The sequence below is a fragment of the Petroclostridium sp. X23 genome, from assembly GCF_030013905.1.
In the GTDB taxonomy this organism is placed as follows: domain Bacteria; phylum Bacillota; class Clostridia; order SK-Y3; family SK-Y3; genus X23.
The window spans coordinates 2,883,571-3,114,256 of the sequence record NZ_CP124862.1 but is presented as its reverse complement, the minus strand read 5'-3'; the positions used below and the strand labels follow the sequence as shown (position 1 = coordinate 3,114,256).

The following is a 230,686-nucleotide window of genomic DNA, read 5'->3' as shown; positions in this document are numbered from 1 at the left end:
GGTCCGGAAGAAATTAGAATCAAAGAGCTGCTAAACAGAGTAAAGAGTGGAGAAGTTAAAGAGGTCATCATGGCAACTGACCCGAATATCGAAGGCGAGGCAACAGCCATGTATATCTCCAAGCTTTTAAAGCCTTTGGGTATTAAAGTTACAAGAATTGCTCATGGAATCCCGGTAGGAGGCAACTTGGAATATGCAGATGAAGTTACGCTTACAAAAGCAATGGAGGGGCGAAGGGAAATTTAGTTAAGAATGACGCAATAATATGTTGATATATGCAACTCTATAGATTTAGATATGTGGAAAACCTCTTTGTGTAAAGAGGCTTTTTGCTATATTTCTTGCAACAGCTTGTTCATACATTTTCCTAATCTTATGGAACACTGCTTTTCATTACAGCATTTCACCTTAGTAATTGTACAGCCATTACAGCTTTTCTCATTTACGTCCATCAATACATTTTTTCTAATTATCGGACAAAAACGTTCGTTTCTTTCATAGGTAATCGTCTCAAAGTACACCTGAATCCCTCCTGCAAATTTATCTTAAATAGTATATTCAAATATCGCCTAAATTGTGCTTGATTATTCAAAATCATTTATAAAAGTTCCATACCAGATGCTAATTTTTCCATAAAAAAGCATAAATGTATTCAGTATTGACTATAATTACAATAGGTTGACATCAGATATGTAATGTGTTTTGACAGAAATATGGAGGGAATATCATGGAAAAAGTAGTATCAATTGAAATGAAGCCGTCTGATAATAGTAATATCATACAGGACTTTGTAAATGGCTTATTCGCAAATAAGAAGCCACCTATTAATGCTGAACCAAAAAACCGAGAAGAGATGGAATTGCTCAATAGTCTCCATGAAGCAAAAAAACAGCTTGATATTGCAAACATGAATTTCGAATTTGCGCAGGATAATGAACTGATCGACAGCTTCATTTACGAGATCAAAGCAGCCGAAACAAGGTATCAGTATTTATTAAAGATGGCCAAGCGGAAAAATGTCAATGTAGCAAATTATCAAAATACGCATATAACGAATAAGGATAAAAAGTGTTTTTAAATATATTTGTCCAAATTTTTATCATATTGCCGTCAATACCATCGTATAATGGTAGTATAGTCTGCAGCCAGGTTGTTTAACCATTAGCTGAACGTTATGAACTATTAAACAGGAGTGATAAAAATGCCGGCAATAGAGTATAATGTTGTAATTGCGTATGTATTTGGACTAATACTTCTATATTTTGTTGGATGGATTCTGCTTGTGCCTCTTAAAATTGTAATCAAGCTTTTGTATAACAGTATATTGGGGGGAATTGCATTAGTCATTATTAACTTTTTTGGAGGATTTATAGGTGTACATGTGGGTATAAATCCTTTAACCGCCCTTATAGTTGGAGTGCTGGGGATTCCGGGGATGGCTTTACTGTTACTATTGCAGTTTTTTTTAAAGATATAAATGCATAATAAAAAGGCTTCATTCAAGTACTTACAGAAGCCTTTTTTTATTATGCATTTATGTATTAAATCCGGCAAATAGAAGAAATATCAATACAATTAATAATAATTCATCATCTATCTGTTCCTGGAAAATGATGAAAATCAAACCAATTAATATAAGATCATCTATTCCGAATCTTCCAAAAAAACTAGAGATACTGTTGGATGCCCCGCTTGGTGATGGACGAGAAACCCTTCTTAAAGGGACGTTTGAGATCTTTGTTTTTGGGTGTTCATCAGTCTGGGAGGGCTTTTCAGGTACAATGATTTCCGGTTCGGCTTTTGTTTCTATTTCATTTCTTGTTTTTTCTTGAGGCTTACTTTCTTCTTCTGTATTTTCTCCAATAGGTCTCTGCGGGTTCTCACCGAATCTGTCGTATCTCTGGTAATATCTTCTATACAAATTGCCTTCCCTCCTTTACTTTTTATCAATTTCGCTAATAACACTGGAAAGTTTGGTTAGATTAACCACCTTAATCGCAGTATCAAGATGTGACTTTCTTTTGCCATTAAGATATGGCTTAAGTGCTAGAAGTAAATTGACCCTTGGGTCATCGGCATTGTTAACTTTATCAACAATTTTTTTAATTTTTATGATTGTATCCATCGTATCATCCATTTGTATTTTAGGATTTGAAGTGTTCATAGGTGCCATCTCTCTTAATGGTACAGAAGGTTTTGGCTGCTGATTTTCAGTATTGGATTCGACGGCGGCCCCATTACTGTTATTATTTTGGCTGTTGCCCAGCATGCTTACCAGCATTTTAAAATTCTCAGCCATTTTTTCATTGCTTAAGAGTTCACTAAACTGCTCCATTTTCTTATTTAAATCATCGCTCATTTATTATCCCCCCTTCTTCTTAAAGCGAATATGGTTAGACATGATTTTAGTACAATATATTCAGATAGTATGATAAACATGCATGTTAGAAGAAATATGCTATTACATATAGGACAGATCTTTACTATCCTATATGTAATAATATGAATTATTTATTCATAAGGTCATTCATTTTTTTCATTAGTTCAGGGTGGGTGCGTATTTCTTTTAGCAGTTTTTCGCTATTGATGTTATCTACTTTACTATTTAGATCTTTAATATCCAGATTTTCCATTCTTTTTACTAGTTCCTCTTTATCGATAGAATTAACTTGCTCCATTAGTTTTTCTTTATCTATATTTTTGAATTGTTCTGCGATCTGTTTTCCTTGCGGTGTATTCATCATTTCCGACACGGCTTTTAGTCCCTTTTCAAGAACTTCCGGATCCATATTCATTAATAGTTGCTGCATTTTTTTATCCATATTCGGTAACATTATAAAACCTCCTTATTCACAAAAAGAACCATACATTTATATGTATGGTGCTATGAGCATAAATATCACTCATAATTTACATGCTTTCGCGATAGTATGTATTGTTTTGTTATATAGGTATAGCTTATTTCTTTTCAGCGTAGCCAAATCCTGGTCTGCCATTAAAGAACAGTAAGAGGAAAAGAATGATAAAGAATAAAATTTCATCATCACCGTTAAATCCTAAGAATCCCATTGTCTTACCTCCTCTCAAAAATAGATAAATCACTGAAATGTTTGGTAGTAATTAAAGGGTTTAAATTAAGTTTGTTGGTGCTTTCAGTTTATATTATGAAAGCAGTAAAAAAAGTGTTACACTTTTTAAGAAAAATTAAAAATCAAATAAGCAAACAGGGAGGTGGCTATTTGCTTCACTTGCAAAGCAAATAGCCACCTCCCTGTTTGGCACAAGTTAATAGAATAACAGCAGGAATATTAAAATGAAGAAAAGTATACTGCTATCACCCTTTTTAGCAATTGTTTCTCCTGCATAAGGATAGCCGCGAATAGCGCTGTCATCATAAAACAATAGGAGGAAAATCAATATAAAGAATAATAGTGAGCTATCACCACGAGTATAGGTTGTTGCAACTTTACCCATTCAATAGACCTCCCTTCTTGGGAATTTATATACTAAAAATAAATAACTAGGTATTAGATATTCTTTCTAGTTACATAATATGAATGGATTTGATAAAAGGTTACACTTAAAAGATAGAACTTCGCTTTTTTATCGCTAGCATAAGCGAGAGGGATATATCAGATTTTTAGTTGGAGGATTAAATGTGGATAAGGTTTATGATTTAATTGTTGTGGGGGCGGGACCCGCAGGGAGCACTGCGGCAAGGGCTGCAGCAGAAAAAGGGTTGCAGGTTTTACTGATAGATAAGCAGAGATTTCCCAGAGATAAAGTGTGCGGAGGCTACCTGTCAAGAAAGACACTCGACGTATTAAGAGAGCCACTGGATGAGCATATTATTGAGCAGAAAATTTACAGCATCAGGTTATATGATGAAAAGTACCGTTCATGTGAACAGTCTTTTTCACAACTAACAGGTATGACAGTTCGGAGGTCTGTCTTTGATCAATATCTTCTTAAACAGGCACTTGAAAAAAATGTGGAGTTTATAGGTTCGTGTAAAATCTTTGATGTAGATAGAATACAGAACGAAGAGAAGGTACATGTATACTCAGATAAACAAGTGTTCCATGCAAGAAGGGTAATTGCAGCAGATGGTGTAAACAGTACGCTGATAAGAAAGTGCCGGATATCAAACAAGCCAACAAAATGGAAGATGGGGTTTACAGTATCAACTTGCTTAACATCACAAGGTTATCCTACTGCAGAAAGTGCCAATACAGCAAATTTTTTCTGTATCCCCTTTTTAGGAGGGTTCGGATGGGCTTTTCCGTTGAAACAAGGGTATAACATCGGAGTTGGATGCTGGTCTCGGTATTCTAAAGCACTTGTACAGTTCTTTGAAACATTCCTCAAACATTTTTTAGAACTTAGAAACCTGCCGGAAAGTACAATACGCCAAGCCGGATATTATGTTCCTGCCGGCGGATTTTCTAGAATGGTGGCATGCGGGAATATCCTTTTTGCAGGAGATAGTGCAGGGTACGTTGATCCGTTTTCCGGAGAAGGAATATATTATGCGATTAAGAGCGGAGAAATGGCTGCGCAGGAAGTTGCAGAAAGTCTAAACAATGAAAGGTATTTCTTAGCTCAATCTTATACACAAAGATGCAGAGACGAGTTTAGTAAGGACTTTAGGTATTCCTTGGCTTATTCGGTTCTAAATGGAAGAAAAAAAACGATTAATGCCGATTCGGCAAAGTCGCAGCGGATGATTGAAGACATGGCATATTTTATGTATCATCCCCATGCTTATAGAGACATGCTGTTGCACCGTTTTTTCCATTATCCGCTGCCCACCACACATTACCCACTTAGATAATGTATATTTTTCCTTTCTTTTGTGAACTATAAAATTGACTTTATATGCAATGATTACCGGGAGGTGTTATAGTTGGTAAAAATCATTAAGAAGAATAAAAACGGTAAAAAAAATGATAACGAAGAAAAAGAACAAAAATTGCCTCCTGAAGAGAGGATTGCACCGGAATTTACTAAGGATTTTGATGAGAATTTCAATAAATTTAAAGCATATCTGGAAGACAGTGACGATGCGGTATTTCGTCAATTTACCTCTGTTGTTGGCAATATAAAATGCGGAGTAGTATATTTTGACGGATTAACAAGTAAAGATTGGATACAGCGGCATGTCATCATACCGCTGATTTTAGAGTCAGGGCAGGTAGAGTTGGAAGAACAGCAGCAGATCACAAAAGAGAATGCGGCAAAAATCATCATGGAGCGGGTTGTTTCAGCGGCGGAAATCAAAGAAGCCGAAGATCTTGATAAAGCCATGCTGCCGCTGATGTCGGGAGAAACTATTCTGGTTATCGACGGATATGATAAGGTAGTGGTAATCGGAACCCGCCAGTGGGTGGCAAGAGGAGTACAGGAACCTTCGGCAGAAGTACTGGTAAGGGGGCCGAGAGAGGGATTTACCGAGACGGCGAGGTTTAATACAGCACTGCTTCGGAGAAGAGTCCGTGACCCTAATATGGTGTTGAAAAATTTTACAGTAGGGCGGCGTTCCAAAACCAATGTGGTACTGACCTATATCAAAGGGATCGCAAATCCCGGCCTTATAGAAGAAATTGAAAAAAGGATTAAAGAAGTGGATATTGATGATCTTCATGAGTCGGGGGAACTGGAGCAAATTATTGAAGACAGCCACAGCACCGTATTTCCTCAGATGCAGAATACTGAGCGCCCTGATAAAGCGGTAGCGGCTTTGACGGAAGGGCGTGTAGTGATACTGGTAGATGGGACGCCTTTTGTACTTATTGCGCCTGCCAGCATGTACCAGTTTTTTCAGAGTCCTGAAGATTTTTATGAAAGATGGATTGTAGGGAGTTTTCTACGGATGTTGAGATGGTTAGGGTCAATTATTGCTACCTTTGGACCATCCTTGTATATTGCCATTGTTTCATATCATCCGGGGATGCTGCCGACGCCGTTAGCGCTATCGTTAGCTGCCAGCAGAGAAGGAGTTCCGTTTCCGGCTTTTGTAGAAGCGGTGTTGATGGAAATCACTTTTGAACTGTTAAGAGAAGCAGGCGCCAGATTACCCAGGGCCATCGGGCAAACCATCGGGATCGTAGGAGGACTTGTCATTGGAGATGCGGCCATAAGAGCAGGCATTACCAGCCCTTTTATGGTTATCATCGTAGCTGCCACAGCGATATCCTCTTTTATGATTCCCGGGTACAATCTGGCGATAGCATTCAGGCTGATGCGCTTTCCCATCATGGTCATGGCGGCAGTCTTAGGGATGTATGGCGTAATTTTGGCATTTATCATCATCAATATTCATCTAATATTGCTAAAGAGTTTTGGTACCGATTATATGGCGCCCTTTCCGCCTATTCAGATACGAGATTTGAAGGATACCATTGTTAGAGGCCCGAGTCAATGGATGGGTAGACGTCCGGAATATATTAATCCCGTGGATATTGACCGGAAGGATCAGGATCCAATAAAGGAGATGTAATATCATTATGAGTAAGAAAACAGATGCACTCAGTGGCGTACAAATTACTGCACTGGTAGCTGCAACTATCATCGCTACAGGCGTGATGTCTCTTGCGAGCGATGTCGCGGAAGAAATGAATACCGATGGAGCCATTGCTACTTTTTTGGCAGGAATGATCGTGCTAGGTTTGACATATTTGATTGGGTACCTTAGTAAACGATTTGCGGGTCGTACCATCCTGGACTACAGCAGGGAGCTCTTAGGGATGCTGCCTTCTAAAGGCATCAACTTTATTTTATGCATATATTTTGTTGTTATATCGTCAGCGGTTGTAAGGACATTTGCTGCGGCGATCAAGTTATTTCTATTGGAAAAGACCCCGATAGAAGTGATCATTTTTAGCATTTTACTTGTTTCGGGTTATCTCGTCCAAAATGGGATTAATCCTGTCGCCAGAATGTGTGAGGCACTTCTTCCTATTTTGGTGCTTTCCTTATCATTATTGTTGGTATTGTCTCTGCAAAATTTTGATATCAAAGAATTTTATTCGGTATGGCAGATTGACCCAATGAATCTGATACGGGTAATTCCAAAAACGCTGCTGGCGTATCTAGGATTTGAGGTCGTTCTTTTTGCCGGAGCATATGCAGCAAAACCGGATAAAGTAACTCAGTACAGCTTGGTAGGGGTAGGAATTGCGGTAGGTCTATATACTGCGACGGTAGCTGTTTGTATCGGTGTATTTACCAATGATGATTTATCCTATTTGATTTATCCCACACTGGAATTGGCAAAGACTATTTCTTTCCCCGGGGCATTTGCCGAGAGGTTTGATATTTTCTTTGCGATTTTTTGGGTGCTGGCGGTTTTTACATCATTGTCGGTCTTTCATTATCTTGCGGCGTTCAGCGTAACGCGGCTGATAGGAATGAGAAACTATCGACCTTTCAGCTATTTTTTAATTCCGCCAATATATTTTATATCCCTTATACCCCAAAATATATTTGAAAATCAGTTATTCAGCCGATGGGTGTCCTATTTGGGGGCTGTGGTTGCAGCCGGAATTCCGGCATTACTGTTCGTGGTATCATTAATCCGAAGAAAGGGTGGAGAGAAGAATGAGGAAGCGTAGCTGCCTGATAAGAATATTTTTAATACTCATTTTGATATTTTCTACTCTTATATCTACAGGCTGCTGGGACATGGTGGAGTTGGAGGACAGAGTGTTTGCATTGGGGATTGCATTGGACAAAGGAGAAAAGGAAGGGGAGGTGATACTCACATATCAATTGGCGCTTCCTACAGCCATGTATGGGGAGAAGGGGGGAGACGGAGAAAAGGTCATGAATATAAGTACATCGACATCATCCGTTATTGAAGGAAATAAGCAACTGGCTGCCAGGCTAAACCGGGTGTTGAATATTGAACATTTACAAGTTTTTATTATTGGAGAAGAGTTGGCTAAGGAAGGAATCAATGAATATCTGGATTATTTCTTCCGGGATATCAATATGAGAAGAAAAACAGATATTTTGGTTGCAAAAGGGAAAGCAAAAGATATTTTTGAAATCACTCCGCTCACAGCACTGAGTACATCTCATTATCTTGCTGATCTTATGAGGTTGAATGAGACCCGTATGTACCGCATCAGTACGGAAGTAGATATGCTGGAAATTTCTAAAAATGTGCGTGAAAAAAGTGATTATATGGTGGCGAAAGTCGAAAAGCAAAAAGAAGATATTGTAGTATCGGGAGCGGCAGTATTTAGAAGAGACAAGCTTGTAGGCTATCTTGATGCGCAGGATACAAGAAAAGCGAAATGGATGACCAATAATATGGATACTGGCACCATTCAACTTGAAAATGTTGGTGAATCGAAGGGGAAGGTTGTGTTTAATGTATCAGAATCTAAAACGACTGTAAAGCCTGTTATACAAGAAAATAAGGTGGATTTTGACGTATATATCCGTGTTGAAGGCAATGTCTCCGAGATGAGTGATGTAAACTTTAAAAATACGCTTACATCGAAGTTTATTAACGCACTTGAGGAAAAAGTGGAAGCGGCGGTAAGGCAAGATTGTGTATCCATTATGAATGAAGCGCAGCAGAAATTGGAGGCAGACTTTTTAGACTTGGGTCATTTGGTAAAACGGTATAATATCCGTTGGTGGGAACAGCATGAAGACCGATGGAGAGAGATTTTCAAGGAATCAAAGTTGAACTTAAAGATCGATGTTTATGTAAGAAGAGTGGGCTTATCAAAATAGAAGGTAATGAAAGAAGGGGTATGAATGGTTCAGGAAATTGTAAGAATTACTTCAGGGATCGTATCGGTATATTTTGTAATCTTAACCGTAATATGCGGCATCATATGCATTTTTTCAGTAGGGCCTTACATCAAAAGCGGAGGGTTCAAAAAAGAGGCGGCAATTGCAAAATACGGAGGGATTGCGTATATTGTAGGAAGTATAGGCTTATACCTGGGGTTAAAACTATTTGCTTAAAATAGTAATAGTTCACAGTTCACAGAACAATCTCTTTCAACTGATCTGTGAACCGTGAACTGTAACCTGTGAACCAAATCTACATCCTGTCAATGACTTCTTCTACTTTATCATCCATACTGTCATTTTTGTCATGTCTCTCATCAATGGTCATACTGGTAATCACTCTTTGCGCACCTGCTTTGAAGGGAATGGCGTGCATTTCCTGCGCGACCTGAATAAGCTGATTGAAATCTCCCTCTACAAGGGTAGAGGTGGCTGTGATTTCATGCTCAAGTCCTTTGTTTTTTACTATTTGGCAGGCCTGTGTTACCATGTCGCCAATGCTTGCGCTGCTTGTACCGATAGGAATCACGCTTATTTCCAGTATAGGCATAATCATTCTCCTTAAAAATAAAATTAGTTCAATTTTATAATGAACCGGTTTTATTTTTTGTTATAAACGATGATTCTATAAACACAATTATTGCCATTGAAGATAATTCTTTTAGTGCTTTGTATCTACAACTTCAATTGAATCCAATGTTCTTCTGAAATCTTTTCGGAATGCCTGTAAATATTCCTGTCTTAATGACTGCTGTTCTTCTTTTTCTTTTTCAGTTAATCCCGTGCTTTTAGATTTTTTAGATAAAAAGTTGAGCCTGTCAATTTTATCTTTAGAAAGCATAGTATTCCTCCTATTCAATAAATAACAACCAAATGATTTCATATTAGTTATTATAAGTTTTATTGCACTATTTAAATATATTATGTTACAAGTGCTTAACAAAAATATATTATATATAAAAACATTAAAAATTGGAAGCATACTTTTATCTGTAAATAGCACAATAATACTGAAAGTATCTTATAAGTCGAAAGGAAGATATAAAATATGGCTGCAAATGAGAATGTACAAAGAAGAGAAACAGGAAGCACATTTGGTTCTATTATCGGACGTTTGGTAGCTGCTTCAATTATTTTGGCGGTCACAGCTTTTCTAACACCGGGATTTACGATTTCTAATATATGGGCATTGATTGTCGCAGCTGTAGTATTATCGGTTTTAGATTATGCTATCGCAAAAATGTTCAGAACCGATGCATCACCATTTGGAAGAGGCATTATAGGGTTCATATTGGCGGCGGCCATTATCTATTCGATAAGATTCATAGTACCAGGATATAATGTAACACTATTTGGAGCTGTGCTTGCTGCAATTGTTTTTGGAATTGTGGATGCAATTATACCTGGGAGAGCGTTGTAACTTTAAAAATAAAAGGGTGCGGAAATTATTTCCGTACCCTTTTATTTTTCATTAACATTGAGATTAAAGAAAACAGATGGTATAATCTTTTTGTGGTTATGTATTAATGATCATATTATTTATTGTTTACTAAGGATGTGTACTTTTTGCGTATTGTAGTTTTTAGCGATACTCATGGAAATATCCGCCATTGTATCGACGTCATAGACCGTATTGGAAGTATCAATATGATAATACATCTGGGAGATATTATAAAAGATGTGGAAGACTTAAAAATATTATATCCCCATATTCCAATACAGTATATTGCAGGAAATAATGAATTTAGGAACACTGTCCCTTATGACAAGGTATTGGAAGCTGACGGCAAGAAAATATTCATCACCCACGGACATCTATACCGTGTTAAGTACGAATATCATTCTATTGCGCGTAAAGGTGCTGATTTACATGTTGATTGCGTTTTGTTCGGACATACCCATGAGCCTTATGAAGCGTACCACGATAAAATGCATATCATGAATCCCGGCAGTATCAGTCTTCCCCGTCGGGGTAAGCCGTCCTATGGCGTAATCGAGATTGAGCAGGGCAAGCTGAGGACTTGTATATGTAACATAGTGTAAGATACATAATACGCAATAACAAATATTGATAAATTACAATAAATTTTCTGAAAAATCGACATAATTCAACAAAAATTTTATAATAACCATGATATAATCTAATCAAACAAAAGAAGGGAGAGCGTTTCAATGAAAAAAATTATGGAATTTGTTCGCAAAAACTCCTTAACCGTTTTAAGTGTGGTGGCAATGGTAGTGGCTGTAGGTGGGGTATCCACTGCATCTTTTTTTAGTTCTCATCAGCCGGAATGCCCTAAGGAATTATTAAAGTAAAGTATAAAAAACAGGTAGCTAAAATCAATAAAAGGATGTATATACATCCTTTTATTGATTTTAGCTAGTATTTTGCAAAGGAGTTTACGCGCATGATATTGTTGCAAACTTTGACAGAGATAGCTTCCTCATTTGTAGAATCTATAATTGTATTATTGTTATTTTCTTTTTTAAATGATAAAAAGACCTTTGTTAAAGATAATATATTAAAATCATTGGTTTTTTTTGTATTATATACAGTATTTACGTATTGGGCTTCAACATACATTCCTTTAGGAATTCATACAGCATGTATTGCAATTTTTATGATTATTACATTAAGCTATATTACTAAAACTAATATTTATGCTTCTATTATTGCAGTTGCGATTACCGGTTTCTTTTTCATGGTTACAGAGGTCATGTTACTAATGATTGAGATGAGTATATTAAATGTAGATACAGCTACAATTATTAATAGCCCTAACTATAAGTTAAATCATGTCATTCTCTCTAAACTTGTGCAAATGATTATAAGTATTATGTTGTTAAAATTTAATTTTAGATTATTCAAATTAAAGGTATTGGAAAAAGAAAACTCATTGCTTTCATTTGCTATACTGCAAATATTCATGATGACAATTTTCATGATAAGCGTAAACTTTGTAGTATCTCATCCAACAAACATAGTACTATATAACGTATTGCTATTTGGTATTTATTCATTGTTTGTTATTCTTAGTTTTTTAGATTATAAAGAGCGAGAGCGAATTCTTCTTATCCAACATAAATTCGAAGCTCAGAAGGAATACGTTAAAAATATGGAAACAGTGATGAATGTTATAAGAAAAGAGAAGCATGATTTTGCCAATCATCTCAATACGCTTTTGGCTATATGTGTGCTAAAGAAAGCCGATGGATTGGAAAGGGCTGGTGACTATATACGGAAGCTTACAAACAATTTAAATAGTTCGTACCGGGTTTTTAATACGGGAAATGAATATGTAGATGGTTTAATGGCGGTGAAGAGCTGCTTTGCCTTTGAGCATGACATTCATTTGGAAGTAGATATCGACGCCCCATTGAACAGGGCGGATATAGACGACAACCATCTTACAAGCATCATAGGAAATATCATTGATAACGCCTTTGAGGCTATTTTATCATCTGCGGAGACAGAAGATAAGGTAGTATCGGTTTGTACGTATATGGAAGAAGATCACTACTGTCTTTCTATTGCGGACAACGGGCCTATGATTCCCGATGAAATAAAAGTTAAGATATTTGACAATGGATTTTCCACAAAAAGCAAAGATAAGCCGGATCATGGGTTCGGCTTGTATATCGTAAAGCAGTTGGTGACGCAAAATAAAGGAGAAATCAGTGTTTTAAGCTCTGAAGAAGAGACGGAGTTCCTAATCAGATTAAATGTGAGGAAGAGTGAAGATGGAGAAGATTGCTCAAAAGCTTACCAGCGCAATTCAGCGTGAGAGACCGGAGCTGACAGACCTCCAGGTAAGAACAATTAAATTTGGACTGGAATGTTTACTGGGAGAGTTATCAAAGCTCATCATGTACTTTATTATTTTTTCTATATTATCGTTGACAGGATATTATTTGGTTGCGCTGCTTTTCTTTAGTTCCCTGCGTCTGATCGCAGGAGGTTATCATGAGGATACCTATTGGAGATGCTTTTTTACTTCTCTGGTTATCTTCGCGGCAATTATTGTGATAGGCATGAATCTGCCCCAGTCCTTACTACTGAAATCGGGTATGCTTATTGTTTCGGTCATACTTACATGGCTTTATGCACCGGTAGATCATCCTAACAAGCCTATCATCAGTGTTGAAAGAAGGAGGCGGTTTAAATATTTTTCTTTTGGCAGTGTGATATTGATGGGAATCATGAGTCTTCTGCTTCCGGCTTTATACTCCGGAACTGCAGTTGTGGCGATATTGGCTGAAGCGTTATCGCTTCCGGTAGGAGAATACGCAAAAAGGAGGAAATGTAGATGAGAGTATTAATAGGACAAGTTATTCAAGACAAAAATATATTAAATACCGTACAAATGACATATGCCGATAAGAAAGGTTTTTTTGTGGCACTGGTCAACATCTGTGATGAATTAGATGTTGATATTCCTATTTGGACAGCAATGGAAGAAAAATTGCTTGATAAAAAAGGAGAAGTACTAGTGCCATTGGAGCAGGGCGGATTTTTACGGATCTCTCATGCCAGTCAAGGATCTTATGTTCAGTAAAGTATGTTCTATTTAAGGAAATTAAGTTCACAAGGTGTATATGATCGTATCGGTCATATACACTTTTTTTATGAAGAACTCTGTGGATTATATATTTGTAAGGGCGGCTATTGGCCGTCCGATTGGCAATTTGTTCCGATAGTCAGTTGGTCATTCATTTAATGTAAATTATATATTTATTTTCCAGTCATTTGTATAGGTTTATCGCATTATTTTCATAGGACATAAGAACTATAGAAGGATGTGAAAAAGTCTAATTTAGCACATAGAAGGAATGAAGCATGGGGACGGAACTACTGCTGCACCTGGTTTTGGTGAAGCTGAAGCTCCGTCCCCGTGCTTTGCGACTGACCGACGAAGCACTTTATCACATCCTCCTATAGAATATATACGCAGATTGATTTTTAAATAAATATCACATGATTGAAAAAAAATCAATTTAGTGTATAATTGATGTATTAGAAGACAATATTCTTAACGATTTATCAATAGGGATGTATAAAATGAAAAAAATGAATGATACTTATGCGTACGGTATGCTTGTATTAGGAATACTGTGTTTTCTTGCCGGATTCATCACCATGAAAATGAATCCCGGCAGTCCTTATGGCTTGGGAACTCTTTTTTTAGGATTGTTTTTAGAAATTCAATATCTGAAAGCCATGAATAGGGTGTCTGCATATATTATACGCATACTGACGTGGGTTGTAGTGTTCGGTTTTTTCGCAGTTGATATTTTAATTATTTATTACTGGATGAGAGGCAGACTATTATAGGAGAAAAAGATGAAAGCTGAGATATTAAAGGCGCTTAAAGAAAATAAAAATCAATACATCTCGGGAGAAGAACTGAGCAATCGGCTGAGTGTATCCAGAACTGCCGTATGGAAATATATTTCGGTACTGCGGAAAGAGGGGTATGATATTGATTCTTCTTCAAGAAAGGGATATAAACTTATTTCTTCATTGGGGGTGCTTTCTGCTGAGGAAATTCAATCCGAACTGGTTACGCGCTTTTTTGGAAGGCAGATTTTCTATTATGACAGTATTACATCTTCGAATACTATCGCTAAGCAGATAGCAGCAGAAGGTTGTGAAGAGGGGGCGCTTGTGCTTGCCGATCATCAATCTTCCGGTAAAGGGAGATTAGGAAAACAGTGGAGTTCTCCGCCCCAAACCGGGATATGGATGTCCATTATTTTACGTCCTGAGATCATGCCCACACAAGCGCCATTTATCACTATTCTCGCCGCATTGGCAGTGGCGGTTTCCATTGAACAAGCTACCTGCATAAAACCGGAAATAAAATGGCCCAATGATATTGTAGTAGAAAAGAAAAAGGTATGCGGGATACTCACGGAGATGAGCGCTGAAATAGAGCGAATAAATTATATTATTGTAGGTATAGGGATCAATGTTAATATGGACAAGGATGATTTTCCGCCGGAGCTTGAGGCCATAGCGACTTCGATAAAAATGATAACCGGACAAGCGGTAAATCGAAATATTCTTATAAGAACGCTTCTGGAAAACTTTGAATATTATTATGTCAAGGCTTTAGCAAACGGACAAAGAAGTGAAATTATTGCAGAATACAAAAAATACTCTCTTACCTTAGACAGCAGAGTAAGGGCAATATATCAATCGGCAGAGATTGTGGGCCAAGCAATAGATATTACCGATGAAGGGGAACTAATCATCAGGGATGATGATGGACAAGTTCATACCATTATGTCGGGTGAAGTGTCTGTAAGAGGGTTGTATGGATACGTTTAGTTAATTAATAGTGAATAGTGAATAATGAATAGTGGTTGGTGAAGGTGTGTGACAAAGTTCGATTCAGCACATAGAGGAAATCAAACTTGGGGACTGTCCGGGATCACTGATAAAGTCCGTTTTAGCACGCAGAAGGGCAAGACTTGGGGACTGGTCTGCTGTCAGGCCTGGTTTTTGGCCGGACTGCGGCTCTGTCCTCATGTGTTGCCCTGAACGATGAAGCACTTTTTCAATGGTTTCGGATTGTCCCCAGGTTGGATTTCCGAACGACTAGGCACTTTTTACAGCCTTCTAAGAGAAATATTATTATATAGGAGCGGTTTGAATGATACTTGTTGTAGATGTAGGAAATACTAATATTGTGTTGGGGATTTATGAAGGGAAGAAACTTAGAACCTATTGGCGTATGACAACGGATAAGGATAAAACATCCGATGAGATCGGTATGCTGTGTATGCAGTTTTTTAACTATGAAGGCATTAAAATCTCAGACATAGAGGCAGTGATTATGTCTTCGGTAGTGCCGCCCATCATGTATTCTTTTGAGCATGCGATAAAAAAATATATAAAGGTAGAGCCTCTAATCGTTGGACCGGGAATAAAGACAGGTATAAATATAAAGTATGATAATCCTAAAGAAGTAGGTGCCGATAGGATTGTAAATGCTGTAGCCGGGTATGACCTATATGGCGGACCGTTGATCATTGTAGATTTTGGAACCGCCACAACTTTTTGTGCTATTAGTGAAAAAGGTGAATATCTCGGAGGAGTCATCTGTGCAGGTATAAAAATATCTATGGATGCGTTATTCCAGAAAGCGGCGAAGCTTCCGAGGGTAGAGCTTGTGAAGCCGGAAAGAGTGATTGGCAAAAATACTATTAACAGCATGCAAGCCGGGGCCATTTACGGATATGTGGGGAAGGTTGACTATATTGTTAAACGTATGAAAGAAGAAATGGGGGGAGGAGAAATCAAAGTAGTGGCTACAGGCGGTCTGGCACGGATGATCTCTTCCGAATCGGAGACTATAGATGAAATCAATTCCTTACTGACCGTTGAAGGTCTAAGGATTATATATGAAAGAAACAAAGTTTGATGAGACTGACAAATTTATAACATGAGTAATAACACTTTACGCTTATGTTGTATTATTTATAATAATTATTTTGAATGGAGGAACAATCATGAGTATTCAAGAAGAAGCACTGAAATGCCATAAGGAATGGAAGGGTAAAATCGAAGTAAAAAGTACCGTTGAAGTTGGAGGAACAAAGGATTTATCTTTAGCATATACACCGGGAGTAGCAGAGCCTTGTAAAGAAATACATAAAGATAAAAATAAAGTTTATGACTATACACGCAAGTGGAATCTTGTTGCGGTCGTGTCGGATGGTACTGCAGTATTAGGTCTTGGGGATATCGGTCCTGAAGCAAGTATGCCTGTAATGGAAGGAAAAGCGGTGCTTTTCAAAACGTTTGCGGATGTGGATGCTTTCCCGATCTGCCTTGATACGAAGGATACCGATGAAATTATCAAAACTATCAAATATATGGCACCAACCTTCGGAGGGATTAACCTGGAAGATATTGCGGCGCCCAGATGTTTTGAAATTGAGAGAAGGTTAAAAGAAGAGGTAGATATTCCTATATTCCATGATGATCAGCATGGAACTGCTGTTGTAACGCTTGCGGGAATGATTAATGCTCTTAAAATTGTCAGTAAGAAACTTGAAGAAGTGTCGGTTGTCGTGAATGGTTCAGGGGCAGCGGGAATTGCAATTACAAAGCTGCTGATGAAGATGGGCCTTAAGAATGTTGTTCTATGTGATAGAAGCGGTGCAATCTATGAGGACAGGGACAATTTGAATACTGAGAAACAAGAAATAGCCAAAATTACAAATAAAGAAATGAAAAAAGGCAGTTTAAAAGATGTGATTGCAGGGGCGGATGTATTTATCGGTGTTTCAGCTCCGAATACGGTAACGAAGGAAATGGTACAATCGATGAACAGCGATGCGATTATTTTCGCGATGTCCAATCCTGTACCTGAAATATTCCCTGATGAAGCTAGAGAAGCGGGAGCAAGGGTTATAGGAACCGGGAGGTCCGACTTCCCTAATCAGGTAAATAACGTATTGGCTTTTCCGGGAATTTTCAGAGGTGCATTGGATGTAAGAGCAAAAGATATTAACGATGAGATGAAAATCGCAGCTGCTTATGCCATTGCGGAGCTTATTTCGGAGCAGGAGTTAAATGAAGAGTATGTTATTCCGAAAGCGTTTGATTCAAGAGTCGCAGGCGTGGTAGCGGAAGCTGTTAAGAAGGCAGCGAGGGAAACAGGGGTAGCAAGATTATAAATAGATTGAATATTTCCCGTTAAACATATTATTAGAGGGCAAAATAAACTTTTTTGAGCCTATATAAGGATTGTACATAAACCGTATTTGTTTTATAATAAGACTAGTTTCGATGGAGGATGTAACATATGGATATGTTACATTCTTTCTATTTTTATGTATAAGCGGCATTATTTAAGGGGGATATCTTTATAAATGCATAAGGAAATCGTTAAGAGGCAAGGGAATACGGTGCTCATTGTTATAGGGCTTATTATTCTTGTTTTTATTTGCATGAGTATTCTAAATGAGATCATCGTTGTTTCAAAGTATTCATCCGTTGTTGACTTGGTTGGTGTCGGTATACTTACAGCTTTTGCATATTTTGTGATGAGGTATATGGTGGTCGACTATAAATATACGCTCATTGATACGGACTTAATCTTTCAGCGCATCATAGGCAACAGGGAGACGGTAGTGCTGGATGTAAATATTGAAGACATCGTTGTTTTAGCACCTGCTTCTAACAAGGCTTTATTAAAAAAACAGGGCAGGATTGATAAGACCTACCGGTTGTGTGTGACACTGGTCGGCAAGAATAAATATTTTGGTATTTTCGAAAAAGAAGGGAAGAATTACAAGGTCATATTTGAACCAAGCGAAAAATTAATAAAGCTTGTCAAAAAAAGCATTCCTGATAAAGTGATAGACTAGGCCATTAGTAAAAATACTAATGGTTTTTTTGTTGCTTCGGAATGTATATTTTTTTAGGTTCAGCACTAAATTTTGTGGAACAATAAAAGTTCCATAAATTACATTACCAAACAACTGGTAAAAAGAGTACAAAAAATCCGATACACCGTTTATTCTGAAATATGCAACCAAAACAGAATAAAGGCGGTGATCGGATTGAAAACCAATTATGATTTTATACAAAATATGATTGGTTTTCAAGGGTTAGAGATAATCTCTACGCGATAAAATCATGAACCCATCCCTTTCCAATATCCTTTCACTAGGATTTTTTAAAATGCCATTTCAGCATTTAATTCTATGAGATAGGCCCATATTTTTAATGTGTCCCAATAATGATAAGCAATTGAAATCAAAAAAGAGATATGTTACAATAACTTTAAATTATTCTGTGTTTTACATATAAAAGGAGACATCATGAAACAGTATATCTCTTTAGAATTTATCAGTATTTATAAAAATAAAAGTGTTTTCCTTAGAACTTTTTGTATGCTTATTATCCTTTCTTTAATCCTTGCAGGCTGTTTCTACTATTTTTCAATAAATCTAATGTCAGATAATCTAAAAAAAAAGACATATACTTCTAATATTAATATGCTTTCCAAAACAGAAAGCGCAATGGATCTTGCTTTTAGCTACATCACTCAAGCAATTAATCTGTCTGCTAGAAATGAATATGTCATAAGTGCTGTCGTCGTCCCAGGGTTAGATAGACCGGAACGGAATTTTGAAGTAATTAAGCATCTTTATGAAACAGCAAAGAACAGCAGTCTTATAAAATGTATTTTTCTTTATGTCAACTACGATAATACTATATTTTCATCTGATGGTACTGTTACTGAACTAGATAATTTTAATAAAAAAGATATTATTGAGGAATATAACCAGAATCCTCAAAATTGCACAGAACTTCTTGTTAACCAATCCTCAACTTCAATGAGAGTAGTGAATGGAAGAATCTTCATGTTTCGGGATTTTCCACTTTCCTATGAGAATAGAAATGCTACATTAATATTTGAGATCGATACCCTTGCACTTTATGAGCTTGTTCAAGGGGCAGAAAATAATTTGAGTAAAGAAATATATATATATGATGAATACAATCACCCTGTCTTTATTAATCAGCTTGATTATTCTAATATCGATTTTTCACGAAAAATTAATGAATATACTCAAGATAAGCAATATGGATACTTTATAGACCAAACTAAACCAGGGAAGAATATCTACTTTTATTTTCGCTCTAGATTCAATAAATGGAGATATATTTATCCCGTCGCTGCGAGCAGTATAAAGCTCACATCAAAGGGAGCGCTCACGGCAATAGTTCCGCTACTGATTATTTTCCTGGCTATCAGCTTATTTTTCTCCTTATATATTACACGCAGCATTTATAACCCAATTAAAAAGCTAATGCTCACAGTTATGCAAATTAGAAGTGAGAATAAAGTGGTTCTACAAAAAACAAAGAATGAGTTTGATTTTTTAGGATTGGCTTATGCCGATGCTGTAGATAAAAGTAAACATCTTACACAGCTAATGGAAGGGGTAGCTCCTATAGTTCTTGAAAAGCTGCTTAGCAATTTATTATTTAATAAGGAAACTTCTTTGAGGAATATTGAGGATACTCTCAATAGTATCGGCAATCCATTTTATGTGCAAAATAATTATGTTGTACTTGCCGCTCAGGTATTTCCTAAGGATCACAAAGAAATGACTTATGTTCAGACAAATCTTTATCGCATCAGTATCGATAATATTGTAAACGAGCTTAAGCGTTCTGATGTAGCACACTACTGTCTCCAAAAAGATAATACCAACATAGTCCTTATTCTCTCTTTCTCTACATCATTGTCGGCAATTGAGATTAAACACCATGTGATTTCTCTTTCCAACCAAATCATAGAACGCGTACAAGACTTGCCCTTTAATATTATTATCGGACGTGGAGGAGTTTACAATGGTATAGCGGATATTCGATTTTCTTACCATGAAGCTCGGAACACTCTCAGCTACCAAGTATATCTTAGCGATGCAAAGAAATATGATGCACTTGAAAACACAGTAAAACAAGATGCTTTTGATTTTGACGATCAGTATTTAAAAGAAAAAACAAGACAATTTATTGTAGCTCTCAAAGAAGAAAATGATGATAAAACACTAAACCTAGCAACCGGGATTCTTCAACATATTTCTACCAACATTACTGATCTTGCAAAGGCTCGACAAAAATTCGAAATTTTTGTCGACGCGATTTTTGAAGTTCTTATTGAATACAAGGTGGATTTTGACTCTGAAGAATTCAATCAAAAAAGAAATATTGACCGTGATTTAAACTCATTTGTAACAATTGCTCAAATGGAACACTATACTCGTCTTTTATGCGAACAGGCAATACAAATTGTGAATGTGTATAATAAAAAACGTCAACATAAGTATGTTGTCCGAGTAAAGGAATATATTGAAAACAATTATTTTGATAGAACTTTATCTCTCAATACGGTATCGGAACAAATTAATATTAGTCCGTCCTACCTCAGTAAAATATTTAAAGATACACAGAATCAGAATTTTATAGATTATCTCAATGCTATCCGTGTTGACAAAGCAAAGCAGCTCTTGAAGTCTACAGGCCTAACGGTTAAAGATATCGGATACAAAACCGGATTCAGTACAATACAAAATTTTATTAGGGTGTTCAAAAGATATGAGCGAATGCCGCCGGGACAGTACAAGAAAAAAATGTTGGAAAGAAAATAAAGTGCGGATTCGCAGGAGCAAGAGGGTATAGATTTATTGCCTTCCTCCTGCCATATACTCATTTCGATACACAGTTCAATTGATTTTAAAATATCCATTTCTCTATATTTCCTCTGCCGCATGCCACCTTCGCTTGAGATGACCGTATTTTTCATTCAGATGAATCGTATTATGCTTCTATTCTCTATTTTAAAACATAGTGCATAGTAATATCTATTCTATGAGTTAAAACGTTAGAGTTAACAAATCTTATTATTCTTTCTTTTCATATTCTTTTTTTGTTCTTTTTTAATAATTGTTTACATTTTAAAAAAATGAATATTTACATGGCGTTATTACCGTATATACAATGTTACCGTAACTAATTTGTAGTTTTACCTATAAACCTTATACATTCCGGGGAAAGGAGTGATTTTATGACCAAAACATAGTTAGTATTAACATAGACAGAAAATTTGAATTTCTGCTGTTATTTTCTATCTATAATATACCAACAAACCTATAATTATAAGGAGGAAGATTATGAAAACCTTTAGAAAAATTTCAAACATTATATTTTGCGGCATATTGGCAACAACCTTGTTGCTGAGCGGGTGCGGAGCTTCAGAAGCACCTGGTTCTTCAAGCGAAGAAACTAAAACAAATGCTTCTGCCTCTACAGAAAAATCATCTTCTAATACTTCTGTTACCCAAAAAAAGATCGTATTAAAATTAGCCTCAACACAAAGTCCTGAAATGGGAGCAATTAAATCCCTTAAGCGCATGGCGGATAATGTTAAATCAAAAACACACGGTGAAGTCGAAGTACAGATTTTCCCGTCCAGTCAACTCGGTGACCAACGTGACTATCTTGAAGGACTCTCAATGGGTACTGTTGAAATGTGCTTAATGGCAACAGGTGCACTCGAAGGATTTGAACCTAAAATGGCGTTATTCGGCGTTCCATATCTATTTAAAAGCAGCAAACAAATCCATTCTTTTTACGAATCGGACACTTGCCAGAAAATATTAGATGAATATCGTAATTCGCACGGTATTCGAGTTATTGGCTTATATGATGAAGGTATACGTAACTCATGGACTAGCAAAAAACCCATACGTACCTTTGAAGATTTTTCCGGAATAAAACTGAGAGTTCCGGAGGTTCCCATTTATGTACAAATGTTCAAGGCTATTGGAGCAAACCCTACCCCCATGGTTTGGAGCGATGTCTATACAGGTTTGCAAACGGGTGTTATTGAAGGTGTGGAAAATAATGTAGAGATGATTACTACTAGTAAATTAACAGATATTATTAAATATGAAACTCTTACACAACATGTTTATTCTACCTTGTTCTTAATGATTAGTGAACAAGCCTTTCAAAAAATGAGTCCTGAAAACCAAAAGATCTTTATGGATTGCGTAAAAGAAGGTAATGTAGACGCATTTGCTAAATTCGAAGAAAGTCAGAAAAAAGCGCATGAAGAGATTGTGGCAGCCGGCATAGAAGTAATTGAATTATCCGCCAGTGAAAAGACGAAGTTCGCTGAAAAATTTAATGCCATTACTAAAGAAAAACTTGCATCACTATTTGATAATTCTGAAGAATTATATAATGAAATAGCTGCTATTCCTGAATAAAAACTAACATAGATAAGTTTCATCAACTGATTAACAAATGCTCAGCATCAGCAGTGAAATAAAATTTGCTAAGAAAAATATCTCCGTTGGGCATTTGTTAATAGACAATAGAATTTCACAGAAAGGAAGAAAAAGATGGTTAAAAAGCTATTACATTCAATGGATAATATAAATCGTATCGCTGTCTTTCTTTGTATTTTTGGATTTACAAGTATTTGTTTTCTGCAGGTTGTATTCCGCTACGTTTTCAATAATTCTCTCTCATGGTCCGAGGAAGCTTGCCGATATCTTTTTGTTTTTACTACTTTCTTAGGCTCTGCACTATGTGTTATTGAAAAACGGCATGTTACTATTGATCTAGTTACTAGTTTGCTTCCAAAGAAGTATAAAAAATATCATTCACTGATAATGTATTCCCTCATATTTATTTTCTCGATCTACCTTATAAAGGCCGGCTGGATTCTTGCAATGAAAAATATGTTCCAGCGTAGTGCCGCATTGGGAATACCAATTGGTATCCTCTATTATGTAATTCCGATCTCCGCAGTATTCATGGCGATCAACTCTATTAGAATTATAATTTCAGACTGGCATGAAAAATCCCGCAAAGATAGCAACGTTATTTAGGAGGGGGAAGATATAATGATTATTATAATGCTGATCACATTTCTAGGACTAATGCTGCTTGGTATGCCGATAGGTTTTGCAACGGCTATAGCAAGTTCATTGTTTATCATTACAAGTGATAATTTACCTTCTATCTTATTGCCACAACGAATGTTTGTTGCGGTAGATTCTTTTCCATTGATGGCAATTCCACTTTTTATTCTAGCAGGTGAATTAATGAATAGTGGTGGTATTACAAAAAAAATTGTCCATCTCGCTTCTGCGCTTGTAGGCCATATCACAGGAGGATTAGCCCATATTACTATATTGGCAAGTATGATATTTGCGGGAATGTCCGGTTCATCAGCAGCAGCAGCAGCCTCCGTTGGCGGTATGATGGTACCGGCAATGGAGAAAGAGGGTTATGATGCTGATTTCGGCGCGGCTGTTACTGCCTGCAGCGCAGTCATTGGTCCCATTATTCCCCCCAGTATTGCAATGGTAATGTATGGATCCATTACAGGCTATTCTATAGGAAAGCTGTTTCTTGGCGGTTTCTTCCCTGGAATAATAATGGGTCTCAGCCTTATGTTTGTTGCATACTTATATTCTAAAAAGCACCATTATATGGCTAAACCGAAGGTTTCTAGAATCGAAGCATGGGTGGCATTTAAAGATTCTATCGCTGCACTACTGATGCCTATTATTATTATTGGTGGAATTCTTTCAGGTGTGTTTACGGCAACGGAAGCCGGTGTTATTGGAGTTGTCTATGGCTTAATAATCGGCTTTCTTTATAAACAAATTCAAATTAGAGATATTCCTCATATTTTCTTAAAAGCTGCCGTTACAACTTCAACTGTTATGTTTATTATCGGGGCTGCAATGTTACTTGGATGGATCTTAACAAGTATTCAGATGCCGCAAATGATTACTGCTACGCTACTGGGTATATCTGATAATCCACTTATGATTTTCTTTTTGATTCTAATATTGTTGTTTGTTCTTGGATGCTTTATGATAGATGCGGCAATTATTCCATTAGTTACCCCATTATTTATTCCAGTTATTAAACAATACGGCATTGACCCAATTCAATTTGGCATTGTTATGTGCATGATGACTACTACAGGCGGTGTAACTCCTCCGGTAGGCAATTTACTTTATATTGCTTGCAGTATCAGCAATGCGTCTGTAGCAAAAGTGATTAAGGCATCCGTCCCGTTTTTAGTAGCACTGTTGATTTCCATTTTAGTTTGTATGCTATTTCCGCAGATTACTACTTTTTTACCAAATCTCATCATGGGAAAATAGCATTGTAGATCGATTTATGCTGAGAAATAGAAAGGAAGCGTTATAATGCGTAAAAGCTATTTATTAGATTTAAATAAAATGGATAATTTCTATAAACATCCCTATAACTACTATGTAAAGCCATTTAAAATCATTAGTAATTTGTACTTTGTCGGGAATGCAGATGTAGGAGCATATCTGATTGATACAGGCGATGGATTGATTTTAATTGATACAGCATATCCCCAAACAGTTTACTTATTGTTTCAATCAATCTGGGAAGCAGGGTTTGATCCAAAGGATATAAAATATATTTTACATTCTCATGGACATTTTGATCATTTCGGCGGAACTATCCCACTGGTGAAACTCAGCGGTGCAAAAACATTCCTGGGGGCGGAAGACATAAAAATGTTTGCTACAAATCCTGAACTTGCATTATTTTGCGACAGTTTTTATGCATACGCAGAACTATTTCAGCCAGATTATGCAATGAATGATGGAGATGTTATTACACTTGGAAATACTTCTATTCATATTATGTCTACACCTGGACATTCCAAAGGCGTCTGCTCCTTCTTCTTTGATGTTACAGAGAACGGAAAAAAATATACAGTTGGCATGTTTGGTGGCAGCGGCCTAAACACTTTGTGTAGAGAGCATTTCCGGAGGGCAGGATTAAATGAGTCGGTAATGTTTGAAATGCGTGCATTGTTTGAAGACTCCCTTCAGAAATTGATTAATATGAAAGTCGATATCATGCTGGGCAATCACACATTTCAGAATGATACGGTGGGGAAATATTCTAAAATGCTTAAAAACCTTTCTGACCCAAATCCTTTTATTGATCCCAAAGAATGGTTATTGTTTATCCGTAAAGTAATGACCGGATATAAAGAAATGCTTGAGGCCAATGAATAATTATAGGGGTAACTTAGAACTATCAGCGCTTAAGTCACTATCTTTTTGCAAGTTTCCCTAACAAGGGTATAGAGACAAGGGTTGGACTTCCATTATTGAGAGCCGGAATATTGTGTTAACTTCTGGCTTTCAATTCTATATACTTAGATCATACGCGTTAAGTTAAGCTATTTTTTACCAATTTAATTGAGCAAATAGTGTTCCTGCAATCGCTCAACCGTGGTTTTGCGATTACGTTTATCATGTAAGCTTTGTTCGGCCGCTCTTTTAAGAATCAGTCGCAGTTCCGATATTGCTTCAGTGGTTGCATAAAGGCTTGAAAATATTTTTTCCACCTTTGTCGCAATTAGTTTGATAAACGACATCATACTAATGCATCTGTTTTTTTGTTGGTACATGAGGGCATACAGTGCTGAGTAGACTGTGAAAATTAGTATAATGGCAATTAACCTTCCATATAGAAGACACTCTAATTGCTCTTTACCACAGTTGCCTACTTTGCCAAGGTTTAGATAGCTTTTGCAAGCCTTAAATAAAAGCTCTATCTGCCATCTAGCTCTGTACAATTCACAGGCTGCCTTTGGAGTAAGCATATGTGCTGGGGCGTTAGTAATTAGAAGGTTCCATCCTAATAACTCTAAGTCATAGTCACTCAGTGTTTTGCCTTGTGACTTTGCTTTTTTATTTGCTTTGCGCCTACGTTCATTAGCGACTTCATCAGGTAAACGTACACCAATCAGCCGACATTGTAGTAATTTAGAATACTTGGTGCCAAAGTATACATCTATATCAACACTGGAGCTGTTTTTTAAAACACTTAAAAGGTCTAAGGCTTTAAAAGATTTAGTGTCAGAATTTTGTATTTGAAAAACAGTATTTGATTTAATTCGGCTAAGAAAATATGCACCTTTGGATATTATTTTCCTAAACAAATCTTTACTGTAATATCCTAAGTCAGTAATTAACAGCTCACCATGATGAATGTGTTTTAGAAGTTCATCTTTATAGCCGGCATCTGGACCAGGCGCCTTTGTCAACTCCATATTTGTGATAGTTCTGGACTTAAGGCTATATATAGTCTGGATTTTTAGAGCAGCTTTTGCATTATTGCCACCAAGACCTTTCCAGACATCTGCTAATTTGTCCGGAAGAGTAACTTTAGAGCTATCACATATTTTTACATCAGTAAAAGCTTGGAGCACATCGAGATTCTGGACAGTTATTGCTCTCTTGGCAGAATACTCAACTGCTGACTGGAATACTTGTTTTAGCAATAAAGCACTTGTAGCCAAACGTTGAAAAAGTCCTTCGCGTGTTATACTAAGTCCGCGTTGAATATTTTCGCATTTAGAAGCAGTTTGACGTAAGGATGGATTAGGGGTGTCCCATAAGCCGAATGTAAATACTTTTACTATAGTATCTGGCAGCAGCTTAGAGCGGCGCACCGTAAACCCTGTGTCCTTAGAAATTTCCAGTATTTTTGTCTTTCCTAAAAAGCAAATAAAGCTTATAATTAGTGATATGGGAACTTGAAACATGGGAACCTCACCTTTCATTTCTCTATTACTTTGAGGTTCTCATGTTTTTTTCTTTTTTGCAAATGTAATTATTGGTTTACCATAACATGGCTTAGCTTAACGCGTATGATACTTAGATATACGGAAGAACCTCCGCCGAACAAGAATATTCATCAATAAATTTTTAGAATGTTGGAGCTTTATAGAAATATTTCTTGAAAATTCAAATCCAAAGGACAAACTGCCATTAGTAAAACTACTAATGGTTTTTTTATGAGATTGCGTAATATTACATTTTGACAGTATTTCAGCAGGTATGATATAATTTGATAAGTATTTATATACCTAGTGAGGTATGCTGCATGAAAAACAAAAAGAATATTATTTTAGTGATTGAATGTGTTATAATATTATGCTTGCTTACAGCCTATTATTTTATTTTTTTGCAGGATAAATGGAACCCAAATGACAGCAGGCAAGCCGTTTCTGCTGCTGAGTTTCAAAAAAACTACGAATCTGATGCTGACACTGGTTTGAAGGATCGGATACAACCGAATATTGAGGCGGATATTGAAGTTATAAACAATAAAGTTAGTATTAAGCAGAGTATTGCATTAAAAGAACCTGTAGATACTTTTTATTTTTATATCCCATCAAAGAATATCGCGAAAACAACGATAAAGAATATACAATCGGAGAAGGGATTTACGAATGTCATTGTGTCGGAAAACAATTTAAGGGTTGATTTCGAGGATAAGCAGACAAGAATATATGTAGAATATGAAATGGTATTAAATAATAACCAGGAGCCTCTTTCATATACGGAAGACAGTGTTTTCCTTACAAACTTTTTAATCACTCCTGCTGTATATAAGAACGGGGAGCCTGTTTTTTTGTATAAATCTTCTTTCGGTGATCCATATATCTATAATGTGAATCATTATTCGGTAAGATTAAAGACGGATAATCATTTTACCGCATACGCACCGGGGAAAGTAGAGGAAGACACGGTTGGTGACAGTAAGATAACAATATTTCAACATGAAAATGCAAGGGACTTTCCCATTGCCATCTTTAAAAATGCAAAGGTTGAAGTCAGGAAGTATGGAGAAAAGGATATTTATTATATTGGGTCTTTGGATGCAAAAGACTATATTGAGCATGCAATGGCATTTGCAGAATCTAATATCGGCCCTTATCCATACAAAGAATTTTATGTCGTTAAGGCGCCATTATCATTGCAAGGGATGGAATTTTCAAATATGATTTTTCTATCCGAGTCATGTTTTCATAATAAAGAAGTACTCAAAAGAGTGGCCTATCATGAGGTATTTCATCAATGGTTTTATGGTATAATAGGTACGGACCAGCTCAATGAGCCTTTTTTGGATGAAGGACTTGTGAACTATTTATCTTTGATGCTTAGCAATAATGAGTTGAACCGATATTTTAATGAGAAGCTTTTCCAACTGCATCTTAGAGATTATCATTCTAGAGACCAGTATTATCATTTGGCATATAATGATTCTGCGGTGTATTTTTATAAGCTTCATAAAAAACTTGGAGATGATTTCTATAATTTATTAAAAAAGATATATGCTGAAAAAAAGCTTTCGATTTTGTATTTTGATGAACTACTAAAATATGCCGAAGAGTATTTAGGGGGTAATTAGTTTGAAGACTGTTACGAATGAAAATATTAGACAGTATAAGTTGTTTTTGCAGGACCATCCCAAAGGACATTTTATGCAATCTCCGGAATGGGCTAAAGTAAAGTCAAATTGGAAAAATGAGATTGTTATTATAGAAGATCAAGATAAAAATATAAAGGGTTCTATGAGTATCCTCATTAGAAAAATCCCATTTTTAAAATATACTATTATGTATTCACCCCGTGGGCCTGTCTGTGATGTGGATGATAAGGAAACTTTCAAGGCTTTATTGGACGGAGCGAAGCAGCTTGCGAAAAAACACAACAGTTATGTTTTGAAGATTGACCCTGATATTGGAAAAGAAAATGAGAAGTTCGGTCAGATTGTTAGAGAATTAGGATTCAAAGTGAAGAATGATTCTAAGAATTTTGAAGGAATACAGCCGCGTTTTGTGTTCCGTCTTGATATTAAAGACAAAACCGAAGAAGAGATTATGGCCGGGTTTCATCATAAGACAAGATATAATATTAGATTGGCCGAGAGAAAAGGTGTAACAGTTAAGTTAGGGGACAGGAAAGACTTGCTCCGGTTTCATAGGGTTATGCAGGAGACAGGGGTTAGAGATGAATTTGTGATAAGAAGTCTTGAATATTTTGAAAAGATGTATGATTGTCTTGCCCCTGAGCATTTAAGATTATATCTTGCTTACCATGAAGACAAGCTCATTGCTGGAACCGTTGCTATATTATACGGAGACAAGGTATGGTACCTGTATGGTGCGAGCAGCAATGAATACAGGAATGTAATGCCTAATTATCTTTTACAATGGGAAATGATAAAATGGGCGGTAGAAAATGGCTGCCGTATCTATGACTTTAGGGGCGTATCAGGGGATCTTGATGAAAGTAATCCTCTCTATGGACTGTATAAGTTTAAAAAGGGATTTAATGGGGACTTTACTGAGTTTATCGGAGAATTGGATCTTATATTTAACCCGTTTATTAATTTCTCAGTAGAAAAAGGAGAAAAGGCTTTTAGAGAGATGAGAAGAAAACTATTTATGCTGAAGGCTGTAGTAAAAGGTCAAAAGAAATAGACAAATAGTAAAATGAGGGAACATATGAAGAGATTAGTGGTAGAAAAAGATAAGCTTAAACATAATATTGATATTATCAAGGGAATGACAGAGGCCAAAATCATTGCGGTATTAAAGGGGAATGGATACGGACTGGGGATTTTAAAGTTCGGTAGTTTCTTATTGGAGAATAATATTGATTTTTTTGCGGTTTCCGAGATCCAAGAAGCGGTATATTTGCGCAATAATGGCTTTGAAAACGATATTCTTTTATTGTCATCTACTTGTATCGGTGAAGAAATTGAACTGATTATACAGCATAATATTATCGCTACTATAGGGTCTGAATGTGCGGCGGCCATGCTGGATGAAGCAGCAGCCAGGCATCACAAACAGGTGAATGTTCATTTGAAGATGGATACGGGTTTTGGAAGATTCGGATTTCTTCCATCTGAAATGGACAGTGTTGCGTCCATTATAAAATCTTGCAGCAATATAAAGATGACGGGCATCTTTACCCATTTATCCTTCTCATTTGCAAAAGAGCGGAAGGACGTGCAAGTTCAATTTGATAAATTTATAAAATGCATTGATATATTGAAGCAAAGGGGAATAGAACCGGGGATACGGCATATTACAAATTCCAGCGCGTTTTTAAGATATAAGGATATGCACCTGGACGGTGTTAGAATCGGTTCAGCGTTTTTGGGAAGAGTACCTGTGGACAATATATATGGCTTAAAGAAAATAGGATACCTAAAAGCAAATATTTCAGAAGTGAAAACCCTTCCGCAGGGACATTATATCGGCTATGCCAATACTTTTAAAACCAATAGAAAAACCCGAACTGCGGTTGTACCTGTGGGATATAAGGATGGTTTCGGTATTGAAAAGTCCAAGGATATTTTTAGATTTATTGATGTTCTAAGATATCTATATCATGATATAAAGCTATTTCTAGGAAGTAAGTATCTGACTGTCAAAGTAAATGGCAAAACCGCCAGAATCCTCGGAAGAGTGAGTATGTACAATATTGTCATTGATGTAACGGATATTGATGCCGACATCGGTGATGAAGTAATGATGGAAGCAAACCCGTTATTAATAGAAAGTTCTATTCAAAGAGAATATATATAAAAGGCTTTATACAATATAATACATGCAGCCAAGCGGCTTTTTTTTCTTCAAATTCTGTGAGTAACAATTGTAGGGGCGCGCATTGCGCGTCCGCAAGGGTGCTCTGTGGTATTCACGAAGCCCCTACAGTAGTTGGCCAGACTGCTGAAAAAGTCAGACTTAGCACGCAGAAGGAGTGAAGCACGGGGACGGACCTACTGCTGCGCTTGCTTTTTAGGGAAGCTGTAGGTCCGTCCCCGTGCTTTGCGACTGACCAGTTAAGCACTTTTTCAGTTATCTCTAATCGGCTGTTAGGGCAAAGTTTTTATATATTCGTTGGAGGTACCATGAATTACAATACTCCTCTTTACAACGCATTGAAAACATATAGTAAAAAGAGAAAGATTCCGTTCCACATGCCAGGCCATAAGCTTGGGAAAGGGATTGCCGACCGATTTAAAGGGGAGATATTTAACATTGATCTAACCGAGCTTAGGGAGACCGATGATCTGCATGCGCCGGAAGGGCCTATCAAAGAAGCACAGCGCTTGGCAGCAAAAGCATTTGGTGCATGGCATACTTTTTTTCTTGTCAACGGCTCAACCTGCGGGATTCAAACGATGGTAGCCGGTATCTGCAATCCCGGCGATGTTCTGATCGTAGATAGGAACTGTCACAGTTCAGTGATCCATGCATTAATATTATGTGGGGTTAGCCCTTATTATATCTATCCTGAATATATCCCTAAATTAGGAGTTGCAGGAGGAATGAATCCGCAACGCGTAGAAGAGGCCTTGAAAAGATATCCTCAGGCCAAAGGGGTTTTCATCACATGTCCTACTTATTATGGGATTTGTTCCGATATGAAGACCATAGCGAATATCGTACACAGGTATAATAAAGTATTGATGGTAGATGAAGCCCATGGCGCTCATTTTTGTTTTCATCCGGGGCTTCCTCTTGGTGCGCTTCGGTCCGGAGCTGATATGTGTGTTCAGAGCGCACATAAGACACTGCCTGCGCTTACTCAGAGCGCGCTTTTACATGTTAATTCGGACAGAATAGATTTGCACCGGATAAAGAAGTGCTTAAAAATGTTCCAAACCAGCAGCCCCTCTTTTGTGTTAATGGCATACCTTGATGCCGCCAGAAGCATCATGGAATGTAATGGCAATGAATTATTAAGCGATTTGATACGATGGTGCCAACAAGCCAGAGAATCCATTAATCAATCTAAGCAGTTATATTGTTTGGGCAGTGAATTGGCCGGGAGCCACCAAATCCAATCTGTTGATTGTACACGTATGGTGGTTAATGTTTGCAATACGGGATTGTCAGGCTATCAGGTAGAGCGGGAACTGTATACTTTCGGAGACATACAGGTAGAAATGTCTGACATGAATAATATCTTATGCATTCCATCGCCGGGTAATAGCGAAGAACAGCTAATGGCACTGGTACATTCATTAAAAGCGATTATATCCGATATAGTTGTGGAAAATAATGCCCGAGTTGTTGGAAAATACTGTGATTCTCAATATTCTATGAGTCCTGCACATGCTTTTTATAGCGAAAGTAAAGTCGTGAACCTTAGAGATGCCGTTGGAGAGGTTTGTTCCGATATGATTACATGTTATCCGCCCGGGATTCCTGTTTTATGCCCGGGAGAGATGATATCCGGGGATATTGCGGAGTATATATTGTGTGTCAAGAACGCAGGAGGAAAAGTGACCGGAATGGCAGATGAAAGAAATATTAGGGTAATAAAAAACTTATAGCGTGTTTTATTAAAAAACGTTATAATAGTAATAAGCATATTCACTATTACAAGGGAGATGACAAAATGAAAATTGTTTTGGCAATTGTGCACGATGATGACGGTAACTGGGTGATGGGTGAATTGAACAAAGAAGGTTTTAGTGTAACAAAGCTGGCTACAACAGGAGGATTCCTTAGGGCGGGCAATACTACATTGCTTGTGGGTACCAGCAAAGAGAACGTTCAGAAGGTCATTGATATTATAAAAACAAAGTGTATGAGCAGAAAACAGGTAATTACCTCGCCTACACCTGCAACGGGGGCAGCAGGAGTTTATGTGCCTTATCCTGTAGAAGTTGAAGTAGGTGGAGCAACAATATTTGTTGTTGATGTGGAGCGGTTTGAAAAAGTTTAAGGGGCTGTTATAGTGAAGATTATTGATACCCTCAAACAGCCGGCCGGATTACAGAATAAGCAGGGGCCGGATGAAAAAAAAGCACAGGATTCCAAAGGGTTTTCTTTTGATACGCAGCTTAGAAAAATTGATGGACAGAATTACGAAGAGAGATTAGCGTCCTTATTAAGTCAAATAGACAAGCAGGGAGAAAAATTATCTAAAAGTGTTGATATTAGAGAGTTGAAACGATATAAAAAGCTCATATCCGAGTTTTTATATGATGCCGTAAATAATTCACACAAGTTTCATAAAGAAAGCATGTTGGATCGCAGGGGGCGGCACAGAGTCTATGCGATTATCAGTAAGGTAAATGAAAATGTGGACAATCTTACTGCGGAAGTGCTAAAGGAAGAGAAAGATAACATTAAAGTATTACAGAAATTAGATGATATTAGAGGGTTATTGTTGGATATCATGATGTAGATTTTGGTGAGAATGAATGATAGGGAGAAGTAGTATGAATTTTAACCAATTGATAGGCCAACAGTCGGTTATACAGAGTTTAAGAAAAAGCATAGAGAACAATAGAATCAGTCATGCATATATATTTGAAGGCCCGCATGGGATAGGTAAAAAGACGGTAGCGTCTATTTTTGCGGCAGCGCTAACATGTGAAGCCGGATATACCGAGCCGTGTGGAGTATGCAGGAGTTGCTTGAAGAACGAAAGCGGGAATCATCCCGACGTGAAAATATTGGATGAGAACGAGGGTAGTATCGGTATTGACGCGATAAGAGAGCTCCAAAAGGATATATATATCAGGCCATACGAAGCGGCGAAAAAAATTTACATTATTCCATTGGCAGAAAGAATGACCATTCAAGCGCAGAACGGTTTGTTAAAAGTTTTGGAGGAACCTCCGGAATATGGTGTGATGATCCTAACTGCTACCAGCAGTGCGCTGTTGCTGGAAACCATTCTTTCCAGAAGTATGCTGGTACGGTTTCGGATACATCCGTATCATGAAGTAGAAGCATATTTGAAAAAAAAGCATCCGGAAATGCCGGAGGAGATTCCGTTTTTAGCGTTGTTTTCAGGTGGGGTCATTGGAAGAGCAAACGAAATAGCTGCTTCCAATGAGTTTAAGCAAATGCGGAGAAAAGTTACTGAGATTATTTTAATAATGCTGGATATAGATGAGTTGAGTGTGCTTCATACGAGGGCTTTTTTTAATGAGCATAAGAATGATATTAATATGATACTGGATTTTTTGTTATTATGGTTTCGTGATATTTTATTGATGAAAGAATTGCATAGTGATAATATGGTAATAAATATAGATATGGACGCAAACCTTCGCAGATTTGCTCAAAAGGTTTCAAGCTATACCGCGTGTAAAATTATTCATATTATCATTGATACTAAGAAAAAGATAAGTATGAATGCGAATTATACTTTAGCGATAGAGACCATGCTTATTGAAAGTTGGGAGGAAATACATGGTAAGCGTAGTAGGAGTACAGTTTAAAAAAGCAGGAAAGATATATTATTTTGATCCCGATGGGGCGGTCATTGAAAGAGGTACAAAAGTTATTGTTGAAACTGCGAGAGGAATAGAGTTTGGAGAAGCAGTAATAGGCAATAGAGAAGTTGAGGAAAAAGACATTATAGCTCCGTTGAAAAAAGTACTTCGAATTGCTGGTGATGAAGATATTAAGCAGGTGGAGGAGAACAGGGAGAAAGAAAAGGATGCGTTTAATATCTGCCTGCAGAAGATTAGAGATCATCATCTCGAAATGAAGCTCATTGATGTAGAGTATACTTTTGACAGAAACAAAGTGCTATTTTATTTTACAGCGGATGGAAGGGTAGATTTTCGAGAGTTAGTAAAAGATCTTGCCTCAATTTTTAAGACAAGAATTGAGTTGAGACAGATTGGTGTTAGAGATGAAGCAAAGATGCTGGGAGGTTTAGGAATTTGCGGCCATAGTCTATGCTGCGCGACTTTCTTAGGTGAATTTGAGCCGGTATCTATCAAGATGGCGAAGGAGCAAAACTTATCTTTAAATCCTAGCAAAATTTCCGGGACTTGCGGAAGATTAATGTGCTGTCTAAAATATGAGCAGGATGCTTACGAAGACGCTTTGAAAAAAATTCCCAAAATCAGTGCAATTGTTTCTACACCGGGAGGACAAGGCGTTGTTGTGGATGTTAGTTTGTTAAAAGAAACCGTCAAAGTAAAAATGGATAAAGACAATGAAAATGTTCTGCAGGTGTACCCTGTATCGGATATAAAAGTGATTAAAGATGTAGAGAACCGCCAAGACGATGTTAATTTGGATGACCTGAAGCATCTGGAGGATAATTAAACTAAAAAAACTTACTGATTTTTGATAAAAACTGTTTTCAATTTATCCGTATAGTGATAAAATAAATACGTTAATCTAAGGAGGTGTATTGAAATGGCATATTTTATAACTGAAGAATGCATCAGTTGTGGAGCTTGTGAACCGGAATGTCCGGTATCTTGCATTTCACCTGGTGACGACGCGTATGTAATTGACGCGGAAGTTTGTATAGACTGCGGAGCTTGCGCAAATGTTTGCCCTGTAGATGCTCCACAACCAAAATAATTTACTTAATACAAAAAACCTGTGGTATAACACGGGTTTTTTTTATATTAAAATTGGGTAGCAGATGACGATGAGCGGGTACAAATAAATAGATATGGTTAATATAAATGATGGAGGTGTAAATAGATGGATAAGGGCAGTTGGAAAGCACTAGCGGTCGTAGGAAGTTTAATCGTAGGAATGATATTGGTTTTTGGTGGTGCGATGGTCGGATATAAATATTATGCAAATACTAATCAGGGCAAGAATAACGAGTTGTTATTAGAAGGTAAGCAGGAACAAAAGGATAATGAGAAAAATCAGGAAAGTCCGGCAGTACCTAACCAACTAGAGGAGAAGTCCTCATCCGACATACCACCGGTACAAGAACAGGTGCCGGAGGAAGATGAAGCAGTGAGCGAAAAAACTGTTGAAGAGGGTGTACAAAGACTACAACAAGCACCGGACTTCTCACTAGATGATTTACAAGGGAAGCCTATTAAACTTTCACAATATAGAGGAAAAATAGTTTTTTTAAATTTCTGGGCTACATGGTGTCCTCCATGCAGAATAGAAATGCCTGCTTTTCAATCGGCTAATAATCGATTTAAAGAAGATGATAAAGCGGTGATTTTGGCAGTAAATATTCAAGAAGACAATAAAAAGGTGAAAGCATTTATTGAGGAAAATAAATATGGCTTTGATGTTGTTCTTGACCTGGATGGTGAAGTGGCAGGTCAATACAAGATTCACAGCATACCCACTACTTATATTATCGACCAAGACGGGATTATCCGCGATATTACAATTGGTCCGATGGAAGAAGAATATCTGTATGATTACGTGGAGGAATTAAGTGGTGAATGAAGTAGTGATAAATGAGTGGGAGAGGATTGATGACCTGCAATACAGAGGGCTCAAGATTATTCAAGACACTCGTGGGTTTTGCTTTGGATTGGATGCGGTGCTGCTGGCTAACTTTTCTCAAGTGAAGAAAGGCAGCACAATATTGGATATGGGAACCGGAACTGGGATTATTCCTATACTTATTGCGGGTAAGACGGATGCTAAGAAAGTTGTCGGTTTGGAGATTCAGCAGCATATGGCCGAAATGTCAAGTAGGAGTATTGTGCTAAATAGATTGGAAGACCGCGTACAAATTATTCAGGGAGATCTGCGGAACGCTGTGGCATTGTTTGGGGCATCCGCGTTTGATGTAGTTACTTGTAATCCCCCATATATGAATTCGGGAGGGGGCTTGGTAAACCCTCATGATGCTAAAGCAATATCGCGGCATGAGATTGCATGTACATTGGAGGATGTAATTTCAGTTAGCAGCAAGCTTCTGAAGACAGGCGGCAAATTAAATATGGTTCATCGGCCGGACAGACTGGTAGACATTGTGTGGTTAATGCGTTATTATAAAATTGAGCCGAAAAGGCTCCGGTTTATTCATCCATCCTATCATAAACGGGCGAATTTGATACTTATTGAAGGCGCAAGAGGGGGGAACCCACAGTTGAAGATGATGGAACCCTTGTATGTGTATGATGATCAAGGAGAGTATAGTCGGGAGATTAATGAAATATACAACAGAGGACAAGAAATGTACAATTAGTAGTGAATAATTAATAGTGAATAATTGGCGGACAGAATGAGTATACAATGGACTGTATAGTGAATACGCAATGGGCAATGACATGCCTCGGGAGAATATAACTCTATTGAAAGAAATATTAAATTTGATAGGTACATGTAGTGGCAGGCCTTGTGTCTGTCAGAAATATGTGAATGATTGGCGATGGCAGACACAAGGCCTGCCACTACAAAAGAATGGAGCATGCTTGGCTGGTCAGGAATATGACGGGGCACAGGGCCGAGATAACGATTAAGTGCTCAAGCTTGAGCAGAGGAAATGAGACTGATAGGCAGTTACTTTGTAGGGGCGGACGACTCTGTCCGCCCGATGTATTACTTTGGAGGGTAGGTTGTTATGAACGAAAAAGGGATGCTGTATTTATGTGCTACTCCCATAGGAAATTTGGAAGATATTACTTTGAGGGTGCTGAGGATATTGCGGGAGGTAGATTTGATTGTAGCGGAAGATACTCGGCAAACCATTAAGCTGCTAAATCATTTTGAAATCAATAAACCGCTTACAAGTTATCATGAACACAACAAGATTGAAAAGGGGAAGTATATCGTAGAACAGCTTAAACAAGGAAAAAATGTCGCATTGGTGTCGGATGCGGGAACGCCGGCAGTTTCAGACCCTGGTGAGGATCTTGTTGCATTGTGCATCGAGAATGAGATTGGTATTACTTCGCTGCCGGGACCTGTTGCTGCTATCACCGGGTTGATCATATCCGGGCTGCCTACCGGCCGGTTCTGTTTTGAAGGCTTTCTTACAGTTAATAAGCGAAATAGGAAAGAGCATTTGGAAGGGGTTAGAGATGATACAAGAACATTGATATTCTATGAAGCGCCGCACAAACTGAACAATACCTTGAAGGATATGCTTGAGGTTTTTGGGGACAGAAGGATCGCTTTGGCCCGAGAGCTCACAAAGAGATATGAAGAAGTTTTTAGAGGCACTATTACGCAGGCTATTGATAGATTTGAAGAAAATCTACCAAAAGGAGAATTTGTTGTTATTATTGAAGGAGCTGACAAAGAGAAAATAAAGGCTGAACAGCAGCAACAATGGGAAGAAATGTCTGTGCAGGACCATATTGATTTATATGTTAATCAAGGTATGGATAGAAAGGAAGTACTGAGGAAAGTAGCAAAGGATAGAGGTGTAAGCAAGAGGGAAATATACGCTCTTCAGTTAGAGAGTAAAAAAGAAAACAAATAGGAAGAGGAGTGGAATCTCATTCCACTCCTCTTTGCTAAGTAATGTATCTGTTTAATTCTTTAATTCATCCATACAATGTGGGCAAATATTCTTGCCTTTGTAAACATGAACGTCTTTTGCATTACCGCAGAAAATACATGCAGGCTCATACTTTTTAAGAATAATAGTATTCCCATCTACATAAATTTCTAGAGCGTCTTTTTCAGCAATATCTAAAGTTCTTCTTAACTCAATGGGAAGAACAACTCTTCCTAACTCATCTACTTTTCTTACAATACCTGTGGACTTCATCTCAGACCTTCCCCTCTCTTTGAATTACAAAATTCGACAATCTTTACGAAACTATAATACCATAAATGTAAATAAACGTCAATCAAAAAAATGATATTATATAAAAAATTTTTTCAATAGACGGAAAAAAGTGTAAGAAGACTAATTCTTCAAGGTATAGAAATGTAAAATACCTATAAAAAGTAGAATGCAGGACTATAAAATAAAGTGAAAAAAGTAATATTTATGAAAAAATATAAAGACTATCGAAATAGTTTATATTATGGATCGGCATGGCTGTAGAAAAACTGTTAAAATATAACTGGGAATTTGGCTTGGCGAAAAACTGACACTATTCGACATAAATCGATAAATAATGCGCTGCTTTGGTTTCCTGAGCAATCAATTGTAATGAGCGTTTTTAATTAAGCATATACATATATTGAGTCATTTAGATGTGTATTACACTAAAAAACGAGGAGATATTATGCTGAATTATATTTGGTCAGGAATGATATTAATCGGTTTTATTGTTGCTGCATTCACCGGTAGAATAGAACAAACTACACAAGCGGCTTTTGATTCTGCCAGTACAGCAGTTCAGATGAGCATTGGATTATTGGGAGTGATGTGCTTATGGACCGGGCTCATGAATATCGCGGAAAGGTCCGGTTTGATCAAAGTGATTGCCAGAATCATTCAGCCTGTTACAAAACTGCTTTTTCCGCAAGTCCCTGCAGGGTCTCCCGCGATGGGGGCAATTGTATTAAATATGGTAGCCAATATGATGGGACTTTCTAATGCCGCAACACCATTAGGGTTGAAAGCGATAAAAGAGCTGCAAAAACTTAACCGAGGCAGTGATATTGCTTCTAATGCAATGTGCATGTTTGTAGTAGTAAACACAGCTTCTATACAAATCATACCTGCTACGATCATAGCGGTAAGGACTTCGGCGGGATCAGGCAATCCCTTTGAGATTATTGCGACAGTGTGGGTTGCCAGTATATGTGCTGTGATAGTAGGAGTGACAGCTGCCAAGATACTGCAAGGAAAAGAGAAAGATCTAAGATCGTATTCTAGATATCGAAGGGTAAGTTAGAGGTGTTTATCATGGAATTATTAAAATTAGTCTCAACACTTGCAATTCCACTCATGGTTTTTGTAATATTATCTTATGGGCTAAGTAAAGATGTAAAGGTATATGACTGTTTTATTGAAGGAGCCAAAGAGGGTATTGATACGATTATTAGGATACTTCCGCCATTGGTAGGTCTTCTGGTTGCAGTAGGTATCTTCCGTGCTTCAGGTGCGCTGGAGTTAATTATACATGGGTTAAAACCTATTATATCAGTAGTTAGAATTCCACCTGAAGTTGTTCCTCTCGCACTCATGAGGCCGATATCGGGAAGTGCTGCGTTGGCAATTGTTACAGACCTTATAAAAACGTATGGACCGGATTCTTTTATTGGCAGGGTTACCTCTACTATGATGGGATCTACCGAAACAACATTTTATACCATTGCTATTTATTTTGGTTCTATAGGGATCAAAAATGTAAGGCATACCATTGCAGCAGCATTATTGGCTGATTTAACGGGTATAATAGTAAGCGTATGGATATGCGGATTTGTATTCGGATGGGGATTATAATAACAAATGAAAGGAAAAGTGTAATGAGAATAGACGTAATTGCTACTGCAGGAGAAGTACAGGATAGCTTGGTACAGGGGAGACTGACCATTGTTATAGATGTTTTAAGAGCCACCAGTACCATTGTTACGGCGCTCTTAAATGGCTGCAAAGGAGTAGCGCCGGTATATGATATTGAAAAGGCATGGGAAAAGGCGAATCAACTGGGGACTGAATTGTGTTTAATGGGAGGAGAACGTAATGCTGTAATGATAGAAGGCTTCCAACACGGAAATTCTCCTCTCGAATATACCCGTGAAAGGGTAGATAACAAGTATGTGATCTTAACAACAACCAATGGAACAAAGGCAATCCATCATTCCAAAGAGGCATCCCATATTGTCGCAGCCAGTTTTCTGAATGGACAAGCTGTTGCTGAATACGCCCATAAAAAGTATTTTGGAGATGTGGCAGTTGTTTGCGCGGGGACGGAAGGAAAATTCTCTTTGGATGATTTCTTGTGCGCGGGAAAATTAATTCATACATTAATTAATAATAGCGTAGATGTTACTTTGAATGATCTGGGAATTGCCGCTGAAAACCTATATAAAAATAATAGAGGGAATTTGCATGATGTGTTAAAAAAGTCTTTTCATTATGCCAGATTGTATTCGTTAGGATTTCAAAAGGATGTAGAATATTGTATGCAAGAAGATATATGTTCTATTGTGCCGGTGTATACCGATGAACTTATTGTCGTGAACAATGAATAATTAATAATTAATAGTGAGTAGTGAATAATTAATAGATAATAGCTAATGGTGCATAGTAAATAGTAGGTTACTCATAAAAGGAGAAAAAACTTGAAAAAACCATAATTAATGATATTATAATATAGAAGACTGTGATAAAGTTAAATTTAGAACATAGAGAAAATCGGACTTGGGCGGGGCCCTGTCCCTGCTGTTTGCGCGGTTTTGGCATAACAGAGGGAATGTCCACATGTTTGATTTTCGAGCGATTTGAGCGTAGAGGACGTATTATTACTGATATACACAGGGGAGGATAAATCATGAGCAATAAAACTTTTTACATAACCACACCTATATATTATCCAAGTGATAAGCTGCATATAGGACATTCCTATACAACGGTCGCAGCAGATGCCATGTCGCGGTATAAAAGGCTTAGAGGGTATGATGTCATGTTTTTGACCGGAACAGATGAACATGGACAAAAGATTCAACGGAAAGCGGAAGATAAGGGTGTAACGCCGAAAGCGTATGTTGATGAAGTTGTTGCCGGTATAAAGGAGCTATGGAAAACTTTAAATATTTCACATGATAGATTTATAAGAACCACTGATCAACAGCATAAAGAAGTTGTTCAGAAAATATTTAAAAAGCTTTATGATCAGGGAGATATTTATAAGAGTGAGTATGAGGGATGGTATTGTACGCCTTGTGAATCTTTTTGGACTGAGCATCAATTGCAGGAAGGAAAATGTCCGGATTGCGGAAGAGAAGTGGAATTGACCAAGGAAGAAAGCTATTTCTTCAAATTATCAAAGTATCAAGATAGACTCATTAAACATATTCAAGATAATCCCGATTTTATCCAGCCGGTATCCAGGCAGAACGAGATGATTAATAATTTTTTGAAGCCGGGATTGGATGATCTTTGCGTATCAAGGACAACTTTTAACTGGGGTGTGCCGGTGAGTTTTGATGACAAGCATGTTGTATATGTATGGGTAGATGCACTATCGAATTATATCACAGCGTTGGGATATCAGACCGATCATGATGCAGATTACAAGAAATACTGGCCTGCCGATGTACATTTGGTGGGGAAAGAAATTGTGCGCTTTCATACCATTATATGGCCTGCTATGTTAATGGCACTGGGTGAGCCACTGCCAAAGCAGGTTTTCGGACATGGCTGGCTGCTTCTGGAAGGCGGAAAAATGTCGAAATCCAAGGGGAATGTAGTGGACCCTGTAATACTTGTAAATAAATATGGCGTAGATGCTATCAGATATTTCCTATTAAGAGAAGTACCTTTCGGAGCAGATGGCGTTTTTTCTAATGAAGCGCTTATTAATAGAATCAATGCTGATCTCGCTAACGATTTAGGGAATCTGGTAAGCAGGACGGTGGCAATGATTGAGAAATACTTTGGAGGCAAGCTGCCGGAGGAGAGAAAATCGGGTGACTTTGACGAGGCGCTGAAAGACCTTGCGCTGTCCACTACTGAAAAAGTGGAAGAGTTGATGGATAAGCTTCAGTTTAGCAGCGCATTAACCGAGATTTGGAAACTGGTATCCAGAACCAATAAGTATATCGATGAAACCATGCCGTGGGTACTTGCGAAAGACCCGGAAAAGCATACCAGGCTTGCTGCGGTGTTATATAATTTAGCGGAAAGTATAAGAATTATCTCCGTACTCATACAACCGTTCATGCCTAATACATCTCCTGTGATATGGGAGCAGATAGGGATTCAAAAGGGTGAGGAAACTGCGTGGGATAGTTCTAGAATATGGGGCAAATTAAATGCCGGCTTTATGATTAATAAAGGAGAAATCATATTCCCTAGAATAGATATCAATAAGGAGCTTGAAGAACTGGAAGCGATCCAGCAGAAAGCACAAACAGAGATAGTTAAGAAAGAACAAAAACCTGCCGAAGAGAAAAAGGAAGAGCCTGAATTTATATCCATAGATGATTTCGCTAAGATTGATTTGCGGGTAGCGAAGATTATTGCGGTTGACAAAGTAAAAGGTGCGGATAAACTTTTGAAGCTGCAGTTGGAACTAGGGAATGAAACCCGTCAGGTTGTTTCGGGAATTGCAAAGCATTACACACCGGAATCGTTAATAGGGAAGAAAGTAATTGTAGTTGCAAATCTTAAACCTGTTAAATTAAGAGGAGAAGCGTCACAGGGGATGATCTTGGCGGCATCTACAACGGATGATGAAACTTTGGTGGTAGCAACTTTAGATGGGGATATTGAGACAGGAGCAAAAGTAAGATAAGTGATTTTTTGAAGTTCACGGTTCACAGTTCACGGTTCACGGCGTTGATATTAATGTCAATGGTTTGAACTGGGACTGAGGACGTGAACTTATTTTACGAACAGCAAAATAATAACTTCCGAAATATTCTACGAAAGAGGTTTTGGGTATGTTTTTTGATTCACATGCACACTATGATGATGAACGTTTTGATATAGATAGAGAAAAACTGCTTGACGGTATGAAGAATGCCGGAGTCGATTATGTTTTGAATGCCGCGGCAAATGTGATTTCTTCAAAGGAGTGCATCAAGCTGGCCGGCCGGTATGACTTTATATATGCGTCAGTAGGAGTGCACCCTCATGATGTAGAGGAAATGCATGAAGAAACAATAGAGGAGCTTGCGGAACTTTCGACAGAGCCTAAAGTGGTGGCAGTGGGTGAAATAGGACTTGATTATTACTATGACCATTCACCCAGAGAAACTCAAAAATACTGGTTTCGCAAGCAGATACAGCTGGCAAAGCGGCTAAATCTGCCGGTGATTATACATAATCGTGACGCGCATGCAGATACTATGGAAATAGCCGTTTCTGAAGATATATCTACCATAGGCGGAGTGCTGCACTGTTTTTCCGGAAGCTGGGAGATGGCGAAGAAACTTTTGGATATGGGTATATATATTTCTATAGCAGGGCCTATCACATTTAATAACGTGGTGAAATCCGTGGAAGTAGTAAAAAATATGCCTATGAATAGGATGTTAATTGAAACCGATAGTCCCTATCTGACGCCGGTACCTCATCGAGGGAAAAGGAATGATTCCACCTATATGAGGTATACAGCCGAACGGATAGCGGAATTGAAAGGGATTCGTGTTGAAGAAGTAGCAGAAAAAACCACTGAAAATGCGAAAAGACTTTTTAGGATATAAGATGAAAATACTTTGTTTACAGCTTGCAGTTAATAGTTTATATAAATAACTAAATTCAAACTTAAAAATTACCAAGTTATATCACACGAGTCTTTGTGGGGACGGATGACCCTGTCCGCCCGGTATATTGTTGCATAATCTGCGGGTGGACAGAGTTGTCCACCCCTACAAGAACTCGCATAATATATAAGTCGGAAAATTATAATTCTTCATTTGGGTAGCTATAGAAGAGCAACAGAACATTAAAAATCTGTGAACTGTGGACGGTGAACTGTGAACTGTCATCAACTTTTAATCACCAAAACACCAGCCTTTCATATACTGGTAATGAGTAAAAACCATTATATGTGAGGGAGGAGTTTATCTAATGGAAGACAAGAGAAAATATATGCCGGAAAAGCCCGAAAGACCGGGGAAAGAATATACGCCACCTGTTTCACAGCCTACACCACCAATGATGCCGCCAATGGCACAGCCTATGCCGCAACCCATGCATCAGCCGATGCCATGGTGCCCGATGATGCAGTACGGCGGCTGTCCAATGATGCAGCCCCAAATGCCTGGGATGTATCCGCAAGGACCAATGGGTGATATGGGCTGCGGTGATCCAATGTACGGTGGGATGTATCAGCCTATGCATGGAGGAATGTACGGATACAGTCCTATGCCTGGAATGAATGATATGTGCAATCCTATGTATGGCGGAGCATATGGATATAGTCCTATGCCCGGAATGGGTAGTGGATACAATCCTATGTATGGCATGCCAGCCATGCCGGGAATGGGTCATCCGGGAATGAAAATGCCTGAAAAAGAATAAACCGCATAAAAGAATATACATATTCAAATAGTAATAGATGGTTATTAACCAGAATATGATTGCCGTATGTAAAGACAGTATGATCTTGGTCTACAAAGATCGTACTGTCTTTTTTATTATTTTAGCATTAATTGTATTGCCTGTACATAAATTATTTGAGGGGCTTTTCCAAAAAAAAGATAGTTGCATATATGGTTAAAATTAGATATATTGGTCTATAATATAGGTAGTTTCCATGTTCAAGATGGTAATTATACCATTTGGTGGGATTAGATTTGACAGAATTGGAAAAATGGAATAAAATAAGCTGGTTAAAATTCAATTTAGGAGGTAGAAAGATGCATTTGAATGGCAAGGTAAAGGAATTTGCCCGGTCAGTTCGCATGTTTTTTCTTACACTATTTATTGTTGCATCACTGATAGCGTCAGCATTTAATGCGGTAATTGCAAGTACAAAGGAAGTTTGCATCACAGATGGCCAGGAGGTTACATATGTAAAGTCCTTAAAATCATCGGTGAAAGAACTTCTGGAGGAGAAGAATATAAAACTATACGAAGGCGATGAAATTTATCCGTCGCTGGAAGAAAAACTCCAAAAGAATCAACAAATAGTGATTAAGAGGGCGGTACCGGTAACTATACTGGTAGACGGCAACGAAATAAATATTAAGACAGTAGAAGAAACCGTTAAAGATGTACTTGCGCAAGCGCAGGTTCAAGTGAATGAGAAAGACAAGATCAATTTCAGTATAACAGACCAGATCACAGCAGGTATGAAAATTAATGTGGTGAGAGTTGCGGAGAAAATTGAAACGATAACAGAAAAAATTCCTTTTAATGTTATTACGCGGGCTAATGAAAGAATGGATAAAGGAAAGAGCCGTACCGTGCAACAAGGCAAGGAAGGAGTTCAGCAGAAACAATATCAAGTGGTCTTGCACGATGGCCAAGAGGTCTCAAGGGACTTAGTAAGTGACACTACAGTATCTGAGCCGGTAGATGAAATTAATGAATACGGCACGGTAGCAGTTCATAAAACTTCCCGTGGAGAAACATTTAGATATAAAAAGATTGTAAATATGCGTGCAACGGCCTATGATCTTAGTTATGAAAGCTGTGGGAAGAATCCAGGAGATAAGTATTACGGAATTACATATACCGGAATGAAAGCAAGATATGGAGTCGTTGCCGTTGACCCAAAGGTTATTCCGCTGTATTCAAGATTATACATTGAGGCCGCAGACGGCTCATGGGTTTATGGCCATGCTGTAGCAGGAGACATCGGCGGTGGAGTGAAAGGCAACATTATTGATCTTTTTTATGATGATCATGATTTTGTAAAAAATTTCGGAATTAAAAAAGTTAAAGTATATATGTTGGAAAAATAAATGCGACGCCGGGCTTTGCCCGGCTTTTATATTTTTATGATCATGATATAATAAATATTTATAATAAACATTATTACAAGGAGGTTATTTATGGACAGGCTCTCATCTCCAAAAGTACTAAAAGAGGTAATAAAAAAATATGGTTTCAGGTTTAATAAAAATCTCGGACAAAATTTCTTAATAGACGCAAATGTTCTTGATAAGATTGCTGAGGCTTCAGGGATTGGAGAAAATACCGGTGCAATAGAAATAGGGCCGGGGATCGGTGTGCTGACCCAAGTATTGGCTGAGCATGCTGGAAAAGTTGTAGCCATCGAATTGGATTCCCATCTTATACCGATCCTCAATGAAACCCTGGGGCAGTATGACAATGTCAAAGTGATTAACGCGGATGCGTTAAAGATAGATATGAATGCAATTATAAATAATGAATTAGCCGGTATGAACGTAAAGGTCGTTGCAAATCTACCCTATTATATTACTACACCCATTATTATGGATTTGCTGGAGAAAAGGCTGAATATTGATAGTATTACTGTAATGATTCAAAAGGAAGTAGCGGAGAGAATGGTAGCCAAGGCGGGAGAGAAGGAATATGGAGCGTTAAGCGTAGCGGTACAATATTTTACTGAGCCTAACCTGATCATGACGGTACCGCCGCACTGTTTTATGCCCCAGCCGAAAGTGGAATCCACTGTAATCAAACTGGATTTGCGGAGACAACCTGCTGTAAGTGTACAAGATGAAAAGCAGTTTTTTCGTGTCGTAAAAGCTGCTTTTGGGCAGAGAAGGAAAACGTTGGTAAATGCATTATCCAATTCGGGATTATTCACCATGTCAAAAGAGCAGATAAGAGAAACCTTAGTAAAACTTGAGATTCAAGAAAATCGGAGAGGTGAGACGTTAACAATTATGCAATTTGCAGAGCTTGCAAATGCAATTTTTTAAAAAAAAATTAATTTTTTAAAAAAAATCTCTTTCAAAAAGAAGGATTTTAAAGTATAATGTAGAATATAAATAGAATTAGGGTGAGGATTTGGTTTTATCCTAAATTTTATAATTATGTCTGATTGTTAAAAGTGTAACAAAATGAGAACAGAGGATTTAGCTACATAGTAAGTATTATTAGTAAAAAATGCATATCATTTTGACATCATATAAAAAGCATATTAGAAAATAATATTACAGAAGACCTTTTATGGTCTAAGGCATAATTAACAAAGTGTTGAAATTGCGATTTCGCAATAACATAAAATTAATTTCTTGAGGGGAGAATTCTAATGAGTCCAAACAAAAAACTGCAAGCATGGATAAAAGAAATGGCTGATATGTGTCAACCTGACCAAATTTACTGGGTTGATGGTTCACAAGAAGAAAATGATCGTTTATTGAAAGAAATGGTTGATGCCGGAATGGCTACACCTTTGAATCCCGAAAAGCGCCCTGGGTGTTATGCTTTCAATAGTGATCCGTCTGATGTTGCCCGTGTAGAAGACAGAACTTATATTGCTTCTAAAAAACAAGAAGATGCAGGTCCAACCAACAACTGGATTAATCCTGAAGAGCTTAAATCAACAATGAGAGACTTATATAAGGGTTGCATGAAGGGAAGAACCATGTATGTTATTCCTTTCTCCATGGGACCGATTGGTTCACCTATTTCCAAAATCGGTGTTGAATTGACTGACAGTCCTTATGTTGTAGTAAACATGCGGATTATGACTCGTATGGGTAAACAAGTGCTTGATGTTCTTGGTGAAGATGGAGATTTTGTACCGTGCTTACATTCCGTAGGTGCTCCATTGGAAGAAGGACAAAAAGATTCAAGCTGGCCTTGCGCACCGATTGAAAAGAAATATATCAGTCATTTTCCGGAAGAAAGAACAATTTGGTCTTATGGTTCCGGATATGGCGGAAACGCTCTTTTGGGTAAAAAGTGTTTTGCATTGCGTATTGCTTCGGTACAAGCTCGTGATGAAGGGTGGTTGGCTGAGCATATGCTTATCCTCCGTCTTACTGATCCGAACGGTAAGAAAACATATGTTGCAGGAGCTTTCCCAAGTGCATGCGGCAAGACCAATCTGGCAATGCTTGTTCCGACTATTCCGGGATGGAAAGTTGAAACAATCGGAGACGATATCGCTTGGATGAAATTTGGTGCAGATGGACGCTTATATGCGATCAATCCTGAAGCAGGATTCTTTGGTGTTGCACCGGGTACTTCCATGGATTCAAATCCTAATGCGATGCTGAGCATAAAAGAAAATACCATATTTACCAATGTCGGATTAACTGATGATGGAGATGTTTGGTGGGAAGGTATCGGTTACGATGCTCCGGATCACCTCATTGACTGGAAAGGCAAAGATTGGGCACCTGGTTCCGAAGCTCCGGCTGCTCATCCGAATGCTCGTTTCACAGCACCTGCCAGCCAGTGTCCGGTAATCGCTCCTGAGTGGGAAGATCCTGCAGGAGTACCGATTTCTGCGATTTTGATCGGAGGACGTCGTCCAAGTACTATTCCATTGGTACATGAAAGCTTCGATTGGAACCATGGTGTGTTTATGGGTTCAATTATGGGTTCGGAAATCACTGCTGCGGCAATTACTGACAAAGTTGGTCAAGTACGTCGTGACCCGTTTGCGATGTTGCCTTTCATTGGCTATAATGTATGTGATTATCTACAGCACTGGCTGAACATCGGAACAAAAACCGATGCGAGCAAATTGCCGAAGATCTTCTATGTAAACTGGTTCCGTAAGGATGATAGCGGTAAATGGTTATGGCCTGGATTTGGTGAAAACAGCCGTGTACTCAAGTGGGTTGTTGAAAGAGTTTCAGGTGAAGGTAAAGCAGTACAGACTCCTATCGGTTATATGCCCACAGAGAATGCAATTGATACTAACGGGTTGGATGTTAGCCCTGCTGACATGGAAGAGCTTCTGAAAGTAGACAAAGAAAAATGGCTGCAGGAAATCGCTTCTGTTAGAGAGCATTATGCTAAATTTGGTGAAAAACTGCCTAAAGAATTGATTGCACAGCTTGATGCGTTAGAAGCAAGATTAAGTAAATAATAATTTAAATAAGATAGGCTGCATATGCAGCCTATTTTTTATACAGCTTTATTTTTCTTGGATGGGTAAAACGGTGTAGTGTCCAGTGAGAGATATACCGGAAGACCATCTTCCATTGTCAGTTCGGGTTCGCCGATGATAAGAGGTTTAAGATAATCGATTAATTCTAGGGTAATATCATTTCCTTGTTCATTGATCCATTTCCGTGGAACATGCTTTTCAACATTTGCTATTTCTGTAATATCTACACATCCGATAGATACTTTATATTGTTCTGCCGAGAGCCTATGAAATACCATCATTTTAGCTGTAAGACCATTTTCTGCTGCTTTTACTGCTTCACAACCGATATGATAAGCTTCGTCCAGATCAGTCTTTGATGCCATATGCATCGCACATCTTTGAAGGACATTCAACTCAATAGAGCGGACTTTGCAGTGCAGCCTGTTTCTAACTGCATTTTCAAGCACTTTGGCGGTACCGCCAAGGGGTTTATGTCCAAAAGCATCGGTATTGGCATGACCAGCTGATTCACAAATATATTGGCCGAAAATGTTCTTAATTCCCTCAGAGACAGCAATTACAACGCTTTTCTTTTCCTTTTGCGCCAGCTTGATATCTTGGATGAATTGATCAATGGAAAAAGGAACCTCCGGTAAATAAATGAGGTCAGGGCTTGTGTTGTAGTTGCAGCGGGCAAGAGCGGACGATGCAGTCAGCCAGCCTGCATTTCTGCCCATGATTTCAATGATGGTCACCGAATCGACATCATATATGGTACTATCCCGTGATACTTCCAGTACGGTAGTAGCAACAAATTTTGCTGCCGAGCCGAATCCTGGAGTATGGTCGGTACCAATCAAATCGTTGTCAATAGTTTTGGGGACTCCAATAATGTTCATAGGATAAGATGTTTTTTTTGCATATTCAGAAAGTTTTAATACCGTATCCATAGAATCGTTTCCGCCTATGTAGAAGAAATACCGGATATCATATTCTGCAAAAATATCAAATATTTCTTTATAGTACTGGGGATTCGTTTCTGATGGGGGCAGCTTACAGCGGCATGAGCCAAGATACGCTGATGGAGTATATTTTAAAAGTTTGTAATCATCTCTTGTACTAATTTGAGAACCAAAGTCGAAAATCTGCCTTTTTGCAACACCTTCTATGCCATTGATAGCACCGTAAACATTTTTTATAAGACTGCTTCTCATTGCTTGCTCTACAATACCGCATAAACTTGAATTAATTGCTGAAGTAGGGCCTCCTGATTGCCCTATTAAACAGTTGCCTGACAATTGATACATTACAATCTCTCCTTAATTAATATGTCATAATTCTAATTATATTATATATAATACATCATAATTAGCAAAAAAGCAATAACAAAAAACACACAATACAGTGTGTTTTTTTAATATACTATCAATAAGACATATTAATTATGACCTTTATCTTCTGCTAACTTTCCAATATTCACAAATACTTGCGAAAGATTTGTTTTAGAAATCTTTCCGGTTATTCTGTAGTGGCCCTCTTTTACATGTTCTACCACGGGCATGCTGTCGATTCTATGCTCCATGATCTTTACGGCGGCATCCAAGATGGATTCATCATCATTGGTAGTAATAATATTGGGCATTCTAGTCATGATGACACCAACAGGTACATTATGAATATTCATTTTTCCCATAATACTTTTGAGAAAATCTTTGCGTGATACCACTCCGCTCAAGTACCCTTCGCCATCTACTACGAAAATAGTTCCCGCATCCTTCAAAAATATTCTTACAATGGCATCATGTATTGAACACTCCTCCTGAACATAAACAGCAGGAGATTTTACGTCTTTTACCTTTGCAGAAAACATTCCGGTGTCAAACGTAAAACCCAAAGGCTGCTCATTAACAATGTAGCCAACGTTGGGCTTGGCATATAGAATTCCTGAATGGGTCAGTAAGCTTAAATCAGGACGGATGGTGGGCTTAGAGTATCCCACTTTTTCGGCAATATCGTTTCCGGTAATGGGTTGAAATTTTTCCACTATTTCAATGATCTTTTTTTGTCGTTCTGTTAAATTCAATTCAAACACCTACTTGGCTACGTTTATTTGTGAATAACCTTATTATATCAGTATTTTAAGATATTATAAAGAGAAATAATCCATGCTATTTTTTTGAGAAGCGTTGTACAATATAATCTCTAGCATTTAATTCCACAGCATCATCTAACACCGGTAATTGTGTAAAGCTATCCGGATAAGCTCTGCTTAGGGCTTTAGAAAGAACATAGTCCGTTAAAGCAGGATTTTTAGGAAATAAAGGTCCATGTAAATAAGTACCTATTACGTTCTTATAAATTACGCCTTCATATCCATCTTTGCCATTATTCCCATGTCCGTATTCCACGATTCCCAATGGTTGATGATCATTGATATGGGTTCTGCCTCCATGATTTTCAAAGCCTACAATTTTTTCTGTTTTGCCCAACAGTTCACTTTCGATGACTACATTTCCGATGAGCCTGGTGTTCCCCATTTCTGTGTATATGTCCAGTACCGACAATCCCTCAATAGATTGGTCTTTGAGTTTATAATAATGCCCCAGTAATTGGTATCCGCCACATACAGCAACCACCACACCATTATCTTCTACGTACTCATTGATATCTTTTTTGATTTCCTTTAAGCGGTTACATACCAGCAATTGTTCCCTATCTGAGCCGCCGCCTAAAAAGATAATATCCAATTGGCTGAAATCAATATCATCGTTCAACTCATATTCTTTAATTTCTACGGTTATACCCCGCCATTCGCATCTTTTTTTCAAAGACAGGATATTACCCCTATCCCCATATAAGTTGAGAAGGTCAGGATAGAGGTGGCCGATGGTCAGTTTGAAGTTGTTCATATTCATATCATTATCATCTCCAGAATAAAATAGTTCACAGTTCACGGTTCACAGCATGCTGGACGAGGATGTGATAAAGTCCGATTCAGCACATAGAGAAAATCGAACTTGGGGACTGTCCCTGCTGTTTGCATGGGTTTGGCATAACAGAGGGATTGTCCACATGTTTGATTTTCGAACGATTAAGCACTTTATCAGCATCAATATTCCTTAGTTTTCTCTAACGACTTCAGTATATTCTGCGTATTAAAAAGAGCGGTATAATTCACCAATATGTAGCACACTTCTCCACTTCGATTAATAAGGTCGATAATGGCGGATCGAATATCATCTGCGACAGTCACATCACCTTTTTGAATTCCGGCATATTTAAAGCGGACGGCAACATCTTCTTTTCTGATGCCTGATGCAATATAGCTTTGAATAGAAGGGACGACCAATCTTTCAAAGTCTACATCCCATATCCATGAAATATCTTTGCCATCTTGTGCATTATCATTTATAATCACCATAATATCTTTCTTTCTTGGGTCTTGTAGAACAGTAGAGATGGCTTGATTAAAACCTGCGGGATTTTTGGACAGATTAAATATAACAGGTTTCCCCAGGTAAAATGATTCCATCCGTCCGATTTGAGGTTTATATTGACTGAAGATATTATTGATTTCTTGCACTTTTATGCCAAGCAGCGCAGCCACACACATGGATGCGAGGATATTATATATATTGTAAAAGCCTTTATAGTTTAAATTAAAAGAAGCAGTAGTACAATCGTAAGCAACCTCAAATTGCAGGCCATCTTGGAGGTGAACATCAAAGGCTTTGAAATCCAAAACAGGACGTTTGAAGCCGCATGACGGGCAAAAGAAATCTCCCAGTTGGCTGTAATGGTAGTAATTATATTTAAGTTCCTGACCGCAGAAAGTACAGAAACGGCCCTCTTTTGTTTCATTAAGATTAATTTCCGAATTCTGATCTATACCAAAATAATAGCACTGCCGATGATTATTATAGCCAAAGCGTGCGGTAAGGGGGTCATCACCATTTAAGACCAGCGTAGCATCAGGTACTTTTTCCAAGGCTTGATTGAGCAATTTTATAGTAATGTCAATTTCACCATAACGGTCAAGCTGATCTCTAAACAGGTTAGTGATAACTATTTTTTGGGGAGTTAAGTGGTCGAAGATTTTAACGGCAGAAGCTTCATCCGCTTCTATACAGCCATAGTCGGCATTGAGATTTCCCAGTAAAGAGGCTGCATCTACAAAGGCTGTAACAATCCCATCCAGCATATTAGCGCCCACCCTATTACATACGACACTGTATCCTGACGATGTAAGCAAGTTGTATAGCATATTATTCGTAGTGGTTTTTCCATTGGTGCCGCATACAATAATAATTTCCTTTTTTACTTTGGAAGATAAGTCTTTAAGCAGATTAGGATATATTTTTAATGCGATATTTCCAGGGCCTGAGGACCCTTTTTTTCCGAGCAATTTGCTTAATATAATAGCGGTTTTTCCAGCCCATATCGCAAATAATTTTCGTAGGTAGTTCATTGATATCACCTTTTCTTCATTAGCTTAGCGCCATTATTAATGTTCAATTTCTATCAGTATTGCCAATTCATTTGGATTTTAACGGATATATTCTTTAGTGAGGAGTGAAAAGTGGGGAGTGGGGAGTTTTTTCCTCCATATACTAATAGAATTTATCTCATGCAGAATCCTTAATGGATATATAAAAAATTTTTTGCTTGAATGTATAACAACTGTAAAATCGGGTATACTCTATAATGACCTCACAAAATACATTGAGACCCCCTTTACTTATCTGGCGGTAGATTAATCTACCGCCACTTTTTTATTGTACATTACATGCATATCATTGTGCAACAATTTTGTACGTTATGTTTGAGTGATGCATATATTATAATATGAGTGTATTTTTTTTCAGGGTGAATGGGGGCATTGAAGTGTCATTTTACAAGCATTTAAAAAAATATATCCCGCTACAGGAGATTCAAAAGAACTTAGATGAAATAGAACGGTATCTGGATGATAAATCAGAGGACATGGAAGATGTATTAAAGAAAGTTTCTATAAAGAAAGCAAAGATAAAAAAACCAAAAAGCAAGAGTAAAGTAGATTCACAGTGGATGATCAAAACTGCATCTAAAAAAATAAAGATAGCAACTCGAAAATGGTCGAGACGCATATAGGGGATATCGGCGGGACAACGCTACCTTCTTAATCCTTTCTTCAACGTTTTTAGATAGTTTCTATCATTTTAGCAAGATAGTTGTTTATTAATTATTTTATCAGGGTAAATAATAAACATATTAAATTTAAGACATTTTACACGAATTCATCGTGATGATGGAGCTAAGAGGAAGAAGAACTGAAGATGATTTCATATAGAGGACATGTGAGAGGCACCAATTATTTGTATTGAATAGCGCCAAGTAAGGAAAGCTATCATATAATAAAAAATAACAGTGGAAGGGAAGTGCATTTATGAAAAAGTTATTCAAATGTAGTGTTTGCGGATATGTACATGAAGGGGAAGAAGCGCCGGCAATATGCCCGAAATGTGGAGCGCCGAAGGAGAAGTTCGTAGAGTTAGGTAAAGAAGATACCGATAAGATTTATGCTTCAGATAGAACGAATGACATACATATGGACATTATTCTATTAGCACGGAAGATTGCTCAATTGTGTGAAGAAGGTATCAAGTTGAATCTTGACCCTGCTTGCGTTTCAACATTTGAAAAAGCCAAAGATGAGGCATGGATTATCAAACAGAGAAGTAAAGCGGAGATCGAAGGTCACATGAAAAAGGGGAAATGGTAAGATATTGTATCGAATAAAAATAGGGGTATGGACTGATGAATTCAGTATCATACCCCTATTTTTATTCGAAAATCTATATCTTTAATTTGAGCTGTCCTTCCAGGTGGTCAATAAATTGGCGTGCTGTCCTTGGAGAGCGTCCATTATGCCGCATCTCCCATATCAGAGCCTCTCTTTTTAGATGATGTATATCGATATCTATATTACGTTGCTTAGCCAAACCTTCAACAATAAGTAAGTACTTTTCTTGATCAGGCGAAGAAAATGTAATCGTGATACCAAACCGATCGGATAATGAAAGTTTTTCCTGTAATGTATCTTGGCTGCCGATTTCATCTCTCGAGGACCGTTCGCTAAAATATTCCTTAATGAGATGACGGCGGTTGGATGTAGCATAAATCAGTACATTCTGAGGTCTAACTTCAATACCTCCCTCTAAAATCGATTTTAGTTCCCTATACGATGTTTCGTCACCTTCAAAAGAAAGATCATCAACAAATATGATATACTTCATCCCACGGTTTTGGAGCATATCCATAATCTGCGGCAAGTCAATAAGATGATATTTTGATACCTCAATAAGACGAAGTTTTTTATCTCCATATTCGTTTAACAATGCTTTAACGGTAGCGGATTTCCCGGTTCCCCTGTCTCCATATAGAAGTACATTGTTACAAGGAAGTCCATGTATAAATTGCAGCGTATTGGCGATGACTTCTTCACGTTCATTTTCATAGCCTATTAAATATTCAAAGCTAATAGGGTCAGGCTTCTCAATTCCAACAAGTGAAGAAAAAGTGTTTTGCCTATTCCAACGGAAAGCTTTAAATTTGTTAAAGATACCACAGCCATTGCGGAAATAAAAATCTGCGAGATGCTCGGATTCATCGGCCCAATCACTGGAGAGCAGCAAGCTTTGGATAATATCAGGGGCAGCGGCAGCTGCAGTATTGATTTCCCAGCAAGGCCAGGTTTCTATAGATGTTTTATCTCTTAATATAGTATGCAGCACCTTCCCGTTCAATTTAAACAGGGTCTGTAGATGTTTGAGATCATAACGCATAGTGTTCCAAAGCCCGTCGGATATCTCTTGTTTTAAGCCTCTTTCGCACGCAAGAGAGAAAATGTTTTCATCAGTAAGAATTAGATCAATGATATGATGCTGCCATAGATCACTGTAGATCCGTTGATTTACTGCATACTTATGCATAAGCAAACCTGTAAGGTGGTGATAGCAATCTATTAACTCTTCGTAAACGGGGGTGGGGTCATTTAATTCTTTTATAAGTTGGCAATAGGTATCTACAATTTCATCTCTTAAAATATTTCTGTAAATTGTAATCTTTGATAGAGATAATTGAGTTTTTTGGATAAGTCCTGTTAAGTCAACTTTCATATGTATACTCCTTGATAAAGATTAGTTTATAATTTAAAGTTATTTATCAATAATTTTAATTCTTGGGAGATTTTCTCCAGTGCATTGGCGTTTTCCAAAATCATTTCCGAAGTTGCTGTTAGTTCTTGCGTTGCAGCAGTAGTGGTACGGGATGTTTCAACTTGGCTGCTAAAATGATTGTTGATTTCATAAATAAAAGCAGAAATCTTTTGAACACCATCTGCTTGTGTTCCATTTGTATCAGAAATTTGTGAAATCAATCTGGCTACGCTTTCAGATTGAACTACAATTTGCTGCAGTAAATCGTTTGCAGATTCAGAAGCATCAATGGTCTTTTTTACTGCAGGATCAATGGACTTTTGAGTTTCTACAATCTGATTGATGCGGCTGATAACCGCGTTTACCAGATTTCTTATTTCCTCTACAGAGTTTTGTGTATTGGCGGATAAGACTCTGATGTTTTCAGCTACTACTGCAAACCCTCTGCCGGCGTCCCCTGCCCTTTGTGCTTCTATCATAGCATTAAGTGCCAATAGATTGGTATTTTTCGCGATACCGTTGATAGTATTTATAATGCTTCCGATAGATTTTGTATACTCATCCAGCTCTGAAATCGCGCTGTTAGCATTATTGGTAAGCACAGCAAGCTCGGAAATAGATGCGACAGAACCCTTAAGGACAGTAGATACGGTCTCGGCAGAAGTTCTCATGTTTTGAGCCGCCTGGTCCACTTCTTCACTGCTTGCGGCTACTTCCTGTGATGAAGCCGATAGACTATCTATTTCCTCTTTTGCTTTTTCAAATAATCCCCCCACATCGTGGATCCCAGATGCGAGGGTGACGGATTGAGACGCAATTTGATTAATTTCATGGGTGCCTTGCTCCATAGCGGCAGAAAGCTCAGCGGAGGAATTGGAAATATTTATAGTAGTATCTTTAACTTTTTTCATCATAGCATGAATAGTTTCAAACAACTGGTTGAATGCTGAAGACAATTGCCCTATTTCATCCGTTGATGTAATTTTTATTCTTTGCGTCAGGTCACCACCCATCTTTGCAGTTTCCATCATTCTATTGGTTACAATATTTAATGGTCTCGTTATATTTTTAGCGAGAATGAAAGATACAATTACTACAATGATAATAAATAATGCAATTAAGAGGATCAAAGTCCATTTCACGCTGTTTTCCATGGATACTACTTTTGTAGCATCTATATCTGCACCCACAACGGCAACAATTTCACCCTTTGAATTTATTAAAGGTGCATACCCGGAGAGGAATGTGCCGGATTCATCGGTAGAAAATTCATTATCGGCAGCGGCAGTACCTCTAAAAGTTTGCTGTAGCGCGGGAAAGTCAGAAAGGGGATTTTCATACACTTCACCAATATATGAGCCATCATCCCCTTCGCCGGTATCCAGTATGAATTTCAATTCATCATTACTGGCGCGGAATGTGTAAATAAAGGCTAGTCCGGTTTCGTGCTGAAATTGTTGAAGTTTGGTTTTTTGTTCTTTATATGTATCTGTGTCCATATCCTCGGCAGTCTGAAGAGATTCATGTTTATCCACATTAATGAGCAGGGCGGCAGCTTTAGCTGCTGTGATTAATTGATTTTCAAGTCCGTGTCTTAGAGACTCCTGAATTTGTGCGTAGAGGACAAAGCCCAGTAGGGATGACATGATGATTACAATTAGAGAGAATGCGGTTACTAGTTTGACTGTTAAATGCGAAAAAAGCTTTTTCATTTGTATCCTCCTCATTTTCACTTTAAAAGGTGCTTCACAGCAATATATGAAAAATTATACCATGAAAATGCAGGAAATGACAATTGTTTTAGTATTATTGCATAAACAGGCTCAAATGTTTGCATCTCCAGGCAGATATGATATCCGCCTGAGATATTTTACAGAAATAGATAGGTTAGAATTGAGAGGTATGCAATATATTGTATCAGCAAAATGGATGCATGAAGGCGCTTGATTTTCCATGTTAATATGGATGGTATGACAAGTGTCAGCATAAGCAATAATGAAAAGGGAATATCCAACCGTAGGGTTTGTATAGGGATATCAATAGGGGTGAATAATGAAGATACGCCTAAAACCATACTGATATTCAGGATATTTGCACCTATAATATTTCCAACCGATAAATTTCTATGGCCTTTAATCAGAGCAGTAACAGAGGTAACCAGTTCCGGCAGAGAAGTACCTAAAGCGATGGCTGTCAAGCTTATGAACATGTCAGGTACTTTCAGCAGAGCGGCGATAATAACTCCGTATTTCACTACAAGCTGAGCTCCGAAAAATACTAAGCCGCTTCCCAAAAAAAACTGAAGCATATTTATTGAAAGCTCTTTTACGGTAATAGAGACAATATTACTTTTATTAGTACGTCTGTGGGATTTTTTAGATAATAATGTATCCAAATTATATACTTCTAAATAATTTAATATGATATAAAAAAGCAGGCATGTCAAGAGGATAGAGGAGTCTATTCCACTTATTTTACCATCAAGAGATATAATAAGAAAGATAATACAATATAAAACCATTAATACTGCCTTAATATTATAGGTTCTGGAGCTAATCCTTGAAGGTGATATCAAATTGCTCAATCCAAGAATGAGGCCGATATTACAGATGGTTGAACCGATCGCGTTACCGATGGCCATCTCGCCGTGGCCTTGTATTGCAGAGGTAGAAGAGACCATCAATTCAGGCAAGGTAGTTCCCAGACTGACGATTGTCGCTCCAATGAGTACTTCCGGAATACCGGTAATTTTTGCAATCCATGAAGCGGACTCAATAAACCAATCTCCTCCTTTGACAATAAAAATGAGGCCGATAGCAAAAAGGATATATGGTAGTGTGTTCATTGTGTATCATTCCTTTTTATTAAAATTGCAAATACTATATTATCCTATGTGCAAATTTTCATAATTAGAAGATAATTATAATACTTTATAACGGATATACTATACATTATTGTCGCAATAATTGTTGTAGAACAGTAAGTATTGGTTTCTATAAAATACAGGCTCCGGGTTTAAGGTCTGGGTAAAATTTTTAAAGCAGAGCCGTTAAGCAGGTGATAATGATGAGTGTGATAGAAAAAACCTATGGGAATCTATTTAGATTTACCCTTATGCTTATTAATCCGTTTAAGAAAGCAATCATTAAAACGCAGTGTAAAGTACACATGTTTATTAATTTTCAAGCGCTTGAAATCATAAAAAATGATGGATATGAGGATGCATACCATTTTTTCTCGGATTATATATATGATTTAAATAAAGGAGCAGTATGGGCTGATCAGGATTTTAAAAGTATCGGACATTTTTTTAGCCCGTTAAAGGAACGTGGTTTGTATGGACATCGGAATGCCCTATCTCTTGCACAAAAGTATTATCAGAAGTCAAAAGACTATTGGGATGAGGGAGATAATGCAAAGGCAATGTTTTATTTGGGCGCAGCAGCACATCTTATTCAGGATATGACCATACCCCAGCACGCGAATATCCGGCTGATGGATAATCATCATCAATATGAAGTCTTTGTGCAGAAAACGTATAATGAGATAGAATTATTTAAAGCAACCGAGGGAGTCATAAACCTTGATAGCATAGAGGAATTTATCAGGTACAATGGGAAAATTGCTATAAAGGTTTATAAAAAGTTTCACTGTGTGCCGGAAGATACCGAGAGATATTTTCGTATTACCAAATATGCGCTTCCGCTTGCAGAGAAAACAACTGCGGGGTGTTTTCTAATGTTTTACCGTGACGCAGGCAGAAGAAATGTTTAGGAGATCAAGCACTCGACGGATAAAATATATTAAAAAATTACAATAAACCGGAAGGATTATTTTGTTTTTTGTAGAATATAATTATATAATAGTGCTAATTTTCATTGCTGCCTGTCCGTCCGCTCTGAGACTTTCCAATTATATATTCTGCCGCACAATGCAACCACTGTAGTTCAAATGCCGTATTTATCTTAATTTTTATATACTTACACAAATTTCAAATCAAAAATAGAAAAGGGGGGAAAATAATGTTAGATGAAATTGAAAAATATAAAAGGGCTTGGGAAAGATATGTTCGAGGTGATTCAATTAGTGAAGAGTTAAAACCTGGAATAGTAAAATCATGGGAAAGGTGTAAAAGATTAAATGTTAATCCTTATGGCGGAGCCGGCAATGTCATTTCCCAACAAGAACTTGATATACGTTTAAGAGAAAAAAGAGAACTGCTGGCAGTCGCAAAACCGGTTATGGATAATATATATGAAATAATTAAAGATACGAGTTATAGTGTTGTGTTGACGGATCAGGACAGTATTTTACTGGATATCATTGAGAATGAAGGACTAAAGGCCAAGCATAGACGCTTGAATTTTGTCACAGGAACAAGATGGGACGAAAAAAACGTAGGAAATAATGCCATAGGTACCTGCCTGGCCATTGACCAACCGGTGCAGGTTATAGGGGCAGAACATTATTGTATCGAACACCATGGATGGACTTGTTCTGCAGCCCCGATACATGACAGCAATGGAAAAATCATAGGTTGCCTGGATCTATCCGGTAACGTGGAAGATGTGCATACGCATACGTTCGGAATTGTAGTAGCATCGGTAAAAAACATCGAGAAACAGTTATCGATTATAGAATCTCATAAATTGATGAATACGGCATTTGATTCTATATTGGATGGACTCATTGTAATTGGAAACGATTACAAAATTAAAAGAATCAATAACAAGATTCCGGAGATCTTCAAAATGGATGTAGAGGACATATATAAGTTAGATATTAGAGAGATGTTAAAGGACACGGATATAGAAGATGCTATCTTTAAACAAAGAAAGCAGATAAGATATACCGATTATAGCTTATGCATTCCTAATAACCGCGTGGATTGTTTGTTGAATATATCTCCAATCGAATTTAATGAGGGTGTAATGGGTGCAGTCCTAGTCATCAGAGAGGCCATGCAGGTTAGAAAAGAAGTAAACAAGATTGTTGGATTTAAAGCCAATTATTCATTTGAAAATATTGTAACAAAAGATTTTAAAATGCTTTCTATCATATCTTCGGCAAAAAAAATCGCAAAAACCAATTGTGCCGTATTGATTGAGGGTGAAAGCGGAACGGGGAAAGAGCTTTTTGCACAATCTATTCATAATGCGAGTCCACGGGCAAAAGGACCCTTTATTGCAATCAATTGTGCGACCTTACCCAAAGAGCTGGTAGAAAGTGAACTCTTCGGTTATGAGAAGGGCGCATTTACGGGAGCGCTAAAAGAAGGGAAGCCGGGGAAATTTGAGCTTGCCAATGGAGGAACCATATTCCTGGATGAAATAGGTGAAATTCCTTTGGAGATACAGGCGAAACTTCTAAGAGTGTTGGATAACCATAAGGTCCGCAGAATCGGGGGGACATATGAAAGAGAACTGGATGTTCGGGTAATTGCGGCTACAAATAGAGACCTTTATGAAGAAGTAATGGAAAAAACGTTCCGCAGGGATTTATACTATCGGTTAAATGTAATAGATTTTAAATTGATGCCGTTAAGAGAACGTGCAGGAGATATTATTGAATTGGCGAAATTTTTTCTAAAGGGTCTAAATGAAGAGAATCCATATGAGTCAAAATATTTTGATGATTCATTTTTGGAAAAAATCTGTACGTTCGAATGGAAAGGAAATATAAGAGAGCTCCAAAATATTATCCAGAGAGCATATTATCTATGTGAGGATAACTGTATAGATGATACGCTTCTTCCTCAGATATACACAAGCAGTGCTCAAGAACGTGGAGTGTCATATCAAAATAAGACATTTCAGCAGATTGAGAAGGAGAGTATTATAAATGCGCTGATTTCTTCCGATGGGAATGTACTTGCGGCAGCAGATATTTTGAATATTAGTAAGTCTACAATCTATCGAAAGATTAAGGAGTATGAAATCAATACGCAAGCCAATATTTTAAGAGTACTTTAATTAACCCATATTAAAAAAGATTCCCAAAATAAAACGATGTCGTTTTATTTTGGGAATCTTTTTTTGGTATCAGTAGAATTGAAGTTTTAAAATACGGTATATTCGCCTGTATGCATGAATTTATAAGAAAAATTTTTTGGCATAAATATTGCTTGATTATATCAATAGCGGAATAAGCAGCTTATATTAAGGTATAAAAAATGGAGGGGTAAAGTGAAAATTTTAGTGATTAACTGTGGAAGTTCTTCCGTTAAGTATCAATTGCTTGATATGGACGAAGAAAAAGTATTGGCAAAAGGCCTCTGTGAAAGAATCGGAACAAAGGGAGGGAGATTTAAATACACGCCGTATCATCAGGGGGCTGTTGTTTGGGAAAAATTTATACCTGACCATAAATCCGCGGTAGAAATGGTATTGAGGGCACTTAGTCATGAAAAATACGGCGTTGTAAACAGTATTGATGCCATTAAAGGTATTGGGCACAGAATTGTACATGGCGGAGAGTATATCAGTCAATCGGTAATCATTGACGGAAAAGTAAAAGAAGTTATTAATATTTGCACAGAGTTGGCACCACTGCATAATCCGGCAAATTTGATGGGAATAAAAGCTTGTGAGGAACTAATGCCGGATATTCCTATGGTAGGTGTATTTGATACGGCTTTTCACCAAACCATACCGGCATATGCCTACTTGTATGGAATTCCTTATAAACTATATGAAAAATATAAAATCAGGAAATATGGATTTCATGGGATTTCACATAAATATGTTGCGGCTAGGGCAGCAGAAATACTGGGGAGACCCTTGGATAACCTCAAAACCGTTTCTTGTCATTTGGGGAATGGTGCAAGCGTCTGTGCAATCAAAAATGGGCAATCAGTGGATACAAGCATGGGATTTACGCCCTTAGCCGGGTTGGTCATGGGAACAAGGTGTGGAGATATTGATCCCGCCATAGCAGCATATTTGATGAAGAAAGAAAACTTGACTGTTGAAGAATTAGAAGATGTTTTAAATAAACAGTCGGGGGTTTTTGGACTATCAGGCATTTCAAATGATTTTAGAGATATTGAGAACGCACAAATTAAGAATGACCCGCAAGCGAATCTGACCATGGAGGTATTTAGCTATTCTGTTTCGAAGTATATTGCTCAATATGCAATGGCGATGGATGGAATGGATGCATTGATCTTCACTGCCGGATTAGGACAAAACTCATACATCGTCAGACAAGATATTTGTACTAACCTAAAATCATTGGGGGTGGAGATAGACAAAGAAAAAAATCGATATTGTACTGATGCACAGATTATTTCTAGACAAGAATCACAGGTATGTACAATGATGATTCCAACAGATGAAGAATTGGCAATTGCCAGGGAGACAAAAGCATTGCTTTTAAATCAAAAGCATTGTGCAGGCTTAGCAGCAGTATAAGGATTCTTATATATACTAAAGTGTACCAAACTTGCTATCTCTCAAGTAGGAAGCACTGTTTCTGCCCTATGTTATTAACAGGTTTTAAGCTTTTTACAGTATCCATTCCTAACAGAGAAATATAGATAACGTGATTTAGTAATAAAAAAGTATAGTTTATAGGAGGAAAAAATATGAAATTATTAACGGCGTTGGGAATAAGCGTAGGGATATTAGCTGGATTGTGGACAACTGCAAGTATATCCTATGGCTTGGTTGCTTGGATTGGGTTTTTATCTTGGGCTACTTTTTATGCGGTTGGCGGAAAGATGGCAGGAGTAAAATATACGCTGGTCACAAACATTACCGGAGTATTATGGGGGTATGCGATCTTACAAATCGGTAATCTTGTATCCGCTTCGTTAGGGCAAGCAGTAGGACTAGGGGTGGCTGTAGCTGTTATAGTCTTTATAATGGTTTTACTGGGAAACTTCTCTTTATATCAATTCATTCCCGGACAATTTATAGGATGTGCAAGCTATTTCGGCAGCAATTTTGATTTGAAAGCTACGCTAATTGCATTAGTATGCGGAGCCATATTGGGATATATCTCCGAAAAAATCGGAATATTAATGGCCAAGCAAGAACCGGTGCAGGAAAGTACCGAAAGTGCACTATAAAATAAGAGATATTTGGTCTTGTAACAAAATAATTTAATGGGATGGGTATTATAGAAAAAGCTTAAAATTTATCTGTAAAGTTAGGAGAGAAGTATATTTCTTTTTTGAGGGATAGCAAGTATACAAGCAATAAATATAAAGATTACAATATATCAATTATACAGGGGGATTATTGATGAACTATTATTATGTTACTGCTCCGATGCTGGGGATTACAGCACTGTTGTTTGCTTATTTCCTTTCGATAACCATTAATAAGCTGGATATCGGTACAGAAAGAATGAAAGAAATATCCATGTATATTCAACAAGGAGCCATGGCCTTTTTATCGAGGCAGTATAAAGCACTGATGATTTTTACCGGTATTTTATATGTTATTTTAGGTTTGGGAATAGGTTGGACTACTGCGCACTGTTTCTTGTTGGGAGCTTTTTTCTCTGCGCTGGCAGGTTTCTTTGGTATGAAAGTAGCCACCAAAGCCAATGTCAGAACAGCAAACGCGGCCCGGCAGGGAGGGATGAATAAGGCCCTCGGAGTTGCTTTTAAAGGCGGAGCGGTCATGGGAATGTCGGTAGCGGGATTAGGCGTATTAGGCATAGGCATTCTTTATATCTTTCTTGGGCAAGAACAGATTCAGATGATTACGGGATTTGGATTGGGTGCATCGTCCATTGCGCTTTTCGGGCGTGTCGGCGGCGGTATTTATACCAAAGCGGCGGATGTAGGCGCCGATCTGGTAGGGAAAATAGAAGCTAATATTCCTGAAGATGATCCGAGAAACCCGGCTGTCATCGCCGATAATGTAGGGGATAACGTAGGGGATGTAGCAGGGATGGGAGCGGATTTATTCGAATCTTATGTAGGTTCCATTATATCCGCCATGACGCTGGCCGTAGCCATTCCCCAAATCGATCCTGTAAATGGGGTGATATTTCCCCTTCTCATGGCTTCGGGAGGAGTTGCAGCTTCCATCATCGGAATATTGTTGGTTCAGGGAAGCAAAAGTGCTAATCCGGCAAAAGCGTTAGAAAGAGGGACATATATAAGCGGGGCTGTATTGATTGTGATTGCTTTTTTATTAAGCAGGCATATATTTGGTGACTTAAATGCGTTTTGGGCAATCGCCTCGGGATTGGTGACAGGAATAGGGATCGGAAAGGTTACTGAGATATATACCTCGGGAGACTACAAGCATGTCATAAAGATCGCAAAACAATCGGATACCGGAGCCGCTACCACCATTATCAGCGGACTGGCAGTAGGTATGTATTCGACAATGTGGCCGTTATTATTAATCTCGGCAGGGATTCTGGTCGCATTTAAATTTATGGGGTTATACGGCATCGCCCTGGCAGCGGTAGGCATGCTTTCCACGGCAGGGATTACGGTGGCGGTGGACGCATACGGACCTATTGCCGATAATGCCGGCGGTATAGCCGAAATGTCGGAGCTGCCAAAAGAGGTACGTAAGATTACCGACAAACTGGATTCGGTAGGGAATACCACAGCCGCCATAGGAAAAGGATTTGCCATCGGTTCTGCGGCATTAACGGCATTGGCTTTATTTGCTTCTTATTCCCAAGCTGTGGGTTTACAGAAAATTGACATCATGAATCCGCTGGTAGTCATCGGATTGCTGTTGGGCGGAATGCTGCCGTTTCTATTTTCCGCAATGACCATGGAGTCTGTCGGAAAAGCGGCATTTCAGATGTGTGAAGAAGTAAGAAGGCAGTTTAGAGAGATTGACGGAATATTGGAAGGAAAAGCAAAACCCGAGTACACCAAATGCGTAGACATCAGTACCAAAGCTGCATTAAAAGAAATGCTGCTGCCGGGACTGTTAGCCGTAGCGGCACCGTTAGCCGCAGGCTTCATACTGGGAGCGGAAGCATTAGGCGGACTGTTGGCCGGAGCCCTTGTGACCGGAGTACTGCTGGCCATTATGATGGCAAACGCAGGGGGTGCCTGGGATAATGCTAAAAAATATATTGAAGAAGGGAAACACAGCCATAAAGGCAGTGATGCCCATAAGGCGGCTGTAGTAGGCGATACGGTAGGAGATCCTTTTAAAGATACCGCAGGCCCGTCCATCAACATATTGATTAAGCTTATGACCATTGTGTCCCTTGTTTTCGGGCCGTTGATCCTGAAATTCGGAGGATTGTTTTAACGCTGATGCTTTGAGAGGGGTAGTACAATGCGTTAATTTATGGAAGGATGATGAAAGTGAAATGTCAATTAGTAAAAATAAATGCATTAGTAGACTACAAAGAAGGACTGGAACTACAAGAAAAAGCATTTCAACTGGTTCATCAGGAGCAAACACAAGGAATCATACTGCTGCTGCAGCATAAGCATGTATTTACGGTTGGTACCCAAGGGGGACAGGATAATCTGTTGATGTCCAAACAACAGCTGGAGCGGCTTGGCATAACAGTATTTGAAACAAGAAGAGGGGGGAATATTACCTACCACGGGCCGGGGCAGCTGGTTGCGTATCCTATTCTCAATTTGAATTACTTAAAGAAAGACACGCGATGGTACATAAACCAGTTAGAAGAGGTAATTATTCAGACCCTTAAAGCATACGGGATTACAGCGGGAAGGAAGCCGAAATATGTTGGAGTATGGATAGGAGATAAAAAGATAGCGGCTATTGGTGTAGGAATGAAGAAGTGGATTACAATGCATGGCTTTGCATTTAATATACAAGTGCAAAAGAAGTATTTTACAATGATTAATCCCTGCGGTATTACAGAATTCGGAATCGCTTCTTTGGATGATTATATTGCAGAAGTAAATGATGATGACGTTATACGGCATGTACAAGAAAGATTCAGTTCGGTGCTGGACATAGAGTTGAACGAAGTTACACTAGATCATTTTAAGGGGAGAAGTAATGTTGAATACATCAAAAGTTAGAAAGAGGGTATCGGACTGGCGAAGTATCACTGAAATGGATGCACTTCTTAGAAGTATGTCTTTACATACCGTATGTGAAGGGGCGCAATGTCCTAATGTAGCCGAGTGTTTTTCCAACAAAACCGCTACCTTTATGATCCTTGGAGAAATATGTACAAGAGGATGTACATTTTGTGCTGTTAAGAAAGGAAGCCCAACGATGGTAGATGAGGAAGAACCGCTGAATGTGGCGAAAGCAAGCCAAAATCTCGGGTTAAAGCATATTGTTGTCACATCAGTTACCAGAGATGATTTGGAAGATGGTGGGGCCTCTTGTTTTGCTGAAACCATTTGCCGCATAAGAGAATTAAACCCCCATGCTACAGTTGAAGTACTTATTCCGGACTTGCAGGGCAATTGGAAGGCATTGGAGACTATTGCACGTGCCCGTCCGGAAATCATAAACCATAATGTTGAAACAGTCCCGTCGCTTTATAGCAAAGTACGTCCTCAAGCAGATTACCAAAGATCGCTGGAACTATTTAAGCAAGTAAAGCAGATGGATGACAAAATATTTCTGAAGTCGGGCATTATGGTGGGATTGGGAGAAAAAAGAGAAGAGGTCTTAACAGTCATGGATGATTTGCTTAATGTTTGTTGTGATATCCTAACTGTCGGCCAATATCTTCAACCATCTTCCCGGCACGTTGCGCTGTATGAATATGTTACCGACAGTGTATTTGATGAACTGAGGAATGCTGCTTTACAGAAAGGATTCAAGTATGTAGCGGCGGGTCCCTTTGTCCGAAGCTCATATAATGCAGCCATCGGCATGGAGAAGCTGACAATCGGATGAATGAGGTTGTAGTGGATGATAGAATTTAAAATTTGCAAATATCTAGTGTCAAAATGAGACTGTCTTGAGACTACTTTGTCAAAATGAAACTATCCGATAGGAAAAAAGCTGCAAAATATATGATTCAAAAAATAATTTAGTCTTCATGTATTTACCGTAGTTGCTTTTTTATTCGGCTATTTGCATGCAAGGCATATGATAAAAAGACTTAGTCTCCGATTTTGGCATAATATTTGCTTAATATATAAATGTAAGGCATGCCAATAAATTAAAAGGAGGGGTTCTTATAGCTTTGAAGGCGGCATTTATATTTCTTGCACCAAATGCGCAGCCGGAACTGCACCAAGCGGTAGTGGAAACAGAAGCGGTACACTTAATCACCGTAGGCGTGGATTCATACCGGTCTGCAGCAGAACAAGCAAAAAAACTGGTTGAGGGAGGGGTTACGGCCATAGAGCTGTGTGGCGGTTTCGGACACAAGGGAGTTGCAAAAGTATGCGAGGCTGTGGAAGGCAAAGCAAAGGTTGGAGTTGTGCGGTTTGATAGCCATCCGGGATTAGATCACAAAAGTGGAGATGATTTGTTTTAGGGGGCGATTTTATTAAGCGCTATGTGATTGAAATAGGTGTTGGGGCGGACTTCCATGGACAGGATGTCAACAAGGCAGCGGAAAAGGCTGTGAAAGATGCTATATCAAAGAGCTGTCTTATCGGACTGAACGAGGTAGTAAATCTTCAGGAAGACAGCATTGATGAAAATGTCATTGTGAATGTCACGGTTGCCGTTTCAAGACCTGAGGAAATCGATGAACAGAGAATAAAAGAATGTTTGCCGGTAGGCCAAAAAAGTATTAAAGCTGTAGACGGGGGACTGAAAGTTCCCGGACTTTACTTTCCGCGGTTCGGGGACAAGGATAATAGTATTGAAATAGCGGTGGCATGTATAGAAGTATGTGTGAAGTGAAAAAAGTGAGGAGGGAACATTTTGAAAATATCAAATAAAGCAATTATTGAAATGTATACACAAATGCTTAAAATCAGAAAGTTTGAAACAAAAGCAATGAATCTTTTTGCAGAGGGAAAAATCCCTGGATTTGTTCACTTATATATCGGTGAAGAGGCGGTTGCGACCGGAGCCTGTGCGAATTTAACCGACGATGATTATATTACAAGTACACACAGAGGTCATGGTCACATATTGGCTAAAGGCGGAGACCTCAAATATATGATGGCAGAACTTTTTGGAAAAGAAAGCGGGTACTGCAAAGGTAAAGGCGGATCAATGCATATTGCTGACGCTACAAAAGGAATTTTGGGTGCCAACGGGATTGTAGGAGCCGGACATAATATTGCGGTAGGTGCCGCATTGGCTGCGCAATATAAGGGAACAGACCAGGTTTGCGTATGTTTCTTCGGAGACGCATCAACCAACCAAAGTACATTCCATGAAGCGATGAATATGGCAAGCGTTTGGAAACTTCCAGTTATTTTTATGTGCGAAAATAACGGATACGGTATTTCTACCAGCCAAGCAAAACATCAAGCAATTACCGATATCTCCATCCGTGCGGTAGCTTATAATATGCCGGGCATCACAGTAGACGGCAATGATATATTTGCCGTGTACGAAGCAGCGAATGAAGCTGTTAAAAGAGCAAGACAAGGCCAAGGACCTACGTTGATCGAATGTAAGACTTATAGATATCGCGGTCACTTTGAAGGAGACCCCACTCCTTACAGAACCAATGAAGAAGTTGAAGAATGGAAGAAGAAAGATCCTATTCCAAGATTGGAAAAACATATGCTTGAAAATGGCGTTATGACAGAAAAACAACTTTCCGAGCTTCAGGCCGAAGTGGATACTTGGATTGATGAGGCAATAGATTTCGCAATGCAGAGTAAAGATCCGTCATATGAATCTGCTGTTGAGGATATTTATACCGACATCGTAGAGGAGGTACGTGTTAGATGAGAAAAATGACATATGCACAAGGGATTAAAGAAGGATTGCAAATAAAAATGAAGCAAGACCCGAATGTATTTATCATGGGAGAAGATGTAGGGTTATTCGGAGGATGCTTCGGTGTAACAGCAGGACTGTATGATGAATTCGGAGAAAAAAGGGTAAAGGATACACCTCTCTCGGAAGGAGTTATCATTGGTGCTGCAGTAGGATCTGCCGGTGCGGGATTAAGACCTGTTGCAGAGCTCATGTTTGTTGACTTCTTGACTGTAGGTATGGATCAATTGGTGAACCAAGCAGCGAAAATGAGATATATGTTCGGAGGTAAAATCACACTGCCTATGGTTGTACGTTTGCCGGGAGGCGGAGGCGTACGTGCGGCTGCACAGCATTCTCAATCTTTGGAAGCATGGCTTACACATATACCCGGCCTGAAAGTAGTATACCCATCTAATGCTGAAGATGCGATCGGACTTATGCTTACAGCGATTGAAGATGATAATCCGGTTATGTATCTGGAACATAAGGCTTTGTATGCAATGAAAAATGATGTTGCAGACACTGTTGACCCAATTCCTTTCGGTAAAGCGAAAATAAAGAAAGAAGGAACGGATGTTACGGTAATCACCTATGGAAAGCAAGTATATGATTCGCTGAGTGCGGCAGAAGCACTTGCCAAAGAAGGGGTCAGTGTAGAAGTCATCGATTTAAGATCCTTATATCCTTTGGATAAAGAGACCATTTTCAACTCTATCTCAAAAACACATAAAGCGGTTATTGTGACAGAAGAGTGTAAAAGAGGTGGTTTCGGTGGAGAAATCTCTGCACTTATTGCAGAAGAATATTTCTTTGAATGTGATGCCCCTATCGTAAGAGTGGGAGCATTAAATACTCCGATCCCATTCAGTCCTACTCTTGAAGATTATGTGCTTCCGAATGCATCGGATATTATCACTGCTATTAAAGGTTTATTTTAATGTATACAGCACTTAAGAGACACTTGACTGGTCTCTTAAGTGCCTTATTAAGGTGGTGGCAGTATGTCTTCTGTTGGTATTATAGCAAATCCTGCTTCGGGAAAGGATATCCGAAGACTTGTATCTCATGCGACAGTTATAGATAATAACGAGAAAATAAATATTATTGAAAGGCTTATTCTTGGAGCGCAGCAGTGTGGCGTTGAGAAATTTTATCTCATGCCGGATTCATATCATATGGGTTATAGAGTCATTGATAAATTGAAAACGTCTAAAGAGTTGAAAGCGGATATTGAAATATTAAATATGTATATATACGATAGCGTGGAAGATACCATCAATGCTGCTCAAATGATGGAGGAGATGGGTGTAGGGTGTTTGGTGGTATTAGGAGGAGACGGTACAAATCGGGCTGCGGCGAAATCCATTCAAAAGACTCCGCTGATTGGAATCTCTACCGGAACCAATAATGTTTATCCGGAGATGATAGAGGGAACGGTAGCAGGAATGGCGGCAGCGGTTGTTGCTTCAAGAAAATACGAGAGTGCTCACCTCGTCAAAAAAGATAAAAGGATAGAGATTTATCGGAATGGGACTTTCACAGATATCGCGCTTATAGATGCAGTTGTTTCTAAAGATGTATTTGTAGGTGCAAAAGCGATATGGAATGTGGAGGATATTGCAATGGTATTCGTATCCAAGTGCCATCCGGCGTCCATTGGTTTTTCATCGGTGGTGGGAGCTAAAACCGTTATTACCGAAGAGGATAATTTTGGTGCTTTTGTAAATGTGAATGTAAAAGAGTGTAATATTATGGCACCCATGGCAGCCGGGTTGGTGATTCCTGTTTCCATCAGCACGCCTAAGAAATTAAATATAGATGAATATTACGAGTACATTGTGAGTTTTAAAGGTACGATAGCGGTTGACGGTGAAAGGGAGATTGTATTTCAGAAGGGTGATCGGCTGGCATTCAGAATCACTAGAAACGGTCCCAATCATGTGGATATAAAAAAGACTCTAGAGGTCGCACAACAAAACGGTTTTTTCGAAACGGTTGGGTGAAAGAACCATTGAGTGAGGAGTGGATAGTGGAGAGTTTTTATGATCTCCCCACTATCCACTCCCCACTCCTCACTAAAACAATGATAAATCAAGTAAAAAATACAGGGGGTATGATATATGGCAGAATTAGTAGTAATGCCGAAATTAGGATTGACAATGACCGAAGGAACGGTATCCAATTGGCGTAAAGCGGAGGGGGAGTCCGTTACTGTAGGTGAGGTATTATTTGATGTTGAAACAGATAAGCTGACCAATGAAATAGAAGCGTCAGCGAGTGGTGTTCTAAGGAAAATATTTGTACAAGAAGGTGTAGTTGGCGTTTTGAAGCCGTTGGCAATTATTGGCGGAGCGGATGAAGATATTTCGGGTCTGCTGGGAGGAGAGCCTGCAGCGGAAGAGCCAAAAGCGGAAGAACAGGCTCCGAAAGCTGCTGGGGCAGCACCTGCTAATAATACGTCAGTCGGTGGGAACACCGGTAGAGTTAAAGCATCTCCGCGTGCAAAGAAATTAGCGCAAGAGCTGAATGTTGATTTATCTTTAGTTACAGGAACAGGGCCTCAAGGAACAATCAGCGAGAAAGATATACAAGCATATGTGGATAATCACAAGGGATCTGGCGTAAAAGCTTCTCCGATGGCAGAAAAAGCTGCGAAGGCGCTGGACGTAGATATGTCCAAGATAGATAAAGACGGAAGAATCATGAAAGAAGATGTTTTGCAATACCGCAAAGATCAAGATTTTATAGGGTTGGTAGATCCGAGAGAAGACCGTAAACCAATGAGTGCTATGCGGAAAGTCATTTCCAAGAGAATGTTGGAAAGCAAACAGATTTCACCAACGGTTACCTATAACCTAAAAGTAGATACCACCAATTTGAGTGGGTTTAGAAATCAATTGAAGACTGCTTATAAAGTGACCTATACCGATTTGATTGTAAAAATTGTTGCAAAGGCATTACTGGAATTTCCATTGCTCAATTGTTCTATTGATAATAATGAATTGATTTTTAGAAACTATGCCAGTGTTGGGGTTGCTGTAGCCCTTGACGATGGGCTGATCGTACCTGTTGTGAAATATGCGAACAAGAAAGACCTGAAAGAGATTTCAAAAGAGATCAAAGAATTAGCGTTTAAAGCACGAAATAATGAGTTGAAACCACAGGACATGGCCGGTGGAACATTTACCATTACAAATCTTGGAATGTATGGTATGGAATCTTTTACGCCTATCATTAATCAGCCTGAGGTAGCTATTCTGGGAGTAAATGCGATCATTGACACCCCTGTAGCAATCAATGGACAAGTCGTTATCAAACCATTAATGAATCTAAGTTTGACGGCTGACCATAGAGCGGTGGATGGATCGGTAGCGGCACAGTTTATGGCAAAAGTAAAAGAATATATTGAAAACCCGGCTCTTCTGCTGTTATAAGGAGGAATCAGATATGAAAATCGTTGTTATAGGAGGCGGTCCGGGAGGGTATGTCGCGGCAATCCGGGCTGCGCAATTAGGTGCGGAGGTAACCTTGGTTGAAAGAAAATACCTTGGCGGGACGTGCCTGAATGTCGGCTGTATTCCCACTAAAGTATTATTGCATACATCCGAGATCCTTACTTTGTTAAAACATGAAGCGAAAGAGATCGGAATCAAGGTGTCGGAAGTCGGCGTTGATTGGACTCAGCTGCAGAATAGAAAAGAAAAAGTGATTAAACAGTTAGTGGGCGGAATTGATGGACTTTTAAAAAGCAATAAAATCACAAAGTTGATAGGTAACGGTGCTTTTGTGAACAGAAATCAGATCGAAGTTACGGCAGGGGATGGCAAAAAGCAAGTGGTGGATTTTGACTACGCTGTTATCGCTACCGGCTCGGAACCTACGATCGTGCCTATCCCTGGAGTAGACTTGGAAGGTGTTATTACCAGCGATGATGTACTTTCATTAAAAGAAATACCCAAAAGTATGTGCATCATTGGCGGCGGTGTCATCGGAAGCGAATTTGCGAGCATATACAGCAGTGTAGGATCGGAAGTAACTATCGTGGAAATGCTGCCTGATATTGTTGCAACAATGGATAAAGATGTTACCGACTGTTTGAAGACGGAACTGACAAAAGCAGGGGTTAAGATTCATACAAATACCAAAGTGGAAGGTATTGAAAAAACAGCATCCGGCTTAAAAGTAAATACCAGCTCCGCAGCCGGTAAACAGTCTTTTGAAGTTGAAAAAGTACTGCTTTCGATCGGTCGAAAACCGGTTATTCAGGGATTGGAACTTGAAAAAGTGGGCATTAATACCGAACGGGGCAGAATCACGGTTAACCGTAAAATGCAAACAAACATAGATAATATCTATGCTATAGGGGATTGCAATGGCGGGGTCATGCTGGCACATGTAGCATCTGCAGAAGGAATCGTAGCTGTAGAAGCCATTATGAAAAAGCCATCTCAGATTGATTTTAAGACCATCCCTTATTGCGTATATACAAAACCGGAGCTGGCGGCAGTAGGGATGACAGAGAAGCAGGCAAAAGAACAAGGCTATGAAGTTAAGACCGGTACATTCCCGTTATATGCCAATGGGAAATCAATGATTATGGGAGAAATGAACGGATTGGTAAAATACGTCGTAGATGCGAAGACGGATGAAATATTGGGACTGCATATGGCAGGTCCGAGAGCTACCGATCTGATTGTAGAAGGTGCTTTAGCCCTTCGCTTGGAAGCAACGATAGAAGAAATCATAACCACTATCCATGCTCATCCAACGGTTGGTGAGTCACTGCATGAAGGCGCCCACGCGGTGCATCACAGTGCCATTCATTTGCCGCGGCAGAGATAGACTGATCTAAGAGAACGCATACCCTATCACACGCAGGTGTGGCTTGGACTTACTGAAAAGTAAAATGATTTTAAAAAGAGGAAATCGGACTTGGGGACTGGTCTGCTGTCAGGCCTGATTTTGGCCGGACTAGAGTCTACGCCCCGCCTATGTCAGATTCCGGAACAACCAGTACTTTTTTCAGTAATCTCAGGCTGTTCCTGCGTGTGCTATTTTTGATGATTTAATCCCATATTAAATGCATTAAACATCAAATTCCATTCATGCATGATTTACAATTGGCAGGGAACGCCCCCGTGGTGTTCCATTGCTTATAATATCCAATTATTCAATTCAACTTATATTTAAATTCCACGGACTGGACATTAGGAATGCCTATTGATAAAATGGGAAAAGATGAATAGGAGAAAGGATGTGCATAGAGTGGATATTAACAGAGTAATACTCATTGTCTTAGATAGCGTTGGCATTGGAGAACTGCCGGATGCCGATGAATATGGTGATGTTGGAAGCAATACGGTAGGGAATATCGTAAAAGCTTTTAACGGCATTAAAATCCCTAACTTATGCAAATTAGGGATGGGGAAAATAGACGGAATCGATTACCTTCCTGTACCCGACGACATTCAAGGAAGCTACGGAAGAATGGCAGAGGCATCCAAAGGTAAGGATACGACCACAGGGCACTGGGAAATATCCGGAGTCAAGCTTGCACAAGAGTTTCCCACATACCCTCAAGGATTTCCACCGGAAGTGATAGATCAGTTTAAAAATAAGATAGGAACGGATATATTGGCTAATTATCCCGCTTCAGGTACAGAAATAATCAAAGATTTAGGCGAAAAGCATATGCAGACAGGCTATCCCATTGTCTATACGTCTGCCGACAGTGTTTTTCAGATTGCGGCCCATGAAGACATCATTCCTATTGACAGGCTTTACGAAATGTGCCGGATTGCCAGAGATATTCTTCAAGGACCGCATGCGGTAGGAAGAGTGATCGCACGTCCGTTTACAGGAAATGCGGGAAGCTTTACGAGGACTAAAAATCGAAGAGATTTCTCTTTGGAGCCCACAGGAGTAACTATTTTGGATAAATTAAAAGAAGCCGGGTATGATGTGATGGCGGTGGGAAAGATAGAAGATATATTTGCGGGAAAAGGCATTACTTATGCGGTACATACTTCCGATAACATGGACGGTATGGATCAAACGCTGCGATTGATTAAAGAAGATAATAAAGGAATGATTTTTACCAATCTGGTAGATTTTGATATGGTATATGGACATAGAAATAACGCGCAAGGTTATAAGGAAGCACTTGAAGCAGTGGATCAGAGGCTGCCTGAAATCATGAGCGCGATGAAAGATACGGATGTACTTATGATTACAGCGGATCATGGGTGTGATCCTACTACTGAAAGTACCGATCATTCACGGGAATATGTGCCGGTATTATTGTATGGAAAGTATATCAAAGCTGATATAAGCATTGGTACAAGAAAAACATTTTCCGATATGGCAGCCACCATTGCGGATATTTTTAGTATTCATGATGGTTTTAACGCAGAGAGCTTTCTTAACCAACTTAGAAGATGATATATTTTATTGTATTGGATGACATAAAAAGTTTTTAGTATCTTGAAATTTAGAAAAGCATAACATAATAAATCGTGTTTGTATGCTCCTTTGTTAATAGATTTGGCTGCTTGGTTTGCTGCTCACTAGATATTAACTAAGGGGCTTTAATAATTTGCACAGGGAAATATCACATATGATTTTTAATAAAGGTTTCTTGCAACACCAATGAAAATAGTCAATAAGAATAACACGTACTCAGGTGCTTGCCATAATAAATTTGGTTCTATCATATGCGCGTTTGATATGTGAGCGTATCAGCTTTTCCGCAAGTTTTTCGTTGCGTTGTTCAATCGCGTCATACATGGCTTGGTGTTCGGAGACTATATCCAGAGTGTTTACATAGGCGTTGGCTAACTCGATTGAAGAACTGAGCAGTTCGGAGCATAGTGATAATATGCTTATCAGCGCGCTGTTATCGGCGGCTTCTGCGATGGTTTTGTGAAAAAGGCTGTCAGCTGCCAAGCCGTAACCGCCATTTTCGAGGTCCTGTTTTAAAGCCTCAATAGATTGCCGCAAAGCCAATAGACGCTGTTCTGTTCTATTATCGGTGCAGTTCCCGGGACAGGAGGGGATATCGCTTCGTGGATCAGCTATAACGAAGCAAAGAGATGGTCCAAAAACAAGGATGAGTTCGGCAATGGTGCACCGGAAGGGATTGCTGCATCGAAATCGGGAAATAATGCTACTTCCGGAGGTGCATTGGTTCCGTTATTGACGCTGGGTATTTCCGGAGATGCGGGTACTGCTGTTATGTTGAGATCATTGATGATGTTAGGGATTGCACCGGGGCCAATGCTTTTCAAAGAGCACGCTCCTATTGTTTATGCACTTTTTATAGCGTTATTTATTGCAAATATTTTTATGGGTGTACTTGGCTTTATGTGCATCAAGCAGTTTGCTAAAGTTATCAATGTTCCTAATTCCATATTGATTCCTTTGATTTTTACCTTCTGTTTTGTAGGCACTTATGCACTGAACAACAGCATAGGGGATATTTATTTTATGATTATTGCCGGTATTATAGGATATGTAATGATTAAACTGGATTTTGCCATTCTGCCTATTATTTTGGGATTGGTTCTTGGTCCGCCAGCAGAAAGCAACCTAAGACGTTCTTTGGTGCTTTCGAGGGGTGATGCATTTATTTTTCTGCAATGTCCTATTGCTTTAGTATTTATCTGTTTTCTGTTATTTCCTTGTTCTACCCTATAGTGCTTGAATATTATAAGAAAAGGAAGGCTGCAAAGAAAGGCTCCGCGGCGGATGATATTGAATGAGATGTAAACCTGATGGATTGCATGTCATGATCAAATTAAACATTTAATTATTTTGCCAAAACACTGTTTGATCTAACGATTCAAGCGGTGTTTTTTTATCCTATAAAAAACTTTAGTCTTGGCTAATAAAAAATTGATATTTTACAATTGTAAAAATAAAAATTTTAAAATGATAAAAAAATCTGTTGACATTGACTCATATATTTTATAACATAAATATAATGAGACATAGATAATAGAATGGAGAATTAAGGTGAACGCAGAAGAGAGATATATTTTAAAAATCAAAATAGCCAAGATGTTTTACTTAGATAATATGACGCAGACGGATATTGGCGAACAGTTAAGTGTTTCAAGACCTACAATCATAAAGCTTTTAAACGAAGCCAGAGAGGAAGGAATTGTTAAAATAGAGATTTGTGATATACGCAACCAATTCACGCTGGAAAGTATGCGACGAGACCTAAAGGATTTACTGCAATTAAGGGATGTGGTGGTAGTTAGTGTCGAAGACAGTAACAGAATTTTCAAAGAGTTAGGTAAAAGAGCCGCGGAATACTTGATGGAGTGCGTGTGCAGCAATATCAACGTTGGTATTGGGTGGGGCAAGACATTGGAAGAGGTGGCCAAAAACGTTGTGGAAATGAAACATATTAGAGAAGTAACGCTCATGCCTTTAATGGGAGGGCCTGTTAGTTCAAATGACTTTTCGCGATTATCAAATAATCTTTGTGAACGTATCGCATCAAAATTTGACAATGGAAAAGTAGATTATTTGTATGCACCGCTTTTTACTAAAGACGAAAAGAGCAGAGAGACATATATACAGTCTGGTGGGATCAAGAATGTACTTGAAAAAATGGAAGATATCCAGCTTGCTTTAGTAGGTATTGGCGGTGATCTGAAGAATTCAGTTACTTATGATGTTGCAGGAGATTATGAAGATTTTGCATTCAGGCTGGTTGAAAAAGGTACAGTAGGCAATATTTGCGGAAGGTTCTATGACTTGGATGGGAATCTGTGCACAGAGGGTGTAGAAGGAAGAACCATTGCTGTAACGGCACAGCAGCTTCGTGCCATTCCCACTGTCATTGCAGTAGGAGGCGGGGAGCATAAGATACGCTCTATTATTGGAGGAGCACGTCAAAAGCTGTTTAACGTACTGATAGTAGATAATAAAACGGCAAATAGCATTATTGAATATTTTAAATAAAGAAGATTTCAAAGTCTACAATGGGATGATAAAAAAGGGATGACAAAAAATAGCACATATCTTTTTAAGCATATGAAAGGGTTATATGATCCTATAAAACAAAAGGAGGACGTCATGGCTAACATAGTGAATATGCCGAGGTTATCTTTAAATGAAGATTCCAATTTGTTAACAGAGTGGCTTGTTAACGAAGGGGATTCTGTTAAAGAGGGAGATGGTTTATTTTCAATTGAGACAGATAAATCATCTCTGGTTGTATACTCGGATTTTACCGGAATCGTGCTAAAAAAATACTACAATGATTACGAAGTCGTACAAGCGCTTACACCGGTATGTGTCATTGGCCATCCGGGTGAAGAAATACCGGAGTTGAGCATTGAGGAAAATACCGGTATAAATTCAGAAAAAGCTGAAGAAAAGGCATCCGAGCCGGTAGATGTTGTTGTTCCGAGTACAGATATTCCGGTAGGGGTACCTGCTGATCATGGAAAAATATCTCCTAGGGCACGGAGGCTGGCAGAAGCTAACGGAATAGAGATAAAAGGTATTATACCCAGCGGCGCTGAAAACCGCATTATTGAAGCGGATATCATTGCAGCAATGACAAATGGAAAAACAGATAGCGTAAAGAAAAAAGAAAATGTTAAAAAGCTTCCGAAGATACGGCAAGTGATTGCAAAAAATATGATGAATTCGTTACAAAATTCCGCACAACTCACAAACGTTTCTATATTTAATATTTCCGCAATTCTCGATTATAGGGAACGGTGCAAGAAAGATGAAAAGCTTTCGGGCATAACGATTGGCGATATGATCAACTACGTGGTTGCAAAGACACTATCGGAGTTCCCATATATAAACGCTCATATGGTAAGTGATACGGAGGTTGTCGAATATGGGGAGGTTAATCTTGGGGTAGCTGTAGATACAGAAAGAGGATTGATGGTTCCAACCATCGCAGATGCATCGAAAAAAAGCCTGTCTCAAATATCCGCTGAGTTAAAATCGATGGCAACAGAATGTCAAAGCGGAAAGATTTCACCTGAAAAGCTTTCAGGGGGCACATTCACAGTAAGCAACCTAGGAGCTTTAGGGATACGTATGTTTACGCCTATTCTCAATCCGCCGCAGGTAGGTATACTAGGTGTGGGTTGTACCGACTATGCGATGAAAAAGACAAAAGAAGGCATCTTGTATTATCCTTCGTGCACATTATCACTTACATACGATCATAGAGTTGTAGATGGTGCACCTGCTTCTCGTTTCTTAAAAAAGCTATGTGAGAATTTAGAAAACTTTGAACAATATATTTGAAAGGTGAATCATTATGGAAAACTATGATTTGATTGTTATTGGCGGAGGACCTGCGGGCTACAATGGTGCAGAAAGAGCTGCCGGGACAGGATTGAAGGTATTGCTGATAGAAAAGGAAGATTTGGGCGGGACTTGCCTGAATAGGGGATGCATTCCCACTAAAACCTTCTTATACTCCGGGAAGATCTATCATTACGTAAAAGGTGATTGCGAGCGTTATGGCGTAAAGTATGACAATCCCGAAGTGAAACACAAGGCCATCGTTGCAAAGAAAGACCAGGTTGTAAAGACGCTGGTGGGCGGCATTGGTGCGGCGATGAAACGTAAAAAGATAAAGGTTGTTTATGGGACCGCAAAACTGGGAGATAAGAAAGACGGCGTATTTCGTGTAACTGTAGACGATGAAAAATATACGGGTAAATCTCTGCTGATCGCTACCGGTTCAGCGCCGGTGATTCCTAAAATCCCGGGAGTGGATGAAGAGATCGTCAAAGGTACTGTCGTAACCAGCACCGAGGTGCTCATGCTTGAAGAGGTTCCTGAAAAGCTCGTCATCATAGGTGGAGGTGTCATCGGATTTGAAATGGCCGCGTATTTTCAGATGATGGGAAGTCAGGTTACTGTGATGGAGATGTTAGATAAAGTACTTGGAAATAATGACAGAGAGATCAGCGCTATCATACAAAAGCAAATGGAACAAAAAGGCATACGATTCTTTCTGAACAGTAAAGTATGCGAAATTAAAAATGGCGTATGCAAATTTGTAAAAGATGGTGAGGAAATCTCTATAAACTATGATAAAGTGCTGCTTTCGGTAGGAAGAAAGCCGGTTACGGATTTGGAAGGTCTTGAGCAACTGGGAGTAAAAATACAAAAAGGCGCTATTGTCACAGATGATGAATGCCACACCACTGCCGAGGGAATCTATGCTGCAGGAGATGTGAACGGCAAGATAACACTTGCGCATGTAGGGTACCGCGAGGCAGAAGTAGCTGTTAATAATATATTAGGTAAAAAAGATAGGATGGATTATAGCGCGATTGCCGGAGTAGTTTATACACATCCCGAAGCAGCCTTTGTAGGTTTGAATGAGGAACAGGCTAAAGAAGCGGGTATAGACATAGAAGTGAAGAAAGTATCTATCAACTTTAGCGGCAGACATGTTGTAGAAAACGGTATGAGTGATGGAATATGCAAGATCGTCATAGATAAAAAGAAGGAGATCATTATTGGTGCCAGCCTTCTCTGCAGTTATGCTTCCGAGATCATATACAGTCTTGCGCTGATGATACAGAACAAGATCCCGGTAGAGAGCATTGTACGTACAGTTTTTCCTCATCCCACGGTTTGTGAAATCATTAGAGAAGCATTGATGGACTAAAGAGTGATAAGAAAGGGGTTATAAAATGACAAAATCTATTTATATCGATCCAAATGAAAGACGCAGCAGTGCGGTACTTAAGTTCCAGGATATCCCCATGAATCAATATCAGAAAAAGATGTCGGATGTGAGGGATGAGTTTACTGATGAAGAACTCATTAATATTTTTCACGACATGCTGTCTATCCGGGAATTTGAGACCATGATGCAGGATTTAAGGCTCAATGGCGAATACAATAGTATCCGCTATAACTATTCGGGACCGGCTCATTTATGTATAGGGCAGGAAGCTGCCTCGGTGGGACAGGCATATAATTTAGACAAGGATGACATCATTTTTGGTACACACCGCGGGCATGGCGAACTTATTGCAAAAGGATTGGCTACCATCCGGAAGATGTCTGATGAAGAATTAATGGGTATCATGGAAGAATCCTTTGAAGGTGCTCAGCTTAAGGTAGTAAAAGAGCATTTGTCTGCCGGCAGTGTGAAGGAGTTGGCGGTACAGTTTTATCTATATGGGATTATGGCTGAGATTTTCGGTAGAGAAAACGGATTCGCAAAAGGACTGGGGAATTCCATGCATGCATTCTTCATTCCGCTGGGCGTATATCCGAATAATGCTATCGTAGGAGGCGCAGCTCCAATCGCTGCCGGTGCAGCGCTTTATAAAAAAATTGCAAAGCAAAAGGGGATGGTTGTAGCCAATGCAGGCGACGGTGCACTCGGTTGCGGACCTGTATGGGAGGCAATGAACTTTGCAGCTATGGACCAGTTCACAAAGCTGTGGGATAACAAGGGCGGATTGCCTGTACTCTTTAATTTTACAAACAATGGATATGGCATGGGAGGACAGACATGCGGTGAAACAATGGCTTACGATGTACTTGCCAGGGTAGGTGCGGGCATTAGCCCCAGTCAGCTCCATTCTGAGCGCGTTGATGGTTACAATGTATTTGCAGTGATAGATGCGTTCAGCCGTAAAAAGAAATTGCTTCTAAACGGCGAAGGCCCGGCAATGCTGGATGTAATCTCATATCGTCAGTGTGGACACTCTACTTCAGATGCGAATCCTAATCGTACCATAGAAGAGATCGGGGCATGGCAGGAGCAGGATTCCATCGCAGATTATGAAAAGCAGCTTATTGAAAACGGCATCATGACGCAGGCGCAGGTAGTAAAACTTAAAGAAGGTATTCGCAATCTCAATACAAGCGTGTTCAAGCTTGCAATAGATAATGACATTTCCCCTAGAATGGATTTGTTAAAAGAGAAGGATGCCATTGAAAAATATATTTTTTCCAATAAACATATGCCAAAGATGCAGGAGGGAGAACCGGCTGTTCTTGGTAGTAAGCAGGAAAACCCTCGTATTATCAGAAATTCAAAAAAGAGCCGTTCCGGTAAGAAAAATGGCAAGGAACTTCCGTCTTCCGCCGTTATACAGATACGTGACGCAATATTTGAGTCGGTGCTTGATAAATTCTATGAAGATCCCAGCTTGATTTCATTTGGTGAAGACCTGAGAGATTGGGGCAGCGCATATGGTGCATATAAGGATTTGGAGAAGTCGGTTCCTTATGAAAGACTGTTTAATGCGCCTATTTCGGAAGCGGCTATCATTGCTGCGGCAGTTGGATATGCGATGATGGGCGGCAGAGCGCTGCCCGAGTTGATGTATTGTGACTTCCTTGGACGTGCAGGGGATGAAGTGTTAAACCAGTTGGCAAAATGGCAGGCGATGACTGCAGGTCAATTGCATATGCCAGTGGTAGTGCGGATGGGCGTAGGGTCAAAATATGGCGCACAGCATTCTCAGGATTGGTCAAGCTTATGCGCTCATGTTCCTGGTTTAAAAGTAACATACCCTGTTACACCGTATGATGCAAAAGGGCTTTTGAATGCGGCTTTGGCAGGTACGGATCCGGTCATATATCTTGAGAGCCAGTCGCTTTATGCAATGGGAGAGTTGTTCCATGAAGAAGGTGTTCCGGACGAATATTATGAGATACCGTTAGGGGAGCCGGATGTCAAGCGAGCAGGCTCTGATCTGACCATCCTTACTTTTGGTCCTACGCTTTATAAGGCGTTGAAGGCGGCTGAAATATTTGAAAAAGATTATGGCGTCAGTGTAGAAGTCATTGATGCGAGATGTATTGTTCCCTTTAACTATGAGGTGCTTTTGGAGTCGGTTAAAAAGACAGGCAAGATCATATTGGCTAGTGATGCTTGTCAGCGTGGTTCGATATTGAATGATATTGCAGAAAACCTTGTGATGATGGCGTTTGATGATTTAGATGCACCGCCGGTAGTGCTTGGTGCACGCAATTGGATCACTCCTGTTTATGAATTGGAAAATGATTTCTTCCCGCAGCCGGAATGGTTCCTTGATGCATATCATCAAAAGATACAGCCGCTCAAAGGATATACACCGATACGGACATATAATACTGCTGAGTTAATCAGACGAGGTAAAGAAGGGATTTGATAATAGGATAAGTCGATATGACAAAGTACAATTCCATAAATCCAGGAAATTTGATATAGGGCTGGTACTATTGTCATGACTGGTTTAATAGGGAGTGAGGGCATGACCGAAACTACTGGAAAAGTGTTTGGTGTTCGAAAATCGGATTTTTCAGTAGCCTCATACCTGTCCTATATCAGACGAATATATGTAATGAAAAAGTCATAAAAGTAGAGGGTAACGTATATATTTATTTGAATTAAATCATACGTTTGCTCTCTATTTCATTGTTAATAAAAATGTTAGGTGACAAAATAGGTGGCAAACAAACTATGCGTACGGAGTTGCTTTTATAGTACATTGTGAAGAAGTGATAGTGAAAGCTTTGCAGAAGAAATTGATTTGTTTATAGTGAAAAAACTGTACTAAAGTACAGTGGGAATCTGGTATAAATTGTGGTAAGGTAATATTAGTAATATAATTAAATATCAGAAATTTTTAGGAATATACTCCTAATAGAAAAATGATTTCCATCTCTAACCGATGGTTTACTATTTTAAACGATTACTACCGATTTTTCGATTGAAAAATAGTATAAGAACAAATGAAAGAGGGGAATAAGAGATGATGCATATAAGACCTCCAAATAAAATGAACTCTCAAATATTTAGATATGCCTGACTTTACAAAGTCAAAAGCACAAGAACAATGAGCACGGTTTTCGCTGATAATCACTTAGGACTATTGTAAAAGCTAGCTTGAGATGATTGATACACCAAGAGTAACAAGAGAGAAAAACAGTTCGGGAGTATACCATGTTAAGTAGAATCGATTAACAAGGTGTTTTTGAAGAGGATAGGAAGGTATATCTGATATATAAAGATTATTCTTGTAGCTGGTTTATTTGTTATTAGTTAGCCTAAAATTAAGATTATAAAGGGAGTATTATTATGAAGAGAATTTGTATAAGAACAATTTTAATTGTTTTTGTTTTGTCAATTTTTACAACTACATGTTATGCGTATATATCAATGGAATATCTTGGTTCAATCAATACTACTAGTAAAACTGAAGCTTCTTGGAAATCTGAAACTAGTACGACTACATCTGCTCCATTGCTTCATACGAGATATGTCCGTGCAGCAGCTATAATCTTTAAGAATGGTATAGTTGAGCATACAGCTGATGAAACAACAAAATATAATAAAACTGTGAAATTATCAGGTACAGTTTACACTAAAGCTTCTTCAAGGATTTTATGGGAGATTACTTCTGTTCATGAAGTATGGATAAATGATGCTCTTGGTAAGTGCGTTGAAAAAATCTATCGTGAAGATGCGGATAGTTGCATTGGACCAGCATAGAATTATCTACAAGTGTTTAGATTCCTAAAATTCTGTAATAATTCAGGAGGATTATAGATATGAAAATTAAATCAATAACCTTAATAGGTCTTTACTTGACGGTAGCCGCAGCCATTACAATTACGTCATTTATGGTTAAGGCTTCTGAGAGTAATGAAAAAGCAAAAAAACATTATACTAAAGAGCAACTACAGGAAATGGATAATGCTAAGAAAAAAGTTAAAATCATGAAGGAAGATGCATTAAAAGATGCATTAAAAGATGCAGGGAAAAGCTTTGATTTTGACTTGGAAGAATTAGAAAAAGACTTTCTAAGTTTAGATGTAGCTGATCGTCCAAAGTTTGTAAACGGTGAGGTAAGCGGTTTTTCTGATCTAGAAGAATGCAAAAAAATTATGATGTTTGTGAATGAATGTTTTATGGAATTAACAAAAGGAGATTTACAGCCCAATATTTACATTGGTAAAGATGGAAAAAAGGTAATAATCGTCTACAAAAAAGGTGATGGCACAAATGTATTAATTACTGGGACACTTAATAATGATGGAAAATGGGAAAAAGATAAAAAAACTAAATCAGGAAAAGAAATTTTGAAGTTCGAATCAATTAAAAGTTAATTGTCTTGAAGCTGAACACAAAGGGATGATTAGTGAGAAAACGAAAGATCGCTTAGACCATTAAATAACAGCAATGTAATAGTAGCAGCAATGGGGACGGTTCGAATAGAGGCTAATTGCAGTTTGTTCCCAAAAAGCTGAGAAAGTAATTTTACTTAGCTTTTTAAAATTCATTAATAAAGCCCTTTATGATGCACCCAGCAGTTGGGCTTTGATACCATTGAACTGATATCTACAAATTTAGCACAGATTAAAAAGACAGCAGAAACATGAATAATTTCAATCTGCTGTCTTTGTGTTTGAATCCATAAATTTCATAAAAAATGCGTATAGTAATATAAAATCACATTACCGCATAAGGTATCCGCCATTTACATCTATTGAAGACCCTGTAATATAGTCGGAGAGATCGCTTGCCAAAAAATAAATTGATTTTGCTACATCTAGTGCTGTACCGAGACGCTTCAAAGGAACAGTATCCGCATTATCATTTCTAGACTGTGTCATTTCGGTAGCAATAAATCCTGGAGAGACACAATTAACAGTAATGTTATATTGTGCGCAATAGCGTGCATAAGCCTTAGTTAAAGCAATGACACCGCCTTTTGCCGCCGTATAGTTTACTCCGGCTAAAAAACCACCCAGCTGTCCGGCCTGAGAGGCGATATTGATTATTTTCCCATAATTATTCTTCATCATATGGGGGAGACACAATTGTGAGCAAAGATGTGTGCCTCTTAAATCGATATCAATGACTTTATCCCAGTTTTCAACGCTCATTTCCGGAATGGGAGTAGCATCCAGAATGCCAGCGTTGTTTACCAATATATCGATAGTACCATATTTCTCCACTACCGTATTGATCATCGCCTGAATAGAATCTTTCTCCATAACATCCACTTTGGCAGCAAAGGCGGATAAGCCGTCAGCGATTAATTCATTTGCAGTTTTAACGGCGCTGTCATAGTTTAAGTCAGCAATAATGACGGTAGCGCCATATGCTGCGAGTACTTGTGCGGCAGCTTGCCCGATTCCGCGGGCAGCTCCGGTAATAATTGCGATTTTTCCTGTTAAATTACCATATCTCATTTTAAGCTATCCTCCAATTCAATATAAGCTTTTGTAAAGATATCCAAAACCATAAGCAGAGGCGGATATTCATCTACATTGTCCAGTGTGAGGGAATCTTCTTCATATGCTGCGTTAAAGATAGGGCTCTTTTTGAGAACCGACATGATTTCATCAGGTACTACCGCATCAACTACAGAAGAAAGATCACGCTTTTCACTGTCAAACTCTAGAATCTTATCGGTTACAGTGGTGAAATACATAGGAGCATCGGCATTATCGGTAATGGAATTTTTTATGGTCCATTCTCCCCGAATTGCTGCGGACATAATAGATGTGTTTTTACAACCCTTTGCTCTTAAATTTGCATATGATTTTCTGATTACAGCTTCACCTGCATGACGGGAATACATTTTGGAGTTTTCAATACCTAGTGAAGCAAGCTCCTTATCAATGTTATCATCAAGAAAACCGCTCATCAGCACTACAAATCCATGCTGCTTTCCTTTTTCGATCAAATCGGAGAATATATCGTGCTGGTTGTAAGTGAAGTTTAGTGTCAAACAAACTCTGATGCCTTTTTCTACAATACTTTCAACTGTTTTCACTGCAGCACTTACTGCTGGAATTTTATATACGATGTTGGGTGTCTCGGTATTTAATTCTTTTTTAAACTCCTCATTCCAAAATTCAATTTCCTCAATCATTTTATCTGCATTTTTCCAATTTTTTGGATTTACTTGAATGCAGGCAAAACCATACTTTCCGTTACTGGCTTCATAGATAGGATATAAGTCTCTGGCACTTACCGCTACGACCTTTAAGAATAGATATGAAATGAGTTTTTCCAGAGAAATATCGGGATTATTGGTTTTAATTTCTTCTACAAATCCTGCCCAAATCGCAGGGAAATCTTTTCTGAAAGCATTGATTTTAGCAGGATTGCTGGTAACAAACCTTGCACCTCGACGTAAGGAATGGGTAAGGCCGGAGCAATAGTCATGCCCCCAATACGTAAACAATTTATTACTAAGCTCCAATTCGCACATTTCTTTAATATTACTTTCGGCAATCTGTTTTGCTTCATCCTTGATATGCTCAAGTTTTTCTGCATCACCGTATTTTGTAATAAATGCATGAATAGTGTCAATTTCTTTATCTATGGCAGCTTGTGTAAGTGAGCCGGTCTCAACATATTTTCTTAAAACCCAATTGGTTAAAAATGAATGTAAATCCAAATAAATATCCGAAGCGGTAGTTACAGCACTATTTTTATTTTGGGGCTGTTCTTTAATAATTTGTTCGAGTTTGTCAATAAAACCTTGACAATTTTCAGAAAAATTTGAGGGATTTTTTAGAAAAAGAATATCTTTTCTGGATTCTAACAAAAGTGATTGCATAAGTTTCACACTCCATTTAATAATTTTTGACAGACAATTGTGAATTATTAACATAGAATGCTAAAATATTAAAAAAGTTGGTTCGGCACTTTTGTTGATATTATGAATTATATACAATTTCTTCGATGAAGTCAATAATAAAAATTATATAGAATCATGAATATTTTCAAAAGGTAGGTAGGATGTTTGGATAACTTGGCGTAGATTTCAGATAGTAATACTTTGGAGTATAGAGCATTTAATCTCGTATCATATATATGAAATGAACAAAAAAATATGACTAGTAACAATAATGTTGTATAAATGTTCTAAAAAAAATAAAAATTCGATTGACATGATAATATCTTTGGTGATATACTACAGGCATAAGGTCATTTGACAGACAAATAGACAAGGCACAAAAGAACAAATAGACTCAGATTTTTAGAAATCTTTCAAGAGATTATGAAGAAGTCGGATTTTATTACATTATTTAGAAGTACTTCTTCACAGTTTCATTACATTCTTTTTACTACTAATAGAATATAAAATATTAATATGAGTAGGTCGGCACAAAAATATTGATATTTGATGTATCTGTAACAGTAATCCGTATCTAACTATCTAACACCCAAATAAGTTGTTTTGGTAGACCAGAAAATATCTTAGCGTAGACTCCCATAACCCAATTTTCTTTTTGTAGTTTTAATTCAATTTTATTAAAAAAATTTTGAGAAATGAGTTTAATACGAGGTTTTAAGGCTTATGGGCCTTAAAATAGAGGTGTTTGCAAATAATGTTTGTAAATATCAAAATGTTACTTTATTTAAGGAGGAACAGAATATGAAAAAATGTATTGCAATGCTGTTAGTTGTATTGGTGAGTATTACTATGTTTGCTGGGTGTGCATCTAAGCCAGCACTGGAACCGTCAAATTCAGGCGATAGTCAAAAAGCCACAGAAGCGCCAAAGGCTAGTGGAGAAAAAACAGGTAAGACAATTACCATAAAGGTTGCCCATGGTGCACCGGAAGATCATTCAAGTCATGCAGGATGGATAAAATTCAAAGAAGTAGTTGAAGCAGAATCAAAAGGAACTATGGCAGTTGAGATCTATCCTAACCAGCAATTGGGTGGAGATAGAGAGATTATGGAAGGATGCCAGTTGGGGAATATAACCGCAGGCCAGTCTTCATCTGCACCGGTAGCCAGTTTCGAGCCAAGCTTTTTTGTTTTGGATATTCCCTTCTTATTTAAAAGCAGACAACAAGTTTATGAGATTCTAGATGGTGAGGCAGGTAAGGCTCTTCTTAAGAATCTCGAAGCCAAAAAACTTAAAGGGTTAGGGTTCTCTGAAAACGGTTTTAGAAATCTAACCACAAGCAGTGTTGCAGTAAGAAAGCCTGAAGATTTAAAAGGCATGAAAGTTAGAACAATGGAAAATGCCATACATATTGCTACATGGAAGCTGCTTGGTGCAAATCCTACTCCTATAGCTTTTGGGGAACTCTTTACAGCATTGCAGCAAAAGACCATCGATGGGCAGGAAAATCCTTTTGAACTTATATATAGTACTAAATTGCATGAGGTTCAAAAATATGCCATTGATACGCAACATATCTACTCTCCACTCGTAATAGTAATGAATATTGATTTTTACAATGGTTTATCGGAAGAAAATAAAAAAATCGTTGACAAAGCAGCAAAAGAATCTATTGAACTTCAAAGAAGTATTGCTGCTGAGAATGAGCAGAAGGCAAAAGAAAAGATAAAAGAAAAAATTGAAGTTATAGAATTAACTGATGCTGAAAGAGATGCTTTCAGACAAATGACCAAGCCTGTTATTGAAGATGTAAAAGCTAAGGCTGGAACTGAAATTGTTGACATTTTCCTCAATGCTACCAAATAATAGCAGGCTGTCTTATTGAGTTACATGAATGAAAACACATAAAATTATTTTAATTTTTTAGAGTAATAAGGTTTTAAAATTCCTCCTGTTTATGGATATGATACTTGCAAAACAAGTTAGATAAACAGGAGGAAATACATTATAAACTGTTGGGAGAGGCTGTGAGTGAGGGTAGCGCATTACTTCTAATTATGTTGTCAGTATGGAGGAGTATTTTATGAAAGTATTAAAGTATTTGAATGAGCGCATAGAAGAAATTATGCTTGTTGGCTTATTAGGTTCTATGGCTGGCATAATAGGTATTCAGGTATTTATGCGGTATGTGATGAGAAATTCCCTTTCGTGGTCGGAAGAGATAGCAAGATATATGTTTGTCTGGCTTGTATATATAGGTATAAGCTATGGTGTTAAGAAAAAAGCTCACATAAAGGTTGAAGCGGCATTAATGATTTTGCCGGAGAAAATGAAAACCGTGGTATTTTTTATATCGGACTTTTTGTTCTTGTTTTTTGCGACATTTATCACATATAAAAGTTATGAAATGTGTGCACTTATTAACGAATTAGACCAAGTATCTCCCGCGATGGGCATAAAGATGGCATTTGTATATATGGCCCTGCCTGTGGGATATGCCCTTATTTCATTACGACTCATACAAAATATTATTGAGAGAATTAACGCTGTAAGGAAAGGAGAATTGAAATGATATCATTAATACTATTCGGATCTTTTGTCGTTTTCCTGATTTTAAATGTTCCAATTGGAGTAGCGTTAGGTCTCTCCTCAATGGTCACAATATTCTATGGTGGTAAGCTGAATATATCATTTATGACGCAAAGCTTGGTAACATCTGTTGACTCCTTTCCTTTAATGGCAGTCCCGTTTTTTATTCTTGCAGGAGAGATTATGGGGAGGGGCGGGATTTCAAGCCGGCTCTTAAAAACCGCAAAGCTGGTTTGTGGTAAATATACGGGAGGTTTGGCTCTTGTTACGGTAGTCACATGCATGTTTTTTGCGGCGATATCGGGTTCGGGTCCTGCAACTGTTGCTGCCATAGGGGGACTTATGGTTCCTTCAATGATCGAAAAGGGTTATAATAAAGGGTTTGCTGCAAGTATTATTGCCTCAGCGGGAGGGATAGGCGTTATTATACCTCCTAGTATTCCTATGGTTATATATTGTGTTTCTACCGGTGTTTCAATAAGTACAATATTTATTGCCGGATTTATACCAGGCGTACTCATTGGGGTAGCGCTTATGATATGGAGCTGGTATTACGCAAAGAAAAATGGGTATACAGGCGACAGTGAAAAGTATACACTCAAGGAAAAGTGGGCAGTTGTTAACGATGCGAAATGGTCTTTACTTGTGCCTGTCATTATTTTAGGCGGGATATATGGTGGGATCTTTACACCTACAGAGGCTGCTGCTGTTGCTGTAATTTATGGACTTGTGATTGGTGTATTTGTCTACAGAGATATAAAATTACCCGATATAGCTGATATATTAATTAAATCTTCTCTGGTTACGGCGACCTGTATGATTATATTAGGTACGGCCACCACGTTTGGAAGACTTTTGACAGTGGAACAAATTCCTGTAAAATTGGCCAATGCAATTATAGCTTTCACTGACAGCAAAATTGTAATACTTTTATTGATTAATATACTGCTGCTGTTTGTGGGTTGTTTTATGGAAACACTTGCGGCAATCATCATATTAGCACCTATTCTGCTCCCGGTTGTCACAGCGGTAGGAGTTGATCCGGTTCATTTCGGCATTATTATGATAGTGAATCTGGCTATAGGTTTTATTACTCCTCCTCTAGGAGTAAATTTATTTGTTACATGTGGTATTGCCAAGCTATCTCTTGAAGAGATTTCCAAAGCTATTATTAAGCCGTTGGGTATATTGATAGTGGTACTTTTGCTTATTACATATATACCGGCTATATCATTAGCCTTACCAGGTCTGCTGGTACCATAATAAAATCATACCTATTTAAGGAGGATATTCAAAATGGATAGTAAAGAATATGTGAAAAGTCTTATAGCTAAAGCAAAGATTGCGCAGCAAAAGTATGAGCAATTCAACCAAGCCGAAGTAGATGTGGTGGTAAGAGAAATTGCAAAAGTAGTTTTTGATAATGCTGTCGAACTTGCAAGAATGGCAGCTGACGAAACAAGGATGGGTGTATTTGAAGATAAAATTAAAAAAAATCAAGGAAAAGCAAAAATCCTTTGGCATAGCCTAAAACCTAAAAAATCGGTAGGGATTATCAATAGAAATGAAGAAACCGGTATTGTTGAAATCGCAAAGCCTGTAGGTGTTGTAGGAGCTGTGACACCTTGTACCAATCCTATTGTTACGCCTATGTGTAATGCGATGTTTGCTTTGAAAGGAAGAAATGCAATCATTATCGCACCCCATCCGAGAGCAAAAAGATGTGGTAAATATACCGTTGAATTATTCAATAAAGCCCTAGAAAAATATAATGTTCCGGAAAACTTAATTCAAATCATTGAAGAACCTTCTGTAGAACTAACCAATGAGTTAATGAAGGCTGTGGATGTTGTTGTTGCTACAGGCGGTATGGGTATGGTGAAGGCTGCATACAGCAGCGGAAAACCGGCTTATGGCGTTGGTGCAGGCAATGTGCAGTGTATCGTAGACAGAGATGTAGAGCTTAAAGAGGCGGTACCTAAGATTATAGCCGGAAGAATTTTTGATAATGGTATTATCTGTTCAGGGGAACAGACTGTGATTGCCCCGGAAGAAGACTACGATAAAATTATTGAAGAATTTAAAATGAATGGCGCTTACTATATTGATGATAAAGATGAAAAAGAGGCATTAAGAAAAGTGCTTTTTGTAGATGGTATTATGAACAAAGATGTTGTGGGACAATCGGTACAAAAGATCGCTGAGATGGCAAATCTTGATATTCCCAAAGATACAAAAGTGATTTTAGTTGAAGCAGATGGCATAGGTACGGAAGATATTTTGTGTAAGGAAAAAATGTGTCCTGTGATTGCTGCTTTTAGATATAAAGAATTCTCGGAAGCGGTAAGTATTGCCCAAGCGAACCTGGACGTAGAGGGAAAAGGGCATTCTGTTTGTATACACTCAAATAATACGGCAAATATTGAATACGCTGGAGTGAATCTCACGATAAGCAGACTGTTAGTGAATCAGATTTGCGCAACTTCCAACGGAGGAAGTTTCTTTAATGGACTTGCGCCTACAACCACACTTGGCTGCGGATCATGGGGCAACAATAGTGTTTCAGAAAATGTGGATTATAAACATTTTATTAATGTGTCTCGTATAGGATATTTTATAAAAGATGCCAAAGTGCCTGGTGATGAAGAGTTATGGGGTGAATAATCTATGAAGCTTACAGAATATAAGGCAAGAGAGTTGTTTGTAAAGTGTGGACTTCCAAGTCCGCAAGGAGTTGTAATCGACTGCTTGGACGGACTCAAAGAGAAAATTAAGGATATGCAGTATCCCGTAGTGGTCAAAGCCCAAGTACAGGTTGGAGGCAGAGGGAAAGCAGGAGGTGTAAAATTTGCCGACAATTCCGATGAAGCAGTTGGTATTTGCGAAACCATGCTGCACAGTGACCTGAAAGGATTTAAAGTAAATCAAATATTAATTATACATATGACTGAAGCGATACAAGAGTGTTATATCAGTTTTACCCTTGATCGTTTAAATAAAGTACCTATGCTGATCTTCAGTTCCCAGGGGGGGGTTGATATTGAAGAAACGGCTAAAACCAATCCTGAGAAAATTGCGAAAATACTTATTGATCCTTTAGTAGGGGTAAAAGATTATACCATCCGGTATATCCTAAATAAAGGGAAACTGGGTATGGAATACTTTGATCAGATGAGTATGATTGTCAATAACTTATATAAAGTATTTACGAATTACGATTGTATGCTTGCCGAAATCAATCCCCTGTTTGTTACTCCTGAAAAGAATCTTGTTGCAGGAGATGGTAAAGTCACCATTGATGATAGTGCGCTATATAGAATGCCGGATATGTTAGCGTTTAGAGATTCTTTGCCGGAAGAGGAATTGGTACTGGAAGCAAGGAAACATCGGTTCCTATATATTCCGATTGTAGAAGGCGGAGACATTGCGGTAATGAGTAATGGGTCAGGCATGTTAATGTCCTGTATTGATCTGATATCAAAAGAAGAAATGACGGTAGGAGCAGCGTTGGACCTTGGTGGGGGAGCTACTGCCGATAGAATAAAAGAAGCGATTAGAATTGTATTGTCCAATCAAAACATCAAAACGCTGTTTGTGAGCATATTTGGTGGAATCACTCGGTGTGATGAAGTGGCAGGCGGAGTAAAGCTAGCGATGGAAGCCCAATCTTCGAATAAGACCGTTATTGTACGTATGGAAGGTACAAATAAAGAAACAGGATTAGAAATTATAAAAGGTGTGGAAGGTGATGTTGTTTCGGTAAACAGTATCCGAGAAGGGGTCAGTGCACTGGTAGAAAGGAGGAATGCAAGATGAGCATACTGGTAGATCAAGATATGAGACTGATTGTACAAGGGATTACAGGTAGGGAAGGTAGATTTCATACTGAACAGATGCTGGATTACGGAACCAATATTGTTGCGGGAGTAACCCCGGGAAAAGGCGGAGAAACCGTATTTGGCGTACCGGTTTTTGATACGGTAAAAGAAGCGATGGAAGCGACCAATGCGAATGCTACCGTTATTTTCGTACCTGCGAAAGCTACGGCGGCCAGTGCATATGAAGCGATGGACGCAGGCATACCGCTGATTATGACAATCGCAGAACACGTACCTGTCCATGATATGATGGGTGTTTATCATATGGCTAAGAAAAAAGGATGCCGGGTGATTGGCCCTAACTCGTTCGGAATCATTTCTCCCGGCAAAGCGAAAGCAGGATTTATGGCGCATAAGATTTTTATGCCCGGGAATGTGGGGCTTATGTCAAGAAGTGCTACCAACTGTTATGAAACGGTATTTATGATGACCAATAAAGGGATTGGTCAATCGACTTGTGTGGGAGTGGGCGGTGATATGATTCCAGGTTCCACTTTTGTGGATATCTTACCGTTTTTTCAACAAGATCCTGAGACAAAAGCCATTGTGATGATTGGTGAAATCGGAGGGAATGAAGAAGAGCTTGCAGCGGAATATATCAAGAAATACATAACTAAATCGGTGGTTGCGCTTGTGGCCGGAAAGAATGCGCCAAAGGAAAGAAGCATGGGCCATGCCGGGGCGATTGTATCTCCTGATGGAACCGGAAGCGCGGAAAACAAGGAGAAATGTCTGAAAGAAGCAGGCGTTTATATCGCAGAAAGTACCCAACACATTGTTGAAATACTTGAAGAAATACTCTGAGAATGGTTGGTGTATAGATAGAAAAATATGAAAACCCTTTTCGAAAAGAGGTGAATTTTATGAAATACAAGCTGGGATTCGGCAAGGATATGCTGGGGATTGAGATTGATGATAAAGATCTATTGGGTGTGATGCAGCCGAATGATGTCAAGATAGAAACCTCAGAGATAGAAGAAGTAAGACGCGCTGTAAGACAGCCGATTGACTCGAATAGACTTAAAGACATTGTGAAACCCGGGGAAAAGGTCGTGATTATTACAAGTGATATTACGCGTCCCATGCCGAGTAAAAAGGTGCTGCCTGAAATATTAAACGAGTTGTATGATGCGGGAATATCGAAGAAAGATATAAAAATCGTTTTTGGAATGGGATCTCACCGCAAGCATACGGAGCAAGAACAGCGCTATCTTGTAGGTGATGAAATATATGAGCAGATTGAATGTCTGGATAGTGATGTAGATGATTGTGTATTTATGGGAGAAACATCTTTCGGCACGCCGGTGAATATTTTCAGACCGGTAGCGGAGGCCGATAGACGAATATGTCTCGGTAATATAGAATATCACTATTTTGCAGGATACAGCGGCGGAGCAAAAGCGATTATGCCGGGTGTTTCCAATAGAGAAGCCATCCAGGCAAATCACAGTAAGATGGTGATGGCGGAGGCTAAGGCGGGAGAAATGCTGAGCAATCCTGTACGGCAGGACATTGATGAAGTAGCAAAGTTTGTGTCCATAGATTTCATATTAAATGTAATTTTAGACGAACATAAGACCATTATTAAAGCGGTTGCAGGACATCATATAGCTGCGCATCGGGAAGGTTGCGAATTTCTTGACAAGCTCTACAAGGTGCAGATTGCACAGCAAGCAGATATTGTGATCGTTTCACCCGGAGGATACCCGAAAGACATTAATCTCTATCAAGCGCAGAAAGCACTTGATAATTCAAAGCATGCGGTAAAGGACGGCGGCGTTGTCATTTTGGTGGCAAGCTGTAAAGAAGGACTTGGGGAACACGTATTTGAAAAGTGGATGCTCGGCGCACAATCATCTGAAGAAATGATTGAAAAGATACAGCAACATTTTGAACTTGGAGGTCATAAAGCAGCTGCCATTGCAATGATTTTGGAGAAGTGTGATATTTATCTTGTATCCGACCTGGATGCCGAATTCGTTAAAAAGCTTTTTATGAAACCGTTCAAAGACATTGAAAGAGCATATAATGAAGCAATTAAAAAAACAGGTATTAGCAGTAAAGTATATTTAATGCCTTACGGCGGGTCTACACTTCCTGTATTAATTCCATGATTTAAATAAATGTTTAAACAGAGGTGCGTTTATGAAAGCGTTAGTAAAACAATGCAGAGGAGCAGATGGTGTTGCTCTTACACAAGTACCTGAACCAATACCTCAAAAGAACGAAATAAAGATCAAGGTATATGCAATAGGAATCTGTGGTACGGATATCCATATCATGAGGGATGAGTTTGACAGTAACCCTCCGGTTACAATGGGGCATGAGTATAGTGGTATTGTATATGAAGTAGGGGAAGATGTAAAAGATTTCAAACCTGGTGACAGAGTAGTTTCACTCACTACTGTAATCTCGTGTGGACAATGCAATTACTGTCATGCAGGATTATTTATGTTGTGCGAGAGCAGACTTGCGATTGGTTGCGGTATTAATGGAGCATTTGCTGAATATCTTGTTATACCTGCGGATAAAGCATTCAAAATACCCGATGAAGTATCTTTAGAAGAAGCTGCACTATGTGAGCCACTTGCCTGTGTCGTAAGAAGTGTGATAGAAAGAGCTACCGTAAAGGCAGGAGATTATGTATATGTATCCGGACCTGGTACAATAGGTCAATTAACAATGCAAGCGGCAATTGCAAGCGGGGGTAAGGTAGTTGTCGGAGGCACTTCCATTGATGGTGAAAGGCTGGCTTTGGCGTCAAAATTAGGGGCATTTGAAACCATGTTGGTGAATAAGGAAGATATATTCATACGCACTAAAGAAATAACCAATGGATATGGGTTTGATGTAGCTTTCGAATGTGCAGGAGTTGCACAATCAGCGGATACATGCATCAGATTATTGAAGAAGACCGGTCTATATGCTCAAGTTGGATTATATGGGGAGAAAATCATGTTTGACCATGACCTGGCGTTGAAAAAAGAAATTACTATGACAAATAGTTTCACGTCAACTAGAACATCTTGGGAAAGAGCATTAAGAATGCTAAAATATGGTCAGATAAATATGAAACCGTTAATTAGTGCCAGATTGCCGATAGAAGAGTGGAAAAAAGGATTTGATATGGTTATCAATAAAACAGGATATAAGATTCTACTTTTACCCGATGATGAAAGGCAATAGAAACAATTTAATTGATGCGTTGATTAAACATTCGATATGTGATAGAATCAAACGCAGCATATCGTATTAGGAGTTGGGTATTTAATATGATGGAACCTGTGAAAAAGAAAAGAGTCTATGAAGATATTGTACAACAGTTTCTACAAAAGATAGAAAGCGGTGAGCTTACAGTAGGTGACAAAATTCCGACCGAACTCGAGCTTGTGGAGCAGTTGGGCGTGAGTCGCACCTCTATCCGTGAAGCCCTGCGTGCTATGGAGTTGATTGGCATTGTAGAGTCTAAGGTGGGTGGAGGAACCTATGTTAAACATTTAAGCATGGACAAAGCGTTCTTGAATCTTGCGAGAGTAGTGACAAAAGACGAAAAGTTTATTCTTGATATGTTTGATGTGCGTATTTTGCTGGAAACTTACAGTGCCCGTCTTGCTGCTAAAAATAGAACAGACCAGCATCTATTAGCTTTGAGGCAATCGATTGAGACTTTGAAAGAGGATATCAAAAATAACGGCTTCGGTTTGGCAGCTGACAGCTTGTTTCACAAAACCGTTGCGGAGGCGGCCGACAACAGTGCTCTTATAAGCATATTAACACTGTGCTCGGAATTGCTTAGCTCCTCAATCGAGCTAGCCAACGCATATGTTAATGCGCTGGATATAGTTTCTGAGCACGAGGAGATGTATAACGCAATTGAACAGCGTAACGAAAAGCTGGCCGAAAAGCTGATGCGCTCACACATCAAGCGGGCATATGACAGAACGAAATTTATTGTTACAAATACCTGAGTTTTTTATATAGATAAAATGATGACTATCTTGATTTATAGCAAATAGGTATATCACTGTATCCTTGTAGTGATATACCTATTTGTTTTTTAGTGTTGGTAATGAGTGCTACTGCATATACTTATATTTTTTCAGATGTTTTCATTATCCACTATTAGGAGTATAATATAATAAAAAAACGATATCATGCAAGGGTGTATATATGATTAAAGTTAAGGAAGCGATCATTGTAGAAGGAACTTATGATAAAATCAAGTTAGATCAGATGGTGGATGCTACCATCATCATAACCGGAGGATTCAGTATATTTAAGGATAATACTAAGATAGAACTTATTCGGAAGCTGGCAGAGAAAACGGGAATTGTAGTTCTAACAGACTCGGATCGTGCAGGCTTTCTTATTAGAAATTATATTAAGCAGTGTGTTCCGGCTCAGTTTGTAAAACATGCATACATACCTGATATTAAGGGGAAAGAAAAGAGAAAGACCATTCCTGGAAAAGAGGGACTATTAGGGGTAGAAGGTGTAAATAATGCACTTATTCTAAAAGCGTTAAAAAATGCAGGATGTATTATTGTTGATGAAAGTAGAACTGATATACAGGAGAAAAAGATTCTTCGAACAGACTTATATGAAGACGGATTTATTGGAAGTCCAAACAGCAGTGACTTAAGACAAAAATTAACCAGATATCTGAACTTGCCTTCGCGGATTTCTACAAATGCACTGTTAGACGTTTTAAATACATTGTATGGTTATAAGAAGTATAAGGAGATCATTGATTGTGACGATTGGAAAAAAAGTACCGAGAAGACCCCGTAAACTGAATATACTAAAACTGAAGCTATGTGAAATTAGAAAGCTGAGTATTAGAAATTGGATAACATCCTTATTAAAAATTGCATATATCAGAAAACTTGTACTTTTTCAAGTAGTAAAAGTTAGGTTGTCCAAGCAAAGCGTAAAACAAGTTAGAAAGATGAAAGTTAAAAACCTGGAAATAAAATCTATAAGGATATTGCAGCTCACTATGAGCAATACGGTGATAAAGAGTAACATGGATTTTTAAAGCTATAAAGGAAGCTCATAACAAAGAAAAAGATTAAGCATGGTGTGTAATGAAACCATACTTAATCTTTTTTATCTTATAGTTGCTTTATGCATAGAAAGCATGATCACCAATCTTGCTCACATATGTTTTGTTATTTACAATCCAGGTACCTTTAGAGAGGCTTGGGTTAAAGAAATAGGTAGCACTGCCAACCGGTCTTTCACCATTTAGAGCAGCTTTTGCAGCATTAATACTTTCCAGGTCAGGAGTATTATAGATGGTACCATTTTCAACAGGACTAAACATAGGGATTCCTTTGTAGTATTCAAAGATTACTCCTTTTACAGTGTTAGGGAACAGGGAGGACTTCACTCTATTAAGCACTACATTTCCTACGGCTACCTTACCTGTATAGGATTCACCCTTTGCTTCAGCTTCAATAATTCTTGACAGCCAATAAAGGTCTTGATCGGTATAATTATTTACGGCAGAAGCATTAGATATAGTAGCAGTATTGTTGTTATAAAGCGCATTTAATGTATTACGTCCCGCTATGCCGTCTACCGCAAGTCCACTATTGCGTTGGAACGACATTACGGCATTTTTAGTGATAGAGCCGTAATATCCTGTTACCGCATGCTGGAACAAGCGTCTGCCTTTTAATGTTTGCTGTAATCTGGTTACCTCATTACCGGAGCTTCCTACTTTTAATAAAGTAGAGTTGCTTGAGGTAGTACCGGAATACAGTTTTCCCAGTGTTTGAGAACCGGCAATGCCATCAACCGCAAGTCCGTTGCTGCGTTGAAACGCTGTCACGGCATTTTTAGTGATAGAGCCGTAATATCCTGTTACAATATAAGAATAATAACCTTTGCTCTTCAAAGTTTGCTGTAATTTTGAAACTTCACTGCCTTGTGAACCTACTTTTAGCAGCTCGGCAGCAAAAGCGTTGGATGACAGCATTAATGCAGCGGCTGTCACAAATGTACAAGCTGCTAACTTTATTGATAATTTCATTATAAACACTCCTTCCGTTTCTATGTGCTTTCGGAGTTAGCTGGCGGGTTTGGTAAAGAAGGTATACCTACTACATAAAAATGTAGATTCACCCCGATAAATTGGTTCCTCCGTACCCCACATTGCTTGAAAATCGGGTATTATTATTCCGTCATTCCTTAGTGGAGATTCAGCAAAGTGTATCAGTAATATGACAATGATGGTATTATAAATTATATAGATCTAAACGTCAAAGTAGAAGGTTACATAATTATGTTCGTGAGAGGTAAAATATATAATATAGGTGATATAATCTAGTATTTTTATAGATTTTATAGATAATGGTGGTCAATACCATTAAATTCCGTAATACTTTTTTAATATTTTTGTAATAAGTGGGGAGTGAGGAGTGGATAGTGGGGAAAATGATATATAAAGAATAGTGAAAGTGGATGGTGGGTAGTGGGATGTATATTCACTTTCCACTACCACTTTCCACAATTGTTTTGCCTCGTTACTCTCTTATGCCACGATGTTCAACAAGATCTATTGTACCTAGAACGATGTGAGCTAAGCCAAATCCGGTTACACCCCATCCGATAAGCGGATTCACACTACGTAACGCAAGTCCGCCAACAGTTACAGCGCTTCCTAATACCGTTGGAATTAATCCTTCACGTACTTTCATCAAAAAACCTCCTTAATGAGATTTCATTTATAGCATGTCACGTTCAAAATGACTTTATGCAAACCAAATACTGCCCAAAGCATAATGAAGATAATATAGATACTTATTAAAAACAAAAAAGCAGCATAATGCGTTAGCAAATATTAAAAAAAGAGATTGATAGCTGATTATAATAGGTAATGGAATTGTGGATAAACTATAATTATTGCAATTGAAAATCTACAAATGTATGGAGGTAGTTATGGATAAAAAAATAAAAAAAATAGGGATATTAACAGGCGGTGGTGATTGTCCGGGACTAAATGCTGTTATTAGAGCAGCCACAAGAACTGCAATATTAAAATATGGTCTGGAAGTGGTGGGTTTCAAAAACGGATATAGAGGATTATATTTAGGGCAAACCGTAAAGCTGGATATGGAAGCGATATCAGGCATACTTCCGAAAGGCGGAACAATTCTCTATAGTTCAAATAAGGATAATTTGTTTAAATATCCTTTTATTGAAGATGGAAAAACTGTTTATCGCGATGTATCGGATGTAGGAATGAAAAATATACAGGATGCAGGGATTGACGCAATGATTATCATCGGTGGTGATGGTACTTTGACTAGTGGAAGAGATTTTGCGCGAAAAGGTATAAATGTCATAGGGGTTCCGAAGACCATTGATAACGACCTCGCATCTACCGATGTTACTTTTGGATTTGATACTGCAGTTGCGGTAGCTACTGAGGCGTTGGATAGACTGCATACTACAGCCGAATCTCATCATAGAATTATGGTATTGGAAGTAATGGGCAGGTATGCGGGATGGATTGCTTTAGAAGCGGGTATTGCAGGAGGAGCAGATGCCATTTTGATCCCCGAAATACCCTATGATATTGAAAAAGTAGCAGAAAAAATTAATGATAGAAGACATCATGATAAAGATTTTAGTATCGTAGTGGTAGCAGAAGGAGCCAAGTCTAAGGATGGAGAGATGATTGTCAGCAAAGTAGTGGAAAATAGTCCAGACCCAATTCGGCTCGGAGGAATAGGGGCGAAGATAGCCAGCGATCTTGAAAAAATTGCAGAGCTGGAAGCAAGAGCAACTATTTTAGGGCATCTCCAAAGAGGAGGGACTCCAACAGCTTATGACAGGATATTATCTACACGGTATGGGATGAAAGCAGTAGAATTGATTATGGAAGAAAAGTTTGGTAATATGGTTACATTAAAAGGCAATGATATGGCATATGATTCTTTGGAAAATGTCATCGGTAAGATAAAGAATGTCAATCCTCAAGGAGAATTGGTAACAACAGCGAAAAATATAGGCATATCGTTTGGGGAATGATATTTTGGTTCACAGTTCACGGTTCACAGCAAAAAATCCGTGAACTGTCATTGATATGGGGGTATGTATATGATAGAAGCGGTTGAAAAGAGATATAATGTTTATTCTGAGTATTTAAAAAATAAGTATGGTGAGAAAGTATATAAGCTTCCTGTAAATCTTTCTGTGACGTGTCCTAATAGGGACGGAACGGTAGGCTGCGGAGGGTGTACTTTTTGCGGAGAAGAAGGAGCTGGGTTTGAAAATCTATCTAACCGGTTATCGGTAAAACAGCAAATTGAAACCAATATGAAATATATACAAGAGAAGTACAATGTACATAAGTTTATAGCTTATTTTCAAAATTTTTCTAATACGTATTTGCCTTTGGATGCTTTTAAAGCCTATATTTTAGAAGCATGCGTTCCTGAAATTGCAGAAATTGCTATTTCTACACGGCCGGACTGTATTAATGATAGCTATCTTGAATTTCTGGATGATGTGAGAAAGGAATATAAGATTGAGATTAGTATTGAGTTGGGGCTCCAAACGGTTAACTATCACACGCTAAAGAAAATCAACCGGGGGCATTCGCTGGCAGAGTTCATTGATGCAGTTACAAGAATTCATCATTATTCGTTTGATATCTGCGTACATCTTATACTTAATTTACCCTGGGATACTATGGATGATGTGATAGAAAATGCAAAGATAGTATCTGCACTAGGTATAAAACAGGTGAAGCTTCATTCGCTTTATATGGTTAAGAACACAGTGATGGGAGATCTGTACCGGAAAGGTGAGATAAATATTATCCTGGTTGAGGAATATGTGGATAGAGTGATTGTTTTTTTAGAATATCTCAATCCCGCAATTACTATCCAACGTCTTATCGGAAGGGCACCTGAAGAAAATACGCTATTTGTAAATTGGAATATGAGCTGGTGGAAGATCCGGGATATGATTGAGGCCGAAATGGAGCGCAAAGATAGTTATCAAGGCAAAAAATTCGACTATTTGAATGGTAAGGCGGTAAAGAAGTGGGGGAGTGGGGAGTGAGGAGAAATACATAAGGAGTGGGGCGTGGTTTTTATTCCTCACTCCCCACTCCCCACTAATCACTAAAAATCTAACTTTTCACTTATAAATTGTTCTAACTCCTCTATCTTAATTCTAACTTGGTCCATCGTATCTCTGTTTCTTACAGTTACGCTCTTATCTTCCAGAGAGTCAAAATCAAAAGTGATGCAGAAAGGAGTACCGATCTCGTCTTGTCTTCTGTACCTTTTACCGATACTGCCGGCCTCATCATATTCGCACATATATTTCTTTGATAGCTGCTCATAAACCTTGTATGCTTCATCACCCAGTTTTTTGGATAAAGGAAGTACAGCAGCCTTAAAAGGTGCCAGCGCAGGATGAAGATGCAGTACCACACGGGAGTCTCCGCCTTCTAAAGATTCCTCATCATAGGCGTCTACCAGGAATGCAAGAGTCACGCGGTCTGCGCCGAGAGACGGTTCGATACAATATGGAACATATCTCTCATTGGTAGACGGATCAAGATAATCCAGCGTTTCACCCGAATGCCCGCTGTGCTGTTTCAAATCGAAATCGGTTCTGTCTGCGATACCCCATAATTCGCCCCAACCGAACGGGAACATGAATTCTATATCGGTAGTAGCATTACTGTAGTGGGAGAGCTCTTCGGCACTATGATCTCTCAGCTTTATATTTTTTTCGTTAATGCCGAGATTAAGCAGCCAGTTTTTGCAGTATTCTTTCCAATAGTTAAACCATTCTAGATCTTCACCGGGTTTACAGAAGAATTCAAGTTCCATTTGCTCGAACTCTCTTGTTCTGAAAGTAAAGTTGCCGGGAGTGATTTCATTTCTGAAAGATTTTCCAATCTGACCTACGCCGAAAGGAATCTTCTTTCTTGAAGTCCGTTGGATGTTTTTGAAGTTTACAAAAATACCCTGTGCCGTTTCGGGACGAAGGAAGATCTCCGCTTTTGAATCTTCCGTTACGCCTTGGAAGGTTTTAAACATCAAGTTGAATTTTCTGATATCAGTAAAGTTTTTTGCGCCACATTTCGGACACGCGATATCATTTCCTTTGATATATTCAAGCATTTTCTCATTGTTCCAGCCATCAACAGCCACCGGTTCACCTTTTTCCTTCGCGGTATCCTCGATGAGCTTATCGGCCCGATAACGCGCTTTACATTCTTTGCAGTCCATCAACGGATCGCTAAAGCCGCCCACGTGTCCGGAAGCTACCCAGGTTTGAGGATTCATAAGGATAGCGGAATCCAATCCCACATTGTAGGGTGATTCCTGTATGAATTTCTTCCACCAGGCTCTTTTTACATTGTTCTTAAATTCTACCCCTAACGGACCGTAGTCCCAGGTATTAGCTAAACCTCCGTATATTTCTGAACCGGAATACACAAAGCCTCTTCCTTTACAAAGAGCAACGATTTTTTCCATAGATTTTTCAGTGTTCTTCATAGATTAATTACCTCCCTCAAATGTTTGGAAATATAGATTATAAAAAATAAAAACCCTTCATCCTTTAGTGATTATACACTAAGGGACGAAAGGTTATTCTTCCGCGGTTCCACCCTTATTGGCAAAATGCCCTCTTCATCGGTTATGTACTCCCAGGCTCCTTTCACATAAGTATATTCCCAGGCTCGCACTATTCCCAGGTCGCTGGTAATATTGACTTCTGTTACTCTTCCTAATCATTGTACATTTCATTATATACAATAATATAATATCAAAACCTATTGTTTTGTCAAGGAGTAAATCATCTATGCTGCTGCATATTTCAATCTGCTATTGAAGTTTCAGATAATAAATGTTATAATTTACATATAATGTAAAATATAACTGGGGGGTGATGGTCATGAAAAGATTTATATGTGCTATGATTGTTTTAATTCTTTCAAGTCCTTTGGGGATATACAATGGAAAAGCTATGAGTCCCTACCGGTATAAAATTATGTTTAGCAAAGATGACAGGGCTGCACAGAATATTTACATAATGGGCGATGATGGCACTAATAAAGTTCGTGTTTCCGGTGAAGGCGGATACAGTCCTATTATCTCATATGACGGTAAGCTGATGGTGTATCGCATTGGAAGTTACAGACAGCATGAAAACATTTTTGTGGATTTTAAAAAGAAAGAGATTACGAGAATACTGGATTCAAATGCGTATATCCATAGTATCTCTCCAAATAATGATAGTGTGCTGTATACGCGTTATGCGGATGCGGATAAATATGACAAGCGGCAATTATATATATCGGATATAGATGGTTCTAATGAGACCAAGCTGATTTCCGGCGCTGATATTTGGGAAGCAAGTTTCTCACCAGCAGGGGATAAGGTAGCATATATAAAAGAGGGATACTTATTTGTGTTGGACCTGAGCACACAAGAACATATCCAAATGACCAATAAGGCTCCCTGTGATAGTATTAGCTGGTCTTCCGATGGCAACAAAATCTTCTGCTGTGGTCCGAATTATGAAATCATGTCAATCACAGAAGACGATAAGAATACGGAGGTAATATTTCATGATGATGAAATATTATCTACAAAACCCCAGATATCACCCGATAGTAAATACATTGTATTTTTAAATGAAAAAGATAGGCAAATTTACCGTGTTAAATCCGATGGAACATCACTGACAAAGCTTACGGAAAGTATGGCTGCTGATCATCCGGTATGGATAAAAGCAGTAGACAACAGGAATTATCAGGTTCAGGATGATATGATTATTCCTTCTCTATTGGATTAAGACTTATCAATGTTTTAGACCTATTTATATGATCGCATAATACCAGCGTAGCAAACGGCCCCTGTATCGTTCGGAAAAACTTCTTACTTTTGATAATATAGAATAAATACTAAGATAATATTACATTATTCGACAAAAAATATTCAACATGATGTTTGAGTATGATAAAATATATTATCAAAGGTTTTAGGGGGAGATGCTGTGGCGGGATTATTTAAAAGTAAGATATTTCTTCGGCACTTCTTAGGGTCTGTTACATTAATATGCTTCACATTTGTCATTATTTCTTTTGTCTTACTTACAGTGACACGTATATCATTAGAAAAGCAGCAGCTCTATACAGCGGAGAACTACCGAATTCAGGCTTCTAAAGCAATAACTGATTGGCTTACGTCTACAGATCTTCACTTGAAAAGTCAAGCAGCATATATTGCGCTATTGGAAGAAGAGAAGATAGGATCTGATGAGGTTGCAGAGATCATCAAAAATGAAATAGCAGTAAATGATAATTTGCTGGATATATTGATATTAAACCAAGAGGGGGAAGTGGTAAATTCTGTTGATGGACCGAAAAATAAGTATACATTGCCCGATCGACTGTATTTCATCAATGGAATGAAAGGAGAGGCTACAATTACCGGTTTTTATAAGGGAGCCAAAACCGGAATTCCTATCATGGCAATCGGACATCCCATTTTTATAGATGGTAAACCCAAATATGTTATAGCCGGAATTATTGGGCTGGAAAGAATAAAAGAGCTGGTGGAAAATCAGAACTTCGGGTATTGGGGACAGGCTTATTTGGTAGACCCACAGGGAAGGTTTATTACCGATAGCCGATTTATTGAGGAATATGTCAAAGGAATTGGAGATAAGGAAAAATATATCGTATATTCAAAAGCAGTACAAGAAGTATTGACAAAAAAGGAAGGTACCGGTATTTACAATGATTTTTTGGGACAGCGTGTTTTTGGGTCATATCAGTGGTTTGAACAGCTTCAAGTAGGGTTGATTGTTGAATTCGGTGCTGAGAGGGCAATGGCACCTGTAAGTGAGTTATTAAGAGTAATAGGACTACTTAGTATAGCAGTTGCAGTCATAGGGATATGTATGGCTTTTATTTTCAGCAAGCAGCTCGTGCGTCCTATTAATCATCTTGTTGATGCGACTGAAGATATCATTCGGCAGAATTATAATAAGAAGATTGAATTTGCAACGGGAACAGAGTTGGATATGCTGGCCGATCGTTTTAACAGCATGCAGTCTGCTATTCGATGCCGGGAGGATAGATTAAAAGAATTAAGTATGAAAGATGGATTGACTGGAATCTATAATCATGCCCTGCTCATTGAACTTTTTGAAAAAGAGTTCGAAAACTGTAATGAAACGGGTAAGAATATCTCTTTTATAATGCTGGATATTGATTATTTTAAGAAAATTAATGATACCTATGGGCATGTAGCGGGAGATATTGTATTAAAGGAATTTGCTTCAATGCTAAAGGAGTGCATGCGTGATATTGGTATTGTTGGGCGATATGGAGGAGAGGAATTCAGTATTGTAATGCCGGAGGCCGATAGTAAAGATGTTATTGAGGTATGCGAGACGATTCGTCAGAAAATTGAAGGAAATATTTTTAATGCTGCAGGAACAATCATAAATGCAACTACCAGTATAGGGATTTGTCATAAAGAAGCGCAACAAAAGTCAATAAACTCGGAAGATATGATTAAGATGGCAGATAATGCGTTATACATGGCGAAGGGAAATGGGAGAAATAGGGTGGAAGTGTATCGAGTGAATAGTGAATAATTAATAATGTACAATGTACAATGGACAATATATAGGAGGATGTGAAAAAGTCGAATTTAGCACTCAGAAGGGCAAGACTTAGGGACTGGGCTGCTGTCAGGCCTGGTTTTTGGCCGGACTGCGGCCCTGTCCCTATGTGTTGCCCTGACCGATGAGGCACTAAAAAATCATGTTATTTTCTTAAATTTCATACAATACTAGTGTTAATACGTATGTTGAGATGGTATGTTGTACCAGGGCGGTAAAACCACATTAATGATTAATTAGAAGAAAGGGTGGGTGGAAATATGGCAGATATTATTGATTACAAGATCTATGGCGATGACATGCAAATGGTGGAGATAGAATTAGACCCAGGAGAGGGTGTAAGAGCTGAAGCCGGTGCAATGATGTATTTGGAAAACGGTATTGAGATGCAGACTTCTACTGACGGGGGCATGTTTAAAGGTCTGAAACGTATGATTACAGGGGAGAGTTTCTTTATTACAACTTTTTATAATACCGGAAATGGAAAGCGCCATGCGGCATTTGCGGCGCCGTATCCCGGCAAGGTCATTCCTCTTGATTTAGGCATGGTGGGGGGATCATTCTTGTGCCAAAAGGATTCTTTTTTATGTGCCGCAAAAGGGATTGAAGTAGAAGTTGCTTTTACAAAGAGGATAGGAGCCGGATTCTTCGGTGGAGAAGGGTTTATATTACAAAGGCTTGAAGGCAATGGAATGGCATTTATACATGCCGGTGGAACCATTATCAAAAAGGAATTGACTCATGGTGAGACCCTGCGTGTAGACACGGGATGTCTGGTGGCGTTTTCACCCTCAGTGGATTACGATATCCAATTTGTAGGAGGCTTTAAGAATGCCTTGTTTGGTGGCGAAGGGCTCTTCCTTGCACGACTGACCGGACCAGGAACGGTATATTTGCAGAGCCTTCCGTTCTCGCGTCTTGCTGACCGTCTTACAGCTGCAGCGCGTTTTCAAAACCGGGGTGAGGTAAGAGGTGCCGGAGGCATCGGAGGAGATATATTGGGCGGATTATTTGGCGGAGATCGGTGATCAATGATAATGTCATTACACTGCAACGGGAGGTATTATAATGGAAAAAAACCTTGAATGCCTAAGGTGTAAAGAAGGGATGAAATATCTGAAAGAATACCGATTTGATTCTCAGGATAATAATCGGGGATTGTTTGGTGCGATTTTTGATGTAGAAGAGCATCTGACTTTTAAAGTATATGTATGTCCTAAATGTCGGCATACAGAGTTTTTCTATACCGGAAAGCGTGAAGGTTTTGATGAATGGCTTGACTGGTAAGAATTATAATTCATAGCATATAAAAAGTTCACGGTTTGTTGCTCACAGATAAAAAATATACTGTGAGCAACAAACCGTGAACTATCCTATTAATTTCCCGTGTCAGCTGCCGGAGGAGTGAAAACTCTCTGTGCCAGTTCATCATCCAGCATGTATAAACCGGCGGGGTTATCACTGACTCTTTGAAGCTTTTTAACCACAGCGGTAAATGTAGATATCTCTTCTACTTGCTCATCTATAAACCACTTTAAAAAACTGATAGTGGCATGTTCTTTTTCTTCATTGGCAATATCCATGAGCATATAAATTCTCTTTGTGACAAACTCCTCATGCTTTAAACTTTTTTGGAAAGCATCCAACACGGAACTATAGTTATTATTGGGTTCTTCCAGTCCATGTAGAATGATGCGTTCTCCCATATCATTAAGATAATTGTAGAATTTCATCGCATGAAATCTTTCTTCTTCTACTTGCACTTTGAAGAAGTTGGAAAAGCCGGGTAAGTCTTCAGCATCGCAGTATGCCGCCATTGCCATATATAGATGAGCGGATTCAAGTTCATATTTAATTTGTGTGTTTATTTCCTGTACTAATTTTTCTGATAACATAACACGTAGCCTCCATTTCAATACAGAATACTTTCATGATATATGTTACCACACATCGCGTATATTAAAACAAATTAATAGAAAAGTTTTCGCTGTGATGGGTCGATTGGAAATAAAAATTATTAATAGGACAATCTATCTTTCTAATATGATGTATTAGAAGTAAGAATGGGAGGTTACAGTGTGAGTGAAGATTTTAAAAACATATTTAAAATCGCAAGCGTCTATACGGGAACAATCCTGGGAGCAGGATTTGCTTCAGGACAGGAAATAACACAATTTTTTGTAGTGTATGGTCCTCAGAGTATCTATGGTTTGGCAGTATCATCAATATTATTTGCGCTTATAGGTATGGTGGTTCTAAATAAAATTTATAAGAGGAAAATTCGTAGTTATGATCAATATGTAACGCCTTTAGTTGGAAAAAGAGCTGAACGTTTCATTGAGATGTTAGTGTGCCTATTCATGTTATCTAGTTTTTGTGTAATGGTCGCAGGAAGTGGAGCGATTCTCTATGAGAAGTTTGGCGTTGCCAAGGAATTTGGAATCGCGGTAATGGTGATTTCGTGTTTGATCGTATTTCTTTTTGACGCCAAAGGAGTTGTGGCAATAAACGGGATTTTGACACCGATTATGCTGACAGGTATTGTTTTTTTAGGAGGATATATTCTTATTTTTAAGGATACAGATGTAATATCGCTAGCGAATGCAGCACATAAAGCAGCCTATAATTGGTGTACTTCTTCATTGGTATATGTAAGCTACAATACGTTGACTATTATAGTTATTATGACGGCACTGTATCCTTTGCTGACAAACAGGAAAGTGGCTGTATTGGGAGGAATGACGGGAGGCATGGCATTAGGCTGTATAGCATTTATCCTGTGGGGAGTACTGCTTATGTTTTACTCGGATATTCTACCATATGAGATCCCGTTTCTTCACATTGTCATGAAAAAAGGTAAAGTAGTGGAATTAATTTATATATTTATATTATATTGTGCGATGTTTACTACTGCAGTATCTAGTGGATTCGGCTTTTTAAATAGGGCTGTACATTGGATAAAAATCAATAAGACCCTATGTATCTTCTTGTTCTGTGGATTATCTGTACCCCTTGCGCAAATAGGGTTTTCAAATATGGTGAAAAATATCTATTCTGTGTTTGGTTATTTGGGGATGTTTATGGTCGTGTTAATCTTATTTGATGGAATAAGGGAGTTTGCTTCAAATCGCAAAGGGTAATGTGTTATGGAAAAGAGGTTGTCATAACACATTAATATATTTTTTACATGTATATAACAATATATTAATCAAATATATATACAATATAGGAAATGTGATAAAAGTGAAGCCCCAGGCTTTTGGCGCGTCAAATATTGCGGATCGGTATACTCGATAGCATATCCCGACCCAAATCAAAATATAATTTAATAGAATGTCCAAAGCTTTATTGCAGCATATAGCTGTTTATACCCATGTTTAATGCTGTGATAGAACTTTTGATAGAACAAAAAATGTTTTGCTGTGATACGTGAGCTGAATAGGTATAACAACGGCATGTACGGAAGGAGTGAACTCATTAGAAAAAGTTATACTGCGCGTATAACAGCAAAATAATGAATGGAGAGATACTGTGAAGAAAACCTATGTACTGGATACTAATGTATTGCTTCAATCACCGCAAGCCCTGCAATCATTTGGGAATAATATTGTCGTACTGCCGGAAGTAGTATTGGAAGAATTGGATAAATTCAAGAAAGAATCCAATGAGCTAGGGGCGAATGCAAGGTATGTAGCACGTTATCTTGATAAATTAAGAGAAAAGGGGAGGTTAAGTGACGGAGTATCTCTGGAAAACGGTGGAATTATTAAGGTTGAAATGAATCACTATCATGTAGAACTGCCCAAGAGTTGGGATAAGTATTCGTGTGATAATAGAATACTCCAAGTATGTAAAGGACTAAAGGAAGACGGTCATTCCGTATTTTTAATAACAAAGGATATTTTTGAGAGAATAAAAGGTGATATTGTAGATGTAATCGCGCAGGATTTTTTCAATGAGCAGGTTCAAAAGTATGAGGAACAATATACCGGGCGAATTGAAGTCTATACGCATCCTGATAAAATAAATGAGTTTTATAGTAATCATAAGCCAATAAAAGCGGAAGATGTGATGGTTTATGCTTCAGAGAGTAAACCGACGATCCCTGACTTGGAAGTCAATCAATTTATGATTATCCATTCGTTTAATAACTCTAAGCAAACCGCATTAGGAAGGTTTGATGGAAAGGAAATAAGACCGTTGAATTATTTAAATATAAATCCATTTGGGGTTAACCCAAGAAATGCAGGGCAAAAATTTATGCAGGAAGCATTATTCGCGGATGCCGACAGAGTACCGCTTGTTATTGTAAAGGGGCCGGCCGGGACGGCTAAGACATTTTACGCTTTAGCAGTAGGTTTGCACAAAATTCTTGAGGAGAGAGATAAAATATATAGAAAAATACTTGTTTTCAGGCCAAATGTAATGATGGATGAGGAATTAGGATTTCTTCCGGGAACAGAAGAAGAAAAAATCGCTCCTTTTATGAGACCCATACGTGACAATCTTGAAGTATTGATTGATAATGATGATGAACGTCGTTACAGTAATGAGAAGGAGCTTAAGGACAAAGTGGATGAGTTATTTGACAGAAAGATCATAACCAGTGAAGCTATCGCGTATTTGCGAGGCAGGTCGCTCAACCGTCATTGGGTGATCATAGATGAAGCACAAAACTTAACACCCAAGCAGGTAAAGGGAATTATTACCCGAGCCGGAATGGGAACGAAAATCATACTTTTAGGAGACCCGCATCAAATTGATCATCCATTTCTGGATGAGCGGACAAACGGCTTGTGCTATGCGGCTGAAAAGATGAAAGGTAGCAAGCTTTGCTGTCAGATTACTTTGAGTGAAGATGAATGTGAACGCTCACCGCTGGCATATGAAGCGGCTACAAGGATGTGATAAAATCATAAAAAGGGCATATCTTTTTGCAGAAGGATATGTCCTTTTTATGATTCGGCAAAGATCTCGGAACTTATTCAGTTTCCGCAGCTTGTCTGATTTTAGCATCAAGCTCATCAATATCATCGGCAGTAATAAGTACATCATTTATTACTGCGATAGGTCCTTCGGCGCATTCACCGCAATGTCCCATACAAGGGTCGATTTCTATTTCAAAGTCTTCATTTTCCAGATTGCCGGCCAAATCGTCTGTACCGAACCCAAAATTATTCTCACAGAAATGGATAACAGGTTTGTCCATTAGAATCTCTCCTTTTTCCAGTTAGGAATATTAAAATTACATATATCTATTATATCCAATTGTGTTAATAGTATTTATTTGGTGAAGAGGAGCAAATAGCGAATTGATTTATCTATAGAAATAAGTAGAATGGTTCAGATATATCGAGTAAAAATCATTTAAATGGGAATAGAAAGCTATAAAAGGTCAAAACACTATTTGAATAATTTGAATAAATGTATTAAGATATAAAAGTCGCTGCAAGCGGCAAACGAAAAAGCGGGGTTTAGCGCAGTTTGGTAGCGCACATGGTTTGGGACCATGGGGCCGGGGGTTCAAGTCCCTCAACCCCGACCATTAATTGACACATTAAAGTCCTTGACATAAGAATGAAGATGTGTTAATATAGTTTCTGCTATTAAGTTTTATGGGCGCATAGCTCAGCTGGGAGAGCACCTGCCTTACAAGCAGGGGGTCATAGGTTCGAGCCCTATTGTGCCCACCATATACAATTAATAGTGAATAATTAAATGGTTTAGTTATTAATTATTAATTAAATAAATGTGCTGGTGTAGCTCAGTAGGTAGAGCAGCTGACTTGTAATCAGCAGGTCGGGGGTTCAATTCCGTCCACCAGCTCCATTATTTGGAGGGGTTCCCGAGTGGCCAAAGGGGGCAGACTGTAAATCTGTTGTCAGTGACTTCGATGGTTCGAATCCATCTCCCTCCACCATAGCTGTAGTAGAGATACTACAGTTTTTTGTTATGAAAATTTATTTTTACTATTGAATGTTTGTTTTATAAGGAGTAATATAGTAGAGAAATAAGAGAATGTATTTGTTGTTATAAAATTATAGAGATATTATCAGTTTAATCTGTTATGTTGGAATAATGGGGTAATATAGATAAGAAAGGGTCTGGAAATGAATATAAAGAAGTATTTTATTTTGGTATTTAGTATTGTAGGGGTTTTTGTTGCTGCGGCAGGAGGTTTTATTGTTGCAGGACTAATGAACGAGTCTCAAGCGTCACAGGATGAAAACAAGTCGGAGATTGTAGATAAACAACAGTTTTTTCAACTAAACAAGAAAACCAATGTGTTGATTATGGGAACAGATAAGAGTGAGCTGCGTTCTGACGTAATGATTCTAGCCAGTCTTGATTCTAAAAATAAAAAACTCAATATGCTGTCTATTCCACGGGATACAAGAATAAAAATTGATAATAAATATCAGAAAATTAACGCCGCGCTGAGTATCGGTAAAGAAGAATTAGCGATACGTAAAGTGAAAGAAATTACCGGTATGCCCATACATTATTATGTTACTGTGAATTTCGGAGGCTTTAAAAATATTATTGATATATTGGGAGGCGTGGACTTTGATGTGCCTCAAAATATGAACTATGATGATCCTCTTCAGAATCTTCATATTCATCTGAAGAAAGGAATGCAGTACCTAGATGGTGACAAAGCAGAGCAATTTGTAAGGTACAGAAAATATCCTGAGGGGGATATAGGGAGGATTAAAGCACAACAAGCATTTATAAGGGCGCTGGTTGAACAAAAATTAAAGCTTGAATATATATCAAAGATAGATGACCTATATAAGGCTATAAAAGAAAACTTAGAAACAAATATCGGTGCGTTGGATGTTACAAAAAATCTGTCGGCAGTTAAAGCTCTATCTTCTGACAACGTCCAAATGTTTCAGTTGCCCGGTGAAGCAAAAATGATTAATCAAGTATCTTATTTTATTCATGATGATGAACAAACAATAAAGCTAATAGAAGAAAATTTCGGTTATAAAATAAGTTCCAATTAATATGGTTGTGAGATATTAACAGTAACAAAAGGCTGCTATATATGTTATAATGTTAAAATAGATCGCTTTTAAGCCTAACAGAAGAGTTGGGCTTTTTTTAGGGGAAGAATGTGAGGTGAGAGTCATGGATCCGGTAACGCATGCACTGATTGGTGCAGGGATATCAAAACTAGGGGGACAACCCATGACCATGGATAATCCTGCTTTTGTAGGCGCTGTACTTGGGGCAATGGCACCTGATTTAGATATTATACTCCAGAAATGGGGAGATTATGTATACTTAAAAAATCATCGGGGTATATCCCATTCATTTGTAGGATTGCCGATTTTCGCTGGATTGATAACCTTATGCTTGATCCCGTTTTATCCGCAGATGAGCTTGTTAAGTGTATTCTGGTGGACGTTGTTGGGATGTTTTTCACATAGTGCCATAGATATGCTCAACTCATATGGCGTGCAATTTTTATGGCCATTATATAAGAAGAAAATAGCGTTTGGACTATTTATTATCTTTGATCCTGTGATTTTTCTGACGTTAGTGCTGCATCTCGTATTGGAAGGTACGGCTGCCAAGGCGGCTTTAGTGGGGTTAGTATCGTATCTTGTAATACGTACATCTATGTTATATGGTGTTAAGCACAATATCAAAAATCATTTTGATGTAAGTAAAAGCAATGTAAATATTATGCCATCTATGATAGGGCTTTTCAAGTGGCATTTTATTGTGCATATGGCTGAAACGACGATTGTTGGAGAAAAAAATATTTTTAAGAAGCAGGTTAAAATTTTCCGAGAGCTGCAGCTATTGGAAGAACAGTTAATAAATAAGGTTATTAATGCACCTGTTGCAAAGTTTTTTGCAGAGTTTACTCCGTTTTATCATATTATGTGGGATGAAGGGAAGAAGATATTTAGATTTATTGATGTTCGTTACTATATTAGAAATACGTTTCTTCATCATGCAACTGCAACAGTAAATGATGATTTTGAAGTAATTGATCAGAAATTCCATCCCTATTCTATGAAGAGGAATGTAGATATACCGGCTTAAAAGTAATATATAATTATATTCGGTTAATAAAAACTGTAGAAGCACATGCTTTTGCAGTTTTTTTGTATTTCATATATAAAGTGATGTGTTAAATGTTGACGATGTTTTTCAATATTATATAATAAACAGAAAAGAACTATCGATGGGGTAATATGATGAAGTGGTTGGATTGGGAAAACTTAAAAAAGCACTGTGAAATATGCACTCAATGTGGGCTTAGTCGGAATAGAACCAATGTGGTTGTTGGAGAAGGGAATCCCAATGCTCCTTTGATGTTTATTGGTGAAGGTCCTGGAGCGGAAGAGGATAGGACGGGGAGACCATTTGTAGGAAAAGCGGGACAGTTGTTGACCAAGGCAATAGAAGGAATCGGATTAGCGAGAGAAGATGTATATATTGCAAACATCGTAAAATGCAGACCTCCCGGAAATAGAGTACCAAATCTCGAAGAAGCCCAGGCGTGTATTCAGTATTTAAGAAATCAAGTGATGCTTATAAAGCCTAAAATTATTGTTTGCTTAGGTGCCACGGCAATGAGACATGTGATTGATCCTAATATGCAAATAAGTAAAGTTCGCGGAGAATGGATAGACAGAAAAGGATACTGGTTGATGCCTACTTATCACCCAGCAGCTTTATTGAGAGATGAGTCAAAAAAAATTCCATTCTGGGAAGATTTTAAAAAAATTAGGGAAAAGCTAAAGGTAATTGAAGATTAATCTGGAATGATTGGAGTGTATAAAAGTGAGCGATAAGCAGAAACGACTGAATGAGCTATATGGGGAATATAAGGAAGTTTTTAAAGAAAAAGAAATCGTATTAGGGGATGGTAACCCTGAATCGCAGCTTCTGCTGATAGGAGAGGCGCCGGGAAAGGATGAAGTCAGACTCTTGAAACCATTTGTGGGGATGGCTGGGAGAAACCTCAATGAGTTTCTTGAAATATTAGAGATTGATAGAGATGCTATCTATGTTTCCAATGCTATAAAATATAGACTGTCAAAAGTCAACCCTAAAACCGAACGAATTATCAATAGGCCGGCTACACAGGATGAGATACGAAAAAATAGGGAGTATCTTTTTCGCGAAATAGCCATTATCCAACCTAAATATATCATTACATTAGGAAATGTTCCCTTGCAGGCAATAACGGATGACAGCAAGATAAGAATTGGAGATGTGCACGGGCAAATGATGGAAATACATATAGAAAAATCAAGTTATATCCTGTTTCCGCTTTATCATCCTGCAAGCATTATATATAATCAGCAGTTAAAAGGCGTATATCTGGATGACTTAAAGAAATTAAAAGAGTTATTGAAAGATTGAAAATGTAGAAAATTCCCCCGAAAAAAATGTAGCTTATTCGAATTATATATCATAAAAAGTGAAATGGGGGTATATCAATATGAAAAAAGTAATAAGCGCTGTAATTATCGGGACAATGATTATAACTAATGCATCCTTTGCAATGGCGAAAGAGGACGGGAAAGGAAATGGAAAAGGACAAGTACATATTGCAACTCAACAGGTAGATGCTGAAAGTGTTGACCAAGAAAATACTCAAGTAGTGGAAACTGTTGATGAAGAAACTATTGAGAATGTTCAAACACGGGAAGAGGTAAAAAGCAAGATAAGACAAATCAAGGAGGAATATAGAACTGCTAGGAAGCAAATGGAAGCGGTTAAAGATCAATTTTCTGAAGCAGGAAATAATAAGGAAGCAAGACGGGCAATTCTTGATGAGATTGCCGCACTGAAAAAAGAAGCTAAAGATAACACGATTGGGTTATTTGCCAGAGGTAAAGATGTAAAGTTCGATGTTCCGCCGGTGATAAAAGGAGGCAGAACGCTAATTCCTGTAAGAGCTGTTGTGAATGCACTGGGAGCTGAAGTTGCCTGGGATGCAGAAACTAGAACGGTTACTGTTACAAAAGCAGTGTACGGAGCAGAAGATGACAGCCAGATGATTATTGAACTTGAAATAGATAGTAATATCGCAACGGTTAATGGGGAAGAAGTTGATTTGGATGCGGCTGCTGAGTTAAATAGCAGCAGAACTTTCGTACCTTTAAGATTTATTGCTGAAACCTTCGGTTTGAAAGTAGATTGGGATGAAGACAGCAGCACTGTTGTAATTGAAGAAGGATCTGAAGATGAAGAGGTATCGGAACAGGAAAGTGATAGCACAACAACTGAAGAGACTACACAAGAAGAGCAGAGTGATGAAGGTGCTGCCGATGACAGTACGGATAATGTTGATGAAGAGTAACAGATTAACAATTAAGTGTTATTAATTGTAATATTTGAAAAAGATAGAGATAATAAGAAAGCTGGTGACGTTTAAAGCGAAAACAGCTTTCTTATTTGAATAAATGACTAAAAGTATAAGAAAACAACAATTGTATTAATACTGTGATGCTGTTATAATCTGATTATTATTATAATGGGGGAACGGTATGGTTCTGCTGAGATGTGATGTGAAGTATATATGTTTGCTAATTCTGTTAATGATGTTTATCGTACTGTTAGCGAATGTGTATTTGTTAAATGAACTCATAAGTGCCGGTGATTCGATATATGATATGGAACATGCTATTTTTAATAGTTATTTAATGAAGGGTATAGTATATAGCTCCTTGGTTTCTAGAGAGAAACCGGCAGTTCCCAGCGTGCTGAGGTTTGTGAGGATAAGAAATTTATTGTTCATGACACTTACTATAGCTGCTTGCTGTGTGATGCGTATTAAAAAAGGATACCGGACATTGGAACCGTTGTTTTACAAACCATATAGAAAGCTATATCTAATCGCTAAGGTTAATTTTGCGAAATACAAAGATGGGAGCCTCCTTATAAGCTAATTAGAGCTTTGAAGGGGGTGAAGAGATGACTACAGAGAACTATATTATGATGGGAGTATTTTTGCTTATTTGTGCTTTATCAGGCTGGTACTTCGTAAAAACCAGTAAGGCTGATAATAAAAGTAAATGAGGATAGAGTTTATCTATATTAAAGGCGGGATGTTTAAACATCTCGTCTTTTAATATATAAGTGGACGGAATACCACATGGGGACAGTTCCTCAGTAGCATGAAGAGCATATGCCACAGACGAACCGTCCCCAAGTAGCATTATAGTTCTTTATCTATATAATTATTTGATTTAGGTATAAATAAATGTATAAAAAGAGTGTTGGTGGTTTAAACTACCAGCATAAGACAACTTTATTTAGTGAATAGTGAATAGTGAATAGTAAATAGTGTGAAATCTATCGAATGAAACTATTGGCGAGGACTAAATTGATACAGAAGAGTCACACTGATTGAGTGGATAAAACTTCCCCAAAAAAGTGTTGACAGATGCGAGAGATTATGTTAACATAGCTTTTGACGCTTTAAAAATAGTTCACAGTTAGCGGTTCACAATTCATAGCAGTGGATAGTGGAAGTGAAGAAAGCGAGCGGATTTGAGAAGACTTTTGTTGCATAAAGCGATACAGTAATTACCAGTAAAAAGTTGTTGACAAAGAAGTTTGATTATGTTAAGATAACTTTTGTCGCTTCGAAAGAGCGATGAAAAAGTTACCAAAGAAAAAGCTATTGACAAACAGAGTTGATCATGGTAAGATAGCTTTTGTCGCTTCACAAGAGCGATGAAGAAATTACCAAGAAAAAAGCTGTTGACAAACGAAATAAAGTTTGATATAATAGCAAAGCTGCTTCAGTGAGCAGTACTAAATTGGTCTTTGAAAATTGGATAGCGTAAGAGGTTCTCGTTTAATATAGTTAATAATTAATAACGAATAGTTAATAATTATTGATGATTTGAGAAAACTTTAGCGTACTTTATAACAAAGTAAAGCTAGTGATAATTTTGAGCTAATTAAACGTTCAATAAATTTTTATTGAGAGTTTGATCCTGGCTCAGGACGAACGCTGGCGGCGTGCCTAACACATGCAAGTCGAGCGGAGATTGGTTGAAGATTTATCGGATGCCAATTTTAGCGGCGGACGGGTGAGTAACGCGTGAGTAACCTGCCTTATACAGGGGGATAACACATCGAAAGATGTGCTAATACCGCATGATATCAGATAGTCGCATGGCTGTTTGATCAAAGGAGCAATCCGGTATAAGATGGACTCGCGTCTGATTAGCTGGTTGGTGAGGTAAAAGCTCACCAAGGCGACGATCAGTAGCCGACCTGAGAGGGTGATCGGCCACATTGGGACTGAGACACGGCCCAGACTCCTACGGGAGGCAGCAGTGGGGAATATTGCGCAATGGGGGAAACCCTGACGCAGCAACGCCGCGTGAAGGAAGAAGGCTTTCGGGTCGTAAACTTTTGTCTTCTGGGAAGAAACATGACGGTACCAGAGGAGGAAGCCACGGCTAACTACGTGCCAGCAGCCGCGGTAATACGTAGGTGGCGAGCGTTGTCCGGAATTACTGGGTGTAAAGGGCGTGTAGGCGGGACTGCAAGTCAGATGTGAAATACCGGGGCTCAACCCCGGGGCTGCATTTGAAACTGTAGTTCTTGAGTGCAGGAGAGGAAAGCGGAATTCCTAGTGTAGCGGTGAAATGCGTAGATATTAGGAGGAACACCAGTGGCGAAGGCGGCTTTCTGGACTGTAACTGACGCTGAGGCGCGAAAGCGTGGGGAGCGAACAGGATTAGATACCCTGGTAGTCCACGCCGTAAACGATGGATACTAGGTGTTGGGGGTATCGACCCCTCCAGTGCCGGAGTTAACACAATAAGTATCCCACCTGGGGAGTACGGCCGCAAGGTTGAAACTCAAAGGAATTGACGGGGGCCCGCACAAGCAGTGGAGTATGTGGTTTAATTCGAAGCAACGCGAAGAACCTTACCAGGGCTTGACATCTACAGAATCCCAAAGAGATTTGGGAGTGCCTTCGGGAACTGTAAGACAGGTGGTGCATGGTTGTCGTCAGCTCGTGTCGTGAGATGTTGGGTTAAGTCCCGCAACGAGCGCAACCCCTATTGTTAGTTGCCATCATTAAGTTGGGCACTCTAGCGAGACTGCCGGTGACAAATCGGAGGAAGGTGGGGACGACGTCAAATCATCATGCCCCTTATGTCCTGGGCTACACACGTACTACAATGGCCATTAACAGAGCGAAGCAAGACGGTGACGTGGAGCAAATCGCCAAAAATGGTCCCAGTTCAGATTGTAGGCTGAAACTCGCCTACATGAAGTCGGAATTGCTAGTAATCGCGGATCAGCATGCCGCGGTGAATACGTTCCCGGGCCTTGTACACACCGCCCGTCACACCATGAGAGTCGGTAACACCCGAAGCCTGTGAGCTAACCGTAAGGAGGCAGCAGTCGAAGGTGGGGCTGATGATTGGGGTGAAGTCGTAACAAGGTAGCCGTATCGGAAGGTGCGGCTGGATCACCTCCTTTCTAAGGAGCAGAGCTCCAGTTAATAGTGAATAACGAATAGTTAATAATTATTAACGGATGGAGCCAATCCTATGGTCGATAGATCATATTAGTATGATCTTCACGAGAACTCTTACGCTATTTAATTTTGAAAGACCAAGTTCTTTTTAGTGAATAGTTAATAGTGAATAATGAATAGTTTAAAAGCTATGAATGGAAGCTGTTAGCAGTCACTAAGAAAATGATCTTTCAAAAGTTAATAGAAGATAACTGTTCATTATTAGTTATTCACTATTAACTAAACAAAATGTACCTTGAAAACTAAACAATGTAAAGACATGAGGAAAAGATTAAAAAAGGGTAATCGCAGTGGAACCACTGTATTACACTACAATTTTAAAGGAAAACTTTACTCATATAATTCTTAAGGAGAACACCAGACTGTTGAGGTGAAAAGCAGTAGGAAGATGAATAACACTATTCATTATTCACTACTAACTATTCACTAAACAAAGGTCAAGCTAATAAGAGCACAGGGTGGATGCCTTGGCATTAGGAGCCGACGAAGGACGCGATAAGCTGCGAAAAGCTGCGGTAAGGCGCAAATAGCCATTGACCCGCAGATATCCGAATGGGGAAACCCGGCTGGAGCAATATCCAGTCACCATGCAGTGAATTCATAGCTGTATGGAGGAATACCCGCTGAACTGAAACATCTAAGTAGGCGGAGGAAGAGAAAGAAACATCGATTCCCTAAGTAGTGGCGAGCGAACGGGGAAGAGGCCAAACCTGAAGTAGCAATACTTTAGGGGTTGCGGACTGCAATATGTATCATGAAGGTTAGCAAAACTACCTGGAAAGGTAGACCATAGAGGGTAAGAGTCCCGTATGTGAAAACCGAAGTGAGCTAGCAGGATCCAGAGTACCATGGGACACGAGAAATCCTGTGGGAAGCAGGAGGGACCACCCTCCAAGCCTAAATACTACCTAATGACCGATAGCGCATAGTACCGTGAGGGAAAGGTGAAAAGAACCCCGGGAGGGGAGTGAAATAGAACCTGAAACCCTGTGTTTACAAGCAGACAAAGCACATTAAGGTGCGATGTCGTACTTTTTGTAGAACGGTCCGGCGAGTGTATGTAACGAGCAAGGTTAAGGTGTTAAGCACCGCAGCCGAAGGGAAACCGAGTCTTAAAAGGGCGCGCAGTTCGTTGTATACGACCCGAAACCGGGTGACCTACCCATGGACAGGTTGAAGCGGAAGTAAAATTTCGTGGAGGACCGAACCCACCAATGTTGAAAAATTGGGGGATGAGCTGTGGGTAGCGGAGAAATTCCAATCGAACTCGGAGATAGCTGGTTCTCCCCGAAATAGCTTTAGGGCTAGCCTCGGATTAATTTAGCGGAGGTAAAGCACTGAATGGGCTAGGGGCCTTATCCGGTTACCGAACCCTATCAAACTCTGAATGCCGCATAAATGATGTCCGGGAGTCAGACTATGGGAGATAAGTTTCATAGTCAAAAGGGAAACAGCCCAGATCAACAGCTAAGGTCCCTAAATAGATTTAAGTGGAAAAGGATGTGGAGTTGCTAAAACAACCAGGATGTTGGCTTAGAAGCAGCCACTCATTTAAAGAGTGCGTAATAGCTCACTGGTCGAGTGATTCTGCGCCGAAAATGTAACGGGGCTAAAATCTATACCGAAGCTTTGGCAGTAGCAATACTGGGTAGGGGAGCTTTCTATGACAGGTTGAAGCATGACCGCAAGGACATGTGGACGAGATAGAAGAGAGAATGCCGGAATGAGTAGCGAGAATTATGTGAGAATCATAATCGTCGAAAACCTAAGGTTTCCTGAGGAAGGTTCGTCCGCTCAGGGTTAGTCGGGAGCTAAGGCGAGGCCGAGAGGCGTAGTCGATGCACATACGGTTGAAATTCCGTAACCACCGAAGCCGATAAGTATATAAGGGACGCAGGAAGATAGTCTGACCGCACCGTTGGTTGAGTGCGGCGAAAGGGAGCGAAAACAAGTAGCGAAGCAGACGATTCTACACTGACGAGAAAAGCTTATATATTGGTTAGGTGCCCGTACCGCAAACCGACACAGGTGGGTGAGGAGAGAATCCTAAGACGAACGGGAGAAGCGTTGTTAAGGAACTCGGCAAATTGACCCCGTAACTTCGGGAGAAGGGGTGCCAGGGTGACCTGGCCGCAGAGAATAGGCCCAAGCGACTGTTTAGCAAAAACACAGGTCTCTGCTAAGTCGAAAGACGACGTATAGGGGCTGACGCCTGCCCGGTGCTGGAAGGTTAAGGGGAATGCTTAGCGCAAGCGAAGGTGTGAACTTAAGCCCCAGTAAACGGCGGCCGTAACTATAACGGTCCTAAGGTAGCGAAATTCCTTGTCAGGTAAGTTCTGACCCGCACGAATGGCGTAACGACTTGGGCACTGTCTCAACAACGTACCCGGCGAAATTGTAGTACCGGTGAAGATGCCGGTTACCCGCGACAAGACGGAAAGACCCCATGGAGCTTTACTGTAGCCTGATATTGGATTTTGGTATTTCATGTACAGGATAGGTGGGAGACTGAGAAGATAGCACGCCAGTGTTGTCGGAGTCGACGTTGGGATACCACTCTTGAGATACTGAAATTCTAACCAGTACCCGTAATCCGGGTATGGGACACTGTCAGGTGGGCAGTTTGACTGGGGCGGTCGCCTCCAAAAGAGTAACGGAGGCGCTCAAAGGTTAGCTCAGCGCGGTCGGAAATCGCGCAAAGAGTGCAAACGCATAAGCTAGCCTAACTGTGAGAGAGACACCTCGAACAGTAACGAAAGTTGGAGTTAGTGATCCGGCGGTATGAGAGTGGAATTGCCGTCGCTCAACGGATAAAAGCTACCCTGGGGATAACAGGCTTATCTCCCCCAAGAGTCCACATCGACGGGGAGGTTTGGCACCTCGATGTCGGCTCATCGCATCCTGGAGCTGTAGTAGGTTCCAAGGGTTGGGCTGTTCGCCCATTAAAGCGGTACGCGAGCTGGGTTCAGAACGTCGTGAGACAGTTCGGTCCCTATCTGTCGCGGGCGCAGGAGATTTGAAGGGAGCTGTCCTTAGTACGAGAGGACCGGGATGGACGCACCTCTGGTGCACCAGTTGTCATGCCAATGGCACAGCTGGGTAGCTAAGTGCGGAAGGGATAAACGCTGAAGGCATCTAAGCGTGAAGCCCCCCCTAAGATAAGATTTCCCATAGCGTAAGCTAGTAAGGTCCCACGTAGACTATGTGGTAGATAGGTCGGAGGTGGAAGTGCAGTAATGTATGGAGCTAACCGATACTAATAGACCGAGGGCTTGACCAAAAGAGCAATGAACAGTGAATAATTAATAATGAATAATTATTAAGAGCATGGTTCGTTGCAGGTAGATAGAATATATGAAGAAGGTTTTTCCAAAGCCTCAGTCTTACATTGTATAGTTTTGAAGGTACATTACCTTTAAAGTGAATAGTTAATAGTGAATAACGAATAGCAACAGGCTATTAACTGGAAGAAATACGAAGTATTTCAACAACAATTATTAATTATTCACTATTAATTATTAATTGGTTTTCCGGTGATTTTAACGTGGAGGCTACACCCGTTCCCATTCCGAACACGGTAGTTAAGCTCCACAGTGCCGATGATACTTGGAGGGTGACTTCCTGGGAAAGTAGGTCGTTGCCGGAACTGAAAAAAAGCACATCCATTAGGGTGTGCTTTTTGTTATTGGGAAAAATGTACATTGTCCATTGAAACATTGTACATTTTATTTTAGATTATAGCTCATACAAACTGAGATTTATGGTATAATAAAGCACAGAATACTAATTTAGATGGAGCATAAAAATGATTATTAATAAGACTTCCTTAGAAGTAGAAGCAATAGATGTTGAAAGCTGCTTGCAGGTACAGGGAGATAAAGAAGTGTATAAAAATGCAGTATATTTGGATTTAGAGCATTTTATTTATAAGATACCGAAGTGTATAGGTGTTTTTGGTGTGTGCTATTTTAACGGTAGTAATAATACGATAGAGTCTGAGCAGTATATGATACAGGATAAGCACGATGCTAAAGATATATTAAATATTATAAAAGATTTTTTTACTGCTAGCCAAAGCAGATATATTATTACTTTTGCCGGCGAAAATGATTTTTCTGTTATTAATTATCTATTCAAAAAAAATAAGCTGACTTTTGATTTTGAGAGGAAGTTTACGCTAGTGGATTTACAAAAGAACTACTTAAAGCAAACAGGGAATACCACAGGACTCAAAAATTTAGAGAAGATATTCGAGATTTCCAGAGGTGGGGAGTTGATTAGCGGTTCTAATCTTGCAAAAACCTTTGGACGAGTTATAAAAGAATATGGGTATGGACAAAGAATGAGTAAAGAAAAAGCAGATAAAATATTAAAATATAATCTTGAAGATGTTATTAATCTGTTTTATATTACAACACAATGGAATAAGTATGTCTCATATCCAAGTAAAGACTAGATAGTAGATAAGTATATTTATAATCATAAATAGTAGTCCATGATCATAGCATCTGCACTATTCCTTATTCACTATTAACTATTCACTAAATAAGATGTGTTTGGGTGTTATTGTATGTGTAATATCTAGAAGACCGATAGAATAGTATTTATTTCTTCTTTTATCTGTTGGGGAACCGGGATTGAATAATAAAATATTGTTATGCATCTGGCAGTAGGGGATATGGCTATGTCCAAAAACAATACAGTCTATCGTATCATTTTTAAATGTCTTTATTGCCCTATCCAGGGTAGTACCTTTTATTCCATGACCATGAAAAATCCCTATCTTGATGCTGCCCACATTTATAATTTTCTTTTGTCCTAACATTTTAACAACAGCTAAAGGATCAACATTACCTGCAACTGCTGTAACAGGTGCAATTTTCTCTAATGTATGTATAACATCTATCGTCATAATATCTCCAGCATGAATAATATGGTCAACATTACTAAATGTTTCTATTACTGCATGAGGCAGCTTTTTTGCTCTTTTCGGCACATGCGTGTCAGATATTACTCCAATCACCATAAGTAATATTCTCCCTTTAAAAAATGTACAATGGACAATGATTCAATGTACAATATACTGGCATAAAAAACACAAACACACAGTGTTTGAACCATCATTGTTAATTATTAATTGTTAATTGAAACTCGCTTTCTTGTGATTTTATTTTGGCATGAAATAAGTACTTCTATTCTTGCATATAGTATAAAAATACGGTATTATGCTATTTAGAGTTATTATAATTTTTGTTGTATGGCGCATTGCCAATAGCAATGAAAGGAGAACATAAATGTCTGGTTCTATTTTAGGTAAAAACTTTACTATTGCGACTTGGGGAGAATCTCACGGCAAGGCATTAGGGGTAGTTGTAGACGGATGTCCCGCCGGTATTTCCCTTTGCGAAGATGATATACAAAAAGATTTAGATAAGAGGAAACCGGGGAATTCACCTTTTTCTACTCCAAGAAAAGAAGAGGATAAAGTAGAAATTCTATCTGGTGTGTTTGAAGGGAAGACTACCGGAACACCCATTTCGTTGATTGTATATAATACCAATCAACGATCATATGATTATTCGGAAATATCTCAGTGTTATCGCCCGGGACATGCGGATTACACTTATGATGAGAAGTATGGTTTCAGAGATTTCCGCGGAGGCGGACGTTCATCGGGCAGGGAGACTACTGCGAGGGTAGCTGCCGGAGCTATCGCCAAGAAGATATTATCGGAATTGAATGTAAGTATTCTTACTTATACAGAGTCCATTGGCGATATTAACATTGATAAATCGAAATTTGATGCTTGTGAAATCTATAAGAACTTTTTATGTATGCCGGATAAGGAAGCTGCTGAGCGAGCTGCTGACTTTTTGAAAAAGCAGAAGGAAAAGGAAGATTCTGCGGGAGGCATCGTAGAGTGTGTTGTTAATGGGCTCCCCAGCGGAGTGGGAGAACCGGTTTTTGAAAAGCTTGATGCGATGTTAGCAAAAGCACTTTTTTCCATAGGCGCAGTAAAAGGCGTGGAAGTCGGAAACGGATTTGCAGCAGCAAAAATGTCCGGTTCGCAAAACAATGACTTTTTGCAATATAACGAAGATAAAAAGATTGAGAAAATGACGAATAATGCCGGAGGAATTGTGGGGGGGATCAGTGATGGGTTTCCTATCTTATTAAGGGCAGCTTTCAAACCTACACCTTCAATACATGCGGTACAAAAAACAGTAAATAAAAAAGGAAAAAATATCGAACTTCAAGTGGAAGGCCGTCATGACCCAATTATTGTACCACGGGCAGTGATAGTAGTGGAAGCGATGGTAGCACTTACCCTAGTAGATTATTTGTTGCAGCGCATTTTTTCAGATATGAGTCTTATAAAAAAAGCATTGCTATAAAAATGAATAGGGGGGATTTTTGTATTTAGTGATGGAGGAATCAGTGTTTGGATAAATTCGTGTACTCTCTCGGACTAATAGTACTTGGGATGATTTTAGGTCAAACTCTAAAAGCATTCACAGTAAAAGGAATTATAAAACCGTCAATACAGATGGAAAAATATATTAAATTATTACAAGATATATCTTTGTTAGGATTGGTGCCCGTCATCAGCATGGGAGCTTTTTGGGCATTAAAAATAGATAATATGATATTTATCTCCTTGCCTTTCTTAGGTGTTGCGGGGTTTGTTATCGGAGGGGGATCAGCACTTACTGCTGCTAGATTCTTAAAATTGAATAAAAAGCAAAGAGGATCTATGTTTGTATCCGGATGCTTTGCCAATCTTACTTCTTTTGGAGGTTTGATATGCTATGTCTTTTTGGGAGAGATAAGCTACGGATTTGTTTCCATGTATAAATTATTTGAAGAAGTGTTCTATTATACCATTGGCTTTCCAATAGCAAAGTCATTTGGAGATTATGACAAGGAGGACACGTCGGCAGTAAGCAACTTAGTACGCCTTTTATTAGATCCCTATATTATCGTGTCATTTTTAAGTATTTCAATAGGTACGAGCTTGAATATATCAGGTGTTGCGAGACCGGAATTATATAAGACTATTAATGCGGTGTTTATTCCACTGTCATCTCTGTTGTTGGTTACATCAGTAGGATATAATATGAAGTTTAGTGCGGTAGGTAATTATTTAAGGGAATGCTTTATTATTACAGTTATAAAGTTTGTTGCGACACCTTTACTAATTACAACAGCAGCATATTTGCTAGGATTAGGGACTATACATGACGGACTGGTCTTAAAAGTGGTAATGATTTTATCTGCCATGCCCCCGGCATTTAATTCATTGATTCCGCCTCAAATATATAATCTGGATAAAGATTTGGCAAATTCAAGTTGGTTATTTAATACCGGCGCATTGGCAGTTGTATTACCGGTGTTGTATTTTGTACAGAAATCGATCTAAGAAGAGATTTGCAGTTTGCGGTTTACAGGTCACGGTCAAGGATGTTATACTCGTTGTGAACCGTGAACCGTGAACCAACATATCGTTTCTATGCTAATGACTTCTCCTCATTTTCATCATATAAGCTATATTTATAAACTTTTCTGTTTTCCAGTGACCATATTCTGTCTGAAAAGCTACCTTCCGAAATATTTTCCAAAGCTTTTTTCATATCATACATACGGCTGTCTATAAGATCTATATAGTGCAGCAGTTCGGCTTCAGGGAACATAGGTTTTTTAGGACTTCCGAATTCCGGCTCATAATGATGGGATAGAATCATATGCTGAAGCAGTACCGAAATCTCGGTGTCTGCGTTTAATTTCTTTGCAGTTGTTTCTATCATTTTAATTGCTTGAATAATATGCCCTAGCAATTGGCCTTCACAAGTGTATTCTGATACCATGCCCAGGTCGTTAGCGTCCATTTCATAAATTTTCGCTATATCATGAAGTATGACTCCTCCAAAAAGCAAATCAGTATTTATGAAGGTATATATTTCGCTCAGTTTTTCTGCTGTCATTAACATAGTCATAATATGATACAGCAAACCGGAACGTATTGCATGATGATTTTTCATTGCGGCGGGAAATGTCATAAGCTTTTGTTTATGATCTTTAAGAATATGGCTTACAATCATTCTTATATCATGATTATTGATTTTGGAAGTATAATCAAGCAATTGATTGTACATATATTCGGCGTTGTAGGGGGCGGTTTGAACGAAATCAGCGGCATCAATATCATCTGCAGCTGTGGATAGGCGAATCTTTTCAATTTTTAATTGAAGCTGATTTTGCCATTCTCCGACTACACCTCTAACTTTTACTAATGTATTTTGTACATACTTAGCTTCATCATCTTCGGAACAATTCCACAGTTTGGCATTTATTTCACCGGTTTTATCTGATAGTAGGAAGTCCATAAATTTGCTATTATTACTCGAAGTCTTACATTTTAATGATTTTATAAGATAAAAACCTTCTATTTTAGCATTTAATTCAAATTCGTTAATAGGTATGCAGTCCATAGGTATTCTCCTTTGTAGTTAAACTTTGGTAAATTATTTATATATTATCTCATAGTTTGGACGATATGCCAATTCTTTCGATAACAATATACATGTTACATGATGTATAAAAATTAGTGAAAATAATTTACTCATTTGTTATGGAAAAATTTTGTCGAATAATATATAATGAAACACAAAAACAACAGCATGAGGTTACAGACGTTGAGCGGATAGAGTATGATTCATAAAAAACAATAAGGGGGAGAAGGCATGTACTTTAAAACAATCAGTGAAGTACTTAATTATATAGAGAGCCAACCGGTTCTGGTATCGGAGCAGTTGATGATTATGGTAGCAGACAAGTCTTCATGGCATTTAAAAGAATTAAGGGATTATCTCAATTATAAAAATGTTAAGTTTTTTGGAGGCATATACGCAGGATTATTAGTGGGGCATAAGCTCAAACCGGAAGGATTTATTATACTTAAGATCCAACCGATATATTCTTGTTTGGTTCTGCCGTATATGATGAGGTGTAATTTGGATATGCAAAGCCTCCAAAATGCAACAGCGATAGTGATGGTTGATGGTTTGTCGGGTAAAATGCAGGATCTAACCGATACGATTTATGGAAAGTTAGGCAATAATGTAAAGTACGTTGGCGGAGGAGCAGGGTTTTATGATTTAAAACATAGGCCTTGTATTTTTGATAATAGAGGCTTATATGAAGATGTTCTTTATGTAGCTATTGTTAAATCAGAGGTGAAGCTAGCTGTAAAGCATGGATGGAACAGGTTGGAAGGACCTTTTTATGTCAGTAAATCTGAAGGGAATATATTGTATGAACTAGATAACGATAGTGCGTTTGAGGTATATAAACATGTCATAGAAGATGCAGAAGGTATAACGCTTTGCAAAGAAGATTTCTTTGTGTACGCAAAAGAGCATCCTTTTGGAATTGCGCAGCCGGATAAAAATGATATCGTAAGGGATCCTATCATGTTGAATGAAAATAATGAAATCATAGGGGTAGCAAGTATTCCACAGGGAAGTGATGTATATGTTCTGAAAGGAGATATGAATACATTATTGTCTTCCTCTCTGAAAATTGCTGAAGAATGCGCGGCAATAGCACCTGCAGTATATATTCCTATGCTGTTTGATTGTATTTCAAGAGCGATGTTTATGGAAAAAAGATTTGAAGAAGAGCTGAAAAATATTCAGGCAAAGCTGAAATATCCTGTGGAGGGGGCACTGTCTATCGGAGAGATTGCATCAAAGAGTGACGGTCAGTTGGTAATACATAATAAGTCAACAGTTTTGGGGTTATTAACAGGTAATAAATGATTAGAAAATAGCATGGGGCTGCCCTATCCTTTATCTTAAAGGATAGGGCAGCTTATATTTTCGTATTAAATAATATGAAAATAATTTATTGAAAGTGGTACATACTAATTTATAGATAGATTACGTTAAAAAAAGTATTTTAGAAGGAGAACTAGTATGGATATAAAAACGCAAAAACGTAAAAAAGCCCCTACTGTTGCGCCAGGAATGGAACAAGATCCTAGAGGAGAGGACGCGACCCGAGAAGATAAAGAGAAAGGGAATGTGACTACGGTTAAAAGATTGGTATGGGATGAAAATGATCCGAGCTAAAGTAGTGATATATAGATACTGATATCTTAAATAAAACCAGAGATATTTTAAGAGAATTTAACATATAATTAACAGTCAGTTGATAGATAAGAAAATGTGGAAAATGCTATGATCATATTGTAAAAATACTATTAAAAATAACCAGCTTAGTAAAGGGTTGAGGGACGTGATTTACATAATCTTATCTGCAATAATACTAGGATTCATAGGCATAGGGTATTATAATTATGCAACGAATAAGGCGCAGCAGCTGATTGTAAAAAGATATGCAAATAGATCGTTTAAAATATAAGCCTTCCTCTCCTCTTAATTCAATATATTGTTGCATCACATCATTTAGCCGGAATATGATGTAGGTTAACAAGTGAATAGTTTTGAAAAGAGAGACCTAAACGTTATGTTTAGCATGTCTCTTTTTTCATCTGTCTGAGATAGTTAGTGTTGATTTAAGTATTTCATTTGTGTGGTATAATAACAATATACAAGCGGAGCAGACTTATTTCAGAATAAATCGTATGATTATAGTGAATATAAAACGATAAGGAGAATAAGTATGAGCAAAGTTAAACCGATATGGATTGTCTTGGGTGTGATCTTATTGATCATGTTGTTGATAGCAGTAGTGATAGTTGTCAGCGTAATAGGGTCATATAATAACCTTGTGACGGCGAATGAAAATATTGATGGAAAGTGGAGTCAGATAGAGACAAATCTGCAAAGGAGAGCAGATTTAATTCCTAATCTAGTTGAAACCGTAAAAGGATATGCGGCGCAGGAAAAGGAAATATTTACGGCAATTGCGGAGGCACGGTCTAAGCTGATAGGAGCATCAGGGGTTGAGGAAGCCGCTGCTGCGAATAATGAGTTATCTTCAGCATTAAGCAGACTGCTTGCGATTAGTGAAGCATACCCGAACTTAAAGTCTGATGCGAACTTCAGACAATTGATGGATGAACTGGCCGGAACAGAGAATAGAATTGCCAGAGCAAGGCAGGAATATAATGATTCTGTTCAGGCATATAATACTCGGGTAAAAAGGTTCCCGACATCTTTAGTTGCAGGAATATTTGGTTTTAGTCCAAGAGAATATTTTGAAGCGGATGAGGGAAGTAAGGTTGTTCCAAAAGTAAACTTTTAAATGTGATTAGGGGAGGGTAAACGATAATGAAAAAAATCGGTATAAATATTTTGATTGCTGTTGTATTATTCATAAGTCTTATACCGGCTGTTTGGGCTGCTCCCGCTATACCGTCCCCTACCGGCTATTTTGTCAGTGATTTTGCAGGTGTTATGAGCCAGGGAGCCAAAGAGCAAATTGAAAACCAGGCATTAGAAGTGCAGCAGAAAACAAGCGCGCAGATTGTAGTGGTCATTCCAAAGTCTTTAAATGATATGACAATAGAAGATTATGCGTATGAATTGTTTAAACAGTGGGGGATTGGACAAGAGAAGGAAGACAATGGTGTGCTTCTTGTGGTAGCGCCTAATGAAAGAAAGTCAAGGATTGAGGTTGGGCAAGGTCTTGAAGGTCGTCTGCCTGATGGAAAAACGGGGAGGATACAAGATGAATACCTGATTCCTTCTCTAAAAAACAATGATTATGATAGTGCGATACTAAACACATATCTGGTACTTGCCAATGAAGTTGCCGCTGAATATAATGTTACCTTAGAAGGAACAACACAATATGCCCCTATACCCGACGCAGACAAGTCTTCACCACTTAATAAAGCTTTCCCGGTTTTTATAATTACTTTACTCATTGCCGACATGTTATTATTTCGGGGAAAAATAACAAGATTTATTATTGAAATGCTTATCTGGAGTTCCATATTCGGAGGCAGACGCGGAGGCCGAGGCGGAGGAGGAGGCGGCGGAGGAGGCTTCGGCGGAGGAGGCTTTGGCGGCGGAGGAGGTTCGTCCGGAGGGGGCGGCAGCAGTAGGGATTGGTAGAATATTTTTACTGAATTTGACAACTGACAACTTATATGATATAATAAGTTGTCAGTTGTTTTTTGCATATAATTTCAAATATGGAAAAACATATATATCATCGAAGGGAGGCAATATGATGAATGACATAATACAAAAGATAGGCAAATCGCTTGTACAGCATGGCAAACAGAATGATCGCATTTATTTAATGAAACTTTATCAAGATGACATGCCTGATATTATATGTGAATTAGATGCTATGGCAGAAAAATATAATTATTCTAAAATATTTGCAAAAGTACCGTCTCATTTTAAACAGGACTACTTAGACAATAGTTATGTTATTGAAGCAGAAGTACCCAATTTCTATAATGGCAGGGAAAACGCACTTTTCCTGGCTAAGTATCTTTCGGAAGAAAGAATGAAAAGTATGCATGAATCAACAATTTCTGAGGTTTTAAAAATAGCACGCCAAAAACAAAATACTATAGAAGATGAACGGTTGGATGAAAAATTTCAATATAGAATTGCCAAGCCGGAAGACGCATCCCAAATGGCGAATGTGTATAAAAAAGTATTTGATTCATATCCATTTCCTATTTATGATCCTTCATATCTTAAAAAAACCATGGAAGACAATATTGTATATTTCGGAATTTGGCATGGGAGTGATGTGGTTGCGCTTGCATCCAGCGAAATGGATATAAACGCATCAAACGTAGAAATGACAGATTTTGCAATATTGCCTGAATATAGAGGAAATAAACTTGCCGTATATCTGTTAAATAATATGGAACAGGAAATGAAGAAAAAAGGAATAAAAACGGCATATACCATTGCACGTGCTATTTCTTATGGAATGAATATCACTTTTTCAAGAATGGGATATGTCTTTGCGGGTACCTTAATCAATAACACAAATATTTCCGGAAGTATTGAAAGTATGAATGTATGGTATAAGACACTTGAATGATAAATGGGTGTGAATCAAAGCATAGATAATTATTTGAATACAAGGGGGTATTAAATATGAAAAACGCAATAATAATGGAGAAATTTAAAGATGTAAGTGAAGAAAAGTGGAATGACTGGAAATGGCAGGTTAAAAATAGAATAGAAACAGTAAATGAATTAAAGAAGTATGTACCGCTTACTATTGAAGAAGAAAAGGCTGCAAGAAAATGTCTGAAGAACTTAAGGATGGCAATAACACCATACTATCTGTCATTAATAGATTTAGATGATCCGAATGATCCAATCAGAAAACAAGCAATACCTACTGCGTTGGAATTACATAAGGCAGATGCTGACTTGACGGATCCGCTTCATGAAGATGGAGATTCTCCCGTGCCGGGACTTACACACAGATATCCTGACCGGGTATTACTTCTGGTTACAGACCAGTGTGCTATGTATTGCAGGCACTGTACCCGGCGTCGGTTTGCAGGACAGAATGATTCTGTACTGCCTATTGAACAAATCGATAAGGCAATAGATTATATAGCCAAAACTCCGGTGATAAGGGATGTACTTCTATCGGGAGGAGACGCGTTGCTAATTTCTAATGAGAAATTGGAATATATTATTAAGAGATTAAGAAAAATACCGCATGTTAAAATTATCCGAATTGGCTCAAGAACCCCGGTAGTAATGCCTCAAAGGATTACTGAGAAATTGGTGAACATGTTAAAAAAGTATCATCCGATATGGATTAATACTCATTTTAATCATCCCAACGAAATAACACCTGAATCGATAAAGGCATGTGAGATGCTTGCGAATGCAGGAATACCGTTAGGGAATCAATCTGTATTGCTAAGAGGAGTCAATGATTGTACGCATGTTATGAAAAGCCTTGTCCAACAGCTGGTTGAGATGCGCGTGAGACCTTATTATATTTATCAGTGCGACTTGTCTGTGGGGCTTGAGCATTTCAGGACACCGGTATCCAAAGGAATTGAAATTATTGAAGGACTGCGGGGGCATACATCAGGCTTTGCGGTACCTACATTCGTTGTTGATGCCCCGGGAGGCGGCGGAAAGATCCCTGTAATGCCGAATTATGTAATCTCTCAAAGTCATAATAAAATCATACTGAGGAACTTTGAAGGGGTCATTACTACTTATGAGGAGCCAATGGAATATCATCCTGACTGTAACTGCGATGTATGCAAAGATGGTGAGAATGAAAAATTTGTAGGTGTCGCGGGATTGCTGAATGGACAGCAAATAGCGCTGGAGCCTGAAACACTTGAAAGAAAAATTCGGGTTCAAGGTTCGGGTACGGAAACAGATGGTGGTTTTGAAGAAGCAATTTAAGAAAATGACTGTGGATGACTGTGGATGTAAAAGTCTGCAGTCTTTTTTTAGTGACTTCCCTATCATATATAAATATGTTATATTAATGATATAAGCTTAGACTAAAAAGTTTACAGGGTATTTGCTTAAGTGAGGAGTGGCGAGAGCACTTTTTTCTCCCCGCTATCCACTCCTCACTCCCCACTATATCTTTTATTAGAGGTGAATTGTTTTGAATTTAGACAAGTATTTTAAAGGTTCGTACGGATGGGACAACTATTCCAGGTTTTTAATGGTCATCGGCATAATTTTGTTACTAGTGAAGAAAGCATCGATTGCCGGTATTCTGGTGATTGGCTATATGATCTGGAGAAGTCTTTCCAAGGATAAATACAGAAGAGCACAGGAGAATATGATGTTTGAAGCATGGCTTAGAAGAGTACGTTCATATTTTCATGGGTTAAGTCAGAATATCAGTAAAACCAAGCAAAAGTTCATTGACAATAGAAAATATACAATCTTAGCCTGTCCGAAATGCAGTGCGAAGCTTAGATTGCCAAAACGCAAAGGCAATATTATTGTTACCTGCAAAGTATGCCGCAATGAATTCCGTGTGAAGACTTAATGTGTATAAACAGGAGGGTAGGACCAAAGGGGGAAAAATCATGAATAATAAACTTAAAAGAGTAATCAGCATTGTATTGATAGTGTTTTTTGTACTGGTATTTATATTGCCTGTGATTATGACACAAATGTAGTAAGAAGAAAAAATGTGATAATTTGTTAAAGTGCGTTGACATTTCGTTATATAGTTAGTATACTAACTATACTTGGTAAATGGAGGGAGTGAAATATTGAATCAGTTTGAAATAAATTTGGGGCATCTGTTAAACAAAGCTGCCCGTCTAAACAAATGGGAGTTAAACAAAAGATTAGTAGAGTTGGACTTGACTTTGCCTCAGTTTATTGTTTTGAAAGATATAAATTTTCAAGAACAAAGAGCGCGTGATGTGGAAAATCTTACTGCCGCATCCATTGCGCAGCGGCTGCACATAGAGAGACCTACAATATCAGGGGTTATCGCAAGGCTGATGAAGAAGGATTTGGTATATAGAGTAGAAAATCCGGAGGACAGACGTTCGCAATTGATTAGACTCACTGAAAAAGCAAAAGCATTAATGGTCGAATTAGAAGTTATATGTAGTGATACGACAAATAGAGCAGTAAAGGATTTTAGCGAAGCAGAGATTAATAATCTAAAAGCGTATTTGTTAAGGATTATAAGTAATTTATCGTAATAGAAGGAGATTAAATATGGACCGTTCTAAACAATTAGGTGAAACAAAGGTTTCAACGCTTTTACTGAAGTTTTCAATTCCGGCGATCGTTGGAATGATGGTAAATGCGTTGTATAATGTTGTAGATAGAATTTTTATTGGTAACGGAGTGGATACCTTAGCGCTGGGCGGAATACAGATTGGTTTTCCGGTAATGCTGATTTCGATGGGGTTGGCAATGCTGATAGGTATTGGAGCAACATCACTGATTTCTATAAAACTAGGGGAAAAGAAAAAAGAAGAGGCTGAGCTTGTAGCAGGAAATGCAATCGTATTGCTGGTAGTGATTTCGCTTATCGTATCAGTAGTAGGGATCATTTTTCTAGAACCGATGATCCGGCTTTTGGGTACTACTGAAGATATCCTTCCCTATGCGCGGGATTATCTGCGCATTATACTAATGGGGACTGTGTTTATGTCTATAGGTTTTGGTATGAATAATTTTATTCGTGCTGAAGGAAATCCTAAGATAGCAATGTTCACAATGCTCATCGGTGCTATATTAAATACTATTTTAGATCCTATTTTCATATTTGTTTTTAAATGGGGCATACAAGGTGCGGCATTGGCTACCATTATATCACAGATGGTATCTGCCGTATGGGTGTTGTATTATTTCTTTAGCGGGAACAGTTTGCTGAAGTTTCATGCAAAGAATATGAAGTTGAACTTCAATATTATTAAAGGAATCACTGCTATTGGATTAGCCCCTTTTTCCATGCAGATCGCTGCCAGCCTTTTACAAGTGATTATGAATAATAGTCTGAGTGAGTATGGCAATGATATCGCTGTTTCGGCAATGGGTGCTATACAAAGTATTATGATGTTGATCCTAATGCCTATATTCGGTATTAATCAAGGGGTCCAACCCATTATAGGATATAATTACGGCGCGCAGAAGTATGACCGTGTTAAGGAAGCATTGACGCTGGCTATTGGGGCTGCAACTATTGTGGTTATTATGGGGTTTGCAGCTACCAGATTGTTCCCCGAACAGCTTATTGCGATGTTTAACAAAAAAGACACGGAGCTGATCAAATTAGGTTCTCATGCATTGCTTATGTTTTTTACGTTTTTGCCTGTGATCGGATTCCAAATAGTAAGTGCCGCCTATTTTCAGGCTGTGGGTAAACCGCTGCAATCTATGGTTTTAAGTCTGTCAAGGCAGATGTTATTATTGATACCTGCACTGCTGATATTACCTAGATTTTATGGACTGGAAGGAATATGGTATGCCGGCCCGGTGGCAGATTTTGGTTCCGCAGTCATTACCGGATTATGGCTATTAAAAGAACTCAAGAGTCTGCAGGAAAGGCATGATAAAAGTCTGGAAACCCAACCTCAACCGGAATAATCTAGAAACGGTATGAGGCATGAAAGACATAGAAAAGCTGTTGATTATAAAAAATCAACAGCTTTAATTATTTCTAACATACATTACATATTCTATATGACTCCCAAAATGCCGTTACCTTTATTTTGACACCTAGCCTTCGCTAGGTGGGTGTCCTGTCAAAAAAATCTGTTTTCCCTTGCCCATAATGGGAATTAGCTTAGGGCCTGACATCATTTTCCGAACTCCGGACTCCCGTATTCGTAGTGTAGGTTCAAAATAAAAGGCTTATCGAACATTCCAGGATTTTAATCTTATATATTGTCTTAAGACACTTGTTATTATACAAGGAATGTGCTTTAAAGTAAAGGATATATAAGTGTAATAGGAATTCACGCAGTAAAAAGAGATATGTTATACGTGAGTTTGCGCAAGTATACGCTAATCTTTTTTGTTTTAGTTGGCTAGGGGAAATGGGTAGATTTTAAAATATATTTAAATTATAATATAAAAAGGGATTGTTCGAATTAGATACACATGCAGTCTGATAACAGAAAAAAGATAATGAACAGAGAGGTAATCACATGAAGCAAATCACTATTTATACAGATGGAGCCTGTTCAGGAAATCCCGGACCGGGAGGATGGGGAGCCATTTTAATGTATGAGCAGCATCAGAAAGAAGTTTCAGGTTTTGAACGGCAGACTACTAATAATAGAATGGAATTGACAGCAGCTATACAAGCATTAAAGATGTTGAAAGAACCATGCAATGTGGTCTTACATTCTGATAGTGCTTATCTGGTGAATGCATTAAATAATGGTTGGCTTGTAAACTGGCAAAAGAACAATTGGAAGACTTCAACAAAAAAAACTGTTGAAAATCAGGATTTGTGGCAAGAGATTATAAGCCAGTGCCGAGTACATGATATTAACTGGAAAAAGGTAAAGGGACATGCGGATAATCCTTATAATAATAGGTGTGATGAACTTGCAAGAATGGAGATACAAAAAAACGTATGAATGCAATGAGAACCTTAGTATATATAACGCATTAAAGTTTTTACATTGGCAAACGGTTTTGAGGTGGTGTATGTGTCCTTCGGAGACGCGCCCAAACTCACTTCGTTCAAACAGTGGACAGTTTTTTACGGAAACCATAGACCACCTCAAACTTACTGTTACTGTGATTTCTTTAATGCGTTATATATAGTATGGGACTGGGGCAAAACAATGTATCATAGAGCTGTAAAGTATGATACAATAATATACAGCGCTGGTATCATGAGTATTAGATGGAAAGTGATTTAAGATATTTTCCAATAATCAATGTTATCAGGCAATAAATGAAGGGGGGGATCTGGCTGCTTTACTATCAGCAGCTAGGAGTTTATGAAAACGAAGTTGATATTTGCCGTAATTGTGCTAATCGTTGCAGCAGTACTGGCATTCGATAGCTTTTATATCGTGAATGCCGGGGAACAGGCCATTGTAGAGAGATTTGGAGCAATGGTGGAAATGGTGAAGGAACCGGGTATAAAAACCAAAATCCCTATATTGGATAGAGTAGTAAAAATGTATACGGAACAGCCGTATACCGTGCAATATGGCTATACAACCGTGGCCCAGGGAGATACTCAAAAAGGAACCGAATACGCAACTGTTCAAGATGAAGCCATCATGTTAACAAAAGGGAGTTATCTTGTTAATGTAGAAGCAGCCATTCAATTGAAAATATCTGACTTGGCGGAATACTATTATAATGTTGATGATCAAGTCGGGACATTGAGGCTGGCTTTTGAAGGTGTGATGCGGCGGAATGTTCAAAGCAAGGATCTTGATGACGCATTACTGAATAAAGAAAAAATCTCATCTGAAGTGCTTCCGGAATTAAAGAAGAAAATTAATGAGTATGGGTTGGGATACGAGATAAAATCCCTGGAGATCCAGAATATCTCGGTGCCCGATGAAGTAGGGCCCGCTTATGATGATGTAAATAATGCGAAAAATGAGAAAAGTGAATTGGAAGAAAACGCAAAGAAATATGCTAATGAAAAGCTTCCCAATGCGAGAGCGGAAGCTTATAAGATGATACAGGAAGCAGAAGCGTATAGAGCCGAAAAGGTATCTCAGGCAAAAGGTGATGTAGAAAACTTTAACCAGGTCTATGAAAAATATAAGGTGGCCAAAGGTGTTACCAGAACAAGGTTGAGATTGGAAACGATGGAGAAAGTTTTGCAGACGGTGAAAAACAAGGTTATTATAGATGTGGATAGTGACGGTATTGTAAAATATATGCCGGTAATCCCGCAACTACAACAGTAAGGAGGGTGAGAAATGGACAACAATAATAATATATATAATTTGCAGGATATAAAAATAAATAAAGATAAAATAGATGAAACAATAACAAATAGCCTGCATACATTTAAAAAGTTTGCAAAGTTAATAGGAATCCCTATTATATTATTAATACTATTTAACATGTTTACCTTTACGGTGAGGCAAGACCAAGTTGCGGCTGTTGTGGAGTTAGGGAAAATTACTAAAATCATCGTTGATAATATTGAGTTAACACAAGGGCAGAATGATTCTAAGGCAAGTTATAAAAATGTAAAAATTATAGGGCGAAAAGGATTGTTTTTTAAGGTTCCGTTCATTACTGAGGTGCGCAAGGAAACAAGTAAATTGCTTACTTATATGGCTACGCCGGAATTAGTGAATACCAAAGATAAGAGACAGTATCTGGTGGCTTTTTTCTCACAATATGAGATCACACATCCGGGATTGTTCTATGAGACCATGGGGTCAATACGAAAGGCGCAAGATACCTTGGATGAGTTGGTATATCCTATTATTATCAGACGGATTAATCAATTGGAGAGTGAAGCGTTTCTTAATGATAAAGAATTACTGAATGCTGCATTAGATGAAGGACTATCTCAGTTGAACCAGCAGGTGGCTTCCTATGGAATTACTGTGCGTGATAATGAGATTTATCGTACTTTGCTTCCTCAGACAAATATTCAGTCTACTTATAATAAGATGAGAGCCGAGAGAGAGGCTATTGCGCAGCAAATACGGTCGGAAGGTAAAGAGAATTATGACAAAACGGTAGCTGAGACCAATAAACAGGAAAAAGAGACTCTTGCTCAAGCCATAGAGACATCGGAACAAATTAAGGGGGAAGCGGATGCAAAAGCCTTAGAAATATATGCGAATGCATTTAGCCAAGATGAAGAGTTCTATGAATACTGGAGAACGCTAAAAGCATATGAAAAGACTATTGATTCTAATACAGTGATTTATATGGACAGAAATAATGAATTTTTGAAATACTTTAGTAATTAATAGATGACAGAAACAAGGGGGATAAAAATGCTAAAAGAAAAAGCAGTAAAGTACTATAGTAAGGAATATGATCTCAACTGTGCGGAAACGATGATTTATGCGGCAAATGAAGAATATCAAATGAATCTTTCTAAAGAAACGTTTAAAACCATGGCAGCATTTGGCGGGGGAATGGCAATAGAAGATGTATGTGGCGCGGTGACAGGGGCGATTGCTGTTTTGGGAATCTTGTTTACTGTTGACAGAGCCCATGAGAGTGATCGGATGAAACTGCTGACTTCAGAATTTATCAATAAATTTGACAAGGCATTAAGCACCATTAATTGTAAGAAATTAAAAGACATGTATAAAAATGATGATGTCCGATGTATTAAGATGATAGAGGCAGCTGCAGATATACTGGATGAAATAGTAGTACGTGAAATCAAATAATTTTTTATTTTAGAATAAAAGGTTTTTTATACTCTTTGTCGAATTATAGATATAACATTCTATTAATACAAGGGGTGGCGAGTATACTATGTTAAAAAAATTAAAATGGAATAACATCAAAATTGGTTGGAAGTATGCTCTTGCTTTAATCATTGCTATTATATGCTTTTTGAGTTCAACGGGAATCATTTTTTCATTTGTTAATGCTTCAAAGAGTGACTTTCGTGTTATAGAACAAGTAGGGGATAGCGCTTTAGATATTACTGAGCTGATTTCTCATCTGAATGAACAGGATGTTCGGGTTACTGATTTTATTCTTTTTCAGACACCGGAACTTGTAACACAATTTGAGGAAACGACAGAAGAGCTTCAGACTTCGTTTGATAATCTTAGTCATGTGATGACAACAGAAGAATCCGGAAAAATCATTGAACAACAAAAGAAGTATATTCAAGAGATGAAGTTGACGTTCAAAGATGAGATCATACCTGCTGTAGAGCGCAATAATAAGCCAACATACATGATCGCTCGAAAAAAACTTATGAGTAATTCCATGATGGTCAAAGAATTTTTGCAAAATCTTCAGGTCACCCTTAAGGAACGAAGACAGCAGGCCATGCAAACCAGCATAAAACAGTTACACAGTACATTGATGGTATTAATTGTTTCTATTACTGTTTCGGCAATAATAGGTTTAGCTATGATGTATATTATTTCACGAATGATTCAGAGACAACTGCATAAAGTAGTTCATCTGAGCGAACAAGTTGCGGAAGGCAATCTGGCCACTGACAAGGTTGACTATTCAGGTACAGATGAAATAGGTTTGTTGGCGCAGTCTTTCAATACCATGACGGATAGCCTGAAAAGCATTATATCACAGATTATGGATGCGTCGGGTAATGTCAATCGTCAGAGTGAAGAGCTTACTCAATCTGCAAGCCATGTAAGACAAGGTATGGAGCAGATCTCCACTACCATGGAACAACTGGCTACAGGTACGGAAGAACAAGCCGGTGCAGCTACTGAAGTAGTAAATGTAATTGAAGGATTGAATAGTCAGATTATTACCGCAAATGAGCAAAGCGAATTTCTCGAAAGAGCCGCCGATGAACTTCAGAATATGGCAGATACAGGATACAAGTTAATGGAAAGTTCCATACAACATATGGGTGGTATTCATGAGGTAGTTAAAAACTCAGCAGAGAAAATGAATGACCTTGATGAAAAAGCTCAGAAGATTTCTCAACTAGTTGAAATCATTCAAAGTATATCGGAGCAAACTAATCTACTTGCATTAAATGCAGCGATTGAAGCAGCGAGGGCTGGAGAAGCGGGCAGAGGATTTGCCGTTGTCGCGGAAGAAATAAGAAAGCTGGCAGAGCAGGTAGGAAGTTCTGTAAAAGGTATTACGGGAATTGTACAAGGTATACAAGAGGAGTCAAGGATTGTAGCTGACGCATTGCAAAACGGATATGGACAAGTAGAAGCAGGAACTAAGCAAATTAAGGTAACCGGGGATACTTTCCATAGTATTAATGCAGAAGTTGCTAACGTAGTACAAAGGGTAACCAGTATGGGAACGATTTTGGAACAGATTACAAAGAATAGTGAGAAGATTAATAGTTCTATTGAGCAGATTGCGGCTATATCGGAGGAAACAGCTGCGGGGGTAGAAGAAACATCCGCATCGGTACAGCAGCAGACTAGTTCTATGGAAGTAATTCAAAATAATGCGCATACTTTATCCACATTAGCGAAAGATTTAAGTGGCATAGTCACTAAGTTTAGAATTTAGTGTTTGAAGATATGAGGACTTCGCCGGAAATGTTAGCGAATAATTAAAAATAAAAACCGGTAGTTAGTGATTTATAGAGTTATCATGAATCACCGACTACCGATTTTGTATTTTATAGAGATGGTTTATACCAATATTTGGATTAAAAAGGCCTTTAAAAGTCATAAACCATTGCCATAAAATTTGTGATGATGTCCACACATATACCCCCTTATGCATTAAATGTATTTATTTTCATAAAATCAGTTAAAGAGGTAATACATGAGTATTACCCCTTTAGCACCTAAATAATACTGTATTTTGCTTAAAAATTCTTAAAAATTTAAAATATTAATTCCAATCTTTGAAGGAAGTTTACAATTTTTGTCGAATAAATATTAATGAGGGGTTAAATACAAAGGGGGAATATTATGAAAATCATACAGTTGTTTAAATGGAGAAATATGAAGCTTGGGTGGAAATACAGTTGCGCGCTTCTGTTAACAATTATACTGTTTGTTATTTCTACAGGAATCATTTTTTCATACATGAATAAAATAAAAGAGAATACCAGCTTGTTGGAAAGTGCTGATAGCAAAGTGGATAAAATATCGCAGTTAACAGCGAATTTTATAAAAAAAGATGTAAAAATTGCGGATTATATGGCTTTTGGAACGAAGGAACTATTAGATGGATACAAAGAAGAAAGTGATATATTTAACAGTGATATCCAATTATTGAAAGACTCTATGGGCGAGGGGCAAGTGAAGGATTACCTTGAACAGATAATAACAAAACATGAAGAGATTAATGATCTTTTTTATAATAAGCTTGTGCATGCCGCAGACCGAAATCTCAGATCGCAAGTCACTTTAGCCAGGGTAGAGATTGTGTCTTCAAGAGATGAAACAATGAGCTTGTTGAATGAGGTGGTTGCGGAGATTAATAAACAGAAGCAGGCAGTTATGGAAGATGTAAAAGGATATATTGTAAGCACCATTACGATATTACTCTTATCTATCTCTATTTCAGTGGTATTGGGGTTTGTTGTAACGTTCTTGATTACACGTGTTGTTCAGAAGAATTTGAATAAAGTTGTTACGGTTACGGAACATATAGCTGACGGAATTCTAGCAATAGATAAGATAGACTACAAGGGCAATGATGAGTTAGGAAAATTATCTCATGCAGTGAATATAATGGCGGAAAATTTAAGGAATATTATTACTAACATTTCCGGTATAGCTGACCAAGTAACTGCTCAAAGCAGAGTGTTAAAAGGATCTTCTGATGAAGTAAAACTGGGGAGTGAACAAATTACGCTGACCATGGACCAGTTGGCGGCAGGAACAGAGGAGCAGACCGGCTCAGCTACCGATATCGCAAATGTGATTGAGGTACTGAACAATAAAATCATAGAAACAAATAAGGAAGGTGAAGATCTTAAGAATTCTTCAGATAAATTGAAGGAAATGTCTGAGAGAGGAAATGAATTAATGGAAGGCTCTATGAGGCAAATGGATGCCATTAATAACATCGTTCAGCATTCTGTTGAAAAGGTTAAAAATCTGGATGAAAAGTCAAAAGAAATTTCCCATTTGGTACAAATTATTAACAGTATTTCGGAACAAACAAATCTACTTGCATTAAACGCTGCGATAGAAGCAGCAAGGGCTGGAGAAGCAGGCCGTGGATTTGCGGTAGTGGCTGATGAGATTAGAAAACTTGCGGAACAAGTAGGACACTCAATCACCGGAATAACAGATATTGTTAAAGGAATACAAGATGAGTCCGAAATGGTAACTGAATCATTGCAGCAGGGATATCATCAAGTAGAACAAGGAACCAATCAAATTAAAACAACCAGTATAACCTTTAGAGATATTAATCACGAAGTCAGCAAGATTGCGGATAGAATTAACAATACAGCACTTAATTTAAAACAGGTAGAAAAAAGCAGTGAGGAGATCAATTCGTCGGTAGAACAGATTGCAGCCATCTCCGAGCAGACAGCAGCAGGTGTTCAACAAACTTCTGCTTCTGTAGTACAGCAGAATAATTCAATTCAAACAATTGCAGAAAATGCGGGAACACTTTCTAAATTAGCTGATGATTTAAACGATATGATTGCGACATTCAAGTTATAAGAAAAATATCTATATTTATATAAAAACATGGCGATACTTTTTAGTATTACCATGTTTTTATTGTGTTGTATATTGTGTTTTTTTGTGATAATATAATATGAATATACTGTTTAAGAAGGTGAAAGGATGTTAGCGGTTAATAGACAGGATAGGATATTAAAGCTATTAGATGAAAAAGGCTTTGTTAAAGTTTCGGAGTTGAGCAGGCTCTTTGATGTAGCTGAGGAGACCATAAGAAGAGATATGGAAAAGCTGGAGAGACAAGGACTTCTTCAAAAAATTCATGGAGGAGCTACGCTAGTTAGCGAAATAAATGAGGTCCCGCCGATGTCACAGCGTAAAGAAATAAATATGGATTCAAAGAAAAGGATTGCTGAAGCTGCAATTAAAGATATAAGTTCAGGTGATTCTATTATTTTGGATTCCGGCACCACTACGCTTATGCTGGCACACTTGCTGCCCGATATTGATATATCCGTAATTACCAATGATATTAATATTGCTTATGAACTGTCTAATAGAGAAAGGATTAATTTAATTCTTACCGGAGGAACTCAGAGAAAGGGTTCCTATTCTTTAGTTGGTCCCGAAACGGAAAGATTCTTCGATATGTATAATGTACAAAAGCTTTTTCTTTCTACAAGCGGTATCCAATTGGAACAAGGACTCTCGGTTTCCAATACCCTTGAGGCACATATAAAAAAAAGGATCATATCAAGTGCGCAAGAGATTATTTGCCTTGCTGACCATACGAAATTTGAAAGAAGTGCGCTAGTAACTTTTGCGTCTATTAATTGTCTGAATAAATTAATTTCTGATGAGATGGTGGATAAAAAATACCAACAATATTTTGAAGAAGAGGGAATAGAGCTTATTATTGCAAAAGACATGAAATAAAATCATGATGAATGACAAATAATATGTTTTGTGATAGGAATAGCAGCAAAGGTAATATCACTTTCATGCAATTTTATTATTGTTATATGTTGAAAAGTGTTGCAATGTGTGATATTATTTTATCAAACAGTTTTGAAATGTGAGTTTGACGAAGATAGAAAGGAGTGACAGATATGAAAGTTATTATAGCACCGGATTCATTTAAGGGAAGTAATACGACAATAGCTGTAGCAAATACTATTGAAAAAGGAATTCGTAAAGTGTTTCCTGATGTAGAAGTAGTCAAGATACCTATTGCAGATGGAGGAGAAGGAACTGTAGACGCATTGGTACTAGGTGCCGGTGGTAAATTTATGGAATTAGAAGTGGTAGGGCCATTAGGTGAAAATCTTGTGGCTAAGTATGGTATTTTGGACAATGGTACTGCGGTTATTGAAATGGCTGCAGCATCAGGATTGCCATTGGTACCGGATGATAAGAAAGATCCGCTGATTACTACTACATATGGTACCGGTCAGCTCATTAAAGCGGCATTGGATGAAGGCTGCAAGAATATCGTAATCGGTATCGGCGGCAGCGCGACCAATGATGGCGGAGTCGGAATGGCACAAGCGTTAGGCGTATCTTTTAAAGATGCTAACGGAAATGAGCTGCCCTATGGCGGAGGCGCATTAGATAAATTAGCAACAATAGATATATCTAATATGGACCCGCGTATCAAGGATACCGAAATAGTGGTTGCATGTGATGTTTCTAATCCGCTTTGTGGTGAAAGAGGAGCTTCAGCTATTTATGGTCCTCAAAAGGGAGCTACTCCTGAATTAGTTAAAATATTAGATGCTAATTTGGGGCATTATGCTAATATTATTAAGGAACAGCTGGGTAAGGACATTATCGATGTGCCTGGAACCGGAGCGGCAGGAGGTTTGGGTGCAGGATTGATCGTATTCTGCGACGCGCAGTTGAAATCAGGAATTGAAACGGTTCTGGATGTTGTTGATATCGATCAACATTTGCCGACTACTGATTTCGTTATTACCGGAGAAGGTAAGATAGATGCACAGTCTGTTTATGGTAAGGTTCCGGTAGGTGTCGGACAGAGAGTCAAGAAATATAACCTTCCTGTGCTTGCAATTGTAGGAGATATCGGCGATGGAGCGTCCGCTGTATATGATTATGGTGTGGACGGTATCATGAGTACCGTAAATAAGGCAATGCCTTTGAGTGAAGCAATGGGCAGATCATCAGAACTTTTGGAAGATGCAGCTGAGAGAGTAATGAGAATTATTAAAATAGGAATGGATATAAAATAAAATTAAGAGGAGTGATTAACATGTACGAATCTATGCATAAGTATATGAAGGTAGGGTTAATTCATTTTATGGCTTATCCTGCAACTATTAAAGGGGAAGGCCCTGTATTGGAAACCATCAAAAAAATTGCCGTAGATGATTATTTTGATGCGATCGAAATCACATGGATAAAAGATGCTGAAGTAAGAAAGCAAGCGAAAAAAATGCTTGACTCAAGTCATCTGACAGTAGCGTATGGCAGTCAGCCCAGAATGCTTACAACCGGTATGAATATCAATGATCTTAATGAAGAAGGAAGACAAAAAGCCCTTGCTTCTCTTAAAGAAGGAATTGATGAAGCGTATGAAATGGGAGCAGTAGGTTTTGCTTTCTTAAGCGGAAAATATGAAGAGGCAACAAAAGAGGAATCTTACCAGGCGCTGGTAAAATCAACTAAAGAATTGTGCGCTTATGCAAAATCAAAAGGCAACTTGCCGGTTGTTCTTGAAGTGTTTGATTATGATATTGATAAAAAGAGTATCATCGGACCAGCTGACTTGGCTAAGAGATTTGCAGAAGAAATTAGAAAAGAGTATGATAATTTCGGTTTAATGGTTGATTTAAGCCATATTCCAATGTTAAGAGAAACTTGTGCAGAATCAATTCTTCCGATTAAAGAATACCTTGTGCATGCACATATGGGAAATACCGTTATAAAAGACCCATCATTTGAAGCTTATGGAGATACGCATCCTAGATTCGGATTCCCTAACGGTGAAAACGATGTGGATGAATTGGTAGAGTACTTAAAAGTATTGATGGATATCGGATTCTTGAATACGAAAAATCCTCCGATTTTAAGCTTTGAAGTAAAACCATGGGGTGACGAAGATCCCGATGTAGTAGTTGCAAATGCTAAGAGAGTATTAAACCAAGCATGGGCAAAACTATAATTTTTCGATAGGTAACTATTAATCATTTAAATGAATGAATTCGGAATCAAAAGAGAGGGGTATTAAAATGAAGATAGTAGTATTAGACGGATACACGTTGAATCCTGGAGATTTGACTTGGGAAGGGTTAGAAAAATTAGGAGAAGTAACAGTATATGACCGCACGCCGGCAGATAAAATTTTAGAGAGAATCGGTGATGCAGAGGCCGTTTTCACAAATAAGACACCATTGACAAAAGATACTTTTGATAAATGCCCGAATATTAAATGGGTTGGCGTATTAGCAACAGGATACAATGTTGTTGATGTAAATGCCGCTAAAGAAAAAGGAATTCCTGTAACAAACATTCCTACTTACGGAACCACTGCAGTAGCACAGATGGCGTTTGCGTTATTGTTGGAAGTATGCCATCACGCGTGGGCGCACAGTGAAGCAGTTAAAAAAGGTGACTGGACTAATAATGCAGACTGGTGCTTCTGGAACTATCCTCTAATTGAGTTGGCTGACAAAACCATGGGGATCATTGGATATGGAAGAATAGGGCAGACAGCAGGACAAATTGCACAAGCTTTCGGAATGAAAGTATTGGCTTTTGATGAATACCAGAACAAAGACTTGGAAAGCGAAACTATGAAGTATGTAAGCTTGGATGAACTGTTCGCACAGTCCGATGTAATCAGCTTGCACTGCCCGCTGTTCCCAAGTACAGAAGGTATCATAAACAAAGATAATATTGCTAAGATGAAAAACGGTGTTATTATCATCAATACCTCCAGAGGTCCATTGGTTGTAGAAGAAGATATGAAAGAAGCATTAAATAGCGATAAAGTATTTGCTTTCGCTGCTGACGTAGTATCTACCGAACCGATCAAAATGGATAATCCTTTATTAGGTGCAAAAAATGCCATCCTTACACCACATATTGCGTGGGCTCCTAAGGAAGCTAGATCACGTTTAATGAATATTGCCGTAGACAATCTTGCACAGTTTATAAACGGAAAACCAATAAACGTTGTAAATAAATAATTTTTCGGTAAATTAACTTTCTATTAAAACGGCAGAGTAGGCTATACACTGCCGTTTTAATTATTTACTGGTTAATATATAGAATAAATTTACAGATAAAACTTAGTTTTTTAGAATATATTTGAGCTTTTTTTGGTAGGGGCGGACGACCCTGTCCGCCCGAAGATATAATCATAGTATTTGCGGGCAGACAGGGTCGTCTGCCCCTACCTTACATTGAAAGTTTGGGAATAGCAAAAATTTGATATATTAGGAGCGTGAGGTTGTGAATAAGAATGAATTATGTGTGATATATGGGAATACTCCCAAAAAGATGATAAAAGAAATCCTTACTCATTTGAAGATTGAAGAAGATATTCCAAAAGATGCGTTAATAGGATTAAAACCTAACTTGGTGGTCGCAAAACCTTCGACTTCAGGGGCAACTACAACACCGGAGCTAGTAGCCGGCGTTATTGAACATTTGCAATCTAAAGGTTTTAAAAATATCATTATTTTGGAGGGTTCCTGGGTGGGCGACCGGACATCCAGAGCATTTTCGGTATGTGGATATGATACCATTTCAAAGATGTATGGCGTACCATTGGTAGATCTTCAGAAGGATAAATACAAAGAATACGATGCAGGCGGTGTGAAAGTGAATGTCTGTAATAAAGCAATGGAAGTGGATTACCTTATCAATATGCCGGTTTTGAAAGGACACTGCCAAACCAGCATGACCTGCGCGTTAAAAAATATGAAGGGCTGCATTCCCGATAGTGAAAAAAGAAAATTTCACACCATGGGATTGCATAAGCCTATCGCATATTTAAACCGGGTGGCAAAAAACAGTTTGATCATTGTAGACGGATTAATGGGTGACCTGACTTTTGAAGAAGGAGGCACTCCTGTACAAATGAATAGGGTAATTATAGGTAAGGACCCTGTCCTGGTAGACGCTTATGCGGCAGAACTTATGGGCTTTGAGCTGAGTGAGGTTCCTTATATTCAAATTGCTGAAAGAATAGGTGTCGGAAGCGCCGATACAAAGAGTGCGCATATTACCGAATTAAATAAGGATTCGGATGTAAAGAAGATTACCCGTTCACGCAAAGTAGAAAAGCTCGCAAGATATGTTGAAGAAAAAGATGCATGTTCCGCTTGCTATGGAAGCCTTATACACGCATTGGAAAGGCTGGATGAAAGAGGCCGCTTAAATAGAATCAAAGAGAAGATATGTATTGGGCAAGGATTTAAGCAGCAGGAGGGAGATGGCATTGGTATTGGGATCTGTACCAAAGGTTTCTCAAAAAGTGTACCGGGATGTCCTCCAAAAGCAAAAGATATTATAGAATTTATTGAAAAAAACATATGATTTTATAATTCGAAGTAAAAACGATAATTGCTAAGCGTTTGACGTATTCAATTATCGTTTTTTGTTTTAATAATTTATAAAGAAACTGAGCACAATAAAACAGTATTTGAGTATTAATGTTTGGAGGTATGTCATGTCGCATAAAGCGAAAGTACTGTTGGTGGTCAGTGGACTTTTTACACTTGCCATGGGATTGTCTAATACTTTTGTAAATATTTTCTTGTGGAAGAAATCAAATGACTTTACCATGATTGCGCAGTACAATTTAATGCATTATATATTTTTACCCATAACCTTTGTCCTGGCAGGGTGGCTTTCTAAAAGAAAAAACGGAATATGGTCTCTAAGACTAGGCATCACTTTTTTTATACTGTTTTTCGGATGTGTTTTGCTGCTGAGAGACGATGTTCCAAGGTATGTCTATCCTCTTGGAATATTGTTCGGTATAGCAGCAGGATTTTATTGGCTGGCTTTTCATGTATTAAGTTTTGATTTTACAGATACAGGTAATCGAGATACTTTTAATGGAATTAACGGAGGAATTGCAGGCTTATCAAATGCTATGGCGCCTTTCATGGCAGCCTACATTATAGAGAAAAATATCAATATGAAGGGATATACCATTGTATTTGGCATAACATTGACGGTCTTTATCATATTGATACTTGTAAGTTTGTTACTTCGCTCAGAACATTATAGTGAAAAGCTGGAGTTCGGTAAATTATTAAGTCATAACTGCAAAGATTGGAATGAACTAAGAAAAGCCACGGCTGCATGGGGTATGAGGGATGTAGTCATTCTATTTTCTATTACTATACTGATTTACAAAACGACAGGAAGTGAAATGGCGTTAGGTAAACTTATTTTACTAGCTTATTTAATATCGTCCACCGCATATGTTGTGGAACAAAAACTGATTAAACCAAAGCGCAGACTGATTTCTATGCATATCGGTGCACTGGCTATGTTTGTTGCAGTAGTCGGATTGGCTATAGAAATAAATTACCTTTTTATATTGGTATATGTGATATTGGACGCTGCCTTTATGCCTTTTTTTATTGTTCCTAAAATGTCGGCAGCTTTCAATATTGTCAACAGAAATCATGAAGAAGGACTGAGAGTAGAGTACATTATCAATAAAGAAATTGTATTAAACTTAGGAAGGATATTCAGTACTACCATCTTGATCATGCTTCTAAGCTTTGTTGAACATAATAGGATATTAAACTATTTCCTTTTGTTTATCGGAAGTGCGCAGCTGATTGCATTATATTTTCTAAGGCGGTTGCGAATCTGGAAAAATTAAAATACCCTGCGCATGGCTGTGTGAAAGTTTCTCTGTAAATAACTTTCTATGATAGTTATTTTGTAAGGTATAAAGGTCTGAAAATAGTTTGCGGAAAATTCTACGGATAATCTGCTTGTAGGGGCGCGCATTGCGCGTCCGCTTTGGAAAACTGTAGTATTTGCGGACGGTCAATGGCCGCCCCTACAGCAGTTAACTGTTAGGGCAAAATTTGTTTGTGTGTTTATTTAGTTGTAGCTTTAAAAAATTCATTATACAATGCTCTTACGGCGTTAATAGTATCGTCAGATTTCACACCAAACATCATGCTAATTTCAGAAGAACCTTGGTTTATCATTTCAATATTTACCTTAGCATTAGCAAGAGCAGTTGTTGCTCTGGCGGCAATACCTATAGTATGATTCATACCTTCTCCGACGATAATAATGAGTGCGAGATTGCGCTCGACAGCAATATCGTCCACTTTCAGTTCATTGGTGATTCTATCGATCACACGCTTTTCGATATCAGGAGTTAACTGTTTCTGATCAAGTATTACAGAGATATTGTCAATTCCTGAAGGTGTGTGCTCGTAAGATAGATCTTCATCCTCTAGTATGTTGAAAAGTTTTCGGCCAAAACCGATTTCTCTATTCATTAGGAATTTACTTACATTTATACTGCAAAAGCCATCATCACTAGCAATACCCGCTACCGGTCCGATATCAGGATCGGAAGTCTCATCAAGCATGTTGGTAGGGACAATCATGGTTCCCGGTGCGGACGAGTTATTGGTATTTTTAATACATACCGGGATCCCGGCGCGGAATACAGGACTTAAAGATTCTGACTGAAGAACGGTGAAACCTGCATAGGCCAGTTCCCGCATTTCTCTAAAAGTCAATTGGGAAATTGCCTGTGGGTTTGGAATAATATTAGGGTTGGCAACAAAAACAGAATCAACATCGGTAAAGTTCTCATACAATTCTGCGTCTATTGCTGCGGCTAGAATAGATCCTGTAATATCTGAGCCGCCTCTTGGGAAAGTTACAACTTCTCCCTCTTTTGTATATCCGAAAAAGCCGGGGAATACCATTATTCCTTCTTGGTCACGAAGAGAACGCAGGTTATCGTAGGATTCGGAAAGTACTTGGGCATTGCCGTATTCACTGCTCAGTAACAATCCCGCGTCTTTAGGATTGATATATTGTGCTTTGAAGCCTAGCTTACAAAGATATTCGGCTACCAACTTAGCACAGTTATCTTCACCGGCAGCTTTAAGGGTATCCATCAATTTATCAGGATTATTGATATCTGCTTCAAGACGTTTTTCGAGATCAGTACGGATAATTTCAACTATTTCATCAGATAATCCAAGGTCTTTAGCGATATCTGCATATCGTAAAACAACAGCATCCAGTTCTTTTCGTGCCGATTTATTTTTGAGATACTGTTGTGCACAGTCAATTAAAAGATCGGTTACCTTAATATCGCCTGCATCACGTTTGCCTGGTGCAGATACGACAACCAGCCGACGTTCAGGGTCTGCGGTGATGATACTGCATACTTTTTTAATTTGCTCAGCATTGGCTACTGAAGATCCGCCAAATTTTGCGACTTTCATAGATATACCTCCGATTTTGTTTTATTGTTTATCATTAATGAATAAAAATACAAATAAGTATATTTTAAATACTATCTTATAGATAAAAAACCTTAAAGTTAGAAATAATCTTACTGGAATGCTTCAATTTATAATTTTAGAGTTCTTTATCTATATACAAATCATAATGGTCAAGCTGACAATATTTTATCAAAATTTATGCATGTAGTAAATGCTTTTCTTGCATAAATTACTTTATATAGCATCTAGTCCATATGTTTATTATCACGGACAAAAACTCATATCTAGTGTGTTTTCCTAAGTCACCAAATATAATACGCAGCATATCATATACTATAAAGTTATGTCAACAAAACCAACTATTCTGGATTGCGGGGATGAGATGATGAATAGAACAAATTATTTAATCGAATTATGGTGTATATCGGGTATTGTCGGCATTATATCAAGATTTTTAGGAGGAATAGAAACTTCGTACATTATTCTTTTAATATTATTGGTGATTGATACGATTACGGGAATGGCAGCGGCTGTAAAGCTCAAGAGGTTTAGCAGCCAGGGTTTGGCTAAATTTTTGAAGAAGGTTATCACGTATAGCCTTTCCATTGCAACGGTTAGATTACTTGAGATGGGTACGCTGCTGATTTTTCATACTACAATGCTATCTTATATCATGGTCTCTTTTCTGGAAATAATAGAAGCGGTAAGTATACTGGAGAACCTTGCATTGCTTGGGGTGCCGATATCGACAAGGTTTTTGCAGATTTTGCTGGGACATCTTAGGATTCCTTGGCTGGAGGAAGCTTTAAAAATGGGCAGCAGTAGTGATAATGATATTATAGAAGTTGAAGAGATCATTAAATATCAGATTCCTATGTTTGAAGATAAATATACGAGAAGGCTTTTGGAAATAAAGTTTGAAAGTTGCAAGCGAATGATCCAACAATTGCGTAGAATGTTTGAGGAAGTCGGTACCGACAATAGCCAGCTTCTCTATTACAGGACAATGTCACTAATAGAGCTTAGTTTGAGTGAAGTAGAAGAACAGTGGGAAAAAAATAATATTCCACAGAAATATATTATAGATTTCAATAGGATGCATAAGCTGAAAGTGGAGATGTGTACAAGAAAAATCAGGAATATATGCTTTTCGGATGAAACAAAGGAAAGTAAAGAACAGCAGATCATGGATAGCATTAGGATTATCATATATCAAACGATTTTTGATGCTCATAAAGGGATACGAAGATCAGAATAAATAAGCTATATATGAATGAAGTGGAAGGGTATATTGCAAAATGTATAATTGATAGACTGTTTGGTAGCTTTCATTAGTGTATAATATAAAAAATATGAAATTTTTTAAAAAATACTTGCATGATTATTATTTCCATGGTATACTCTTATCAAAGTTATATAACAAATGTGAATAACTTAGCTGCAGCAATTAAAAGTAAATATTAAACATAGAAGGGCGCTTGAAAGCTTATCTATGTGACGGTGAAGTCTTTTAAAGGAATAGTGATACAGCACTGTGTTGTGCTCATCACAAGAACTTTAAAAGACTTTTTTTATTTTCAATATTACCATAAATTATTAATTTTTAAAAAATATTCAAAAAATGGAGGGGTTTTAATGAGACAGGTAGCAATTTACGGTAAAGGCGGTATTGGTAAATCAACAACTACACAGAACCTTACAGCAGGTCTGGGTGAAATGGGTAAGAAGATCATGGTAGTAGGATGCGACCCGAAAGCTGACTCCACAAGATTGCTTTTGGGAGGATTGGCACAAAAAACAGTATTGGATACATTAAGAGAAGAAGGCGAAGATATCGAACTGGAAAACATCATGAAAAGAGGGTTTAAAAACATCAAATGTGTTGAGTCCGGCGGACCGGAACCAGGCGTAGGATGCGCAGGCAGAGGAATCATTACTTCCATCGGGATGTTGGAGAGCCTTGGAGCATATGAAAACGATCTAGACTATGTATTCTATGATGTATTAGGTGACGTTGTATGTGGAGGGTTTGCAATGCCTATTCGTGAAGGTAAGGCACAGGAGATATATATTGTTGCCAGTGGCGAATTGATGGCGATGTACGCAGCTAATAACATTGCTAAAGGTATTCAAAAATATGCAAATTCCGGCGGTGTTCGTTTAGGTGGGATTATTTGCAATAGCAGAAAGGTTGATGGAGAGAAAGAATTGATTGAAGCTTTTGCAAAAGAAATGGGAAGTCAAATGATCTACTTTGTACCTCGTGATAATCTTGTACAAAGAGCAGAAATTAACAAAAAGACCGTAATCGATTATGATCCTGAATCCGGCCAAGCAGATGAGTATAGAGGACTGGCAAATGCAATTGATGGAAACGACATGTTTGTTATTCCGAAGCCAATGGTACAGGATAGATTGGAAGAATTAATGATGGAACATGGCATGCTTGAATTATAATCGGTTCACAGTTCAAAGTTAACAGTTCACGGCATACTAAAGGATGAAATCCGTGAGCTGTGATCGGTGGACTCTGGCTTATGGAAGAAAAAGACTACTATAGAGTAAAGTTAATTAGCAAAAATAAATTATTTATATCAGGAGGTTAAAGTATATGTTACTGGTTAGAGCGATCATCAGACCTGAAAAAGTGGGTGTTGTACTTTCTGAATTATGTGATGCAGGCTTCCCAGCTGTAACAAAGTTAGATGTAGTAGGTAGAGGTAAGCAGAGAGGTGTTAAAGTAGGGGATATCCATTACGATGAGATACCGAAAGAAATGCTGTTATTCATAGTAAAAGATGAAGAGAAGGATGATGTAGTTAAAATCATTATGAAAAATGCAAAAACCGGACAAAAGGGTGCTTTTGGAGATGGTAAGATATTCATTAGTCCTGTTGAAGAAGCATATACCATTAGTTCATCTAGTAAAGGACTGTAATCCTCTTTGTCTATGATTGATGGGTGTCATACAGCATAATCGGATATAACGATGATGAAGAAATTCTAAATAAAGATGGATTATAAAAGGCGTATAAAATATACAAGGAGGTAACCGGACATGAAAGAGGTTATGGCCATTATTCGTATGAATATGATAAACAAGACCAAACAGGAGCTTTCTAAAGAAGGATTCCCTTCTTTAACAGCAAGAAAAGTGCTGGGAAGAGGAAAGAAAAAAGTGGATTTCTCTTTAATACAAAATCTGGTAAATCAGCATGTGATGGAAGCGCCGCAGTTGGCAGAAGAAGTTTCAGAGCAGCACAGACTTGTCCCAAAAAGATTATTGACCATGATTGTAAATGATGAAGATGTAAAAAAAGTAGTAAGTATTATTATGGAAGTGAATTCAACAGGCAGTCCGGGTGACGGTAAGATATTTGTCCTTCCGATAATGGAGACAATAAGGGTTAGAACAGGGGAAACAGGAACAGCTGCTATTTAATGCAGAATACAAGCCCAGCATTTGTGCCCCAAAAAGCCGTCTAAATCCAAATCTGAATCTGAAAAAGCGATTGGGGGAATCGATATATGAATAAAACCTTAGAGAGAGTGCTGGAGAAATATCCTGCACGGGTCTATAAAAATAGAAAAGAGCATATTGTTGCAAAAGAAAGTCAGGATGAAAATGCTATTCAAGCAAATACCAGAACCCTTCCGGGGATTATGACAAACAGAGGTTGTTGTTATGCCGGATGTAAAGGGGTTGTGTTGGGACCATTAAAGGATGCGGTTATGATTACCCACGGTCCCATTGGATGCGCATACTACTCATGGGGTACAAGAAGACATAAGGCGAAAGAGGAAGAAGATAAGAAAAATTTCCTTGAATACTGTTTTTGTACAGATATGCAGGAAAGCGATATCGTTTTCGGTGGAGAAAAGAAGCTAATACAAGCCATTAAAGAAGCGGTAGAGATATTCCAGCCTTCAACCGTTCTTATTTGCTCCACATGTCCCGTGGGTTTGATTGGAGACGATATCAATGCCGTGGCTGCGGCAGCGCAGAAAGAATACGGCATTCAAGTATTGGCATTTAGCTGTGAGGGATATAAGGGCGTGAGCCAGTCCGGCGGTCACCATATTGCGAACAATGGATTAATGAAATATGTTATCGGTACAGGTGAACTAGTACCTCCAAAATACTCAGTGAATATTCTTGGTGAATATAATATCGGTGGTGACGGTTGGGAAATATCCAGAATATTAAAAAAAATCGGATACCATGTTATTTCAGTGATGACAGGCGATGGTAGTATCGCTGATTTAAAAAATGCACATAAGGCAGATCTCAACCTGGTACAGTGCCACCGTTCTATCAATTATATCGCAGAGATGGCACAAACTAAGTATGGCACTCCATGGATTAAGGTTAACTTTATCGGAATAGAATCAACCATTGAAACATTGAGAAATATGGCAAAATACTTTGGAGATGAAGAGTTGATTCAAAGAACCGAACAAGTGATTGAGGAAGAATTAGAGCAAATACAAGAATCAATGGAGTTCTATAAAGAAAAATTAATAGGAAAAACGGCTGCGTTATTTGTAGGTGGATCCCGTGCCCACCACTATCAATTGCTGCTAAGTGATTTAGGTGTGGAAACTCTGTTAGCAGGATATGAGTTTGCACATAGGGATGATTATGAAGGTAGAGAAGTCATTCCTTCTATTAAAGAAGATGCTGACAGTAAAAACATCGAGTCTATTACGGTAGAAAAAGATGAAAAACATTATAGAGTATTTCTGACACCTGAAAGGTATGAACAGTTAAAAAAGGAAATGCCTCTCGATTACTATTCAGGTATGATAAAAGAAATGCCGGACAACAGCATTATTGTAGATGATTTGAATCATTATGAAACAGAAGAATTTCTTAAAATATTGAAGCCGGATGTTTTCTTCTCAGGCATAAAAGATAAATATGTAGCACAAAAGGCAGGAATCCTTTCAAGACAGCTGCACTCCTACGATTACAGCGGTCCATATGCAGGATTCAAAGGTGCAGTGAATTTCGGAAGAGACGTTACCATGGGATTAACTACTCCTACCTGGAAATACTCCACAGCACCTTGGAAAGAGGAGTCATTGTTAGAAGGAACATACTTTGGAGGTGATATTTAATGTTGAACTATACGCCAAAAGAAATCTCAGAAAGAAAAGCGCTAAAAATTAATCCGGCAAAAACCTGTCAGCCTGTTGGTGCAATGTATGCGGCATTAGGTATCCACGGATGCCTCCCGCACAGCCATGGTTCTCAAGGATGTTGCTCGTTCCACAGAATGTTTTTAACAAGACATTTTAAAGATCCGGCAATGGCATCTACCAGTTCTTTTACAGAAGGGGCATCGGTTTTCGGTGGAGGAGCCAATTTAAAAACAGCTATTAAAAATATATTTGAAATCTATGACCCGGATATTATTGCTGTTCATACTACTTGCTTGACTGAAACAATAGGAGATGACCTTCCCAGCATTGTTTCCCAATCAAAAGTTCCGGAAGGAAAATATGTAATCTACACCAACACTCCGAGTTATGTTGGTTCCCATATTACAGGTTTTTCAAATATGGTAAAAGGAATGATAAGCGGTTTATCCCAAAGCAGCGGGTTTATGAACGATAAAATCAATGTAATTCCGGGGTTCGTGAATCCTGGAGATATGAGAGAGATCAAGAGAATATTAAAGGCAATGGGAATTGAGTTCATCATGTTTCCGGATACCAGTGGTGTATTGGATGCTCCGATGACAGGAAAGTTTGAAATGTATCCTAAAGGGGGTACAAAGATTGAAGAACTTGTTGATGCAGGGAACTCTATCTTGACGATGGCGCTTGGAGAATTTGCATCTGAGGCCGGTGCGATAGAATTGGAAAAGAAATGCGGCGTGTCATTTAAAGTATTGTCTACGCCTATCGGTATTGAAGCAACTGACCGGTTGATCATGAGTCTGATCAAGGCGACCAATACTCAAGTACCTTATGAACTTGAAGAAGAAAGAGGACAGCTTGTAGATATCATGATAGATGCCCATCCATACTACCATGGTAAAAAAGTAGCCATCTATGGTGATCCCGATGTTGTTATCGGTTTAACCGAATTTGTGCTTAGCCTTGGAATGATTCCTAAATACGTTGTAACAGGAACACCGGGCTCAAAATTCGAGAAGACAGTAAACGGAATACTGGAAGCAGCCGGGGTTGAAGGCACTGTAAAGGCTGCCGGAGACTTGTTCGAACTTCATCAATGGATCAAGAATGATCCGGTAGATCTTTTAATGGGCGGTACTCACGGAAAGCATATCGCTAGAGCAGAAGATATTCCGTTTGTAAGAGTGGGATTCCCGATTATCGATAGATATGTACATTCTTATATGCCGATCGTTGGCTATAAAGGCGCAATGAGATTAGTTGAGCTGATCGCCAATGCATTGATGGATAGACAGGACAGAGATTGTGCAGATGAAGATTTTGAAATGGTAATGTAAAACATAGTAGGGAGTGAATAGTGTGGAGTGGGGAGTAAAGAAATATCGGGATATAGCTTTTTCATTGCGATACAGACCTCTCCTGAAGTTTGTAAAGTATTTGGATACCTTAATCAAATAGCAAATGGAACTGCATTTTACTCCTCGCTCCCCACTATTCACTCTTAGCTATAATAAGGAGGTTAGAACATGAGAAGCAGCGCAGCAGTAGATATTTTAAATGAGAGACAGGATTTCATCCTATGCAATTCAAAAAATAAAAGCGGACAAATCAAATGCGATAAAGATAGTGTTGCCGGATCAGTCAGCCAAAGAGCGTGTGTCTATTGTGGAGCGCGGGTAGTGTTGAATCCTATTACGGATGCTTTTCATATCGTTCACGGTCCTATTGGATGCGCTAGTTATACTTGGGACATCAGAGGCAGCCTTTCGAGCGGCCCGGAAACCTATCGCAGCAGTTTTTCGACAGATATCAGAGAACAGGATGTTATATTTGGAGGAGAGAAGAAACTCTCTAGTGCAATCGATGAAATCATGGAGCAATACGGTAAAGACCCGGAAAAGGCACCAAAAGTTATTTTTGTATACGCCACATGTATTATAGGCGTGATCGGAGATGATATTGAAGCAGTATGTAAAGCAGCGGAGAAGAAGCATGGAATCCGGGTAATTCCGGTAAAGTCACCGGGGTTTGCAGGTAATAAATCAATGGGATATAAGGCAGCATGTCATGCGCTGATCGATTTAATGGGTAAAGAGAAGCCAAAGGAGAAGCTGGCGGGTGTAAATTTCTTAGGGGATTTCAACTTATCAGGAGAGATGTGGATATTAACAGGATATCTAAAAGAAATAGGAATTGATGTAGTAGCGAAAATTACCGGAGACGCAAGATGTGAAGAGTTGAAACAGGCACCCAAAGCGTCATTGAATATCGTACAATGTGCAGGCTCAATGACTTATTTAGCAAAAAATATGGAGCAGCTTTATGATACCCCGTTTATTAACATCAGCTTTTTTGGAATAGAAGATACCAAGATGTCGTTATTAAGAATAGCACATGCAATCGGAGACCCGGCAGTCATCGCAAAAGCCAAACAGTTTGTAGAAGAACAGGAGCAGAAAGTTCAATCGGAATTGGATCAATACAGGAAGAGATTAGAAGGAAAAAAAGCAGCCATCTATGTAGGTGGCGGATTCAAAGCCATATCGTTAATTAAACAATTTAGAGATTTGGGTATGCAGACCGTGATGGTCGGAACCCAAACAGGAAAAGAAGAAGATTACGAGATTATTAGAAATATTTCTGATGACGGTACTGTCATATTAGATGACACCAACCCATATGAGTTGGAAAAATTTATTTTAGAAAAAGATGCGGATATCCTTGTCGGAGGAGTCAAGGAAAGACCGCTTGCATATAAATTAGGCGTCGCTTTTTGCGACCATAACCACGAAAGAAAACATCCGTTATGCGGCTTCATAGGATCAGTAAACTTTGCGAAAGAAATAGACTTAACAATCAATAGCCCGGTGTGGGAACTTATAAAAATGGACAATGGACAATGGACAATGGACAATGATTCTATTTGACTTAAGGCTATATAAGTTGAATTAAATAATTGGATATCGCAAGTCAACGGAACGCCACGGGGGGCGTTCCCTACGAATTGTAAATCATGTATGCATGGAATTTGGTGTTCTATGTAGGGAACGGCCCCTGTGCCGTTCCGATTCATTATATTTTCACATTTAAAGTTAACTATCTGACGTAGAAATAAAAGAAACTATTAATTATTCACTATTAATTGTTAATTAAAAGAAGCGGGGGTATCGGAATGAGCAGTCGTAATTTTGTTAATTTAAATATAAATCCATGTAAAATGTGTATGCCTATGGGAGCGGTAATGGCATTTAAGGGAATTCAGAGCAGCATGATGATACTCCATGGTTCTCAAGGATGCAGCACATATATTCGCCGCCACATGGCGACGCACTATAATGAACCGGTGGATATCGCATCCTCCTCCCTTACTGAGCAAGGTACGGTGTATGGAGGAGAAGAGAATCTAAAAAAAGCAATTAAGAACGTAATAAAGACATATCATCCTCAAATGATCGGCATAGCCACCACATGTCTCGCAGAAACCATCGGAGAGGATATAGCCAGAATGATATCTGAGTTTAAGCAGAAGGAAGAAGAATTGAAAGACTTATCGATTATTCCCGTTTCAACACCCGGCTATGGTGGCACACAGTTTGAAGGGTATTTTGCAGCACTGAGGGATATTGTAAAGTATGTGGCAAAAGATACGAAGAAGAATGGAGAAATCAATATTGTCACCACAAATCTCAATCCGGCAGATATAAGACATATGAAGGATATATTGAAGATGTTTGAAGCCAAGTATGTACTTTTGCCTGACATATCTGTCACGCTGGATTCTCCGTACTCAAAACAGTACACAAGAATATCCGACGGCGGCACAAAGATATCCGATATCGCATCTATGGCAGGAGCCGCAGCAACCATCGAGATGGGGATGACGGTTGAGGATCGGTATTCGCCGGGAAAATATTTAGAAGAAACTTTCGGTGTACCTTTATATAAATGTCCGATCCCTATGGGGTTAAGGAGTACCGATGAATTTATCAAACTGCTGTCCAAGCTTACGGGTAAGCTGGTGCCGCGTTCGCTGACAGAAGAAAGAGGAAGATATCTGGATGGCATGATTGATTCTCATAAATATAATGCTGAAGGCAGAGCAGTCATTTATGGTGAACCGGAACAAGTATTTGCAGTGGTGAAGCTATGCTGCGAAAATGGCGTAAAGCCCGTATTGATCGCCAGCGGTTCCAAAAATGAGTTGTTCAAGGATCAGATCACAAAAGAGTTAGCCCGTATTGGAGAAGAATGCCTTATTTTAGATGATACGGATTTTGATACCATACAGAAATACGCCAAAGAACTTAAAGCCAATATTTTAATAGGAAATTCGGATGGGAAATGGATAGAAGAGAAAGAAGGCATCCCTTTGGTGCGGATCGGATTTCCGGTACATGACCGGATTGGCGCACAGCGAAAGATCAATATTGGATATTACGGATCTATGCGTTTCTTAGATGAAATTACAAATACAATTCTGGAGAAAAAAGAATCGACTTATAGAAAGCGTATGTATAAAAAATATTATTGGGTAAGCGGAAAGGGGGAGGACAAGAAAATGAAAAATCCAATTAAAGTCATTAAGCCGGAAATGGTTATAAAAAGCATCGAGGAAAAAACAAAGACACATCCTTGTTATAATCAAGGGGCCCATGACTATGCCAGGATGCATATTCCGGTAGCGCCTAAGTGTAATATAAGCTGTAATTACTGCAGTAGAAAATACGATTGTCTTAATGAAAGCAGACCTGGCGTCACCAGTGAAGTACTTTCACCGCAGCAGGCATTGGAAAAATATATAGAAGTAAAAAGCAAGGTGAAGAATCTTTCGGTTGTAGGAATCGCAGGGCCGGGGGATGCGCTTGCAAACTTTGAAGAGACAAAAGAGACGCTAAGGCTGATCAGGCAGGAAGATCCGGAAGTTACCTTTTGTTTATCCACAAATGGACTGATGCTGCCCTTTTATGCCAATGATCTTATTGAACTCGGCGTATCCCATTTGACCATTACCATCAATACTGTTGATCCTAAGATCGGTGCGAAAATATACAAGTATGTCAATTATCTCGGAACCAAATACGAAGATGAAGAAGCAGCATGGATACTACTGTACAATCAGTTGGCAGGATTAAAGTATCTCAGTGAAAGAGGAATGCTTTGCAAGGTAAATATCGTAATGGTTAAAGGGGTAAACGATCATCACATAGAAGAAGTCGTAAAGAAAGTAAAAGAACACGGCGCGTTTATGACCAATATCATGCAGATGATTCCGGCACCGGGAAGTGTCTTTGAGAATATACCGCTTGTTAGCAATAAAGAAGTCACCGAAATGAGAAAGAAATGTGAAGTTGATCTCAAGCAAATGTATCACTGCCGTCAATGTCGTGCGGATGCCATTGGAACATTAGGCAACGATTGTTCAGCACATTTCAGAGGAAAATGCGGAAGCGCTCAGAAGTGTACCTCATCATCACAAGAAAGCCCAATAGCTGAAAATATAAAATATAAATTCGCGGTAGCATCTAAAAGCGGTATGTTAATTGACCAACATTTTGGTCATGCTGAAGAATTTTATATCTATGAGTTTAACAGTGGAGAAGTTAATTTTCTGGAGAAAAGAACTGTTAGCAAATATTGTACCGGCAAAGAAGAATGTGAAGAACGGGAAGAGAAAACTCAAAAAGTGATCCGTACGGTGAGTGATTGTGATGGGGTGATTGTTTTAAGAATAGGATATGAGCCGCAGAAGAAATTGGAAAATTTAGGAATTCAGGTCATACAAATGTATGAAGAAGTAGAAAAAGGAGTTATCAAAGCGGTAGAGCAGATGCAGAAGGAAAAAAAGGTGGCAATTAATTGCTAATATATGTTGAATATATGAATGAAAAAACAAGGGGGAAATATCAATGTTAAAGCCAAAGTACCACATTTTTGTCTGTACAAGTTCAAGGCCGAACGGTCAACAAAAGGGATTCTGTCATTCTAAAGATGGCGTAGAAATTGTAAGCAGATTTATGGAAGAGATCGATGAACGTGAGTTAATGGACGAAGTCATGATTACCAATACAGGATGTTTCGGCATATGTAATAAAGGGCCTATCGTGCTGGTCTATCCCGAAGGAACCTGGTATGGTAATGTGTCACCTGATGATGTAGGAGAAATTGTAGAGTCACATCTTGAAAACGGTCAAATACTAGAAAGATTGGAAATAAAATAAGTGATTTAATCAAAGCATCTTAAGAAACTGCAATGAAGTTTCATTAGAAAGTCGGAGTCGGGAACCAGTACGAAACTACTGAAAAAATCCGGTTTAGCACGTAGAAGGAGTGAAGGATGGGGACGGAGCTACTGCTGCACCTGGTTTTGGTGAAGCTGAAGCTCCGTCCCCGTGCTTTGCGACTGACCGATGAAGCACTTTTCCAGCGTTTGGTTTTGGGTTTTTTACGGTGTTATACTATAAAAGTCTAAATGTGGGCTACAGGAGTGAGAAATATGGGAGTTCTTTTTAATCAAAGAGAAAGATTCATTATCGATAGAACCATCCCGGAGATAATAGAAAATAATCAAAACGTTCAGAGCAAAGACCTATCAATATTTTGCGGCATGCTTCACCAACTAGGGGTTGATTTAATAGAGATTAATCGAGTTGCTTTAGAGCGATTAGAAAAGCTGCCTGAAAATTTTGGCTTTATATACAGAATAGAAAGTATTGAAGATATGGAAATATGCGTAAAGTACGGATTTGAATATTGCGTGATAAATTATGATATCTTTTTATACGATCAGGCAAAGCTTATTTCAGAGTTGAAAGATACGCATATAACCCTTGAAATAGGTATAGAGCATATAGAAAAAGAATATGGCCTGACACATTTGAAGAATTTTATCACGTTCAACCATATAGATTGTATAAGAGTACATGAGTTAAGCAAAATCTTAGTACCTGCGAATGAGGATATAATCTCTAGAATAAAAAACAATATCAAAGCAAAAGTGGATATTCTCCCTGATAACAGGTTTTTTCAAGCTACGGCAGTCGCTGTTGAAGGAATAATGCATGATGTGGATTTTATTACAGCAGCATTTACAGGTAAATGTGGACAATACGGAACTGCTGCATTGGAAGAAGTAATCATGGGTTTGAGGGTTATCATGAAATTGGAAGTTGATGGAGATACGACACTTCTACCGCAGCTATGTGCAAGATATAAAATGCTTACCAATGCAAGTATTGAAGGAAATAAGGCGATACTGGGACAGGATATTTTTAAATATGAATCGGGAATTCATGCGGACGGTATAGAAAAGAACCCTAAAAACTATGAACCTTACGAACCGGAGGAAGTAGGACAAAAAAGAAAACTTGTATTAGGGAAACACTCGGGTACAAGAGCTGTAATAAGTAAATTAAAAGAGATGGGTATAGACCATGAGACAGTAGGTGTTTCCAGTGTATTGGAAATGGTTAGAGCAAAAAGTGTGATGCTGGGAAGAGGAATACATGATTATGAGTTGATACAGCTATGTAATCAATGTATGACAGAAAGCTTAGACCAAGCGATTTGAAAGTAGGAAGTAGGGAGGATTGGAGATGGATTGGAATGATGTTTATATTGTAGATACCAGCTTGAGGGACGGAGAGCAGCAGGCAGGAATAGCCCTGGGGGTGAAAGAAAAAGTTGAAATTGCCGCATTGCTTGATAGACTGGGAATATATCAGATTGAGGCTGGAACCCCGGCGATGGGACAAGATGAAAAACGCAGCATTGTAAAGATGATGGAACTTAATCTGGATAGTAAGGTATCTACATGGAACAGAATGAATATCCATGACCTGCAGCATTCGATAGATTGTGGCGTGGACATCATTCATATCTCTGTACCGGCTTCGGATATTCATATAAAATCCAAACTAAACAAAGATAGAACTTGGGTCATAGAAAATATGAAAAAATGTATCTCGTTTGTAAAAGAGAAAGGTTTTGAGATCACAATCGGTCTTGAAGATGCTTCAAGGGCGGATTTTTTATTTGTCATGGATATTTGTAAAGCGGCATTGGAACTAGGTGTAAAAAGAGCGAGATATGCAGACACCGTAGGTATATTGTACCCAAAACGTATATTTGAAGAAATAAAAGAGATATGCGGAGCGTTGGAAATGGACATGGGCATTCATGTGCATAATGATATGGGAATGGCTGTGGCAAATTCCATTGCTGCGGTACAGGGCGGTGCGAAATACATTGACTGCACCATAGGTGGAATCGGTGAAAGAGCGGGGAACTGCAGTTATATACAATTCATTCAAGCGCTGGAAGCCATGAAGACCGAGGGTGGTTCAACAGATATTGAACAGTTGAAAAAAATAGAACAAGAGATTTTGACGATATTAAAGCATTGATTGACTATTCTCTTAAAATAAAAAACTCGATTTTAGCATCGAGTTTTTTATTTTAAGAGAATAGTAATTGTCGAACCATGTTGGAATTTGTAGGTAAAAATGTATTGGTATACTATGGATTAATGTGGTAAAATATCAATAAGTTACATAATTTATCGGATTTTATATTATTTATAATGTTGTCGGTGTCATATTTTTAAATATTTTGTTGGAGGAGTAGCCGATATGGTATACAAAATCCCGTGGTATGTAGCATTATTGGAAAGTGTTCCGGAGATATTTTTGATTATTCAAGTAGGTTTTATTCTTTTTAATATAGATATAGACTGGAAAAAGTCACTGGTAATATCACTTGGAGGGGGACTTGTATCGTATATAGTACGAATGTATATAACTATATTTGGAGTACACACCATTTTAATTATGATAGCTATTATAATTTTAATCCGGTTAGTGCTTAAAACTAACTTTATATACGCAGGGGTTGGAATACTGACTGGTACACTAATCACAGGAATACTGCAATTAATGGTGACACCCCTTCTATTAGCTATTACTGATAAGAACATGAATGATTTGCGCACAGAACCTTGGCTGAGTATCATGTTTTTTATACCCTGTGCATTGCTGATGCTATTATTATACGTGATTGTTAAAAAAAAATGTTTTTATCTGATTGATTTTAGCGGAAGCGTAAGGATGGATAGAAATGATGAAGGATAAAAATCTTATTATTATATTCACTATGCTTTTACAAGCAATACTAATGATATTTGTAAATCAATATATTACGATAACGGAAAAGGTTGGGATAATAAAAAAGCTCCTACCTGTTGCAAATATTATCGTTGCACTTTTAACAGGATTCGTGTTGTATTCATTGAGAATTTTAGGTGAAGATATTAAGAAAAAAGCAGAGTTTAATATATTGAAATCCCATCTTCAGCAGGTTGAAGGTCTTATAAGGACATTGCACTCCCAAAGACATGAATACGCACGCCATATACAGGCAATACAAGCAATGTTGTATTTAGAAGAAATAGAGAATGCAAAGATATATGTTGCCGGATTGGCACAGGAGTGCAAATATCCTAAAGAGATGATCCATACCGACAATCCTGCCCTAACTGCGCTTTTGAATAGCACAAGTGAAATAGCTGCAAGTAAGGGCATACATTTTGATTTTGCAATTAAATGTGATTTGACCGGATTGGATGTTTCTGCATGGGATTTATCTAGTATATTGGGTAACCTCTTAGATAATGCGTTAGAAGCCGTTATAGAGCGAAGAAATAGTAGGAGAGTAGGATTAGAGATCAAGTTTGAGGATAATTGGTATGTTTTTTATGTATATAGTAACGGAAAGACAATTACTAGTGAAGATATACCTAATATATTTAAGCTTGGATATAGTACAAAGGATGTAGAAATACGTGGTTATGGTTTATACATTGTTAAGAAACTCGTGGATAAATATCATGGCAGAATAGAATTAGTAACCGGTAAAAAAACAACTTTTAGTATTTATCTTCCTTACAAGGAGGGGAAAAATGATTCGAAGTATCTCAAAACAAACAGCAGTGATGATGGGTAAACAGCTAGAAGCGGATGATGATAGAACAGATATCCTTGCATATGGGCTGGAAATTATCATTGGTGGAACAGTAAAGTTTCTATTGGTCATATTTTTAGCGTATATACTAGACATTTTTCAGACAGTACTTATAAGTGTACTAAGCTTTGTAGCTTTTCGTCACTTTGGTGGAGGAGTACATTTAAGTACGTATCCACGGTGCTTAAGTATAGGATTACTATTATTTCTGGGTTTAGGTAAATTGGCAGAATCAAATATGAGTGCGAATATAATAACATTATTAATGGGTCTAACGCTGATACTGGGGGCATATGTAATCATACGCTGGGTACCGGCAGGAACACATAATAAGAATGTATCAGATCAAGCTTTAAGATTGGGGCAAAAGAAGAAAATGACTATAGTTCTAATCGGCTGGACCATTATAACTTCTATATTGATTCAGCATCAGCTACGATACAGTTTAGCTTTAATACTTGGTGCTGTAAGCAGCTTTTTCTTTATAACACCTTGGGGTTACAGGGTATTGCATACCCTTGACCATATATTCAATACTGTAAAAGAGGGGAGGAAGAAGGATGATTAATAGATTCAAGAAGTTTGTATTATCAAATGCGGCAGCAGTCATTGCTTTTGTTGCGATGATAGGAGTAGGAGCCAATAGCATTTGGTATTTCTATGAACCGAAAATTCCGGAAAGTTTAAAGAACAGGAAACAATGAGTATGAATAGTATTTTGATTTTGGAAGACGAACATTATACTAGGAGGCTTATCAGAAAAATAGTATCGGAAAGTGCACCGGACTTTCAAATTTTTGACACTGCAGAGTGCAGTGAAGCTATTGAGTTTGCGAAGGAACATTTGCCGGATATTGCATTGTTGGACATAGAACTTGATACAAATGAAGAAATGAATGGGCTTGATATTGCAAAAATAATCAACACTATCAGTTCTAATACTAAATTTGTATTTATCACAGGATATCCCCAATATGCGATAAGTTCCTTTAGTGTGCACCCGTATGATTATATTCTAAAGCCATTGGATATAAAAAAGATAGTAGAGACGATCGTTACATTAACAAATAGAATACAAAAACCAATACATGTAAAAGAAGAAACGGATAAAATTATAATACACAATGGAAACGAGATATCATTTGTAGCATTAGACAGTATCTTATTCATAGAAAAACAGGGCAGAAATTCACTAATCTATACGAGAGAAAACATATATTCTTCTCAGCAAACCTTGAATGAATTAGAGCAAGCATTACCGGAATACTTCATGCGGGTACACAAGTCTTTTATCGTGAACAAGAATAAGATTCATAAGATAAGAGAGGTTGGAAATAGATCCTATGAAATCAGTTTTTTGAAAATGAATAAAGTAGCTTATATGAGCAGATATAAGTTTGAAGAATTGAAAGAGAAAATAATCCCTTCATAAATGTAGAGGGGATTATTTTTGCTTATGGACATTTACATCTAGTATTCGGTTATTCATGCAGTAATAATGGCCAGATAGGAATTTGTACAGGAATTTAGGGATATTTGAAGAATATTATAAATATAATTAATATTTGTTGATTTATATAAAATCAGCAAATTTAACAATGCATTTAAGTGGCGCGCGCTTAAATATAAAGAAACACCCTTAATTTAAATGGAGCTCTAAAAAGTCTACTTGATTTGTAGGTATTAGCTCCTTGCACAAAAAGGTAATAGTACAAATATATCATATACTACAATGGGATATCTGTGTAAGAGAGAATCATAGAAAGGAATGATATTATTGTACTAATTTTAAACTATTCCTGTTGTGATAAAAATATAAAAAAACGAAAGAGGGATATTTTTATGATTAAAAAATTTGGTAGATGTATACTTTGTTTTTTCATTTTATTATTATTAGGTACTACTGCTTACGCAGCTAGTGATACCTTTACTTATAGTTTCTTAGGAGAAAGCTCTGACTATGGATTAAGAGGATTTGGTTATAGAGTAAAGGTATCTGAGAGCTATTCCGCGTCTGGAACTACCGTTAACTTGAATGATCATTATATCAGGATATATGCCTATGACTGGCAAAATCCTTTAGGAGGTAGTGCAGGTTTATGGCATGAAAAATATTACGCTGTATCATCTTCAAATACATTGTTAGGAACTCTTCAACCTAGTGATTATTCATATGATCATGATATAATACTTCCAGGTAATGAAATAACTTATTTTCTTGGAGAGAATTTAACAAATTTTTCGCATTTTAATAGATACGGTTCCAAGGTATTTGTAAGTACTTATTTTAGCCTTGGTAGTGATTGGGTTCCAGGTATCAAAACATTTGAAGATGAACTGGTAATAAGGTATTAATTTTACAAGGATGATGATACATTTATATTAATGTTTTGATATAATAATTTTATAATCGGGAGGTTTTAATTGAGGATATTTCATAATTCAAAAATCAAGAATGTGGATAATTCCTACTGATATTTTTGAAATTGTGCAAAAAAAGGTTAGACTATCCTTACAATAGATAGTTATCCACAACTATATAGTTTTGAAATTAAGAAATATCATCTCCTGTTCCTTGATAATTAAAATACTAAGCTGCAATATTTTTTGATTGTTCTGCTTTTGTAATTCTTGTAGCAATAATTGCAATGCAGGCTAAATCCATGAATACTTTTGCTTTTTTTAGCCCTGCTACACGCAGATTGTTTAAAGCATAGTTTTCTTTTCCATCACCAAAAAAGCGTTCAACGGATGTTCTTTCATCATATAGATTGTCCCATGCTTCTGTTCCTCGTAATGGATAAGATATAAACCGTGGATTATCCTTAATTTTAACTTTGCCAATGTATCCTGATTTTGTACTCGTACACCAACTTGAACCCATAGGACAATTGGCTTTTCCGCAAGCGTGGGGACATAATAACCGAATGGTTCCATTATCATTTCCACCATTCACATACGGATAATTCATGGTGCAAACAAGTTGACCTTCCCAGTTAATGCCTTCAGGTGGAGTTTTCGTATTTCTCCAGTTAATTGGCATAATAGCTTGAGCACCAAATGATACAGCATGTTGATAGATAGATGGTATATCATAGCCTGTATCCATAATGTAGTAAGATGGTTTGAATAAGTCTTCATAATCTGCCTTAAGCTTATTCATTAGTGGTATTGCCATTACCATATCTGCAACATTTGCAGGGGTTATGATGTACCCTAATGGGATTCCGCTTGTTGTATCTACTACAGCATGCATCTTCCAACCAAACCATTTTATCATATTGCCATTGGTATCTTGCTTGGCACCCCAGTGAGGAAACTCTGGATTGTTTTCTGGTATTTTTGATTTTGGTACAGCATGCTCAAAGGCATCAATTTTCGATGCATCTATTGAGACATGGGAACCATTAATAAGTCCCAAGGTTTTGGCTCTACGAACCATTCTCTGAAAAGTTTTTTCAAGTACATCGGTTTTAGAGAGCTTTTCTATAAACCTAGAGAAAGTTGAAGCACTAGGCGTTTTGCCAATAGTATCAAACCCGCAGGTTACTCTTAAAACGGGGTCTGTTTTCAACCTTTTAACTAATGCTTTAATAGTAGGTATTTGATCTATTTGCATTGCAAGTAAAGCATTGAGCAAGCTGGTATACGCAAATCCTTTAGGACCACGTTTGCTGACATCAATTTTAAAAGTTTCAAGCATAATTGAATAATCAATAAATGTTAAAACAGCTTGTAATTTTGTTAATGGTTGAATTTCTATAATTTGCTCTAAAGTAAATAATGTTGTTTGCCGATTCATAATTCGTACAACGTTTACTCCTTTCTGTGGATTGTTTGGACGAATTATTTATCGGATTGGGGTAAACTATTTTTTATGCTTTTTTCTAACCTTGTGTTTTCAAGGATTAGAAATTATGAAATTAACTCAATTATGAGAAAAAGATCAATTATTATTAGTATTGCAATTACTTTGCTAATTATTAGCGGTATAGTAGCTGGAGCGACTGCCAATCTATCAACAAAAACAATTGATAAAGATTTAGCTATAAAATTCGGGGAAATTATAAAAGAGTATAATGATAGTTCAGATAGTAAGGTGGTTGCTAAGGTAAATGGCATAGAGATATACGAAAAAGAAATATTAAAGAGACGTAATATAGGTAAACTTTCTAGTGATAACAAAAAATCGAATAAAGAACTTATTTTAGATGCTGCAAAAACTCAGTTGTTATTGCTTGAATCCAAAAGAAGGAGTATTGCTGTTTCGGAAGATAAAGCGATAGCATATGCTCAAAAGGAAAAGGAAATGATATATGAAAACCCAGAAACAAAAGAGGCTCTTTTAGCATATATTAATTCTCTAGGATTAACAGAAGATGAATATTGGAATGACTATACTATTAAAGAAGTTCAAAAAATGCTTACTATTGCTGAGTTAAATGAACAAATAGCAAATGAAGAGCTAAAAGATATACAAATATCTGAAATGGAAAAGAAATCCAAAAAGCAAGAGATAGTAGATAGATTTAAAGAACAAATTATTAAAAATGCAAGAATTGAAATATTAGATGAAAAATATAAATAAGATTAGTTAATTAGGGTTGATGTTTGTATAAACAATTAATCCAAAGTTTTGATCCAAAAGCAATAAAGATCAGTTTTTTCCAAACGCTAAGATGCTACAGGAACAGTGGGGACGGTTCTTGTTGACAAATCACCTCGGACTATTATAGAATGAGTTCGAGGTGATTTGTGTGCCAAGAATAGCAAGAGAGAAAAGTAGTACGGGGATATACCATATTATGATAAGGGGAATAAACCAACAAGATATTTTTGAGGATGATCAGGATAGGCAGAGATATATACAAACATTAGAGCGGTTCAAAAAGGAAACTAACTTCGAATTATATGCATACTGTTTAATGACTAATCATGTCCATTTGCTCATAAGGGAAAAAGAAGTAGAACTATCAAAAATACTAAAAAAAATCGGTGCAAGTTACGTCTATTATTTTAACTGGAAGTATGAAAGAAAAGGGCATTTATTTCAAGATAGGTATAAGAGTGAGATTGTGGAAAGTAACAGCTACTTTTTTACTGTAATAAGATATATACATCAAAATCCTGTAAAAGCCGGATTTTCAAGTATGGAAGAGTACAAATGGAGTAGCTATAATAGTTATACGAGTAAAAGTGGAACATCAATTGTTGATACGGAATTTTTTCTGGGAATGCTATCAGAGAACAAAGATACGGCGATAAAAAAATATAGTCAATACATGAATGTGCCTAACGATGATAAGTGTTTGGAGATAGATGAGAGGGTTAAATTAACCGATGAGAAGGCAAGAGATATTATAAGACAAATCGGGAATTTAACAAATATATTAGATATACAAAAGCTGGATATGGAAAAAAGAAATAGTATTTTAAAAAAAGCAAAGGAAGTAGAAGGGATGTCTATTTTACAAATATGCAGAGTAACGGGTATTAGCAGATCTGCAATTAGAAAAGCTGAACAATGAGAACTATCCCTGGTAGCTGTTAGATTAATTGTAGTGCAGTAAAGTCAAGGGGTGTAGTATTCTGCAACCGACTATTAGTTTATTATATACAGGGAGTGATAAGCTTGAGAAAGTATCATTGGCGTATGTATTTGATTTATATTCTAATAATACTATGCTATCTTATAGGGAGTAGTTGGATATTAGGTGTTCAAAAAGAACAAGCATCAAAGATGTTTGATCCTTTTCCGTTTATGGTATGGTCTACTGTAATATTCATCATGTTGGGCATATTGCTTGGCTTAGAGCATTTACTGTTGGAAATAAAAAAAGAAGGACAATGGGAGCTTAATTTACCTAAAATTATACTATTGGGTATTCCATTATTCTATCTCGCAATGAGCTACTTTATTTACTATTTTCCAACTTCATCTGTGACGGTACAAGAAATTCTCTCTTATCCTATAAGATTCATTTTATGTAGTAGAATGTCTCAAACATATATGGGGATTTTTCAAGTAATGTTAGGATATATTATTATAACGAGTTTCTACAAAATGCAAGATAGTTAAGAACGGACAAAGAAACAATGGGGATGGTTTGGAAGCTATAGTTTTTTATTTTAATTATAATGCTAGCTAATTAGAGGTGACCAAATGAAATATTCTCAGCAGAAAACTTTCTTACAGGGTGTAATGGTATTAACAGTAGCACATGTAATGGTAAAGATAATTGGAGCTACATTTAAGATTCCGCTGACTTATATCGTAGGGCCAGAAGGATACGGAATATTTATTACAGCTTATTCTATATATTCATGGGCTTTTGTCATAGCTACTGCGGGGTTGCCTGTGGCAATATCAAAGTTAGTTTCTGAAAGTGTTGCTGTAAATAATTATAAACAAGCACATAAAATTTTTAATATAGCATTTTATTTGTTAAGTACTATTGGTATTGTAGGAACAATAATACTATTTTTTGGTGCAGGTTTTTTAACAAATATTATTGGTAATCCAAGTGCCTATTTATCCGTAATTGCAATATCACCGGCACTACTATTTGTATCGCTTATGTCAGTATATAGAGGATATTTTCAAGGAATGCAGAATATGATGCCTACTGCTATTTCAGAGGTAGTAGAGGCACTGGGGAAATTAATTATAGGTTATTTATTAGCGTATTTATGGCTTATAAAAGGAGTTGAATATGCTTCTGCCGGAGCTACTTTAGGCGTATCGGTGGGAACTCTTTTGGGTGCTGTTATCCTTTACGGAGTTTATCGTTTTTCACAAAAAAAGCTTTCAAAAGTAAAGCAGTATAGCCATAATATTAAGGTTAAATCTACTAGGCAAATATTCGTACAGCTAGTAAAAATTTCTATTCCTATTACTTTAGGTGCTTCGGTTCTTACGCTTACCAATGCAATAGATTTAATCACTATTATGAACAGGCTCGTATCAATAGGCTTTTCATATCAAGAAGCGAATGAATTATATGGGTATTTAGGGTATGCGGTTAATTTGTTTAATTTTCCTCCAACAATGGTTAGTGCTTTAGCGATAAGCGTTGTTCCTGCTGTTGCAAGAGCTTTAACGGTTCAGAATTATCGATTAGCAAGAAAGACAACAGAATCGACTATTAGAATTGCATTGCTTTTTGCATTGCCTGCCGGAATGGGGCTGTCTTTACTCTCAGAACCGATTTTACAGCTTGTATATCAAAGTACTAAGCCAACCCAATTATTAGCGTTAATGGGCATTGCTTCGATATTTGTTTGCTTGGTGTTGGTAACAAGCGCAATATTACAATCTACAGGAAAAGTAATGATTCCGGTAAGAAATATGTTTATAGGCGGAGTAGTGAAGATAATGACTAATTGAGGATATTTCATAATTCAAAAATCAAGAATGTGGATAATTCCTACTGATATTTTTGAAATTGTGCAAAAAAAGGTTAGACTATCCTTACAATAGATAGTTATCCACAACTATATAGTTTTGAAATTAAGAAATATCATCTCCTGTTCCTTGATAATTAAAATACTAAGCTGCAATATTTTTTTTGATTGTTCTGCTTTTGTAATTCTTGTAGCAATAATTGCAATGCAGGCTAAATCCATGAATACTACTTTTGCTTTTTTTAGCCCTGCTACACGCAGATTGTTTAAAGCATAGTTTTCTTTTCCATCACCAAAAAAGCGTTCAACGGATGTTCTTTCATCATATAGATTGTCCCATGCTTCTGTTCCTCGTAATGGATAAGATATAAACCGTGGATTATCCTTAATTTTAACTTTGCCAATGTATCCTGATTTTGTACTCGTACACCAACTTGAACCCATAGGACAATTGGCTTTTCCGCAAGCGTGGGGACATAAATAACCGAATGGTTCCATTATCATTTCCACCATTCACATACGGATAATTCATGGTGCAAACAAGTTGACCTTCCCAGTTAATGCCTTCAGGTGGAGTTTTTCGTATTTCTCCAGTTAATTGGCATAATAGCTTGAGCACCAAATGATACAGCATGTTGATAGATAGATGGTATATCATAGCCTGTATCCATAATGTAGTAAGATGGTTTGAATAAGTCTTCATAATCTGCCTTAAGCTTATTCATTAGTGGTATTGCCATTACCATATCTGCAACATTTGCAGGGGTTATGATGTACCCTAATGGGATTCCGCTTGTTGTATCTACTACAGCATGCATCTTCCAACCAAACCATTTTATCAATTAATAAGTCCCAAGGTTTTGGCTCTACGAACCATTCTCTGAAAAAGTTTTTTCAAGTACATCGGTTTTAGAGAGCTTTTCTATAAAACCTAGAGAAAGTTGAAGCACTAGGCGTTTTGCCAATAGTATCAAACCCGCAGGTTACTCTTAAAACGGGGTCTGTTTTCAACCTTTTAACTAATGCTTTAATAGTAGGTATTTGATCTATTTGCATTGCAAGTAAAGCATTGAGCAAGCTGGTATACGCAAATCCTTTAGGACCACGTTTGCTGACATCAATTTTAAAAGTTTCAAGCATAATTGAATAATCAATAAATGTTAAAACAGCTTGTAATTTTGTTAATGGTTGAATTTCTATAATTTGCTCTAAAGTAAATAATGTTGTTTGCCGATTCATAATTCGTACAACGTTTACTCCTTTCTGTGGATTGTTTGGACGAATTATTTATCGGATTGGGGTAAACTATTTTTTATGCTTTTTTCTAACCTTGTGTTTTCAAGGATTAGAAATTATGAAATTAACTCAATTACATACTGGTGGGTATTCCAGCAATCAATATTAATGGTGCGCCAATAGGTACTAATCTATGCTATTTTCTAATTGTTGTTTTAAATTTTATAGAAGTTAAGAAAGCTATTGGAGTGAAATACAGGGTTGTTGATTTTTTCATTAAACCAATGATAGTTACTGCTTCAATGGGGATAGCTGTTATTTTTACATATAATCATTTAATGCTGAGAGTACAAAGTAATAGTTTATCTGTAATTGCTGCGATTATAGTAGGAGTAGGAATTTATACACTTATGTTGTTTGGAGTAGGATGTATAAAAAAAGAAGATATTGAAATGGTACCAAAAGGAGATAAAATACTACTAATATTAAAGCGTTTTGGATTATTAAAATAGCTAAGCAAGATTATAGAATAAGGAGTTATTCAATGAAGGGGATCTTTTTTAACACGATGGTAGACCGACGCGAGCTATCAGTGGTTCTAAGAAAGCAAATCATTCAGTTAGATATCAAAAAAAGAAATAGTATTTTGAAAAAGCAAAGAGATAGAGGGAGTGTTTGGTCTACAAATATCCAGGGTAAAACGGGTATTTGTAGACGTTGGATTGGAAGAGTTTAACAGTTATAACCCTCCCTAATGGTCTTTTATATTATTCATAAGATCGGGGAGAGATACTCTGTACGGCATAGATTCTACAAATACCCAAATCCAGTATCTGTCCCTCGGCTTGTAGTCTTCATAACAACAGGGACGGTTCTTATTGACAAGTCGCCTTGAACTATTATAGAATGAGTTTGAGGTGATTTGTATGCCAAGAGTAGCAAGAGAAAAAAGTAGTACAGGGATATACCATATTATGATAAGGGGAATAAATCAACAAGATATTTTTGAGGATGATCAGGATAGGCAGAGGTATTTACAAACACTGGAGCGGTTCAAAAAGGAAACTAACTTTGAAATTTATGCGTACTGCCTAATGAATAATCATGTCCACTTACTAATGAAAGAAAATGAATTAGAAATATCAAAATTACTAAAAAAGATCGGTACGAGTTACGTCTATTATTTTAACTGCAAATATCAAAGGAACGGACATTTATTTCAAGATAGGTATAAGAGTGAAGCGGTAGAAAGTGACAGCTATTTTCATACGGTAATAAGATATATTCATCAAAACCCTGTAAAAGCTGGATTATCAAGTATCCAAGATTATAAGTGGAGTAGTTACAATAGTTATATGAGTAAAAACGAAAAATCAATTGTTGATACGGAATTTTTTCTGAGAATCCTATCAGAAAACAAAGATACAGCGATAAAAAAATATATTGAATACATGAAGGTACCTAACGATGACAAATGTTTAGAGATAGATAAGAGGGTTAAATTGACCGATGAAAAGGCAAGAGATATTATAAAAGAAATCGGGAATTTAACAAATATATGGGATATACAGAAGCTGGATATCGAAAAAAGAAATAGTATTTTAAAAAAAGCAAAGGAAGTAGAAGGGATGTCTATTTTACGAATATCGAGGGTAACAGGTATTAGTAGACCTGCAATTAGAAAAGCTGAACAGTGAGAACCGTCCCTGGTGGTTTGCTTCTGATAGCTGTGCTGGTAACACAGTTATCATTTAAAGGGGATGCTTTTTCTTTCTCTTTTTATGGTCATTATACTCGTCAATTCATGGACAGGCAAGTCCGGTAGCTTTCGGAAGATTTCTTTCGGTAGAAACAAAGCATTAATTGATGTATAAAAGTTTTCCCCGAAGCAAGCCTTCGAGGAAAACAAAGTAATTAATTTTAAAAATACATTGCATTTAGATTTTAAACTTCTGAACAATAGATTGTAAATTCTGCGCTAGGTATGACATACCCTCACTAGCATTTGTAATTTCTTCTATAGAAGCAGTTTGTTCTTCCATAGAGGCTGTTGCTTGTTGTGTTGCAGCAGCATTTTCTTCTGCAATAGCAGAAAGGTTGTTCAAAGTATCCAATATTTCATTTTTCATCTTTTCCATTTCTTCTCCTGAGGCATTCAACTGTTGCACGGCTTGTTCTGCCTCCTTCATTGCTTGGGCTATTAAAACATATTTTTCTTTACTTTGCATCACACTATTTGTTTGTTCTTTTGATATAGCAGACACTCTTTCCATTGTTTTTACAGCATTTTTTGCATTGTCTTGGAGTTCATCAACGATTTCATCTATAGCCTTTGTAGATATTGCCGATTGCTCTGCCAGCTTCCTGATTTCTTCTGCTACTACTGCAAATCCTCTTCCGGCTTCCCCTGCTCTTGCCGCTTCTATAGCGGCATTTAAAGCTAATAGGTTAGTTTGCTCTGCTATGGAGGTAATTACATTACTGGCTCGCCCAATTTTATTAGAACTCTCATTTGTTTTTAATATTACTTCATATATTTCTTTTGTTGTACCGTTACTTTCTTCTGTTATCCTGGACAGACTATCTACTTCTTTTAAGCCCTCACTAACAACTCCTGTTACCTTACTTGAAGCAGTATTTAGATTTTTCATATACTCTTGATCTTTTTCAATGGTCTTCCCTAATAAAATAGCCTTAGAAGAACCCTCCTCTGTATTTCTTGCTTGTTCAGAAGCGCCTTTAGCTATTCCTTCTACTGTCTTTGATATCTCTTCAGAAGCAGTAGATGATTGTTGCGAAGTAGCCGTCAGTTCTTCAGAAGCAGCAGCCACTTGTTCTGAAGAGCTGCCGATTTCCCGAACAATGTCTCTAAGATTATTCGTTATGTTTTGTAATGATTTTGATAAGGCCCCAATTTCATCTTTCTTTTTTAGATATTTTTCCTCTATATCCTCTGTAATATCAAGACCCGCTATTTTTTCCGCGTGTTTTGTTGCTACAACAATCGATTTGGCAATTGAACTCCCTACTAAATATGTAATAGCAATACTTACTAGCAAAATAGCTGCCATAACTATCATGATGATTTTCTGCAGTGCTGGAATTGCAGCTAATACTTCTTTTTCATGTGCTGTAATAACAAGTATCCAACTGGTACTTTGAATAGGTGCGTATCCGGCGTATAACGTATTACCTTGAAAAGAGTAACTACTAACTCCGGTTTTGTTTGCTAATATTTCCTTAAATAGTGCGACGGTTGATTCTAAACTCTTATCATTCTTTGCTTCTTCAATTGGTGTAAATTGATTAAATACTTTTTCCTTATCCGGATGACCAATCACTGTCCCACTGCTATTAATAATATAGCCATATCCTTCACTGCCATATCCTGTATCACTCGCTATTTCACTTAATATATTTCCATCCGCACGACCTAATAATGCTCCAACTACTTTCCCATCTCTTTCAATAGGAGTAACTAAAGCCAAAACAATCGCCTTGGTTGATGGACTAACCCCAAAATTATGAGCATTTTTATCGCCTTTGAGGGCTGATCTAGTAGGGTCTGATTCTCCTAGTTGAATGGTTTTTCCCCCGGAATAGTAAAGAGCACCATCAAGTGTCATGATCCCTAATTCGGTAAAATTTGTTCTTTCTACTTGATTTTTCAGTATAGGCTGCTGTATCTCCCAATCCATACTTTGAATATCTTCTCTTAATGCTATCATTTCTAAAGTTCGTCTTTGAGTCTGAATTCGACTTTCTGTTAGTCTTGCTGCCTCAAAGGATAATGAAGCAAGTGTTTTTTCTGCTTCTTTAGTAAGAGCAGCATTTGCTCTTAGTAAGGAGATAGACCCTATAGCAATAGATGATAATAAAATTAGTACCGAAAAATAAATAATTAGTTTTGTTTTTATACTTTTTATTTCAAATCTCCGTTTAAATTGTTTTATAGCTTTCACTACAGATTCCCCCACTGCAATTATTTTATTTGGAGCTTGGTTCTTCACCTCATATAGTTCTATCATCTTCATAGCTGGTTAACTGAATAACTGTTAATTTACTGTTGTTTACTGTACATAGTCCAGCCGTATTCACCACAATTTTAAACAATATAAGTGATTTAAGACTCGAGCTTTGTGACACCACCTTTCGACGGATTTAACTTTAGACTTGTTTTCTAGAGATTCTTTCCTGAGACTTAGGTGAAAAAACTAGCAGCTTCAGGAGATTAATAGCGTTTATAACTGTTATTATATCAAAACTCACAAAACATTTCTACATTTATCAACATATTTCTACATTTATCAACATATTTCTACAAAATTCTACATATCTCCTAAACAAACAACTATAAGGCAGTAGATAAGGGGGAAAAGATTTGTTTGATTGTTTGATTATAGCAGGAGTAGGAATTTATACACCTATGTTATGTGGGATTGGATAAATAAACGTTTTAGATTATTCACGGGATTAACCTAAGACTGTTAAGAAAGTATTTAGTTGGATATCAAAGAAGAAATACTATTTTAAAAAAGCAAAGAGATAGAGGGGGATATCTATTTATAAATATCAACGCACCCTCTCTTTGTATAGATTATTTTATTTTTTTCCAGTGGATATAATATTTACGCATATTGCTGTAATATCTGCCTGTGTAATTTGCTGCAACAGGTTCTTTTATATTAGTAAGGTCACTGTTAAGGAGACTGCCTTCCATAGTTCCGTAACTATCTATATAAGGATTATCATCAACTGTGCTATAAGAGGTATGCTCAGCATTTTGGACGATAGTAGTATCACGAACAGGGGCCAGCCCTATTTCATCAGTACCTTTATCTGATTGCGGGAAATCTGAAGTATTTGTAGTATTAAATGTTTTGGTGTCAAGAAGATTTTCGGCTTTCAAGGTTTTGTAAATTTCTGTGATCACTTTACCTATAAATTCTTCCAATGTTAATTCAATGTAATTATTATTTTCTGGCTTATTGTCCATATCATCCATTCCCATCTTATTCTAAAAATTAGTATCAATTAATAAATCGTCCTAATAGCGGAATTAATTAACATTTTTTTGATATAATTTAAATTAGGTAACGAAAGTAATAGGAATGGCTTTTATTTGCATATCATGTCGTTTACACTGCTGCGTTTTACTATCTCAGCCTCTTCCAGGAGGAAGGTGTGTTTATCCACTTCATTCATTTCAACTAATTCAATTAGTTTGGATACCATTATTGACGAAATCTGTTCGTATTGAATATGAATCTCTGACAATGGCGGATTGGTGTACTTGCACATCTCAATACCATCAATGCCAATGAGAGAAATATCATCCGGCACCTTAAGACCGAGTTCCGTAATAGCTGTCAGGACGCCTACCATTAGTATGGAGCTGCCGCAAAATATGGCGGAAGGGTATTCATTTTTGTTATGGGTAAAGATATTCATTGCAGCATTATACCCTTCTTCTGCACGCTGAAAGGAAGCATTTTTTTCAAAGAATCTTTTATCAAAAGTAAGGTTGTTTTCAGCAAGGACGGAATAATATCCTCTAAATCGGTCGGCAACAGATATTTTTCGGAAATCACCGGTGATGTGTCCGATTTTTTTATGACCATTATCCACTAGGAATTGAGCGGCCATGCGCCCGCATTTTTCATTATCATAATTCACTACGATCATATTTGGGCTGGTAGATTTTTTGCGTTGATTGTGTAGTGCAAGTTTATAGCCTTTTTCAACCAGCCTATCTACAATGTCTTTATTAAACAGATCTCCGATGATGATAGCACCCGCGATGGTCTTGGTGGATAGCAGCATCTCAATATTGTCAATATTATGCTCGCGGATAATAGAGATCATAATATTATAGCCAAGTGAAGAGCAAAGGTCTGTAGCTAAGGAATTAAACTGCAGATAGAACGGTGAACGGTAGACAGTAAGATTATCATTGTTATGAAAAAAGTCAATAATGAAAAGGCTGATTATCCTAAGAGGTTTGCCTACCAAGCTACGGGCGGTCAATTAAAGAACAGCGAGTAAAATCATCAATCCTGCTCTTTTCTGATGATGGTTAAGTATGTCTATCAATATATTATAAGACGAGGATCTAATGTAAATCAAAGTATAGTCTATAATCACGGTCATTGGATAATTTTTCAAAAATATCAATTGACAAGGTTGAATTTTGGTGATATATTCAAATAAGCACGTGTTTACAATGTGAAAATACGAATTATTCGTACTATTAGTCTTTGTATTTTAATCTATTATATTTCTGAACCCAACATAACTTATCCTATAATAAAATACTTATCACAAGTTACGGTTTACCCATGTTAATGTCTAAAGAATTCGAAAACTGACCAGTGATTTTCAGATTAAGCGAACGCATATAAAAACTGATATATCAATAATATATTACATTTTGCTTTTAAATTTAATAAGGAGGTGAATACGGTAAAGCGCGTATTACACTAAGAGCAAAATATTTATCTTATCTTAAGAAGGTGAGGAGAGACGGACTATGAAAAGAATGAAAGCAATGACCCTGTTAGTGACTGTTATGGTTCTATTCTCTATGCTTTTCACTAGCTGTGGCAACAAAAATGCCGATGTGGCGCAAGCTGGGAAGGAAGAAGCTAAAAAAGGTTGAACTTAAGATTTCACATGTTTTGCCTAATACCGAGCCTATCCATGAAGAGCTTGTGAACATGGCAGCGCATATTAAAGAACGTTCCAATGGGACACTTATTGTTCAGGTTTATCCGGATTCTGAGTTAGGGAATAATAAAGATAATCTTGAGCAGGCAATGAGGGGTGCCAATATTGTTACTGTAGCAGATCCCGGATATATGGCCGATTGCATTCCTGACTACGGGATTATGGACGGACCGTTTCTTTATGATGATTATAAAGACATTCAAAAACTAGCGGCATCAGCGTGGCATCAGGAGATGGTAAAAGCCTCTGCTGAAAATGGTATACCCCGGAATAATAGTAATATTTTTGAAGGAGAGATTTGCTTGAAATGGTTTTTAAAAACTTTGAAGAAATCATTAGCGGAACAGCCTTAGTGATTGTATTGGCAATCGTTATATTTAATGTTTTTATGCGATATATCTTTAGTATTTCTTTTAACTGGGCAGAAGAAATCGCAACGATGGGGTTTGTATGGACGGTGTTTTTAGGGACAAGTGCGTGCTATAAGCGAGGAATGCATATAGGTATTGATATCATCATCCATTTTATTCTAAATAGCTTAGAGAGATTAATGGAACTGGGAACAGGTATATTGTTAATTGTTGCAAATGCATATCTTACCTATCTAAGTTGGGTGTTTTCTATTGCAGCATGGGTAAGCCCACGACAGCACTTTTGATTCCGTATACTTTTGTCGATATTTCTTCAACGATCGCTTTCGGACTTATGACTTTTCATTTTGTAGCTCATTTTATCAACGTATTAAAAGGTGCAAAGCCGCAAGGAAATGAAGAAGGGATGATATTGGAGATATAGGTATTTAACGTAAGATTTAGATATAGTTGGGGGAGGGTAAATATGGGATGAGTTTTTCTTTCCATATTTAAAAAAAGCTGCGGATAATATTACAATACCCTGGGTTTTTCATAGTGATGGAAACTTAATGCCATTAATGGATAGAATATTACAGTTGGGAATGAATGGGCTTCATCCTTTGGAGCCAGGATGCATGGATTTAAAAGAATTAAAACAAAAGTATAGTGATAAAGTGTGTCCGATAGGAAATGTAGATATAGATTACACATTAAGCCAGGGTACTGAACAGGAAGTGGAAAAAGAAGTTAAGAGCAGAATAGAATTATTAGGCTCTGGCGGTGGATATATTATTTCAGATTCAAACAGTATACCGGCATATTGTAAACCTGAGAATATTATCGCGATGGCGAGGGCTGTTGAGAAATATAGATATATCTATTAAGTAAAACAATAAAAAGGAATTAACAATGATGAATAATGAGGATGGAGATATTGCTGTGCTTAGTTTTGGCGAAGCTATAGCTCCGTCCTCGTGCTTTGGGGAATTTGACTTTAAGGATTGGGCAAAAGAAACGTGTCTGTGCCTGCAATCTGGATTAAAAGAATAAAACATACCTTTTGCGGAGTTGGAACAGGGCATTATGATAGAAATACCGGCCGCTCACTTTTATATTATCTATACGCTAAATTTTTTATATCTTCCAGTTTTTTATCCGGTTCAATTCCTAGCGCTTTTCTTAGTCTTTTCTTAAAGGTTTGATATAGTTTAATAGCCCGCCCACGTTGATTTGTAGAGATATAGAAATTTAATAGAAAAAAGCATGCTTCTTCATTATAAGGGTCTAAATACAGTGTTTTTAATAGTAAGTTCTCTATTTTCTCATCTTCTTTTCTTTCTGTATAAATTTTTACCAATGATAGAGCCGATTTGAGATAAATTGACTTAAGCTCTTCTCTTTCGAAAAAGGTCCAATCTTCGTATATATCGTTTTCTAAAAGATTACCATTATAAATGGAAACCATTCTTTCAAGGATTGCAGTCCTTTTTAGTTTGTCAGTTTCACTAAAACTCAGTTTCTTCAGGTCTTTGTGATGCTCTAGAAAAGTATCAGTATCAATAATCAGATTATTTTTATTTTTTATCTGGAGCCCATTGCTGCTTTCATGTATCAGGGAATCATTTCCTTCTATTACTATCCCGTAGACAGATAAAACTTTTCTTAATTCATAAAGAGCTGCGCGCAATGAAGTTGAAGCTGATTTTTTATAAGATTGCGGCCAAAACAGCTCCATCAATGTTTCTCGGTTAATCGTCCTGTTTTTATGTAAGAGGAGATACTTCAAGATACCTTCTGCTTTTTTTGTTTTCCAATTATTTTCAGAAATAACGGTGCCGTTAACCGATATATGAAACTTTCCTAAGAAACATACTTTTATATTAACAGCACAAGTTCTCTGATTAATCTTATACAATAAAGCAAAATCATTGCAAAATTCTTTTAAAGTCATTTTATTGACAGCATTTATATTGTTTTTTTAGAAATCACAAGCGTCTTGACAGAAATATTTTTCAATTAATAATAAAGCATATTCACTAAATAAACCGTTCTTTATGCACTGAATGGACATCTCTATGATTGTAGGAAGATGAATAGCCCAGAACATGACATATTTGTTGGTGCTGGCAATATGCATTGCTTTTGCCAAGTAAGCTTCTCCTTTTTCAGCATCACCCATATCATAATATAGCTTTGCAAGATGGAGGCAAGTGCTGCATAAAACTTGCTTGGTATTTTTTGATTTGCTGGTTTTGATCGAATCTAAAAGTATCTTTTCAGCAAACTCATATTCCCCGGCCTCTCTAGCTAAAGCGCCTAGTAATGACTGGCCGATTTCAATGATACACTGTCCGGGATTTAGGAATTCTAAAGACCTGAAACACTTTTCTCCTTCTTTGAGAAGTTCTTTAGCATTTAGTTCATCTGATAGCCACAAGCAGCGATGAAGATTATTAAATTGATGCATCGCAGTATTTCCGAGACGTTGGAAATACTTATTGCTGGCATCAAGTAATTCATATGCGGTTTCAGAATCGTGTTTGCAGTAGCTGTTAATAGCTTCCAGTTTTTTGCCAATTCCAAGCACAAAAAGAAAATTATATTTTTCGCTGATTTCTAGCAGTTCATCCTTTACATCACAAAAAATAGTATCATCTTTTTTGAGATGTAAAATCATGAGCTGGAACATAAGTGCGAAGCATTTAAGCATTTCGGTTTTTTTCACCAAATTCATTCTGAAGGCTTCATTAATGAAGCTTTCAGCAATTTCAAGATCTCCAAGAAGATAGTGCAGTTGGCAGGAATATACTAGTGCCAGCCATTTCCAATCTTGCATCAGATCAAAGGAATTCGCTCGATTGCTTGAAATAATGGCTTTGGAATACTCCTCTTGCCAAAAATCCTTTAGCAGATCATTGGTAGATAGAATTCCTTCGGTAACAAGCCCGTCCGAAGAGGTTAGTAAAATCTGAATCTGATCAAGTACATGGATGATGTTTGCAGCGTTATTTCTAAACACATAGAAATGAACAATGGAGAAGTACGTTTTTAACTGCATAATTACATGATTGTCTTTTTTAAATATCTCTAAGGCCTTTTCTAACAGGATTAATGCATCCGTTTCTCCTTTCTGATAGATATAGCTTTTAATATAAAGAAGTATACCATTATTCTCAACAATATTCAGGGGAAGAAGATTGAACCACAATCTAAGGTTGTCAAGGGCTTCATAGGGTCCGAGGCTGGCTACTTCTTTTGTTATAAGATCCACTGCAGGTTTAATACTTCCGCATACAACGAAGTGTTCTATAGCTCTGTCAAAAATTTTATTATCAATGTAAAAAGCAGCTGCTTTCATGTGATAGCTCGTTATCTCTTCTTCGTTTAGATATCGGTGTTGAAGCTGAAGCAAAACCTCTCTGAATAGTCCGTGTAAACGATAAGTGAGTACATTCTTACTAACACATTTTTGGATAAACATTCCCTTCCGTTCACATTCTTCCAAGAGTTTCTGTGTATCGTCTATACCAAAAATGATAGAGGCTTGTTGTACAGAAAAGTCATGAAGAATGGCAAGCTTCACAAGAAACATTATCAATGCCCAATCATTTATGCTCAACACTTCTTCTACAAAATATCTGAATAATAACTCTTTTTCTACTGGGTAATCTAACATACTGCTTATCTCATGCGGACTTCGGTTGTTTAATAGCTGGCACATGATGACAATGCCTGCAGTCCATCCTTCAGTATAAGAAATGATTTTGCGAATTAGAGAATGTTCTAGTTTGGTTTTATAAACTTTACTCACCAGTTTGGCTAAATCTTTTTCAGAAAAACACAGTTCGCTATCGGTTATTTCAAGAACATTCATTTTCAGCTGTTGCTTAACAGTAATAATTTCGGTTTTACAACGGCTGCTTATTATTACACAGCAAGCATCAGGAAGATTATTTGTGAAATATCTTATGGTTTCGCAAATCTCTGCTGAGTCTTGAATTAGGTGGAAATCATCGAACACAATAAAGGTATTTATATTTGAGTGAAGCCTATGGAACTCCCATAGAGCTTTGCAGATAGTAGCATTGATATATTGATGTTGTGATTGAATATCGCCATATTCATCAATACAGCGGTGAATTTCATCCCATTTTTCTTCGCTGGCAGGAAAGAGTGTTTCAATTAAATTTGAATAAAAAACACTTAAGTTTATATCTTCTTGTTCTAATCGGTACCAGCATATTCTTGTATTCTTCTCATCATATAACGACAGTGATGCAACAATAAAAGAAGTTTTACCGTATCCGGCAGGAGCATGGATGATTATAGCCTGTTGAGTAGATATATCTTTAGAGAGTTTTTTCACATATTCTGACATTACAAAACAATTGGGTAGCTGAGGCATAATTAACTTACTTTTTAATACAGCTATATTTTTCATATTATCCCTCCAAGTAAAATCATGTTTTCCGTAGCTGGCGCTGCTCTGGCTGTGATTCAGCGAAGAAGAAAACATTTGATTATTAAAGTATTATCACCTTGTTCACGTTATAAGTGTATTAGTTTTTATGAGGTATGTAATCACCCTAAGGGTGATTACATACCTCATAAAAGGGGTCATTTTTCGGGTGATTTTACAATGTTAATTAATATCATAAATTCACACCTATTTCACGGAAATTTTACAAGGATATTTTAAACTAATAATAAGAAGCTTGCTGCGATATTTTCTTCGCTTCAATAATATTTCAAGGAAAAGTGATGGTAATGGCGAGAAAACAAAAAGTCAATGAAATTATGTTTGGGATAGGATTACTGATGCTGGGAGCACTTGCTTTCGTTTTTACACTATGGCTAACGGCGCTGCCGCCGGAAGGAGGAAGGGTCTATTCAAAACTGTTGGGTGAATATCAAATACATTCGTTAAGGTTAAAGCCTCCCATTATGGATGCATTACTATGGTTGTTTATGCCGGTTCCTACGATATTTGCACTAGAAGGTGGTGTGATGCGGTTACGTATGGGACTTAAAGTGCGTGAGCAGTCATTGCAGTACCAACCAAAAACTCTTTGGGCAAAGCTGGGTATTTTTAATCAGTACAGTGATATTCTGAATACTACGTTTTTTATGTTTGTGTTTATGGTCTTTTTTGCCTTTGGTGTCCATGAGCTCTGGTATGCTCCTAAAGTACTGTCTTCTCATGTGCTTTTTGTAGCTATAACAGTAATTAGCTATTTGGTCACGAGAAAACAATTGAGAAGTGTTTGGGAAAAGTTCGTGAATTGGTTTCGGAGAGGGATGCCTACCTATGAGCTAGCAGAAGATGGGATTATCATCAATTTGGTGACAATGATGAACAAAAAAGATGCACAACCGCCTCCGGTCTATATTCGATTCGATGAAATTGATGAATTAAGAGTTCTTACTTTTGTAGAAGTAGAGGCATTTAAAAAGTATAATATTGGACCGGATATTGAGCTTAGTATTCGGCAATCAGTAGATATTGCACGCTATATAAAATTAGAGATAGCCCGTCCATCCGTATATACTTTTACTGCCGGTTCCAGCGGAGATTGTAATGTATTTATAAGGGGGCCAGAATTATTTTATCTGATTGCATTTGAAACTGATAACGTATTTGATTTAGTGGAAGCATATGATGCATATAAAGCATCAGTGAAAATTCATGATTCTAATAAAAGTATGAAAATAAATAACGAATAGAAAGGGTATATATTTATGAAAAAAATGATTTTATTTATGGTTATGCTACTATCTATATTATTGGCTGCAGCGTGCGGACAAAATGTACCATCTGCATCAAACGAGACTAAGAAACAAACATCACCGGAGCGTCAAGCAAAAGATAAGGATATAAAAGAAGAAAGTACTAAAAGAAGCAGGATATCATTTGATAGAAATGATAGCGAAGATGTTTCTTATATACAGCATCTGAAATCTTTATGGGAGCAAACAAAGCCATTGTTAAGAGAAGATCTAAATAAGAACTATTCGGATGAAGAATATAAGAAGCTTGGTACCGAGATAGATATGGCGTGGATTAATCTCCAGATACATACTTCTTTTTCACATATGGAAGAGCTTGATAAAATTAAAGATGTGAAGCTTACTAATTTAGATGGAGATATCATACAGCTCATCGATGAGCTATATGGAAACAGATACGCCGGTTCTGTTGAAAAACGTGAAGAAAGAAGGGAAATTCTTAGAAAGGGACGGTTGGAAAAAAAGATTAAGGAGTTTGATAGTACTCTTAATAGTACAAATTAAACCTTTAAAACTGTAGGAGGTTCTACTGAAAAGTAGAACCTCCTACAGTTTTAAAGGTTTAATTTTAATCTTATGCTAGGCTTTAGTATAGAAACTTTCCCAAAGCCAAGAATTCTGTTTATAGATTAATGCATATTATCATAATTTCTGTACTGCTCATAAGTACGTTTGATAAGTACAATACCTTCTTCACGGCTGGTATTGAAAAGCGGTGCGATTTTTCCTTCGCCAACGCCCTTCATTATGCCGTTTTCGTAAGCATATCGCATAGCATCTACGGCCCAGTCGGCAATATCTTTTCTATCAATGAAAGGAAAATCACCGTTTATACTTCTCTTATGCGATGGGACAGCAGCGTCCAGTGTACGGACAATCATTACACACATTTCTTGACGTGTAATATATGCATAAGGAGAGAAGGTATCCGGAGCTATTCCTTTAACGATCCCTAGACCATAAGCTTTAATAATCTCAGGATTGTCGGTATCATCGAATGGTTTTTGATCAGCAGTTGCGGTTTTATTGCTTAGCTGCTCATACAATTTAACAGCAATAGTACAGAATTCCTCACGGGTGATTGGTTTTCGGTAGGAATTAGTTATCGATGGATAAGTTAGCCCATAGCTGTATGCTTGCTTCAGCTCGTTCTCAGCCCAAAGGCTCTGCGTACCATCAAAAATTGTATTATCATCATCATTAGTACCAGCATCACTTGATCCATCCTCAACAGGAATAGTAACTGTTGCTTCGTTGGAGGCGATTGAGCTTCCCATAATGTTTTTGGCGCTTACAGTATACTTGTATACTTTACCGTTTTTAGGATTCAGGTGTTCATAGGTGGTAACGTTTGAAGGAACACTCACAGTGCTCGCAGCAGCACCAACTTCGTTAATAGAAATTTCAAATTTCGATTCATTTGAAGCGTTATCTTTCCATTTTAGCGTAACCTTATTGTTTCCATAGCTTGCTGTCAAATCTGAGGGGGCATCGGGAACTTTTGGATTGGGTATGATGAAGTTAGGGACAGTGACACTCGATTCATTTGACCATGCCGAAGAACCCCAGATATTGATTGCCCTGATTTTGTATTTATAGATCTTCCCTTTTGAAGCATTCCCGCCTTTGAGAATATTGTCTTCATAAGTGGTAGAATCCGAATTAAGACTAATTATACTACTATTGCCTTCAGAATCGCTCTTCGATATCTCAAAAGCAGATTCATTAGAAGAATTATCCTTCCAAGCCAAAGAAATTTTGCCATTGGCGTATACTGCCTTGAGGTTGGAAGGTACAGCAGGAGCAGTGGGTGAGATATCCGGTATATCAATACTAACTTCATTAGACCAAGCCGAATATTTATTATCCGAACCTTGGGCGCGCACGGAATATACGTATGTATAACCTGGCTTAAAGTTATAATCATCAACGAATGTTGTGGTATTAGCAGGAACATATTGAGGCCCGCCCCCGCCATTTACTTCATAACAAGATATCTCAAAGCCGGTTTCGTTAGAAGAATTATCTTTCCAAGTCAGAGTAATCTTATCATTGTCGTAAACAGCTTTAAGATCAGAAGGCGCGGCCGGCACAGAACTGTTGCCCGGAATATCGAAGGTGAATTTAATAAAAATGCTTGCCTTATCTGACCAATCTGAGTCAACTACTATCCCTTTTGCACGTATTTGGTAGGTATATGTATAACCTGGCTTGAAGTCATAGCTGTGAACATATTTTGCTGTGTCTTTGTCAATTGCAGGTATGCTCAGCGCGTGAGGAATTGAGGTGGTGTTGCTTTCTATAGCTGAAATTTCAAAACCTGTTTCATTATCGGAATTATCCTTCCAAGTGAGTGTGATTTCATCTTTATCATTATCAAAACTGATTGATAAATCGGTTGGTGCGTAGGGTAGGGTAGGGATAGGGGGGACCGGTGCTGCTAATACCGGAAAAGCTGTACTAATCAGTAAAAGCATAAGTATTAATGAGATTACTGTTTTAATGTTTCGCATAAATAATACTCCTTTTTAACTTTTTTCTTATATACTAAAAGCGATTAATATATTAATCGCTTTTGAAATTCACTTTAGTATGTAATCATATGGTTAGTACTATTTGTTTCTAAGCATAAATGAAAATAATCAATACTGTAATGTTCAGTTTGTAATATTAGTTGATGAACTGGTATTCTTAAAGGTAGGCTCACCAATAATTAGTTGCCTGAGTGTACCAACATTAACCACTGAGGAATATATGTATAGATTATTCACTCCGCCAATGTCGATATCAATGTTGGTAGTTTGACCTGGCTCCAGCGTGACACTCTTGATAACAGAGCCATCCCAGGTTTCTTTTTTGAATTCTACAACTACGCTTCCTTGTGCATGTTCATCTAAGAAAAGAGAAGCAGTAAAGCGCTTGTATTTCCCGTTGGGTTTGACATAACATTTATAGAATAGTCCAGTGACAACCTCTTTATTAGTAATACCCCATTTGTAGGTGGTATCGGAAGTTGTTAATTTGTCTATGTCAGTGGTGAGGATAGTACCATTATCGTTATGGTACATAGACGCATCATTTACGGGTACACTATCGGTTTTTCCTCCAATCCATACGGTATTTGCATTGCCGTCCCACTCAATAGGGATACCCAGCGCATCTGCAAGATTACGTGCAGGCAAATAAGTCCGGCTGTTGTAGACAATAGGTTTTACATAGGTGCCGTCAGCTTCTGTAGGATTAAAGTCCTTGCCGAATAGTTTCATCTTAATAGTGTTGGAGAGTATGGCACTGATATTGATATCGTCTGCAGCCAATACAGTTGCGAATGTTCCAAATAACAGCAGGCATGATAAAAAGCCCGCAATAAATGATTTAGTTCGTTTGAACATAGAAAAGCCTACTTTAAACTTTATATGTATATTTTATATATATGACGTTATTTTACTGTGAAAAAAATGTGAAAGTATGAACGATTATGATAAATTTCTATGATCACTTTGTATATAAATTTTTCCAATCAAGTGCCAATTCCGGATAATGGCCGGACGGTACAGGCGGTCCGAAGCTATTTGAATGAAGCCGGGTATAATATTTTATTAATTTAGTTTACTTGTGAATAGGAAGAGATTGAATATTTGGTATCAGTTTGCGTTTTGTTTTTGGCATAATGTTCAGCGCGCACACGGTAATATTTGCCGGGTGTATAGGTTGTTAATGCATCACCGGTTAGATTGCTGGAGTCGGTTTTCCTGAAAGTCCAGCTTTTTTTATCTACCCATTCGGAGCCATTCCATTCCTGAAGATATAAAGTAGTTCTTAAGGAATCAACAATAGTATTTGTGGTTGTGGAACAGCATACATATAATTTGGACTCGTCCTTCTTAAAGGATGAGTGGTAGTTTATGATAAAGCTGATACTTTCAGTAGTTACGATATTCACGTCCTTATCTATAAAGGCGTTCACGTCTTGACTGCTGCCGGAATCCGAAACAGTTGCTTCGATTCCTTCCGTTGGTTTAGAGGAATACTGTTTGGTGTTTGATGCAAATACTGATTGTTGTAGGCCTAGCACTACAATTAATACAAATACCATTAATTTAACATACTTTTTCATTTAAAATTCTCCTTTCAATTTTCAAAAATAGCTTTCAATAACATAGACCGGAAAAATGTGTGAATCGTCACAAAATTCAGAAAAAATTTTTTATAAAGTTTTTCAAAAAATGTGACGATTTATATTTTTTTCAGTCTTATATTATAGAAGGCAAAAGATAAGGAGAAAATGTCGAAAAATGAGAGAGCGCAGGGACTGCAATGATAAAGAAGCTATTAAATTAACATCAAGGCAGTTGGAGATTTTGAAGATGATAGCTGAAGGATATAAAGAGAGGGAAATAGCGCAAGCACTGTATATCAGCATTAGAACAGTTAAATTTCACAAGGCAAATATATATAACATATTGGGTGTAGAACGCAGTGAAGAAGCTATAGTGAAAGCTTTGCAGAAGAAGTTGATTTCTATAGAGTAAAAAAACTGTACTAAAGTACAGTAGGAATCTGGTACAAGCTGTGGTAAGGTGATATTAGTATAAAAATAAATATAAAAACATAACTGGGATAAAATGTAATATATGAGGCTTCACCTCTAGAAGCTAGGTTGCCTATTAATTACAATTACCACCATGAATGGTTATAGCTGATTATTTTTACATATTACTCAAAGTTTTAAGAGTTTTATATCATGTAGAGTTAAATATACACTCAGTGATAATACAAAGAGTGGCGCGCGACATATTCTGTATTATATGTTTTTCTAAATAAGTATATTAACTAATAAAAGCCAAAACATGAATAGGAGGAGTTAACATGGTTAAACTTAAGAAAATAGTACCAACCATTATGATAGGAGCAATTTTTCTCTGCTCCCTAAATATTCAATCTTTTGCAGCCACAAATCATTGCCCTAATGAAACCGGATATATGCCGGAACCCCATTATGCAGGATATCAGACTGAAGACGATAAAATTGCTGCAGAGGAAAAATTAGCGGCGTTTACAAGAATGAATAATATTAAAAGAAAACTAAAAAAGTTCGATTCAAAACAAAAAGCAACCATTGAAAAAAATGATATCACTAGCATGAAGGAGGAACTTAATGAAATTCTAAAAGACTATGGAAATGGAGTTACTACTGATGAGTTTTTAGCTTATGACGATAGTGCTAACGGAAAAACTCAAACATCAGCAGCTACAAGAGGAACCATTAAAACAGTAACTATGACTCCCGAAGCTCAAATTAACTATTATTATTATGGTCCTGCTTCAGAAGCAATGGTATTAAAAGGAAAGGGAATAAGTACATCACAAAGTATATTGGCAGGCTCGAACTATATGGATACAGATAGTTCGAAACAAACATATCTTTATAAGGTGCCTTATGCTTTAAATAAATATAAGGGGACAAATGGACTGAAATTTAACTACAGTTATATTATGTCATCATCTTCAGAGACTGCAACGGATTGGGCTATACGTATGACTGATGCAGCAATTGGGTGCTTAAACACAAACTATGGCACAATTTATGACACGTATTCTACAAAGAGTACTAAATTGGAAGGTTACGAGACTGTCCCAGCAAACGGGTTATATCATTATGTAGCAGGTTATGGATATGATGATAGAGACGATAGTAATAGATACTGTTATTATATTGATCCCAATCCAAATGGAAAAGGTTCATATAGCCATACAAACTCATACGGCAGACATACTATTGCATTTAGAACAATGGGAGCACTTACAAAACCCCTTGGATTAGTATTTTAAAGTGTTTTTTGTTTAGATTTCTGTACATACCATTAGGGTTACCCTAATGGTATGTACAGGATTATGATAATATTAGAATGGAGAATATTTATGAAATTGAAACCTTTTATTTTTGGGTTATGTATAATCATCATGCTTTTAGCCGGATGTTCAACTCAGTCTTCTCAGGAATCTAGTATTGCTACATTAGAGAATTTTGAACATGTAGATAATATTAGTAATAAATTTGATTTCTCAGTTATTGATATTAATTTTATAGATAAGGAAACTGAATGTCTTTTTGGGTTTGTTTCACCTTCCGGTATACTTGCATATGATATTTCGCAAGATATATTTAAATTAATTGATTTGAAAACAGGCATAAAGGAAACTATTCTAAAATTATCAGAGGGACAACGTGCCGTTAATTTTAAATATGATAATCATTCTATTGTGTGGGTTGAAGATGGGGAGACGGAAACTAATAATATAATCGGCAAAAATTGGGGAATATATGAATATAATATGTTAACAAAAGAGATAACAATCATTGAAAAAGAAAGCGAAGAGACTACACCCAGCGACAGAGCATACTGTGCTACGCCGAATGAATTTTCTTTTAAAGACGGCTATATCGCATATGTTGCTAATCAGGACTATAATAATGGTTTTTATTCATTATTAAAGTTACATAGTTTGAAAACAAAAGAAACATTAATTATTGACAGTATACAGCTATCACTAGAAGAAATAAATGCAATATGGTTTAGTGTTCCATCTGTAAATAGTAAGTATGTCGCATATAGCATCTCACATGCAGATCTTGATACGGTAAAAGAGTTTGGAAAGCTCTATCTTTATGATATTCAAAAAAAGGAAAAAAGCTTGTTGAAAATAGACAGTAATGTTTTAAAACCTGTATTAAATCAGAATAGGATTGCTTGTAGAATGAAACCGGATGGAGAAAATGAAAATTCGGAAATATATATATATGATATTGACAAAAATGAATGGACAGCAAAAATTACAAATAGCAATTCACTATATAAAGGCTACATAGCTAAACCCTTTGAACTTATCGGTTTAGAATCAGACGGTAATTATTTGGTTTGGTATGAGTCACATCATAATGCATTAGGATTGTTTGATTTTAACACCCTTGAAGTAAAGCCTATTGTAACGCGGGATATGAATAAAGAGGTAACTAAAACAATGTTCAATAGTAAAATGCTTTTATGGGAAGAACACGATTTTATTACGCGGGAGTATAAGGGATTTAAAGCAATAATTTTAGAATGAGGGTAACGAAAGTTCAGTGCGACAATGGGGCAGGAGGCAATTATAGTGGCGATTATATTATCCCAAAAGATTTTTTAAAAGAAGTATGGCGATTTGTTCAACCTTTTGCAGAACAATTAGATGTAGAATCTGAACAATAGGCACGGTTCTAATAAAGGCTAATTGCAGTTTGCCCCAAAAAAGCTGAGAAGTAATTTTACTCAGCTTTTTTAAATTCATCTATGAAGTTTTTGGTATTGCGCAAACTGCAAAATTGCGATCGAAGAGTGAAGCCGCGGATGGCTTGAATACAGGAAGGCCTAGGGGTGACCTTTTCTCGATAAAACGGACACTCTACAGTTAGAATATCTTCGTTTTTCTTACAATTTCTCATTATGCCATTATTTCCGCATTTATTCCACGGTCCTCTTGACAATGAGCCTCCGCCAGCATGTTCTTAAGCATCAAGAGCCTCCCTCTAATCGTGCTGAAAAATGTTTCTGCACAGGCATTATCATAACAGTTCCCCTTCCGACTCATGCTACATACCATTTTGTGTTCTTTTAGATATCTTTGGTAATCATAGCTACAATATTGTACCCCTCTATCGGATCCGCTCCTTGAAACATCAAGTACTTGGCACATCTTCTCAACCGGAAATACGGAGCTGTTTTCCCTAATAAAATGATAGGCTACTTCTGGTTGTCTTTCACGAAGATTGCCGCAGCTTTTTTTAATATATCATTCGTCATCTCCAAATCAGCGATTCTTTTCTTTTTTTCTCTAAGCTCTGCTTCTAATTCGGCTATCCTAGTCTTCTGAGGGTCCTGACTATCGGTATATTCTTTAAGCCAATTCCTTAATGTTTGAGGGTTGACTCCAAGATCTTTAGCTACACTGATAGAAGACCTGCCTTCTTCTTTTACTAGTCTTATTGCATCTTCCTTAAATTCCTTGCTATACCTGTTTCCTGTTGACATTTTCATCGCCTCCACATGATTATATTATACCTAACTCATGTGTGTCCGGCAAATCGGGTATGGGTCAGGGTGTAGAACGCAGTGAAGAAGCTATAGTGAAAGCTTTGCAGAAGAAGTTGATTTCTATAGAGTAAAAAACTGTATTAAAGTACAGTAGGAAGCTGGTACAAGCTGTGGTAAGATAATACCAATAAAACAACTAAATATTACAAAATATATAAAATAATACATAAACAGAAGTAATTAAAATTTTTTAACCAATGACTTACTTGAGCGAAGGAGGATTATTTATTTTTTGATTAATTAAAAGCATAAAGAACAAATGAGGGGAGAGATGAGTGATGATGCATATAAGACCTCCAAACAAAACAGATTTTAAAATACCGCTTAGCTAAAAGGAATCAAGGAGCAGTTTTTGTAGTTAAGTTACTTGTCCTATATGCATGGCAAACAATAAGAATGAGGAGAGTTTGTTTCACAAAATTCATTGGGAGCCAAAATAAATAATTTGAAAGGATGATAAAATAATGAAGAAAATAAAACTAATGTTAGCATCAGGTGTATTAGCATTATCGATTTTCACTATGGGTATTGTAGTGGATGCTGCATCTATACGGCAGCAAGGAATTAGCTCATGCGGTGCAAGCTATAATTCTTCTACTGGTAAAGTTGCAATGAAATCTATGTTGAAGAGTGGTAAGAGTGCTTCAAATATTAAGGAAATTCAAGCACGTGGAGACTATTATAGAAATGGTAATTATCTCGATTCAGTTGAGACCGATACAACTGGTGGTTACAGCAGTGCAACTGCATCGTATAGTGCAAATGCTTATACCGGATCTGTATATGAAGTAGAAGGTTCGGGCTATTATATTATGTCTTCTTTACCCAATAATATATATTATGATTTTAGTTCGGTGTCCTATGTATATAATTCAAAATCCTCTTCAAATCTTGTTAATAAGTCTATAGTTAGTGAATCTATAGACTTATCAAATAGTAAAAATGAGCTTGAAATGTTCTATAAAAATTTAGATGAGCATATTGCTTCTACGTTTGATATAGCATTAAATGATTATCAAAAAGTTAATATTTCAAATTTGGGAAAAACTGAAGAAAACGCTAAATTAGTTAAAACCTATCTAAGTATTCCTAAAGAATCTGGTGATAAAAAACCTTCTATTTATTTGAAGAACGACAGTGAAGGTTTTATAATAATGCAAAAGGCAGATGGAACTAACAAAATCTATTATTTGGAGTTGAGCAAATCAAAAGATTGGGTTGAAAAATCAGACGATAGTGTTAAAGGAAAACTTGTGAAGTTTAATAATGAAGAAGTATCAAAAGGTTCTACTAAGGTAAGCAAAATAAATAATGGCACTGAGATAGTTGCAGAAAAAAGTGAACAATAAATAAATTACAATGTTACTATTAAGATTGCCCATTTAAACTACATTCAAATGAAATTAAAAGGGATTACGATTTTCGAGTTATCCTTTTTGATTTTCATTATTTCTCAATTCGAGTTTGTGAAAAAATATACAGATAATAGGAGGTCCTATATATTATGAAAAAAATTTTGATGTTAATTAGTATAGTAAGTTTATTTTTTATCTTGTGTGCTTGTAATGATAAAACAACCTCTTCTGAACCAAAAAGTAGTAGTAAGTTCGAGGTTTCAACGAGCAAAGAGGAAAGCTCGAGTAGTACAAAGCCTGAGAGTTCTTTCAAAGACGAAAAAGATTTGCAAGAATACACTAGCCAGTTAGATAATGAAATTGCTAAGTCATTTGAAATTGATTTGAATGAATATATTAAAGTTGAGAATTTCCTAAATAAAAATGATCCCCAAAATGATAAAATCGCTATAATTTATAATTATATTACAAAAAAGGATTTGGAGCCAGGAGATAAAAAACCTTCTGTTTATTTGGAAAAAAGTAATAATAAAAATGGAATCGTACTGATTCAAAAAGCAGATAAATCCAAGAAATTGATAAGCTTTCAGTTAGATGATTCGGTTATATTAGAAAATGCTGAGAAAGGTATAGTTCAAGAAAAAATAGTTAAATAGAAAAGAATAACGAAACACAGGAAATCAGAAAAAGCTGAGCAAGTAATTTTACTTAGCTTTTTTAAATTCTAAATTTCTTCAAATTGTTGTTGCTACAGGAGAACAATAGGCACGGTTCTCGTTGACAAATCATGTCCATTTGCTCATAAGGGAAAAAGAATATTAATTAATTTGGTACCGCATTGCTTACAGGCAGGCAAAGTACAATAATGCAGCCGCCTTCGGGAAGATTACGAAACTCTGTGGTTCCTCCGTGCGCCTTGATTATTTGCCGTACTATGGTAAGGCCGAGACCGTGGTTTTCCAGCCGGACAGAACTTATGGGGTGATTTAAATTGTTAAGCATCTTATGTGTGAAACCGACACCGTTGTCGGAAACGCTAACAGAGCAATTGCCCAGACCTATTTCTAAAGTTACCTTTATCGTGCAGCCGTTTGGGTTATGGCGGACACTATTCGTTATTAAATTGGAAACCGCCCGTTTCAGAAGTTCCTCGTCGCCGGAAACTATGGCGTTTTGTGCATTTTCGCCGATCATTACGTCAATTGAATAGCTGTTATTAAGTCCGCCGTTTAAAAAGTCGGCGACCACGCTGCGCAGGAGCACCGACAGCGGGACGGTGGTTTGCCGGATTGGCTGCATGTCGTATTCAAGTTTGGACGCCAGGTTTAAGTCGCTAATCAGTGTTTTGATCCGTTCGCTCTGTCTGCGTATAATACCGGCTTGCTCCCGCTTGGCCTGCGATAATTCGGGATCGTTCTCAAACTGGCTTGCATAGCCCATAACAAGAGAAAGAGGGGTACGGATATCGTGGGACACGCCTGCAATCCATGTTGTGCGGGCGTTGTCCCGCTTATTGAGAGAGGCTTCTTGTTTTGCCAGCTGTGCGGAAGTTTTATTGATTCCCGCAGCAAGGTCTCCGAGAAGACCGTTTATAGAAAGCTCCACCGGCCGCTTTTCGGCCATGTCCTCAATGCCCTTTGCCAGAGGCTTCAAAGAGCGAAACAAGCGCATTCCGAAAAGCAAAGCAAGCAGTATTGACGCAACGCCGTTTAATATCAAAACGGCGGGAAACCATACGAGTGTACTTTCTATTACTTTTTGCGGCATTTGAATATGTTGCTTCCAGACACTCTCTTTTTCGCTGCCAAGCACAAAGAGACCGTCCGGATGCCGCCAGACATAGACCGGATAATCATTTAGATACCAGCGGGTAAAACAGGCCACATCCGAAATAGAGTACGTCAGCGGTACGTCACTTGGCACATTCTTGTTCCAGATCACATTGCCGTTATCGTTTAGCAGCATCGCCCATTGATTTTTCTTTTCAATTTCACTTTTTACGGATTCGGAAAGTGTGAAAACACCATTAGATCTTGTCAGGCCGTTTGCAAGCTGTGAAACGCTGTAGTCTTTTTGCGCTATTTTGCCCGACTGAACCGTCCATGCTACCAGTACAGCGAAATTGATGACAAGCAAAATAAGCGTAACCCCGGCTGCGGAAAGTACATAACGGGTCAGGATTTTCATCATGCTTTTCATTTGTCTTCTACCCCCGTCAGTTTATAGCCAAGGCCTCGTACGGTAAGCAGGTACCGGGGCGTGGACGGCTCCGGCTCTATCTTTTCGCGCAGACGCCGGATGTGAACCATCAGCGTATTTTCATACCCGTAAAGGTCGTCGCCCCAAGCGGCGCGGCACAGACTATCTCCGGTGACGATGTTCCCTCGGTTTTCATACAGCTTTTCAAGAAGGGCGAATTCCTTCGCCGTGAGCGTAAGCCGTCCGGCCTTTGTCATAATTGTTCCGCTGTTAAGGTCAACCTTGTTTTCACCAAGGTAAAAAACCGGTTTTTTCATTTTCCGCAGCACGACGGGGAAATAGGCTCGGTTAAGGACGGCTTTCAGCCTGAGAGTCAGCTCACGCGGCAGAAAGGGTTTTGTAATATAATCATCCGCTCCGAGCCCCAGGCCGAGCAACCGGTTTTCATCCTCATCGCGCGCGGAAAGAAACAGTACGGGAACAGCGGATATGGTGCGGAATTCGCGCATCAATGAAAAACCGTCTCCATCCGGAAGGAAAACATCCAGAATCACGCCTTCCGGCTTCTCCGACGAAAAGAGTTGACGTGCTTCTTTGCAGTCTGCGGCGGAAATAACCTTCATAAAGCCTTCCCGCCTCAGTATTTCACTTAGCATCTTGCGCAGCTCCGGTTCGTCGTCTACGATCAGCAGCTTGCAGTCAAAAATATCGTTCATTGTTATCACCATCATCATTATAGCGTAAATACGGGATGAATTGGGTACTTTCCCTTAAATTTAAGGTAAATGTAAGCTTAAGTACAGGTTCATGTAAGGAGGTTCTGTTATTATGTTTCCAGTTTAGCGTAAAGGGGGACATTAAAATGTCTGATATTATCACAACAATCGGCCTATGCAAACAGTACGGGAAGGTTTTGCGGGTGAAGGATCTGGATCTTAAAGTGCGGGAAGGTGTTATCTACGGTTTTCTTGGGCCGAACGGTGCGGGTAAGTCTACCACAATGAAAATGATATTAGGCCTTGCAAGGCCCACATCCGGAACCATCACCGTGTTCGGCAAGCCGGTCAACAGCAAAAACAGGCTCGCTATCTTGAGGGAGGTCGGGTCCCTGATTGAATCGCCCAGCTATTATGGGCACCTCACTGGCGCGGAAAATTTGCGGATTCTTTGTGCGCTCAAAGGTGTGCCGGAAAAAGATATTGACAGGGTGCTGAAAATCGTCCGGCTGGAAAATCAGAAGGAGAAAAAGGTCGGACAGTACTCAATGGGCATGAAGCAGCGCCTTGGGCTGGCCTGCGCGCTGTTGGGCAACCCTAGGCTTTTAATTCTCGATGAACCGACAAACGGTCTTGACCCGGCGGGCATCCAGGAGATGCGTGACCTGATTTGCTCACTGCCGAAACAATTCGGCATGACGGTGATGGTATCAAGCCATCTGTTAAGCGAAATTGATCAAATAGCCGACAATGTCGGAATTATCAGCAACGGTGAGCTTGTTTTTCAGGATACTTTATCAACGCTTCATGAAAAAAGCAGGCAAAGCATTGCTGTCCGAACAATGAATAACGAGGAAGCAGCCAAAATACTAAGCGGGCAGGGCATCGCCTGTCCAGTAAAGGAAGATTACCTTTTGTTGCCTAGGCTTTCCGATAACGAGCTTGCCGGCCATATTCACCGGCTTTTTGAAAAAAATGTAGGCGTGGTGCGTATAGAGGAACGGCGTAAGAGCCTTGAGGATATTTTTCTTGAGTTGACCGGAACGGCGGTGAGTTTATGATAAAGGCGCTTGCTATGGAATTCCGGAAAATCCGCCGCAGAAGGGTATGGGCAATTGTTGCTGCGTTAATTTTAGTGCAGATACTATGGTCTTTGTGGGGCATTCAAGGAATGGACGCACACGACCTTTCACAGGGTTGGATGTATTTTCTATACCAGTTTCCGCTGCTTAATTCCATCATGATGCCGGTCATTGCGGCAGTGGTAGCATCGCGGATCTGCGATATTGAGCATAAGGGTCAGATGTTTAAGCTTCTGAATACCGTGATGCCCGTTGGACGTTTGTTTGCCGCCAAATTTTTATGTGGAGCTCTGTATATGCTCGCTGTGGTTATTTTACAGCTTGTTGTCATTGTTGCTGTGGGCTATGCAACCGGATTTGATGGAAACCCGCCGCCCGATAAATTATTATATTACCTGCTCTTTACAACAGCCGTAAACCTGACCATTCTTTTACTGCAGCAGGTTCTGTCGCTTCTGTTTAAGAACCAGATGATTCCTCTTACAGTGGGTATTATCGGGAGCTTTGCCGGACTTTTTACTATGTTTTTTCCGAAAAGTCTTGAAAAACTTGTTCTTTGGGGATATTATGGCGTGCTGATGTTTGTAGGCATGAATTGGGACAAGGCTACGCGCATTACGGATTTTTATTATATGCCTGTTGACTGGGCGGGGTTTATCACCTTGACCGTTATGTTTTTCATAATTTATACAGCAGGCTGTGCGCTGTTTATTCGAAAGGAGATGTGAATGATGTTTTTTAGAACGCTTCGGGCCGAAAGAATGAAGCTTCATCATAGTCCGGTCTGGCTTGCTTTTTTTATTCTTCCCATTTTGCCCGCCGTGATGGGTACTTTTAATTATCTGCAGAATGTCGGTATCCTGCAGGATGAATGGTATAGCCTGTGGACGCAGCACACCCTCTTCACCTGTTACTTTTTTCTCCCTGCCATTATAGGTGTTTGCTGTTCCTATCTGTACCGCCTGGAACATATGAACCGCAACTGGAACGCTGTTATGACGGTGCCTGTACCGATTTCGTATTTGTATTTTTCAAAGCTTATGATGGCTTCCGTTATGGTGCTTCTGACGCAGATTTGGATTGGCATACTGTTTGTGATTTCCGGTAAGCTTTGCGGGCTTATCTCTCCTATTCCGCCGGAGCTTCCCGAATGGCTTTTGTGGGGCGCTGTCGGGGGGATTGTAATTTGCGCTCTCCAGCTTTGTATATCACTTGTGATACGCAGTTTCGCCGTACCGGTTGGAATCGCACTGATTGGCGGGGTTGCAGGGCTGGCGGCGATGGCCAAGGGTTATGGTGTATGGTTTCCGTATTCTCTTTTATGCCTGGGCATGCGCGCAAACAAACCCGGCGGAGCAATGCAGTGCAGTACGGAACAGTTTGCCTTTAACAGCCTTTTTTATCTCACTATCTGTATTATATTTGCCGTTATATGGCTGAAAAAACGGGATGTGGTTGCAGGTTAATTTAACACAACAATGGGGACGGCTCATATTGATAAGCCACCTCTGATGATATTTTAACTAAGGTGGTAGTATCGATACTTTATTCTGAATACAAAAGAATAACTAAACAACGTGATAGCAGAAAAAGCTGAGAAAGTAATTTTACTCAGCTTTTTAGTGTTCATGATAATTATAAAGAAATTATTAAGTTTGGTAAAAACATGAAATACGCGTTATAATGTTATCGTGAGGTGAAAAACTGTGGGAGAAAAACTATTAATAGTTGAGGACGATGAAGCAATTGCCGGCATATTAAAAGAACATTTGCAAAAAGAAGGTTATGACATCGTGTGGTCATCCGGGGGAAAAGAAGGATTGGAAGATTTTAAAAATGGCGACTTTGATCTGGTAATTTTAGATTTAATGCTGCCTGAAATGGATGGATTCAGCCTTTGCAAAAATATCAGATGGCTTGACAAGGAAGTACCCATAATCATTGTAAGTGCCAGGCAGGAAGACTTTGATAAAGTTAAGGGCTTGAAGCTTGGTGCAGATGATTATATAACCAAGCCTTTCAGTCTTGTCGAAGTGAGTGCAAGAGTGGAAGCGCATTTAAGAAGGTTCAGGAACACAAACTTCTCTTCCGACAGTAATACAGGCATAAATTTTTTACATGGGCTAACAGTTTTTCCTGAAGGAAATTCGGTTTTTTTAAATGGTGAAGAAATATCATTAACTTCAAAGGAGTTTCAGCTTCTTAATCTTATGATGCAAAATCCGAACAAAATTTTCTCAAAAGAAGAGCTATACGAAAACATTTGGGAAAACATAGACATCAGCGGGAACAATACCGTAACCGTGCATATAAAAGCCCTTAGAGAAAAGCTAAAGGACAGTATCAAAAACCCGGACTTTATTCAGACAGTCTGGGGTGTGGGATATAAATTTATTGGGGAGCGAATAATATGAAGCTTAAGTGGTGGCTGATAATGTCTCATATTATTGTGATGCTGGCCCCGGTGATAATAGGTGCATTTTTGTTTAGTTTTATTTTGAATTACAACAAAAAAACTGAATTAAATGATTACATTACGGCCGTAACAAGATTCAAAGAGTATGAAGAAAAACTCACTAATCCTCAGTATTACTTGAATAATTCTTTTGGGGACAAGCAGCTTGTACCCGAGGAAAAGAAAGAAAGCGTCCAAATTGATCTCTATAACAGCAAAGGACAACAGTTTTATTCTTCGCGAGGCAATGATTTTATGTATATAAATTCTCTGGAGATGATTTATTCCGATCTTTACAGAATCGATAGAGGGTATAGGGCTTATGTACTTAAAAAGCCGGTATTTTATGAAAATAAATTAGTTGGCATTTACAAAATAACGCTGGCCCGTGAAAGCTTTGTCAAAGAAGCTAACGATAGAACAATATTGGCAATGATAAGCTTTGGGGTGGTAAATTTAGCTGTTTTTGTCATAATTGTGATACTTCTAAATAGAAAGTTTAACAAGCCTATAAAGTATTTTGTTGAGGGTATGCATAGATTTGCTGAAGGAGAAGACAGTGATATCCTTTACACGGGAAAAGATGAAATAGGTGAAATCATTAAACAGTTTAACCTTATGAAAGATGAAATAAAAGAGAAAAATGCGATTATTGAGCAGCAGCAAAAGAATAAAGAGTATATGATTTCTGCCATATCTCACGACTTAAAGACCCCTCTCACTGCAATAAGAGCATATACAGAAGCTTTAAGGGAAGAAAGAAAAGGCGATACTTCCAGAGGGAAAATCTCAATTATACTTAGTAAATGCGACTATATGAAAAAAATGATTGAGGATCTAATGATGTATAACCTCCTTACAACAGATTACAAAACCGAATTTGTCCTGGCAGACGGTTCGGAATTAATTGATATGCTTTTCTCAGGCTATGAAGAATCCTGTGGACAGCGTGGAGTAAACCTGAAGGTTTTTGCAGATGTTGCAGGACAATATAATGTTGATATCACCCAGATCACAAGGGTGATTGATAACCTTATGTCAAATGCTTTGGAATTTACGCCTGAAAATGGGAATATAGAGATGATTGCAGTTTCTGCCGGTAAAGAATTTCCTTCTTGTATTACATTGGAGTTCATTGAAGAATTTAAGCATTGGCAGAAAAAAGGCTGTATCGTCTTGATTAAAAATGAAGGAAAAGGTATTCCGAAAGAAGAATTTAATCAGATCTTTGTCCCGTTTTACCAGATTGACAGCTCAAGAAGCAAAGGGCTTAAAAGTGGCGTAGGTCTTGGACTCAGTATTGTTAACCTGATAATTGAAAGGCATAGCGGCCAAGTAAAGGTGTTTTCAGAAGAAAATTGGACTGTATTTGCCTTCTGGATTCCTGAAGTGAAAAAAGAATAAATTTTGAAGGGATGATAAGTATGAAATTAAATAAAATGGTAGCTGGAATTTTGATGACAGTTTTAACAGGGGTATTAATGTCAGGCTGTGCGGCCAAAGGAACAATAATACCTGAAGAATTGATATCAAAGGCTGTAAGTGCCTATGAAAAACCCAAGCCATATTACGCTGAGGTTAAGATTGATGTATATGAGGATGATAAACATTCTGAGAGCAGTATTCATAAAGAATGGGTGGATAATTCCGATAGTCTAATAAAAAGAAGGATAGAATCGGAATCCGATGAAAGCGGAAAGATGATCTCGACGAATGATGGTGAGACGATAACAATCTATATGGAAAAAGATAAAAGTGCCATGGTTATGAAGGCCATAGATGGTTATGGTGGAAATTATAAGGAACAAACCATAAAAGATCTTGGGGTTATATCCAAAACTCACGAGATATCTATTAAGGGAGAAGAACAGGTCAATGGTTTTGACACATACCATTTATATGCGACGCCAAAGGAAGAAAACACTATTTGGGGAGCATATGATTATTGGATTGACAAAAACAACTGGTTCGTTGTAAAAAGCAGCGTAGAAAGTGCAAATATGATAATAAAAACAGAGTATGTAAAATTGGAGTTCAATCCTAAGATGGATGCTGGTTTATTTGTTCAAAATCTGCCTGAGGATGTAAAGATTGAAAATATTGAAGATAATCCTGATAATGAGGGGAGAGAAATAACGTTGGAAGAGGCAGCTGAAATTGCAGGGAAGCACTTTTTGAGTGTTGAAGGTACTTCTGAATATAAGCTGAAAAAAGTAACATATTTAAATTTTGAGAAAATAAATCATAGGGAATTTACTCAAAGCTATGAAAAAGATGGAGTTGAAGTATTCCAACTAACAATAGTTATACCTGATTCTAAGGATGAAAAAGAGGGTAAGACGGAGCGGCTGCCGGAAGAAAGTGAAATACAGGTAAGAGGAAAAACCGGATCGTTAATGAATCTGGGAGCCGGAACCCAAATTATTTTCTGGGAGGAAGATGGTTTGAATTATTCTTTCATAACTACGTCACCCGATATAACTAATGATGATGCAATAAGAATTATAAATAATTTAGAATAGGTAATGAAAAGGACTTGTGCACTAAAAGATTCGGTATTATTAACGTAGAAATATCCTTCCTTGCATTTCTTTGCAAGGAAGGATATTTCTACGTTATCAATTCACATCTCGGGTTTTTACCGCACCGGAATTACCCGAGATCATGAAGGTAATTTATGTAGATGTAGTGTATATTGCTTATTATCTGATTTCTACAGCCCCTAAAAGGTTATGTTAATAGACGTACTAGTAATTTTTATAAATGTTATGGCAGTAGCTGATATTGGAAGTACTAATATTAATGGATCAACATAAAATTAAAAAAGCATTAGAGAGTTGCCTTGATTTAGAGATGCCGAGGCCATGTGGAGCGAATGACAAAAGAATTTGTAAGAGTATTAGAAACGGAGAGCTGCAAGAGAGTGTGTTAGATGAAACAATAAGAAGGATGCTGGAATTAATTCTGAAGGCAGTTGACAATCAGGATAGACAAAGTTATGATAAAGTTGATCATCACAAGTTGGCAAGAAAAATCGCAGCAAAATCCATGGTTTTAGTTATAGACTTTCACAAGATATAGTGAAATATTACCACAGAAGAGGAATCTAAACGAAGTATCTGCTTCTAAGGAGTCCGGTATTGCGGGAGTTATTAATGCAGTTTCAATAAATTTTTAAATGAATTCATAGAATAGAAACAGTTGTATCTTTGAAGGAATAGATGTGACTGTTTCGTTTTTGAAAGGCAAGGGGAAAAAGGAAGGAGGGTTGGGCTATTTATAAAAAAATATTAGTATATAAAGGGTGAGACGGTATGTATATCGGTATTGATTTAGGTGGTACGAATATAGCTGTAGGTGTAGTTGATAAAAAAGGGAATATACTTCATAAAGATAGTGTGTCCACCAGGGCATCGAGACATTACTCTGAAATTATGAGGGATATGGCAGAACTTTCTTTAAAAATTGTAGCGGATGCAAAGGTTCATATTGAAGATATAGAATCAGTAGGAATAGGAAGTCCGGGAACGCCTGATAATGATAGAGGGCTGCTTGTATATTCAAATAATATTAATTTCTATAATGCTCCTATACGACAAGAAATGCAAAGGTATATTAATTTACCGGTATATATTGACAACGATGCTAATTGTGCAGCATTAGCAGAAGCTATTGCCGGCGGGGCTAAAGATGTTAACGATTCGATTACTATTACTTTGGGAACGGGTATAGGATCTGGAATTATTATCAATAAAAAAATCTATACTGGTTTTAATTTTGCTGGAGGAGAATTGGGACATACAGTTATCCAAATAAATGGAGAACCGTGTACATGTGGTAGGAAAGGGTGCTGGGAGTCCTATGCATCTGCTACGGCACTTATTCGGCAAACCAAAGAAGCTGCAAAAGAAAATCCTGAGTCCTTGCTTTATAAAATGATAAATGGAGATATGGACAAGGTGAGAGGAAAAACGGCTTTTGATGCGGCCAAAGCCGGGGACCCTATAGGACAGAAAGTAGTTGATAATTATATATCCTATCTAGCGATAGGCATAACAAATGTTATAAATATTTTTCAGCCTGAGGTGCTGTTGATTGGTGGTGGAATATGTAAGGAAGGCGATTATCTGCTCAATCCATTAAGGGAACAAGTTGCTCAGGAAGTTTACAGCAGAGACATTGCTCAAACTCAGATAAAAACTGCCCAATTGGGAAATGACGCAGGGATTATCGGAGCGGCAATGCTGGGGAAAAGAACATAAGTTATAGATTTGGTGCATATACGATATCTTATATGCACTTTTTTCTTTTTTTGAATCTAAGCCATCCTCCTTTTAAATACTGTCTAAATTATATGAGTAGCAATGAAAAATGCAAGAATCAAAGCGCAGTTTTGTACTAGTATCACTATAGCGTTTCCTGCATATTTTATAGTATGGAGGTTTTATTTTTAAAAGGGGGTTAATGATGATGGGAGTTACATTAAATGCTCTGCACTGGATTTATCTTGTATTTATTTTCATTATCCTAGTATTAATGATTATGAGAAGAGATACCAGTCTGGCTTGTATTGCCGGTATTTTTGTATTGGGTTGGTTAGCGACAGGGGTGCTTTCACAATCCATCATTGGAGTGTTTAACAGCTTTATTTATGCTATTAAAGAATTATTAGGGACAATACTGGTTATTTCTATTATCGTGGCCATGAGCAAGGTGCTAACGAGAACAGGCGTGAATGAGGTGATGATTTCACCATTTGCAAAGCTTATTAAGACACCTTCGCTGGCATATTGGATCATCGGCATATTGATGATGGTTATTTCGTGGTTTTTCTGGCCGTCTCCTGCTGTTGCCTTGATGGGGGCAGTACTGCTGCCGGTGGCTTTGCGTGTCGGTTTACCGGCATTAGGCGTGGCAATGGCAATGAACTTATTTGGTCATGGTATCGCACTTTCAGGAGATTTTGTTATACAAGGGGCTCCTAAGTTAACCGCGGGGGGCGCCGGTATTCCTGTCCAAGAGGTTATCTCAGCAAGCGTCCCATTAGTATTTATTATGGGCATCGTGACTACGATTACAGCTTTTATACTATTAAGAAAAGATATGAAAAAAGGAAAGTTTTTAAAAGCAGAACATAAAATAGGCCAAAATAAAAACTCTGTTTTCGATGCTGCACATCAGAAAAAAGAGGAAGAAGTAAGTAGTATTCTTTCATTAAAATCAAAAAAAATTTTAGCGATACTTATTCCTGTACTATTTATATTTGACGTTATTACGATGTATCAAGCGAATTTACAAGGTGGCGACGCTACGGCATTGATTGGCGGAACAGCGGTATTCATTTTGATTGTGCTATCTTTGCTGGGACATAAGAATAATGGATTGGAGAAGATCACCGCTTACCTTATTGACGGATTAAAGTTTGGGTTTGAAGTTTTCGGTCCGGTCATACCGATTGCTGCTTTTTTCTATCTGGGAGATGCAGCTTTTATCGATATTTTCGGAGAGGTATTGCCTGCAGGTTCACAAGGACTGGTAAATGATTTGGGAGTAGCGTTGGCACAGACAGTGCCGTTAAATGAAATAGTGGGAGCGGTTACGTTAACAATTGTAGGTGCCATTACAGGGCTGGACGGATCCGGATTTTCCGGAATCTCTCTTGCCGGGTCTGTTGCTCATCTTTTTTCAAATGCTATAGGTTCGGGTGCTGCGACTATGACTGCATTAGGGCAAGTCGCTGCGATATGGGTAGGAGGAGGAACATTGGTGCCGTGGGCATTAATTCCTGCCGCTGCAATCTGTAATGTCGATCCGTTTGAATTGGCACGTCGCAATTTAGTACCGGTAATCATTGGCCTTGCGGTTACTACGGTCGCAGCTATATTTCTCATATGAGTTTACAGGAGGATGTGATAAAGCGCTTAATTGATCGAAAATCAAATATGTGGACAGTCCCTCTGTTATGCCAAACCCGAGCAAACAGCAGGGACAGTCCCCAAGTTCGATTTCCTCTGTGTGCCGAATCGGACTTTTTCACATCCTCCTATAATAAGACCTTTTATCAGAAGTGGAAGATTTGAAGTATTTTGAAAGAATACATATGCTAAAAATTGACATGAAGTGATCATTAATGAATATGAATAAAAGAGATGTTAATACTTCTAATAAGAGGTGAAAACATGTCTTTTATTCTGAATTGGAAAGTACATGCGAAATGCTTTATCATTGCGTTGGGTATTGCCGTTTTTCTATATGACAAAATATTTGCCATACTAACTGGATATTGTGAAAAACCCTTAATCATATGGTGTTTTAAAGAACTCTTGCCGGAAATCTATATTAATTTTATGATAGTGGTGGTAAGCGCAATGATTCCTATTACGGTTATCCATGAGATGCTTCACGGTTTCGCATATAAACTGTTTGGAGGGCAGCTCAAGTACGGATTTCGAGGATTTTACGTATATACCATGGAGGTTTCAGGCAGGCCAATGGCAAGAATCCAATTTTGTATAATTCTACTGGCGCCGGTACTAATGATATCGTTTATATCGTTATTCATTACAGGATGGATTGGAGATCTTGTATTTGTTTTAAATTTACTTGGCTCATCAGCAGATATTTATATGGCATTAGGTTTGTTAAAATATGAATACGGCAGTAAATTTATTGATAGAACTTATGGATATGATGTGATTAAAAGTAATTGTAAACCTAAATGATGAAAATAGGTTGACAATTACTTTTTTATCTATTATTCTAATAAATGTAGTTTGTATTATGTAGATAAGAAAGTGAGGAGCAAACAAATGAACTTAAAAACACGTGATATGATTTTGGTGGCTTTATTTGCCGCATTAATGGCGGTAGGCGCGATGGTAAAAATATTTTTTCCGGTTATTCCTTTCACGTTTCAGCCTTTTTTCTGTGCGTTTGCAGGTATACTGCTTGGGGCGAGACTTGGTTTGATGTCCCAGATTGTGTACATAACGATTGGATTGGCGGGTATACCGGTATTTACTGAAGGAGGAGGATTAATGTACGTTTTGAAACCATCTTTCGGTTATTTGCTTGGGTTTGCGGCAGGTGCTTATGTGATCGGTATAATATCCGAGAGATTAAAAGTAATGAACCTAAAGAATGCACTTATTTCGGTAATGAGCGGTCTAGCCGTCATCTATCTGATTGGTGTTCCTTATATATACCTTATCGTTAAATTTTATATGAACAAGGCGAGTATGAATATAATGGGCGCGTTGTCTGCCGGATTCTTTCCCTTCATTCTAAAAGATCTGATTATGTTTGTCATTGTTGCAGTGGTTGCAGCCCAGATCGTACCGATACTAAGACGTGCACGATTAATACCGGTGGCTGAACAAAAGAGTTGAGGAAGGATCAGAAGTTTAAATATAATATATAAAGGGCTGGGATTGAATGCGAAAATATTTCTTTTTGCATTCAATCCCAGCCCTTTATATATTATATAGTTATCTACTTTTTGAGATTGATGGTGCCGTTTCGCTGCCAGAATCTTAACTGTTTCATCAGATAAGGCATGATGTAATGATCAAGGCCGAATGCTCTTCCGGCACCGCCTAGCATCGGAATATGCGCTAAAAGCAGATAAAGCTGGCCGGTTCCGGACAGGAAGAAGTTAATATTCATAAAAATCGCAGCTGCGGCACCCAAAAATGTAAAAGCTCCGCTTAAGAAGGTGGCAGCAATAAATAATTCCGTTAAAGTGATGGTAATCTGAAATAGCAATGGATATCTATAGATAAAGTTTTCTACAAACCAGATATAAGATGTTGGAGAGTCCGGTCCCACAAGCTGCAATGACGCGCCCGAAACCAGCTTATCTCCTATGGCGAGCCAACCATGAGAAACTTTATCAATAGCCGATATCAGCCACACAAAGCCTAAAGCAATCCTTGCTATGGCCAGCCAGTACGACCTGGAACGGGCATTCACATGGTCAATGAAAGCTTCTGCCAGTAAGGGTTTACGCCTTGCATTGACCAGAAAATGGTGCTGAAGATATTTGATACAGCTTTCCAGACCTCCCACTTCAAAGATATAGTGTAGGTTTACAATATGTTTCATGGCTGTAGCAAATATCCATGATAAGCCGAAGCCCATGAGATCAGCTACCCCGTAGATACTTCCGATGGATACCAATACTCCATGGAAATTCGGTTTGAATTCCTTCTTTTTATCAATGACTTTAATATCGTTGGCAAGATTATAAGCTGCCGTATGTGCGGTTTGCAAGGCTGCTTCCACAAAAGGAGGAACACCATTTCCTGCATCATCTAATGAATAAGCATTATCTCCAACTGCGTATACATTGGGATGTTGCGTAGTGCGCAAATATTTGTCTACTTCTATTCTGTTTCTTTTTGTCAGGGTCAATCCCGTTTCCTTTACAAAGCTGTTGGCTTGTACTCCTGAAGTCCAGATGACCGTTTGTGTTTTGATGGTCTGGCCACTTTTTACAGTTACTGACTGGGGGGTCACTTCAATAATAGGGGAATTGGTCATCAACTCTACGTTATTTTTCTTGAGATAACCGATCGCTTTCTGTGCGAGATTTTCTTTTAACGAATAAAGTATTTGGGGTAGAGCTTCGATAATGATTAATCGTACTTCTTTTGGACTAATTCTGTACTCTTTTGCAAGATATCTTGTCCACTGCATTAGTTCACCTATCATTTCTACCCCGGTAAAACCACCTCCGCCAACCACAAAGGTGAGTAACTCCTTCCGTTTTTCAATATCTTTTTCTGATTTCGCCAGATCAAACATTTTTATTACTTGCTGTTTGATTTTAATGGCATCTTCCAATGACCACAGAAAGAATGAGTGTTCTTCAATGCCGGGTATTCCAAAAGAAGATGGTTCACTTCCTGTCGCTACCACAAGATAGTCATAAGTTATTTCACCGCTATCTAAAACTATTTTATTATTTTCCAGATCTACTTTCTGAGCTCTTTCATTAATAAAGCGAACTTTGGTATATCGCAGGATATGTTTTAAAGGAATTTTAACGCTGTCATTCTCTACTCTAAATCCTGCTACTTCGTGCAATTCAGTAATTAAGCCATGAAATGGATTTTGGTCTATCAGTATAATGGATATCTCAGGATTTCTTTTGAAATATTTATGAAGTTCTTTTGCTGCTTCTATTCCAGCATAACCTCCGCCGAGAATAACGATACTTTTTTGGGTCATAGTAAAACCTCCTTATCATTGCAATTTTAGTTATTTCCATTCTTGAAAAATCTTATTAAATTAATTATTCTATCCAGTTGTTTAGAAATGGTGGGAGTAGGGATATCAGTGCATATAAATTTTTTAAAGAGTAAATACTTATAATGACTTGAAAATGATGTTAAAATCGGGTGGGAACCTCTAAGAGGGTGTTATTTTTATATAACAGGGAGTTAGAATTAATCAGATATCCCTGTTATATTTTTTATCTGCGAACAAATTGACCAAAATTAATTGTTAGAGCATTATACTTTAAATCGGTTTTTATATATGCTATTATTTTATAGGATAGTTTGGAATACAGAGTAAAATACTAATTTTAATATGGGAGTCTATTTAAACCGATGTGCTAAGATACTGAACGTTTTTCATTAGTAATTTAATGAATGTCTCTCAGTATTTTCGCTATGCATCTTAATATTATTGGAGGAAAGGAATATGAGATTTATTATGCGGCACTTGAAGCTGCTATTAACCATTTTATTAGTAGTTATCATTGTATCAGGAGTTACTCTTTTTAATCCCTTAAATGAAAAATCAGCTTCAAAAACAGATTTTATGCTTTCTACCGTCATAAGCATAAAAGCATATGGTGGAAATGCGGAAAAAGCGATTGATGCAGCTATGGATAGGATACAGGAAATTGAAGATACCATGAGTGCGTACACTAAGGGCAGTGATATATGGAACTTAAATCACAGCAAACCGAATACAGCTGTTAAGATAGGAGATAATACGTTTCAGGTTGTAAAAAGAGGATTATATTATTCACAATTGACAGGCGGCAATTTTGATATTAGTATTAAGCCTTTAGGGGATTTATGGGCTATTGGGAGTGAAAAACCGAAGGTGCCGGAAGAATCGGAGATACAACAAGCTATTAATAAAATCGGATATGAGAAGATACAGCTTAATGAGGATGAACACAGTGTAAAGCTTCTGCAAGAAGGATCGGGGATTGACCTTGGAGGCATCGCGAAAGGGTATGCAGCGGATGAAGTCATAAGGGTGTTAAAAAACCATGGTATTAAAAGTGCTTATGCTGATCTTGGAGGAAATGTGATTGTTCTTGGCAAGAAGAAAATAAGTCTTATGCAGTATATTCGTGCAGCAATTAAGGGGGACAAGCAATCCATGCAAACAGATTGGCGGATAGGAATTCAAAACCCGGCTGAAGGGCGGGGCATATTAATGGCTGTAATAAACGTATCGGACAAGGCGATCGTTACATCCGGCCCATATGAACGGAATTTTAAAAAGGACGGAAAGATTTATCATCATATTTTAAATCCGTTTACGGGATATCCTGCTTCCAGCGGCTTGATCAGCGCAACGATTATTGCGGAAAATTCTATGGACGCTGATGCATTATCTACCAGTTTATTTTTATTGGGAGAAGAAAAGGGACTGCAGCTTATTGAATCGCAGCCCGGCATAGAAGCAATGACAATTAACCAATATAAACAAGTACGTACTACAAAAGGTCTAAAAGGGAAGATAGAAATTATAGACGACGAGTATAAACTACAATAAAAAATTTATGTGGGTGTGTTATGGAATTATTATCAGGCTATCCTGAGATAGCATACGAAATGAAGTTAATAGAGGAAAAATTGATAAAGAATGTACGTGCCAAGCAGGCATTGGTTAATGATGCGACCCAGCAAATGCTGCAGTCGGGAGGAAAGAGGTTAAGACCTTTGCTGATGGTGCTTGCCGCAAAGGCAGGTGACTATAGCCGGGAAAAGATTATTCCGCTGGCAGCCGCTGTAGAAATGCTGCATATGGCAACGCTCATTCATGATGATATTATTGATGAAGCCAATTTGAGAAGAGGCACACAAACAGTTCAATCACGATGGGGCAAAGATATCGCGGTGTTTACAGGAGATTTCCTTTTGTGTAAAGCGTTTTTACTTATTTCGGGATTTAACGATATAGAAAACACAAAAAAGCTGGCTAGAGCGCTAAGAGTAGTGTGCGAAGGAGAAATACAGCAATATCATTACAGGTATAAGACCGATTTGAGTGTCATTGGGTATCTCAAGCGGATTGCGGCAAAAACGGCGATTCTGTTTAGCGCCAGCAGTTATATAGGTGCTTATGAGGCGGCGTGCAGCAAGCAAATGGTCAATGATCTGGCAGGATATGGCATGAATATGGGGATGGCATTTCAGATCACAGATGATGTGATGGATTTCACAGGAAAAAAAACCATGATGGGTAAGCCTGCAAATAATGACTATACGCAAGGCATATATACACTGCCTATTATATATGCAATCCAGAATAAAGAGTACAGTGCAAGTATCAAAGAACTTCTAAACAAGAATCAGCATTCTGTAGAAGATGGCAGGCAAATATCCGAAATTGCGTTTGCATCGGGTGGGGTAGACTATGCACAAAAATTGGCCACAAAATATATCAATAAAGCACAGAAGAGTTTAAAAGTGCTGCCCGATGGAGCAAGCAAGGAAATTATGAGCAGTATATTAGATCAGTTAATTGGCAGAAATACATAAATGGAATTGAAAGATGTATAGAGTGAAAGGAGGGCAGCCAATGTCATATAGGGACATTCGAGAGTTTGTTGAGATTCTTGAGAAAAAAGGATTGCTAAAAAGAATACAGACAGAGGTAAATAGTGAGCTTGAAATCACCGAGATCACTGATAGGGTATCCAAAAAAGGTGGCCCGGCTCTATTATTTGAAAACGTAAAGGGTTCAGACTATCCTGTATTAATGAACGCATTCGGTTCTTATGAAAGGATGAATCTTGCACTGGGAGTTAATAGTTTGGATGATATTGCGCAAGAAATACGGGAATTAATAAAGCCGTCCAATTACATTGGTTTGATCAATAAAGTAAAAGCGGCACCCAAACTGCTACAACTCGCAAATATTTTCCCGAAAAGAGTAACCAAAGCGCCATGCCAAGAAGTGATAGAAGAGCCGGATTTGGATAAAATTCCTATATTAAAATGTTGGCCCCAGGACGCAGGGAGGTTTGTCACACTTCCGCTGGTTATAACCAAAGATCCGCATAATGGTGGTATGAATATGGGGATGTATAGACTGCAGGTGTATGATAAGACCACTACCGGTATGCACTGGCATTTACATAAAGATGGCCGTGAAAACTATAATCGTTATAAAGAGAGCGAAAATAAGATGCCTGTATCTGTTGCGATAGGGGCAGATCCCGCGACCGTTTATTCTGCGACTGCACCTTTGCCTAAAGAAATCAGTGAATATTTATTTGCGGGATTTTTAAGAAAGAAACCGGTAGAAGTGGTAAAATGCATTACCAATGATATTGAAGTTCCTGCTCACGCGGAATTTGTGCTGGAAGGTTATGTTGATCTGAATGAATACAGAGAAGAAGGGCCTTTTGGAGATCATACGGGATATTATTCGCTGAAGGATAAGTATCCGGTTTTTCATGTAACCTGTGTTACGCGAAAGAAGAATCCGATCTATTCTGCAACCATCGTAGGGAAGCCACCTATGGAGGACTGTTTTATTGCGAAAGCTACTGAAAGAATATTTCTTCCTTTGCTGCAAATGCAAAATCCTGAAATTTTGGATATTAATATGCCATTGGAAGGAGTATTTCATAATTGTGTCATCATCTCTATAAAGAAAAGCTATCCGGGGCATGCTAAGAAAATTATGAATACTGTATGGGGGATGGGACAGATGATGTTTACCAAAATGGTGATTGTTGTTGATCATACAGTGAGCCCCCATGATTTGTCGATAGTGGCATGGAAAGTTTTTAATAATATTGATGCAAAAAGAGACGTTGTGATTACAGAAGGGCCGTTAGATGCGCTGGACCATTCATCTCCGTTGCCGCATTACGGACATAAGATGGGGATCGATGCTACTAAGAAATGGCCGGAGGAAGGCCATCTGCGCGAATGGCCGGATGATATTGAGATGGATCAAGAGATAAAAGAATTAGTAGATAAGAAATGGAAAGAATATGGGATCGATTAAGTCGTGCGTATATGAATAATAGGAAATTATTGCTTACGGTTCATATAGGTAAGAAGAATCCAAGTTTAAAGTATCTTGGATTTAACTTTTAACTAGTAGTAGAATAAATGGCTATTGGTAGGGGCGGACGACTCTGTCGCCCGATGTGCTTTGCCGTATTGCGGGCGGACAGAGTCGTCCGCCCCTACCAAAGCTTAAGTGAGAGCATCATATATACCTTATCTATATATAGTTCGAAGAAAATTCACAGAATACTATAGGAAAATCTGTGAACTGTGAACCGTGAACTGTGAACTATTAAAAAAAGGAGTAATGGAAGTGGATATTCTACAATATAGTTCCAAAGTCACTTCTAAAGTAAAAAACATCAGTGACATGGTTATATTCAGGCATACGCTATTCGCGCTGCCGTTTGCTTTTATTGGTGTAATGGTGGCTCAAGGCGGAATGCCTCCGATATCCAAAGTTGTATGGATTTTACTTGCCATGTTTGGGGCAAGAAATGGAGCAAATGCCTTAAACCGCTTGATAGACAGTGATATAGATGCCGCTAATCCCAGGACGGCTATAAGACATATTCCAAAAGGCATATTGAAAAAGTGGGAGGTGCTCTTAGTTGCCGTTGCGTGTTTTGTACTACTCATCATTTCGGCTTTTATGATCAATCCGATTTGCAGTTACCTTTTGCCAATCCCACTATCTTTATTTATTATTTATTCCTATACAAAGAGATTCACATGGATGTGCCATTTTGTACTGGGGGCAGCCGTAGGAGGAGCACCTATGGGCGGCTGGCTGGCAATCACCGGGGAGATTAGTTTCCCGGATATTATCACGCCTTTTATATTTTGGGCGGTTGTTGCGCTTTGGGTTGCAGGGTTTGATATTATCTACGGAACCTTGGACTATGAATTTGATATAAAACATGAGATACATTCCGTACCGGCCCGATTCGGGATTGAAGGAGCGCTGAGGATATCATCGTTATGCCATTTGGCGGCAGTGATTTTATTATATATTGTACCAATCTTTTATCGTATGGGGTGGGCCTATTATACTTCGGTGACGGTAGTTGCATTGATGTTGATTTATGAGCATAAATTGGTATCGCCGCAGAACCTTCAAAATGTTAAGATTGCATCATATAACGTAAATGAACTGGTAGGGATTGTTGTATTCATAGGTGTGGCTATTGACATATTTTAAGTGAGGAGTGAGGAGTCTTTAATCTCTCTCCACTATCCAACTTCTCACTCCCCACTAATAAAGAAAGAAGGATAAAAGTGAACGACAGAAGATATGTGGTAGGAATTACAGGAGCCAGTGGCGTAGTCATGGGATATCGGCTGGTACAGCAATTGTTAAAGAAGGGATATAAAGTAGATTTGGTCATTACCCATGCCGGCCGCAGGGTATTAAAGGATGAAATGGGATTATCACAAGTTGAAGAACATTCGAACTTGGTACTTCATGATATAGATAATATCGGCGCGTCTATTGCCAGCGGTTCGGTGAAAACCGACGGGATGATTATTATGCCATGCAGCATGGGAACGCTGGCAGGCATTGCTAACGGTATTTCTTCCAATTTGATGCAGAGGGCGGCGGATGTGACAATCAAGGAAGGTCGGAGACTTATTTTGGTACCGCGGGAAACACCGCTAAGCCTTATACATATTAAAAATTTATTGCATGCTGCACAGGCGGGAGCGGTAATTATTCCACCGGTTCCCGCATTCTATACACAGCCCTCCACCATTGATGATGTAATAAATTTTGCGGTGGGGAAAGTGTTGGACGTTTTGCAGATAGAGCATGAACTATATCCAAGATACGGGGATAATTAATAGTGAATAGTGAATAATGGACAGTGGACAATGGACAATGGACAATCAAAAGCGAACAGTAAATAGTAAATCGAGTGTTTAAAGGAGTGGCGAAATGAAGAGGGTATTGAAGATTTTTGTGTTAGGCATATTGTTACTGATAGTTTTTTCGGGATGTGCTGAGCAGAAAAGTGAAAAAATTTCTATTGGTGTGATGCCGGATGTGAATTCGGTGCCGTTTATCGTAGCGGCAGAAAACGGATTGTTTAAAAAACAGGGAGTAGACGTTGATATTCAGTTGTTTACCAGTGCGGTGGAAAGGGATACTGCTTTGCAGACAGGAAAGATAGACGGATGTGTATCGGATATCCTTGCGGCGGCTTTTGCTATTCAAAGTGGATTTGATGTTAAGATTACTTCGGTAACGGATGGGGACTATGTATTGTTAGCAGGCAAGAATTCGAATATTACGGATATAAATGGATTTAAAAATAAAGAGATCGGCTTATCTACCAACACCATTATTGAATATGCGGTAGATTCAATGTTGATGGGAAATGGGTTTGAAGAAGAGGAAATCAAAAAAACCGGCGTTCCTAAGATCCCTGTAAGATTGGAAATGCTTGAGAATGGTCAGCTTTATGGGGCATGTCTTCCGCAGCCGCTGGCAACCCTTGCACAATCGAAAGGGGCAGCAGTGATAGCGACAAGTACACAGCAAGGATTGGCTCCTAGCGTAATGGTGTTTAATAACAGCGTTTTGAATGAAAATAAATCTGATCTCGAAAGAATATATAAAGCATATAATATTGCTGTAGAGCAACTCAATAATGATGCGCAATTTTTCAAAGAGATAATCATTGAGAAAGCAAAATTCCCGGCAGAAGTAAAGGATAATTTTAGCTTGCCGCAGTATCAAAAAGCAGTATTGCCGGATGAAGAAGATATCAATAATGTATTGAATTGGATGGACAAAAAGGGTTTGGTAAAGCAGAAACTGGAATACAAAGATATGATTGAAAAGGGCTTTTTCTGATGATTACGATCAAAAAGCTGAGTAAAGCTTATAAAAATACAAATATAGAGATTGCGGCGTTGAAAGACTTAGACCTAAAAGTAGATCAGGGCAGCATATACGCTATCGTAGGTCCTTCGGGATGTGGAAAGTCAACGCTGCTTTATATTTTAGCCGGTATCATCAAACCTGATGAAGGTAGTATAATGATTAACGGACAGCCTTTTAATAGAAATGAGGGGCACATATCCTTAATGCTGCAGGATTATGGGCTGCTTCCGTGGAAAACGGTATGGCAGAACGTTACACTTGGATTGGAAATAAAGAAAAATAGTAAGACAGTGATCAAAGAACGAGCAAAATATGCGATCGGCCAATTGGGGCTGGAAGATTTCAGTGAACTATACCCGTCACAGTTGAGCGGCGGACAAAAGCAGAGAGTGGCTTTTGCCAGGGCCATAAGTATGCGCTCGAATATTTTATTAATGGATGAACCTTTTTCAGCGCTTGATGCAATAACACGTGAAGCCGCACAGGATACTTTTATGGACTTATGGGAAAAGACGGGTATGACGGGGATTCTTGTGACCCACAATATTGAAGAAGCGGTATATTTAGGGAAAAAGATCGGGATTATGTCTTCGGCACCGGGGAGGATTTCCGCAGAAGTAGACAATATATATCAAGGAAGCACTAGTGTACGGGATACTTCTGAATTTTATAAGGTGTGTGGAGAAATACGAAGACAATTACGGGAGTACGATATATAGAAAAAACTCTTCTTACTGTCCACTCCCCACTCATCACTTACAAAATATTAGCAACTTTTATATCTTTATTAGGATAATGGTGATATAATATGAAAATAGTAAAAAAGATTATTTTCCCCGGGATAGTGGTATATATAGTGTGGTGGCTTGCAGCTTTAATACTCCACAGACCTATACTGCCGGTACCGCATAAAGTAATAATGGAATTTATTATGATATTTCCGGATGTTTTATGGAAGCATATGATAGTCAGCCTATATAGAGTAACTTGTGCGATGGGCATTGCGCTATTATTGGGTTTACCCATCGGGTTATTTTTAGGGAGGAATAAAGAAGCCGACCAATATTTTTCACCTATCATTTATTTGCTTTATCCGGTCCCCAAAATTGCGCTTCTTCCTGTGATTATGTTACTGTTCGGGTTAGGTGATTTAGCAAAAATATTTACCATCACAATGATTGTTTTTTTTCTGATATTAATAACTGCAAGAGATGCAGGAAAGAATATTGATAGGCAAATGTATTATTCACTGATTTCAATGGGAGCCGGTGAGATGCAGATGTACAGACATGTAATTCTTCCTGCTGTGATGCCGGAAATTTTTACTATTATCAGGTTAAGCATCGGAACAGCGATAGCAGTATTATTTTTCACTGAAACTTTCGCAACAAGCTATGGAATTGGATATTTCATTATTGAGGCGTGGACACGCATTATGTATGATGAGATGTTCGCGGGTATTATCGGATTAAGCCTGATAGGATTTGTATTATATGCCATTGTAGATTTTTTTGAGAAAAAAGTTTGTAAGTGGAAGAATATATAATATATGAAGGGAGACATCTTTTATGTATGACATCATTATTATCGGCGGCGGTGCTGCAGGATTGACAGCAGCATTATACGCAGGCCGAGGCGGATTAAAAGCACTGATCATTGAAAAAATGTTTGTCGGCGGGCAGGCAGCTACAACATATGAGGTAGACAACTATCCCGGATTTAATGAGCGCATCAGTGGGCCGGACCTGGTCATGAAAATGGAAGCCCATGCAAAAAAATTCGGTGCCGAAATAAAATATGAAGATGTAGTAGATGTCGATGTGGACAGCATCGTTAAAACGGTAAAAACCAATAAAAGTGTTTATGAAGCGAAAGTACTCATTCTTGCTATGGGAGCAAATCCAAAAGAACTGGGATTGGATAAGGAGAAAAAGTTCAGAGGAGCAGGTGTCTCTTATTGTGCAACCTGTGATGGCGCTTTTTATCGGGATAAAGAAGTTGCTGTAGTGGGAGGGGGAGACACTGCGTTAGAAGACGCGCTGTTCCTTGCACGGTTTTGTCCGAAAGTTTATCTGATTCATAGGAGAGATGCTTTCAGAGCGGTAAAAGTTTTGCAGGATGCAGTCTTGGAAAATGATAAAATCGAGCCTGTGTGGGACTCAACCGTAGAAGAAATCTTGGGTGAGGATCAAGTAGAAGGTATTAAGGTTAAGAACTTGAAAACAAATGAGACGAAGGACTTAAAGGTAGAAGGTCTATTTGTTGCCATTGGGGTGGTGCCTAATAGTGGATTGATTGTAAAAAAAGTTGAGACCAATAATGCCGGTTATATCATTACTGATGAAAACATGCAGACTAATAAGTTCGGTGTTTTTGCAGCCGGAGATATAAGAGAAAAAATTTTGCGTCAGATTGTCACAGCTGCAGCCGATGGAGCGATAGCAACATATGCTGCGGAGAGATATATTAATGAAAATAAATGGGAATAACAAGAATGGAGAATCATGATTCTCCATTCTTATTTATCTTACGAGACGGGGGGAACTAAATTGTTATTGATCAAAAATGGAAAGGTGCTTTCTATGGAGGGTACCGACTATGAAAACGGATATGTATTATTGAATGAGGGTAAGATCGTGAGATTAGGTGGTATGGATGACTTTAGCAATGAGGTATCAAATGCAGATAAGGTTATTGATGCCGGAGGAGGATATATACTTCCCGGATTCATCGATGCGCATTGCCATGTAGGTATGTGGGAGGATTCCATTGGTTTTGAAGGTGACGATGGCAACGAGGATACTGACCCTGTGACCCCCCATCTTAGAGCAATAGATGCTATTAACCCCAACGATAGGGCTTTCCAAGAAGCCAGAGAAGCAGGTGTCACCACAGTAGTTACAGGGCCCGGGAGTGCCAATGTTATAGGAGGGCAGTTTGCTGCCATTAAGACATATGGAAGGCGTATAGACGAAATGATCTTAAAAGAGCCGGTGGCGATGAAAGTTGCTTTGGGTGAAAACCCTAAGACAGTATATCATCAAAAGAACCAATCTCCTACAACACGAATGGCTACAGCGGCTATTCTAAGGGAGAACCTCCTGAAGGCAAATGAATATAAAACGCTAATAGATGAGCATCATGCCGATCCTGAAGAAATTGATAAGCCGGACTTTGATTTTAAGATGGAAAGCCTGTTGAAGGTATTAGATAAGCAGATACCGGTAAAGGTGCATGCACACAGGGCCGATGATATGTTTACTGCATTAAGAATAGCAAAAGAATTTGACCTAAATATCACGCTGGAGCATTGCACAGAGGGGCATTTGATTGTAGACTATTTGAAGGAAGAGAAGGTGCCGCTGATGGTAGGGCCGTCTTTATCTGACCGTTCAAAACCGGAGCTAAAGAACCTCACATTTAAGACACCGGGAATTCTTGCGCAGGAAGGATTAAGTGTTGCCATTATTACGGATCATCCGGTAACACCCATACAATACCTGCCGTTATGTGCTGCGCTGGCAGTAAGAGAGGGGATGAATGAGAAAGACGCACTAAAAGCCATTACCATTAATGCGGCAAATAATTGCGGAATAGGAAATAGAGTAGGCTCTATTAAAGAGGGAAAAGATGGAGATATCATTATTTTCGATGGACATCCTCTTGATTTTAGAAGCAGACCGGAATATGTGATTATCGATGGGAAAGTAGTGTTTGAAAGAACAAAATAATTCGAATACAAGCTTGTTATAAATAGAACAATAATACTTGAATTAATAAAAACGATGTGATATAATATTTATGAAACGATGTTTCATTATGTGGGACGTGATTTAATATGGCAGAAAAAGCTGTTCAGACTCTTGATAGAGCGTTGGATATATTAGAATTACTTGCTACTCAGAAGAATGGCATGGGTGTTACTGAAATCGGTAACCGTGTGGGTTTGCATAAAAGCACCGTGCATAGACTGCTTAACGCCCTTGGCGAGAGAGGGTATGTAGAAAAGAATACCGACGTCGGTACTTATCAGTTGGGGATGAAAGTAGTTGAAATCAGCAGTATCCATTTAAACAGTATTGAGTTGAAAACCGAGGCGGCGCCGTATCTCCGCAAATTAGCGGCAGAGACTACACAGCCGGTGCATCTTGCGACATTCGTAGATGGTGAAGTGATTTATATTGAAAAGGTTGAAACTTTAAACACTATCCGTATGTATTCATCAATAGGCAAAAGGGTACCAATGCATTGCTCAGCTGTCGGAAAGGCAATCATGACCGGAATGGCAGATACAGAAATAGAACAACTATTAAAAACCCGTGACTTAAAGCAGTATACTGCGGAAACTTTAAGCAGTATAGGTCAAGTAATAGAGCAGGTTAGAGAAGCAAGAAAGATAGGTTGGGCAATCGATAATCAAGAGCATGAAGAAGGAATCCGATGCATTGCGGCACCAATTTACGACTATCGAGGCGAAGTGATCGCAGCAGTAAGCACTTCAGGGCCTAAGAGCGTTATTGCGCCGGAAAAGGACAATATGATCAGTGAATATGTCGTGAAGGCAGCAAAAGAAATTTCTAAAAGAATGGGATACACAGGAAATTAATATTTTAAATTTGTATGATTGAAATAATAGTCTCGTTACTATAGAGTAGGAGTAACTTTCGTCTAATAAGGTTATAAATATAAAGAAAGATAAAACGGTGTTTCGAATAATGATACAATGCAAAGTAAAAGATGACACTAATAGCACTATTCATTATTCATTATTTACTATAAAATGGAGGGTTAATAAAATGGTTGAAAAGGAAAAAGTGATTACTAGGATCTCTGAGGCTGGGATTGTTGCTGTTGTTCGTGCAGAAAGCAGTGAACAAGCGCTAAAGATTGCAGATGCTTGCATCGAAGGTGGTGTAGCAGCGATTGAATTAACTTTTACTGTGCCGGCGGCGCATAAGGTAATTGAAGAGTTAGCAAAAACATACACCAAGGGAGAAATTATTCTTGGTGCCGGAACGGTAATGGATTCTGAAACTGCGAGAGTGGCTATACTTTCAGGGGCTCAGTATGTTGTAAGTCCTTACTTTAATCTTGAAACTGTTAAGCTTTGCAACAGGTACAGAATACCTTGCATGCCAGGTGCGATGACCATAAAAGAAGTGGTAGAAGCGATGGAAGCAGGTGCAGATATTATTAAGATTTTCCCGGGAGAAGCTTTTGGACCAAAGATTATTAAAGCGATTAAAGGCCCTATTCCGTATGCTAAAATGATGCCTACCGGCGGCGTCGATGTAAATAATGTGGGTGAATGGATAAAAGCCGGTGCAGTTGCGGTAGGGGCAGGTGGAGCGCTCACAGCCGGAGCGAAGACCGGAGACTATGCATCTATTACAAGAATCGGTAAAGAATTTGTTCAAAAGATTAAAGAGGCTAGAGGACTTTAATTCATGAAGACTTCTTCATGGATGAAGTGATTTATTATTGCATAATTCTATTTCCTATATATATGGCCCTGGGGTATCCCAGGGCCTCATTTTTTATCGTTGCAAGCATTCTAATAGTTTGAAATAGCCGGGGAAAGATATATTCACCGAGTCAGAACCATTAATGAAGGATTCGTTAGTTGCGACCAGTCCGGCGACAGCCATGGACATTGCAATCCGGTGGTCATGATAGGACTCGAACTGAGCACCGTTGATTGTTTGCCCGCCTTCAATAATCATACCGTCATCAGTTTCCTGTATATTTATGCCTGTTTTCTTTAGCTCGGTTACGACCGTTTTTATGCGGTTAGATTCTTTTACTTTTAGCTCTTGCGCATCCTTGATAATGGTAGTGCCTTTTGCGGCAGCAGCTGCCACAGCAATGACAGGGATTT

The 230,686-nt window shown here is 38.0% G+C and carries 223 protein-coding genes, 4 tRNA genes, 3 rRNA genes, 1 other RNA gene, 1 pseudogene and 1 riboswitch (2 of these 233 running past the window's edge); of the genes and pseudogenes, 186 read left to right on the top strand and 46 right to left on the bottom strand.

Annotation, left to right across the window (positions count from 1 at the left end):
* A protein-coding gene (gene recR / locus QKW49_RS14800; protein ID WP_282863446.1) for a recombination mediator RecR crosses the window boundary here: on the top strand, nt 1-246 show its 3' end. 354 nt of this gene lie to the left of the window's left edge; the window shows 246 of its 600 coding nt (coding positions 355-600); its start codon lies beyond the left edge, outside the window; it ends in the stop codon at nt 244-246.
* 86 nt (nt 247-332) lie between these two features.
* On the opposite strand, the gene QKW49_RS14795 is transcribed toward recR, so the two are convergent.
* A complete protein-coding gene (locus QKW49_RS14795) occupies nt 333-521 on the bottom strand; it encodes a hypothetical protein (protein ID WP_282863445.1) in 189 nt (62 codons plus the stop codon).
* A 206-nt stretch (nt 522-727) separates the two neighbouring features.
* Here QKW49_RS14795 and QKW49_RS14790 point away from each other — a divergent pair, with 206 nt between their 5' ends.
* Complete coding sequence (locus QKW49_RS14790) at nt 728-1,078, top strand: YaaL family protein (protein ID WP_282863444.1); 351 nt, start codon at nt 728-730, stop codon at nt 1,076-1,078.
* Between the two features lie 123 nt (nt 1,079-1,201).
* Nucleotides 1,202-1,477 (top strand): pro-sigmaK processing inhibitor BofA family protein, encoded by a 276-nt coding sequence (locus QKW49_RS14785; protein WP_282863443.1) that lies wholly within the window; start codon nt 1,202-1,204, stop codon nt 1,475-1,477.
* Between the two features lie 57 nt (nt 1,478-1,534).
* Here the strand turns inward: QKW49_RS14785 and QKW49_RS14780 are convergent, their stop codons facing one another.
* The 4 genes from QKW49_RS14780 to QKW49_RS14765 form a co-directional block, all read right to left on the bottom strand.
* Nucleotides 1,535-1,921: a hypothetical protein gene (locus QKW49_RS14780; protein ID WP_282863442.1), complete on the bottom strand. Its 387-nt coding sequence runs from the start codon at nt 1,919-1,921 to the stop codon at nt 1,535-1,537.
* Between the two features lie 15 nt (nt 1,922-1,936).
* Entirely contained in the window at nt 1,937-2,359 is a 423-nt protein-coding gene (locus QKW49_RS14775) for a hypothetical protein (protein WP_282863441.1), read from the bottom strand.
* A 148-nt stretch (nt 2,360-2,507) separates the two neighbouring features.
* Nucleotides 2,508-2,834, bottom strand: a complete 327-nt coding sequence (locus tag QKW49_RS14770) for a hypothetical protein (protein ID WP_282863440.1) — start codon at nt 2,832-2,834, stop codon at nt 2,508-2,510.
* 451 nt (nt 2,835-3,285) lie between these two features.
* Nucleotides 3,286-3,474, bottom strand: coding sequence for a hypothetical protein (locus QKW49_RS14765; protein ID WP_282863439.1), 189 nt, complete (start codon nt 3,472-3,474; stop codon nt 3,286-3,288).
* 184 nt (nt 3,475-3,658) lie between these two features.
* Between QKW49_RS14765 and QKW49_RS14760 the strand changes: the two genes are divergently transcribed.
* The 5 genes from QKW49_RS14760 to QKW49_RS14740 all read left to right on the top strand — a co-directional run bounded on the left by QKW49_RS14760 (nt 3,659) and on the right by QKW49_RS14740 (nt 8,985).
* Nucleotides 3,659-4,834 (top strand): NAD(P)/FAD-dependent oxidoreductase, encoded by a 1,176-nt coding sequence (locus QKW49_RS14760; RefSeq protein ID WP_282863438.1) that lies wholly within the window; start codon nt 3,659-3,661, stop codon nt 4,832-4,834.
* 72 nt (nt 4,835-4,906) lie between these two features.
* A complete protein-coding gene (locus tag QKW49_RS14755) occupies nt 4,907-6,499 on the top strand; it encodes a spore germination protein (RefSeq protein WP_282863437.1) in 1,593 nt (530 codons plus the stop codon).
* A 7-nt stretch (nt 6,500-6,506) separates the two neighbouring features.
* On the top strand, nt 6,507-7,613 hold the full coding sequence (locus tag QKW49_RS14750; RefSeq protein ID WP_282863436.1) for an endospore germination permease: 1,107 nt from the start codon (nt 6,507-6,509) through the stop codon (nt 7,611-7,613).
* Nucleotides 7,600-8,748, top strand: a complete 1,149-nt coding sequence (locus QKW49_RS14745) for a Ger(x)C family spore germination protein (RefSeq protein ID WP_282863435.1) — start codon at nt 7,600-7,602, stop codon at nt 8,746-8,748. Before QKW49_RS14750 ends, QKW49_RS14745 begins: the two co-directional genes overlap by 14 nt.
* A gap of 24 nt (nt 8,749-8,772) precedes the next feature.
* Nucleotides 8,773-8,985, top strand: a complete 213-nt coding sequence (locus tag QKW49_RS14740) for a CLC_0170 family protein (protein WP_282863434.1) — start codon at nt 8,773-8,775, stop codon at nt 8,983-8,985.
* 79 nt (nt 8,986-9,064) lie between these two features.
* On the opposite strand, the gene QKW49_RS14735 is transcribed toward QKW49_RS14740, so the two are convergent.
* Both QKW49_RS14735 and QKW49_RS14730 read right to left on the bottom strand, forming a co-directional pair.
* Nucleotides 9,065-9,361, bottom strand: coding sequence for an MTH1187 family thiamine-binding protein (locus tag QKW49_RS14735; protein ID WP_282863433.1), 297 nt, complete (start codon nt 9,359-9,361; stop codon nt 9,065-9,067).
* A 111-nt stretch (nt 9,362-9,472) separates the two neighbouring features.
* Nucleotides 9,473-9,652: a DUF896 domain-containing protein gene (locus QKW49_RS14730; protein ID WP_282863432.1), complete on the bottom strand. Its 180-nt coding sequence runs from the start codon at nt 9,650-9,652 to the stop codon at nt 9,473-9,475.
* A gap of 207 nt (nt 9,653-9,859) precedes the next feature.
* On the opposite strand from QKW49_RS14730, the gene QKW49_RS14725 reads away from it, so the two are divergent.
* The 16 genes from QKW49_RS14725 to QKW49_RS14650 all read left to right on the top strand — a co-directional run bounded on the left by QKW49_RS14725 (nt 9,860) and on the right by QKW49_RS14650 (nt 25,434).
* Nucleotides 9,860-10,231: a phage holin family protein gene (locus QKW49_RS14725; protein ID WP_282863431.1), complete on the top strand. Its 372-nt coding sequence runs from the start codon at nt 9,860-9,862 to the stop codon at nt 10,229-10,231.
* Nucleotides 10,232-10,377: 146 nt separating this feature from the next.
* Nucleotides 10,378-10,854: a metallophosphoesterase gene (locus tag QKW49_RS14720; protein WP_282863430.1), complete on the top strand. Its 477-nt coding sequence runs from the start codon at nt 10,378-10,380 to the stop codon at nt 10,852-10,854.
* Nucleotides 10,855-10,983: 129 nt separating this feature from the next.
* Nucleotides 10,984-11,127 carry an AgrD family cyclic lactone autoinducer peptide gene (locus QKW49_RS14715; protein WP_282863428.1) on the top strand — a complete coding sequence of 48 codons (144 nt, stop codon included), beginning with the start codon at nt 10,984-10,986 and terminating at the stop codon, nt 11,125-11,127.
* Nucleotides 11,128-11,219: 92 nt separating this feature from the next.
* Nucleotides 11,220-12,596, top strand: coding sequence for an ATP-binding protein (locus tag QKW49_RS14710; protein WP_282863427.1), 1,377 nt, complete (start codon nt 11,220-11,222; stop codon nt 12,594-12,596).
* Nucleotides 12,553-13,122, top strand: coding sequence for an accessory gene regulator B family protein (locus QKW49_RS14705; protein ID WP_282863425.1), 570 nt, complete (start codon nt 12,553-12,555; stop codon nt 13,120-13,122). The genes QKW49_RS14710 and QKW49_RS14705 overlap by 44 nt, the downstream gene beginning before the upstream one ends.
* Complete coding sequence (locus tag QKW49_RS14700; protein ID WP_282863424.1) at nt 13,119-13,367, top strand: hypothetical protein; 249 nt, start codon at nt 13,119-13,121, stop codon at nt 13,365-13,367. The genes QKW49_RS14705 and QKW49_RS14700 overlap by 4 nt, the downstream gene beginning before the upstream one ends.
* A gap of 503 nt (nt 13,368-13,870) precedes the next feature.
* Nucleotides 13,871-14,143 (top strand): hypothetical protein, encoded by a 273-nt coding sequence (locus QKW49_RS14695; RefSeq protein WP_282863422.1) that lies wholly within the window; start codon nt 13,871-13,873, stop codon nt 14,141-14,143.
* A 9-nt stretch (nt 14,144-14,152) separates the two neighbouring features.
* Nucleotides 14,153-15,142 (top strand): biotin--[acetyl-CoA-carboxylase] ligase, encoded by a 990-nt coding sequence (locus QKW49_RS14690; protein ID WP_282863421.1) that lies wholly within the window; start codon nt 14,153-14,155, stop codon nt 15,140-15,142.
* Nucleotides 15,143-15,467: 325 nt separating this feature from the next.
* Nucleotides 15,468-16,238 (top strand): type III pantothenate kinase, encoded by a 771-nt coding sequence (locus QKW49_RS14685; protein ID WP_282863420.1) that lies wholly within the window; start codon nt 15,468-15,470, stop codon nt 16,236-16,238.
* Between the two features lie 88 nt (nt 16,239-16,326).
* Nucleotides 16,327-17,499, top strand: coding sequence for a malic enzyme-like NAD(P)-binding protein (locus QKW49_RS14680; RefSeq protein WP_282863419.1), 1,173 nt, complete (start codon nt 16,327-16,329; stop codon nt 17,497-17,499).
* Between the two features lie 195 nt (nt 17,500-17,694).
* Nucleotides 17,695-18,192, top strand: a complete 498-nt coding sequence (locus tag QKW49_RS14675; protein ID WP_282863417.1) for a hypothetical protein — start codon at nt 17,695-17,697, stop codon at nt 18,190-18,192.
* Nucleotides 18,193-18,648: 456 nt separating this feature from the next.
* Entirely contained in the window at nt 18,649-20,991 is a 2,343-nt protein-coding gene (locus QKW49_RS14670) for a helix-turn-helix domain-containing protein (protein ID WP_282863416.1), read from the top strand.
* Nucleotides 20,992-21,513: 522 nt separating this feature from the next.
* Nucleotides 21,514-22,614 carry a TRAP transporter substrate-binding protein gene (locus QKW49_RS14665; RefSeq protein ID WP_282863415.1) on the top strand — a complete coding sequence of 367 codons (1,101 nt, stop codon included), beginning with the start codon at nt 21,514-21,516 and terminating at the stop codon, nt 22,612-22,614.
* A 135-nt stretch (nt 22,615-22,749) separates the two neighbouring features.
* Complete coding sequence (locus QKW49_RS14660; protein ID WP_282863413.1) at nt 22,750-23,241, top strand: TRAP transporter small permease; 492 nt, start codon at nt 22,750-22,752, stop codon at nt 23,239-23,241.
* 15 nt (nt 23,242-23,256) lie between these two features.
* A complete protein-coding gene (locus QKW49_RS14655) occupies nt 23,257-24,534 on the top strand; it encodes a TRAP transporter large permease (protein ID WP_282863411.1) in 1,278 nt (425 codons plus the stop codon).
* Nucleotides 24,535-24,579: 45 nt separating this feature from the next.
* Nucleotides 24,580-25,434, top strand: coding sequence for an MBL fold metallo-hydrolase (locus QKW49_RS14650; RefSeq protein ID WP_282863410.1), 855 nt, complete (start codon nt 24,580-24,582; stop codon nt 25,432-25,434).
* Between the two features lie 182 nt (nt 25,435-25,616).
* On the opposite strand, the gene QKW49_RS14645 is transcribed toward QKW49_RS14650, so the two are convergent.
* Nucleotides 25,617-26,972, bottom strand: coding sequence for an IS4 family transposase (locus QKW49_RS14645; RefSeq protein ID WP_282863409.1), 1,356 nt, complete (start codon nt 26,970-26,972; stop codon nt 25,617-25,619).
* A gap of 341 nt (nt 26,973-27,313) precedes the next feature.
* On the opposite strand from QKW49_RS14645, the gene QKW49_RS14640 reads away from it, so the two are divergent.
* The 13 genes from QKW49_RS14640 (at nt 27,314) to rsmI (ending at nt 38,418) form a co-directional block, all read left to right on the top strand.
* On the top strand, nt 27,314-28,624 hold the full coding sequence (locus QKW49_RS14640) for a M1 family aminopeptidase (RefSeq protein ID WP_282863408.1): 1,311 nt from the start codon (nt 27,314-27,316) through the stop codon (nt 28,622-28,624).
* Nucleotide 28,625: 1 nt separating this feature from the next.
* Complete coding sequence (locus QKW49_RS14635) at nt 28,626-29,699, top strand: peptidoglycan bridge formation glycyltransferase FemA/FemB family protein (RefSeq protein WP_282863407.1); 1,074 nt, start codon at nt 28,626-28,628, stop codon at nt 29,697-29,699.
* 24 nt (nt 29,700-29,723) lie between these two features.
* Nucleotides 29,724-30,815: an alanine racemase gene (alr, locus tag QKW49_RS14630; RefSeq protein WP_282863406.1), complete on the top strand. Its 1,092-nt coding sequence runs from the start codon at nt 29,724-29,726 to the stop codon at nt 30,813-30,815.
* A 326-nt stretch (nt 30,816-31,141) separates the two neighbouring features.
* Nucleotides 31,142-32,572 carry an aminotransferase class I/II-fold pyridoxal phosphate-dependent enzyme gene (locus QKW49_RS14625; RefSeq protein WP_282863405.1) on the top strand — a complete coding sequence of 477 codons (1,431 nt, stop codon included), beginning with the start codon at nt 31,142-31,144 and terminating at the stop codon, nt 32,570-32,572.
* Between the two features lie 65 nt (nt 32,573-32,637).
* The gene (locus QKW49_RS14620; RefSeq protein ID WP_282863404.1) at nt 32,638-32,967 is read left to right on the top strand and encodes a cyclic-di-AMP receptor; all 330 of its coding nucleotides are present in this window, start codon (nt 32,638-32,640) and stop codon (nt 32,965-32,967) included.
* 12 nt (nt 32,968-32,979) lie between these two features.
* On the top strand, nt 32,980-33,432 hold the full coding sequence (locus QKW49_RS14615) for a YaaR family protein (protein ID WP_282863403.1): 453 nt from the start codon (nt 32,980-32,982) through the stop codon (nt 33,430-33,432).
* A gap of 34 nt (nt 33,433-33,466) precedes the next feature.
* Nucleotides 33,467-34,477: a DNA polymerase III subunit delta' gene (gene holB, locus QKW49_RS14610; protein WP_282863402.1), complete on the top strand. Its 1,011-nt coding sequence runs from the start codon at nt 33,467-33,469 to the stop codon at nt 34,475-34,477.
* Nucleotides 34,449-35,318 carry a stage 0 sporulation family protein gene (locus tag QKW49_RS14605; protein ID WP_282863401.1) on the top strand — a complete coding sequence of 290 codons (870 nt, stop codon included), beginning with the start codon at nt 34,449-34,451 and terminating at the stop codon, nt 35,316-35,318. The genes holB and QKW49_RS14605 overlap by 29 nt, the downstream gene beginning before the upstream one ends.
* Before the next feature lie 93 nt (nt 35,319-35,411).
* The gene (locus QKW49_RS14600; protein WP_282863400.1) at nt 35,412-35,582 is read left to right on the top strand and encodes a 4Fe-4S binding protein; all 171 of its coding nucleotides are present in this window, start codon (nt 35,412-35,414) and stop codon (nt 35,580-35,582) included.
* A gap of 126 nt (nt 35,583-35,708) precedes the next feature.
* Nucleotides 35,709-36,428: a TlpA disulfide reductase family protein gene (locus QKW49_RS14595; RefSeq protein WP_282863399.1), complete on the top strand. Its 720-nt coding sequence runs from the start codon at nt 35,709-35,711 to the stop codon at nt 36,426-36,428.
* Complete coding sequence (locus QKW49_RS14590; protein ID WP_282863398.1) at nt 36,418-37,179, top strand: tRNA1(Val) (adenine(37)-N6)-methyltransferase; 762 nt, start codon at nt 36,418-36,420, stop codon at nt 37,177-37,179. Before QKW49_RS14595 ends, QKW49_RS14590 begins: the two co-directional genes overlap by 11 nt.
* Before the next feature lie 106 nt (nt 37,180-37,285).
* Nucleotides 37,286-37,453: a hypothetical protein gene (locus tag QKW49_RS14585; protein ID WP_282863397.1), complete on the top strand. Its 168-nt coding sequence runs from the start codon at nt 37,286-37,288 to the stop codon at nt 37,451-37,453.
* A gap of 101 nt (nt 37,454-37,554) precedes the next feature.
* Nucleotides 37,555-38,418, top strand: coding sequence for a 16S rRNA (cytidine(1402)-2'-O)-methyltransferase (rsmI, locus tag QKW49_RS14580; protein WP_282863395.1), 864 nt, complete (start codon nt 37,555-37,557; stop codon nt 38,416-38,418).
* A 51-nt stretch (nt 38,419-38,469) separates the two neighbouring features.
* On the opposite strand, the gene QKW49_RS14575 is transcribed toward rsmI, so the two are convergent.
* Nucleotides 38,470-38,709, bottom strand: a complete 240-nt coding sequence (locus tag QKW49_RS14575; protein WP_282863394.1) for an AbrB/MazE/SpoVT family DNA-binding domain-containing protein — start codon at nt 38,707-38,709, stop codon at nt 38,470-38,472.
* A 466-nt stretch (nt 38,710-39,175) separates the two neighbouring features.
* Between QKW49_RS14575 and QKW49_RS14570 the strand changes: the two genes are divergently transcribed.
* From QKW49_RS14570 to QKW49_RS14530, 9 genes are all read left to right on the top strand, one after another.
* Entirely contained in the window at nt 39,176-39,790 is a 615-nt protein-coding gene (locus QKW49_RS14570; RefSeq protein ID WP_282863393.1) for a nucleoside recognition domain-containing protein, read from the top strand.
* 11 nt (nt 39,791-39,801) lie between these two features.
* Complete coding sequence (locus QKW49_RS14565) at nt 39,802-40,341, top strand: spore maturation protein (protein ID WP_282863392.1); 540 nt, start codon at nt 39,802-39,804, stop codon at nt 40,339-40,341.
* Between the two features lie 23 nt (nt 40,342-40,364).
* Nucleotides 40,365-41,093, top strand: a complete 729-nt coding sequence (locus QKW49_RS14560; protein WP_282863391.1) for a 2-phosphosulfolactate phosphatase — start codon at nt 40,365-40,367, stop codon at nt 41,091-41,093.
* Between the two features lie 299 nt (nt 41,094-41,392).
* Nucleotides 41,393-43,357 (top strand): methionine--tRNA ligase, encoded by a 1,965-nt coding sequence (metG, locus tag QKW49_RS14555; RefSeq protein ID WP_282863390.1) that lies wholly within the window; start codon nt 41,393-41,395, stop codon nt 43,355-43,357.
* Nucleotides 43,358-43,505: 148 nt separating this feature from the next.
* A complete protein-coding gene (locus tag QKW49_RS14550; protein ID WP_282863389.1) occupies nt 43,506-44,270 on the top strand; it encodes a TatD family hydrolase in 765 nt (254 codons plus the stop codon).
* A 367-nt stretch (nt 44,271-44,637) separates the two neighbouring features.
* A complete protein-coding gene (locus QKW49_RS14545; RefSeq protein WP_282863388.1) occupies nt 44,638-45,090 on the top strand; it encodes a hypothetical protein in 453 nt (150 codons plus the stop codon).
* A 275-nt stretch (nt 45,091-45,365) separates the two neighbouring features.
* Nucleotides 45,366-46,478, top strand: coding sequence for a ubiquitin-like domain-containing protein (locus QKW49_RS14540; protein ID WP_282863386.1), 1,113 nt, complete (start codon nt 45,366-45,368; stop codon nt 46,476-46,478).
* Between the two features lie 90 nt (nt 46,479-46,568).
* Nucleotides 46,569-47,426 (top strand): 16S rRNA (adenine(1518)-N(6)/adenine(1519)-N(6))-dimethyltransferase RsmA, encoded by an 858-nt coding sequence (gene rsmA, locus QKW49_RS14535; RefSeq protein ID WP_282863385.1) that lies wholly within the window; start codon nt 46,569-46,571, stop codon nt 47,424-47,426.
* Between the two features lie 332 nt (nt 47,427-47,758).
* Nucleotides 47,759-49,552 (top strand): phosphoenolpyruvate carboxykinase (GTP), encoded by a 1,794-nt coding sequence (locus QKW49_RS14530; RefSeq protein ID WP_282863384.1) that lies wholly within the window; start codon nt 47,759-47,761, stop codon nt 49,550-49,552.
* A 38-nt stretch (nt 49,553-49,590) separates the two neighbouring features.
* Here the strand turns inward: QKW49_RS14530 and QKW49_RS14525 are convergent, their stop codons facing one another.
* From QKW49_RS14525 to QKW49_RS14510, 4 genes are all read right to left on the bottom strand, one after another.
* The gene (locus tag QKW49_RS14525; RefSeq protein ID WP_282863382.1) at nt 49,591-50,862 is read right to left on the bottom strand and encodes a 6-phosphofructokinase; all 1,272 of its coding nucleotides are present in this window, start codon (nt 50,860-50,862) and stop codon (nt 49,591-49,593) included.
* Between the two features lie 131 nt (nt 50,863-50,993).
* The gene (locus tag QKW49_RS14520; RefSeq protein ID WP_282863381.1) at nt 50,994-51,647 is read right to left on the bottom strand and encodes a helix-turn-helix transcriptional regulator; all 654 of its coding nucleotides are present in this window, start codon (nt 51,645-51,647) and stop codon (nt 50,994-50,996) included.
* Nucleotides 51,648-51,723: 76 nt separating this feature from the next.
* Nucleotides 51,724-52,470: a glutamine amidotransferase gene (locus tag QKW49_RS14515; protein ID WP_282863380.1), complete on the bottom strand. Its 747-nt coding sequence runs from the start codon at nt 52,468-52,470 to the stop codon at nt 51,724-51,726.
* Nucleotides 52,471-52,664: 194 nt separating this feature from the next.
* Nucleotides 52,665-54,023 (bottom strand): MurT ligase domain-containing protein, encoded by a 1,359-nt coding sequence (locus QKW49_RS14510; RefSeq protein ID WP_282863379.1) that lies wholly within the window; start codon nt 54,021-54,023, stop codon nt 52,665-52,667.
* A 416-nt stretch (nt 54,024-54,439) separates the two neighbouring features.
* Between QKW49_RS14510 and QKW49_RS14505 the strand changes: the two genes are divergently transcribed.
* Complete coding sequence (locus QKW49_RS14505) at nt 54,440-54,685, top strand: hypothetical protein (protein ID WP_282863378.1); 246 nt, start codon at nt 54,440-54,442, stop codon at nt 54,683-54,685.
* Between the two features lie 295 nt (nt 54,686-54,980).
* Nucleotides 54,981-55,316 (top strand): rubredoxin-like domain-containing protein, encoded by a 336-nt coding sequence (locus QKW49_RS14500; protein WP_282863375.1) that lies wholly within the window; start codon nt 54,981-54,983, stop codon nt 55,314-55,316.
* A 73-nt stretch (nt 55,317-55,389) separates the two neighbouring features.
* Here the strand turns inward: QKW49_RS14500 and QKW49_RS14495 are convergent, their stop codons facing one another.
* The 3 genes from QKW49_RS14495 to QKW49_RS14485 form a co-directional block, all read right to left on the bottom strand.
* A complete protein-coding gene (locus tag QKW49_RS14495) occupies nt 55,390-56,712 on the bottom strand; it encodes an ATP-binding protein (protein WP_282863373.1) in 1,323 nt (440 codons plus the stop codon).
* A 26-nt stretch (nt 56,713-56,738) separates the two neighbouring features.
* On the bottom strand, nt 56,739-58,463 hold the full coding sequence (locus tag QKW49_RS14490) for a methyl-accepting chemotaxis protein (protein WP_282863372.1): 1,725 nt from the start codon (nt 58,461-58,463) through the stop codon (nt 56,739-56,741).
* Nucleotides 58,464-58,621: 158 nt separating this feature from the next.
* Entirely contained in the window at nt 58,622-59,596 is a 975-nt protein-coding gene (locus tag QKW49_RS14485; protein ID WP_282863370.1) for a calcium/sodium antiporter, read from the bottom strand.
* A 218-nt stretch (nt 59,597-59,814) separates the two neighbouring features.
* Between QKW49_RS14485 and QKW49_RS14480 the strand changes: the two genes are divergently transcribed.
* The 15 genes from QKW49_RS14480 to QKW49_RS14410 all read left to right on the top strand — a co-directional run bounded on the left by QKW49_RS14480 (nt 59,815) and on the right by QKW49_RS14410 (nt 77,021).
* Nucleotides 59,815-60,525: a zinc dependent phospholipase C family protein gene (locus QKW49_RS14480; protein ID WP_282863369.1), complete on the top strand. Its 711-nt coding sequence runs from the start codon at nt 59,815-59,817 to the stop codon at nt 60,523-60,525.
* 248 nt (nt 60,526-60,773) lie between these two features.
* Nucleotides 60,774-62,723: a sigma-54-dependent Fis family transcriptional regulator gene (locus QKW49_RS14475; protein ID WP_282863367.1), complete on the top strand. Its 1,950-nt coding sequence runs from the start codon at nt 60,774-60,776 to the stop codon at nt 62,721-62,723.
* A 213-nt stretch (nt 62,724-62,936) separates the two neighbouring features.
* Entirely contained in the window at nt 62,937-64,163 is a 1,227-nt protein-coding gene (locus QKW49_RS14470) for an acetate kinase (protein WP_282863365.1), read from the top strand.
* 173 nt (nt 64,164-64,336) lie between these two features.
* Complete coding sequence (locus QKW49_RS14465) at nt 64,337-64,822, top strand: DUF1097 domain-containing protein (protein WP_282863364.1); 486 nt, start codon at nt 64,337-64,339, stop codon at nt 64,820-64,822.
* Between the two features lie 175 nt (nt 64,823-64,997).
* Entirely contained in the window at nt 64,998-66,992 is a 1,995-nt protein-coding gene (locus QKW49_RS14460; RefSeq protein WP_282863363.1) for a sodium-translocating pyrophosphatase, read from the top strand.
* A 50-nt stretch (nt 66,993-67,042) separates the two neighbouring features.
* The gene (gene lipB, locus QKW49_RS14455) at nt 67,043-67,744 is read left to right on the top strand and encodes a lipoyl(octanoyl) transferase LipB (RefSeq protein ID WP_282868154.1); all 702 of its coding nucleotides are present in this window, start codon (nt 67,043-67,045) and stop codon (nt 67,742-67,744) included.
* Nucleotides 67,722-68,579 (top strand): lipoyl synthase, encoded by an 858-nt coding sequence (lipA, locus tag QKW49_RS14450; RefSeq protein ID WP_282863361.1) that lies wholly within the window; start codon nt 67,722-67,724, stop codon nt 68,577-68,579. Before lipB ends, lipA begins: the two co-directional genes overlap by 23 nt.
* A gap of 286 nt (nt 68,580-68,865) precedes the next feature.
* Complete coding sequence (locus QKW49_RS14445) at nt 68,866-69,168, top strand: DUF6506 family protein (RefSeq protein ID WP_282868153.1); 303 nt, start codon at nt 68,866-68,868, stop codon at nt 69,166-69,168.
* 23 nt (nt 69,169-69,191) lie between these two features.
* Complete coding sequence (locus tag QKW49_RS14440) at nt 69,192-69,542, top strand: Lin0512 family protein (protein WP_282863360.1); 351 nt, start codon at nt 69,192-69,194, stop codon at nt 69,540-69,542.
* 18 nt (nt 69,543-69,560) lie between these two features.
* Nucleotides 69,561-70,550, top strand: coding sequence for a pyruvate dehydrogenase (acetyl-transferring) E1 component subunit alpha (gene pdhA, locus QKW49_RS14435; protein ID WP_282868152.1), 990 nt, complete (start codon nt 69,561-69,563; stop codon nt 70,548-70,550).
* Nucleotides 70,547-71,518, top strand: coding sequence for an alpha-ketoacid dehydrogenase subunit beta (locus QKW49_RS14430; RefSeq protein ID WP_282863359.1), 972 nt, complete (start codon nt 70,547-70,549; stop codon nt 71,516-71,518). Before pdhA ends, QKW49_RS14430 begins: the two co-directional genes overlap by 4 nt.
* Nucleotides 71,519-71,581: 63 nt before the next feature.
* Nucleotides 71,582-72,583: an NAD(+)/NADH kinase gene (locus tag QKW49_RS14425; protein ID WP_282863358.1), complete on the top strand. Its 1,002-nt coding sequence runs from the start codon at nt 71,582-71,584 to the stop codon at nt 72,581-72,583.
* Between the two features lie 117 nt (nt 72,584-72,700).
* Nucleotides 72,701-74,014 (top strand): dihydrolipoamide acetyltransferase family protein, encoded by a 1,314-nt coding sequence (locus QKW49_RS14420; protein ID WP_282863357.1) that lies wholly within the window; start codon nt 72,701-72,703, stop codon nt 74,012-74,014.
* A 13-nt stretch (nt 74,015-74,027) separates the two neighbouring features.
* Nucleotides 74,028-75,422, top strand: a complete 1,395-nt coding sequence (gene lpdA / locus QKW49_RS14415; protein ID WP_282863356.1) for a dihydrolipoyl dehydrogenase — start codon at nt 74,028-74,030, stop codon at nt 75,420-75,422.
* Nucleotides 75,423-75,818: 396 nt separating this feature from the next.
* Nucleotides 75,819-77,021: a phosphopentomutase gene (locus QKW49_RS14410; RefSeq protein WP_349239031.1), complete on the top strand. Its 1,203-nt coding sequence runs from the start codon at nt 75,819-75,821 to the stop codon at nt 77,019-77,021.
* Between the two features lie 237 nt (nt 77,022-77,258).
* On the opposite strand, the gene QKW49_RS14405 is transcribed toward QKW49_RS14410, so the two are convergent.
* Nucleotides 77,259-77,636 carry an FCD domain-containing protein gene (locus tag QKW49_RS14405; RefSeq protein WP_349239134.1) on the bottom strand — a complete coding sequence of 126 codons (378 nt, stop codon included), beginning with the start codon at nt 77,634-77,636 and terminating at the stop codon, nt 77,259-77,261.
* Between QKW49_RS14405 and QKW49_RS14400 the strand changes: the two genes are divergently transcribed.
* From QKW49_RS14400 to QKW49_RS14370, 7 genes are all read left to right on the top strand, one after another.
* Complete coding sequence (locus QKW49_RS14400; protein ID WP_349239133.1) at nt 77,592-78,275, top strand: tripartite tricarboxylate transporter permease; 684 nt, start codon at nt 77,592-77,594, stop codon at nt 78,273-78,275. The two genes, QKW49_RS14405 and QKW49_RS14400, sit on opposite strands and share 45 nt — an antisense overlap.
* A 318-nt stretch (nt 78,276-78,593) precedes the next feature.
* Complete coding sequence (locus QKW49_RS14395; protein ID WP_282863354.1) at nt 78,594-79,553, top strand: sugar-binding domain-containing protein; 960 nt, start codon at nt 78,594-78,596, stop codon at nt 79,551-79,553.
* A gap of 114 nt (nt 79,554-79,667) precedes the next feature.
* Complete coding sequence (locus QKW49_RS14390) at nt 79,668-80,867, top strand: dihydrolipoamide acetyltransferase family protein (RefSeq protein WP_282863353.1); 1,200 nt, start codon at nt 79,668-79,670, stop codon at nt 80,865-80,867.
* A gap of 13 nt (nt 80,868-80,880) precedes the next feature.
* Nucleotides 80,881-82,248 (top strand): dihydrolipoyl dehydrogenase, encoded by a 1,368-nt coding sequence (gene lpdA, locus QKW49_RS14385; RefSeq protein ID WP_282863352.1) that lies wholly within the window; start codon nt 80,881-80,883, stop codon nt 82,246-82,248.
* A gap of 25 nt (nt 82,249-82,273) precedes the next feature.
* Nucleotides 82,274-84,736, top strand: a complete 2,463-nt coding sequence (locus QKW49_RS14380) for an alpha-ketoacid dehydrogenase subunit alpha/beta (RefSeq protein ID WP_282863351.1) — start codon at nt 82,274-82,276, stop codon at nt 84,734-84,736.
* Nucleotides 84,737-85,665: 929 nt separating this feature from the next.
* A complete protein-coding gene (locus QKW49_RS14375; RefSeq protein ID WP_282863350.1) occupies nt 85,666-86,079 on the top strand; it encodes a hypothetical protein in 414 nt (137 codons plus the stop codon).
* Nucleotides 86,080-86,138: 59 nt separating this feature from the next.
* The gene (locus tag QKW49_RS14370) at nt 86,139-86,696 is read left to right on the top strand and encodes a hypothetical protein (protein ID WP_282863349.1); all 558 of its coding nucleotides are present in this window, start codon (nt 86,139-86,141) and stop codon (nt 86,694-86,696) included.
* Nucleotides 86,697-87,044: 348 nt separating this feature from the next.
* Here the strand turns inward: QKW49_RS14370 and QKW49_RS14365 are convergent, their stop codons facing one another.
* Both QKW49_RS14365 and QKW49_RS14360 read right to left on the bottom strand, forming a co-directional pair.
* Nucleotides 87,045-87,785 (bottom strand): SDR family NAD(P)-dependent oxidoreductase, encoded by a 741-nt coding sequence (locus QKW49_RS14365; protein ID WP_282863348.1) that lies wholly within the window; start codon nt 87,783-87,785, stop codon nt 87,045-87,047.
* Nucleotides 87,782-89,164: a transaldolase family protein gene (locus tag QKW49_RS14360; protein ID WP_282863347.1), complete on the bottom strand. Its 1,383-nt coding sequence runs from the start codon at nt 89,162-89,164 to the stop codon at nt 87,782-87,784. The genes QKW49_RS14365 and QKW49_RS14360 overlap by 4 nt, the downstream gene beginning before the upstream one ends.
* 822 nt (nt 89,165-89,986) lie before the next feature.
* On the opposite strand from QKW49_RS14360, the gene QKW49_RS14355 reads away from it, so the two are divergent.
* From QKW49_RS14355 to QKW49_RS14310, 10 genes are all read left to right on the top strand, one after another.
* Nucleotides 89,987-91,051: a DctP family TRAP transporter solute-binding subunit gene (locus QKW49_RS14355; protein ID WP_282863346.1), complete on the top strand. Its 1,065-nt coding sequence runs from the start codon at nt 89,987-89,989 to the stop codon at nt 91,049-91,051.
* Between the two features lie 217 nt (nt 91,052-91,268).
* On the top strand, nt 91,269-91,757 hold the full coding sequence (locus tag QKW49_RS14350) for a TRAP transporter small permease (protein WP_282863345.1): 489 nt from the start codon (nt 91,269-91,271) through the stop codon (nt 91,755-91,757).
* The gene (locus tag QKW49_RS14345; RefSeq protein ID WP_282863344.1) at nt 91,754-93,037 is read left to right on the top strand and encodes a TRAP transporter large permease; all 1,284 of its coding nucleotides are present in this window, start codon (nt 91,754-91,756) and stop codon (nt 93,035-93,037) included. Before QKW49_RS14350 ends, QKW49_RS14345 begins: the two co-directional genes overlap by 4 nt.
* A gap of 33 nt (nt 93,038-93,070) precedes the next feature.
* The gene (locus tag QKW49_RS14340; protein WP_282863343.1) at nt 93,071-94,438 is read left to right on the top strand and encodes an aldehyde dehydrogenase family protein; all 1,368 of its coding nucleotides are present in this window, start codon (nt 93,071-93,073) and stop codon (nt 94,436-94,438) included.
* 3 nt (nt 94,439-94,441) lie between these two features.
* Nucleotides 94,442-95,590, top strand: a complete 1,149-nt coding sequence (gene sucC / locus QKW49_RS14335) for an ADP-forming succinate--CoA ligase subunit beta (protein WP_282863342.1) — start codon at nt 94,442-94,444, stop codon at nt 95,588-95,590.
* Nucleotides 95,587-96,456: a succinate--CoA ligase subunit alpha gene (sucD, locus tag QKW49_RS14330; RefSeq protein ID WP_282863341.1), complete on the top strand. Its 870-nt coding sequence runs from the start codon at nt 95,587-95,589 to the stop codon at nt 96,454-96,456. Before sucC ends, sucD begins: the two co-directional genes overlap by 4 nt.
* A gap of 59 nt (nt 96,457-96,515) precedes the next feature.
* A complete protein-coding gene (gene larA / locus QKW49_RS14325; protein WP_282863340.1) occupies nt 96,516-97,766 on the top strand; it encodes a nickel-dependent lactate racemase in 1,251 nt (416 codons plus the stop codon).
* A 31-nt stretch (nt 97,767-97,797) separates the two neighbouring features.
* On the top strand, nt 97,798-98,838 hold the full coding sequence (locus QKW49_RS14320; protein ID WP_282863339.1) for a zinc-binding dehydrogenase: 1,041 nt from the start codon (nt 97,798-97,800) through the stop codon (nt 98,836-98,838).
* Between the two features lie 86 nt (nt 98,839-98,924).
* Nucleotides 98,925-99,620, top strand: a complete 696-nt coding sequence (locus QKW49_RS14315; protein WP_282863338.1) for a FadR/GntR family transcriptional regulator — start codon at nt 98,925-98,927, stop codon at nt 99,618-99,620.
* Between the two features lie 202 nt (nt 99,621-99,822).
* Entirely contained in the window at nt 99,823-100,443 is a 621-nt protein-coding gene (locus QKW49_RS14310; RefSeq protein ID WP_282863337.1) for a DUF4093 domain-containing protein, read from the top strand.
* Nucleotides 100,444-100,777: 334 nt separating this feature from the next.
* Here the strand turns inward: QKW49_RS14310 and QKW49_RS14305 are convergent, their stop codons facing one another.
* Nucleotides 100,778-101,689 (bottom strand): peptidoglycan-binding protein, encoded by a 912-nt coding sequence (locus QKW49_RS14305; protein ID WP_282863336.1) that lies wholly within the window; start codon nt 101,687-101,689, stop codon nt 100,778-100,780.
* Between the two features lie 10 nt (nt 101,690-101,699).
* Nucleotides 101,700-101,845: riboswitch (cyclic di-AMP (ydaO/yuaA leader) on the bottom strand.
* Nucleotides 101,846-102,182: 337 nt separating this feature from the next.
* On the bottom strand, nt 102,183-102,356 hold the full coding sequence (locus tag QKW49_RS14300) for an asparagine synthase (RefSeq protein WP_282863335.1): 174 nt from the start codon (nt 102,354-102,356) through the stop codon (nt 102,183-102,185).
* A 241-nt stretch (nt 102,357-102,597) separates the two neighbouring features.
* Between QKW49_RS14300 and QKW49_RS14295 the strand changes: the two genes are divergently transcribed.
* Together QKW49_RS14295 and QKW49_RS14290 are read left to right on the top strand one after the other, a co-directional pair.
* Nucleotides 102,598-103,692, top strand: coding sequence for a 6-phosphofructokinase (locus QKW49_RS14295; RefSeq protein ID WP_282863334.1), 1,095 nt, complete (start codon nt 102,598-102,600; stop codon nt 103,690-103,692).
* Nucleotides 103,693-103,761: 69 nt separating this feature from the next.
* Nucleotides 103,762-104,730, top strand: coding sequence for a TIGR01212 family radical SAM protein (locus QKW49_RS14290; protein ID WP_282863333.1), 969 nt, complete (start codon nt 103,762-103,764; stop codon nt 104,728-104,730).
* 62 nt (nt 104,731-104,792) lie between these two features.
* Here the strand turns inward: QKW49_RS14290 and QKW49_RS14285 are convergent, their stop codons facing one another.
* Nucleotides 104,793-106,184 carry a glycine--tRNA ligase gene (locus tag QKW49_RS14285; protein WP_282863332.1) on the bottom strand — a complete coding sequence of 464 codons (1,392 nt, stop codon included), beginning with the start codon at nt 106,182-106,184 and terminating at the stop codon, nt 104,793-104,795.
* A gap of 400 nt (nt 106,185-106,584) precedes the next feature.
* Between QKW49_RS14285 and QKW49_RS14280 the strand changes: the two genes are divergently transcribed.
* The 4 genes from QKW49_RS14280 to QKW49_RS14265 all read left to right on the top strand — a co-directional run bounded on the left by QKW49_RS14280 (nt 106,585) and on the right by QKW49_RS14265 (nt 110,613).
* Nucleotides 106,585-107,487 carry a DUF5050 domain-containing protein gene (locus tag QKW49_RS14280; protein WP_282863331.1) on the top strand — a complete coding sequence of 301 codons (903 nt, stop codon included), beginning with the start codon at nt 106,585-106,587 and terminating at the stop codon, nt 107,485-107,487.
* A 201-nt stretch (nt 107,488-107,688) separates the two neighbouring features.
* Nucleotides 107,689-109,299, top strand: coding sequence for a GGDEF domain-containing protein (locus QKW49_RS14275; RefSeq protein WP_282863330.1), 1,611 nt, complete (start codon nt 107,689-107,691; stop codon nt 109,297-109,299).
* Between the two features lie 287 nt (nt 109,300-109,586).
* Nucleotides 109,587-110,354: a TIGR00266 family protein gene (locus QKW49_RS14270; protein ID WP_282863329.1), complete on the top strand. Its 768-nt coding sequence runs from the start codon at nt 109,587-109,589 to the stop codon at nt 110,352-110,354.
* A 40-nt stretch (nt 110,355-110,394) separates the two neighbouring features.
* A complete protein-coding gene (locus QKW49_RS14265; protein WP_282863328.1) occupies nt 110,395-110,613 on the top strand; it encodes a zinc ribbon domain-containing protein in 219 nt (72 codons plus the stop codon).
* A gap of 89 nt (nt 110,614-110,702) precedes the next feature.
* On the opposite strand, the gene QKW49_RS14260 is transcribed toward QKW49_RS14265, so the two are convergent.
* Nucleotides 110,703-111,221, bottom strand: a complete 519-nt coding sequence (locus tag QKW49_RS14260; protein ID WP_282863327.1) for a ferritin — start codon at nt 111,219-111,221, stop codon at nt 110,703-110,705.
* Nucleotides 111,222-111,404: 183 nt separating this feature from the next.
* On the opposite strand from QKW49_RS14260, the gene QKW49_RS14255 reads away from it, so the two are divergent.
* Nucleotides 111,405-112,466 carry a hypothetical protein gene (locus QKW49_RS14255; protein ID WP_282863326.1) on the top strand — a complete coding sequence of 354 codons (1,062 nt, stop codon included), beginning with the start codon at nt 111,405-111,407 and terminating at the stop codon, nt 112,464-112,466.
* A gap of 391 nt (nt 112,467-112,857) precedes the next feature.
* A complete protein-coding gene (locus QKW49_RS14250) occupies nt 112,858-114,234 on the top strand; it encodes a PhoH family protein (RefSeq protein WP_282863325.1) in 1,377 nt (458 codons plus the stop codon).
* 73 nt (nt 114,235-114,307) lie between these two features.
* Here the strand turns inward: QKW49_RS14250 and QKW49_RS14245 are convergent, their stop codons facing one another.
* Nucleotides 114,308-114,535: a DUF1450 domain-containing protein gene (locus QKW49_RS14245; protein ID WP_282863324.1), complete on the bottom strand. Its 228-nt coding sequence runs from the start codon at nt 114,533-114,535 to the stop codon at nt 114,308-114,310.
* A 259-nt stretch (nt 114,536-114,794) separates the two neighbouring features.
* Here QKW49_RS14245 and QKW49_RS14240 point away from each other — a divergent pair.
* The 14 genes from QKW49_RS14240 to QKW49_RS14175 all read left to right on the top strand — a co-directional run bounded on the left by QKW49_RS14240 (nt 114,795) and on the right by QKW49_RS14175 (nt 127,325).
* A tRNA-Pro gene (locus tag QKW49_RS14240) sits at nt 114,795-114,871 on the top strand.
* A 72-nt stretch (nt 114,872-114,943) separates the two neighbouring features.
* Nucleotides 114,944-115,019 (top strand) — tRNA-Val (locus tag QKW49_RS14235).
* 60 nt (nt 115,020-115,079) lie between these two features.
* Nucleotides 115,080-115,155: transfer RNA gene (locus tag QKW49_RS14230), tRNA-Thr, on the top strand.
* A gap of 6 nt (nt 115,156-115,161) precedes the next feature.
* Nucleotides 115,162-115,246: transfer RNA gene (locus QKW49_RS14225), tRNA-Tyr, on the top strand.
* 190 nt (nt 115,247-115,436) lie between these two features.
* The gene (locus QKW49_RS14220) at nt 115,437-116,336 is read left to right on the top strand and encodes an LCP family protein (RefSeq protein WP_282863323.1); all 900 of its coding nucleotides are present in this window, start codon (nt 115,437-115,439) and stop codon (nt 116,334-116,336) included.
* Between the two features lie 124 nt (nt 116,337-116,460).
* The gene (locus QKW49_RS14215) at nt 116,461-117,387 is read left to right on the top strand and encodes a metal-dependent hydrolase (protein WP_282863322.1); all 927 of its coding nucleotides are present in this window, start codon (nt 116,461-116,463) and stop codon (nt 117,385-117,387) included.
* A 152-nt stretch (nt 117,388-117,539) separates the two neighbouring features.
* Nucleotides 117,540-118,106 (top strand): uracil-DNA glycosylase, encoded by a 567-nt coding sequence (locus QKW49_RS14210; protein WP_282863321.1) that lies wholly within the window; start codon nt 117,540-117,542, stop codon nt 118,104-118,106.
* Between the two features lie 25 nt (nt 118,107-118,131).
* Nucleotides 118,132-118,716, top strand: a complete 585-nt coding sequence (locus QKW49_RS14205; protein WP_282863319.1) for a uracil-DNA glycosylase — start codon at nt 118,132-118,134, stop codon at nt 118,714-118,716.
* A 79-nt stretch (nt 118,717-118,795) separates the two neighbouring features.
* A complete protein-coding gene (locus QKW49_RS14200) occupies nt 118,796-119,659 on the top strand; it encodes a copper amine oxidase N-terminal domain-containing protein (RefSeq protein ID WP_282863318.1) in 864 nt (287 codons plus the stop codon).
* A gap of 187 nt (nt 119,660-119,846) precedes the next feature.
* The gene (locus QKW49_RS14195) at nt 119,847-120,248 is read left to right on the top strand and encodes a hypothetical protein (protein ID WP_282863317.1); all 402 of its coding nucleotides are present in this window, start codon (nt 119,847-119,849) and stop codon (nt 120,246-120,248) included.
* A gap of 1,038 nt (nt 120,249-121,286) precedes the next feature.
* Nucleotides 121,287-122,811 (top strand): 16S ribosomal RNA (locus QKW49_RS14190).
* 493 nt (nt 122,812-123,304) lie between these two features.
* Nucleotides 123,305-126,149: ribosomal RNA gene (locus tag QKW49_RS14185) — 23S ribosomal RNA — on the top strand.
* Between the two features lie 249 nt (nt 126,150-126,398).
* Nucleotides 126,399-126,515, top strand: a 5S ribosomal RNA gene (rrf, locus tag QKW49_RS14180).
* Together the 16S, 23S and 5S rRNA genes form the textbook arrangement of a ribosomal RNA operon.
* Before the next feature lie 159 nt (nt 126,516-126,674).
* Nucleotides 126,675-127,325 carry a ribonuclease H-like domain-containing protein gene (locus QKW49_RS14175; RefSeq protein ID WP_282863316.1) on the top strand — a complete coding sequence of 217 codons (651 nt, stop codon included), beginning with the start codon at nt 126,675-126,677 and terminating at the stop codon, nt 127,323-127,325.
* A gap of 78 nt (nt 127,326-127,403) precedes the next feature.
* On the opposite strand, the gene QKW49_RS14170 is transcribed toward QKW49_RS14175, so the two are convergent.
* Nucleotides 127,404-127,895 carry a metallophosphoesterase family protein gene (locus tag QKW49_RS14170; RefSeq protein WP_282863315.1) on the bottom strand — a complete coding sequence of 164 codons (492 nt, stop codon included), beginning with the start codon at nt 127,893-127,895 and terminating at the stop codon, nt 127,404-127,406.
* 268 nt (nt 127,896-128,163) lie between these two features.
* Here QKW49_RS14170 and aroC point away from each other — a divergent pair, with 268 nt between their 5' ends.
* Together aroC and QKW49_RS14160 are read left to right on the top strand one after the other, a co-directional pair.
* Nucleotides 128,164-129,264, top strand: coding sequence for a chorismate synthase (aroC, locus tag QKW49_RS14165; RefSeq protein WP_282863314.1), 1,101 nt, complete (start codon nt 128,164-128,166; stop codon nt 129,262-129,264).
* A gap of 47 nt (nt 129,265-129,311) precedes the next feature.
* A complete protein-coding gene (locus QKW49_RS14160; protein WP_282863313.1) occupies nt 129,312-130,289 on the top strand; it encodes a hypothetical protein in 978 nt (325 codons plus the stop codon).
* 88 nt (nt 130,290-130,377) lie between these two features.
* Here QKW49_RS14160 and QKW49_RS14155 read toward each other — a convergent pair whose 3' ends face one another.
* Nucleotides 130,378-131,358, bottom strand: coding sequence for an OB-fold nucleic acid binding domain-containing protein (locus QKW49_RS14155; RefSeq protein ID WP_282863312.1), 981 nt, complete (start codon nt 131,356-131,358; stop codon nt 130,378-130,380).
* A 252-nt stretch (nt 131,359-131,610) separates the two neighbouring features.
* On the opposite strand from QKW49_RS14155, the gene QKW49_RS14150 reads away from it, so the two are divergent.
* The 9 genes from QKW49_RS14150 (at nt 131,611) to QKW49_RS14110 (ending at nt 139,923) form a co-directional block, all read left to right on the top strand.
* Nucleotides 131,611-132,687, top strand: a complete 1,077-nt coding sequence (locus QKW49_RS14150) for an FIST C-terminal domain-containing protein (protein WP_282863311.1) — start codon at nt 131,611-131,613, stop codon at nt 132,685-132,687.
* Nucleotides 132,688-132,843: 156 nt separating this feature from the next.
* Nucleotides 132,844-132,999, top strand: a complete 156-nt coding sequence (locus tag QKW49_RS14145; RefSeq protein ID WP_282863310.1) for a hypothetical protein — start codon at nt 132,844-132,846, stop codon at nt 132,997-132,999.
* A 553-nt stretch (nt 133,000-133,552) separates the two neighbouring features.
* The gene (locus tag QKW49_RS14140) at nt 133,553-134,137 is read left to right on the top strand and encodes a LemA family protein (RefSeq protein ID WP_282863309.1); all 585 of its coding nucleotides are present in this window, start codon (nt 133,553-133,555) and stop codon (nt 134,135-134,137) included.
* A 26-nt stretch (nt 134,138-134,163) separates the two neighbouring features.
* A complete protein-coding gene (locus tag QKW49_RS14135) occupies nt 134,164-134,952 on the top strand; it encodes a TPM domain-containing protein (protein WP_282863308.1) in 789 nt (262 codons plus the stop codon).
* The gene (gene ablB, locus QKW49_RS14130) at nt 134,900-135,907 is read left to right on the top strand and encodes a putative beta-lysine N-acetyltransferase (RefSeq protein WP_282863307.1); all 1,008 of its coding nucleotides are present in this window, start codon (nt 134,900-134,902) and stop codon (nt 135,905-135,907) included. The genes QKW49_RS14135 and ablB overlap by 53 nt, the downstream gene beginning before the upstream one ends.
* Before the next feature lie 56 nt (nt 135,908-135,963).
* The gene (gene ablA, locus QKW49_RS14125) at nt 135,964-137,253 is read left to right on the top strand and encodes a lysine 2,3-aminomutase (RefSeq protein WP_282863306.1); all 1,290 of its coding nucleotides are present in this window, start codon (nt 135,964-135,966) and stop codon (nt 137,251-137,253) included.
* A 211-nt stretch (nt 137,254-137,464) separates the two neighbouring features.
* Nucleotides 137,465-137,857, top strand: coding sequence for a hypothetical protein (locus tag QKW49_RS14120; protein WP_282863305.1), 393 nt, complete (start codon nt 137,465-137,467; stop codon nt 137,855-137,857).
* 229 nt (nt 137,858-138,086) lie between these two features.
* Complete coding sequence (locus QKW49_RS14115) at nt 138,087-138,530, top strand: MarR family transcriptional regulator (protein WP_282863304.1); 444 nt, start codon at nt 138,087-138,089, stop codon at nt 138,528-138,530.
* A gap of 16 nt (nt 138,531-138,546) precedes the next feature.
* Nucleotides 138,547-139,923: an MATE family efflux transporter gene (locus QKW49_RS14110; protein ID WP_282863303.1), complete on the top strand. Its 1,377-nt coding sequence runs from the start codon at nt 138,547-138,549 to the stop codon at nt 139,921-139,923.
* A 96-nt stretch (nt 139,924-140,019) separates the two neighbouring features.
* Here QKW49_RS14110 and ssrS read toward each other — a convergent pair.
* Nucleotides 140,020-140,212: non-coding RNA, 6S RNA (gene ssrS, locus QKW49_RS14105), on the bottom strand.
* 274 nt (nt 140,213-140,486) lie between these two features.
* On the opposite strand from ssrS, the gene rnhA reads away from it, so the two are divergent.
* From rnhA to QKW49_RS14045, 12 genes are all read left to right on the top strand, one after another.
* Nucleotides 140,487-140,924 (top strand): ribonuclease HI, encoded by a 438-nt coding sequence (gene rnhA, locus QKW49_RS14100; RefSeq protein ID WP_282863302.1) that lies wholly within the window; start codon nt 140,487-140,489, stop codon nt 140,922-140,924.
* 369 nt (nt 140,925-141,293) lie between these two features.
* Nucleotides 141,294-142,226, top strand: coding sequence for an FtsH protease activity modulator HflK (gene hflK / locus QKW49_RS14095; protein ID WP_282863301.1), 933 nt, complete (start codon nt 141,294-141,296; stop codon nt 142,224-142,226).
* Nucleotides 142,227-142,238: 12 nt separating this feature from the next.
* Complete coding sequence (locus tag QKW49_RS14090) at nt 142,239-143,252, top strand: protease modulator HflC (RefSeq protein WP_282863300.1); 1,014 nt, start codon at nt 142,239-142,241, stop codon at nt 143,250-143,252.
* A 27-nt stretch (nt 143,253-143,279) separates the two neighbouring features.
* Complete coding sequence (locus QKW49_RS14085; protein WP_282863299.1) at nt 143,280-143,684, top strand: C-GCAxxG-C-C family (seleno)protein; 405 nt, start codon at nt 143,280-143,282, stop codon at nt 143,682-143,684.
* Nucleotides 143,685-143,772: 88 nt separating this feature from the next.
* Nucleotides 143,773-145,482, top strand: a complete 1,710-nt coding sequence (locus tag QKW49_RS14080) for a methyl-accepting chemotaxis protein (protein WP_282863298.1) — start codon at nt 143,773-143,775, stop codon at nt 145,480-145,482.
* 410 nt (nt 145,483-145,892) lie between these two features.
* A complete protein-coding gene (locus QKW49_RS14075; RefSeq protein ID WP_282863297.1) occupies nt 145,893-147,608 on the top strand; it encodes a methyl-accepting chemotaxis protein in 1,716 nt (571 codons plus the stop codon).
* A gap of 126 nt (nt 147,609-147,734) precedes the next feature.
* Entirely contained in the window at nt 147,735-148,505 is a 771-nt protein-coding gene (locus QKW49_RS14070; protein ID WP_282863296.1) for a DeoR/GlpR family DNA-binding transcription regulator, read from the top strand.
* A 173-nt stretch (nt 148,506-148,678) separates the two neighbouring features.
* Nucleotides 148,679-149,818: a glycerate kinase gene (locus QKW49_RS14065; RefSeq protein WP_282863295.1), complete on the top strand. Its 1,140-nt coding sequence runs from the start codon at nt 148,679-148,681 to the stop codon at nt 149,816-149,818.
* Between the two features lie 20 nt (nt 149,819-149,838).
* Entirely contained in the window at nt 149,839-150,750 is a 912-nt protein-coding gene (locus tag QKW49_RS14060) for a TIM barrel protein (protein WP_282863294.1), read from the top strand.
* A gap of 67 nt (nt 150,751-150,817) precedes the next feature.
* Complete coding sequence (locus tag QKW49_RS14055; RefSeq protein WP_282863292.1) at nt 150,818-151,777, top strand: D-2-hydroxyacid dehydrogenase; 960 nt, start codon at nt 150,818-150,820, stop codon at nt 151,775-151,777.
* Between the two features lie 265 nt (nt 151,778-152,042).
* Nucleotides 152,043-153,131, top strand: coding sequence for a DUF362 domain-containing protein (locus QKW49_RS14050; protein WP_282863291.1), 1,089 nt, complete (start codon nt 152,043-152,045; stop codon nt 153,129-153,131).
* A gap of 133 nt (nt 153,132-153,264) precedes the next feature.
* Nucleotides 153,265-154,437, top strand: coding sequence for an MFS transporter (locus QKW49_RS14045; RefSeq protein WP_282863290.1), 1,173 nt, complete (start codon nt 153,265-153,267; stop codon nt 154,435-154,437).
* Nucleotides 154,438-154,660: 223 nt separating this feature from the next.
* Here QKW49_RS14045 and QKW49_RS14040 read toward each other — a convergent pair whose 3' ends face one another.
* Nucleotides 154,661-156,040 (bottom strand): aspartate kinase, encoded by a 1,380-nt coding sequence (locus QKW49_RS14040; RefSeq protein WP_282863289.1) that lies wholly within the window; start codon nt 156,038-156,040, stop codon nt 154,661-154,663.
* Between the two features lie 385 nt (nt 156,041-156,425).
* Here QKW49_RS14040 and QKW49_RS14035 point away from each other — a divergent pair, with 385 nt between their 5' ends.
* The 18 genes from QKW49_RS14035 (at nt 156,426) to QKW49_RS13950 (ending at nt 173,554) form a co-directional block, all read left to right on the top strand.
* Nucleotides 156,426-157,298 (top strand): phage holin family protein, encoded by an 873-nt coding sequence (locus tag QKW49_RS14035; RefSeq protein ID WP_282863288.1) that lies wholly within the window; start codon nt 156,426-156,428, stop codon nt 157,296-157,298.
* A 377-nt stretch (nt 157,299-157,675) separates the two neighbouring features.
* Complete coding sequence (gene nifH / locus QKW49_RS14030; protein WP_282863287.1) at nt 157,676-158,497, top strand: nitrogenase iron protein; 822 nt, start codon at nt 157,676-157,678, stop codon at nt 158,495-158,497.
* Nucleotides 158,498-158,651: 154 nt separating this feature from the next.
* A complete protein-coding gene (locus tag QKW49_RS14025) occupies nt 158,652-158,978 on the top strand; it encodes a P-II family nitrogen regulator (RefSeq protein WP_282863286.1) in 327 nt (108 codons plus the stop codon).
* A 120-nt stretch (nt 158,979-159,098) separates the two neighbouring features.
* The gene (locus tag QKW49_RS14020) at nt 159,099-159,482 is read left to right on the top strand and encodes a P-II family nitrogen regulator (RefSeq protein WP_282863285.1); all 384 of its coding nucleotides are present in this window, start codon (nt 159,099-159,101) and stop codon (nt 159,480-159,482) included.
* An 86-nt stretch (nt 159,483-159,568) separates the two neighbouring features.
* Nucleotides 159,569-161,161, top strand: coding sequence for a nitrogenase molybdenum-iron protein alpha chain (gene nifD / locus QKW49_RS14015; RefSeq protein WP_282863284.1), 1,593 nt, complete (start codon nt 159,569-159,571; stop codon nt 161,159-161,161).
* On the top strand, nt 161,161-162,522 hold the full coding sequence (gene nifK / locus QKW49_RS14010) for a nitrogenase molybdenum-iron protein subunit beta (protein ID WP_282863282.1): 1,362 nt from the start codon (nt 161,161-161,163) through the stop codon (nt 162,520-162,522). Before nifD ends, nifK begins: the two co-directional genes overlap by 1 nt.
* A 189-nt stretch (nt 162,523-162,711) precedes the next feature.
* Nucleotides 162,712-164,112, top strand: coding sequence for a nitrogenase iron-molybdenum cofactor biosynthesis protein NifE (nifE, locus tag QKW49_RS14005; protein ID WP_282863281.1), 1,401 nt, complete (start codon nt 162,712-162,714; stop codon nt 164,110-164,112).
* A 245-nt stretch (nt 164,113-164,357) separates the two neighbouring features.
* Entirely contained in the window at nt 164,358-167,048 is a 2,691-nt protein-coding gene (gene nifB / locus QKW49_RS14000; RefSeq protein WP_282863280.1) for a nitrogenase cofactor biosynthesis protein NifB, read from the top strand.
* A gap of 43 nt (nt 167,049-167,091) precedes the next feature.
* Nucleotides 167,092-167,403: a 2Fe-2S ferredoxin gene (locus QKW49_RS13995; RefSeq protein WP_282863279.1), complete on the top strand. Its 312-nt coding sequence runs from the start codon at nt 167,092-167,094 to the stop codon at nt 167,401-167,403.
* A gap of 116 nt (nt 167,404-167,519) precedes the next feature.
* Nucleotides 167,520-167,654 (top strand): hypothetical protein, encoded by a 135-nt coding sequence (locus QKW49_RS13990; protein WP_282863278.1) that lies wholly within the window; start codon nt 167,520-167,522, stop codon nt 167,652-167,654.
* 24 nt (nt 167,655-167,678) lie between these two features.
* Nucleotides 167,679-168,752 (top strand): homocitrate synthase, encoded by a 1,074-nt coding sequence (locus QKW49_RS13985; RefSeq protein WP_282863276.1) that lies wholly within the window; start codon nt 167,679-167,681, stop codon nt 168,750-168,752.
* Nucleotides 168,753-168,777: 25 nt separating this feature from the next.
* Nucleotides 168,778-169,587, top strand: coding sequence for a homocitrate synthase (locus tag QKW49_RS13980; RefSeq protein ID WP_282863275.1), 810 nt, complete (start codon nt 168,778-168,780; stop codon nt 169,585-169,587).
* A 225-nt stretch (nt 169,588-169,812) separates the two neighbouring features.
* On the top strand, nt 169,813-170,310 hold the full coding sequence (locus QKW49_RS13975) for a hypothetical protein (protein ID WP_282863274.1): 498 nt from the start codon (nt 169,813-169,815) through the stop codon (nt 170,308-170,310).
* The gene (locus QKW49_RS13970) at nt 170,297-171,181 is read left to right on the top strand and encodes an ATP-binding protein (protein ID WP_282863272.1); all 885 of its coding nucleotides are present in this window, start codon (nt 170,297-170,299) and stop codon (nt 171,179-171,181) included. Before QKW49_RS13975 ends, QKW49_RS13970 begins: the two co-directional genes overlap by 14 nt.
* Nucleotides 171,138-171,767, top strand: a complete 630-nt coding sequence (locus QKW49_RS13965) for an accessory gene regulator B family protein (protein ID WP_282863271.1) — start codon at nt 171,138-171,140, stop codon at nt 171,765-171,767. The genes QKW49_RS13970 and QKW49_RS13965 overlap by 44 nt, the downstream gene beginning before the upstream one ends.
* Nucleotides 171,760-171,903, top strand: coding sequence for a cyclic lactone autoinducer peptide (locus QKW49_RS13960; RefSeq protein WP_282863270.1), 144 nt, complete (start codon nt 171,760-171,762; stop codon nt 171,901-171,903). The genes QKW49_RS13965 and QKW49_RS13960 overlap by 8 nt, the downstream gene beginning before the upstream one ends.
* Nucleotides 171,904-171,905: 2 nt before the next feature.
* Nucleotides 171,906-172,631, top strand: coding sequence for a LytTR family DNA-binding domain-containing protein (locus tag QKW49_RS13955; protein ID WP_282863269.1), 726 nt, complete (start codon nt 171,906-171,908; stop codon nt 172,629-172,631).
* 410 nt (nt 172,632-173,041) lie between these two features.
* Nucleotides 173,042-173,554: a hypothetical protein gene (locus tag QKW49_RS13950; RefSeq protein WP_282863268.1), complete on the top strand. Its 513-nt coding sequence runs from the start codon at nt 173,042-173,044 to the stop codon at nt 173,552-173,554.
* 235 nt (nt 173,555-173,789) lie between these two features.
* Here the strand turns inward: QKW49_RS13950 and QKW49_RS13945 are convergent, their stop codons facing one another.
* Nucleotides 173,790-175,001 carry a transposase gene (locus QKW49_RS13945; RefSeq protein WP_282863267.1) on the bottom strand — a complete coding sequence of 404 codons (1,212 nt, stop codon included), beginning with the start codon at nt 174,999-175,001 and terminating at the stop codon, nt 173,790-173,792.
* A 75-nt stretch (nt 175,002-175,076) separates the two neighbouring features.
* Between QKW49_RS13945 and QKW49_RS13940 the strand changes: the two genes are divergently transcribed.
* The 4 genes from QKW49_RS13940 to QKW49_RS13925 all read left to right on the top strand — a co-directional run bounded on the left by QKW49_RS13940 (nt 175,077) and on the right by QKW49_RS13925 (nt 178,586).
* Nucleotides 175,077-175,787: a hypothetical protein gene (locus QKW49_RS13940; RefSeq protein WP_282863266.1), complete on the top strand. Its 711-nt coding sequence runs from the start codon at nt 175,077-175,079 to the stop codon at nt 175,785-175,787.
* Between the two features lie 169 nt (nt 175,788-175,956).
* Nucleotides 175,957-176,727, top strand: coding sequence for a transposase (locus QKW49_RS13935; protein WP_282863264.1), 771 nt, complete (start codon nt 175,957-175,959; stop codon nt 176,725-176,727).
* A gap of 104 nt (nt 176,728-176,831) precedes the next feature.
* Entirely contained in the window at nt 176,832-177,278 is a 447-nt protein-coding gene (locus QKW49_RS13930) for a hypothetical protein (RefSeq protein ID WP_282863263.1), read from the top strand.
* A gap of 84 nt (nt 177,279-177,362) precedes the next feature.
* Nucleotides 177,363-178,586, top strand: a complete 1,224-nt coding sequence (locus QKW49_RS13925) for a polysaccharide biosynthesis protein (protein WP_282863262.1) — start codon at nt 177,363-177,365, stop codon at nt 178,584-178,586.
* Nucleotides 178,587-178,693: 107 nt separating this feature from the next.
* Here QKW49_RS13925 and QKW49_RS13920 read toward each other — a convergent pair whose 3' ends face one another.
* The 3 genes from QKW49_RS13920 to QKW49_RS13910 form a co-directional block, all read right to left on the bottom strand.
* A complete protein-coding gene (locus QKW49_RS13920; protein WP_282863261.1) occupies nt 178,694-179,101 on the bottom strand; it encodes a transposase in 408 nt (135 codons plus the stop codon).
* 68 nt (nt 179,102-179,169) lie between these two features.
* Nucleotides 179,170-179,445 (bottom strand): transposase, encoded by a 276-nt coding sequence (locus QKW49_RS13915; protein WP_282863260.1) that lies wholly within the window; start codon nt 179,443-179,445, stop codon nt 179,170-179,172.
* Between the two features lie 67 nt (nt 179,446-179,512).
* Nucleotides 179,513-179,842 carry a transposase gene (locus QKW49_RS13910; protein WP_282863259.1) on the bottom strand — a complete coding sequence of 110 codons (330 nt, stop codon included), beginning with the start codon at nt 179,840-179,842 and terminating at the stop codon, nt 179,513-179,515.
* 134 nt (nt 179,843-179,976) lie between these two features.
* On the opposite strand from QKW49_RS13910, the gene QKW49_RS13905 reads away from it, so the two are divergent.
* From QKW49_RS13905 to QKW49_RS13895, 3 genes are all read left to right on the top strand, one after another.
* Nucleotides 179,977-180,351 carry a polysaccharide biosynthesis C-terminal domain-containing protein gene (locus QKW49_RS13905; protein ID WP_349239132.1) on the top strand — a complete coding sequence of 125 codons (375 nt, stop codon included), beginning with the start codon at nt 179,977-179,979 and terminating at the stop codon, nt 180,349-180,351.
* 32 nt (nt 180,352-180,383) lie between these two features.
* Entirely contained in the window at nt 180,384-180,575 is a 192-nt protein-coding gene (locus tag QKW49_RS13900) for a hypothetical protein (RefSeq protein ID WP_282863256.1), read from the top strand.
* A 190-nt stretch (nt 180,576-180,765) separates the two neighbouring features.
* A complete protein-coding gene (locus QKW49_RS13895) occupies nt 180,766-181,536 on the top strand; it encodes a transposase (protein ID WP_282863254.1) in 771 nt (256 codons plus the stop codon).
* 240 nt (nt 181,537-181,776) lie between these two features.
* Here the strand turns inward: QKW49_RS13895 and QKW49_RS13890 are convergent, their stop codons facing one another.
* From QKW49_RS13890 to QKW49_RS13880, 3 genes are all read right to left on the bottom strand, one after another.
* Nucleotides 181,777-183,801: a methyl-accepting chemotaxis protein gene (locus QKW49_RS13890; protein ID WP_349239030.1), complete on the bottom strand. Its 2,025-nt coding sequence runs from the start codon at nt 183,799-183,801 to the stop codon at nt 181,777-181,779.
* Nucleotides 183,802-184,436: 635 nt separating this feature from the next.
* On the bottom strand, nt 184,437-184,835 hold the full coding sequence (locus QKW49_RS13885; RefSeq protein ID WP_282863252.1) for a hypothetical protein: 399 nt from the start codon (nt 184,833-184,835) through the stop codon (nt 184,437-184,439).
* Between the two features lie 122 nt (nt 184,836-184,957).
* Nucleotides 184,958-185,866 carry a LacI family DNA-binding transcriptional regulator gene (locus tag QKW49_RS13880; RefSeq protein WP_282863249.1) on the bottom strand — a complete coding sequence of 303 codons (909 nt, stop codon included), beginning with the start codon at nt 185,864-185,866 and terminating at the stop codon, nt 184,958-184,960.
* A gap of 502 nt (nt 185,867-186,368) precedes the next feature.
* Between QKW49_RS13880 and QKW49_RS13875 the strand changes: the two genes are divergently transcribed.
* Genes QKW49_RS13875 through QKW49_RS13850 form a run of 6 tightly spaced genes read left to right on the top strand, consistent with a single transcriptional unit; the run spans nt 186,369 to nt 187,968 of the window.
* On the top strand, nt 186,369-186,497 hold the full coding sequence (locus QKW49_RS13875) for a hypothetical protein (protein WP_282863247.1): 129 nt from the start codon (nt 186,369-186,371) through the stop codon (nt 186,495-186,497).
* Nucleotides 186,451-186,918, top strand: a complete 468-nt coding sequence (dctP, locus tag QKW49_RS13870; protein WP_282863246.1) for a TRAP transporter substrate-binding protein DctP — start codon at nt 186,451-186,453, stop codon at nt 186,916-186,918. Before QKW49_RS13875 ends, dctP begins: the two co-directional genes overlap by 47 nt.
* Nucleotides 186,873-187,223, top strand: a complete 351-nt coding sequence (locus QKW49_RS13865; RefSeq protein ID WP_282863245.1) for a TRAP transporter small permease subunit — start codon at nt 186,873-186,875, stop codon at nt 187,221-187,223. The genes dctP and QKW49_RS13865 overlap by 46 nt, the downstream gene beginning before the upstream one ends.
* Nucleotides 187,196-187,360 carry a hypothetical protein gene (locus QKW49_RS13860; RefSeq protein WP_282863244.1) on the top strand — a complete coding sequence of 55 codons (165 nt, stop codon included), beginning with the start codon at nt 187,196-187,198 and terminating at the stop codon, nt 187,358-187,360. The genes QKW49_RS13865 and QKW49_RS13860 overlap by 28 nt, the downstream gene beginning before the upstream one ends.
* A 40-nt stretch (nt 187,361-187,400) precedes the next feature.
* Nucleotides 187,401-187,802: a uroporphyrinogen decarboxylase family protein gene (locus tag QKW49_RS13855; protein WP_282868147.1), complete on the top strand. Its 402-nt coding sequence runs from the start codon at nt 187,401-187,403 to the stop codon at nt 187,800-187,802.
* Nucleotides 187,803-187,827: 25 nt separating this feature from the next.
* Entirely contained in the window at nt 187,828-187,968 is a 141-nt protein-coding gene (locus QKW49_RS13850; protein ID WP_282863242.1) for a hypothetical protein, read from the top strand.
* Between the two features lie 64 nt (nt 187,969-188,032).
* Here QKW49_RS13850 and QKW49_RS13845 read toward each other — a convergent pair whose 3' ends face one another.
* Nucleotides 188,033-188,869 (bottom strand): BTAD domain-containing putative transcriptional regulator, encoded by an 837-nt coding sequence (locus tag QKW49_RS13845; protein WP_282863241.1) that lies wholly within the window; start codon nt 188,867-188,869, stop codon nt 188,033-188,035.
* Between the two features lie 27 nt (nt 188,870-188,896).
* Nucleotides 188,897-191,359 carry a hypothetical protein gene (locus QKW49_RS13840; RefSeq protein WP_282863239.1) on the bottom strand — a complete coding sequence of 821 codons (2,463 nt, stop codon included), beginning with the start codon at nt 191,357-191,359 and terminating at the stop codon, nt 188,897-188,899.
* 326 nt (nt 191,360-191,685) lie between these two features.
* Between QKW49_RS13840 and QKW49_RS13835 the strand changes: the two genes are divergently transcribed.
* The gene (locus QKW49_RS13835) at nt 191,686-192,642 is read left to right on the top strand and encodes a hypothetical protein (RefSeq protein WP_282863238.1); all 957 of its coding nucleotides are present in this window, start codon (nt 191,686-191,688) and stop codon (nt 192,640-192,642) included.
* 15 nt (nt 192,643-192,657) lie between these two features.
* Nucleotides 192,658-193,209 (top strand): hypothetical protein, encoded by a 552-nt coding sequence (locus QKW49_RS13830; protein WP_282863237.1) that lies wholly within the window; start codon nt 192,658-192,660, stop codon nt 193,207-193,209.
* 125 nt (nt 193,210-193,334) lie between these two features.
* On the opposite strand, the gene QKW49_RS13825 is transcribed toward QKW49_RS13830, so the two are convergent.
* The 3 genes from QKW49_RS13825 to QKW49_RS13815 all read right to left on the bottom strand — a co-directional run bounded on the left by QKW49_RS13825 (nt 193,335) and on the right by QKW49_RS13815 (nt 196,822).
* Complete coding sequence (locus QKW49_RS13825; RefSeq protein ID WP_282863236.1) at nt 193,335-195,218, bottom strand: S-layer homology domain-containing protein; 1,884 nt, start codon at nt 195,216-195,218, stop codon at nt 193,335-193,337.
* 144 nt (nt 195,219-195,362) lie between these two features.
* On the bottom strand, nt 195,363-196,097 hold the full coding sequence (locus tag QKW49_RS13820) for a stalk domain-containing protein (protein WP_282863234.1): 735 nt from the start codon (nt 196,095-196,097) through the stop codon (nt 195,363-195,365).
* A 212-nt stretch (nt 196,098-196,309) separates the two neighbouring features.
* A complete protein-coding gene (locus tag QKW49_RS13815; RefSeq protein ID WP_282863232.1) occupies nt 196,310-196,822 on the bottom strand; it encodes a hypothetical protein in 513 nt (170 codons plus the stop codon).
* Between the two features lie 178 nt (nt 196,823-197,000).
* Between QKW49_RS13815 and QKW49_RS13810 the strand changes: the two genes are divergently transcribed.
* From QKW49_RS13810 to QKW49_RS13800, 3 genes are all read left to right on the top strand, one after another.
* Nucleotides 197,001-197,237 (top strand): LuxR C-terminal-related transcriptional regulator, encoded by a 237-nt coding sequence (locus QKW49_RS13810; RefSeq protein WP_282863231.1) that lies wholly within the window; start codon nt 197,001-197,003, stop codon nt 197,235-197,237.
* 337 nt (nt 197,238-197,574) lie between these two features.
* Nucleotides 197,575-198,537 (top strand): C39 family peptidase, encoded by a 963-nt coding sequence (locus QKW49_RS13805; RefSeq protein WP_282863230.1) that lies wholly within the window; start codon nt 197,575-197,577, stop codon nt 198,535-198,537.
* Between the two features lie 90 nt (nt 198,538-198,627).
* Nucleotides 198,628-199,815, top strand: coding sequence for a hypothetical protein (locus QKW49_RS13800; protein WP_282863229.1), 1,188 nt, complete (start codon nt 198,628-198,630; stop codon nt 199,813-199,815).
* A gap of 444 nt (nt 199,816-200,259) precedes the next feature.
* On the opposite strand, the pseudogene QKW49_RS13795 reads toward QKW49_RS13800, so the two are convergent.
* Both QKW49_RS13795 and QKW49_RS13790 read right to left on the bottom strand, forming a co-directional pair.
* A pseudogene (locus QKW49_RS13795) lies at nt 200,260-200,406 on the bottom strand (IS3 family transposase); the annotation flags it as partial.
* Between the two features lie 80 nt (nt 200,407-200,486).
* Nucleotides 200,487-200,774, bottom strand: coding sequence for a transposase (locus QKW49_RS13790; protein WP_282863228.1), 288 nt, complete (start codon nt 200,772-200,774; stop codon nt 200,487-200,489).
* Between the two features lie 527 nt (nt 200,775-201,301).
* On the opposite strand from QKW49_RS13790, the gene QKW49_RS13785 reads away from it, so the two are divergent.
* Both QKW49_RS13785 and QKW49_RS13780 read left to right on the top strand, forming a co-directional pair.
* Nucleotides 201,302-202,186, top strand: a complete 885-nt coding sequence (locus QKW49_RS13785; protein ID WP_282863227.1) for a hypothetical protein — start codon at nt 201,302-201,304, stop codon at nt 202,184-202,186.
* A gap of 155 nt (nt 202,187-202,341) precedes the next feature.
* A complete protein-coding gene (locus QKW49_RS13780) occupies nt 202,342-202,848 on the top strand; it encodes a hypothetical protein (RefSeq protein WP_282863226.1) in 507 nt (168 codons plus the stop codon).
* A 166-nt stretch (nt 202,849-203,014) separates the two neighbouring features.
* Here the strand turns inward: QKW49_RS13780 and QKW49_RS13775 are convergent, their stop codons facing one another.
* Nucleotides 203,015-204,391 (bottom strand): HAMP domain-containing sensor histidine kinase, encoded by a 1,377-nt coding sequence (locus QKW49_RS13775; protein ID WP_282863225.1) that lies wholly within the window; start codon nt 204,389-204,391, stop codon nt 203,015-203,017.
* Nucleotides 204,388-205,107, bottom strand: a complete 720-nt coding sequence (locus QKW49_RS13770) for a response regulator transcription factor (protein ID WP_282863224.1) — start codon at nt 205,105-205,107, stop codon at nt 204,388-204,390. The genes QKW49_RS13775 and QKW49_RS13770 overlap by 4 nt, the downstream gene beginning before the upstream one ends.
* A gap of 146 nt (nt 205,108-205,253) precedes the next feature.
* Between QKW49_RS13770 and QKW49_RS13765 the strand changes: the two genes are divergently transcribed.
* From QKW49_RS13765 to QKW49_RS13715, 11 genes are all read left to right on the top strand, one after another.
* The gene (locus tag QKW49_RS13765) at nt 205,254-206,168 is read left to right on the top strand and encodes an ABC transporter ATP-binding protein (RefSeq protein ID WP_282863223.1); all 915 of its coding nucleotides are present in this window, start codon (nt 205,254-205,256) and stop codon (nt 206,166-206,168) included.
* The gene (locus QKW49_RS13760) at nt 206,165-206,917 is read left to right on the top strand and encodes an ABC transporter permease (RefSeq protein ID WP_282863222.1); all 753 of its coding nucleotides are present in this window, start codon (nt 206,165-206,167) and stop codon (nt 206,915-206,917) included. Before QKW49_RS13765 ends, QKW49_RS13760 begins: the two co-directional genes overlap by 4 nt.
* Entirely contained in the window at nt 206,918-207,655 is a 738-nt protein-coding gene (locus QKW49_RS13755; protein WP_349239029.1) for an ABC transporter permease, read from the top strand.
* A gap of 240 nt (nt 207,656-207,895) precedes the next feature.
* Entirely contained in the window at nt 207,896-208,603 is a 708-nt protein-coding gene (locus tag QKW49_RS13750) for a response regulator transcription factor (protein ID WP_282863221.1), read from the top strand.
* A complete protein-coding gene (locus QKW49_RS13745) occupies nt 208,600-210,048 on the top strand; it encodes a HAMP domain-containing sensor histidine kinase (protein WP_282863220.1) in 1,449 nt (482 codons plus the stop codon). Before QKW49_RS13750 ends, QKW49_RS13745 begins: the two co-directional genes overlap by 4 nt.
* Nucleotides 210,049-210,068: 20 nt before the next feature.
* Complete coding sequence (locus QKW49_RS13740) at nt 210,069-211,166, top strand: outer membrane lipoprotein-sorting protein (protein ID WP_282863219.1); 1,098 nt, start codon at nt 210,069-210,071, stop codon at nt 211,164-211,166.
* Between the two features lie 280 nt (nt 211,167-211,446).
* Entirely contained in the window at nt 211,447-211,725 is a 279-nt protein-coding gene (locus QKW49_RS13735) for a hypothetical protein (RefSeq protein WP_282863218.1), read from the top strand.
* A 233-nt stretch (nt 211,726-211,958) separates the two neighbouring features.
* Entirely contained in the window at nt 211,959-212,906 is a 948-nt protein-coding gene (locus tag QKW49_RS13730; RefSeq protein ID WP_282863217.1) for an ROK family protein, read from the top strand.
* Nucleotides 212,907-213,114: 208 nt separating this feature from the next.
* Nucleotides 213,115-214,539 carry a hypothetical protein gene (locus QKW49_RS13725; RefSeq protein WP_282868145.1) on the top strand — a complete coding sequence of 475 codons (1,425 nt, stop codon included), beginning with the start codon at nt 213,115-213,117 and terminating at the stop codon, nt 214,537-214,539.
* Between the two features lie 284 nt (nt 214,540-214,823).
* Nucleotides 214,824-215,366, top strand: coding sequence for a DUF3267 domain-containing protein (locus tag QKW49_RS13720; protein ID WP_282863215.1), 543 nt, complete (start codon nt 214,824-214,826; stop codon nt 215,364-215,366).
* Between the two features lie 87 nt (nt 215,367-215,453).
* Nucleotides 215,454-216,032 (top strand): biotin transporter BioY, encoded by a 579-nt coding sequence (locus QKW49_RS13715; RefSeq protein WP_282863214.1) that lies wholly within the window; start codon nt 215,454-215,456, stop codon nt 216,030-216,032.
* Between the two features lie 103 nt (nt 216,033-216,135).
* Here QKW49_RS13715 and QKW49_RS13710 read toward each other — a convergent pair whose 3' ends face one another.
* On the bottom strand, nt 216,136-217,875 hold the full coding sequence (locus tag QKW49_RS13710) for an NAD(P)/FAD-dependent oxidoreductase (RefSeq protein WP_282863212.1): 1,740 nt from the start codon (nt 217,873-217,875) through the stop codon (nt 216,136-216,138).
* A 477-nt stretch (nt 217,876-218,352) separates the two neighbouring features.
* Here QKW49_RS13710 and QKW49_RS13705 point away from each other — a divergent pair, with 477 nt between their 5' ends.
* The 12 genes from QKW49_RS13705 to QKW49_RS13650 all read left to right on the top strand — a co-directional run bounded on the left by QKW49_RS13705 (nt 218,353) and on the right by QKW49_RS13650 (nt 230,252).
* Complete coding sequence (locus QKW49_RS13705; RefSeq protein WP_282863211.1) at nt 218,353-219,447, top strand: FAD:protein FMN transferase; 1,095 nt, start codon at nt 218,353-218,355, stop codon at nt 219,445-219,447.
* A 20-nt stretch (nt 219,448-219,467) separates the two neighbouring features.
* On the top strand, nt 219,468-220,436 hold the full coding sequence (locus QKW49_RS13700) for a polyprenyl synthetase family protein (protein ID WP_282863210.1): 969 nt from the start codon (nt 219,468-219,470) through the stop codon (nt 220,434-220,436).
* A gap of 40 nt (nt 220,437-220,476) precedes the next feature.
* Nucleotides 220,477-221,916 carry a menaquinone biosynthesis decarboxylase gene (locus tag QKW49_RS13695; protein ID WP_282863208.1) on the top strand — a complete coding sequence of 480 codons (1,440 nt, stop codon included), beginning with the start codon at nt 220,477-220,479 and terminating at the stop codon, nt 221,914-221,916.
* Nucleotides 221,917-222,234: 318 nt separating this feature from the next.
* Nucleotides 222,235-223,122: a UbiA-like polyprenyltransferase gene (locus tag QKW49_RS13690; RefSeq protein ID WP_282863207.1), complete on the top strand. Its 888-nt coding sequence runs from the start codon at nt 222,235-222,237 to the stop codon at nt 223,120-223,122.
* Nucleotides 223,123-223,199: 77 nt separating this feature from the next.
* Nucleotides 223,200-223,763, top strand: coding sequence for a flavin prenyltransferase UbiX (locus tag QKW49_RS13685; protein WP_282863205.1), 564 nt, complete (start codon nt 223,200-223,202; stop codon nt 223,761-223,763).
* A 94-nt stretch (nt 223,764-223,857) separates the two neighbouring features.
* Nucleotides 223,858-224,778 carry a MetQ/NlpA family ABC transporter substrate-binding protein gene (locus tag QKW49_RS13680; protein WP_282863204.1) on the top strand — a complete coding sequence of 307 codons (921 nt, stop codon included), beginning with the start codon at nt 223,858-223,860 and terminating at the stop codon, nt 224,776-224,778.
* Nucleotides 224,778-225,527: an ABC transporter ATP-binding protein gene (locus tag QKW49_RS13675; RefSeq protein ID WP_282863203.1), complete on the top strand. Its 750-nt coding sequence runs from the start codon at nt 224,778-224,780 to the stop codon at nt 225,525-225,527. The genes QKW49_RS13680 and QKW49_RS13675 overlap by 1 nt, the downstream gene beginning before the upstream one ends.
* Nucleotides 225,528-225,616: 89 nt before the next feature.
* A complete protein-coding gene (locus QKW49_RS13670) occupies nt 225,617-226,354 on the top strand; it encodes an ABC transporter permease (RefSeq protein ID WP_282863202.1) in 738 nt (245 codons plus the stop codon).
* A gap of 22 nt (nt 226,355-226,376) precedes the next feature.
* Nucleotides 226,377-227,297, top strand: coding sequence for a thioredoxin-disulfide reductase (trxB, locus tag QKW49_RS13665; RefSeq protein WP_282863201.1), 921 nt, complete (start codon nt 226,377-226,379; stop codon nt 227,295-227,297).
* 60 nt (nt 227,298-227,357) lie between these two features.
* Nucleotides 227,358-228,539 (top strand): amidohydrolase, encoded by a 1,182-nt coding sequence (locus QKW49_RS13660; RefSeq protein ID WP_282863200.1) that lies wholly within the window; start codon nt 227,358-227,360, stop codon nt 228,537-228,539.
* Nucleotides 228,540-228,646: 107 nt separating this feature from the next.
* Entirely contained in the window at nt 228,647-229,414 is a 768-nt protein-coding gene (locus QKW49_RS13655) for an IclR family transcriptional regulator (RefSeq protein WP_282863198.1), read from the top strand.
* Nucleotides 229,415-229,604: 190 nt separating this feature from the next.
* The gene (locus QKW49_RS13650) at nt 229,605-230,252 is read left to right on the top strand and encodes a bifunctional 2-keto-4-hydroxyglutarate aldolase/2-keto-3-deoxy-6-phosphogluconate aldolase (protein WP_282863197.1); all 648 of its coding nucleotides are present in this window, start codon (nt 229,605-229,607) and stop codon (nt 230,250-230,252) included.
* 93 nt (nt 230,253-230,345) lie between these two features.
* On the opposite strand, the gene aroA is transcribed toward QKW49_RS13650, so the two are convergent.
* Nucleotides 230,346-230,686, bottom strand: the final stretch of a protein-coding gene (gene aroA / locus QKW49_RS13645; protein WP_282863196.1) for a 3-phosphoshikimate 1-carboxyvinyltransferase. 940 nt of this gene lie beyond the right edge of the window; 341 of the gene's 1,281 nt are visible here — the last part of the coding sequence; its start codon lies beyond the right edge, outside the window; its stop codon occupies nt 230,346-230,348.

Bases quoted from the DNA above. Each gene is read 5' to 3' on its own strand.
- QKW49_RS14285 (WP_282863332.1), bottom strand. From the start codon at position 106,184: ATGAAGAACACTGAAAAATCTATGGAAAAAATCGTTGCTCTTTGTAAA.
- QKW49_RS14625 (WP_282863405.1), top strand. From the start codon at position 31,142: ATGAATTACAATACTCCTCTTTACAACGCATTGAAAACATATAGTAAA.
- QKW49_RS13705 (WP_282863211.1), top strand. From the start codon at position 218,353: ATGAGATTTATTATGCGGCACTTGAAGCTGCTATTAACCATTTTATTA.
- QKW49_RS13710 (WP_282863212.1), bottom strand. From the start codon at position 217,875: ATGACCCAAAAAAGTATCGTTATTCTCGGCGGAGGTTATGCTGGAATA.
- QKW49_RS13670 (WP_282863202.1), top strand. From the start codon at position 225,617: ATGAAAATAGTAAAAAAGATTATTTTCCCCGGGATAGTGGTATATATA.
- QKW49_RS14770 (WP_282863440.1), bottom strand. From the start codon at position 2,834: ATGTTACCGAATATGGATAAAAAAATGCAGCAACTATTAATGAATATG.
- QKW49_RS13990 (WP_282863278.1), top strand. From the start codon at position 167,520: ATGGGGACGGAGCTACTGCTGCACCTGGTTTTGGTGAAGCTGAAGCTC.
- QKW49_RS14345 (WP_282863344.1), top strand. From the start codon at position 91,754: ATGATATCATTAATACTATTCGGATCTTTTGTCGTTTTCCTGATTTTA.
- holB (WP_282863402.1), top strand. From the start codon at position 33,467: ATGAATTTTAACCAATTGATAGGCCAACAGTCGGTTATACAGAGTTTA.
- ablA (WP_282863306.1), top strand. From the start codon at position 135,964: ATGAAAAACGCAATAATAATGGAGAAATTTAAAGATGTAAGTGAAGAA.
- QKW49_RS13650 (WP_282863197.1), top strand. From the start codon at position 229,605: ATGGTTGAAAAGGAAAAAGTGATTACTAGGATCTCTGAGGCTGGGATT.
- QKW49_RS14655 (WP_282863411.1), top strand. From the start codon at position 23,257: ATGATTATTATAATGCTGATCACATTTCTAGGACTAATGCTGCTTGGT.
- QKW49_RS14315 (WP_282863338.1), top strand. From the start codon at position 98,925: ATGATGGAACCTGTGAAAAAGAAAAGAGTCTATGAAGATATTGTACAA.
- QKW49_RS13775 (WP_282863225.1), bottom strand. From the start codon at position 204,391: ATGAAAAGCATGATGAAAATCCTGACCCGTTATGTACTTTCCGCAGCC.
- QKW49_RS13980 (WP_282863275.1), top strand. From the start codon at position 168,778: ATGGATTGGAATGATGTTTATATTGTAGATACCAGCTTGAGGGACGGA.
- QKW49_RS13765 (WP_282863223.1), top strand. From the start codon at position 205,254: ATGTCTGATATTATCACAACAATCGGCCTATGCAAACAGTACGGGAAG.
- QKW49_RS14310 (WP_282863337.1), top strand. From the start codon at position 99,823: ATGATTAAAGTTAAGGAAGCGATCATTGTAGAAGGAACTTATGATAAA.
- QKW49_RS14545 (WP_282863388.1), top strand. From the start codon at position 44,638: ATGGAAGACAAGAGAAAATATATGCCGGAAAAGCCCGAAAGACCGGGG.
- QKW49_RS14265 (WP_282863328.1), top strand. From the start codon at position 110,395: ATGGAAAAAAACCTTGAATGCCTAAGGTGTAAAGAAGGGATGAAATAT.
- QKW49_RS14075 (WP_282863297.1), top strand. From the start codon at position 145,893: ATGAAAATCATACAGTTGTTTAAATGGAGAAATATGAAGCTTGGGTGG.
- QKW49_RS14155 (WP_282863312.1), bottom strand. From the start codon at position 131,358: ATGGACTGCATACCTATTAACGAATTTGAATTAAATGCTAAAATAGAA.
- QKW49_RS14270 (WP_282863329.1), top strand. From the start codon at position 109,587: ATGGCAGATATTATTGATTACAAGATCTATGGCGATGACATGCAAATG.
- QKW49_RS14765 (WP_282863439.1), bottom strand. From the start codon at position 3,474: ATGGGTAAAGTTGCAACAACCTATACTCGTGGTGATAGCTCACTATTA.
- QKW49_RS14460 (WP_282863363.1), top strand. From the start codon at position 64,998: ATGAACTATTATTATGTTACTGCTCCGATGCTGGGGATTACAGCACTG.
- QKW49_RS14245 (WP_282863324.1), bottom strand. From the start codon at position 114,535: ATGGACAAACCTGTTATCCATTTCTGTGAGAATAATTTTGGGTTCGGT.
- QKW49_RS13720 (WP_282863215.1), top strand. From the start codon at position 214,824: ATGTCTTTTATTCTGAATTGGAAAGTACATGCGAAATGCTTTATCATT.
- QKW49_RS14380 (WP_282863351.1), top strand. From the start codon at position 82,274: ATGACAAAATCTATTTATATCGATCCAAATGAAAGACGCAGCAGTGCG.
- nifB (WP_282863280.1), top strand. From the start codon at position 164,358: ATGAGCAGTCGTAATTTTGTTAATTTAAATATAAATCCATGTAAAATG.
- QKW49_RS14025 (WP_282863286.1), top strand. From the start codon at position 158,652: ATGTTACTGGTTAGAGCGATCATCAGACCTGAAAAAGTGGGTGTTGTA.
- QKW49_RS14745 (WP_282863435.1), top strand. From the start codon at position 7,600: ATGAGGAAGCGTAGCTGCCTGATAAGAATATTTTTAATACTCATTTTG.
- QKW49_RS13900 (WP_282863256.1), top strand. From the start codon at position 180,384: ATGAAGGGGATCTTTTTTAACACGATGGTAGACCGACGCGAGCTATCA.
- rnhA (WP_282863302.1), top strand. From the start codon at position 140,487: ATGAAGCAAATCACTATTTATACAGATGGAGCCTGTTCAGGAAATCCC.
- QKW49_RS14065 (WP_282863295.1), top strand. From the start codon at position 148,679: ATGAAAGTTATTATAGCACCGGATTCATTTAAGGGAAGTAATACGACA.
- QKW49_RS14680 (WP_282863419.1), top strand. From the start codon at position 16,327: ATGAGTATTCAAGAAGAAGCACTGAAATGCCATAAGGAATGGAAGGGT.
- QKW49_RS14700 (WP_282863424.1), top strand. From the start codon at position 13,119: ATGAGAGTATTAATAGGACAAGTTATTCAAGACAAAAATATATTAAAT.
- lpdA (WP_282863352.1), top strand. From the start codon at position 80,881: ATGGAAAACTATGATTTGATTGTTATTGGCGGAGGACCTGCGGGCTAC.
- QKW49_RS14350 (WP_282863345.1), top strand. From the start codon at position 91,269: ATGAAAGTATTAAAGTATTTGAATGAGCGCATAGAAGAAATTATGCTT.
- QKW49_RS14645 (WP_282863409.1), bottom strand. From the start codon at position 26,972: ATGTTTCAAGTTCCCATATCACTAATTATAAGCTTTATTTGCTTTTTA.
- QKW49_RS14605 (WP_282863401.1), top strand. From the start codon at position 34,449: ATGGTAAGCGTAGTAGGAGTACAGTTTAAAAAAGCAGGAAAGATATAT.
- QKW49_RS13790 (WP_282863228.1), bottom strand. From the start codon at position 200,774: ATGTCAACAGGAAACAGGTATAGCAAGGAATTTAAGGAAGATGCAATA.
- QKW49_RS13695 (WP_282863208.1), top strand. From the start codon at position 220,477: ATGTCATATAGGGACATTCGAGAGTTTGTTGAGATTCTTGAGAAAAAA.
- QKW49_RS14670 (WP_282863416.1), top strand. From the start codon at position 18,649: ATGAAACAGTATATCTCTTTAGAATTTATCAGTATTTATAAAAATAAA.
- QKW49_RS14060 (WP_282863294.1), top strand. From the start codon at position 149,839: ATGTACGAATCTATGCATAAGTATATGAAGGTAGGGTTAATTCATTTT.
- QKW49_RS13835 (WP_282863238.1), top strand. From the start codon at position 191,686: ATGGCGAGAAAACAAAAAGTCAATGAAATTATGTTTGGGATAGGATTA.
- QKW49_RS14365 (WP_282863348.1), bottom strand. From the start codon at position 87,785: ATGAGATATGGTAATTTAACAGGAAAAATCGCAATTATTACCGGAGCT.
- QKW49_RS14530 (WP_282863384.1), top strand. From the start codon at position 47,759: ATGAGTCCAAACAAAAAACTGCAAGCATGGATAAAAGAAATGGCTGAT.
- QKW49_RS13745 (WP_282863220.1), top strand. From the start codon at position 208,600: ATGAAGCTTAAGTGGTGGCTGATAATGTCTCATATTATTGTGATGCTG.
- QKW49_RS14200 (WP_282863318.1), top strand. From the start codon at position 118,796: ATGAAAAAAGTAATAAGCGCTGTAATTATCGGGACAATGATTATAACT.
- QKW49_RS13925 (WP_282863262.1), top strand. From the start codon at position 177,363: ATGAAATATTCTCAGCAGAAAACTTTCTTACAGGGTGTAATGGTATTA.
- QKW49_RS13985 (WP_282863276.1), top strand. From the start codon at position 167,679: ATGGGAGTTCTTTTTAATCAAAGAGAAAGATTCATTATCGATAGAACC.
- QKW49_RS14595 (WP_282863399.1), top strand. From the start codon at position 35,709: ATGGATAAGGGCAGTTGGAAAGCACTAGCGGTCGTAGGAAGTTTAATC.
- QKW49_RS14730 (WP_282863432.1), bottom strand. From the start codon at position 9,652: ATGCTTTCTAAAGATAAAATTGACAGGCTCAACTTTTTATCTAAAAAA.
- QKW49_RS13770 (WP_282863224.1), bottom strand. From the start codon at position 205,107: ATGAACGATATTTTTGACTGCAAGCTGCTGATCGTAGACGACGAACCG.
- QKW49_RS14055 (WP_282863292.1), top strand. From the start codon at position 150,818: ATGAAGATAGTAGTATTAGACGGATACACGTTGAATCCTGGAGATTTG.
- QKW49_RS14040 (WP_282863289.1), bottom strand. From the start codon at position 156,040: ATGAAAGTCGCAAAATTTGGCGGATCTTCAGTAGCCAATGCTGAGCAA.
- QKW49_RS14475 (WP_282863367.1), top strand. From the start codon at position 60,774: ATGTTAGATGAAATTGAAAAATATAAAAGGGCTTGGGAAAGATATGTT.
- QKW49_RS14775 (WP_282863441.1), bottom strand. From the start codon at position 2,359: ATGAGCGATGATTTAAATAAGAAAATGGAGCAGTTTAGTGAACTCTTA.
- QKW49_RS14150 (WP_282863311.1), top strand. From the start codon at position 131,611: ATGTACTTTAAAACAATCAGTGAAGTACTTAATTATATAGAGAGCCAA.
- nifK (WP_282863282.1), top strand. From the start codon at position 161,161: ATGTTGAACTATACGCCAAAAGAAATCTCAGAAAGAAAAGCGCTAAAA.
- QKW49_RS14695 (WP_282863422.1), top strand. From the start codon at position 13,871: ATGAAAAAAATGAATGATACTTATGCGTACGGTATGCTTGTATTAGGA.
- QKW49_RS14490 (WP_282863372.1), bottom strand. From the start codon at position 58,463: ATGAAAAAGCTTTTTTCGCATTTAACAGTCAAACTAGTAACCGCATTC.
- QKW49_RS14215 (WP_282863322.1), top strand. From the start codon at position 116,461: ATGGATCCGGTAACGCATGCACTGATTGGTGCAGGGATATCAAAACTA.
- QKW49_RS14725 (WP_282863431.1), top strand. From the start codon at position 9,860: ATGGCTGCAAATGAGAATGTACAAAGAAGAGAAACAGGAAGCACATTT.
- QKW49_RS13920 (WP_282863261.1), bottom strand. From the start codon at position 179,101: ATGGAACCATTCGGTTATTTATGTCCCCACGCTTGCGGAAAAGCCAAT.
- QKW49_RS14140 (WP_282863309.1), top strand. From the start codon at position 133,553: ATGAGCAAAGTTAAACCGATATGGATTGTCTTGGGTGTGATCTTATTG.
- QKW49_RS13940 (WP_282863266.1), top strand. From the start codon at position 175,077: ATGCTTTTTTCTAACCTTGTGTTTTCAAGGATTAGAAATTATGAAATT.
- QKW49_RS13780 (WP_282863226.1), top strand. From the start codon at position 202,342: ATGAAAAAAATTTTGATGTTAATTAGTATAGTAAGTTTATTTTTTATC.
- QKW49_RS13760 (WP_282863222.1), top strand. From the start codon at position 206,165: ATGATAAAGGCGCTTGCTATGGAATTCCGGAAAATCCGCCGCAGAAGG.
- QKW49_RS14280 (WP_282863331.1), top strand. From the start codon at position 106,585: ATGAAAAGATTTATATGTGCTATGATTGTTTTAATTCTTTCAAGTCCT.
- QKW49_RS14560 (WP_282863391.1), top strand. From the start codon at position 40,365: ATGAGAATAGACGTAATTGCTACTGCAGGAGAAGTACAGGATAGCTTG.
- QKW49_RS13955 (WP_282863269.1), top strand. From the start codon at position 171,906: ATGAATAGTATTTTGATTTTGGAAGACGAACATTATACTAGGAGGCTT.
- QKW49_RS13965 (WP_282863271.1), top strand. From the start codon at position 171,138: ATGATTCGAAGTATCTCAAAACAAACAGCAGTGATGATGGGTAAACAG.
- nifH (WP_282863287.1), top strand. From the start codon at position 157,676: ATGAGACAGGTAGCAATTTACGGTAAAGGCGGTATTGGTAAATCAACA.
- sucC (WP_282863342.1), top strand. From the start codon at position 94,442: ATGAAGCTTACAGAATATAAGGCAAGAGAGTTGTTTGTAAAGTGTGGA.
- QKW49_RS14735 (WP_282863433.1), bottom strand. From the start codon at position 9,361: ATGCCTATACTGGAAATAAGCGTGATTCCTATCGGTACAAGCAGCGCA.
- QKW49_RS14260 (WP_282863327.1), bottom strand. From the start codon at position 111,221: ATGTTATCAGAAAAATTAGTACAGGAAATAAACACACAAATTAAATAT.
- QKW49_RS14750 (WP_282863436.1), top strand. From the start codon at position 6,507: ATGAGTAAGAAAACAGATGCACTCAGTGGCGTACAAATTACTGCACTG.
- QKW49_RS14465 (WP_282863364.1), top strand. From the start codon at position 64,337: ATGAAATTATTAACGGCGTTGGGAATAAGCGTAGGGATATTAGCTGGA.
- QKW49_RS13945 (WP_282863267.1), bottom strand. From the start codon at position 175,001: ATGAATCGGCAAACAACATTATTTACTTTAGAGCAAATTATAGAAATT.
- QKW49_RS14485 (WP_282863370.1), bottom strand. From the start codon at position 59,596: ATGAACACACTACCATATATCCTTTTTGCTATCGGCCTCATTTTTATT.
- nifE (WP_282863281.1), top strand. From the start codon at position 162,712: ATGAGAAGCAGCGCAGCAGTAGATATTTTAAATGAGAGACAGGATTTC.
- lpdA (WP_282863356.1), top strand. From the start codon at position 74,028: ATGAAAATCGTTGTTATAGGAGGCGGTCCGGGAGGGTATGTCGCGGCA.
- QKW49_RS14495 (WP_282863373.1), bottom strand. From the start codon at position 56,712: ATGAAAGTTGACTTAACAGGACTTATCCAAAAAACTCAATTATCTCTA.
- QKW49_RS14565 (WP_282863392.1), top strand. From the start codon at position 39,802: ATGGAATTATTAAAATTAGTCTCAACACTTGCAATTCCACTCATGGTT.
- QKW49_RS13725 (WP_282868145.1), top strand. From the start codon at position 213,115: ATGGGAGTTACATTAAATGCTCTGCACTGGATTTATCTTGTATTTATT.
- QKW49_RS14500 (WP_282863375.1), top strand. From the start codon at position 54,981: ATGAAAAAGTTATTCAAATGTAGTGTTTGCGGATATGTACATGAAGGG.
- QKW49_RS14370 (WP_282863349.1), top strand. From the start codon at position 86,139: ATGAAAATTAAATCAATAACCTTAATAGGTCTTTACTTGACGGTAGCC.
- metG (WP_282863390.1), top strand. From the start codon at position 41,393: ATGAGCAATAAAACTTTTTACATAACCACACCTATATATTATCCAAGT.
- QKW49_RS14045 (WP_282863290.1), top strand. From the start codon at position 153,265: ATGTCGCATAAAGCGAAAGTACTGTTGGTGGTCAGTGGACTTTTTACA.
- QKW49_RS13655 (WP_282863198.1), top strand. From the start codon at position 228,647: ATGGCAGAAAAAGCTGTTCAGACTCTTGATAGAGCGTTGGATATATTA.
- QKW49_RS13845 (WP_282863241.1), bottom strand. From the start codon at position 188,869: ATGACTTTAAAAGAATTTTGCAATGATTTTGCTTTATTGTATAAGATT.
- QKW49_RS14410 (WP_349239031.1), top strand. From the start codon at position 75,819: ATGAATAGGAGAAAGGATGTGCATAGAGTGGATATTAACAGAGTAATA.
- QKW49_RS14600 (WP_282863400.1), top strand. From the start codon at position 35,412: ATGGCATATTTTATAACTGAAGAATGCATCAGTTGTGGAGCTTGTGAA.
- QKW49_RS13995 (WP_282863279.1), top strand. From the start codon at position 167,092: ATGTTAAAGCCAAAGTACCACATTTTTGTCTGTACAAGTTCAAGGCCG.
- QKW49_RS13950 (WP_282863268.1), top strand. From the start codon at position 173,042: ATGATTAAAAAATTTGGTAGATGTATACTTTGTTTTTTCATTTTATTA.
- lipB (WP_282868154.1), top strand. From the start codon at position 67,043: ATGAAAGTGAAATGTCAATTAGTAAAAATAAATGCATTAGTAGACTAC.
- QKW49_RS14715 (WP_282863428.1), top strand. From the start codon at position 10,984: ATGAAAAAAATTATGGAATTTGTTCGCAAAAACTCCTTAACCGTTTTA.
- QKW49_RS14170 (WP_282863315.1), bottom strand. From the start codon at position 127,895: ATGGTGATTGGAGTAATATCTGACACGCATGTGCCGAAAAGAGCAAAA.
- QKW49_RS13785 (WP_282863227.1), top strand. From the start codon at position 201,302: ATGAAGAAAATAAAACTAATGTTAGCATCAGGTGTATTAGCATTATCG.
- rsmI (WP_282863395.1), top strand. From the start codon at position 37,555: ATGAACGAAAAAGGGATGCTGTATTTATGTGCTACTCCCATAGGAAAT.
- trxB (WP_282863201.1), top strand. From the start codon at position 226,377: ATGTATGACATCATTATTATCGGCGGCGGTGCTGCAGGATTGACAGCA.
- QKW49_RS14690 (WP_282863421.1), top strand. From the start codon at position 14,153: ATGAAAGCTGAGATATTAAAGGCGCTTAAAGAAAATAAAAATCAATAC.
- alr (WP_282863406.1), top strand. From the start codon at position 29,724: ATGAAGAGATTAGTGGTAGAAAAAGATAAGCTTAAACATAATATTGAT.
- QKW49_RS14675 (WP_282863417.1), top strand. From the start codon at position 17,695: ATGCATAAGGAAATCGTTAAGAGGCAAGGGAATACGGTGCTCATTGTT.
- QKW49_RS13800 (WP_282863229.1), top strand. From the start codon at position 198,628: ATGAAATTGAAACCTTTTATTTTTGGGTTATGTATAATCATCATGCTT.
- QKW49_RS13885 (WP_282863252.1), bottom strand. From the start codon at position 184,835: ATGGACAATAAGCCAGAAAATAATAATTACATTGAATTAACATTGGAA.
- QKW49_RS13700 (WP_282863210.1), top strand. From the start codon at position 219,468: ATGGAATTATTATCAGGCTATCCTGAGATAGCATACGAAATGAAGTTA.
- QKW49_RS14390 (WP_282863353.1), top strand. From the start codon at position 79,668: ATGGCTAACATAGTGAATATGCCGAGGTTATCTTTAAATGAAGATTCC.
- QKW49_RS14320 (WP_282863339.1), top strand. From the start codon at position 97,798: ATGAAAGCGTTAGTAAAACAATGCAGAGGAGCAGATGGTGTTGCTCTT.
- QKW49_RS14145 (WP_282863310.1), top strand. From the start codon at position 132,844: ATGGATATAAAAACGCAAAAACGTAAAAAAGCCCCTACTGTTGCGCCA.
- QKW49_RS13755 (WP_349239029.1), top strand. From the start codon at position 206,918: ATGATGTTTTTTAGAACGCTTCGGGCCGAAAGAATGAAGCTTCATCAT.
- QKW49_RS14220 (WP_282863323.1), top strand. From the start codon at position 115,437: ATGAATATAAAGAAGTATTTTATTTTGGTATTTAGTATTGTAGGGGTT.
- QKW49_RS14195 (WP_282863317.1), top strand. From the start codon at position 119,847: ATGGTTCTGCTGAGATGTGATGTGAAGTATATATGTTTGCTAATTCTG.
- QKW49_RS14110 (WP_282863303.1), top strand. From the start codon at position 138,547: ATGGACCGTTCTAAACAATTAGGTGAAACAAAGGTTTCAACGCTTTTA.
- QKW49_RS13805 (WP_282863230.1), top strand. From the start codon at position 197,575: ATGGTTAAACTTAAGAAAATAGTACCAACCATTATGATAGGAGCAATT.
- QKW49_RS13730 (WP_282863217.1), top strand. From the start codon at position 211,959: ATGTATATCGGTATTGATTTAGGTGGTACGAATATAGCTGTAGGTGTA.
- lipA (WP_282863361.1), top strand. From the start codon at position 67,722: ATGTTGAATACATCAAAAGTTAGAAAGAGGGTATCGGACTGGCGAAGT.
- QKW49_RS14710 (WP_282863427.1), top strand. From the start codon at position 11,220: ATGATATTGTTGCAAACTTTGACAGAGATAGCTTCCTCATTTGTAGAA.
- QKW49_RS14420 (WP_282863357.1), top strand. From the start codon at position 72,701: ATGGCAGAATTAGTAGTAATGCCGAAATTAGGATTGACAATGACCGAA.
- QKW49_RS14020 (WP_282863285.1), top strand. From the start codon at position 159,099: ATGAAAGAGGTTATGGCCATTATTCGTATGAATATGATAAACAAGACC.
- QKW49_RS13820 (WP_282863234.1), bottom strand. From the start codon at position 196,097: ATGTTCAAACGAACTAAATCATTTATTGCGGGCTTTTTATCATGCCTG.
- QKW49_RS14550 (WP_282863389.1), top strand. From the start codon at position 43,506: ATGTTTTTTGATTCACATGCACACTATGATGATGAACGTTTTGATATA.
- QKW49_RS14650 (WP_282863410.1), top strand. From the start codon at position 24,580: ATGCGTAAAAGCTATTTATTAGATTTAAATAAAATGGATAATTTCTAT.
- QKW49_RS13970 (WP_282863272.1), top strand. From the start codon at position 170,297: ATGATGAAGGATAAAAATCTTATTATTATATTCACTATGCTTTTACAA.
- QKW49_RS13715 (WP_282863214.1), top strand. From the start codon at position 215,454: ATGAACTTAAAAACACGTGATATGATTTTGGTGGCTTTATTTGCCGCA.
- QKW49_RS14210 (WP_282863321.1), top strand. From the start codon at position 117,540: ATGATGAAGTGGTTGGATTGGGAAAACTTAAAAAAGCACTGTGAAATA.
- QKW49_RS13910 (WP_282863259.1), bottom strand. From the start codon at position 179,842: ATGAATCGGCAAACAACATTATTTACTTTAGAGCAAATTATAGAAATT.
- rsmA (WP_282863385.1), top strand. From the start codon at position 46,569: ATGGACAGGCTCTCATCTCCAAAAGTACTAAAAGAGGTAATAAAAAAA.
- QKW49_RS14790 (WP_282863444.1), top strand. From the start codon at position 728: ATGGAAAAAGTAGTATCAATTGAAATGAAGCCGTCTGATAATAGTAAT.
- aroC (WP_282863314.1), top strand. From the start codon at position 128,164: ATGTCTGGTTCTATTTTAGGTAAAAACTTTACTATTGCGACTTGGGGA.
- QKW49_RS14085 (WP_282863299.1), top strand. From the start codon at position 143,280: ATGCTAAAAGAAAAAGCAGTAAAGTACTATAGTAAGGAATATGATCTC.
- QKW49_RS14575 (WP_282863394.1), bottom strand. From the start codon at position 38,709: ATGAAGTCCACAGGTATTGTAAGAAAAGTAGATGAGTTAGGAAGAGTT.
- QKW49_RS14525 (WP_282863382.1), bottom strand. From the start codon at position 50,862: ATGTATCAATTGTCAGGCAACTGTTTAATAGGGCAATCAGGAGGCCCT.
- QKW49_RS13865 (WP_282863245.1), top strand. From the start codon at position 186,873: ATGGTTTTTAAAAACTTTGAAGAAATCATTAGCGGAACAGCCTTAGTG.
- QKW49_RS14620 (WP_282863404.1), top strand. From the start codon at position 32,638: ATGAAAATTGTTTTGGCAATTGTGCACGATGATGACGGTAACTGGGTG.
- QKW49_RS14090 (WP_282863300.1), top strand. From the start codon at position 142,239: ATGGACAACAATAATAATATATATAATTTGCAGGATATAAAAATAAAT.
- QKW49_RS13825 (WP_282863236.1), bottom strand. From the start codon at position 195,218: ATGCGAAACATTAAAACAGTAATCTCATTAATACTTATGCTTTTACTG.
- QKW49_RS14685 (WP_282863420.1), top strand. From the start codon at position 15,468: ATGATACTTGTTGTAGATGTAGGAAATACTAATATTGTGTTGGGGATT.
- QKW49_RS14175 (WP_282863316.1), top strand. From the start codon at position 126,675: ATGATTATTAATAAGACTTCCTTAGAAGTAGAAGCAATAGATGTTGAA.
- QKW49_RS14290 (WP_282863333.1), top strand. From the start codon at position 103,762: ATGATAGAAGCGGTTGAAAAGAGATATAATGTTTATTCTGAGTATTTA.
- QKW49_RS13830 (WP_282863237.1), top strand. From the start codon at position 192,658: ATGAAAAAAATGATTTTATTTATGGTTATGCTACTATCTATATTATTG.
- QKW49_RS13815 (WP_282863232.1), bottom strand. From the start codon at position 196,822: ATGAAAAAGTATGTTAAATTAATGGTATTTGTATTAATTGTAGTGCTA.
- QKW49_RS14705 (WP_282863425.1), top strand. From the start codon at position 12,553: ATGGAGAAGATTGCTCAAAAGCTTACCAGCGCAATTCAGCGTGAGAGA.
- QKW49_RS14305 (WP_282863336.1), bottom strand. From the start codon at position 101,689: ATGAAATTATCAATAAAGTTAGCAGCTTGTACATTTGTGACAGCCGCT.
- QKW49_RS14665 (WP_282863415.1), top strand. From the start codon at position 21,514: ATGAAAACCTTTAGAAAAATTTCAAACATTATATTTTGCGGCATATTG.
- QKW49_RS13680 (WP_282863204.1), top strand. From the start codon at position 223,858: ATGAAGAGGGTATTGAAGATTTTTGTGTTAGGCATATTGTTACTGATA.
- dctP (WP_282863246.1), top strand. From the start codon at position 186,451: ATGCCGATGTGGCGCAAGCTGGGAAGGAAGAAGCTAAAAAAGGTTGAA.
- QKW49_RS13860 (WP_282863244.1), top strand. From the start codon at position 187,196: ATGGGTAAGCCCACGACAGCACTTTTGATTCCGTATACTTTTGTCGAT.
- QKW49_RS14080 (WP_282863298.1), top strand. From the start codon at position 143,773: ATGTTAAAAAAATTAAAATGGAATAACATCAAAATTGGTTGGAAGTAT.
- QKW49_RS14070 (WP_282863296.1), top strand. From the start codon at position 147,735: ATGTTAGCGGTTAATAGACAGGATAGGATATTAAAGCTATTAGATGAA.
- QKW49_RS13840 (WP_282863239.1), bottom strand. From the start codon at position 191,359: ATGAAAAATATAGCTGTATTAAAAAGTAAGTTAATTATGCCTCAGCTA.
- QKW49_RS14480 (WP_282863369.1), top strand. From the start codon at position 59,815: ATGATGAGTGTGATAGAAAAAACCTATGGGAATCTATTTAGATTTACC.
- QKW49_RS14355 (WP_282863346.1), top strand. From the start codon at position 89,987: ATGAAAAAATGTATTGCAATGCTGTTAGTTGTATTGGTGAGTATTACT.
- QKW49_RS14515 (WP_282863380.1), bottom strand. From the start codon at position 52,470: ATGAATATGAACAACTTCAAACTGACCATCGGCCACCTCTATCCTGAC.
- QKW49_RS14660 (WP_282863413.1), top strand. From the start codon at position 22,750: ATGGTTAAAAAGCTATTACATTCAATGGATAATATAAATCGTATCGCT.
- QKW49_RS14295 (WP_282863334.1), top strand. From the start codon at position 102,598: ATGGATAAAAAAATAAAAAAAATAGGGATATTAACAGGCGGTGGTGAT.
- QKW49_RS14340 (WP_282863343.1), top strand. From the start codon at position 93,071: ATGGATAGTAAAGAATATGTGAAAAGTCTTATAGCTAAAGCAAAGATT.
- larA (WP_282863340.1), top strand. From the start codon at position 96,516: ATGAAATACAAGCTGGGATTCGGCAAGGATATGCTGGGGATTGAGATT.
- QKW49_RS13895 (WP_282863254.1), top strand. From the start codon at position 180,766: ATGCCAAGAGTAGCAAGAGAAAAAAGTAGTACAGGGATATACCATATT.
- nifD (WP_282863284.1), top strand. From the start codon at position 159,569: ATGAATAAAACCTTAGAGAGAGTGCTGGAGAAATATCCTGCACGGGTC.
- QKW49_RS14785 (WP_282863443.1), top strand. From the start codon at position 1,202: ATGCCGGCAATAGAGTATAATGTTGTAATTGCGTATGTATTTGGACTA.
- QKW49_RS13850 (WP_282863242.1), top strand. From the start codon at position 187,828: ATGATGAATAATGAGGATGGAGATATTGCTGTGCTTAGTTTTGGCGAA.
- QKW49_RS14035 (WP_282863288.1), top strand. From the start codon at position 156,426: ATGAATAGAACAAATTATTTAATCGAATTATGGTGTATATCGGGTATT.
- QKW49_RS13875 (WP_282863247.1), top strand. From the start codon at position 186,369: ATGAAAAGAATGAAAGCAATGACCCTGTTAGTGACTGTTATGGTTCTA.
- QKW49_RS13675 (WP_282863203.1), top strand. From the start codon at position 224,778: ATGATTACGATCAAAAAGCTGAGTAAAGCTTATAAAAATACAAATATA.
- QKW49_RS14510 (WP_282863379.1), bottom strand. From the start codon at position 54,023: ATGAACTACCTACGAAAATTATTTGCGATATGGGCTGGAAAAACCGCT.
- QKW49_RS13810 (WP_282863231.1), top strand. From the start codon at position 197,001: ATGAGAGAGCGCAGGGACTGCAATGATAAAGAAGCTATTAAATTAACA.
- hflK (WP_282863301.1), top strand. From the start codon at position 141,294: ATGAAAACGAAGTTGATATTTGCCGTAATTGTGCTAATCGTTGCAGCA.
- QKW49_RS14640 (WP_282863408.1), top strand. From the start codon at position 27,314: ATGAAAAACAAAAAGAATATTATTTTAGTGATTGAATGTGTTATAATA.
- sucD (WP_282863341.1), top strand. From the start codon at position 95,587: ATGAGCATACTGGTAGATCAAGATATGAGACTGATTGTACAAGGGATT.
- QKW49_RS13740 (WP_282863219.1), top strand. From the start codon at position 210,069: ATGAAATTAAATAAAATGGTAGCTGGAATTTTGATGACAGTTTTAACA.
- QKW49_RS14360 (WP_282863347.1), bottom strand. From the start codon at position 89,164: ATGCAATCACTTTTGTTAGAATCCAGAAAAGATATTCTTTTTCTAAAA.
- QKW49_RS14375 (WP_282863350.1), top strand. From the start codon at position 85,666: ATGAAGAGAATTTGTATAAGAACAATTTTAATTGTTTTTGTTTTGTCA.
- QKW49_RS14135 (WP_282863308.1), top strand. From the start codon at position 134,164: ATGAAAAAAATCGGTATAAATATTTTGATTGCTGTTGTATTATTCATA.
- QKW49_RS14570 (WP_282863393.1), top strand. From the start codon at position 39,176: ATGCTGAATTATATTTGGTCAGGAATGATATTAATCGGTTTTATTGTT.
- QKW49_RS13735 (WP_282863218.1), top strand. From the start codon at position 211,447: ATGGATCAACATAAAATTAAAAAAGCATTAGAGAGTTGCCTTGATTTA.
- QKW49_RS14300 (WP_282863335.1), bottom strand. From the start codon at position 102,356: ATGAAAGTACGTGAAGGATTAATTCCAACGGTATTAGGAAGCGCTGTA.
- QKW49_RS13960 (WP_282863270.1), top strand. From the start codon at position 171,760: ATGATTAATAGATTCAAGAAGTTTGTATTATCAAATGCGGCAGCAGTC.
- QKW49_RS14740 (WP_282863434.1), top strand. From the start codon at position 8,773: ATGGTTCAGGAAATTGTAAGAATTACTTCAGGGATCGTATCGGTATAT.
- QKW49_RS14425 (WP_282863358.1), top strand. From the start codon at position 71,582: ATGTCTTCTGTTGGTATTATAGCAAATCCTGCTTCGGGAAAGGATATC.
- QKW49_RS14430 (WP_282863359.1), top strand. From the start codon at position 70,547: ATGAGAAAAATGACATATGCACAAGGGATTAAAGAAGGATTGCAAATA.
- QKW49_RS13975 (WP_282863274.1), top strand. From the start codon at position 169,813: ATGGTATACAAAATCCCGTGGTATGTAGCATTATTGGAAAGTGTTCCG.